At 35.5% G+C, this 230,686-nt stretch carries 222 protein-coding genes, 2 tRNA genes and 2 pseudogenes (2 of these 226 cut by a window edge); 112 read left to right on the plus strand and 114 right to left on the minus strand.

Translation table 11 applies throughout. The annotated features are described in order from the left end of the window. Together ACFQ1K_RS12280 and ACFQ1K_RS12285 are read right to left on the minus strand one after the other, a co-directional pair. Window positions 1-1,339, minus strand: partial view of an alpha-2-macroglobulin family protein gene (locus ACFQ1K_RS12280; RefSeq protein WP_320554455.1) — the 5' end (the start) only. 4,250 nt of this gene lie to the left of the window's left edge; only the first 1,339 of its 5,589 coding nucleotides appear in the window; the start codon lies at window positions 1,337-1,339; its stop codon lies beyond the left edge, outside the window. Between the two features lie 179 nt (window positions 1,340-1,518). Further along, window positions 1,519-2,598 carry an isoaspartyl peptidase/L-asparaginase family protein gene (locus tag ACFQ1K_RS12285; protein ID WP_320554454.1) on the minus strand — a complete coding sequence of 360 codons (1,080 nt, stop codon included), beginning with the start codon at window positions 2,596-2,598 and terminating at the stop codon, window positions 1,519-1,521. Between the two features lie 121 nt (window positions 2,599-2,719). Between ACFQ1K_RS12285 and amaB the strand changes: the two genes are divergently transcribed. From amaB to ACFQ1K_RS12305, 4 genes are all read left to right on the plus strand, one after another. Continuing rightward, window positions 2,720-4,273: an L-piperidine-6-carboxylate dehydrogenase gene (gene amaB / locus ACFQ1K_RS12290; RefSeq protein ID WP_320554453.1), complete on the plus strand. Its 1,554-nt coding sequence runs from the start codon at window positions 2,720-2,722 to the stop codon at window positions 4,271-4,273. A 132-nt stretch (window positions 4,274-4,405) separates the two neighbouring features. Next, the gene (locus ACFQ1K_RS12295) at window positions 4,406-5,779 is read left to right on the plus strand and encodes a DUF1800 domain-containing protein (RefSeq protein WP_320554452.1); all 1,374 of its coding nucleotides are present in this window, start codon (window positions 4,406-4,408) and stop codon (window positions 5,777-5,779) included. A gap of 2 nt (window positions 5,780-5,781) precedes the next feature. After that, on the plus strand, window positions 5,782-6,969 hold the full coding sequence (locus ACFQ1K_RS12300; protein WP_320554451.1) for a DUF1501 domain-containing protein: 1,188 nt from the start codon (window positions 5,782-5,784) through the stop codon (window positions 6,967-6,969). 49 nt (window positions 6,970-7,018) lie between these two features. Next, the gene (locus ACFQ1K_RS12305) at window positions 7,019-7,393 is read left to right on the plus strand and encodes a hypothetical protein (RefSeq protein ID WP_320554450.1); all 375 of its coding nucleotides are present in this window, start codon (window positions 7,019-7,021) and stop codon (window positions 7,391-7,393) included. Window positions 7,394-7,607: 214 nt separating this feature from the next. Here the strand turns inward: ACFQ1K_RS12305 and ACFQ1K_RS12310 are convergent, their stop codons facing one another. From ACFQ1K_RS12310 to ACFQ1K_RS12320, 3 genes are read right to left on the minus strand one after another with little or no spacing between them, the layout of a single operon-like run. After that, window positions 7,608-8,741 carry an ATP-binding protein gene (locus tag ACFQ1K_RS12310; protein ID WP_320554449.1) on the minus strand — a complete coding sequence of 378 codons (1,134 nt, stop codon included), beginning with the start codon at window positions 8,739-8,741 and terminating at the stop codon, window positions 7,608-7,610. A gap of 28 nt (window positions 8,742-8,769) precedes the next feature. After that, complete coding sequence (locus ACFQ1K_RS12315) at window positions 8,770-9,522, minus strand: SDR family NAD(P)-dependent oxidoreductase (RefSeq protein ID WP_320554448.1); 753 nt, start codon at window positions 9,520-9,522, stop codon at window positions 8,770-8,772. A 2-nt stretch (window positions 9,523-9,524) separates the two neighbouring features. Then, complete coding sequence (locus ACFQ1K_RS12320) at window positions 9,525-10,388, minus strand: aldo/keto reductase (protein WP_320554447.1); 864 nt, start codon at window positions 10,386-10,388, stop codon at window positions 9,525-9,527. A 59-nt stretch (window positions 10,389-10,447) separates the two neighbouring features. Here ACFQ1K_RS12320 and ACFQ1K_RS12325 point away from each other — a divergent pair, with 59 nt between their 5' ends. The 13 genes from ACFQ1K_RS12325 (at window position 10,448) to ACFQ1K_RS12385 (ending at window position 23,962) form a co-directional block, all read left to right on the plus strand. After that, window positions 10,448-11,059 (plus strand): DUF4382 domain-containing protein, encoded by a 612-nt coding sequence (locus ACFQ1K_RS12325; RefSeq protein WP_320554446.1) that lies wholly within the window; start codon window positions 10,448-10,450, stop codon window positions 11,057-11,059. A gap of 142 nt (window positions 11,060-11,201) precedes the next feature. Further along, entirely contained in the window at window positions 11,202-12,014 is an 813-nt protein-coding gene (locus ACFQ1K_RS12330; RefSeq protein ID WP_320554445.1) for a DUF4382 domain-containing protein, read from the plus strand. Window positions 12,015-12,161: 147 nt separating this feature from the next. Further along, on the plus strand, window positions 12,162-13,163 hold the full coding sequence (locus tag ACFQ1K_RS12335) for an AAA family ATPase (RefSeq protein ID WP_320554444.1): 1,002 nt from the start codon (window positions 12,162-12,164) through the stop codon (window positions 13,161-13,163). Window positions 13,164-13,238: 75 nt separating this feature from the next. Next, entirely contained in the window at window positions 13,239-14,105 is an 867-nt protein-coding gene (locus ACFQ1K_RS12340) for a DUF58 domain-containing protein (RefSeq protein ID WP_320554443.1), read from the plus strand. Between the two features lie 76 nt (window positions 14,106-14,181). Next, window positions 14,182-15,810, plus strand: coding sequence for a hypothetical protein (locus tag ACFQ1K_RS12345; RefSeq protein ID WP_320554442.1), 1,629 nt, complete (start codon window positions 14,182-14,184; stop codon window positions 15,808-15,810). After that, window positions 15,810-16,811 carry a vWA domain-containing protein gene (locus tag ACFQ1K_RS12350; RefSeq protein ID WP_320554441.1) on the plus strand — a complete coding sequence of 334 codons (1,002 nt, stop codon included), beginning with the start codon at window positions 15,810-15,812 and terminating at the stop codon, window positions 16,809-16,811. Before ACFQ1K_RS12345 ends, ACFQ1K_RS12350 begins: the two co-directional genes overlap by 1 nt. After that, window positions 16,804-17,841 carry a VWA domain-containing protein gene (locus tag ACFQ1K_RS12355; protein ID WP_320554440.1) on the plus strand — a complete coding sequence of 346 codons (1,038 nt, stop codon included), beginning with the start codon at window positions 16,804-16,806 and terminating at the stop codon, window positions 17,839-17,841. The genes ACFQ1K_RS12350 and ACFQ1K_RS12355 overlap by 8 nt, the downstream gene beginning before the upstream one ends. 52 nt (window positions 17,842-17,893) lie before the next feature. Then, on the plus strand, window positions 17,894-18,733 hold the full coding sequence (locus ACFQ1K_RS12360) for a tetratricopeptide repeat protein (RefSeq protein WP_320554439.1): 840 nt from the start codon (window positions 17,894-17,896) through the stop codon (window positions 18,731-18,733). Window positions 18,734-18,766: 33 nt separating this feature from the next. Then, entirely contained in the window at window positions 18,767-20,542 is a 1,776-nt protein-coding gene (locus ACFQ1K_RS12365; RefSeq protein WP_320554438.1) for a BatD family protein, read from the plus strand. Then, a complete protein-coding gene (locus ACFQ1K_RS12370) occupies window positions 20,543-21,304 on the plus strand; it encodes a tetratricopeptide repeat protein (protein ID WP_320554437.1) in 762 nt (253 codons plus the stop codon). 53 nt (window positions 21,305-21,357) lie between these two features. Further along, window positions 21,358-21,651 carry a hypothetical protein gene (locus tag ACFQ1K_RS12375; RefSeq protein ID WP_320554436.1) on the plus strand — a complete coding sequence of 98 codons (294 nt, stop codon included), beginning with the start codon at window positions 21,358-21,360 and terminating at the stop codon, window positions 21,649-21,651. A 74-nt stretch (window positions 21,652-21,725) separates the two neighbouring features. Then, on the plus strand, window positions 21,726-23,303 hold the full coding sequence (locus tag ACFQ1K_RS12380) for a SulP family inorganic anion transporter (protein WP_320554435.1): 1,578 nt from the start codon (window positions 21,726-21,728) through the stop codon (window positions 23,301-23,303). Window positions 23,304-23,332: 29 nt separating this feature from the next. Then, window positions 23,333-23,962, plus strand: coding sequence for a carbonic anhydrase family protein (locus tag ACFQ1K_RS12385; RefSeq protein ID WP_320554434.1), 630 nt, complete (start codon window positions 23,333-23,335; stop codon window positions 23,960-23,962). A gap of 46 nt (window positions 23,963-24,008) precedes the next feature. Here the strand turns inward: ACFQ1K_RS12385 and ACFQ1K_RS12390 are convergent, their stop codons facing one another. After that, window positions 24,009-24,524, minus strand: a complete 516-nt coding sequence (locus ACFQ1K_RS12390; protein ID WP_320554433.1) for a CvpA family protein — start codon at window positions 24,522-24,524, stop codon at window positions 24,009-24,011. A gap of 110 nt (window positions 24,525-24,634) precedes the next feature. Here ACFQ1K_RS12390 and ACFQ1K_RS12395 point away from each other — a divergent pair, with 110 nt between their 5' ends. Genes ACFQ1K_RS12395 through ACFQ1K_RS12405 form a run of 3 tightly spaced genes read left to right on the plus strand, consistent with a single transcriptional unit; the run spans window position 24,635 to window position 26,466 of the window. After that, the gene (locus tag ACFQ1K_RS12395; protein ID WP_320554432.1) at window positions 24,635-24,991 is read left to right on the plus strand and encodes a hypothetical protein; all 357 of its coding nucleotides are present in this window, start codon (window positions 24,635-24,637) and stop codon (window positions 24,989-24,991) included. Between the two features lie 55 nt (window positions 24,992-25,046). Beyond that, window positions 25,047-26,066: a phenylalanine--tRNA ligase subunit alpha gene (gene pheS, locus ACFQ1K_RS12400; RefSeq protein WP_320554431.1), complete on the plus strand. Its 1,020-nt coding sequence runs from the start codon at window positions 25,047-25,049 to the stop codon at window positions 26,064-26,066. 4 nt (window positions 26,067-26,070) lie between these two features. Continuing rightward, the gene (locus ACFQ1K_RS12405; protein ID WP_320554430.1) at window positions 26,071-26,466 is read left to right on the plus strand and encodes a hypothetical protein; all 396 of its coding nucleotides are present in this window, start codon (window positions 26,071-26,073) and stop codon (window positions 26,464-26,466) included. A 28-nt stretch (window positions 26,467-26,494) separates the two neighbouring features. Here ACFQ1K_RS12405 and ACFQ1K_RS12410 read toward each other — a convergent pair whose 3' ends face one another. Then, window positions 26,495-27,496 carry an NAD(P)H-dependent glycerol-3-phosphate dehydrogenase gene (locus ACFQ1K_RS12410; protein WP_320554429.1) on the minus strand — a complete coding sequence of 334 codons (1,002 nt, stop codon included), beginning with the start codon at window positions 27,494-27,496 and terminating at the stop codon, window positions 26,495-26,497. Window positions 27,497-27,629: 133 nt separating this feature from the next. Between ACFQ1K_RS12410 and ACFQ1K_RS12415 the strand changes: the two genes are divergently transcribed. Further along, complete coding sequence (locus ACFQ1K_RS12415; RefSeq protein WP_320554428.1) at window positions 27,630-28,571, plus strand: nicotinic acid mononucleotide adenyltransferase; 942 nt, start codon at window positions 27,630-27,632, stop codon at window positions 28,569-28,571. A gap of 101 nt (window positions 28,572-28,672) precedes the next feature. Further along, a complete protein-coding gene (locus ACFQ1K_RS12420) occupies window positions 28,673-29,074 on the plus strand; it encodes a 6-phosphogluconate dehydrogenase (protein ID WP_320554427.1) in 402 nt (133 codons plus the stop codon). On the opposite strand, the gene ACFQ1K_RS12425 is transcribed toward ACFQ1K_RS12420, so the two are convergent. From ACFQ1K_RS12425 to ACFQ1K_RS12435, 3 genes are read right to left on the minus strand one after another with little or no spacing between them, the layout of a single operon-like run. Further along, entirely contained in the window at window positions 29,061-30,362 is a 1,302-nt protein-coding gene (locus ACFQ1K_RS12425; RefSeq protein ID WP_320554426.1) for a TlpA family protein disulfide reductase, read from the minus strand. The two genes, ACFQ1K_RS12420 and ACFQ1K_RS12425, sit on opposite strands and share 14 nt — an antisense overlap. Window positions 30,363-30,400: 38 nt before the next feature. Then, a complete protein-coding gene (mfd, locus tag ACFQ1K_RS12430; RefSeq protein WP_320554425.1) occupies window positions 30,401-33,739 on the minus strand; it encodes a transcription-repair coupling factor in 3,339 nt (1,112 codons plus the stop codon). Window positions 33,740-33,796: 57 nt separating this feature from the next. Next, window positions 33,797-34,435, minus strand: a complete 639-nt coding sequence (locus tag ACFQ1K_RS12435) for a transglutaminase-like domain-containing protein (RefSeq protein WP_320554424.1) — start codon at window positions 34,433-34,435, stop codon at window positions 33,797-33,799. Window positions 34,436-34,616: 181 nt separating this feature from the next. Between ACFQ1K_RS12435 and ACFQ1K_RS12440 the strand changes: the two genes are divergently transcribed. Continuing rightward, entirely contained in the window at window positions 34,617-35,048 is a 432-nt protein-coding gene (locus ACFQ1K_RS12440) for a tellurite resistance TerB family protein (protein ID WP_320554423.1), read from the plus strand. A 46-nt stretch (window positions 35,049-35,094) separates the two neighbouring features. On the opposite strand, the gene fbp is transcribed toward ACFQ1K_RS12440, so the two are convergent. Then, entirely contained in the window at window positions 35,095-36,102 is a 1,008-nt protein-coding gene (fbp, locus tag ACFQ1K_RS12445; protein ID WP_320554422.1) for a class 1 fructose-bisphosphatase, read from the minus strand. Between the two features lie 166 nt (window positions 36,103-36,268). On the opposite strand from fbp, the gene ACFQ1K_RS12450 reads away from it, so the two are divergent. The 4 genes from ACFQ1K_RS12450 to ACFQ1K_RS12465 are packed head-to-tail and all read left to right on the plus strand — an operon-like array spanning window position 36,269 to window position 40,864. Then, a complete protein-coding gene (locus tag ACFQ1K_RS12450) occupies window positions 36,269-36,757 on the plus strand; it encodes a GNAT family N-acetyltransferase (protein WP_386134263.1) in 489 nt (162 codons plus the stop codon). Further along, complete coding sequence (locus tag ACFQ1K_RS12455) at window positions 36,744-37,994, plus strand: aspartate kinase (protein ID WP_320554420.1); 1,251 nt, start codon at window positions 36,744-36,746, stop codon at window positions 37,992-37,994. The genes ACFQ1K_RS12450 and ACFQ1K_RS12455 overlap by 14 nt, the downstream gene beginning before the upstream one ends. Before the next feature lie 19 nt (window positions 37,995-38,013). Further along, a complete protein-coding gene (locus ACFQ1K_RS12460; protein WP_320554419.1) occupies window positions 38,014-39,846 on the plus strand; it encodes a lysophospholipid acyltransferase family protein in 1,833 nt (610 codons plus the stop codon). Further along, window positions 39,836-40,864, plus strand: a complete 1,029-nt coding sequence (locus ACFQ1K_RS12465; protein ID WP_386134265.1) for a carboxypeptidase-like regulatory domain-containing protein — start codon at window positions 39,836-39,838, stop codon at window positions 40,862-40,864. Before ACFQ1K_RS12460 ends, ACFQ1K_RS12465 begins: the two co-directional genes overlap by 11 nt. Window positions 40,865-40,883: 19 nt before the next feature. Here the strand turns inward: ACFQ1K_RS12465 and ACFQ1K_RS12470 are convergent, their stop codons facing one another. The 14 genes and pseudogenes from ACFQ1K_RS12470 to ACFQ1K_RS12535 all read right to left on the minus strand — a co-directional run bounded on the left by ACFQ1K_RS12470 (window position 40,884) and on the right by ACFQ1K_RS12535 (window position 53,451). Further along, window positions 40,884-41,363 (minus strand): YtxH domain-containing protein, encoded by a 480-nt coding sequence (locus ACFQ1K_RS12470; RefSeq protein ID WP_320554417.1) that lies wholly within the window; start codon window positions 41,361-41,363, stop codon window positions 40,884-40,886. Window positions 41,364-41,508: 145 nt separating this feature from the next. Next, entirely contained in the window at window positions 41,509-41,895 is a 387-nt protein-coding gene (locus ACFQ1K_RS12475; protein ID WP_320554416.1) for a VOC family protein, read from the minus strand. Window positions 41,896-41,900: 5 nt separating this feature from the next. Continuing rightward, on the minus strand, window positions 41,901-42,356 hold the full coding sequence (locus ACFQ1K_RS12480) for a DUF1801 domain-containing protein (protein ID WP_320554415.1): 456 nt from the start codon (window positions 42,354-42,356) through the stop codon (window positions 41,901-41,903). 20 nt (window positions 42,357-42,376) lie between these two features. Continuing rightward, complete coding sequence (locus ACFQ1K_RS12485; RefSeq protein ID WP_320554414.1) at window positions 42,377-42,883, minus strand: DUF4199 domain-containing protein; 507 nt, start codon at window positions 42,881-42,883, stop codon at window positions 42,377-42,379. A gap of 103 nt (window positions 42,884-42,986) precedes the next feature. Then, complete coding sequence (locus ACFQ1K_RS12490) at window positions 42,987-43,397, minus strand: response regulator transcription factor (protein WP_320554413.1); 411 nt, start codon at window positions 43,395-43,397, stop codon at window positions 42,987-42,989. A 9-nt stretch (window positions 43,398-43,406) separates the two neighbouring features. Further along, window positions 43,407-44,360 (minus strand): 2-hydroxyacid dehydrogenase, encoded by a 954-nt coding sequence (locus tag ACFQ1K_RS12495; protein ID WP_320554412.1) that lies wholly within the window; start codon window positions 44,358-44,360, stop codon window positions 43,407-43,409. 86 nt (window positions 44,361-44,446) lie between these two features. After that, window positions 44,447-44,812, minus strand: coding sequence for a cupin domain-containing protein (locus ACFQ1K_RS12500; RefSeq protein WP_320554411.1), 366 nt, complete (start codon window positions 44,810-44,812; stop codon window positions 44,447-44,449). Between the two features lie 27 nt (window positions 44,813-44,839). Beyond that, window positions 44,840-46,210, minus strand: a complete 1,371-nt coding sequence (gene mgtE, locus ACFQ1K_RS12505) for a magnesium transporter (protein WP_320554410.1) — start codon at window positions 46,208-46,210, stop codon at window positions 44,840-44,842. A gap of 72 nt (window positions 46,211-46,282) precedes the next feature. Next, entirely contained in the window at window positions 46,283-47,071 is a 789-nt protein-coding gene (gene rsmA / locus ACFQ1K_RS12510; RefSeq protein WP_320554409.1) for a 16S rRNA (adenine(1518)-N(6)/adenine(1519)-N(6))-dimethyltransferase RsmA, read from the minus strand. A 222-nt stretch (window positions 47,072-47,293) separates the two neighbouring features. Next, window positions 47,294-47,611, minus strand: a pseudogene (locus tag ACFQ1K_RS12515) (DUF4286 family protein); the annotation flags it as partial. Between the two features lie 115 nt (window positions 47,612-47,726). Beyond that, window positions 47,727-49,514 carry a tetratricopeptide repeat protein gene (locus ACFQ1K_RS12520; RefSeq protein ID WP_320554408.1) on the minus strand — a complete coding sequence of 596 codons (1,788 nt, stop codon included), beginning with the start codon at window positions 49,512-49,514 and terminating at the stop codon, window positions 47,727-47,729. 377 nt (window positions 49,515-49,891) lie between these two features. Continuing rightward, window positions 49,892-51,163, minus strand: a complete 1,272-nt coding sequence (gene serS / locus ACFQ1K_RS12525; RefSeq protein WP_320554407.1) for a serine--tRNA ligase — start codon at window positions 51,161-51,163, stop codon at window positions 49,892-49,894. Between the two features lie 79 nt (window positions 51,164-51,242). Further along, the gene (locus ACFQ1K_RS12530) at window positions 51,243-52,550 is read right to left on the minus strand and encodes an HTTM domain-containing protein (protein WP_320554406.1); all 1,308 of its coding nucleotides are present in this window, start codon (window positions 52,548-52,550) and stop codon (window positions 51,243-51,245) included. After that, window positions 52,543-53,451, minus strand: a complete 909-nt coding sequence (locus ACFQ1K_RS12535; protein WP_320554405.1) for a bifunctional riboflavin kinase/FAD synthetase — start codon at window positions 53,449-53,451, stop codon at window positions 52,543-52,545. The genes ACFQ1K_RS12530 and ACFQ1K_RS12535 overlap by 8 nt, the downstream gene beginning before the upstream one ends. 102 nt (window positions 53,452-53,553) lie before the next feature. Between ACFQ1K_RS12535 and ACFQ1K_RS12540 the strand changes: the two genes are divergently transcribed. After that, entirely contained in the window at window positions 53,554-57,513 is a 3,960-nt protein-coding gene (locus ACFQ1K_RS12540; protein WP_320554404.1) for a reprolysin-like metallopeptidase, read from the plus strand. Window positions 57,514-57,558: 45 nt separating this feature from the next. On the opposite strand, the gene pth is transcribed toward ACFQ1K_RS12540, so the two are convergent. The 3 genes from pth to ACFQ1K_RS12555 form a co-directional block, all read right to left on the minus strand. Continuing rightward, complete coding sequence (gene pth, locus ACFQ1K_RS12545) at window positions 57,559-58,191, minus strand: aminoacyl-tRNA hydrolase (protein ID WP_320554403.1); 633 nt, start codon at window positions 58,189-58,191, stop codon at window positions 57,559-57,561. A 74-nt stretch (window positions 58,192-58,265) separates the two neighbouring features. After that, window positions 58,266-58,913, minus strand: a complete 648-nt coding sequence (locus tag ACFQ1K_RS12550) for a 50S ribosomal protein L25/general stress protein Ctc (RefSeq protein ID WP_320554402.1) — start codon at window positions 58,911-58,913, stop codon at window positions 58,266-58,268. A 174-nt stretch (window positions 58,914-59,087) separates the two neighbouring features. After that, complete coding sequence (locus ACFQ1K_RS12555; protein WP_320554401.1) at window positions 59,088-60,029, minus strand: ribose-phosphate pyrophosphokinase; 942 nt, start codon at window positions 60,027-60,029, stop codon at window positions 59,088-59,090. A gap of 142 nt (window positions 60,030-60,171) precedes the next feature. Between ACFQ1K_RS12555 and ACFQ1K_RS12560 the strand changes: the two genes are divergently transcribed. Then, window positions 60,172-60,253, plus strand: a tRNA-Leu gene (locus tag ACFQ1K_RS12560). 730 nt (window positions 60,254-60,983) lie between these two features. Here the strand turns inward: ACFQ1K_RS12560 and ACFQ1K_RS12565 are convergent. Next, window positions 60,984-61,760, minus strand: a pseudogene (locus tag ACFQ1K_RS12565) (recombinase family protein); the annotation flags it as partial. 229 nt (window positions 61,761-61,989) lie between these two features. After that, a complete protein-coding gene (locus tag ACFQ1K_RS12570) occupies window positions 61,990-62,934 on the minus strand; it encodes a hypothetical protein (RefSeq protein ID WP_320554400.1) in 945 nt (314 codons plus the stop codon). A 216-nt stretch (window positions 62,935-63,150) separates the two neighbouring features. On the opposite strand from ACFQ1K_RS12570, the gene ACFQ1K_RS12575 reads away from it, so the two are divergent. Beyond that, window positions 63,151-63,663 carry a hypothetical protein gene (locus tag ACFQ1K_RS12575; protein WP_320554399.1) on the plus strand — a complete coding sequence of 171 codons (513 nt, stop codon included), beginning with the start codon at window positions 63,151-63,153 and terminating at the stop codon, window positions 63,661-63,663. 340 nt (window positions 63,664-64,003) lie between these two features. Here the strand turns inward: ACFQ1K_RS12575 and ACFQ1K_RS12580 are convergent, their stop codons facing one another. From ACFQ1K_RS12580 to ACFQ1K_RS12735, 32 genes are all read right to left on the minus strand, one after another. Then, a complete protein-coding gene (locus ACFQ1K_RS12580) occupies window positions 64,004-65,230 on the minus strand; it encodes an MFS transporter (protein WP_320554398.1) in 1,227 nt (408 codons plus the stop codon). Continuing rightward, a complete protein-coding gene (locus tag ACFQ1K_RS12585; RefSeq protein ID WP_320554397.1) occupies window positions 65,230-67,332 on the minus strand; it encodes a copper-translocating P-type ATPase in 2,103 nt (700 codons plus the stop codon). The genes ACFQ1K_RS12580 and ACFQ1K_RS12585 overlap by 1 nt, the downstream gene beginning before the upstream one ends. A gap of 18 nt (window positions 67,333-67,350) precedes the next feature. Then, the gene (locus ACFQ1K_RS12590; protein WP_015266947.1) at window positions 67,351-67,644 is read right to left on the minus strand and encodes a hypothetical protein; all 294 of its coding nucleotides are present in this window, start codon (window positions 67,642-67,644) and stop codon (window positions 67,351-67,353) included. Between the two features lie 7 nt (window positions 67,645-67,651). Next, entirely contained in the window at window positions 67,652-68,296 is a 645-nt protein-coding gene (locus ACFQ1K_RS12595) for a hypothetical protein (RefSeq protein WP_320554396.1), read from the minus strand. Further along, window positions 68,293-69,186 carry a ribose-phosphate pyrophosphokinase gene (locus ACFQ1K_RS12600; RefSeq protein ID WP_241552016.1) on the minus strand — a complete coding sequence of 298 codons (894 nt, stop codon included), beginning with the start codon at window positions 69,184-69,186 and terminating at the stop codon, window positions 68,293-68,295. Before ACFQ1K_RS12600 ends, ACFQ1K_RS12595 begins: the two co-directional genes overlap by 4 nt. A 6-nt stretch (window positions 69,187-69,192) precedes the next feature. Beyond that, on the minus strand, window positions 69,193-70,695 hold the full coding sequence (locus ACFQ1K_RS12605) for a thymidine phosphorylase family protein (protein ID WP_320554395.1): 1,503 nt from the start codon (window positions 70,693-70,695) through the stop codon (window positions 69,193-69,195). A 41-nt stretch (window positions 70,696-70,736) separates the two neighbouring features. After that, window positions 70,737-72,092 carry an MBL fold metallo-hydrolase gene (locus ACFQ1K_RS12610; protein WP_320554394.1) on the minus strand — a complete coding sequence of 452 codons (1,356 nt, stop codon included), beginning with the start codon at window positions 72,090-72,092 and terminating at the stop codon, window positions 70,737-70,739. After that, the gene (locus ACFQ1K_RS12615; RefSeq protein ID WP_320554393.1) at window positions 72,089-72,943 is read right to left on the minus strand and encodes an ATP cone domain-containing protein; all 855 of its coding nucleotides are present in this window, start codon (window positions 72,941-72,943) and stop codon (window positions 72,089-72,091) included. Before ACFQ1K_RS12615 ends, ACFQ1K_RS12610 begins: the two co-directional genes overlap by 4 nt. Beyond that, entirely contained in the window at window positions 72,936-73,490 is a 555-nt protein-coding gene (locus tag ACFQ1K_RS12620) for an ion channel (protein WP_320554392.1), read from the minus strand. The genes ACFQ1K_RS12615 and ACFQ1K_RS12620 overlap by 8 nt, the downstream gene beginning before the upstream one ends. 15 nt (window positions 73,491-73,505) lie before the next feature. Next, a complete protein-coding gene (locus ACFQ1K_RS12625) occupies window positions 73,506-74,336 on the minus strand; it encodes a universal stress protein (RefSeq protein WP_320554391.1) in 831 nt (276 codons plus the stop codon). Window positions 74,337-74,360: 24 nt separating this feature from the next. Further along, complete coding sequence (locus ACFQ1K_RS12630; protein ID WP_320554390.1) at window positions 74,361-75,356, minus strand: 2-hydroxyacid dehydrogenase; 996 nt, start codon at window positions 75,354-75,356, stop codon at window positions 74,361-74,363. Window positions 75,357-75,359: 3 nt separating this feature from the next. After that, window positions 75,360-76,334, minus strand: coding sequence for an ATP-dependent 6-phosphofructokinase (locus tag ACFQ1K_RS12635; protein WP_320554389.1), 975 nt, complete (start codon window positions 76,332-76,334; stop codon window positions 75,360-75,362). Further along, window positions 76,324-77,241 (minus strand): alpha/beta fold hydrolase, encoded by a 918-nt coding sequence (locus ACFQ1K_RS12640; protein WP_320554388.1) that lies wholly within the window; start codon window positions 77,239-77,241, stop codon window positions 76,324-76,326. Before ACFQ1K_RS12640 ends, ACFQ1K_RS12635 begins: the two co-directional genes overlap by 11 nt. Beyond that, the gene (locus tag ACFQ1K_RS12645) at window positions 77,238-78,596 is read right to left on the minus strand and encodes a dicarboxylate/amino acid:cation symporter (protein WP_129759420.1); all 1,359 of its coding nucleotides are present in this window, start codon (window positions 78,594-78,596) and stop codon (window positions 77,238-77,240) included. Before ACFQ1K_RS12645 ends, ACFQ1K_RS12640 begins: the two co-directional genes overlap by 4 nt. Window positions 78,597-78,607: 11 nt before the next feature. Then, window positions 78,608-79,669, minus strand: coding sequence for a class I fructose-bisphosphate aldolase (locus ACFQ1K_RS12650; protein ID WP_129759419.1), 1,062 nt, complete (start codon window positions 79,667-79,669; stop codon window positions 78,608-78,610). Window positions 79,670-79,691: 22 nt separating this feature from the next. After that, window positions 79,692-80,315: a class I SAM-dependent methyltransferase gene (locus ACFQ1K_RS12655; RefSeq protein WP_129759418.1), complete on the minus strand. Its 624-nt coding sequence runs from the start codon at window positions 80,313-80,315 to the stop codon at window positions 79,692-79,694. A 10-nt stretch (window positions 80,316-80,325) separates the two neighbouring features. Continuing rightward, window positions 80,326-81,339: a type II glyceraldehyde-3-phosphate dehydrogenase gene (locus ACFQ1K_RS12660; RefSeq protein WP_320554387.1), complete on the minus strand. Its 1,014-nt coding sequence runs from the start codon at window positions 81,337-81,339 to the stop codon at window positions 80,326-80,328. Then, entirely contained in the window at window positions 81,336-82,676 is a 1,341-nt protein-coding gene (gene nhaA / locus ACFQ1K_RS12665; RefSeq protein ID WP_320554386.1) for a Na+/H+ antiporter NhaA, read from the minus strand. The genes ACFQ1K_RS12660 and nhaA overlap by 4 nt, the downstream gene beginning before the upstream one ends. Next, on the minus strand, window positions 82,676-84,070 hold the full coding sequence (locus ACFQ1K_RS12670) for an NAD(P)/FAD-dependent oxidoreductase (protein ID WP_320554385.1): 1,395 nt from the start codon (window positions 84,068-84,070) through the stop codon (window positions 82,676-82,678). The genes nhaA and ACFQ1K_RS12670 overlap by 1 nt, the downstream gene beginning before the upstream one ends. A gap of 33 nt (window positions 84,071-84,103) precedes the next feature. After that, window positions 84,104-84,568 (minus strand): universal stress protein, encoded by a 465-nt coding sequence (locus ACFQ1K_RS12675; protein ID WP_320554384.1) that lies wholly within the window; start codon window positions 84,566-84,568, stop codon window positions 84,104-84,106. 25 nt (window positions 84,569-84,593) lie between these two features. Next, complete coding sequence (locus ACFQ1K_RS12680; protein WP_320554383.1) at window positions 84,594-85,112, minus strand: hypothetical protein; 519 nt, start codon at window positions 85,110-85,112, stop codon at window positions 84,594-84,596. Window positions 85,113-85,125: 13 nt separating this feature from the next. Further along, window positions 85,126-85,833, minus strand: coding sequence for a lycopene cyclase domain-containing protein (locus tag ACFQ1K_RS12685; RefSeq protein WP_386134279.1), 708 nt, complete (start codon window positions 85,831-85,833; stop codon window positions 85,126-85,128). Window positions 85,834-85,846: 13 nt separating this feature from the next. Further along, window positions 85,847-86,125 (minus strand): DUF5676 family membrane protein, encoded by a 279-nt coding sequence (locus ACFQ1K_RS12690; protein WP_320554381.1) that lies wholly within the window; start codon window positions 86,123-86,125, stop codon window positions 85,847-85,849. Between the two features lie 16 nt (window positions 86,126-86,141). Continuing rightward, complete coding sequence (locus tag ACFQ1K_RS12695) at window positions 86,142-86,360, minus strand: SHOCT domain-containing protein (RefSeq protein ID WP_320554380.1); 219 nt, start codon at window positions 86,358-86,360, stop codon at window positions 86,142-86,144. A gap of 19 nt (window positions 86,361-86,379) precedes the next feature. After that, window positions 86,380-86,598 (minus strand): heavy-metal-associated domain-containing protein, encoded by a 219-nt coding sequence (locus ACFQ1K_RS12700; RefSeq protein WP_320554379.1) that lies wholly within the window; start codon window positions 86,596-86,598, stop codon window positions 86,380-86,382. 12 nt (window positions 86,599-86,610) lie between these two features. Beyond that, window positions 86,611-86,874 (minus strand): hypothetical protein, encoded by a 264-nt coding sequence (locus ACFQ1K_RS12705; protein WP_320554378.1) that lies wholly within the window; start codon window positions 86,872-86,874, stop codon window positions 86,611-86,613. 16 nt (window positions 86,875-86,890) lie between these two features. After that, on the minus strand, window positions 86,891-87,364 hold the full coding sequence (locus ACFQ1K_RS12710; RefSeq protein ID WP_320554377.1) for a hypothetical protein: 474 nt from the start codon (window positions 87,362-87,364) through the stop codon (window positions 86,891-86,893). Window positions 87,365-87,458: 94 nt separating this feature from the next. Continuing rightward, on the minus strand, window positions 87,459-87,764 hold the full coding sequence (locus ACFQ1K_RS12715; RefSeq protein ID WP_320554376.1) for a hypothetical protein: 306 nt from the start codon (window positions 87,762-87,764) through the stop codon (window positions 87,459-87,461). Between the two features lie 22 nt (window positions 87,765-87,786). Beyond that, window positions 87,787-88,974, minus strand: coding sequence for a hypothetical protein (locus ACFQ1K_RS12720; protein ID WP_320554375.1), 1,188 nt, complete (start codon window positions 88,972-88,974; stop codon window positions 87,787-87,789). Further along, window positions 88,974-89,402: a c-type cytochrome gene (locus tag ACFQ1K_RS12725; protein ID WP_320554374.1), complete on the minus strand. Its 429-nt coding sequence runs from the start codon at window positions 89,400-89,402 to the stop codon at window positions 88,974-88,976. The genes ACFQ1K_RS12720 and ACFQ1K_RS12725 overlap by 1 nt, the downstream gene beginning before the upstream one ends. A 71-nt stretch (window positions 89,403-89,473) precedes the next feature. Continuing rightward, window positions 89,474-90,055: a helix-turn-helix domain-containing protein gene (locus ACFQ1K_RS12730; RefSeq protein ID WP_320554373.1), complete on the minus strand. Its 582-nt coding sequence runs from the start codon at window positions 90,053-90,055 to the stop codon at window positions 89,474-89,476. A 177-nt stretch (window positions 90,056-90,232) separates the two neighbouring features. Beyond that, window positions 90,233-90,655 (minus strand): HYC_CC_PP family protein, encoded by a 423-nt coding sequence (locus ACFQ1K_RS12735; RefSeq protein WP_299217646.1) that lies wholly within the window; start codon window positions 90,653-90,655, stop codon window positions 90,233-90,235. Window positions 90,656-90,870: 215 nt separating this feature from the next. On the opposite strand from ACFQ1K_RS12735, the gene ACFQ1K_RS12740 reads away from it, so the two are divergent. The 34 genes from ACFQ1K_RS12740 (at window position 90,871) to ACFQ1K_RS12905 (ending at window position 127,957) form a co-directional block, all read left to right on the plus strand. Beyond that, window positions 90,871-91,305 carry a hypothetical protein gene (locus ACFQ1K_RS12740; protein ID WP_320554372.1) on the plus strand — a complete coding sequence of 145 codons (435 nt, stop codon included), beginning with the start codon at window positions 90,871-90,873 and terminating at the stop codon, window positions 91,303-91,305. A 78-nt stretch (window positions 91,306-91,383) separates the two neighbouring features. After that, entirely contained in the window at window positions 91,384-91,800 is a 417-nt protein-coding gene (locus ACFQ1K_RS12745; protein ID WP_299217635.1) for an HYC_CC_PP family protein, read from the plus strand. Between the two features lie 104 nt (window positions 91,801-91,904). Further along, window positions 91,905-95,645, plus strand: a complete 3,741-nt coding sequence (locus ACFQ1K_RS12750; RefSeq protein WP_320554371.1) for an efflux RND transporter permease subunit — start codon at window positions 91,905-91,907, stop codon at window positions 95,643-95,645. Next, entirely contained in the window at window positions 95,642-96,859 is a 1,218-nt protein-coding gene (locus ACFQ1K_RS12755; protein WP_320554370.1) for a TolC family protein, read from the plus strand. The genes ACFQ1K_RS12750 and ACFQ1K_RS12755 overlap by 4 nt, the downstream gene beginning before the upstream one ends. 3 nt (window positions 96,860-96,862) lie before the next feature. Further along, window positions 96,863-99,190 (plus strand): multicopper oxidase domain-containing protein, encoded by a 2,328-nt coding sequence (locus tag ACFQ1K_RS12760; protein ID WP_320554369.1) that lies wholly within the window; start codon window positions 96,863-96,865, stop codon window positions 99,188-99,190. Window positions 99,191-99,209: 19 nt separating this feature from the next. Further along, window positions 99,210-99,596 (plus strand): DUF302 domain-containing protein, encoded by a 387-nt coding sequence (locus ACFQ1K_RS12765; RefSeq protein ID WP_320554368.1) that lies wholly within the window; start codon window positions 99,210-99,212, stop codon window positions 99,594-99,596. A 167-nt stretch (window positions 99,597-99,763) separates the two neighbouring features. After that, window positions 99,764-100,183 carry a hypothetical protein gene (locus ACFQ1K_RS12770; RefSeq protein ID WP_386134286.1) on the plus strand — a complete coding sequence of 140 codons (420 nt, stop codon included), beginning with the start codon at window positions 99,764-99,766 and terminating at the stop codon, window positions 100,181-100,183. Window positions 100,184-100,215: 32 nt separating this feature from the next. Then, a complete protein-coding gene (locus ACFQ1K_RS12775) occupies window positions 100,216-100,833 on the plus strand; it encodes a DUF3347 domain-containing protein (RefSeq protein WP_320554366.1) in 618 nt (205 codons plus the stop codon). Beyond that, the gene (locus ACFQ1K_RS12780) at window positions 100,834-101,286 is read left to right on the plus strand and encodes a heme-binding domain-containing protein (RefSeq protein WP_320554365.1); all 453 of its coding nucleotides are present in this window, start codon (window positions 100,834-100,836) and stop codon (window positions 101,284-101,286) included. A 16-nt stretch (window positions 101,287-101,302) separates the two neighbouring features. After that, window positions 101,303-101,848, plus strand: a complete 546-nt coding sequence (locus ACFQ1K_RS12785) for a DUF3347 domain-containing protein (RefSeq protein WP_320554364.1) — start codon at window positions 101,303-101,305, stop codon at window positions 101,846-101,848. 533 nt (window positions 101,849-102,381) lie between these two features. After that, complete coding sequence (locus ACFQ1K_RS12790) at window positions 102,382-102,933, plus strand: potassium channel family protein (RefSeq protein WP_320554363.1); 552 nt, start codon at window positions 102,382-102,384, stop codon at window positions 102,931-102,933. 21 nt (window positions 102,934-102,954) lie between these two features. Beyond that, the gene (locus ACFQ1K_RS12795) at window positions 102,955-103,437 is read left to right on the plus strand and encodes a YybH family protein (RefSeq protein WP_320554362.1); all 483 of its coding nucleotides are present in this window, start codon (window positions 102,955-102,957) and stop codon (window positions 103,435-103,437) included. A 6-nt stretch (window positions 103,438-103,443) separates the two neighbouring features. Then, window positions 103,444-104,025, plus strand: a complete 582-nt coding sequence (locus tag ACFQ1K_RS12800) for a DUF2911 domain-containing protein (RefSeq protein ID WP_320554361.1) — start codon at window positions 103,444-103,446, stop codon at window positions 104,023-104,025. Between the two features lies 1 nt (window position 104,026). Further along, window positions 104,027-104,737 (plus strand): PepSY domain-containing protein, encoded by a 711-nt coding sequence (locus tag ACFQ1K_RS12805; RefSeq protein ID WP_320554360.1) that lies wholly within the window; start codon window positions 104,027-104,029, stop codon window positions 104,735-104,737. Between the two features lie 4 nt (window positions 104,738-104,741). Then, window positions 104,742-106,544, plus strand: a complete 1,803-nt coding sequence (locus ACFQ1K_RS12810) for an efflux RND transporter periplasmic adaptor subunit (protein ID WP_320554359.1) — start codon at window positions 104,742-104,744, stop codon at window positions 106,542-106,544. A gap of 39 nt (window positions 106,545-106,583) precedes the next feature. Then, complete coding sequence (locus ACFQ1K_RS12815; RefSeq protein ID WP_087524320.1) at window positions 106,584-106,778, plus strand: hypothetical protein; 195 nt, start codon at window positions 106,584-106,586, stop codon at window positions 106,776-106,778. Window positions 106,779-106,783: 5 nt separating this feature from the next. Then, on the plus strand, window positions 106,784-107,350 hold the full coding sequence (locus ACFQ1K_RS12820) for a helix-turn-helix domain-containing protein (RefSeq protein ID WP_281138995.1): 567 nt from the start codon (window positions 106,784-106,786) through the stop codon (window positions 107,348-107,350). A 149-nt stretch (window positions 107,351-107,499) separates the two neighbouring features. Beyond that, window positions 107,500-108,063, plus strand: coding sequence for a DUF305 domain-containing protein (locus ACFQ1K_RS12825; protein ID WP_320554358.1), 564 nt, complete (start codon window positions 107,500-107,502; stop codon window positions 108,061-108,063). A gap of 312 nt (window positions 108,064-108,375) precedes the next feature. After that, the gene (locus ACFQ1K_RS12830; protein ID WP_320554357.1) at window positions 108,376-108,747 is read left to right on the plus strand and encodes an ArsR/SmtB family transcription factor; all 372 of its coding nucleotides are present in this window, start codon (window positions 108,376-108,378) and stop codon (window positions 108,745-108,747) included. Window position 108,748: 1 nt separating this feature from the next. Further along, entirely contained in the window at window positions 108,749-109,378 is a 630-nt protein-coding gene (gene merTP, locus ACFQ1K_RS12835) for a mercuric transport protein MerTP (protein WP_320554356.1), read from the plus strand. Further along, window positions 109,378-109,584 (plus strand): GDCCVxC domain-containing (seleno)protein, encoded by a 207-nt coding sequence (locus ACFQ1K_RS12840; RefSeq protein ID WP_320554355.1) that lies wholly within the window; start codon window positions 109,378-109,380, stop codon window positions 109,582-109,584. The genes merTP and ACFQ1K_RS12840 overlap by 1 nt, the downstream gene beginning before the upstream one ends. A 54-nt stretch (window positions 109,585-109,638) precedes the next feature. Then, the gene (locus ACFQ1K_RS12845) at window positions 109,639-109,950 is read left to right on the plus strand and encodes a DUF6660 family protein (protein WP_320554354.1); all 312 of its coding nucleotides are present in this window, start codon (window positions 109,639-109,641) and stop codon (window positions 109,948-109,950) included. Window positions 109,951-110,045: 95 nt separating this feature from the next. Next, on the plus strand, window positions 110,046-114,380 hold the full coding sequence (locus ACFQ1K_RS12850; RefSeq protein ID WP_320554353.1) for a CusA/CzcA family heavy metal efflux RND transporter: 4,335 nt from the start codon (window positions 110,046-110,048) through the stop codon (window positions 114,378-114,380). 4 nt (window positions 114,381-114,384) lie between these two features. After that, complete coding sequence (locus ACFQ1K_RS12855; RefSeq protein ID WP_320554352.1) at window positions 114,385-115,590, plus strand: efflux RND transporter periplasmic adaptor subunit; 1,206 nt, start codon at window positions 114,385-114,387, stop codon at window positions 115,588-115,590. A 2-nt stretch (window positions 115,591-115,592) separates the two neighbouring features. Then, window positions 115,593-116,006, plus strand: a complete 414-nt coding sequence (locus ACFQ1K_RS12860) for a Fur family transcriptional regulator (RefSeq protein WP_320554351.1) — start codon at window positions 115,593-115,595, stop codon at window positions 116,004-116,006. Window positions 116,007-116,064: 58 nt separating this feature from the next. Beyond that, complete coding sequence (locus tag ACFQ1K_RS12865; RefSeq protein ID WP_320554350.1) at window positions 116,065-118,032, plus strand: heavy metal translocating P-type ATPase; 1,968 nt, start codon at window positions 116,065-116,067, stop codon at window positions 118,030-118,032. 194 nt (window positions 118,033-118,226) lie between these two features. Then, window positions 118,227-120,485 carry a heavy metal translocating P-type ATPase gene (locus ACFQ1K_RS12870; RefSeq protein WP_320554349.1) on the plus strand — a complete coding sequence of 753 codons (2,259 nt, stop codon included), beginning with the start codon at window positions 118,227-118,229 and terminating at the stop codon, window positions 120,483-120,485. Window positions 120,486-120,508: 23 nt separating this feature from the next. Next, complete coding sequence (locus ACFQ1K_RS12875) at window positions 120,509-120,721, plus strand: heavy-metal-associated domain-containing protein (protein ID WP_320554348.1); 213 nt, start codon at window positions 120,509-120,511, stop codon at window positions 120,719-120,721. A 16-nt stretch (window positions 120,722-120,737) separates the two neighbouring features. Then, window positions 120,738-121,511, plus strand: coding sequence for a M90 family metallopeptidase (locus tag ACFQ1K_RS12880; protein ID WP_320554347.1), 774 nt, complete (start codon window positions 120,738-120,740; stop codon window positions 121,509-121,511). Window positions 121,512-122,255: 744 nt separating this feature from the next. Continuing rightward, window positions 122,256-124,043: a T9SS type A sorting domain-containing protein gene (locus tag ACFQ1K_RS12885; protein ID WP_320554346.1), complete on the plus strand. Its 1,788-nt coding sequence runs from the start codon at window positions 122,256-122,258 to the stop codon at window positions 124,041-124,043. Between the two features lie 75 nt (window positions 124,044-124,118). After that, window positions 124,119-125,000, plus strand: a complete 882-nt coding sequence (locus tag ACFQ1K_RS12890) for a hypothetical protein (RefSeq protein WP_320554345.1) — start codon at window positions 124,119-124,121, stop codon at window positions 124,998-125,000. Between the two features lie 239 nt (window positions 125,001-125,239). Beyond that, entirely contained in the window at window positions 125,240-125,830 is a 591-nt protein-coding gene (locus tag ACFQ1K_RS12895; protein WP_320554344.1) for a HupE/UreJ family protein, read from the plus strand. Between the two features lie 88 nt (window positions 125,831-125,918). After that, the gene (locus ACFQ1K_RS12900) at window positions 125,919-126,350 is read left to right on the plus strand and encodes a deoxycytidylate deaminase (RefSeq protein ID WP_320554343.1); all 432 of its coding nucleotides are present in this window, start codon (window positions 125,919-125,921) and stop codon (window positions 126,348-126,350) included. Further along, on the plus strand, window positions 126,350-127,957 hold the full coding sequence (locus tag ACFQ1K_RS12905; protein ID WP_320554342.1) for a S41 family peptidase: 1,608 nt from the start codon (window positions 126,350-126,352) through the stop codon (window positions 127,955-127,957). The genes ACFQ1K_RS12900 and ACFQ1K_RS12905 overlap by 1 nt, the downstream gene beginning before the upstream one ends. Here ACFQ1K_RS12905 and ACFQ1K_RS12910 read toward each other — a convergent pair. The 3 genes from ACFQ1K_RS12910 to ACFQ1K_RS12920 are packed head-to-tail and all read right to left on the minus strand — an operon-like array spanning window position 127,947 to window position 129,354. After that, complete coding sequence (locus ACFQ1K_RS12910; RefSeq protein ID WP_320554341.1) at window positions 127,947-128,558, minus strand: FAD-dependent oxidoreductase; 612 nt, start codon at window positions 128,556-128,558, stop codon at window positions 127,947-127,949. The two genes, ACFQ1K_RS12905 and ACFQ1K_RS12910, sit on opposite strands and share 11 nt — an antisense overlap. Beyond that, the gene (locus ACFQ1K_RS12915) at window positions 128,555-128,758 is read right to left on the minus strand and encodes a hypothetical protein (protein WP_320554340.1); all 204 of its coding nucleotides are present in this window, start codon (window positions 128,756-128,758) and stop codon (window positions 128,555-128,557) included. The genes ACFQ1K_RS12910 and ACFQ1K_RS12915 overlap by 4 nt, the downstream gene beginning before the upstream one ends. A 14-nt stretch (window positions 128,759-128,772) precedes the next feature. Then, window positions 128,773-129,354 carry a MarC family protein gene (locus ACFQ1K_RS12920; RefSeq protein ID WP_320554339.1) on the minus strand — a complete coding sequence of 194 codons (582 nt, stop codon included), beginning with the start codon at window positions 129,352-129,354 and terminating at the stop codon, window positions 128,773-128,775. 90 nt (window positions 129,355-129,444) lie between these two features. Here ACFQ1K_RS12920 and ACFQ1K_RS12925 point away from each other — a divergent pair, with 90 nt between their 5' ends. From ACFQ1K_RS12925 to ACFQ1K_RS12935, 3 genes are all read left to right on the plus strand, one after another. Then, window positions 129,445-130,017: a DUF3109 family protein gene (locus ACFQ1K_RS12925; RefSeq protein ID WP_320554338.1), complete on the plus strand. Its 573-nt coding sequence runs from the start codon at window positions 129,445-129,447 to the stop codon at window positions 130,015-130,017. 314 nt (window positions 130,018-130,331) lie between these two features. Further along, window positions 130,332-131,312 carry a ribonucleotide-diphosphate reductase subunit beta gene (locus tag ACFQ1K_RS12930; protein ID WP_320554337.1) on the plus strand — a complete coding sequence of 327 codons (981 nt, stop codon included), beginning with the start codon at window positions 130,332-130,334 and terminating at the stop codon, window positions 131,310-131,312. Between the two features lie 191 nt (window positions 131,313-131,503). After that, entirely contained in the window at window positions 131,504-133,975 is a 2,472-nt protein-coding gene (locus ACFQ1K_RS12935; protein WP_320554336.1) for a ribonucleoside-diphosphate reductase subunit alpha, read from the plus strand. A gap of 177 nt (window positions 133,976-134,152) precedes the next feature. Here the strand turns inward: ACFQ1K_RS12935 and ACFQ1K_RS12940 are convergent, their stop codons facing one another. After that, a complete protein-coding gene (locus tag ACFQ1K_RS12940; protein ID WP_320554335.1) occupies window positions 134,153-135,004 on the minus strand; it encodes an OmpA/MotB family protein in 852 nt (283 codons plus the stop codon). Window positions 135,005-135,093: 89 nt separating this feature from the next. Here ACFQ1K_RS12940 and chrA point away from each other — a divergent pair, with 89 nt between their 5' ends. Next, window positions 135,094-136,221 (plus strand): chromate efflux transporter, encoded by a 1,128-nt coding sequence (gene chrA, locus ACFQ1K_RS12945; RefSeq protein WP_320554334.1) that lies wholly within the window; start codon window positions 135,094-135,096, stop codon window positions 136,219-136,221. A 52-nt stretch (window positions 136,222-136,273) separates the two neighbouring features. Here the strand turns inward: chrA and ACFQ1K_RS12950 are convergent, their stop codons facing one another. Together ACFQ1K_RS12950 and ACFQ1K_RS12955 are read right to left on the minus strand one after the other, a co-directional pair. After that, on the minus strand, window positions 136,274-138,574 hold the full coding sequence (locus tag ACFQ1K_RS12950) for an inorganic phosphate transporter (RefSeq protein WP_320554333.1): 2,301 nt from the start codon (window positions 138,572-138,574) through the stop codon (window positions 136,274-136,276). 72 nt (window positions 138,575-138,646) lie between these two features. Continuing rightward, window positions 138,647-139,852: a porin gene (locus tag ACFQ1K_RS12955; RefSeq protein ID WP_320554332.1), complete on the minus strand. Its 1,206-nt coding sequence runs from the start codon at window positions 139,850-139,852 to the stop codon at window positions 138,647-138,649. A 378-nt stretch (window positions 139,853-140,230) separates the two neighbouring features. Here ACFQ1K_RS12955 and ACFQ1K_RS12960 point away from each other — a divergent pair, with 378 nt between their 5' ends. Continuing rightward, window positions 140,231-140,593: a toxin-antitoxin system YwqK family antitoxin gene (locus ACFQ1K_RS12960; RefSeq protein ID WP_320554331.1), complete on the plus strand. Its 363-nt coding sequence runs from the start codon at window positions 140,231-140,233 to the stop codon at window positions 140,591-140,593. Between the two features lie 92 nt (window positions 140,594-140,685). On the opposite strand, the gene ACFQ1K_RS12965 is transcribed toward ACFQ1K_RS12960, so the two are convergent. Next, entirely contained in the window at window positions 140,686-141,858 is a 1,173-nt protein-coding gene (locus ACFQ1K_RS12965; protein ID WP_320554330.1) for a multidrug transporter, read from the minus strand. 28 nt (window positions 141,859-141,886) lie between these two features. Further along, the gene (locus ACFQ1K_RS12970; protein WP_320554329.1) at window positions 141,887-144,706 is read right to left on the minus strand and encodes a TonB-dependent receptor; all 2,820 of its coding nucleotides are present in this window, start codon (window positions 144,704-144,706) and stop codon (window positions 141,887-141,889) included. Between the two features lie 225 nt (window positions 144,707-144,931). On the opposite strand from ACFQ1K_RS12970, the gene ACFQ1K_RS12975 reads away from it, so the two are divergent. Both ACFQ1K_RS12975 and ACFQ1K_RS12980 read left to right on the plus strand, forming a co-directional pair. Then, window positions 144,932-146,272: a deoxyguanosinetriphosphate triphosphohydrolase gene (locus ACFQ1K_RS12975; protein WP_320554328.1), complete on the plus strand. Its 1,341-nt coding sequence runs from the start codon at window positions 144,932-144,934 to the stop codon at window positions 146,270-146,272. An 82-nt stretch (window positions 146,273-146,354) separates the two neighbouring features. Next, the gene (locus ACFQ1K_RS12980) at window positions 146,355-146,525 is read left to right on the plus strand and encodes a hypothetical protein (protein ID WP_320554327.1); all 171 of its coding nucleotides are present in this window, start codon (window positions 146,355-146,357) and stop codon (window positions 146,523-146,525) included. Here ACFQ1K_RS12980 and ACFQ1K_RS12985 read toward each other — a convergent pair. Next, window positions 146,499-148,268 (minus strand): 1-deoxy-D-xylulose-5-phosphate synthase, encoded by a 1,770-nt coding sequence (locus ACFQ1K_RS12985; protein WP_320554326.1) that lies wholly within the window; start codon window positions 148,266-148,268, stop codon window positions 146,499-146,501. The genes ACFQ1K_RS12980 and ACFQ1K_RS12985 overlap by 27 nt on opposite strands. 40 nt (window positions 148,269-148,308) lie before the next feature. Between ACFQ1K_RS12985 and ACFQ1K_RS12990 the strand changes: the two genes are divergently transcribed. Further along, entirely contained in the window at window positions 148,309-148,758 is a 450-nt protein-coding gene (locus tag ACFQ1K_RS12990; RefSeq protein WP_320554325.1) for a nucleoside deaminase, read from the plus strand. Between the two features lie 12 nt (window positions 148,759-148,770). Next, a complete protein-coding gene (locus ACFQ1K_RS12995; RefSeq protein WP_320554324.1) occupies window positions 148,771-149,223 on the plus strand; it encodes a protease complex subunit PrcB family protein in 453 nt (150 codons plus the stop codon). A 53-nt stretch (window positions 149,224-149,276) separates the two neighbouring features. On the opposite strand, the gene ACFQ1K_RS13000 is transcribed toward ACFQ1K_RS12995, so the two are convergent. From ACFQ1K_RS13000 to ACFQ1K_RS13035, 8 genes are all read right to left on the minus strand, one after another. Further along, window positions 149,277-149,468 carry a cold-shock protein gene (locus tag ACFQ1K_RS13000; protein WP_138432774.1) on the minus strand — a complete coding sequence of 64 codons (192 nt, stop codon included), beginning with the start codon at window positions 149,466-149,468 and terminating at the stop codon, window positions 149,277-149,279. A 99-nt stretch (window positions 149,469-149,567) separates the two neighbouring features. Next, a complete protein-coding gene (locus ACFQ1K_RS13005; protein ID WP_320554323.1) occupies window positions 149,568-149,813 on the minus strand; it encodes a hypothetical protein in 246 nt (81 codons plus the stop codon). Window positions 149,814-149,823: 10 nt separating this feature from the next. Continuing rightward, window positions 149,824-151,605, minus strand: coding sequence for a chloride channel protein (locus ACFQ1K_RS13010; protein WP_320554322.1), 1,782 nt, complete (start codon window positions 151,603-151,605; stop codon window positions 149,824-149,826). A gap of 45 nt (window positions 151,606-151,650) precedes the next feature. Beyond that, on the minus strand, window positions 151,651-153,405 hold the full coding sequence (gene aspS / locus ACFQ1K_RS13015) for an aspartate--tRNA ligase (RefSeq protein ID WP_320554321.1): 1,755 nt from the start codon (window positions 153,403-153,405) through the stop codon (window positions 151,651-151,653). Between the two features lie 127 nt (window positions 153,406-153,532). After that, window positions 153,533-157,078 (minus strand): efflux RND transporter permease subunit, encoded by a 3,546-nt coding sequence (locus ACFQ1K_RS13020; protein ID WP_320554597.1) that lies wholly within the window; start codon window positions 157,076-157,078, stop codon window positions 153,533-153,535. 11 nt (window positions 157,079-157,089) lie between these two features. Next, complete coding sequence (locus tag ACFQ1K_RS13025; protein WP_320554320.1) at window positions 157,090-158,268, minus strand: efflux RND transporter periplasmic adaptor subunit; 1,179 nt, start codon at window positions 158,266-158,268, stop codon at window positions 157,090-157,092. A gap of 13 nt (window positions 158,269-158,281) precedes the next feature. Beyond that, window positions 158,282-159,628 carry a TolC family protein gene (locus ACFQ1K_RS13030; RefSeq protein ID WP_320554319.1) on the minus strand — a complete coding sequence of 449 codons (1,347 nt, stop codon included), beginning with the start codon at window positions 159,626-159,628 and terminating at the stop codon, window positions 158,282-158,284. A gap of 3 nt (window positions 159,629-159,631) precedes the next feature. Then, entirely contained in the window at window positions 159,632-160,243 is a 612-nt protein-coding gene (locus ACFQ1K_RS13035) for a TetR/AcrR family transcriptional regulator (protein WP_320554318.1), read from the minus strand. 120 nt (window positions 160,244-160,363) lie between these two features. Between ACFQ1K_RS13035 and ACFQ1K_RS13040 the strand changes: the two genes are divergently transcribed. Both ACFQ1K_RS13040 and ACFQ1K_RS13045 read left to right on the plus strand, forming a co-directional pair. Beyond that, window positions 160,364-161,338 carry a polyprenyl synthetase family protein gene (locus ACFQ1K_RS13040; protein WP_320554317.1) on the plus strand — a complete coding sequence of 325 codons (975 nt, stop codon included), beginning with the start codon at window positions 160,364-160,366 and terminating at the stop codon, window positions 161,336-161,338. Continuing rightward, window positions 161,338-161,688: a hypothetical protein gene (locus ACFQ1K_RS13045; RefSeq protein ID WP_320554316.1), complete on the plus strand. Its 351-nt coding sequence runs from the start codon at window positions 161,338-161,340 to the stop codon at window positions 161,686-161,688. The genes ACFQ1K_RS13040 and ACFQ1K_RS13045 overlap by 1 nt, the downstream gene beginning before the upstream one ends. On the opposite strand, the gene ACFQ1K_RS13050 is transcribed toward ACFQ1K_RS13045, so the two are convergent. Beyond that, window positions 161,685-162,230, minus strand: a complete 546-nt coding sequence (locus tag ACFQ1K_RS13050; RefSeq protein ID WP_320554315.1) for an alpha-ketoglutarate decarboxylase — start codon at window positions 162,228-162,230, stop codon at window positions 161,685-161,687. The two genes, ACFQ1K_RS13045 and ACFQ1K_RS13050, sit on opposite strands and share 4 nt — an antisense overlap. A 114-nt stretch (window positions 162,231-162,344) precedes the next feature. Between ACFQ1K_RS13050 and ACFQ1K_RS13055 the strand changes: the two genes are divergently transcribed. Together ACFQ1K_RS13055 and odhB are read left to right on the plus strand one after the other, a co-directional pair. Continuing rightward, the gene (locus ACFQ1K_RS13055; protein ID WP_320554314.1) at window positions 162,345-165,110 is read left to right on the plus strand and encodes a 2-oxoglutarate dehydrogenase E1 component; all 2,766 of its coding nucleotides are present in this window, start codon (window positions 162,345-162,347) and stop codon (window positions 165,108-165,110) included. A 30-nt stretch (window positions 165,111-165,140) separates the two neighbouring features. Beyond that, on the plus strand, window positions 165,141-166,361 hold the full coding sequence (gene odhB / locus ACFQ1K_RS13060) for a 2-oxoglutarate dehydrogenase complex dihydrolipoyllysine-residue succinyltransferase (RefSeq protein ID WP_320554313.1): 1,221 nt from the start codon (window positions 165,141-165,143) through the stop codon (window positions 166,359-166,361). A 582-nt stretch (window positions 166,362-166,943) separates the two neighbouring features. Here the strand turns inward: odhB and ACFQ1K_RS13065 are convergent. After that, window positions 166,944-167,567: a response regulator transcription factor gene (locus ACFQ1K_RS13065; RefSeq protein ID WP_320554312.1), complete on the minus strand. Its 624-nt coding sequence runs from the start codon at window positions 167,565-167,567 to the stop codon at window positions 166,944-166,946. A 48-nt stretch (window positions 167,568-167,615) separates the two neighbouring features. Further along, window positions 167,616-168,068 (minus strand): retropepsin-like aspartic protease family protein, encoded by a 453-nt coding sequence (locus ACFQ1K_RS13070; protein ID WP_320554311.1) that lies wholly within the window; start codon window positions 168,066-168,068, stop codon window positions 167,616-167,618. A 47-nt stretch (window positions 168,069-168,115) separates the two neighbouring features. Here ACFQ1K_RS13070 and ACFQ1K_RS13075 point away from each other — a divergent pair, with 47 nt between their 5' ends. The 8 genes from ACFQ1K_RS13075 (at window position 168,116) to ACFQ1K_RS13110 (ending at window position 173,269) form a co-directional block, all read left to right on the plus strand. Further along, the gene (locus ACFQ1K_RS13075; RefSeq protein ID WP_320554310.1) at window positions 168,116-168,883 is read left to right on the plus strand and encodes a TatD family hydrolase; all 768 of its coding nucleotides are present in this window, start codon (window positions 168,116-168,118) and stop codon (window positions 168,881-168,883) included. A gap of 3 nt (window positions 168,884-168,886) precedes the next feature. Beyond that, window positions 168,887-169,912, plus strand: coding sequence for an asparaginase (locus tag ACFQ1K_RS13080; protein WP_320554309.1), 1,026 nt, complete (start codon window positions 168,887-168,889; stop codon window positions 169,910-169,912). A gap of 74 nt (window positions 169,913-169,986) precedes the next feature. After that, a tRNA-Ser gene (locus ACFQ1K_RS13085) sits at window positions 169,987-170,074 on the plus strand. A gap of 75 nt (window positions 170,075-170,149) precedes the next feature. Then, window positions 170,150-170,920, plus strand: a complete 771-nt coding sequence (locus ACFQ1K_RS13090) for a MotA/TolQ/ExbB proton channel family protein (RefSeq protein ID WP_320554308.1) — start codon at window positions 170,150-170,152, stop codon at window positions 170,918-170,920. An 18-nt stretch (window positions 170,921-170,938) separates the two neighbouring features. Then, window positions 170,939-171,388: a hypothetical protein gene (locus ACFQ1K_RS13095; RefSeq protein WP_320554307.1), complete on the plus strand. Its 450-nt coding sequence runs from the start codon at window positions 170,939-170,941 to the stop codon at window positions 171,386-171,388. A gap of 6 nt (window positions 171,389-171,394) precedes the next feature. After that, window positions 171,395-172,009, plus strand: coding sequence for an ExbD/TolR family protein (locus ACFQ1K_RS13100; protein ID WP_320554306.1), 615 nt, complete (start codon window positions 171,395-171,397; stop codon window positions 172,007-172,009). Window positions 172,010-172,021: 12 nt separating this feature from the next. Beyond that, complete coding sequence (locus ACFQ1K_RS13105; RefSeq protein WP_320554305.1) at window positions 172,022-172,483, plus strand: ExbD/TolR family protein; 462 nt, start codon at window positions 172,022-172,024, stop codon at window positions 172,481-172,483. A gap of 87 nt (window positions 172,484-172,570) precedes the next feature. Next, a complete protein-coding gene (locus ACFQ1K_RS13110) occupies window positions 172,571-173,269 on the plus strand; it encodes a porin family protein (protein ID WP_320554304.1) in 699 nt (232 codons plus the stop codon). Here ACFQ1K_RS13110 and ACFQ1K_RS13115 read toward each other — a convergent pair. The 7 genes from ACFQ1K_RS13115 to ACFQ1K_RS13145 form a co-directional block, all read right to left on the minus strand. Further along, on the minus strand, window positions 173,264-173,872 hold the full coding sequence (locus ACFQ1K_RS13115) for a hypothetical protein (protein WP_320554303.1): 609 nt from the start codon (window positions 173,870-173,872) through the stop codon (window positions 173,264-173,266). The genes ACFQ1K_RS13110 and ACFQ1K_RS13115 overlap by 6 nt on opposite strands. Before the next feature lie 12 nt (window positions 173,873-173,884). Continuing rightward, window positions 173,885-175,348, minus strand: coding sequence for an RNA polymerase factor sigma-54 (rpoN, locus tag ACFQ1K_RS13120; protein WP_320554302.1), 1,464 nt, complete (start codon window positions 175,346-175,348; stop codon window positions 173,885-173,887). Window positions 175,349-175,422: 74 nt separating this feature from the next. Then, the gene (gene asnS, locus ACFQ1K_RS13125; protein ID WP_320554301.1) at window positions 175,423-176,856 is read right to left on the minus strand and encodes an asparagine--tRNA ligase; all 1,434 of its coding nucleotides are present in this window, start codon (window positions 176,854-176,856) and stop codon (window positions 175,423-175,425) included. A 34-nt stretch (window positions 176,857-176,890) separates the two neighbouring features. Then, window positions 176,891-179,296 carry an efflux RND transporter permease subunit gene (locus ACFQ1K_RS13130; RefSeq protein ID WP_320554300.1) on the minus strand — a complete coding sequence of 802 codons (2,406 nt, stop codon included), beginning with the start codon at window positions 179,294-179,296 and terminating at the stop codon, window positions 176,891-176,893. Between the two features lie 179 nt (window positions 179,297-179,475). Continuing rightward, window positions 179,476-180,513 carry an aldo/keto reductase gene (locus ACFQ1K_RS13135; protein WP_320554299.1) on the minus strand — a complete coding sequence of 346 codons (1,038 nt, stop codon included), beginning with the start codon at window positions 180,511-180,513 and terminating at the stop codon, window positions 179,476-179,478. Window positions 180,514-180,715: 202 nt separating this feature from the next. After that, on the minus strand, window positions 180,716-181,675 hold the full coding sequence (locus tag ACFQ1K_RS13140) for an OmpA family protein (RefSeq protein ID WP_320554298.1): 960 nt from the start codon (window positions 181,673-181,675) through the stop codon (window positions 180,716-180,718). A gap of 23 nt (window positions 181,676-181,698) precedes the next feature. Continuing rightward, a complete protein-coding gene (locus ACFQ1K_RS13145) occupies window positions 181,699-182,460 on the minus strand; it encodes an exodeoxyribonuclease III (RefSeq protein ID WP_320554297.1) in 762 nt (253 codons plus the stop codon). A gap of 134 nt (window positions 182,461-182,594) precedes the next feature. On the opposite strand from ACFQ1K_RS13145, the gene ACFQ1K_RS13150 reads away from it, so the two are divergent. Both ACFQ1K_RS13150 and ACFQ1K_RS13155 read left to right on the plus strand, forming a co-directional pair. Then, complete coding sequence (locus tag ACFQ1K_RS13150) at window positions 182,595-186,023, plus strand: hypothetical protein (RefSeq protein ID WP_320554296.1); 3,429 nt, start codon at window positions 182,595-182,597, stop codon at window positions 186,021-186,023. 101 nt (window positions 186,024-186,124) lie between these two features. Continuing rightward, entirely contained in the window at window positions 186,125-186,658 is a 534-nt protein-coding gene (locus tag ACFQ1K_RS13155; protein ID WP_320554295.1) for a DUF3575 domain-containing protein, read from the plus strand. Window positions 186,659-186,739: 81 nt separating this feature from the next. Here ACFQ1K_RS13155 and ACFQ1K_RS13160 read toward each other — a convergent pair whose 3' ends face one another. Both ACFQ1K_RS13160 and ACFQ1K_RS13165 read right to left on the minus strand, forming a co-directional pair. Then, window positions 186,740-188,284 (minus strand): glycine--tRNA ligase, encoded by a 1,545-nt coding sequence (locus tag ACFQ1K_RS13160; RefSeq protein WP_320554294.1) that lies wholly within the window; start codon window positions 188,282-188,284, stop codon window positions 186,740-186,742. A gap of 62 nt (window positions 188,285-188,346) precedes the next feature. Next, window positions 188,347-189,234, minus strand: coding sequence for a hypothetical protein (locus tag ACFQ1K_RS13165; RefSeq protein WP_320554293.1), 888 nt, complete (start codon window positions 189,232-189,234; stop codon window positions 188,347-188,349). A gap of 77 nt (window positions 189,235-189,311) precedes the next feature. Between ACFQ1K_RS13165 and ACFQ1K_RS13170 the strand changes: the two genes are divergently transcribed. Then, window positions 189,312-189,977, plus strand: a complete 666-nt coding sequence (locus ACFQ1K_RS13170) for a ComF family protein (protein ID WP_320554292.1) — start codon at window positions 189,312-189,314, stop codon at window positions 189,975-189,977. A 56-nt stretch (window positions 189,978-190,033) separates the two neighbouring features. Beyond that, entirely contained in the window at window positions 190,034-191,647 is a 1,614-nt protein-coding gene (locus ACFQ1K_RS13175; RefSeq protein WP_320554291.1) for an Ig-like domain-containing protein, read from the plus strand. On the opposite strand, the gene ACFQ1K_RS13180 is transcribed toward ACFQ1K_RS13175, so the two are convergent. The 6 genes from ACFQ1K_RS13180 to ahcY form a co-directional block, all read right to left on the minus strand. Then, on the minus strand, window positions 191,631-192,410 hold the full coding sequence (locus tag ACFQ1K_RS13180; RefSeq protein WP_320554290.1) for an amidohydrolase: 780 nt from the start codon (window positions 192,408-192,410) through the stop codon (window positions 191,631-191,633). The two genes, ACFQ1K_RS13175 and ACFQ1K_RS13180, sit on opposite strands and share 17 nt — an antisense overlap. Then, window positions 192,411-192,782, minus strand: coding sequence for a hypothetical protein (locus ACFQ1K_RS13185; RefSeq protein WP_320554289.1), 372 nt, complete (start codon window positions 192,780-192,782; stop codon window positions 192,411-192,413). Between the two features lie 61 nt (window positions 192,783-192,843). After that, window positions 192,844-193,380, minus strand: coding sequence for a hypothetical protein (locus tag ACFQ1K_RS13190; protein ID WP_320554288.1), 537 nt, complete (start codon window positions 193,378-193,380; stop codon window positions 192,844-192,846). Between the two features lie 72 nt (window positions 193,381-193,452). Further along, window positions 193,453-194,595: a methionine aminotransferase gene (locus ACFQ1K_RS13195; protein WP_320554287.1), complete on the minus strand. Its 1,143-nt coding sequence runs from the start codon at window positions 194,593-194,595 to the stop codon at window positions 193,453-193,455. A 75-nt stretch (window positions 194,596-194,670) separates the two neighbouring features. After that, window positions 194,671-195,135, minus strand: coding sequence for a very short patch repair endonuclease (locus ACFQ1K_RS13200; RefSeq protein ID WP_320554286.1), 465 nt, complete (start codon window positions 195,133-195,135; stop codon window positions 194,671-194,673). 227 nt (window positions 195,136-195,362) lie between these two features. Then, the gene (gene ahcY, locus ACFQ1K_RS13205; RefSeq protein ID WP_320554285.1) at window positions 195,363-196,679 is read right to left on the minus strand and encodes an adenosylhomocysteinase; all 1,317 of its coding nucleotides are present in this window, start codon (window positions 196,677-196,679) and stop codon (window positions 195,363-195,365) included. Between the two features lie 131 nt (window positions 196,680-196,810). Here ahcY and ACFQ1K_RS13210 point away from each other — a divergent pair, with 131 nt between their 5' ends. The 8 genes from ACFQ1K_RS13210 to ACFQ1K_RS13245 all read left to right on the plus strand — a co-directional run bounded on the left by ACFQ1K_RS13210 (window position 196,811) and on the right by ACFQ1K_RS13245 (window position 204,211). Next, complete coding sequence (locus ACFQ1K_RS13210) at window positions 196,811-197,437, plus strand: 4'-phosphopantetheinyl transferase family protein (protein ID WP_320554284.1); 627 nt, start codon at window positions 196,811-196,813, stop codon at window positions 197,435-197,437. Window positions 197,438-197,440: 3 nt separating this feature from the next. Further along, a complete protein-coding gene (locus ACFQ1K_RS13215) occupies window positions 197,441-198,163 on the plus strand; it encodes a geranylgeranylglyceryl/heptaprenylglyceryl phosphate synthase (protein ID WP_320554283.1) in 723 nt (240 codons plus the stop codon). A 2-nt stretch (window positions 198,164-198,165) separates the two neighbouring features. Then, on the plus strand, window positions 198,166-198,426 hold the full coding sequence (locus tag ACFQ1K_RS13220) for a thiamine-binding protein (protein ID WP_320554282.1): 261 nt from the start codon (window positions 198,166-198,168) through the stop codon (window positions 198,424-198,426). Then, complete coding sequence (gene pnuC, locus ACFQ1K_RS13225) at window positions 198,410-199,042, plus strand: nicotinamide riboside transporter PnuC (protein WP_320554281.1); 633 nt, start codon at window positions 198,410-198,412, stop codon at window positions 199,040-199,042. Before ACFQ1K_RS13220 ends, pnuC begins: the two co-directional genes overlap by 17 nt. Next, complete coding sequence (locus ACFQ1K_RS13230; RefSeq protein ID WP_320554280.1) at window positions 199,003-199,572, plus strand: ATP-binding protein; 570 nt, start codon at window positions 199,003-199,005, stop codon at window positions 199,570-199,572. Before pnuC ends, ACFQ1K_RS13230 begins: the two co-directional genes overlap by 40 nt. Next, window positions 199,569-201,125 carry a DUF4301 family protein gene (locus ACFQ1K_RS13235; RefSeq protein ID WP_320554279.1) on the plus strand — a complete coding sequence of 519 codons (1,557 nt, stop codon included), beginning with the start codon at window positions 199,569-199,571 and terminating at the stop codon, window positions 201,123-201,125. Before ACFQ1K_RS13230 ends, ACFQ1K_RS13235 begins: the two co-directional genes overlap by 4 nt. Window positions 201,126-201,127: 2 nt before the next feature. Next, a complete protein-coding gene (gene arfB / locus ACFQ1K_RS13240) occupies window positions 201,128-201,532 on the plus strand; it encodes an alternative ribosome rescue aminoacyl-tRNA hydrolase ArfB (RefSeq protein WP_320554278.1) in 405 nt (134 codons plus the stop codon). Between the two features lie 435 nt (window positions 201,533-201,967). Beyond that, window positions 201,968-204,211: a TonB-dependent receptor gene (locus ACFQ1K_RS13245; protein ID WP_320554277.1), complete on the plus strand. Its 2,244-nt coding sequence runs from the start codon at window positions 201,968-201,970 to the stop codon at window positions 204,209-204,211. Here the strand turns inward: ACFQ1K_RS13245 and ACFQ1K_RS13250 are convergent. Then, window positions 204,208-204,645: a hypothetical protein gene (locus ACFQ1K_RS13250; protein WP_320554276.1), complete on the minus strand. Its 438-nt coding sequence runs from the start codon at window positions 204,643-204,645 to the stop codon at window positions 204,208-204,210. The genes ACFQ1K_RS13245 and ACFQ1K_RS13250 overlap by 4 nt on opposite strands. Before the next feature lie 138 nt (window positions 204,646-204,783). On the opposite strand from ACFQ1K_RS13250, the gene greA reads away from it, so the two are divergent. Then, window positions 204,784-205,257: a transcription elongation factor GreA gene (gene greA / locus ACFQ1K_RS13255; protein ID WP_320554275.1), complete on the plus strand. Its 474-nt coding sequence runs from the start codon at window positions 204,784-204,786 to the stop codon at window positions 205,255-205,257. 104 nt (window positions 205,258-205,361) lie between these two features. Further along, the gene (locus tag ACFQ1K_RS13260) at window positions 205,362-205,754 is read left to right on the plus strand and encodes an HIT family protein (protein ID WP_320554274.1); all 393 of its coding nucleotides are present in this window, start codon (window positions 205,362-205,364) and stop codon (window positions 205,752-205,754) included. On the opposite strand, the gene ACFQ1K_RS13265 is transcribed toward ACFQ1K_RS13260, so the two are convergent. Further along, the gene (locus ACFQ1K_RS13265; protein WP_320554273.1) at window positions 205,747-206,904 is read right to left on the minus strand and encodes a sensor histidine kinase; all 1,158 of its coding nucleotides are present in this window, start codon (window positions 206,902-206,904) and stop codon (window positions 205,747-205,749) included. The genes ACFQ1K_RS13260 and ACFQ1K_RS13265 overlap by 8 nt on opposite strands. Window positions 206,905-207,026: 122 nt before the next feature. Between ACFQ1K_RS13265 and ACFQ1K_RS13270 the strand changes: the two genes are divergently transcribed. The 3 genes from ACFQ1K_RS13270 to aat all read left to right on the plus strand — a co-directional run bounded on the left by ACFQ1K_RS13270 (window position 207,027) and on the right by aat (window position 209,251). Further along, a complete protein-coding gene (locus ACFQ1K_RS13270) occupies window positions 207,027-207,896 on the plus strand; it encodes a flavin reductase family protein (RefSeq protein WP_320554272.1) in 870 nt (289 codons plus the stop codon). Window positions 207,897-207,986: 90 nt separating this feature from the next. Beyond that, entirely contained in the window at window positions 207,987-208,364 is a 378-nt protein-coding gene (locus ACFQ1K_RS13275; RefSeq protein WP_320554271.1) for a DUF3127 domain-containing protein, read from the plus strand. A gap of 263 nt (window positions 208,365-208,627) precedes the next feature. Continuing rightward, window positions 208,628-209,251, plus strand: coding sequence for a leucyl/phenylalanyl-tRNA--protein transferase (gene aat, locus ACFQ1K_RS13280; RefSeq protein ID WP_320554270.1), 624 nt, complete (start codon window positions 208,628-208,630; stop codon window positions 209,249-209,251). Here aat and ACFQ1K_RS13285 read toward each other — a convergent pair. The 3 genes from ACFQ1K_RS13285 to ACFQ1K_RS13295 are packed head-to-tail and all read right to left on the minus strand — an operon-like array spanning window position 209,248 to window position 211,071. Beyond that, window positions 209,248-209,931 carry a DUF2490 domain-containing protein gene (locus tag ACFQ1K_RS13285; RefSeq protein WP_320554269.1) on the minus strand — a complete coding sequence of 228 codons (684 nt, stop codon included), beginning with the start codon at window positions 209,929-209,931 and terminating at the stop codon, window positions 209,248-209,250. The two genes, aat and ACFQ1K_RS13285, sit on opposite strands and share 4 nt — an antisense overlap. Beyond that, complete coding sequence (locus ACFQ1K_RS13290) at window positions 209,918-210,496, minus strand: hypothetical protein (RefSeq protein ID WP_320554268.1); 579 nt, start codon at window positions 210,494-210,496, stop codon at window positions 209,918-209,920. The genes ACFQ1K_RS13285 and ACFQ1K_RS13290 overlap by 14 nt, the downstream gene beginning before the upstream one ends. A gap of 11 nt (window positions 210,497-210,507) precedes the next feature. Next, on the minus strand, window positions 210,508-211,071 hold the full coding sequence (locus ACFQ1K_RS13295; RefSeq protein WP_320554267.1) for a DNA-3-methyladenine glycosylase I: 564 nt from the start codon (window positions 211,069-211,071) through the stop codon (window positions 210,508-210,510). Window positions 211,072-211,190: 119 nt separating this feature from the next. Between ACFQ1K_RS13295 and ACFQ1K_RS13300 the strand changes: the two genes are divergently transcribed. Next, window positions 211,191-211,808, plus strand: coding sequence for a thioredoxin family protein (locus ACFQ1K_RS13300; protein ID WP_320554266.1), 618 nt, complete (start codon window positions 211,191-211,193; stop codon window positions 211,806-211,808). On the opposite strand, the gene ACFQ1K_RS13305 is transcribed toward ACFQ1K_RS13300, so the two are convergent. The 7 genes from ACFQ1K_RS13305 to ACFQ1K_RS13335 form a co-directional block, all read right to left on the minus strand. Next, window positions 211,805-212,539, minus strand: a complete 735-nt coding sequence (locus ACFQ1K_RS13305) for a hypothetical protein (protein ID WP_320554265.1) — start codon at window positions 212,537-212,539, stop codon at window positions 211,805-211,807. The two genes, ACFQ1K_RS13300 and ACFQ1K_RS13305, sit on opposite strands and share 4 nt — an antisense overlap. Window positions 212,540-212,620: 81 nt before the next feature. Continuing rightward, window positions 212,621-213,331 carry a tRNA pseudouridine(55) synthase TruB gene (gene truB, locus ACFQ1K_RS13310; protein WP_320554264.1) on the minus strand — a complete coding sequence of 237 codons (711 nt, stop codon included), beginning with the start codon at window positions 213,329-213,331 and terminating at the stop codon, window positions 212,621-212,623. Next, complete coding sequence (locus ACFQ1K_RS13315; protein ID WP_320554263.1) at window positions 213,328-214,122, minus strand: undecaprenyl-diphosphate phosphatase; 795 nt, start codon at window positions 214,120-214,122, stop codon at window positions 213,328-213,330. The genes truB and ACFQ1K_RS13315 overlap by 4 nt, the downstream gene beginning before the upstream one ends. Before the next feature lie 55 nt (window positions 214,123-214,177). Then, the gene (locus ACFQ1K_RS13320; protein ID WP_320554262.1) at window positions 214,178-214,438 is read right to left on the minus strand and encodes a DUF3098 domain-containing protein; all 261 of its coding nucleotides are present in this window, start codon (window positions 214,436-214,438) and stop codon (window positions 214,178-214,180) included. Further along, the gene (locus ACFQ1K_RS13325) at window positions 214,438-214,797 is read right to left on the minus strand and encodes a hypothetical protein (protein ID WP_320554261.1); all 360 of its coding nucleotides are present in this window, start codon (window positions 214,795-214,797) and stop codon (window positions 214,438-214,440) included. Before ACFQ1K_RS13325 ends, ACFQ1K_RS13320 begins: the two co-directional genes overlap by 1 nt. 48 nt (window positions 214,798-214,845) lie before the next feature. Continuing rightward, window positions 214,846-215,871, minus strand: a complete 1,026-nt coding sequence (locus tag ACFQ1K_RS13330; protein WP_320554260.1) for a TlpA family protein disulfide reductase — start codon at window positions 215,869-215,871, stop codon at window positions 214,846-214,848. 13 nt (window positions 215,872-215,884) lie between these two features. Further along, window positions 215,885-216,763 (minus strand): cell division protein FtsX, encoded by an 879-nt coding sequence (locus ACFQ1K_RS13335; protein ID WP_320554259.1) that lies wholly within the window; start codon window positions 216,761-216,763, stop codon window positions 215,885-215,887. 123 nt (window positions 216,764-216,886) lie between these two features. Here ACFQ1K_RS13335 and ACFQ1K_RS13340 point away from each other — a divergent pair, with 123 nt between their 5' ends. The 5 genes from ACFQ1K_RS13340 (at window position 216,887) to ACFQ1K_RS13360 (ending at window position 223,208) form a co-directional block, all read left to right on the plus strand. Then, on the plus strand, window positions 216,887-219,898 hold the full coding sequence (locus ACFQ1K_RS13340; protein ID WP_320554258.1) for a leucine--tRNA ligase: 3,012 nt from the start codon (window positions 216,887-216,889) through the stop codon (window positions 219,896-219,898). A gap of 1 nt (window position 219,899) precedes the next feature. Then, entirely contained in the window at window positions 219,900-220,262 is a 363-nt protein-coding gene (locus ACFQ1K_RS13345) for a hypothetical protein (RefSeq protein ID WP_320554257.1), read from the plus strand. Between the two features lie 212 nt (window positions 220,263-220,474). Beyond that, window positions 220,475-221,575 carry an alanine dehydrogenase gene (gene ald / locus ACFQ1K_RS13350; RefSeq protein ID WP_320554256.1) on the plus strand — a complete coding sequence of 367 codons (1,101 nt, stop codon included), beginning with the start codon at window positions 220,475-220,477 and terminating at the stop codon, window positions 221,573-221,575. Window positions 221,576-221,674: 99 nt separating this feature from the next. Further along, complete coding sequence (locus ACFQ1K_RS13355; protein ID WP_320554255.1) at window positions 221,675-222,370, plus strand: zinc metallopeptidase; 696 nt, start codon at window positions 221,675-221,677, stop codon at window positions 222,368-222,370. Between the two features lie 109 nt (window positions 222,371-222,479). Then, a complete protein-coding gene (locus tag ACFQ1K_RS13360; protein WP_320554254.1) occupies window positions 222,480-223,208 on the plus strand; it encodes a Bax inhibitor-1/YccA family protein in 729 nt (242 codons plus the stop codon). Between the two features lie 68 nt (window positions 223,209-223,276). Here ACFQ1K_RS13360 and ACFQ1K_RS13365 read toward each other — a convergent pair whose 3' ends face one another. The 3 genes from ACFQ1K_RS13365 to ACFQ1K_RS13375 form a co-directional block, all read right to left on the minus strand. Next, window positions 223,277-223,879, minus strand: coding sequence for an MCP four helix bundle domain-containing protein (locus ACFQ1K_RS13365; RefSeq protein WP_320554253.1), 603 nt, complete (start codon window positions 223,877-223,879; stop codon window positions 223,277-223,279). 102 nt (window positions 223,880-223,981) lie between these two features. Further along, window positions 223,982-224,452 carry an Lrp/AsnC ligand binding domain-containing protein gene (locus ACFQ1K_RS13370; RefSeq protein WP_320554252.1) on the minus strand — a complete coding sequence of 157 codons (471 nt, stop codon included), beginning with the start codon at window positions 224,450-224,452 and terminating at the stop codon, window positions 223,982-223,984. A 49-nt stretch (window positions 224,453-224,501) separates the two neighbouring features. Continuing rightward, window positions 224,502-225,866 carry a saccharopine dehydrogenase family protein gene (locus tag ACFQ1K_RS13375; protein WP_320554251.1) on the minus strand — a complete coding sequence of 455 codons (1,365 nt, stop codon included), beginning with the start codon at window positions 225,864-225,866 and terminating at the stop codon, window positions 224,502-224,504. Window positions 225,867-225,947: 81 nt separating this feature from the next. On the opposite strand from ACFQ1K_RS13375, the gene ACFQ1K_RS13380 reads away from it, so the two are divergent. Next, window positions 225,948-226,337: a DUF423 domain-containing protein gene (locus ACFQ1K_RS13380; protein ID WP_320554250.1), complete on the plus strand. Its 390-nt coding sequence runs from the start codon at window positions 225,948-225,950 to the stop codon at window positions 226,335-226,337. Between the two features lie 64 nt (window positions 226,338-226,401). Beyond that, complete coding sequence (gene pckA, locus ACFQ1K_RS13385) at window positions 226,402-228,021, plus strand: phosphoenolpyruvate carboxykinase (ATP) (protein ID WP_320554249.1); 1,620 nt, start codon at window positions 226,402-226,404, stop codon at window positions 228,019-228,021. A gap of 76 nt (window positions 228,022-228,097) precedes the next feature. On the opposite strand, the gene ACFQ1K_RS13390 is transcribed toward pckA, so the two are convergent. Both ACFQ1K_RS13390 and ACFQ1K_RS13395 read right to left on the minus strand, forming a co-directional pair. Continuing rightward, window positions 228,098-228,847, minus strand: a complete 750-nt coding sequence (locus tag ACFQ1K_RS13390) for a uroporphyrinogen-III synthase (RefSeq protein ID WP_320554248.1) — start codon at window positions 228,845-228,847, stop codon at window positions 228,098-228,100. A gap of 17 nt (window positions 228,848-228,864) precedes the next feature. Further along, complete coding sequence (locus ACFQ1K_RS13395; protein ID WP_320554247.1) at window positions 228,865-229,515, minus strand: DUF4271 domain-containing protein; 651 nt, start codon at window positions 229,513-229,515, stop codon at window positions 228,865-228,867. A 136-nt stretch (window positions 229,516-229,651) separates the two neighbouring features. Here ACFQ1K_RS13395 and ACFQ1K_RS13400 point away from each other — a divergent pair, with 136 nt between their 5' ends. Together ACFQ1K_RS13400 and ACFQ1K_RS13405 are read left to right on the plus strand one after the other, a co-directional pair. Continuing rightward, window positions 229,652-230,380 (plus strand): polyprenol monophosphomannose synthase, encoded by a 729-nt coding sequence (locus ACFQ1K_RS13400; protein WP_320554246.1) that lies wholly within the window; start codon window positions 229,652-229,654, stop codon window positions 230,378-230,380. A 3-nt stretch (window positions 230,381-230,383) separates the two neighbouring features. Then, window positions 230,384-230,686, plus strand: partial view of a dihydroorotase gene (locus ACFQ1K_RS13405; protein ID WP_320554245.1) — the start only. 1,041 nt of this gene lie beyond the right edge of the window; the window shows 303 of its 1,344 coding nt (coding positions 1-303); its start codon is at window positions 230,384-230,386; the stop codon falls past the right edge of the window.

Consider the following 230,686-nt stretch of genomic DNA (forward strand, 5'->3'; position numbering starts at 1 on the left):
AATCGTATAAGGAATAATCTTTTTTAAAGTCGATTTCAACGCGATAAATAGCACCAGCATCTGCTTGTATATATTTAGATAAATCGACGCTGTAGGCTTTCCATTTTCCTGTGTTTTGAGATGGATTTTGAATAAGCGTTATCGTCTCTTTGGCAATGCGACGACCAACATTTCTAATCGCATAACTGTTATTGCTATTAAGGTTATTGTCTTGTAAAAACTGAAGCACATTATCCTCAAAAAGTTTGATGATTCGCACATCGACTTTACTCAAATTAACCGCTTCAAAATTAAAAGTTAAGTCTTTTGAATTCGGAAGAATAGAACCACTGCTTACTAAGCGCACCTGAGGTTTCAATTCCTCAAAGGTTAGGGTTTGGGTGAACTGATTTTTGAGTTTGAAGCCGTCAGTGTTTTTGATTCCTGTAAATACATCAACTCTGATGTCTCCTACCAATTTAATATCTGGATACACTTTTAATACATTACCATCGACGATATATTTTGGGTTTTTTACATTTTGAAGTGCTACCAAACCAGCAAAATTCTGTTGCTTTTGTAAAGGGTCTGAAAAGTTAATCGTTAAATGCTGCTCAGGATTTTGAATTACATTAGTTTCTATAATAGTAAAGTTGTTTTTACCAGGAATGTTAAGGTAATTTTCCCCTTTAATATCAGCGTTAATAGCTTTGCCATCCCAAGACACGAGGACTTTGCTATCTTCAATCTCTCGCTTAATACTATCAATTTTAAATTCGAAATAACGAGATGTGTCGTTACCTTCTAACCATACAATGTTGAGGTCTTTATTGTTCTGAGAGGCTTCTACCAACTTTTTAGCATCTTCTAGAGCAATAATATCAGCCGATTGCAAAGTACCTAAAACATACTGCCATTCTTTGCTATACGATTGTAGATTTTTGGTATTAAGATTAAAACTCGGTCTAATGGTTTTAAACTGAAAAGTGTAATACTCAAAGTCTTTAGGAATGTTTTTATAGATGTCAGATAGATTAACAGTAACGGTGTATTCGGTGTCTGATTCTAGATTTTCATCTGGCGTGAACAAAAGCGTGTGTTTGTTTAGAGCTTTGAGGGATCCTTCAACATAAGGATGTGTTTTTACGATTTTTGCATCAATACTTTGTTCAGCTTCCCAACTTTTAACCTCTTCTGCTAAACTGACTTTTATAGGATCCGTTACCGAAACACGACCAGATGTGGTATAGCTGATGTAATCGCGAAACTTAAAAATGTTATCGGTTTCAATAGGCTTCTTTTTACAAGAAAATACAAGGCTTAGTGTCAGTAGAACGAGAAGGTGCTTTTTTAACTGCATAGCTGATGATGGATTTAGTGTAAAACATTGACTTAAAAAGAGAGGTAGGTGCTTTCTTGTTAAATAATTACGCCAGTTGTTTCAGGTTTAGATTTTAGGCGGTTGTTAAATTGTTCTTAAAGTTATAAAATGGTATCAAGAAGTAATAGCAGGTTTAATTTCACTCGAACTGACTTGAATTAATTTTCATAAATCCCAATCGTCAACTCACCTTTATCGTTCATCGTAGCGCGATACATGCCAGCAGTGTTAAAATCGGCAACCATATTGCCATTTTTGTCTACAGCTACAATACCACCATCACCACCGAGGCTTTTTACCTTGTCTAAAACTATTTTCGCTGCTTCTTTTAAACTTAAGCCTTTGTAATCCATTAAAGCCGAAATATCGTGAGCCACTTGTGCTCTTATAAAATATTCGCCCCAACCTGTACTAGATACTGCACAAGTAGCATTGTTGGCATAAGTGCCAGAACCGATAATTGGTGCATCACCAATTCTACCATAACGTTTGTTAGTCATTCCGCCGGTTGAGGTGCCAGCAGCGAGGTTTCCATTTTTGTCAAGTGCAGCACAACCCACCGTACCAAATTTCGCATTTTTAATATCTGCATCGTAAAAGTCAAAGTAAGCAGATTCGGTATCTACTTTACTCGCATTTTTAGCTTCGCGCGCCCTAACACGTTTTAGGGATTCTAATCGGTTTTCGGTGTAAAAATAGGACGGATCAACAAGAGTTAATCCTTGTTCTTCTGCAAAGATTTCCGCACCTTTTCCTGATAGCATGACATGCTTTGATTTTTCCATTATAGCTCTAGCTAAGTTGATAGGATTTCTAACTGTTGTGGTGCCGGCAGATGCGCCAGCGTTTAAGGTTTTGCCATCCATTATGGAAGCATCGAGTTCATTAGTTTCAGCATTCGTAAACACAGCACCCTTGCCAGCATTAAAGAGTGGTGAATCTTCTAAAACGTTAATTGTTTTTTCAACGGCATCCAGACTGCTTCCACCATTTTTTAGAATCTCATAGCCTACTTTAATAGCTTCTTCTAACTTCGCTTTGTAAGCTGCTTCTTTTTCGGGTGTCATATTCTTTTTTAGAATGGTGCCTGCACCACCGTGAATGATGATGGCAAAATCTGCGGGTTCAACTTGTGGGCTTGTGGATTTTTCAGAACTGTTTTCGGTAGTTGATTCGCTATTATTTTTACACGAGAAACAAAGAGAAAATACGATGAAATAAATGAGAAGTTTTTTCATAATGAAAGCTGATTTTTAAGTGCTTTAAAGTTACATTATTAGATGTCACTCTTCAAGCTAAACTGATAAATTATTAGTAACTTCGTGGCAAATTTTAATAATTCATAAAAAATAGACGTATATGGAAGCAGTTGCTACCGATTTCGGAATAAAAGAAGCCTTAAATCAACTAGGTGTTAAAGCTATTAATCATGGAACTTCTACAGGCTCTAATAGCTTTGGTAGTGGTGAGTTAATTTCATCTTACTCGCCAACAGACGGACAGTTAATTGGTAAAGTTTCTACTACAACAAAAGAAGACTACGATAAAGTTATAAAAACTGCTCAAGACGCTTTTTTACAGTTTAGAGCAATGCCAGCACCACAAAGGGGTGAAATAGTTAGACAATTTGGTAATCGTTTAAGAGAATTAAAAGAACCATTAGGTAAATTGGTGTCTTACGAAATGGGTAAATCTTTACAAGAAGGTTACGGTGAAGTACAAGAAATGATAGATATCTGTGATTTTGCCGTGGGATTATCAAGGCAATTAAATGGTCAAACCATTCCATCTGAAAGACCAGGACACGTTATGAGAGAGCAGTGGCACTCTTTAGGTATTGTTGGAATTATTTCTGCATTTAACTTCCCAGTTGCGGTTTGGTCTTGGAACACAGCTCTAGCATGGGTTTGTGGTGATGTTTGCGTCTGGAAAGCTTCAGAAAAAGCTCCACTTTGTGCAGTAGCTTGTCAAAATATTATTGCTGAGGTATTAAAGGAAAACAACTTACCAGAAGGTATTTCTTGTATCATAAACGGGGACTACAAAGTGGGTGAATTTATGACAACGGATCATAGAATTCCTTTAATTTCTGCAACTGGATCTACACGTATGGGACGTATCGTTGGCAAAACTGTCGCTGAGCGTTTTGGAAAGTCCTTACTAGAATTAGGTGGTAACAATGCCATTATCATCACCCCAACAGCAGACTTAAAAGTTGTAGTACCAGGTGCTGTATTTGGTGCTGTTGGTACTTGTGGACAACGTTGTACAAGTACACGACGATTAATTATACATGAGTCTGTTTACGATAAAGTAAGAGATGCTATTGTTGGTGCATACAAGCAATTGACTATTGGAAATCCTTTAGACGAGAAAAACCATATAGGTCCTTTAATTGATAAGGATGCTGTAAACACCTATCTATCTGCAATTGAAAAAGCAAAAGCTGAGGGCGGAAATGTGTTAGTTGAAGGTGGTGTTTTAGAAGGTGAAGGTTATGAGTCTGGTTGCTATGTAAAACCAGCAATTATAGAAGCAGAAAACGACTTTGAAATTGTACAAACGGAAACCTTTGCACCAATTTTATATCTAATGAAATATTCTGGTGATGTTGAAAATGCTATTGAGTTGCAAAACGGTGTGGCACAAGGGTTATCGTCTGCAATCATGACTAATGAAATGAAAGAAGCAGAAAAATTCTTATCCTTCGCAGGAAGTGACTGTGGTATTGCCAATGTAAATATTGGGACTTCTGGCGCAGAGATTGGTGGTGCTTTTGGTGGTGAAAAGGAGACTGGTGGAGGACGCGAATCAGGATCTGATGCTTGGAAAATATACATGCGAAGACAAACCAATACGGTAAACTATTCAGACCAATTACCTTTAGCACAAGGTATCAAGTTCGATTTATAGTTAATAACATACTTTCAATTCTTAAAACCCGTTTCTAATTTAGAAATGGGTTTTTAATTTTAATTGGTATGACTATTTCGGAATGATTCTTGTTTTTGTTAAACCAAAATTTGAAATTGTAGTCTAAGGGTTATGACACAAAAGGAGCTTCAACATTTGTATTGGCGTGCTGGTTTTGGGTGGCATCCAAAAATGGGTTCATTGTTTTCTAAAGAGAGAAAAAAAGTTGTGACTGCTCTTTTTAAAGATTCTCAAAGCATTACACCAATTCAATTGGATTTTTCGTATCTACAAGGTGTGAATCCAATAGACATCAAAAAGTTCCCTTCTTTAGCAAAGGAAATTCAGGAAAAAAACCAAAAAAAAATCTTAGAGCTTAATTATGCTTGGGTAAAACGACTGATACATCCAAAAGAATTACTGCGTGAACGAATGACTCTGTTTTGGGCAAATCGTTTTGTCTGTGGAGATAGGCATCCTATGCACATTCAGCGATACAACAATACACTGAGACAATATGCGCTTGGTGATTTTAGGAAGTTTGTGAAAGCCATTTCCAAGGAGGCCGCAATGCTCAAATACCTCAATGGAAAACAAAACAGGAAGCACAAACCCAATGAGAACTTTGCACGTGAATTGATGGAGCTCTTTACATTGGGTGAAGGTCACTACACTGAAAGTGACATTAAAGAAAGTGCACGTGCTTTTACAGGTTATAACCATAATTTTAGAGGGGAATTTGTTTTTAGGAAGTTTCAGCACGACTATGGCTTTAAAACGTTTTTTGGTAAAACAGCAAGATTTGATGGAGATGACATTATAGATGAAATACTTTCCAATAAGCAGTGCGCTCGATTTATTTGTGACAAGGTCTATCGCTATTTTGTAAATCCAATACCAAATAATGCCCATATTGAAGCCATGACCAATGTATTTTTTAAGGATTACAACATTGAACATCTAATGCACTTCATGTTTATGGCTGATTGGTTTTATGCAGAAGAAAATATCGGAAGCAAAATAAAGTCACCCATTGAATTTTTGGTAGGTATAGCAAATACAGTTCCGGTATCATTTGAAAGCGAAAGGGATCTTCTCGTTATTCAAAAACTATTGGGTCAAATGTTATTACACCCTCCAAATGTAGCGGGCTGGAAAGGAGACAAAGCTTGGATTGATGCCAATACCATAATGGTAAGATTAAAATTGCCGTCCGTTTTATTGAATAATGCTATGATTTCATTAAAGGAATATGGTGATTTCAATGATAAATTCAGAAAGGAATATTTCAAGCGTAGTAAAGGAAAATTACCATTCAAAACACTACCAGATTGGGGAGCGTTTTCAAAAGACTTTAAGGCTATTGAGACTGTAGATCTTTCAGATATCATCATTCAAGGAACTATTAATAACGGCACTGCAGCATACCTTAAGACGCTAAGTAAAGCTTCTAAGCGAGATTATTGTGTTCAGCTCATGTCATTACCAGAATATCAAATGAGTTAGTTATGGATAGACGAAAATTTCTAAAAGATTCTGCATTGGCAAGCAGTTTAATGTTTGTGCCAAGTTTTCTTAAAGCCTTTGAATCTGTTGATTCTATACGTTTAGGTTATAAGAGATTAGTTGTCGTCCAACTGGCAGGGGGTAATGATGGTTTAAATACCATTATTCCATATAACAATGATATTTATTACAATTCTAGACCAAGTTTGGCAATTACCAAAGACATCATTCGTATGACTGATGATTTGGGCTTTCACCCAAGTTTGGTATCCTTGCGTAATTTATATGATAACGGCGAACTTTCAATATTAAATAATGTAGGTTATCCAAATCCTGTGCGTTCGCATTTTAGGTCTATGGATATTTGGCAAACGGCAAGCGATTCTCACCAATATTTACAAAGTGGTTGGCTGGGTCGATATATGGATATGCATGGCAACAAACCCTACAATGCCATTGAGATGGATGAGCAGTTAAGCTTGGCTATGAAAGGTGAACATTTTAACGGTATTGCCACTAACGACTATAAAATATTGCACAGAACGGCTAAAGATCCATTTTTTAAGAGTGTTCTCAGTCATTATAATGATGCACATTTGAGCGAGCACAATTTGGGTTATCTCTATCAAACAATGATTGAAGCAAAATCTTCTGCAAAGTATATTTACGAAAACACCAAAGTAAGGTTATCAAAACAAGAGTATCCTCAGAATGGTTTTGCTAAACAGTTGAAAAACGTTGCACAGTTCATCAATTCAAATTTAGACACCAAGGTGTTTTACACCTCTCTTGGCGGTTTTGATACGCACGCCAATCAACAAAATAAACAAGCAAGATTATTATCGCAATATGCTGAAAGTATTTCAACCTTTGTTAAAGATTTAAAACGAAACGACACCTTTAAGGATACTTTGATTTTAACGTTTTCGGAATTTGGAAGGCGCGTAAAACAAAATGCTGCTAATGGTACCGAACATGGTGCAGCAAATAATGTTTTTATCATTGGTAAAAATTTAAAGCAATCAGGTTTCTATAATAATTTGGCTAGCCTAGAGCAGTTAGACGATAATGGTGATTTAATATATGAAATTGATTTTAGGACCATCTATGCCACAATTCTGAATAAGTGGTTAAAAGCCGATGACAAAGAGGTTTTAAATAGGGATTTTGAAAAGCTCGATTTCATTTAGAATTACATTTGAATAGCTTTTTTGGTTATTTTTAAAGTAAAAAGCTAAAATGATGAAGAAGTTTATTTTGTTTCTAATTGTTATAACACTCCTTGCCTGCAATTCTGATGACTCCAACCCACAATACTGTACAGAAGAATATGTTTATGGACTGAGTATTACACTAAGAGATGCCGTCGACAACACAATTGTTACAGATGGATTAACCGTTAAGGCTTCGGATGGTTTTTATGAAGAAGAACTTATGCGGATTGAGAATTCCAACAATTTTTTTGGTGCAGGTGAACGAGAGGGAACTTATATTATAGAAATAACATCTACTAACTATCAAGACTTTACTTCAGATCCAATTTTAGTGACTAGGACCGACGATGACTGTCATGTCATCACAGAAATTATAGAATTTCAATTAACACCTAATTAAAACAATAAACCTTGTTCCAGATTTAGCTTTTAAAGCTTGCTGAAACAAGGTTATATAATTGATTAATAGCATACCAAAGATGCGTATTAAATATTTTAAATTTTTAAATTTTTGATGAAAGGCAGAAAAAAATGTATTATCTGCATTAATAAAAACCTAGACTTCGATGAGATGCAAAAATAGCGGATAAACTAGCAGTTATGTCCGATAAAAATCAATTGTATTTCACTTTACGAAGTATCCTCATAGTTTCTTTGTAGGACCCGTAAAGATCTTCATCATACTTTTTAATATGGGGCTTTGCGTAATCTAATTTTGGCAAGGCATCTTCAAATCCATTGAGGTAACATATTAAATAACTTGCCGCTAAATTTTTAAGGTCGGGAATTTCATGATTTGCAATTGTTATTCCTTTTTCCAGTTTTTCTAGTAAGGTATTGTTTGTGTTGTAGATATGGTATAATACTTTTTTGTCGAATTGTGGAGGTTCAAAAATTAAATTAGATTCAATAGCATAGTTGGCATTATTATCAAAGTGTATGATTTTTTCTTCGAGTTTATAGTATTTATATGATTTTTGCAGACCAAGTCTAACGTATTCCACAATTTTAAAAGAATCTTCATTATAAAAAATGGCAACTTCATCTAACGCTGAGTAGAACAGACGTACTTGTTCGTTAATCATTTCAATATCTACTCTAGAATAGAAAACTTCGTCTTTCACCTGCTTTTTTTGTCCTGACCAACAAAGCACAAAATACTCTTTAAAGACTTTGTATTGTGGATTGTAATCCTCGCGCTTGTTCATAAAGTCAAAAACGCCATTTAAGGTTAATTCTATGTTGTTTTGTGCATGATTTTCAATAGCAGCAACAATCTTGGAATTAACATCTTTAATTTCAATATCAAATACCTTGGGCATACTCATACTGCCATCTCTAAAAAAGACGGAGCCACCATAATACTTCCAAATGTTTTTTCGAAGAGAAGTGATTTTGTCTATAGGTCTTATAGTGACTAAGCCCACGACTTTATCGTCTGGTAAATGAGGAAAAGGAATATTCTCATACTGAACTATTGGTGGATTGCTGAGGTAAGCATTGATAAGATTCTGAATCTTACTGTCGTCAAAAAAATCGGTACCAACAATTTTATTGTCTTCATCCTCAACCCCTATAACAATATAGGAGTTGTTTTTTGGATTGCTATTGGAAAGGGCACAGATGTGCTTTAAAAATTTAGCTTTTCCCTCTTTATGGCTAATATCAACCTTTCGTTTTTTGTCATAAAAGCTGTTCTCATCATTGTGAGCCAGTAGGTTTTTTATGAGTAGGCGTTTATTAATCATAATTTTCATTCCTGTTTACACAAGAATTCTAATCTGTTTTTTTCACGATGGAAGAATTGGCCTGAGCTGTACAGAACATTAATACATCTGCAATATTAACATGAGATGGTCTTGAAACAGCAAAGTAAATTACCTCTGCAACATCCTCGGGTTGTAGTGCCTTGTAACCTTTGTAGACATTATCGGCTTGCTGTCCACCTTTGAATCGTACTTGGGAAAATTCTGTTTCAACCAAACCAGGATTTATGGCAGTAACTTTAATCCCAAAAGGATTTAAGTCTATTCGCATACCTTCTGTAATGGCCAAAACGGCATGCTTGCTACCACAGTATACATTGCCTTTTGGGTAAACTTCTTTACCTGCTGATGAACCAATATTGATGATATGACCAGATTTTCGTTTTGTCATATCAGGAATTATAGCTTTACTGACATAAAGCAATCCTTTTACGTTAATATCCATCATGGCATCCCAATCCTCAAGACTCCCATCTTGAATGGGATCCAATCCATGTGCGTTACCTGCATTGTTAATTAGAATGTCAATCGTATTAAATGCTTCAGGTAAAGATGCAATAGCTTTGAGTGTTTCTTCCTTGTCTCTTACATCAAAATTTAAGATATGTACATGAGTTTGTTGAGATAGGTTTTTTTTAATCTCTTCTAACCTCTCTTGTCTTCTACCGCATAAGACCAAATTAATACCGTGTTTGGCAAACTCATAAGCTGTTGCCCTTCCAATCCCACTAGTAGCACCAGTGATTAAAGCTGTTTTTTTCATAATTATGGAACTTTATGCCCTTGGCTAGCTACTAAAATTAAGAACCAGTCTTCCAGTTCTAATTCAATTTTTGTAGCTTCTATAGCTTGTTTTAATCTTGTTTTGTTTGTGGTGCCTACCACAGGGTGAATTTTTGATGGATGTTTCATTATCCAAGCCAACAAAAGTTGATCTTCCGTTGCGTTGTATTTATCCATCAATAAACCCAGTTGTTTATGAATCCGTCGGGTTTGTTCATTATCCTCTTTAAAAACCAAACCCAAAGGAGACCAGGCCATGGGTTGAATACCAGAAGTGATCATGTAATCTAGAGTGCCATCATGCATGGCTGTATGCTGTGTTAGTGAAAATTCAATTTGGTTGACATCGATATCCACACGTAGACCAATCATTTCCATTTGCGATGGTGTGAAATTAGAAACACCAAAATCCATTATTTTCCCGTCTTTTTTCAGAATGGTAACTGCTTCGGCAATTTCTTCTGCAACCATGAGTGGGCTTGGTCTGTGAAGCAGTAGTAAATCTAAATAGTCTGTTTCAAGGTTGTTGAGTGACTCTTCAACTGACCAAATAATATACTCTTTACTGTAGTCGTAATGTTTTACTTTATTGTTTCGGTTATCGGATAAATGTTGAATTCCACATTTTGATATCAACTGAATATCCTCACGTTTAATACCTGAGTTCATAAAGGCTTTTCCAAAGTCGGCTTCTGTGGTATAACCACCATAAATATCAGCATGATCGAAGGTTGTGATGTTATGGGAAAGACAATGCTTTATAAGGTCTGCCATTTCTTTTTTTGAGAGTTGTTTGCCCCAACGTCCCCAGGTCATAGTACCTGCAATTAATCGAGAATATTTCACTTTTCTTTCAGATTATATAGATTTTCCTGCAATTGATGTATAAAAATACAGAAATCATTATGATTAAAGTATTCTTGTTTTGTAATTCTTATGCACTCCCAATCATGAAAATGGCTCATCTTGTTAAACAAGTTTTATTATCTGTTCTTTTAATAAGTTTAACAGGTTGCTCAAAAGATGAGGTTGATGAAGCTAAAGATAGGACTCAGGTTACAATAACGCTAAAAACCTCTAATCAAATATCTCATAGCATTTACCTTGATATTCAAGATATTCAATTCAAAGTAAAAACAGATAATGCACCTGTAGCTAATTGGTTGAGTTTACATACGATTAATCAAGGTGTATGTAATGCTTCAGAATTGAATGAAGATGCAACACTCCTTTTAGTTGATGACTTTGAGATTGAAGCATTTTATCTTCATGAAATACGATTAGTCCTTGGGGATAATAATTTTATTGATATTAATAACGTATTGCACAGTTTAGAAGTCTCTACTTTTGGGAATGCCAGACCTTCTAATGTTATTGAAACACAGCTTAACTCAAAACGAAGATACCATATGGTGATTGATATAGACCTCGATAAATCCATAAGCTATAATCAAGAAGAAAATATGAGGGTTCTTAATCCTAAATTATATACGGCTATACGTCAGATTGAATATTAAGTTTTTTCTAGAGAGTTTCAGTTATTATTAAAGGGAGAGAGCCTAAGTCATTTTTTGCAAAACTTTTGTGATTATAAATTTGAATCATGACATCTAAAGGTAGCATGTATGCCGTATATTAGTAGTAATCAAAATATAAGTTATGAAATTTTTAAAACATTTTACAGTTGCATTTTTAGTCCTCTTAACATTTTCATGTAATAATTCCGATAATTCAACGAATAGCGCTTCACCAACGCTTTCCATAAAATTAGTCGATGATGCAGGAGATTATGAACATGTATATGTAGAAGTCTTAGATGTTATGGTAAAATATGACAGCGATGATTTTAATGAAGATGATGATAATGGGTGGCAATCTGTAGGGATTATTTCTCCGGGAGTGTACGATCTTCTTGAACTCACGGGTGGTGTGAGCTTACAATTGGTAGATAATGAAGAAATTGAAGAAGGTACCATAAAGCAAATACGTTTAATTCTGGGTGATGATAATAGTGTAGTTTTGGAAGGAGAAATGGAGCCTAGACCATTAAATACACCAAGTGCTCAACAGTCTGGGTTAAAAATTATGGTAGATCAGGAAATTATTAGTGGATTTAATTACGATTTTGTTCTGGATTTTGATGTCGATGAATCTATTGTTATGGCGGGGAATTCAGGAAATATAAATTTAAAACCAGTTTTGAGAGCCAGTTTAGAAATTAATTCTGGTACAATTGCTGGAAATGTATTGCCTAATGACATTTCTGTAGAAGTTGAGGTGACAAATGGCGATATTACAGCTTCAACCTTTACGGACTCATCAGGATATTTTGAAATTGTTGGATTACCAGAAGGGTTTTATATAGTAACCATTACACCAGATGACGACGCGATGTTAGATCCTGTTATTGTAGACGATGTTGAGGTTACGGTTGGTCAAACAACAAACTTAGGAACAATTACTTTAGAGTAGAAAAAACAAAACAATTAAAAAAGTGCGGTATCATTACGATATCGCACTTTTTTTTAACCAATTGTTAACAGCAACTACCGAATAATTTTAACACTTTGCATCTTTGAATAAATCACTAGAAAAGATAAGCTCTTACACCTAAGAATTATGGAAGAAACGAGTACAGTTGACATTAAGTCAATTAATGAAAAGATTGAAAAAGAAAGTGCATTTGTAGACCTACTAACCTTAGAGATGAACAAGGTCATTGTTGGTCAAAAACATATGGTGGAACGTTTGCTAATTGGTCTACTTGGACAAGGACATATTTTGCTAGAAGGTGTTCCGGGTTTAGCAAAAACCTTAGCTATCAATACCTTATCCAAAGCCATTGATGCCAGTTTTAGTAGAATACAGTTTACACCAGATTTACTGCCAGCAGACGTTATCGGTACATTGATTTACAATATAAAAGAGAATGATTTTTCAATCAAGAAAGGTCCAATTTTCGCCAATTTTGTACTAGCAGATGAGATAAACAGAGCACCGGCAAAAGTACAATCCGCTTTGTTAGAGGCTATGCAAGAGAAGCAGGTAACTATTGGAGATGAAACCTTTACCTTGGATAAACCATTCTTGGTAATGGCAACACAAAACCCAGTAGAGCAAGAAGGAACTTATCCTTTGCCAGAGGCGCAGGTTGACCGTTTTATGCTTAAAACCGTTATAGATTATCCAAAACTGGACGAAGAGCAATTGATTGTTCGAGCCAATTTGAAAGGTACCTTTGATCAAGTCAATCCTGTGGTTTCAATAAAACAAATTCTCAGTGCTCAAGAAGCAGTTAGAGAAGTTTACATGGACGAAAAAATTGAAAAGTATATCCTCGATATCATTTTTGCGACCCGTTATCCAGAGAAATATAGGTTGGGCGATTTAAAGGCTTTAATTTCTTTTGGGGCATCGCCTCGTGGTAGTATTAATTTGGCCAACGCAGCCAAATGTTATGCATTTATAAAACGAAGAGGTTATGTCATTCCAGAAGATGTAAGAGCCGTTGTACATGATGTACTACGTCATAGAATTGGTATTACCTATGAGGCTGAAGCCGAAAATGTAACTTCTGAAGACATCATTAACAAGATTGTTAATGAGATTGAGGTGCCTTAAGATTTTAGATTTAAGAATAACGAACCACGATTTTTCAAATCGTAAATCAACAATCTTCAATCGAAAATTGAAAAGATGGATACCAAAGAACTTCTAAAAAAAGTACGAAAAATAGAGATTAAGACACGACGGTTGTCTGATCATATTTTTGGTGGTGAATACCACTCTACGTTTAAAGGGCGAGGTATGACGTTTTCTGAAGTGCGCCAATATCAGTTTGGGGATGATGTAAGAAATATTGATTGGAATGTTACAGCAAGATATAACGAACCCTTCGTTAAAGTTTTTGAAGAAGAACGAGAGCTTACCATGATGTTAATGGCTGACGTTTCGGGTAGTAAATTTTTTGGAACAAAAAATCAATTTAAGGATGAAATCGTTACTGAAATTGCAGCAACACTAGCATTCTCTGCAACCCAAAACAATGATAAAATCGGACTTATTTTATTTTCAGACGAAATCGAGATTTACATTCCACCGAAAAAGGGACGCTCACATGTATTACGAATCATAAGAGAATTATTGGAGTTTCAGCCTAAAAGTAAAAAAACCAACGTATCCGAAGCCTTCAAGTTTTTGTCTAATGTTATGAAAAAGAAAGCCATAGTCTTTGTGCTTTCAGATTTTATTGCAGACGATTACAAACACACACTTAAAATTGCCGCAGGAAGACATGACATTACAGGCATAAGGGTTTATGATAAACATGAAGAAACTATCCCTAATATTGGGATGGTGCAAATGGAGGATGAAGAAACTGGCGAGTTACTTTTGGTAAATACGGCTTCTAAACAAGTGAGGCGAGACTACGGGAAATTTTACAACGAAAAAGTGGATTATTTTAGAGATAGTTTTACCAAGTCTGGTGCTGGTTCAATAGATTGCAGAGTAGATGAAAGTTATGTAAAGAAGCTGCTAGGATATTTTAAGCGAAGAGGATAAAGCAAGTTAGAAGTAAAAAGTGAAAAGTAAAAAGTTACATAACATGTTCAGGATAAAAAGGTTAAGCTTATCAATCATGGCTTTTCTATTATCCCTTGTCTCTTTTGCGCAAGTTGCCACCGAAGTAGATACCACAAAAATCAGAATCGGTGAACAAATTAATTACAAAATAAAAGTTGAAGCAGATTCATCTGCTTTGGTAGTATTTCCAGAAGGTCAAACGTTTTTGCCTTTAGAGTCTGTAGAAGCCACTGATATTGATACTACTAGGAAGGATTCAAAATTTAGGCTTTCAAGAATTTACAAGCTTACCCAATTTGATTCGGGTTCGTATACTATTCCCAAACAAAAAATCATTATTGGTGAAAAGGCATTCTTTACAGATTCATTGCGCGTAGATGTTGGCACGGTAGAGGTAGATACCACAAAGCAAAAACTTTATGATATTAAACCAATCATCGAAGTAGAAAAAAGCAGTAGCAATTGGTGGATATGGTTACTGGTTAGTTTAGTAGCTTTGGCTCTATTTGCTTTTTTACTATGGTGGTTTATATGGAGACAAAAACCACTTACAGAGGAAGAAGAGATTGCACTATTACCGCCTTTTGATAGAGCAAAACTAGCCTTAAAAAAACTAGACGAAAGTCAATACTTAATACGTTCAGAGGTCAAGGAATACTATTCTGAATTGACGATGATTATTAGAAAGTATTTAGATGAAAAAGTATACGATCGGTCTTTAGAAAGTACAACGGATGAGTTGATACAAAGACTCCAGTTGCTTAAAGAAGGAAATCAGGTTCCATTAAAAATGGAAACGATAAATAATCTCGAAACCATTTTAAAGCGCGCGGATTTGGTGAAATTTGCAAAGTCTGCACCAGATGAGGCACTGATTGAAATGGATAGGGTTACCATAGAAAAAGAGTTAGATAATGTAAAGGCTGCCCTGCCAGAACCTTCTGAAGAAGAAAAACTTCTTAATCAGCAATATAAAGAAGAGCAGGAGCGCAAAAAGAAACAATATAAGGTTATTCTAACGGCTGCTATAGCTGTTCTCATTTTATCATTGACTGTAGTAGGTTTTGGTCTCAAGTATGGTTTCGGTTATGTTAAAGATACGGTCATTGGTCATGAGAGTAAAAAATTACTTGAAGGAGAATGGGTAGAAAGTGCGTACGGTTTTCCTCCTATATATATAGAAACACCCGAAGTTTTAAAACGAATACAGGATACAATAGCATCCCAAAAAGAAGACAAATTAGATAAAACGACTTTTGTGTTTAGTGCAGATAATAACGCTGTAGATATTGTTGTTGACATTATTAAATTTGAAGATATAGACGGGAAACAAGATCAAAAAGAGATTGAACTGAAAGTCAACAAATCTATTGAAGACATTCTAAATAAATGGGAGTCTGAGAATATCACCAATATCATAACTAAAGGAGAACAATTTATTACACCAAATGCTGTAGAAGGGATAAAGACTTTTGGAAGTGCTGATTTTCCGCTTCCAGAATCCGACAAAACCTTTAAAGGAGAATATGCCATTTTTAGCTTTGCTACGAATGATGCAATCATGCACTTAACACTAGTTTGGAGTGAGGAAGATACCTATGCGAACAAAATAGTGGAACGAATTATAAGTTCTTTAGAACTTAAATCAGATGAACAAGCAGAACTAGAAAACGAGGAGAACTAATGTTTGAGAATATCGAATTTTTAAATAAGGAATTGTTCTGGTTTTTATTGCTTTTACCAATAGCAATAGCTTGGTATATCGTTAAGTACAATAAACAAACAGCAGAACTCAAAATATCGAGCACTAAAGGCTTTAAAACAACGTCCTTTTGGTCAAGGCTTAGGCATTTGTTGTTTGTGCTTCGTTTGATAGCTTTAGCTCTATTAATAACAGCTTTAGCTAGGCCAAGAACAGTAGATGTATCTACAAAGACCAAAACTACAAGAGGTATAGACATTGTTATGGCTATAGATGTTTCTGCAAGTATGTTGGCAAAAGATTTGCTACCCAATAGATTGGAAGCTTTAAAAGAGGTAGCAGCAGATTTTATAGATGGCAGACCAAATGATAGGATAGGTTTGGTAGAATATGCAGGAGAAGCGTACACTAAGACCCCAATAACCACAGATAAATCCATTGTTCAGAGGTCTTTAAGAGATATTAAATACAACACCATTATAGAAGGAGGTACAGCGATTGGTATGGGCTTAGCCACCTCAGTCAATAGGTTAAAGGATAGTAGAGCCAAAAGTAAGGTCATTATTCTACTGACGGATGGTGTTAATAATTCAGGGTTTATTGATCCTAAAATTGCGAGTGAATTAGCAGTTGAGTACGGAATTAAAGTCTACACAATTGGTTTGGGTACCAACGGTATGGCATTATCACCTGTGGCAATAAATCCTAATGGGACGTTTAGGTATGGTAGACAGCAAGTTGAAATTGATGAAAAACTGCTCGAGGAAATTGCCGATGCTACAGGTGGCAAATACTTTAGGGCAACGAATAATAAAAAGTTGGCAGAGATTTATAAGGAAATCAATAAACTTGAAAAGACCGAAATAGAAGAAAAGAAATACTACAACTACGATGAAAAGTACCGACCTTTAGTCTTATTGGCGGGACTTCTTCTTTTATTAGAAATCGTATTAAGAAATACAATATTTAGAAGCTTTGTTTAGACTTGATGAAAAAATATGGTTTTGGACCTTAATGGTTATTCCGGTAATCATTCTATTATTTGTATTGGTGCAAATATGGAAACGTTCTGCACAAAAGAAATTTGCAGACCCTCATTTACTCCAACGATTAAGTCCAAATCAGTCACTATTTAAAAGTATTTTGAAGATTCTTATGCTCTGTGCAGGATTTGGATGCCTTTCTTTAGCTTTGGTTAACCCTAAAATAGGAACCAAATTAGAAACAGTTCGTAGTCAAGGAGTAGACATAGTCTTTGCTGTGGATGTATCTAAAAGCATGCTTGCTGAAGATATTGCGCCAAATCGTTTGGAGAAATCAAAACAGTTGGTTAGAGAAATTATAAACAGTTTGGCAAGTGATAGAGTTGGTATTATTGCCTATGCAGGTAAGGCGTTTCCGCAGTTACCAATAACTACGGATTATGCTTCAGCAAAAATGTTTTTGCAAAATATGAACACGGATATGTTATCCTCTCAAGGCACTGCCATTCATGAAGCCATTCAATTGGCAAAAACCTATTACGATGACGAAGAGCAAACCAATAGAATATTAATAATCATTTCAGACGGTGAAGACCACGGTGGTGAGGCTGTTGATATTGCAGAAGAAGCTAAAGAGAAAGGTATAAGAATACTTACTGTAGGAGTTGGTGATATAAAAGGTGGACCAATACCCATAAAACGAAATGGTGTTGTTCTTAATTATAAAAAAGATAATAATGGTGAAACCGTTATTACCAGATTAGACGAAACCACCTTGAGAAAAATTGCTGAAGAAACTAATGGCCTATATGTTAATGGTAGTAATACTTCTGAGGTAGTTGAGAGCATTAAAGATGTATTGGATAATATGGATAAAAAGGAATTTGAATCTAAACAAATAGCTGACTTTAAAGACCAGTTTCAGTGGTTTTTGGGGATAGGGATATTACTTTTCTTCCTTGATATCTTCTTTTTAGAAAGAAAAACCGCTTGGCTAAAGAAGTTGAATTTGTTCAATGAAAACTTTTAGATTTTCTTTAACGCCCTATGATTACAGGGTTTGTTACTTTTAAAGTACAATTATGAATAAAAAGAATTACATATTAGTTATTGTCGTATTATTTAGTATTCTGGGGTTTTCTCAAGAGCTAGATAAAAACCAACTGAAGAAAGAAAAGAAGGCAACCAATTTGGTATATAAGGGTAACGAATTGGTACAGGAAGAGGACTTTATTCAGGCAGAAATGGAGTATAGAAAAGCCATTTCCAATGCACCAAAAAAAGCGGTTGGTGCCTATAATTTAGCAAACACCTATTACAAGAAAGGCAATTATGATGAAGCCTTGTTTAGAACCCAAGAAGCTGCAAAAAATGCGGTTTCAAAAGATGAAAAACATCGAGCATATCACAATTTGGGTAATATTTTAATGAAAAATGAAAATTGTAAAGAAGCGGTAGAGGCCTTTAAAAATGCGTTGCGCAGCAATCCAAAGGACGAAGAAACGCGCTATAACTTTGCTTTAGCCAAAGAATGTGCCGAGCAGCAAAAAGATGGTGGTGGCGAAGACAACAAGGAGGACGAAAATAAAGAGGAAGAGAAAGACAAAGAAAAAGAGGAGAAAAAGGAGGACGAAAATAAAGACGAAAAGGATAAAAAGGACGAAGGCGATAAAGACAAAAAAGAAGGCGATAAAGAGGAAGATGAAAATGGTAAGCCAAAAGATGAAAAAAAGGATGACGGCAAAGGCGATAAAGATCAAAAAGACAAAAATCAAAAACCTAAACCTAGACCAGGTCAAATGTCTCCTCAGCAAATAAAGAATATTCTTGAGGCCATGCAAAACCAAGAACAAAAAGTGCAACAGAAAATAAATGCTGAAAAACAAAAAGGAGCTAAAGTAAAAACCGAAAAAGATTGGTAGATAAAACAACCCATTCTTATTCTTATACATAAAATGAAATTCGTTAAGAACATATTAGCCGTTGTATTGATTATAGTTTCAAGCTTTGCCTTTGCCCAAGTAAAATTCGAGGCCAAGGTAAGTAAGAAGAAACTAGGGGTTAATGAACGTTTGCGCATAGACTTTGAGATGAATAGGGACGGAGATAATTTTGTACCTCCAAGCTTTGATGATTTTACCGTTGTTGGTGGACCAAATACTTCACTGATGAACTCCTATGCCAATGGCAAAAAAACATACCAGAAAACTTACAGTTATTTTTTAGCCCCAAAAAAGAAGGGTTCTTTTACAATAAAGCAGGCTACGATAGAGATTGATGGTGAGATATATAAAACCTTTCCTGTTACGGTTTCAGTTACCGATGCGGTGGATAGACCCAATGGTCCACCTGACGCCTCAGATATTGCATCAGAAAAAATACATCTTGTAGCTGAAGTTTCAAACAGCAATCCATATCTAAATGAACCGACTACGGTAGTTTATAAACTCTATGTGTCTCCAGATGTTGGTATTAGTAGTAACTGGCGTGAAAAGCAAACTCCAAGATATAACGATTTTTGGAGTCAGAATATTGAAATAAAAGGATTAAATATTCAACGCGGCGAATATCAGGGTGAAGATTATAGATTCGTAGTCCTTAGAAAGACTGTTTTGTATCCACAGAAAACCGGTAATTTAAAATTAGAACCACTGGTTTTGGATATTACTGTAGAGGTCCCCACAGGGAGAGCCAATATTTTTGGACAACAGATAATGACACAAGTGCCTAAAACAGTAACTGCTGGAAGTAGAACCATAAAAGTAAAACCCTTGCCCGAAAAAGGTAAACCTCAAGATTTTAAAGGGGCTGTTGGCGATTTTAATTTTGAAGTAACAACCTCAAAAAATCAACTTAATGCAACCGAGTCTTTACAGGCAAAAGTTGAAGTTACAGGAAAGGGAAATTTGAAACTGTTTGAATTACCAAAACTAACAACGCCAAGTTCTTTAGAGGTATATGAACCAGAGCATAAGGAAAATGTAAGAACAGACTTAAATGGAATGAAAGGAAGTATTTCGGATACTTATACTATCGTACCTCAATATAGAGGTAAATATCCAATACCTTTTATTTCCTTTTCATATTTCGATTTAAAAACAGAAAGTTATAAACGTATTACTTCAGACGAAATTATTATAGATGTTGTTGAGGGACCAACAGCTGCTGAAAATAGATCGGACAACACAAGTATTGCAAACACAAAACAGACCATTAAACCAAACTCTAATACGTTTGCATTTATTAAAACTAGCTCTAATTGGTCATCCATAAAAGAGGACGATTTTTTTAAGTCAACGGGATTTTGGTCTATGTTATTATTACCTTTTTTAGCTATTCCTTTAGCCATAATAATTAGAAAAGAAAAAGATAGACGCGATGCAGATGTAGTTGGCAGCCGAATAAGAAAGGCAGATCGTTTAGCCAAAAAATACCTCAGTGAGGCCAAGAAAAATCTTGGCCAAAAAGAATCTTTTTATGAAGCGCTTGAAAGGGCATTACATAATTATTTAAAAGCTAAATTAAACATAGAAACTAGTGACTTTAATAAGGAAAAGATTGAAACTTTACTATCTCAAAGACATGTTGATCAAAACGTATCGGCAGAATTTATTTCAATTTTAGAAAGTTGCGAGTTAGCTAGATATACCCCAATTACTGATGTTACGATGCAAAATGATTATGATAAGGCCGCTAAAACCATTTCATTAATCGATAAACAAATTAGATAGATGAAAAGAGTTATTACCTTGGTACTTTATTTTGTCAGTTTGTTCGTTTTTTCTCAAAATGACCAGCTTTTTGATGAAGCAAATGCGCTGTATAACGACGGTAAGTATGCTGAAGCTATCGATAAATACGAGGCGATTTTAGATTCGGGACAGCATTCGGCAGAACTGTATTTTAATCTTGGAAATGCAAACTATAAGCTTAATAATATCGCGCCAAGTATTTATTATTATGAGAAAGCATTATTACTAAATCCAGACGACAAAGATATTAAGAACAACTTAGTGGGTTATGCGCAAAACATGACCATTGATGCTATAGATACTGTTCCTCAAGTAGGTTTTGCACGGATAATTAGCAATTTGGTTAATACATTTAAGAAGGATACCTGGGCAATAATGGCAATTGCTGGTGTTCTGTTGTTTGTAATATTATTTTTATTGTATCATTTTTCATATGCAACCACTAGAAAGCGCATTGCTTTCGTAGTCAGCGTTTTTAGTTTTTTCTTTGCTTGTTTTTCTGTTTTAATGGCCTTTCAAAAAGACCAACTAGAGAAAAATGATAATCCTGCTGTAGTATTTGCCCAAGAATCTAGAGTAATGGCTGAAGCAAACAGAACGTCTGAGGAAGTTTTTAGACTGCACGAAGGCACAAAGGTTCAGGTTATTGAGTCCTATGAAGGTTGGAATAAGATAAAATTATCCGATAATTCAACAGGTTGGATTCCTTCTAAGGATATAAAATTGATAAAGACCTTTTAAATTTCATAAACAAAATCATATATTGTGTGTGTTATAGTCATTATAGCATACCCATGGATATAAAAAAAACCTTAGTACTGTCTTTTTTAATGTTTTTCTTCATCACTATTACTGTGCCTTATATCCTTGTCTCTCTAGATGATTCTGTAGAAACCTCAATGCTCTATGAACTCAATGAAGAAGAGCAAGAGGATTTAAAAGTATTATTTGAGTATAGTTCAAATTACGATGAGGTCTTTCCTTATTATCAATCGAATAACGATACTATTGGTGATTATACCAATAAGAGTTACTTAATGCCTCAATTGAGCTTATTACTGCCGCCTCCTAAGCAATACTCTTGTTAAAGACTAAATCAGAATTTTCTAAATCAAATCTAATCTAAGAGGCTTAGTTTTCTAAGTTTAAAATCAATATAAAAATGCTAAAATCATTAAAGAAGGATATACCAGCCAGTATTGTGGTATTCTTTGTTGCTTTACCACTCTGTTTGGGAATCGCTTTAGCGAGTGGCGCACCACTGTTCTCAGGACTTATTGCAGGAATTATAGGTGGCATAGTAGTAGGGCTTTTGAGTGGTTCTCAAATTGGTGTAAGCGGCCCTGCTGCTGGCTTAGCGGCAATTGTTCTTACAGCTATCACTGCTCTTGGCGGTTGGGAAAATTTTCTTGTTGCCGTTGTACTTGGTGGTATAATTCAAATTATTTTTGGGGTTTTAAGACTTGGTATCATTGGTTATTACTTCCCTTCCTCTGTTATCAAAGGCATGTTAACAGGCATTGGTATTATTATTATTTTAAAGCAGATTCCTCATTTTTTTGGTTATGATATTGAGCCAGAAGGTGCGGATAGTTTTTTGGAGGCTTCAGGTGAAAACACCTTTTCGGCTATTCTAAGCGCTATCGATAATATTACGATTGGTTCAACGGTTATAGGAGTTATTAGCTTACTCATATTATTACTTTGGAGCAATATATTAATCAAAAGGAGCAAAATATTTGAAATTATTCAAGGACCACTAGTTGCTGTAGCAGTTGGCATCTTTTTTTATTTGTTGACCAAGGCTAATGAAACACTTGCTATAGAAGCGTCCCATTTGGTAAGTGTTCCTGTTCCGGATGGATTAGATTCATTTATCAGTCAGTTTAGTTTTCCAAATTTTAGTGTTATTACTCAAGCCGATGTTATCATTACCGGATTTACCATTGCTTTAGTCGCATCTTTAGAAACACTTTTGTGCGTTGAGGCTACGGATAAATTGGACCCTCACAAAAGAGTAACACCAACCAATAGAGAGCTTTTGGCACAAGGCGTTGGAAATGTATTTTCAGGGTTAATTGGTGGTTTGCCGATAACACAAGTCATTGTTCGTAGTTCTGCCAACATTCAATCTGGAGGACAGACTAAAGCAAGTGCTATTTTACATGGTTTTTTACTCCTGATATCGGTGTTAACCATACCGCATATCTTAAATTATATTCCGTTATCTGTATTGGCTGCCATTTTATTTATTGTAGGTTATAAATTGGCAAAGCCATCAACATTCAAGGTGATGTATCGTGGTGGTTGGATGCAATTTGTGCCTTTTATTGTCACCGTTGTGGGGATTGTTTTTTTAGATCTTTTAAAAGGTATTGGTTTAGGTTTGGCCATAGGAATATTCATTGTGTTATTCAGAAGTTATAAAAATTCCCACTTCCTTCATAAGGAAGGCGAAGATGTTGATGACGGAAAAATAAAGATGACCCTAGCTGAAGAAGTTACCTTTTTTAATAAAGGGGCTATTTTAAAAGAGTTGGATCGAGTGCCTCAGAACTCAATTTTAGAGTTGGATGTAAGAAATACAAAGTTTTTAGATAATGATATAATAGAAATACTTGAAGATTTTGCCTACAAGGCAAAAGAACGTAATATTACTATTAAATTATTTTCTCAGCGAGGTATTGTTGAAAATCCAGATAGCTTTATCGCTTTCTTTAAAACAGAAAAAATTAAATAAATTACAAACAAGAAATTAAAATTTGGAATATGAAAGCACATACTAAAGAGACACAAGCTACAATGACTCCTGAAAAGGCACTTCAATTTCTTAAAGAGGGGAATATCAGATTCCAAAAAAATTTAAAAGCAAATAGAAATTTGTTGGAGCAAGTCAACGATACGTCGGATGGTCAATTTCCGTTCGCGACCATATTAAGTTGTATTGACTCAAGGGTTTCGGCTGAGTTGGTCTTTGATCAAGGATTAGGTGATATTTTTAGTATTAGAATAGCAGGTAATTTTGTGAATCAAGACATTTTAGGAAGTATGGAGTTTGCATGTAAATTAGCTGGAACAAAACTAATTTTAGTTCTTGGTCATACCAGTTGTGGTGCCATACGAGGAGCTTGTGATCATGCTAGATTAGGCAACTTAACCGCACTAATAAATAAAATAGAACCAGCTGTTTATGCTGTTGAAGAGCCTGAAGATAAAGCGCTTCGAAATTCGTCAAATACAGATTTTGTAAATGCTGTCGCGAAAAAAAATGTAGAAATGACCTTAGAGAATATCAGAAACCAAAGCGTGATCCTTAATGAAATGGAAAAATTTGATGAGATTAAAATTGTTGGGGCCATGTATGATATCAGTACAGGTGGTGTAGAATTTTATGATTAATTTGGTCTAACTCTCACTCAAAGATAAATCCCATTAAAAAAAGGTATTAGCTGTCGGTATTATTTGCTTCCTTTTCCCTCTCACTTTTTATAAGGTTGGGAAAGATTATGGGTGCTAGTGACTTTACGGGTTCATATAAAACACTTTTTTCCAAGTCCTGCTTTTCCATAAAGGGTAAGGTATTGTTTAGTTTATTAAATACTATAAGCAGTATACTTAGAATTAAACCAATTTTTAGTGCGCCAAATAAGCCTCCTAGTAGTTTATTTAGAAGACCTAATGCAGCAAAGTCTGCAAGTTTTGTCAGAGCTTTTCCAGCCAAGCTAATTACCAATACAATTATGACAAATGTTATGGCAAAGGCAACTATATTAATGGTTTTCTCATTCCAGTCGACTTTAGACTCCAAAAAATCAGCTGCAAAATAGCTAAAGTGAATCGCCCCATAAACTCCCAAAACTAATGCAACGAGTGAAGCCATTTCTACAAAAAGCCCCTTAAAAAGTCCTCTAATGAATCCAAATAATAGTAGGGCAGCTAAAACAATATCAATAATACTCATAGAGAAAGCGGTTTAGACAAAAGTACATGAATTTTGTTATTTTAAACTAATAACGATTTATCTGAGCTTTTAGTTTATTAACTTTGAACACTCAATTTAAGAGGCGATTTATGGCACGGGATGAACAGTTAAAAGAGCGATGGGATTTGGTTGTAGACAAACTATCCAAACAATTTGCAGATGGAGACACACTAGACTTAGATGCTATTATTTACCTTATTGGTGTGCAAGAACTTGGTCAGATCCATCGTGAATATAAAAAGGATCATAAGTTAGATTTAATGCATATAGCAATCTGTAAACTTTTGGAACCCTATGGGTTTTATGAGTTTGATTTTGTTGATGATGATGGTTGGCCACATTATAAAGTAAAAGAGCAATTACCATTCCTTAAAGCAGGTGAGCAAAGTGTATTAATGAAAGAGGCTATTGTCAACTATTTTGTGGAAATGGAGTATATAGATTAAGATTTTTTAAATTTGCGGTCTTACAAAAGAAAACTGAAATAAATTCAGCTTAAAAATGATAGATAAGTTAAAAGAGTTGATAGCAGAGGCTGAGGCCTTCTCTGCACAGTCAAAAGAAGAGGTCGAAGCATTCCGAATTAAGTATTTAGGGTCTAAAGGCTTACTCAAACAATACTTTGCTGAATTTAAAAATATAGCCAACGATCAAAAGAAAGAGTTTGGCCAAACCATAAACGAGCTTAAGAAAACTGCTGAGGACAAGGTTAACGCATTGAAAGAAGCCTTAGAAAACCAAGAAGAAGATAAAGGAGTATATGGAGACTTATCGCGTCCTGGTGAACCTATTGCTTTAGGATCTCGACATCCTATATCTATCGTTAAAAACCAGATTATCGATATTTTTTCGCGCATAGGTTTTAATGTTAGTGAAGGACCTGAAATAGAAGACGATTGGCATAATTTCACGGCATTAAATCTACCGGAATATCATCCAGCACGTGATATGCAGGATACGTTTTTTATACAAACTAATCCAGATATATTATTGCGTACGCATACCAGTTCTGTACAGGTGCGTTACATGGAAAACAATAAACCACCAATCCGTACTATTTCCCCTGGTAGAGTGTATCGAAACGAAGCCATTTCGGCACGTTCGCATTGTTTTTTCCACCAAGTAGAAGGATTATATATCGACAAGGATGTAAGCTTTGCAGATTTAAAACAAACGCTTCAATACTTTACAACTGAGATGTTCGGAAAGTCTAAAATCCGTTTACGACCTTCCTATTTTCCATTTACAGAACCAAGCGCAGAGGTAGATGTGTACTGGGGATTAGAGACTGAGACCGATTATAAAATGACCAAAGGAACAGGTTGGCTAGAGATTATGGGCTGTGGTATGGTAGACCCAAATGTCTTAGATAACTGTGGTATAGATTCTAAGGAATATTCTGGTTTTGCCTTTGGTATGGGCATCGATCGTATTGCTTTATTGTTACATCAAATTAGTGATATTCGTTTATTGAGTGAAAATGATGTTCGATTTTTAGAGCAATTTAAGTCAGCTTTATAGAGTTTTGAAACGCGATATTAATATTCCAGAGGTAAAAGATGTATACCTTGCTGTTGTACGAGAAGAGCATTTAGAATATAAGACCCAAGACTGGAATGCTTATATCATAAACAACTCTGATAAGGATTTAGATACGGTGCTAATAGTGTCGCAAGGCTATAACGACAAAAAAATGACACCACCAATGCGCCATACGCTTGCTAAATTGCCAGCGCGTAGTTTTGCCAAGATTGAGTATTTACAAGAAAAAGTATTGGAGCTCAATAATTCCTTTAAAGTTACTTTTTTTGAGGGTAACCAGATGTTTGATAAAACCTACGTCTTTAGGAAAAACACCATCAACGAAAAGGCTTTGCAGACTCTTCCTTTAATGCAATTAAAGGGTGTTTTGGTAAAATAGTCTTTAGCTTTTGGGTGATAACCAAATGTTAGTCTAACTTTTCAGTTAATTTCTGAAATACCTTCTTAGGATTTTTGTTTTCGTAAAGCACTTCGTAAACCGCATTTATAATAGGTAGACGCGTTTTCTTTTTGTTGGTTTTATTGAGTTCATAAGCACTTTTGGTAGCATAATAGCCTTCAGCTACCATATTCATTTCCATTTGAGCAGATTTTACAGTATAACCTTTACCTATCATATTACCAAACATTCGGTTACGCGAAAACACAGAATAGCCTGTTACCAATAAGTCGCCTAGATAAGCGGAATTATTAATGTTACGTTTCATTTTGTGCATTTTCTTGATAAAACGTTTCATTTCACGAATGGAATTACTCATTAATACACTTTGGAAGTTATCTCCATAACCTAATCCATGAGCGATTCCGGCAGCAATGGCGTAAATGTTCTTTAACATCACCGCATATTCGACACCAATAATGTCGTCACTAATTTTGGTTTTTATATAATCACTAGAAAGGTTTTTGGCAATGGCCTTTGCCTTTACCGGATCAGCACAAGAAATAGTAAGATAGGATAAACGTTCTAAGGCTACTTCCTCAGCATGGCAAGGACCTGCAAGAACTGCAATGTTTTCGAATGGAATGTTATAAATATCATGAAAATGTTCTCCAACCAAAAGTCCTGATTCAGGCATTATGCCTTTTACAGCAGATACAACTATTTTATTACTAATATCTAAGGATAATTTTTCCAATTCAGAGTGCATAAAAGCTGATGGAATGGCAAAGATCAGCACATCTGCCCATTCTGCAATCTCATTAATGTCGTTACTGAGTTTGAGTTGATCCGTGTGAAACTCAACAGAACTCAAATAGCTTGGATTGTGTTGTTCTTTTAATATGTGCTCCTTGGTGTAAACGCTTCGCATATACCAACCTACTTGGTCTAGATTTTCGCAAAGCATTTTTACAATGGCCGTTGCCCAACTTCCTGCGCCAAAAACAGCATATTTATTAGATTCATTCATAGAATAGACGTCTATTTTGTATTTCAAAAATACATAAAATAAAAATGCTAAATGGCTTCGTCGAAAGGCATCATTTTGAATTTGGCATAGGTTTTGAACTTCTACAACTAGTAACCCTATAAACCGTTGAATTATGAAGACATTAAAATTACTTTTAGGATTTGCACTAAGTGCTACGCTTCTTACATCATGTTATACGGAAGAGTTACCCATTAATAATGGACCTGCAATTTCTTTAAATCAATTGTTGCAGTCTTATGAATTATGGTACGTTGATATCAACGCAACGCAAGGTTATGGTGAAACACCCTTTCTGCAAATAGCATTTACCTTATCGTTTGATAATGGACGTCTTTTTGCCAATAATAACTTGGTTGGTTTTGGTAGTCAAGGGAACGGTTTTGGTGTGCAAATAGGAAATTACAATGCCTACAATATGATTTTGGATGTTAATCATATTATTGATGGGTATGATAGTTTTGATGTGTATCAAATAGATAATAACACTATAGAATTGTATAACCCATTTATTGATACCTCTTATTTTTTGCATGGCTATCAGCGCTCTACTTTTGACTATGATTTTGTCTTTTACGATAACATTCATTATTTCTTACAAGAGTATGAAGCTTGGGAAAAAGTGTATACGAGTAATTTTGGAGCTATAAATGAATTTGACAATGAAAACTACTTACAGTTTTTGTCTGGAGGTAATGACTCTACCTTTAGAAGTTCTCAAGATGTAAATATCTATAATCCAGATAATATTTACTGGGACTATACCGGGGTTTATGGTATAGGAGATATTGCTGGAAATATGTATCTCAAAACTTTAACGTTAGATTATGATTTCTTTGATAATGAATTCTTTGAATTGAGCGTTATTAATGATGGAACAATAGAACTATATCATCCAAATTCTGGAACGGTATATGAATTTGAAGGTAGAGGTTATATCGCTTACTACAGAAACTCTGATACGCAAGGAAAGATCACTGAGAAAACAGAACTACGTAAAAAACGAAAACAAAAATCACCTAAGGTTAATAACCCAAGAGAAAATACAAGAAGCTAAATTTTGGTTGGTTATTTAGTTTCAAAACGCCCAGGTAAGGCTGTTGCTTTACTGGGCGTTTTCTTTATCTTTACTTACATGTAAAATAAATTCCCTAGCATATGGCTAATCATAAACGCAGTTTAAAGTCCAAAATAAAATCATTATTTATAAAGCTACTCATAGGTCTTGTTGTGGTTTGTGCTCTTATCTTATGGATGAGTTCTTGGACCTATTCTGAAGGAACAAGAGCAGGCCAGCTTATTAAGTTAAGTGAAAAAGGGGTGGTTTTTAAAACCTTTGAAGGTGAACTTAATTTAGGAGGCTTAAGAACAGGTAACACCAATGATGGTCTAGAGGGTAATCTCTGGCAGTTTTCTGTTTTAGATGAATCTGTTATTAGTGATTTAATTAAAGCAGAGGGCAAGCGTGTTAAGCTTGGTTACAAAGAACGCTATAAAGCAATGCCATGGCAGGGAGAAACCAATTATTTTATAACAAATGTTGTGGTTATAGAGCCTTAAGAGTACTTTCTACTTCACTGTAGTCGTAGGGCTTAGCAATTATCTTTTTGTCTTTATTCAACAAAAAATAAGTTGGTGTTGCTGCAACCCCATAGGTCTTTACAATAGGATTATCCCATTTTCCTAAACCTATGGTATGAATAAAATCAGGATACTTTTTTATTTCTTGTGTCCAGCGTGAAGGGGCTTCTTCTAAGCCAAAAGCCACCACTTTGATGCCGTCTATCTCAGCGACTAATTCTTTAACCTGTGGCAATTCATTAAGGCAATGACTACAACTACTACTCCAAAATATAAGTAAATAGTGTTCGGAACCTTTAAGATTGTGAAGGCTAGTGGTGTTTTCCGAAGAAGCAATTTCAAAATTTGGTGCTATAGTTCCTATAGAGGTGTTTTTATAGGAATTTATAGTTTCAGCCAATACTTTATTACCGGTTTGGTTGGCTAATTCTAACAAATGCTTATCAGTAATATAATTAGCAATATCGTGATTTTCGTTGTTTACAAATCGTTGCCATAAAACTTCTAAGAGATAGGTTTTGATTACCAAATCTTCATTACCAATTGCTTTTGCAACGTCATTAATTAAAGATTTATAAGTATCATTTGTAGGATTCTCTACCACATTAAACACATAAGATACCATACGGTCTACCAAAAACGTTGAGCTTTGTAAGATATAATTGCTAAAGTCTATGTGATCAAAAAAATGGGTTTTTATATTTTGAGTATAGGTAGTTATATCTTCATATTTCGAAGGAATGTATGGTCTATTTGCAATAATAAACGCAGACGCTAGTCGTCCTTTAGCTAAAGCTTCGTAAGAGGTTTGAGTATCTTTTAATACTTTGAAAATAGCTTTGAAGTCATTCCTGTCTTTTCCGTCTTTTTCATAGTAATTGGCAATGGTTTGGTTAACCATATCCATGCTTTTTAGGTAGGATGCCCAAAGTTTGTTTTCATCAGATTCGGTAAATTCTACACCTTTATCCTGACTGAAATTAAAGGCCACGGTTTCTTTTCCGTCGTAGATAAAGTCAAAATTATTTTCTTCAGGTGGAATAGCATAGACGATTTTATAAATACCTGGCGCGGCAGTAGAATCCATTTTAATTTCAAATGCACCCTCAGTGTTCAATTCACCATGATTTACATAATTAGCTCCTTCGGGAGTCGCTTCGTACAAAAACGCATGGGTAAAATCTTCGGCTGGGAAAAATGTTCCTTTTACGCTTTGCCCAAAATTTAAAAAGGGAAATATGAATACGAATGCTATTAACTGTTTCATTTTTTTCTAGAATTTATCTATTGAAATGACTTCAATAATTACGCCATAATAGGTTTTAAAACCTGTAATGCTGTCGAAACGCTTTTTATATTTTCAAATGTAATTAATAATCTTAAGCCATTTCGCGTTTGCTTTTCTTTCATTTTGCATTTTGAGGCGTTTAGTTGTACAAACTGCAAGATTTTTGAGAAGTCGTCACTTTGATAAAATTTACTTTGCTGATCTTGAATAAAATAACCGATGAGCTTTCCTTTTTTCATGATGACTTTTTCAAGCCCCATTTTTGTGGCTATCCATTTTAAACGCACACTATCAAACAAATCTTGAACTTGTATTGGCAATTCACCAAAACGGTCTATAATTTCAGATTCAAATTGTTGCAATGCTTCTTCTGATTTAATCTCGTTGAGTTTGGTGTACAGATTTAAACGTTCGGTAATATTATTAACGTAATCATCTGGGAAAAGCAATTCAAAATCTGTGTCTATTGTAATGTCTTTTACGTATTGCTTTGGTTTACCATCATCTTTATATAAATCTGCAAATTCAGATTCTTTTAACTCCTCGATAGCTTCATTTAATATTTTCTGATAGGTATCAAAACCAATATCATTGATAAAGCCGCTTTGTTCTCCACCTAACAGATCACCAGCACCACGAATTTCTAAATCTTTCATCGCAATATTAAAGCCACTTCCAAGTTCTGTAAATTGCTCCAAGGCCTGAATACGTTTACGAGCTTCTGTGGTCATTGCAGAATACTCTGGTGTTATGAAATAGCAAAAGGCTTTTTTGTTGCTACGACCTACACGTCCTCGCATCTGGTGTAAATCGCTCAGCCCAAAATTGTTGGCATTATTAATAAAAATGGTATTGGCATTAGGCACATCTAAACCACTTTCTACAATGGTTGTACTGACTAAAACATCAAATTCACCATTCATAAAAGCTAACATCAATTGCTCTAGTTTTTTGCCGTCCAGTTGGCCATGTCCAATGGCAATCTTGGCATTAGGCACTAAACGTTGAATCATGCCAGCCACTTCTTTGATATTTTCGATACGATTATGAATAAAGAATATTTGTCCACCACGCTGAATCTCATAGCTAATGGCATCTCTAATCGTTTCTTCATTAAATCGAATCACATGGCTTTCAATAGGATAACGATTTGGAGGTGGAGTGGTGATGACCGATAAATCTCGTGCTGCCATTAAACTGAATTGAAGCGTACGCGGAATTGGAGTAGCGGTTAAGGTGAGCACATCTACATTTTCCTTTATAGTCTTGAGTTTTTCTTTTACAGCTACACCAAATTTTTGTTCTTCGTCAACAATGAGAAGCCCTAAATCTTTAAATTTAACCGTTTTATTGGCGAGTTGGTGTGTACCTATAATGATATCTAAACTTCCCTTTTCAAGACTCTCTAAAGTTTCTCGTTTTTCCTTGGCCGTTCTAAAGCGATTCACGTAATCTACCGTTACAGGAAAATCCTTTAAACGCTCTTTAAAAGTGCGATAATGCTGATACGCTAATATGGTTGTAGGAACTAAAACAGCAACCTGCTTACCATTATCTACCGCTTTAAAAGCAGCTCTTATGGCAACTTCGGTTTTACCAAAGCCAACATCACCACAGACTAAACGATCCATTGGTCGCTCGCTTTCCATATCGGCTTTTATATCTGCGGTAGAGCTTATTTGGTCTGGTGTGTCTTCGTAGATAAATGATGCCTCAAGTTCATGCTGCATATGGCTATCTGGTGCATACTGAAATCCTTTTTTTAGCTTTCGTTTAGCGTATAGTTTAATTAGGTTAAAGGCAATTTCCTTTACTCGGGATTTTGTTTTTTGCTTAAGATTTTTCCAAGCTTTACTACCAAGTTTATAAACCTTAGGGGGTTTACCATCTTTACCATTAAACTTTGTGATTTTATGTAAGGAGTGAATACTTAAATACAGAACATCACGCTCGCCATAAACCAGTTTTATGGCTTCTTGCTTTTTGCCTTCAACAACTATTTTTTGAAGTCCACCAAACTTCCCAATACCATGATCTATATGTGTTACATAATCTCCAATTTCTAAGTTGGTAAGTTCCTTAAGGGTAATAGCTTGCTTTTTAGCATAGCCATTTTTTAAGTGGAATTTATGGTAACGGTCAAAAATCTGATGGTCTGTATAAACGGCTATGCCATGTTCCTCATCAACAAAACCTTGATAAAGTGACAAAACGACGGTTTTATAGTGAATTTCGTCTTGTTCGGCATCATCAAAAATATCATGAAAACGTTTGGCCTGCTGTTCGCTAACACAAGCTATATAATTGGTTATGCCTTTAGTGTGGTTTTCGTTTAAATCCTCAATGAGGAGATTGAATTGTTTATTAAATGATGGTTGAGGTGTAGTATTGAATGGTATAACCTCATTGCTCAGTATCTGAGAGGTGCCAAACTCAACCAAATTATAGTCTAAAAACTGCCGCTTTAGTAGCTCAGAATTACAAAATAATACCTCAGGTTTGGCATGCTGAATTTCGGTGGACAGCGTCTTGAAGGCCTCTTCCGCCTTTTCAAAAAAGGCATCAATTTTTGAGAAAATAAATGTTGGATTCTTGGCAAAAACTACTGTTTTGTTAGAAATATACTTTAAAAAGCTTTCACGTTGTTCTGCAATCTGTTTATTGGCAACATTTGGAATGATGCTTACTTTTTTAATGCGATCGGTAGAGAGTTGGGTTTCTACATCAAAGGTTCTAATACTATCTACTTCGTCACCAAAAAACTCAATACGATAAGGCTCATCATGCGAAAACGAGAACACATCTATAATACCACCTCTCACAGAAAATTCACCTGGCTCTGTAACAAAATCGACACGTTTAAATTTGTATTCAAAAAGGACTTCGTTCACAAAATCGATGCTTAACTCATTACCTACGGCAATCTTTAAGGTATTTTTTTCTAATTCTTTTTTGGTAACTACCTTTTCAAAAAGGGCATCTGGATAGGTGACAATAATTGCTGGCTTTTTACGAGAGTTGATGCGATTTAAAACTTCTGCTCTCAAAAGCACATTGGCATTGTTGGTTTCTTCTATTTGGTATGGTCTTCTGTAACTGCCAGGATAGAATAGCACATCCTTGTCATTAAGAAGTTGTTCTAAGTCATTAAGATAATAAGCAGCTTCCTCTTTATCATCAAAAATGAGTAAAAACGGTTTATCAGCAGACTTAAAAGCTTCTGAAATTATAATTGATAAAGACGATCCTACAAGACCTTTTAAATGTGTTCTATTTTCAGTTTGGGCAATAGCATTCTGCAGATTTTGCAGTTGCAAAGTCTGTGCAAAGGTTTGAGAGATAAGCGTTTTACTCACTAGATATTCTCTTTTTTAGCGACGGCGCAAATATAAGTATGTTTTAAATAAAATATTCTAAAACTGAATTTCCTTTGACCCCAAATAGGTTTTATATAAATCTGGGTAATTATTTTTAAAAATAGATTTAATATAATCTAAAGGGACATCTTCAAAATGGCCATAATCCTTTAAATAGGTCATAAATTTATGACTATCCTTGTTGTATTCCTGTAATATGGAATCTTCGGTACCATCAAAATCCAAAACATCTACATTATAGATTGCACAAAGTTCTTTATTAAATGCTGGCGAACATTTTTTCCATGTGTTATTATGAAATACATCAACTAATCCATGAGGGGCGAGTTCATTAGTGCCCAATTTTGCTTCTAGACGCTCTGTGGCAATGTGGTTAGACACTTTGGCTAATCGTAATCTTGCTGGAATATTCAAAGCGCGTAAACCAGCGATTAGAAGTATAGCTTTATCAATACAATGGGCTTGTTCTTTTTGGGCAATACGACTAGCTTTAAAATGCTCTTCGGTGAGACCAATTTCATAAGGGCTATAGCGCCAACCATCTCTAACCTTAAGATAAAGATGTTTTATTTTTTCTTTAGTTGATTTTAACTGACGGGCTTCGGCAATCAAATCTTGAATTTGCGGACTACTGTGATTGTAGTAATAGGTTTCTTCCAAATACTTAGTATTCATACAAAGTGTAGATATATATACAAACATATGGTATTAATGCTTAAGAGAAGGTTAATAAACTATCTTTTATGAAAATGAATTGCTCTACCTATCACAGCTCTAACACAATTAAAAATCTTTAAATTTTCGTTTTATTACCTTAAGGTTTAGACTATATTTGCACGCATATAAAAATACAGCTATGTCAATTTCAGATTTGTTTGATAGTGGTTTTAAAAAACGAAATGAAGACCATTTTGCAGCTATCGTTAGAGTGGCTATGAGTGATGGCGTTATTAACGATGCAGAAAAAGCATTTTTAGACCGACTTGCCACTCGATTAGAAATAAGCGAAATAGATTACAAAACTATTCTTAAGGATTATCTGAGCCATCCTATTAATCCACCAACGTCTTATGATATGCGTTTAGAGCGTCTTTACGATCTAGCTCGCATGGTATGGGCTGACCACATTGAAGGACCGAATCAGGTGAGTTTATTGGAGAAACTTTGTATAGGTCTAGGCTTCAACCAAGATAATGTAAAATACATCGCTGATAAAGCATTAACATTGGTGCATTATGAAGTTGACTTGGATGAGTTTATTGATAAAATGAAAAAAATGAATCAGTAAAAGGGATTTAAACATAAAAAAAGCGAACATTTTTGTTCGCTTTTTTTTATTGTGCGTTACGCATAAATTCTTCTGCCTTTTCTACCATATTTTTACTACCGCATATAAAGGGGACACGTTGGTGCAGTTCAGTAGGTTCTATTTCCATTATTCGATTAAAGCCATCACTGGCTTTCCCATTAGCTTGCTCGGCCAAAAAAGCCATTGGATTGCATTCATAAAGTAAGCGAAGTTTACCATTACTAGCCTTTGAGCTTTTAGGGTACATATAAATACCACCTTTAATCATGTTTCGATGAAAGTCAGAGACTAAAGAGCCAATATAACGACTGGTATAAGGCCTGTCTCCTTCTTCCATTTGGCAGTACTTAATATAATTTTTTATGCCTTGCGGAAAATGGATATAGTTTCCTTCATTAACTGAGTATATATTACCATTTTCTGGAAATTTCATATTTGGATGTGACAAGTAGTATGAACCAATCGCAGGGTTTAGTGTAAAGCCATTAACCCCATCACCTGTGGTATACACGAGCATGGTAGACGTACCGTAAATAATGTAGCCCGCTGCAACCTGATTAATCCCCTTTTGCAAAAAATCCTTTAATTGTACAGGAGTGCCAACAGGTGTAACACGCCTGTACACAGAGAAAATGGTTCCTACGGATACGTTAACATCGATATTAGAAGAACCGTCTAATGGATCAATCAAAACAACGTATTTGTTTTGGTGGTTCTCATCTTGGCTGTTTATTGTAATAAAATCATCCTCTTCTTCACTAGCAATGCCACAAACAATATTTCGGTTGGTCATGGTTTGAATAAACTTTTCATTGGCGTACACATCCAACTTTTGTTGATCTTCTCCTTGTACATTTGTGTCTCCTGCTGCACCAAGAATATCAACAAGTCCTGCTTTATTAACTTCATGATTAACCACCTTTGCTGCTAATCGGATAGAGTTAATAAGTCGAGAGAGTTCTCCTGAAGTATATTTAAAAGAAGATTGATTTTCAATGATAAACTCACCTAGAGTTTGATTACGTCGAGACATGAGGTTTTGTGTTGATTTAGTCGGGACAAATATCGTATTTTTTGACAAACTATAACGTTTTCGTAGATTAAACGAGTTAAGAATTTGATAAAGTGTCATATTTCAGAATTAAGCATGAAATTAAACAGCTAATTTTAAACTATATTTGAGTTCTCTAAAAATGAAAATGAACCAACCCAGACATGCCACAAAAGCCGATATGCCAAGAGTCCTAGAACTCATTAAGGAATTAGCCGTATTTGAGAAGGAACCAAATGCAGTGGAAGTTACCCTGGATTTATTAGAGTCTGATGGATTTGGTTCTCATCCAAAGTTCACCTGTTTTGTTATAGAAGTTGAGGGTAGAGTTGAAGGAATGGCGTTGGTTTATATGAGGTATTCTACTTGGAAAGGTGAAGTTTTGCATTTGGAGGATTTAATTGTGAGTCAATCTCAAAGAGGAAAAAATCTTGGTACAATGCTGCTCAATAAAGTTGTAGAATATGGAAAGGCTCTTGGCGTTAAACGCATTAGTTGGGAGGTCCTGGATTGGAATGAGCCGGCTATAGCATTTTACGAAAAAAAAGGAGCAAATGTTATGCGAGATTGGGATGTGGTTCAGCTCGATGAAAAAGGAATAGATAATTACTTAAAAAATTGCAATGCGAGTTTATAAGTTTGGTGGTGCTTCAGTAAAGGATGCAAACGGTGTAAAAAATCTAGCTTCTGTTTTAGAAAAAACAGGTTATAGCAAAACACTCGTGGTTGTTTCTGCAATGGGAAAAACAACCAACGCCATGGAAATTGTTATTAAGAATTACTTTGAAAATAAGGGAGAGCTTCAAAGTTCCCTTCATGAAGTCATTAAATATCATAATGAGATTCTTTTGGATTTGTTTGACAATGAGCGTCATGCAGTATTTACTGCAGTTAAAGCGCTTTTTGATGAATTAAATCTGTTTTTTAAAAGCAATAAGTCGCCAGATTACAATTACGTCTACGACCAAACGATTGGTTTTGGAGAGCTCATATCTACAACAATTATCAGTCATTATTTAAATGATATTGGATTAAAGAACAATTGGTTAGATGTAAGGGATTTTATAAAAACAGACAATTATTACAGACGTGCCAATGTAAATTGGGAGCAGACCCAAGAAAATATTACAATAAACTTTGATAGGGAGGTTCTTAACATTACCCAAGGATTTTTAGGTAGTGATCCTAATAATTTTACAACAACATTAGGTAGGGAAGGTAGTGATTATACTGCGGCTATATTTGCTTATGCCCTCAATGCCACAAGTGTCACCATTTGGAAGGACGTACCAGGTGTCTTAAATGCAGATCCGCGTTATTTTGAAAATGCAACATTACTGAATCAGATTTCTTACAGAGAAGCCATTGAGTTGGCGTTTTATGGTGCTTCGGTGATTCATCCAAAAACGCTTCAACCATTACAGCAAAAGGAGATTCCTTTATTCGTAAAGTCATTTTTAAACCCAAAGGCCGAAGGTACCTGTGTAAGTAAGGGTAAAGCCTTAGAGCCTGAGGCACCTTGTTTTATCGTTAAGAAGAACCAGATACTAATCGCATTATCCTCCTTGGATTTTTCATACATTGTTGAAGAAAATATTAGCGAAATATTCCGTCTGCTTCATTTATATAAAATGAAGGTCGATGTTATTCAGAATTCAGCCATCAGTTTTTCAGTATGTGTTGATAATATTTATAATAATAGAGATAAATTGTTGCAGCATTTAAAGGCCAAGTTTAATGTAACCTGCTACGACGATGTTAGTCTTTATACGATAAGGCACTACACCGATGAGGCCATTAAAGAGCTAGAAAAAGATAAAACGGTATTACTGAAACAGTTAACCCAAGAGACAGTTCAAATCGTAACTAAATAACATTTATTACATTTGTTTTATGAGCAAATCGTCTGATACAGGATTAGTAACCGCAAAAGAAGTGGCCAAGGCTATCAATGCAGATAAGTATGGTTTTATTGGGACTTTTTTTGGGTGGCTCTTAATGAAGGTACTCAAAATTTCGACTATAAATAAAATCTACAAACGCAATAAACATCTATCAGAGTTAGATTTTCTAAATGCATTATTAGACGACTTTCAGATTAAATTTGAAATTCCTGAAGAAGACTTAAAACGTTTACCAAAGGATGGTGCTTACATCACAATTTCTAATCACCCCCTAGGCGGTATAGATGGTATTTTACTTTTAAAGCTCATGTTAGAGCAACGTGAGGATTTTAAAATTATAGCCAACTTTCTTCTACACCGTATAGAACCTTTAAAACCTTATATAATGCCTGTTAATCCTTTTGAAGACCGAAAGGATGCTAAAAGTAGCATAACAGGATTTAAAAATGCCATTTTACATTTAAAAGAGGGACACCCATTAGGTGTTTTTCCTGCTGGTGAAGTCTCAACCTATAGAGATGGTAAGCTGGTAGTTGATAGACCATGGGAAGAAGCCGCTATGAAGCTAATCAAAAAGGCAGAAGTACCCGTTGTACCAATATATTTCCATGCCAAGAACAGCAGATTGTTTTACAGGCTCTCTAAGATTAGCGATACGCTGAGAACTGCAAAATTACCTTCTGAATTACTAACCCAGAAGCGAAGAACCATTAAAGTAAGAATAGGTAGGCCCATTACAGTAAAAGATCAGCAAGAGCATAATACATTACCTGAATTTTCAGAGTTTTTAAGACGCAAAACTTATATGCTTTCAAAAACCTTTGAAGACAAATCAAAGATCCTGGAGAATATCAAGTCTTCTGTAAAATTACCTAAGCCACCAAAACGTATTGTAACGCCAATAGATGCAGATCTCATGATATCAGAAGTCAATGACCTAAGAGAAAAGGATTGTAGACTTCTTGTTAGTAAGAACTATGAAGTTTTTCTGGCTTTAGCTAGTGACATGCCCAACATTCTGAGAGAGTTAGGAAGGCTTAGAGAAATTACATTTAGAGAAGTTGGTGAAGGGACCAATGAAGCTATTGATCTAGATTCTTTTGACACTTATTACCACCATATGTTTTTATGGGATAATGAAAAAAATCTTGTGGCAGGTGCCTACAGAATGGGACTGGGATCTCATATATTTGAACGCTACGGTATTGATGGATTCTATCTTCAGGATTTGTTCCGTTTTGAACCTGAACTTTACAAAATGATGAGTCAGTCTATAGAAATGGGACGTGCATTTATCATTAAGGAGTATCAACAAAAACCAATGCCATTGTTCTTATTATGGAAAGGGATTGTACATACTACTTTACGCTTTCCTGAACACAAATATCTCATAGGAGGAGTAAGTATTAGTAATCAATTTTCTAACTTTTCCAAAAGTTTGATGATTGAGTTTATGATGTCTCATTATTACGATCCTTATGTAGCTCAATATGTACATCCTAAAAAAGAATTTAAGGTTAAGTTAAAGGATGCCGATAAGGAATTTGTTTTTGACGAAGCAGAATCTGATCTAAATAAGTTAGATAAGCTCATTGATGAGGTCGAGCCAGGGGCACTGCGCTTACCTGTTTTATTAAAAAAGTACATTAAACAAAATGCAAAGCTTGTGGCCTTTAATGTAGACCCTTTATTCAATAATTCGGTTGACGGCCTTATGTACATAAAAATTGCAGATCTTCCTGAAAGTACCGTAAGACCGGTCATGGAAGAATTTCAGGAGGAGCTTGAGCGAAAGTTTATGGAAAATGGCGATGACAAGTAAGGTCCTGTTTTTTGCTATTCTATTCCCAATATTAAGTTTTACACAAACACTTAAGGGTACCATTTTAGATGCTAGTACCAATAAGCCTCTGGAAACTGTTGCTGTATATTTTGACAATACCACTATTGGTACCACTACAGATGCGAAAGGTCAGTTTTCCATCGATTACTCCGATGCTATACAATCTCCGCTGATTATTTCTTATCTAGGTTATAAAAAAGTTACCATTAGAGACTATAGAACAAAAAGAAACATTACCATTAAATTAAACCCGACAGATGTTAGTTTAGATGAAGTGTTTCTCGAATTTGATGATGGCCTTACCAGAAAACAAAAGCTTAGGCTTTTTAGAAAAGAGTTTTTAGGAACTTCAAAATATGGTAAATCTTGCAAAATTTTAAATGAGAAGGATATTGTGTTGCGATATGATAAAAACGGGAAAACACTATACGCCAGTGCCGATAAACCCATTATCATAAATAATAGGGCGTTGCAGTACCAAATTTCTTTTGATATTATAGATTTTGAAGCCCAATATCGCTACGCCAACCTAGAAGAGCAAGATTTTGCTTTAGACAGAGTGGCTTATGCTGGCACTTCTTATTACAAGAATTTAGATAAGGCACAGCGAAGAAGCACCAAACGAAGACGGGAAAAGGCCTTTAAGGGTTCTGTACAACATTTTATGCGCACTTTATATCAGAAAAAATTGGAAGAAGAAAAGTATGAGATTTATAATAAAGGTTTCGAGGTAGATGCGTACAAGTATTTTTTGATAAACCAAAAAGAAGATACAGACTTCAAAGAAGTTTCCCTAAAACAAAAAGTGTCCATCTTGTACGATAAACGAGAACAAAGCGATATGGAGATTTATGTAGATAGTTTTCTGGTTGATGCTTATGGAAATTATTCAGCTATAAAAGGGGTCTATTTTAATGGAGCAATGGGTAGTCAACGTATGGGCGACACCCTACCTTTGGATTATGGTTTGAATTCCAAAACAAAAACCCAGAACTAAATTCTGGGTTTTAATTTTTTTAAAGGCCTTTAAACCAATCCTGGAATTGCTCACCTAATAAGAAAACTGGCTTTTTCTCACCACTTAATGAGCCCACGAGACTCATTATCCACATGGCAAAAGGCAAGATCCATGCGAAAAAGTTTATAACGGGAATAATACTTAGAACAATTCCTAGTAACATTATTCCTAAGACTTGTCTAATGTAATAGGAACCTAATTCGGTTTTATTGCTACCATTCATTACTAATGCAATTATCCATCCGATAATGGTAATATGGGCAATAATGGCCACATTCTTACCATCACTTAAAACTTCTTTAGCCTCACCTGCGAATTCAGAAGCTTTTTCTTTGGCTTCATTAGCAAATTCTTTAGCGTCTTCCTTAAACTCATTCGTTTTTTGGCTAATTTTTTCGCCAGCCTTTTTGGCATTGTCTTTAGCGTCGCCTATCATTTCGTTAAGCTCGTCGCCTAAATCTTTATTCTCGTCTGACATGGTTTTTTGTATTTTGGTTAGATTATAAAGTTAGTAAAAATGTACTTAGATTTATCTAATAGGGGTTTTAAAAAATATTGACCTCATAAATTTTCACACATAGTACTACTTTGTATGTCAGAGAATTATAAAAATTGTTACAGAATTATTTAAATGCTTGGTCTATGGGTTCCCAAAGTTCTATTTTGTTACCATCATTATCTAGGATCCAACCAAATTTTCCGTAGTCGTATTCTTCCATGTCACCTATTATTGTGACACCTTCTTCTTTTAAAGTCCCTAATAATTCTTTTAAATTTTCAACTCTGTAGTTAAACATAAAATCTTTTTGAGAAGGCTCATAATATTTGGTGTCTTCGGGAAAAGCACTCCATTGTGTAGAACAATCCTTACCGTCTTTATCTTTCCACCAAAATGTACAACCGTAATCATCCGTGTTAAAACCAAGGTGTTTTTTATACCACTCGCGTGTTGCCTTTGGGTCTTTAGTTTTAAAAAATAATCCTCCAATTCCAGTGACTCGTTTTTTCATAATAGTTATTTTTTTATGGCAGATTCATAAATATCAATCCATTCTTTACTACTCATTTTTTGTGTGAGTTCTCCTATTAATTCAAATGGAATCTCATCCATATTCTTAAAACGAATACAACTTTTACCCATGTCTAACTTGCGTTTACAATGTTTAGGGTATTCGTTTACAAACCAATCAAGCAATTCTTTCTTAGCATACATGCCCATATGGTATAAATTGATAGAGTTTTTTTGCGAAGCAAAACTCATGAAGGGTAGTGGTGTTTTTGGATCGCAGTGGTAACCATTGGGATACACGGAATGTGGTACGTAATAACCAATCATTTTGTATTGTATGCCTTCTTCAAAGCCTTTCGGTAAGTTGTCATTTATGACTTGTCGAAGTTTTTTGAGGGTTTCTTGACGTTCTACAGGTACTTGATTAATATAGTCTTCTGGTGATGTAGCATCGTATTGCATTTTAAAGATGGATTTAATAGTTATTTTCTTTGAAGTATTAATCCTGAAATTAAAGATATAATAAAACCTATAATCAGCACTGTGAAAAACATTAGCGCAGCCATAAAGCCAGATCCACCATAATTTTCCATTTGCATAGTTAGTTCGGCTTTTTTGGTTTCAAGTTCATTGCCAGAATAGAGCGTTTCATAACTTTCCAATGTCTTTGCCAAATACTCTTCTGCAAAATCAGGATTGATAACAGTTGTATATAAATAATCTATCAGCCCAACTCCTAGACCAACCAAAGCAGAAATTAAAACTCCTATTGACAGTGCTTTTCCAAAAGTGACTTTACCGTCATTAACCTGGTCCCTATAATGTTTAATACCAAAATAAACAAAGGATAGTGAAGTAATCATTGAGCCATAACCAATGATTTCTTGTGTAGTGTAACTTAAGCTGCCACCAAAGGTAAGTGCTAATCCAAAAATAACGGCTCCAAGAATTAAACCATAGCCACCAAATTTAAGTACTGTGCTTTTCATGTTTTCTATTTATTAGTTCATAGCAAAAGTAGCTTGGTCAGATAATCCTGGGTTCATACTAAAGTACCAAAATAGTAGTACTAAAGTCTAAAAGTATGCCTTTTTAAATGATTTTAAGCGATTTTGCAATTTGAATAGCCTGTGTTCTCCGTTTGGCATTAAGTTTAATTAATAAATTTGAAACGTGAGTTTTAATAGTGCTTTCAGAGAGAAATAGTTTTTCACCAATTTCCTTATTAGATAGACCTTTGGAAACATATTGAAGTACTTCATATTCTCTTTTGGTAAGCTCTAGCTCTTTTATTTTGCTTTCATCAATCTCAGGTAAATTTGATGCTTTTTTATGAAGTGATTTTTTATTGATATAAATGCCTATGAGGAAGAAAGTCAGTGCAATAATTGAAACCACAAATTCTGTACGAATGTCTCCAGTATTTAAAGTGTACTTACTAAATTGAAATAGCAATAAGATAGCTAAAATTAATAATCCAAAAACAAGAATGGTCTTCTTCATGTTTTAAAATTAGCAAAATTTAGCTTTAATTTTATCAACGATGGTTTGCGCAAGTTTAATATCGCTTTCAACAGTCCAGCCGGCAACGTGAGGAGTTAATAGTACATTATTTGCATTGATAAGATATCGAAATGCCTCTGGCATTTCTTCATCCTTTCTATTAGAATTTTTAAATAAATTTTCGAAAGATGATTTCTCATATTCTAAAACATCAAGTCCAGCACCTAAGATTTTCTTAGTTTTTAGGGCTTCAACTAAATCACTAGTCACAACGCTTTTACCACGTGCCGTATTAATGAGCCAAAACGATTTTTTAAAGGCTTTGATAAATTCTGAATTTATCATGTTTAGGGTTAATTCCGTTTGGGGAGTGTGTAAACTTAACACATCTGCTTGTTCCTGAAGTTCTTTTAATGAAACCTGTTTGCAATTTTCATCTCCAACACGGTCTTTTATGTCATAACAAAGCACCTCTACATCAAAACCTCTAAGCTTTTTAGCAAAGGCTTTTCCCATATTGCCATAACCGATTAAACCAACCGTTTTACCATCGAGCTCCACACCTCTATTGGCTTCTCGTAACCATTTTCCTTGCCTTACTTCGTGATCTGCTTTATTTAATTTGTTGAAAAGGGACAATAACATGCCTAAGGCGTGCTCGCCAACTGCATTTCTATTGCCTTCTGGGGCAGAAATTAAATACACACCTTTTTTTTCTGCAAAGCTGCCGTCAATGTTTTCTAGACCAGCTCCAACACGCCCAATGAATTTAAGATTTGTAGCAGCCTCTAAAAATTGTTGATCTATAGTAAACCGACTTCTAATAATAATACCATCGTAGTCTGGGATTTTTGTTTCAATTTCTGACTTTGATGAGGTGTAATCTTCGTGATTAATAAAGCCTAAATCATTAAGCTGATTTAGAAGTAGAGGATGGTTTTTGTCTAAATGGAGAATCTTCATAAAGGTTATTCTGAATTGTGTTACAGAATCTTTTTGTTTATTGGTTTGAGTTGTGGATCTAATTTTAGCATGACAACCCAAATAAGTTATATCTTAGGATAATGTGTTTGTGTCTTTTCGTGTTTGATATTTCCAGTGTGTGCCGTACTCAATTTTTCAAAAAGTAACACATGGACCTCTTCATTATTTTTCGTGTATGGATTATGTTCCACACCCCTTGGTACCACAATTAATTCGCCTTCTTTCACGATTTCGGTACGGTTTCTAAATTGCATGTACAAAGTGCCTTTAATCACTTGAAACAATTCATCTTCATCGTCATGACTATGCCAAACAAACTCACCTTTTAATTTGGCTAGAATCACTTGCATATCATCAACTACCGCTATCTGATGTGGATGCCAGTTGTTATGGAATTTTGTAAATTTTTCTTTAATGTTTATTGCTTTCATGTAGTAAAGTTACGAAAGCAGTTATAATTAGATGCCTAAAATCAGTTTGGCAATCCAGAAATAAATCAGGATTCCAAAGATATCATTACTTGTTGTTATAAATGGTCCTGTTGCGATAGCCGGATCTATACCCCTTTTATCTAGAAATAGAGGAACAAAAGTCCCAATAAGACCTGCAACGATAATTACGGCAATTAATGATGCCGATATAGCTAAGGCCGTGTTAAATTCCCCTTTGGTAACCCAGACAAAGAAAAAAAGAAAAAGGGCCAGAATAGTACCATTTAAAGCAGCAAGTAGCATTTCTTTTATTAAACGACTATTAACGCTGCCTCTGACATCGTCATTTGCTAAGCCTTGAACGATGATGGCACTAGATTGTACGCCAACATTACCAGCCATAGCGGCAATAAGTGGAGTAAAAAAGAATAATACGGCATATTTGCTAAAGGCTTCCTGAAACCCTTCCATAATCAAGAATGCGCCAACACCACCAACGAGACCTAAAAATAACCATGGTAAACGTGCTTTGGTAAGGTCAAAAATACTATCATCAGAATCTACATCTTGTGTAATACCAGCAGCCAACTGATAATCTTTATCGGCTTCTTCTTTTAAAACATCTACAATGTCATCAATGGTAATTCTACCTAAAAGGGTTTGATTGTCATCTACCACAGGAATGGCTTCCAAATCGTATTTTGCCATAACTCTGGCTACATCTTCGGCATCATCATTCACATTAACATAATCGACATTATCCTTTGCGATATCAGCTATTTTTTGATCGCTTTTAGCAACGATCAAATCTTTTAATGAAAGCCTGCCTATTAATTGTTCTTGCTTGTTAACAACATAAATAGAATGCACACGAGTGACTTCTTTTGCCTGTCCTCGAATTCGCCTTAGACAACCTGCTACAGTCCAGGTTTCATAAACCTTCACAAGCTCTTTTGCCATTAAACCACCAGCAGAATCATCATCATAGGCCAGAAGTTCTTTAATTTCTGCCTTGTGATCTTCATCTTCAATTTGCGAAATCACGGCTTGCTGTCTATCTTCTGGTAATTCCGCAATGATATCTGCCGCATCATCGGTATCTAATTCCTCTACCTCTTCGGCAATTTCTTTGGCAGAAAGATTTCTTAAAACTTTTTCACGATTGTCCTCATCCAGTTCCATTAAAACATCAGAGGTGGTTTCAGAATCGAGAAGTTTTATGACGTAAACGGCATCATCAAGCTCCAGTTCATCGAGAATCTCGGCAATATCAGCATGGTGATACTCATTCAAAAGGGTCTTGAGGTCATTGTCATTTTGGTCTTCGACAAGAATCTCTACCTTTTCAATAAGCTCATCTGTAAGCTGAAATTGGATGTTTTCTTGAGTTTCTTCCACGTATTTTTTTGAGTTTGACGATACAATTTCAAAAGTTGAATTTTGAAATTTCTTTAAATGACAAATAGTTTCCTAACCTTGATCGTTTTCAATAAGTGAGGTCAGCTCAATAAACTGTGAAACACTTAATTGCTCTGGTCGCTGCCCAAAGATAGTATTTGCTTTTAAATTATCAGAAAGATTAAAGGTTTTTAAACTGTTACGTAACGTTTTTCTACGTTGTTGAAAACTAGTTTTTACGACTTTAAAGAATAATGCTTCATCACAAGGCAGTGAGAAGTTTTCCTTTCGTCTTAATAATAAGACCCCAGAATCTACTTTTGGTGGTGGATTAAAAACTGAAGGAGAAACCGTAAATAAATACTCAGCATTGTAAAACGCTTGGGTTAAAACTGAAAGTATACCGTATATTTTTGAGCCTTCTTGAGAACAAATGCGTTGCGCTACTTCTTTTTGGAACATCCCTGAAAATTCAGGAACCTGATGGCGCATCTCTAAGGTTTTAAAGACAATTTGAGAGGAAATATTATAAGGAAAATTGCCAATGATGGCAAATGGCCGGTCTTTAAAAACTTCAGTAATATCATACTTTAGAAAATCCTTTTCATAGATTCGATCTGAAAGATTGAGATAGTGATTTTTAAGATACTCAACAGATTCAGTATCAATTTCAATAACATGTGTATTAACGTCTTTTTTGAGTAGATATTTAGTTAATACACCCATACCTGGACCAATTTCCAAAACATCTTTATAGCCTTGCAAGGTTAAGGTATCTGCAATTTTCTTAGCAATATTTTCATCTCTCAGAAAATGTTGCCCTAAATGTTTTTTTGCTCTGACTTGATTTTGGTTTGACACTAATTATGAATTAGGATTGTTTTTGGGCTGTTTAAGGGAAACAAAAATTATGAAAAATGCAAACCCCAAACCACACATAAAGCCCCCAATGGTTTCCCAAGGTTCAGAATCATAACAAAAATACGCAACAATCACACCTATAAACATCATTAAAACACTAATGATTCTTAAGGCTTTTCTATTGTTGTATATCTTTTGATTAATAGCCATTTTAAGTAAATTGAAGTTTACCGAATACTCATCAATTACTTCCAACTCCGTTCTAAATGCCAACATTTTATCAGCAAAGCGTTTCAACCCATCAGCTCTTAAACGCTCAGCGTCTTCTGCATAATAAGCATCTAAAGCTTCTCTAGAGTGTGCTTTATATTGTACAGAATAAGTTGTGCCACCTAGGTCTTCTTCTACCAATACTTTGGTGAGTTTGGCATCAACAAATTTACCAGTAGCCAGAACTTGTGGAATGTGTTCTTTTATCCAAAATAACCACTCATCGTGAACGGAATCGTCTATGTTTATGGTGACGTTGTATATGATCATTATTTAGTGATTGAGGTGTTAGGTGTTTGTGCAAATGTATGAAATTGGCATACATTTCTTTTAACTTCGAGTATCCAGAGGAGACAATCTTCTTTAGTACTTATATTGATGGTGACTAATTAATACTATCCCCTCTGAGCATCCTAAATTTTTTACGGGCATCAATAAAGTAGATACTATCCTCAAAATCAAAGATTATTTTTTCGTAAAGTTGCTTGGCTTCTTCAGGTTTAGCAAGATGTGTATTGTACAATTCCGCTAAATAATAGTGTGCATCGTCTGCTAGGATATCTTCCCTATAGTCTTTAATTATTTGAAGATAATTAGCCTCAGCCTTATTGTATTGTTTTGTTTTTTCAAACAATTTGGCTTGCTGAAACAAGGTTTGATCTATAATGCTTTCGCCTTGGTGTTCTTCTAGAATTTTGTCCAATAATGAAATGGCATCGTCCGTTTTATTTTGAAAAGCAAATAAATCTGCTTTGGCATAGTATTTTAATGCAGTTTGTGTGCTGTCTTCCCACTTGTTATCAGATATTAACAACTTTAAATCAAGAGCATCGTTGGCAATAAGTTGCGATGTTGAGGATTTTAGAATTTTTAATTGTGATTCTGCCCAATCGAAATCACCTTTATAGTAGCTGGTTTTTGCCACTTTAAAGCGTGCTTCTTGAGAAATTGTACTGTTTTTAAGACTTAACTGGATTTGTGAATAAAAGATTAAGGCTTCATTAAAACGTTCTTGAAGAACCAAAATGTCTGCTAAAAGTAATTTCACTTGTGCTTCTTGAAATTCCGAAATATTGAGTTTTAAACTTTTTCGTAAAAAGGCGGTTGCACTTTGTGTATCTTTTTGATGAAACGCTAAAAACTCACCATAGGAAAGTTGAAGCGGTAACGTTAAATCAGATTTTCCAAACAGATCAAATAGGTCATTGTAAGCAGTATCAATTTTATCCAGTTCCTTTTGTGACGTTGCGTTTTCAATGTCAATTTCTAAAATATATTGATGCGCAGTCAATGCTGTGCTGGCATCTTGAGTAGTTTCTAAAATAAAATTGAAAATGTCCTTAGCCGTTTCGCTGTCATTATCGTCCAACGCAGTTATAGCGAGTTCTATAATTCGGTCTAAACTTTCAGAATTACGCTTGTAAAGTGCCTTTTCCTGAATAAAGGACTTGTTATAGGCTTTTTCCTGTACGTATAACCAACTCAAAAATTCATACCAATATGGATTTGGTTCTTGTTGAATTTTCTTTAACAATGCACGTCTTAGGAAAACGTTATTATCATTGTCCTTGTTTTCGGATATGAAATCACTAACCGCTCGTTTTATATTGTTTAGGTAATTTGGTCTGTAAGCAACGTATTCGATGTAGTTTTCAAACATTTTTTCAATGTTTCCTTGGTCTCCATAAATTCGCGCAAGTTGAATGCTGTAATCCTTGTCTGGAGTTAAGTCTTTACCCTTTTGGTAAACTTCTATGGCTTCATCTAAAAGCGAATGATCTTCAAATTTTCTAGCCACACCATAAATGTAGTTTGGATTTTCATCTATATAATCAATGGCTTCTTTGTATAATGTTTTGGCTTTTTCTAAACTGTCTTGAATTTGATAGTTATAACCCAGCTCTACTACTAACGAAGGATTTCTGCGTTTTGCCAAGCGATCTAGGATAATGTTTTTGGCCTCCTCAAACTGCTCTAATTGCTGATGGGTTTCAATGAGTTTGTATAGGTAGCCATAACTGTAAGGCTTTTCTTTATTGAGATTTTGGTAGATGACAAGGGCTTTTTTGAACTCCCCTTTTTTATAATAATTATCGGCAAGTACTTCACTGTTTTGTGCTTTGACAAAAGTGAGCGTATAAACAAATAGTATGAAAAGAAGAAAATTTCTCATCAAGCGCATTTTTGTAAATATAACAATTGCAAAATCTAGTTATTGTAAAAGTTATGATAAAAAAATGCCTAAACGTAGAGTTTAGGCATTTTGACCAGCAAAATAAATGTGCTATTAACCATTATTTGTATAAATATGATTCAATTACTTTGTCGTGGTTTTTTTAATATTTTATGTTATTAGAAAAAAACTTTACTTACCATAACAACAAGTGCGATGAGAAGTACTATTCGTTTTACATTTTTCATTAGTAGGCTAATCCTTGATTTGGACTGCTAACTTGGTAAAAATAAACAAAAAAAGCGAAGAAATACACAAAAAATCGATTAAAAACATTTTTTTTTAACATTTAGGTGCAAATTCCCTGTCAAAATAATTTAGGAAATTATATCGAAACCTGTATATGGTACTAAAACCTCAGGAATTTTAATACCATCTTCTGTTTGGTAGTTTTCTAAAATACCCGCTAATACTCTAGGCAGTGCTAAAGAACTTCCATTGAGTGTGTGGCACAATTCATTTTTGCCTTCACTGTTTTTAAAACGTAGTTTTAAACGATTGGCCTGAAAGGTTTCGAAATTTGAAACAGAGGAAATTTCTAACCAGCGGTCTTGTGCAGTAGAGAAGACTTCAAAATCATAAGTCAGGGCAGAAGCAAAAGTGACATCTCCACCGCATAACCTTAAAATTCTATAAGGCAGTTTTAATTCTTTTAAGATTTGTTTGACGTGGTCAATCATACCGTCAAAAGCGTTGTATGAGTTTTCGGGATGTTCTACCCTAATAATTTCAACTTTATCAAATTGATGCAGACGATTTAATCCTCTAACATGTGCGCCATAACTACCAGCTTCGCGTCTAAAGCATGGTGTATAGCCAGTGATTCCGATAGGGAGATCGCTTTCGTTTAAAAGTGTGTCTCTAAATAAATTGGTTCCAGGTACTTCAGCAGTCGGGATTAGGTATAAATTATCTGCTGTAACATGGTACATTTGTCCTTCTTTATCGGGTAATTGTCCCGTGCCAATACCAGATGCTTCATTAACTAAATGCGGTAACTGAAATTCTGTATATCCTGCCTCTGTATTCTTATCTAAGAAATAAGTAATTAAAGCGCGCTGTAATTTTGCACCTTTCCCTTTATACACAGGAAAACCAGCTCCAGTGATTTTGTTGCCAAGTTCAAAATCAATAATATCGTATTTTTTGGCGAGTTCCCAATGTGGTAAAGCACCTTTAAATAATTTAGGAATATCACCCTCTCGGTAGATCTCTTCATTATCTTCATCTGAACTTCCTTCTGGTACCGAAGTATGAGGTACATTAGGGATTTTATATAACAGTTCAGTTAGTGAATCTGCCGTTTCATTAAGTGCTTGTTCAAGGTTCTTTGAAGACTCTTTTAGCTGTGTTGTTTTTTCTTTTAACACATTGGCTTTTTGGACTTCTCCTGTCTTGAATAAGTTTCCGATTTCTTTGGATAATGCGTTAGACTCTGCTTTAGTCGCATCTAATTTTGTTTGAAGCGCTCTACGTTCTTCATCTAATGCAATAGCAGAATTAACCAATTGCTCAGCATCTATATTTCGTTTGGCCAAACCTTTTATAACGGCTTCTTTATTCTCTCTTATAAAAGCAACTTGTAACATATCTATGTAATTTGAATTTATGCCAATAGGCATCGGAAATACAAGCTACAAAAGTAATAAGAATTTAAGCAGATAAAAACTATTTTGAAGGCAATATCCAATCGTGATGTTTAAAATGATGCCATTCTTCATTGGCAAGATCTACCGTAGGATCTATAAGTTGCTTAGAGTGTTTACCATTAACGCTAACATAAGCTCTTACGTAGACCTCTACCGCTATTCCTTTTTTGGCAAAATCTTGCTTGAGATATTGTGCAAACTGCCAAATCATATCGGGTTTTGTACTGGCCCCTCTACGTTGTTTTCTGGTGAGGTAGTCGTTTAAATTTATGGGTATGGCATTGTTTGTAGCTTTATCTATAACCTGATAGCTCGCAGTTCCACTTTTCGCCCGAAGCATCATGCGCCAAGATAGCCGATGACCTTCCTCTGTCCATAATACATCGTCTTTAAAAAAGTGATGTCGTAGCGGTAATGCAATATGAACCAAGAAATACACACAGAATAAACCAATGATAAGATTACTGTATTTAGGAACTATAACCTCTTTCGATGTGTAAAACGGTTTTTTCTTTAGGAAGATATTTTTTACGGTCTTAGGATCAAAAAAGAACAGACTGAAAGCTAATGATAGATAAGGAAATATTCCGATCTGAAAGACTATGGAATTGAATAAATGAAAGAAGATTGAAGCAAAAAAAGCATACTTTCGGGTTGGTTTAAAAAGGAGTGCTGGAATAATTAAGCCATCAAACAAAATACCACCATAAGCTATAAAATAATGAATGGATTTTTGTTGCAGTAATTCTCCTATAATAGGGTAATTTGCTTTCCCTTGCATCAATAAAGCAATCACTGTAGTATCTAACCAATCAGGATACAGTTTTGCGATAGACGCATAGGTGTAAAGGATAAATAATTGTGTTACAAAAATCCATTTACACCAGGCCGGCATTGAAATTTGTTTAAGGGAAGGTTTTAATTTTACATCTACCGAAGCGTAACGATTGGCAGGTAATAAAACCATTAAGTAGCTAAGTATAAAAAGCAAATAATAATGATTATTATAGGAGGATTTTTGCATGAGGTATGTAGCCGTCCACATAGTGGCAAACATAAACATGCTTAATCTGTATTTGTAACCAACCATAATGAGTAATCCAAAAAGCCCCATTAAAATATAGTATACATACATCCAATTACCTGGTAGTGGTTGCAACCACTCAAAACCAATAAATGAAAAGGTAAACTCAGGCTCAACAAGTGTTTTTCTTACCCAACCCGTAATTACAGCACCTACAGATTCTAAAAAGCAGAGTAGGCCAAAAAAAATCCTAAAAACTATTAGACCAGAATTATCTATATGTTTAAACAGCACCTTATACATGGTTTGTTTTTATATAGGTTAAAGTACTGTTTTTATCTTTTTGAAGTTGAGTTTTTAAAGCGTCAAGATTTTCGAATTTTTGCTCCTTTCTAATGAAGTTTAAAAATTCAATACTCAATGTCTGGTCATAAAGGTTTTCATTAAAATCAAAAAAGTGAACTTCAATAGAGCGAGATCTACCGCCAACTGTGGGATTAGTTCCAATATTCATCATTCCATAAATTGGTAGACTGTTAAATATGGATTTTACCGCATAAACCCCGTCGCAAGGAACTAACTTATAAGTTTCTTCTATTTGAATATTAGCCGTGGGAAAGCTTAAAGTTTTACCAATGCCCTTTCCTTTGACTACTTTACCTGAGAAAAAATAATTATAGCCCAAGTATGAGTTAGCCACCTCGATATTCCCTTGGTTAAGGGCGTTTCTTATTTTAGTGGAACTGATGGTAACATCTTTAATTTCTTGAGCCGATATTTCTTCAACTTTAAAGTTAAATTCCTTGGCAAAATTTTTTAAGTCTTCAATGTTTCCACTTCGATTTTTACCAAAATGATGGTCATATCCAATAACAACTTGTTTGGCATTGAGCTCGTCTACTAGAATTTGCTTTACATAGTCTTTACTGCTCAGATTAGCAAAGTCTTGGGTAAATTCTTTTACAATGACATCTTTAATACCATAATTTTTTAAAAGTTGAATTCGCTCATCGATGGTGTTGAGAAGTTTTATGTCATCATCTTTTTGAAGCACCATTCTTGGGTGAGGAAAAAGGGTTAAAACAGCAGGTATAAGCTCTTGTTGCATGGCGAGTTCAACCATGTATTTCAATATTTTTTGATGTCCAAGATGCACGCCGTCAAAAGTGCCAATGGTTAGTATTTTTGCTGAATTTGTAATCAAGGATTTAATTGTTTTAAATATTCCAATTTTTCTAGCAAGAGGCTCAGTGTTTGTTAGAAAAATCCTAAATTCGGAAAATTAAAATTTTCCACACAAAAAATTATGAAAGCAAAACTACATTTTGTTTTGTCATTATCCTTGTTTTTAACGGTATTTTCTGTGGTAGCGCAACAGAACTATTGGCAAAAAACAAATACAATTTTGAGCGGTAATGATGAAAGCCCAAGTCTTAATCCAAAATTTTACCAAACCTTTGAGCTAAATTTTGAAGAATTTAAAGCGAAGCTGTTAGGAGCCCCTTTACGATCTAGTGCTGATGCCACACAAACACGTGTTTACCTGCCTAATGCAAAAGGTGAATTGGAAGAATTTATGGTGGTTGAAACCCCTGTTTTATCAGAGGAATTAGCTGTCTTATATCCAAATATTAAGACCTATTTGGGATTTAGTTCTGATAATCCCGGTGTAAGAGCTCGTTTTAGTGTAACTCCTCAGGGGTTACAAACGATGATTACCTATCCGGATGAACCAATGAATTTTACTGTTCCTTTGAATAAAGGAGAACATACGTCATATATTGTATATAGTCGAGAAGTAAGAAGAGAGAATATAAAAGATTTTGTTTGTGTGACAGCAGAGGAATTTTTCCCAATAAATACGAATGATGTTGCCAATAGAGATGCCAATGATCAAATACTAAGAACATTTAGAATAGCAATTTCTACAACAGGAGAGTATACAAATTTCTGGGACGATGGTAACGCTGGTAACGGTAACGCCCAAGACGATGCTTTAGCGCAAGTTGTAGCAACCTTAAATAGATCTAATGAAGTTTTTGAGGTTGATATGGCAGTATCATTTACTTTGGTTAGTGGTACTGAAATTATTTATCCAAATGCAGCAACTGACCCTTACACAGGCTCCTTTAATTCGCAACTTCAGAGTACATTAAGCGCCAATATTGGTGAGGCTAATTATGATATAGGCCACTTATTTAATTTTGGTGGTAACAATGGTAACGCCGGTTGTATAGGTTGTGTATGTGTAGATGGCCAAAAAGGATCCGGTTTTTCATCACATTCCTTTCTAGATAATGATGGAGGTCCTTACATGAACGACTTTTTTGACATTGACTATGTACCACATGAAATAGGGCACCAAATGGGTGCAAACCATACTTGGTCTTTTAGTAGTGAAGGTACTGGTGTTAATGCAGAGCCTGGAAGTGGAACCACAATTATGGGATATGCCGGTATTACAGGAAGTAATGATGTGCAAGACCATTCAGATCCCTATTTTCATTACTATAGTATTTTACAGATTTTAAATAATCTAAATACCAGAACATGTTGGGTGGGTAGTGCAATTACAAATAATCCACCTAATGCCAACGCTGGTTTAGACTACACTATACCTAACGGAACGGCATTTGTATTGAGAGGTTCAGCAACAGATGCTGATGGTGGTGATATATTAACCTATACTTGGGAGCAGATTGATGACGGCGTAACAACATCAGGAAATTTTGGACCGAATAAAACATCTGGATCAGTCTGGAGATCGCGGCCACCAAGCACCTCTCCCGATCGTTACATGCCAATTTTAGAGCGTGTTGTTGCTGGCCAACTTACTGAGTCCAATCCTGTTGAAACTGTAAATAATTCGTCATGGGAAACTGTTTCTAATGTTGGAAGAACATTAAATTTTGCCCTTACAGTAAGAGATAGAAGTGAAGGGAACGGAGTTGGATTAACGCCTCAAAGTGATTATGATACTATGACCGTTACTGTAGATAACTCTGCAGGTCCGTTTGTAGTAACTTCTCAAACAACCAATGAAACTTGGGATGCAGGTTCAACCCAAACAGTAACATGGGATGTGGCGGGTACTGATACAGGTAATGTTAATACACCGACAGTTAATATTTTGTTGTCAACAGATGGAGGATTTACATTTCCTTTTGTTATGGCGAGCGATGTACCCAACGATGGTTCGCACGATGTCACTGTGCCCGTAACAGGTGGTGACTCCTCGTTTTTAAGGGTTAAAGTAGAAGGGAATAACAACATTTTCTATGCTATTAACTCAACAAACTTTTCACTTCAGGAATCTGAATTCGTCTTAAATGTAGATGAGACATCAGTAGATGTTTGTACACCTGATAATGCAGTATTTACCTTTGTATACAATACGTTTTTAGGCTTTGCAGACCCAACAACATTTAGTGCCACGGGCTTACCTGGCGGTGCAAATGTGACCTTTTCACCAACATCAGCAACTGCAGATGGGACCATGGTTACTGCAACAGTAACGGGAATAGGGTCTTTAGCATTAGGTAATTATCCATTTACGCTTGTCGGTACGTCGGGAACAATAACTAAAACAGCGAACGTTGAGTTTAATGTTTTTGATACAAATCTGTCAACGTTGAACCTATTAACCCCTACCAATGGTGCAACGGATGTCCCAGCAGATAATGCTGTTTTTACTTGGGATGCCGATACTAACGCGACAAGTTATGATATTGATGTGGCCACAGATGCAGCATTTTCAAATATTGTAGCTAGTGCTACAGTGAATAGTCCAACATTTACCGTAAATACTTTAAATACGGTAACAGAATATTTTTGGCGCGTAAGAGGTGTTAATGATTGTGGTCAAGGATCATATTCTCAAGCAAGTTTTACGACAGCGAATATTTCGTGCTCAGTGTTTAATTCGGTAGATACTCCATTAGGTATTCCTGATAGTAACTCCGCGGGTATAAATTCAGTTATCAATATCCCAACTACATCACTTATAACAGATGTTAATGTTACGGTTAATATTTCGCATACTTTTGACGGAGATTTAACATTAACTTTAATATCACCTGATGGTACAGAAGTAATCTTATCTCAAGAGAATGGTGGCAGTGGTGAAAATTATACAGGTACTGTATTTGATCAGGAAGCTACAGAATTAATTGGCAATGGGTCCCCTCCTTTTACAGGAACCTTTGTGCCTGAAGGAGATTTGAGTATATTATATGGATCATTTTCTGGTGGTGATTGGACTTTGAATGTTGCTGATAATGCATTTTTTGATACAGGATCAATAGAGAGTTGGACCCTTGAAATTTGTGGAATCCCACAAACTGATACAGATATGGATGGCATACCAGATAGCTCTGACAACTGTGTGAATACTCCAAATCCAGATCAAGCAGATTTAGATAACGATAACATAGGTGATGTTTGTGATGATGATATGGATGGTGATGGTATTTTAAATGGTGATGACAATTGCCCTATGACACCAAATGCAGATCAAGCAGATATTAATGGTAATGGGATAGGTGATGTTTGTGATGTTGAGTGCGAAAGCCTAACAGCTACAGATACACCTATAGCAATCAGTACAACAGGTGGGGTCACCTATACATCAAATATTGAGGTTGATTTTAATTTTGAGATTACGGATGTTAATGTCACTATTAATATTCCGCACACGTATACGGACGATTTAGATATTTCGTTAACGAGTCCATCTGGAACAACTGTTGAATTGAGTTCTGATAATGGAGGAAGTGCAAATGATTATATCGATACGGTTTTTGATAGTGATGCACCAAATCCAATCACAGGTGGGTCGGCTCCATTTACAGGAACATTTGCGCCAGAAGGCGACTTATCTGTTTTAAACGGAGAACTCTCGGCAGGAACCTGGACATTAACTGTTTTTGACGATGCAGGAGGTGACGGAGGAAGTATCGATGAGTTTACTTTGGAGCTTTGTGTTTTAGGGACACTTTCCACACAAGAGTTTACTTTAGATAACACATTTAGTTTATACCCTAACCCTAACCATGGTGAATTTAATGTTGCTTTGAGCAATCCATCTTCGGATAGAGTTATCATTCAACTTTATGACATTAATGGAAGAAGCATTTATACTAAGACGTTTAGCTCATCATATGACTTTAATGCGTCCATTAAATTAAACAATGTGCAATCAGGTGTTTATCTCATTAAAGTTATAGATGGGACTAACCATATGACGAGAAAATTAATTATTGATTAATAGTTTAATATCACATACTAAAAAAGACCGCAGTTGCGGTCTTTTTTATTTTCCGTTGAATTGATTCATGGTGTTGTTAATACCTGCCAATACGAAGGATTTGACCAGTTCTGCAGAAACTTTTAACCGTTCCTTTAACTTAGAGTTTTCTTCGTCACTCCATTCGCCAAGAACATAATCAACTTGTCTGCCTTTACTAAAATCGTCACTTATGCCAAATCTAAAACGATTGTACTTTGTTGTTTGTAGCTTGTCTTGTATGTCTTTTAGTCCATTATGGCCTCCATCACTCCCTTTAGTTTTAAGCCTTAACGTACCGAATGGTAAATTAAGGTCATCGGTAATTATCAGAAGATTTTGTAACGGGATTTTTTCTTTTTCCAACCAATATTTTACTGCCTTTCCACTTAAGTTCATGTATGTACTAGGCTTTAATAAAATTAAGGTGCGACCTTTTACTTTTAGGGTTGCAATATCACCGAGCTTTACGGTCTCAAAAGTTGATTCCTCTTCATTGACTAAGTAATCTACAATCTTAAAACCAATATTGTGCCTTGTATTATGATATTTTTCTCCAATATTTCCTAAACCAACAATTAAAAACTTTTTCATAAGATCACCTTCAGTTTCTTTAATAGTGTTATCAAACCCAAACCATTTTTTTAAGCATTTGAACATTACAGTTAGTTTGCGTAAAAATAAAAAAAGCATTCTGTAAGAGAATGCTTTTTTATATTAGAAAGTTTTGTTAACTATTCTTGAGCCTCTGCTGCTGGAGCATCAGTAGCTTCTGCTGAAGTTTCTCCTTCTTCTGTTTCATCTTCATCCTCATCATCAGCATCAACAATAGCAAGTCGGCTACGTCTTACCTGACAAACAACAATATTATCAGGATGCATAAATTTGTAGTCGTCATTAGCCAGCTCACTTATGTAAAGCTTAGTTCCGATTTTTAAAGGTGTAATATCTACTTCAATAAAATCTGGAAGCTTAGAAGGTATAGCTTTAACTCTTAATTTACGGTAAGGTATTCTTAAGTTACCACCGTTAAGAACTCCCTTGGAAACACCAACAGTTTTAACAGGGATTTCCATTGTAATTGCTCTATCCTCATAGATTTCATAAAAATCGATATGAAGGATTTTGTCAGTTACAGGATGAAACTGAATGTCTTGCATTACTGCATTGTAGGTGTCACCATTATCCAAGACAATCACAACTGTATGCGCATTTGCGGTATATACAAGTTTAGAGAATGCCAATTCTGGTGCAGAGAAATGCACTGGTTTGGCTTCCGCTCCGTATAATACGCAAGGAACCTGACCAGCATTACGTAAGGCTTTTGTTGACGTCTTGCCCACGCTTTCTCTTTGAGATCCGTTAATTGTAATTGATTTCATTATAAATTTTATTTATTAATATAAATTCCTCATTTTGAGGGCTGCAAATTTAAACATATAAAAGAAAAATACTAGCCTTTTTATACTATTTTTTGAAGTAAAGGGTTTTTCGCAACTAACATTTGTTGTTTTACTTCGAAAGACTGAATAAAATACGAGGGTAGAATTAAGATTCTACATTATAAATTTACTGCTGATAGACTTGTTGTGGTGCACATTATACATCACTTCAGCAAACAAATTAGCACAACTTAAAACTCTAAGTTTTTCACTTTCTTGTTTCAGAGGGATGGAATTGGTGACGATCAATTCTTCAAGTTTTGAGTTTTCTAGGCGTTCATAAGCACTTCCAGACAGAATGGGGTGTGTACAAATGGCTCTCACACTTTTGGCACCACGCTCCATCATTAGGTCTGCTGCTTTTGTTAATGTACCGGCAGTATCAACCATATCATCTACTAAAACTACATTTTTGCCAGTAACATCACCAATGAGCTCCATGTGAGAGATGACGTTAGCCTTTGCGCGCTGCTTGTAACAAATAACTACGTCGCTTTTTAAAGCCTTTGAGTAAGCATAAGCACGTTTTGATCCTCCCATATCCGGTGAGGCTATGGTTAGATTATCTAGATTTAAGCTTTTTAAGTATGGTAAAAATATGGTTGAAGCAAATAAATGGTCCACAGGTTTTTCGAAGAAACCTTGAATTTGGTCTGCATGTAAATCCATGGTAATGATGCGGGTTGCACCAGCAGCTTCTAACATTTTTGCTACTAATTTAGCTGCTATAGGTACTCTTGGCTTGTCTTTTCTATCCTGTCTTGCCCAACCAAAATAAGGCATCACCGCAGTAATATGGCGTGCAGAAGCACGTTTAGCAGCATCAATCATCAAGAGCATTTCCATTAAATTTTTTGGCCCTGGATGTGTAGAGCCAATTATGAAAATACGTGTTCCTCTAATGGATTCCTCATAAGAGGGCTGAAACTCACCATCACTGTAGGTTGAAGTAATGACGTTACCTAATTCAACTCCGTAAGCAGCAGCAATTTCTTCTGCTAATTCTTTGCTTTGAGAACATGTAAAAACCTTGGCTTCTGTAGTATTATTAGGCATTTGAGTACGTTGTTAAAAGGGTTGTTAGATGGATTAATTTGTACGGTCAAAGTTAGAAAAATTATTTACTCGCAAAAAGTATAAAACCCACTATTTTTAATTGGTTGACGAAAAATATTTTATATTTTTGCTGACCTAATTTGCTCAAGTGGCGGAATTGGTAGACGCGCTGGATTCAAAATCCAGTTCCTTCGGGAGTGTGGGTTCGATTCCCACCTTGAGTACTTCCCGGGACAAGTCAGAATTATTTGACTTGTCCCTTTTTTTATTCCCTTTTAAACCATTATTAATACTAGCAATTTTAAGAAGTATAGGATTTATATCTTCGGTTCGAACCTTGTTATTCTCAAATTGAAACTTTTCAGGGAAAATCGAACCCAAGAGTTGTCTTTTCTGATCTATATCGCTGATAGTAAATTGCTTATCGAAGGATTCAAGTTTTTGAAGGCCTTTTCTATAAATTTCTAACACTACTTTCGATTTTTCATATAATTGTTGGGCTTCCTTGAGTTCGTTTAGCCTCTTTTGATATCTACTTTTAGCATTTTGATATTCGCTAGAGCTGAACTCACCGTCTAAATATAGATCCTGTAATCGAATTAGTTTTTGCTCGACAGTCTGAATCTCCTGATAGTGTTTTGGACTGAGTCGTTTTGATTTTGTTTGCTGATTAAAACGATTTTGAATCATTTTAAAAAGTAATTTTTGAGCGTTATTATTAAGAGAAATATCACCAAGAAATACATTTATCCAATTCTTCACATCTTCTGCTTTATATCTCGTATTACATGGTTTGGCACAATGATAGTAGGAATAGTAATTACTTCTACCTTTTGAGGTACTCGCCTTAAGAGGTCTATGGCATGTTGGACAAATTACAAATCCTTTAAGTGGAAACTTCTCGTTTATTTTTTTATGAGTAACCTTATATTGTTTGGAGTTCGAGTTAATAAGCTCTTGAACCTTATCAAAGATAGATGCAGAAACCAAGGGTTCATGTATTCCACTGATCAACTGTTGAGGTTCATTTTGAAATGCTTTAAGTATGAGGACTCCTTTGTAAATTGGATTTCTAACGATTCTGCTAAAGGCAGCCTTACTGGTTTTAAATCCTTTCGCTTGTAATTTAGTGAGTACTTCTTTTTGTGTATAAAGCCCAGTGCTTAAAAGCTGAAATGCTTCTTTAATATATTTGGCATCAACATTTGGTACAAGAAGAGGTTTGTTTTGATTGTCTCTTCCCATATCATAACCTTTTGGAGGTGAAACAACATAACGACCTTCTTTAAAAGCGCGCCGCATTCCAGAGATAACATTTAAGGAGCGTCTGTGATTTTCAACCTCTGGCATGGATAAATATACAGCTAGCATTAAACCCTGTTCAGGAATAGATAAGTCTAATGGTTGTTCAATAGCATTGACTATGATCCCCAACTCATTAAAGTCCTTTATTTTATTGTAAGATTCTGTAGTGTTCCGAGAAAATCGATCCCATTTTGTAAACAGTAACCCATCAACTTCAGATTTGTTCTTTTTAACAAAACCAATCAATTTTTTGAATTCAGGACGATTGAAAGTTTTTGCCGAATGATCATCACGGAAGATAGAAATTACATTCATATTGTTGACTGAACAATAGTTGAGTAGTTTCTGCTCTTGATCTCTTAGGGAAAAGCCCTTATCGGCTTGCTCATCTGTGGAGACTCTAGTATAAAGGATCACATTTTTCATATTCTATTTAGGTCTTAATTTAGGTTCTGATATATCATATTTGCAAATACGTCTAAAAGCGACATAATTTCTCTAATTTCAGAATCGGTAAAGGGTTCATTCTTATTCTCATTTAAGAGCTGCTTTGCTTGTTGAAACAACTTTAAGTTTTGGTCCATCTCTATTGTGGATTAAACCAGGCTGTGTTTTCAGGGACTGATGGCGTTCTACGTTATATTTCATTTTAGTATTATTTATATTGCTCTTTTCTAATTAGTGTGATTTTATATTGATCGTTTGATCTAATATCTATTAATAGTTTAGAGCCTATTTTGATTTTATTAGTAATTATATATTCTGCGAGTTGTTCTCTGCTTTTATGATCTTCTGTAACCACAATAGGATTTATATGGGCCTTATCAAATGCAATTTCAACTACTTTAGGTTTTTTGAATACAACAATATCTCTTATCTGTTTCTCTACAGAAGAAAGGTAATGTAGGTCCTTAATCTTTTTATTATCAAATTCGAGTAATAGTATTCTGGATAGTATTGGCACAATAGGAATACAAACCATTGGCTTTTGTAAATAAACACTATTTAAATCTAAGGTTAAATTAATGGGGTTGTAATGAAACATATACTCATTAGTTTCAGGCACGTATAAGAAGTTATGCGGTAATTCTTTTCTATAGAAAGCTGATTTTACAATATCTGTAAACGGATTGATGATGGTTCTAAAATATTGCTGCATTAGTATTTCATTTTTTAACTGAGATCTAAGCTTGTCTATATGATGCTTAGGCAAGTTATTAGGGTTATCATTTATATGATATTGGAAAACCCGATCAGCATATTTTTGTTCTCTAGGGCGTTGCCATATTTGATAGGCTAGATCTTCTAGTTTATCAGAGGATACTTTAAAGTTATAAAGTTCATTAACTATTGACACCCAAACGGCCTGAGCGAGATTAAGTCTTATCCATTTAGCCTTAGGGGTACTTTTTTTACTAGAGTAGGATTCAAGTTTAAAATTACCTAAAGAATCAGCAGCTTGCTGAACAGGAACAAAAGGCACTATTTTTCCTCTAATCCAATTATTAATGTTTTTGGAGCTGACCTGTAGACGAGTTGGACTTATATTCCTTTCTTCAAATACAGCATTTCCAATTTCTTCAATGGTTTGAGTGGTCATAATTTTAAGATGCGATAAATTTGTTTTATCAAATATAATTAAAATATGAAAATAATGCTATATTTGTATACAAAAATAAGTCAAAAGATATATAAAAATTATAAACAACACATAAACAGATATATATAATTATAATAAGCAGGTATACTAGTAGTATATTGTTGGTATAAAATGGGTATACCCGATGTATATCGCTATTAAAAAGAAGGAATTATTATGGAAAACACCACAAGTAGAACTAAAAACGTCACATTGAGTTTCAAGACAACTACAGAAGAAAAAACGGCATTGCAACAAATTGCTATTGAAAAGCAAATTTCTAGATCAGAACTAATATCAAGTTTGGTCCATGCCTATAAGCATAGTTATGATTTTATAGGAAAGTCATCACCAAGGGAGGAAGAACTAAAATTGGAATTAGAGAAGACAAAGAAAGAAAATAGGAGACTCAAACTATCTATTGAAAATGCTACTCATAGGATCGAGATGGAAGAAAAGGCTAATCGAAAATATGCTAAAGAACAGATGAAGACGAATAAAACTATATTTGATTTACAAGAAGAATTGAAAACTTCAAATTCGGAAATCAGTAGATTAATGGAAACTTTAAATGCTAATCAACCTATTGAGAAAGAGAATGATGACTTTAATTTACTCTATGGTTCATTAGGTTCTTTAATTATTTCCGGACTAGCACTATTCTTTGCGCCTAAATTATTCAATGATTAAACCAATAAATCCATATAAAAATGCTTACAGAAACTTATCATTCTATTCTTATTTTCACATTCATTTCTTTACTAACATAGCAGCTTAGGCTATTTAGATTAAAAGAACCTATAGTTGATCACTGATTATCTATTATAGCAGCTTTGCCGTACGATATAGACTTTTCCCATTTATATACTTGAATTTGAATAAGCAGAAAGTTTGAATTTAAATGTTTGATCACCAGAATGTAGCAATTGAATATTATCACCTTTGCTATCGTGTAATTGTTTTTTTTGTTTTTCAGTTGTTGATTTATGAATCATCAAATGCTTATTATGATTTTTTTGAAATTTATATTTCACGTTAAGGTATCTTTCAATTTCATTGAGGGTAAAACAAATCCTATTGAAATTAAAATAACCGACCCAGATATAATAAAAGGATAATAAAAACCGGCAGCAACTAACCAGGTTCCTATAATTGGACCCAAAATCTGGCCAATGCTATTGGTAGAACTTTGTATGGAAATATTTCTACCAGTATTCTCTTGGGATATTAATGAGACCGCTGAAAGTAGGTTTGGTGTTACCATCGCACCACCCGCTGCGAAGACAACAATTAATCCGTACACTAAAAACTCGTTTTTGAAAAAAGGAAAGGCAATCAATGAAATTCCTGAAATGAGTAATCCTAAAATGATTTGCTTTTTAGCAGATAAAACCTTTTCCCCATAACTGGCAAAGACAGGCTGTAAAATTGCCATTACTGATCCACAAATCATGAAGCCGATACCGACTTGGTTACTATTAAATGCCAACTCGTCTTTACCATAAATGGAAAACACAGTTTCAAATAGTGTGACGACAAACTGCATCACAAAAGAAATCATTAAAATAATGATGAAGTATTTACTAAATGAAAACCGTAAGCTTCGTTTCTCTGTATTAAACTTAATTACTTTTGCTGTATTTTTTAACCATTTTGATATAATTAGTAAAACTATGAATCCTAACAGCGAAGCAAAAAGGAATGGTACTGAAAATCGGTCTAGATGCAGTAGTCCTAGGGAATATTCTAAATGTACATCTGTTTGAGATAGTAAACCTCCTATGACAGGACCAAAGATAACACCCGAGCTTATCGAAACTCCAGACCATGCCATTACTTTAGTTCGTCGTTTTTCGGATGTAATATCACTTAAATATGCATTGCTAACAGGAATAACTGAGGAAGTAAATATTCCACCAAAAATACGTGCAGCATATAGCATGGTCAAGGATGTAGCAAGACCTGTGAGTAATTGCATGATTACAAATCCAATCAAACCAATAATAATTATGGGTTTACGACCATATTTGTCCGATAGCTTTCCCCAAACCACTACGAATAGTAGCTGAAAAAAAGGATAGATGCTCGTGAGCAGACCAATGTGAAAGTTAATAAGGTCGGTGTCGAGATTGTCTTTTAGTGCTAATCTTTCGGTATAGTAGGGAAGGGTTGGCAATAAAATACCATAGCCCAACATAACTACAAATAAACTCAACAAGATTAAAGATATCCTGTTGAGTTTTTCTCTCTTATTCATTATTTTTTGCCGATTTTTCGTTTTAATAATTGTGCATTAATGGCTACTATAATCGTACTTAAACTCATAAATACCGCACCTACCGCAGGACCTAAAACAAAGCCCGAAGAATATAGAACACCGGCTGCTAACGGAATGGCTACGACATTGTAACCCGTGGCCCAGATTAGATTCTGAATCATTTTATTGTAGGTGGCCTTTCCAAATAAAATTAAGTTGGCAATGTCCTGAGGATTGCTGTTTACCAGAATAATATCAGCCGTTTCAGCAGCTACATCAGTACCAGAGCCTACAGCAATTCCTACATTAGCTTTTGCAAGGGCTGGTGCATCATTTACACCATCCCCCGTCATGGCTACAAACTCTCCTTTTATTTGTAGTTCTTCTACTATTTCTACTTTTTGGTGTGGTAATACTTCAGCGTAGTAACCATCTAAACCAAGTTTCTCACTTACGGCTTTAGCTGTTTTTTCATTGTCACCTGTTGCCATTAAGACTCTAATATTATTCTTTTTAAATATTTTGATAGCTTCAGCAGATTCTGGTCTTATTTCATCAGCAAGCGCAATATAACCTGCCAATTCGCCATCAATTAAAACAAATACCACAGTTTCCGCAGCATCACTATAGGCATCTTTTGGGATATCTATTTTTTCATCCCTTAAATAACCAGGACTTACTACCTTAACTTGCTTACCTTCTACAATGGCTTCTACACCTTTGCCTGTAATAGCATTAAAATTTTCTGGATTTGGAATTGCAACCTTATTTTCCTTAACTTTTTTGATAATCCCAACAGCTATTGGGTGTTCAGAACTTTGTTCCAATGCACTTGAAAGTCTTAAAATTTCTTCTGATGAATAAGACGGATGTACAGATTCTATTCTGGTAACACCAAAATCACCTTTGGTTAATGTTCCTGTTTTATCAAAAAGCAAAGCTGAAATTTTTCTGGATTCTTCAAACGCAGTTCTATTTCGGATAAGCAATCCATTTTGAGCAGATACTGCCGTAGAAATCGCAACCACCAATGGAATAGCAAGACCAAGTGCATGCGGACAGGCAATAACCATAACGGTAACCATTCTTTCTAAAGCATAAACAAACGGAAAGCCTAAAATCAACCATACTGCTAATGTTCCAAAACCAATAGCCAAAGCGATATAGGTTAACCATTTTGCAGCCCTATCTGAAAGGTTTTGCATCTTGGATTTGGTTTTTTGTGCTTCTTCAACCATTTTGATAACCTTGTTGAGATAGCTATCCTTTCCAGTATGTTCAACTTTTACTTTTAAGGTACTATTACCATTTACCGAACCACCAATAACCTTATCGTTTTCATCTTTTTTTACAGGTTTAGATTCACCTGTGAGCATAGATTCATTTAGGTAACTGGAACCGTCTACTATTATTCCGTCAGCCGGAACTTTTTCACCTGGTTTTACCAAAATCACATCATCCTTCAGTAAATCTTCGAGAGGGATGTCTTCTATGGTGTCGCCTTTTACCCTATGCGCTTCTGCAGGCATCATACTCACCAACAACTGTAAGGCTTTTGACGCACCTAACACACTTTTCATTTCTATCCAATGGCCAAGCAACATTATGGCTATAAGTGTTGATAGTTCCCAGAAAAAGTCTTCACCTCTTAAACCAAAAACGGTAGCAGTACTATAAAAATATGCTACAGAAATTGCCATAGAAATCAAAGTCATCATTCCTGGTGCACCTTTTTTGACTTCAGACCAAAACCCTTTTAAAAATGGCCAACCACCATAAAAATATACAACAGTGGAAAGTGCAAAAAGGATATATGGATTTCCTGGAAGTAAAAATTCATAACCAAAAAATTTCTGAATCATTGGCGAGAAAAACAATATGGGAATGGTAAGCACAAGTGTTACCCAAAACCGTTTTCTAAAGTCTGCAATCATCATTTTATGATGGTCGTGACCCATTTGACCGTGTCCCGGATTATGACCTGAATGGTCTCCATCTCCATGATTCATTTTAGAGTGGTCTTCTTTTTTGTGTTTCTTCTTTGAATGGTCCATTTTAGAATGGTCCATTTCTTCGTGATTGTGATGTTCGTGATTTTCCATTATTGTCTTGTTTAAGTGTTATCGTAATTTTTTTCTCATAGCTTCCGAAATGTTTTCGGCATAGACGCCATAGGCATCTACCAAAAGTCCTTTAATCCCATTTTTTGATGAAATAGCATAAAGCACACTGTTATCATCGGTACTGCTCATACCTTCAAAACGATGCATCTCGTCAACATTAAAATCTTCTGGGTGTATTTCAATTTTTAGTGAGGCACACTCCAAACATTCTGGTTTTAGGTTAAAATCGTATGTATAACCTTTTCGCTGTAAATCGTTTATTGCTTCTGAAAGGGTGTCGTAATTGTTCATTTTTATTTTATTTATAAGTCATTGTAAAATAACTATTATCTTCTTCTGTAAATTTCTGAAAGGTCAATAAACCATTCCCGTTTAATTTTTCGTTAACGGTATAGTTGAGTTGCTTAATGCGAATGCCCCAAGCATAAGCCTTAATATTTATTTTTGAATTAATGTTGGTTTTGTTGTCCTTCAATGTTCGGTCGTAAATCTTTATGATGCTTTTTGAACCAAAAAAATCCAGCAGTCCTGAATCAAAAGTCATTTCCAATTCTATATCTTCAAGATTGTCCAAATCGTAGAGGTCTTTAAATTTTTTAGAGGTGGTATTAATTTCGGTCTCCTTTGATTTTGGGTTTGAAAAAGGAAAAGCCATTACCATTATACTCGCTTCATCAGGTTTACAGCGATAGGTTGTGGTGTATTTATCGGTCGATTTTTTGTCACGATCAAACAATTCCGTAACCACCTCAATTTCATAGTATCCATTTTTCTTTATTGTTTCACCAGCTTCAAAAGTTTGTTTGTTTAGAAAAGAGCCTTCTTCATCAAAATTTTCTCGAACAACAACTCTACCCGAAATCTGCCCAATAAGCATTTCAGTTTGTCCAGTCATTGTGATACTGAATAAAGTGATTAGTACTATGAAGCCTTGTTTTCTCATATGTGATGCATTAATTTTTTTACCTCTTTCGCCATAATATCACTCAAATCTATTCCATTTGAAGAATGTGGGATGGTATTGCACGTCACTATTTTTTCCACTCCGGAATCCAATAAATCTTGATAGGCATTTCCTGAAAAAACGGCGTGAATACCGACGCAAATAGGTGGTTTCATTCCTGCCTTTTTAAGATGTTGTACGGTTTCAATCATTGTTCGGGCTGTGGAAATAATATCATCTACCAAAATGGGTGTAGCATCTTTATAGATATCCACATCGGGAACAGAGACTTCTACATCACGGTCACCGTGACGCACCTTTTGTAATACTGTAAATGGTGCTCCTGCATTTTTGGCGACTTCTGAAACCCATTGTTCACTTTCAGAATCGGGACCGATAAGTACTGGGTTTTCGATGTTTTCTTTTATCCATTCTGAAATGGCATCGGCAGCGTGAATCACTTTATTTGGAATTTGATACACTTCTCCCAACGAACTAATTCTGTGCAAGTGAGGGTCAACCGTGGTAATGCTATCGGCAAAACCTGAAATCAATTTTCCAAAGAAACCAGAAGTTACCCCTTCGCCTTCATTAAATACTTTGTCCTGCCTCATATATGCCAAATAGGGCGCTACCAAACAGGTGCACATTGCCCCTAATGATTTGGCAGTATGACTTAAAAAATAAAGGGGCAATAGTTTTTCGTCTGGTTCGTGCAAGGTGCATACCAGTACAACACATTTGTCTTTAACATCAGATAAGATACGTGTATAGGATTCCCCATCAGGGAATTTACGCAAAGTGGCTTTGCCCACTTCAGCATCCATTTTTGTAGCCATTAGTTCTGTGAGTTTTTCGTTTCCGGGAAGACTGAATAATATTGTTTTCATAGTTTTTTAAATTATAGTTATGATGTCATTATGGTTGTTTTTATATTCCAGAGCATAGTTGAGTTCGCCTTTGGATTCAGCATATATGGTATATAACAATTGGTCTATTTCGATTTTTTCATTTAAATGGACATTCAAAAGAATCCCTGCCGATTTAGATTGTGGTGCTCCAGAAAGCTTGGCAAGTTTTGCGATTTTTCGGTTATCAATTCGTTGCAAAACGCCTGACTTTTCAGCTTTAATTTCCATTTTATAAGGTGCTAAAACTGGTTTTGAAAATTGACCTTGCGCCTTACAAATGGCTATGAATTTTTCATATGCTTTTCCAGATTTGAGAATTTTATGTGCGGTTTCCAGTCCCTTCCCTTTTTCTACTTTTCCAGAAAGTTCTAATAGTTCAGTAGCTAAAAGCAACGCTCTTTCTGTTAAGTCTTTAGGTGCATCTTCCTCATTTTTCAAAACTTTTAATATATCTATGGCTTCTAATGTTGGACCGATACCCCTTCCAACCGGCTGCGTACCATCCGTAACTACAACTTTTACATTCAACCCTACAGCAGTTCCAACAGTTTCCATATGATTTTTTAGTTTTTCTGCCATTTCGGTACTGCGAACCTTGGCGGTTTCTCCCACGGGAATATCAATGACCACGTGAGTAGAACCAGCTGCTGCCTTTTTAGAGAGTACTGAAGCAATGAGCTGCCCTTCGCTATCAATATCCAAGGCTTTTTCAATTTTAATGAGCACATCATCGGCAGGACTTAACTGCGCTGTACCGCCCCAAACAAAACATCCGCCTTCTTTTTCTACTACGGTCTTTATTTCCTCGGAAGAGAGCGTAACATTGGTCAGTACTTCCATTGTATCTGCTGTGCCTGCTGGTGAAGTGATTGCCCGTGAGGATGTTTTTGGCATAGTAAGCCCATACGCGGCAACAATGGCAACTACCAATGGTGTTGTCCTATTGCCAGGCAATCCGCCAATACAATGTTTGTCCACCACGATATCCTTGTTCCAGTTCAGTTGCTTTCCGGAAGCAATCATTGCTTTCGTTAGGTCGGATATTTCATCAATATCCATTCGGTCGCCAGCACAGGCAGTAATAAATGCCGAAAGGTGGATGTTGGAATAATCGCCTTCAACGATATCGGTTATGATGTTGTTATATGCCTTGTAATCCAGCTTTTGATTGTAGATTTTTGCCCTAACGTGGCTTAAGGATTCAATAGGCTCTAAATGGGAAACATATAATGTATCATTTGGGGAAACATTCAGTTTTTTCGCAGCAGCATCTGATAGTCCGATTTCATTAGGCAACAGAATATCAGAATTCAGGACATTAAGACTTGCTACAATTGATGTATTTGCATTGGATATCCTTATTCGGGTAAGTGCCTCAAACCCTTCAGAAATACAAACGTGGCAATCTTCACGCATATACACTACATTTTCGTTTTGGGTATAGATTCCGAGATGTTTATATTTTAATATGTTTGAGTGTGTGTCCATATTTTATTGATTGTTGTGATTTATTCTATTACTTCGATGGTTTATAATTGCGGAATTTCTGCATCCCATCCATAGGTTTGCTTGATGCCTTTTTGTAATGCCTCTGCACTCTCTTTTTCACCGTGTACAATGAAAATACGTTCGGGTTTGTTTTTTATATTATCTATCCAATCCATAAGCTCTGCGTGGTCTGCGTGTGCCGAAAGCCCTTCAATTTCTGCTACTTGCATTTTAAACGGCACCCATTTTCCATATACTTTTAGTTCTTTTTCACCTTCCAATAATTTTCTGCCACGAGTGCCTTCAGCTTGATAGCCTACAAAAAGCAAGGTATTATTTGGATTTTGAGCCTGTGTTTCGAGATAGTTTAGCATTCTTCCGCCTGTGAGCATTCCGCTTCCTGCAATCACAATTTTTGGCTTGTTGTCTGTTCTTAATTCCATTGTTTCCCGATAACTGCTAACAACTGTAAAGTGAAAGCACATTTCGTCACATTCGTTGTCTTCCAATCTGTGCCAATCCCGAGTTCTATGAAACAGTTCCAATACGTTGGCACCCATTGGACTATCCATAATCATTTTTACTTTGGGGATTTTGTTCTCCTTGAGTAACCTCCAAAAAATAAGCATCATCAATTGGGCACGTTCTACCGAAAAACTGGGGATAAATAGACTGCCGCCTCGATTTATGGTGTCGTTGACTAATTTTTCAATCTGCGGAATGGCTTCCACTTCATCAGGATGAAACCTTCCTCCGTATGTTGATTCTATAAATAGGACATCCGCCTTTTTTGGTTTTAAGGGTGGAAAAAGCAGTAAATCGTTTGTTCTGCCTATATCACCTGAAAACACAAAACGTTTCCCGCGTATATCTAACTCAATGTGTGTAGCACCAAGGATGTGTCCATTGTATTGAAACCTCGCCTTTACATCTTTGAGAATGGGTAGCCATTGCGAGGGTGGTACTCCTTTGAAGTAAGGGATTGTTTTTTCTACATCTTTTAAATCGTAAAGTGGTTCCGCAGGACTGTGTTTGGAATAGCCTTCTTTATTGGCACGTTCGGCTTCTTGTTCTTGTATTTTGGCACTATCATTCAATATGATTTTTGCTATATCCAAGGTGGGATTGGTACCATAGATGGGCCCTTTGAAACCTTGCTTTACCAATCTTGGCAAATATCCTGTATGGTCCATATGACCGTGAGTAAGTAAAACAGCATCAATATCAGCAACATTGACAGGTGGGTACTCCCAGTTTTTAAGGCGCAATTCTTTCAATCCCTGAAAAAGACCGCAGTCTATCAGTATCTTTCTATCTCCTGTATCTACCAGATATTTTGAACCGGTTACTGTGCCTGCCGCTCCTAAAAAATGGATGTTTATTTTGTTATTTTTCATTGCTTATTGTATGTGTGGGTTTTGCATAATTCACTTGAATCTATGAGGATATTTTTATGTCGGGATTTAGGTACTCCTATTTTTTCCAACAACTTCGGACTTTCGTGAAGCTCTTTACAGAGTACGATGCCTTCATCCAATAATTTTGTTTTTTCAGCTCTGGTCAAAGTAGTCAAAGCTGTTAGGGGATGTAGGCCAGATTGGTCTATTCTATCTTTGAGACCATTTTCTCTTGGATAATCCCAACTTACGAGACCTAATCCCATACATGTTCCATATTGAATAGCATCGGTTGTAAGTCTTGTATTTGTATATACCCATCCTTGATGAAACTTCATTTGATGACCAGGTTGCTTTTGCCATTGTTTCTCTACGTCCAGAAACCTGGACTGTATGTAAAGTGGAATTTTTACGTTGCAAGTTCTACCTTGGTCACTGTGATATTTACATTCAATCATGTAGTGTTTGTTGTCCTTTAAAGCCGCTACATCTACTTCATGTTGTACACAATGTCCTTGCACAATGACACCAACTTCTGCTTGAAAGCCTTCTTGCTCCAGAATTTTGCCGACAAATTTTTCAAATGGAAAGCCCGTGGGTCCAAGTTCCATAATTGCTTTCTTCAGTTTGTATCTCGATGCACTGACTCTTGATTTACCCTTTAACATTTTGAAAGCCATTTGATAGATTTTTTTTGTGGTAATTCCATCGTAAATGACTTTTTCAGTTTCTTTTACAATTTGCTCAATCACAGTTTTTTTTGCTCCAGCTCTCTGCAAGGAACTGATTAACTTTTCAACTTGAAAAGGGGCTTTATCCCCACTTGCTTTTATAATGGTTATGCTATTCATTGATATGTATTTTTTTGATGTTTGCTAAGGCAAAAACGATAAGGAAAAAGCTTAAAAATATTTCGAGCATAACAACAAACTTGGCAATTTCGGAGACTGGTGTAATATCACCATATCCAACTGTAGAAAACGTTATAACACTGAAGTAAAAGAAATGGTATAGGTTGTATATGTATGAATTTGAATAATCAGGAACACCTTCAAATGTTGTATGACTAAACTGAAAAAGACAGGTGTAATCAGTCGCAAAAGAAAAAATACTAATGATTAGTATTAATCCAAACACCCAAAGTAATCGCTCTAATGAATGGCAAATTTTCATAAGTTGTGAAAGCTGCTTCAAAGTAGTTGTGGTAATCACAATGGTTTTTGTTAATGCAGCAACCGCAATGATGATGTGAAATGGCAAAGTGCTGTGGTCAATCATTGACATCAGAATAACATACAACAAGGCTATTCCTAGAATTGTGATTATTGGTAAAGCCGTTCTCCCAAAGAGTAATCGATAAAATGGTTTTTCCTGAATATGTTTTAAGCTATCTGACATATGGATATGTATTTTTTAAATATGTATAGTCATTACAGGTAGTGTAGAATGATTTGTGACCCCTTCAGCGATACTTTTTGAAAATAAGTTCAGAAAGCCAGTCTTTCCGTGGGTGCTCATTGCAAGTAAATCTGCTGGCTGATGTTTTAAAAAAGTATTAATACCTGCCTCTACAGAAGACTCGTTATGGACGCTCATTGAGAAATTCTTCAGATTGGGAAATTTTTCGAGAAATTCTTTGACAGGGTTCAATCCAAGCTCTATGCTATTAAAGTCGGTTTCTGTGTTTATTCGCAATAAGTGGATTTTAGCATCGCATTTTTCGGCTATGGATAAGACTTCCTGAAATGGATAAGTGACATCCTCTTCAAAAGAAGAAACAAATAGAATATCCTTAAAGGGAAACGTTACGTTCTCTTCTTTGACAACGATAATGGGCGCATTGGCTTTTCGAACTATCTTTTCAACATTGCTTCCTGTTATTTCCCTAATAACACCTTTGGTGCCACTGCTGCCAGTAATGATGAAATCGTGATGAAAATGACCAGAATGTTCTAAAATATCTTTCTGTCCGGAATCAAACTGAAGAAAGGTTCTACACTTAAGTCCTTGGCGTTCTGCCATTCTTTCCAGTTCGCGTAACTTGGATTTGGCAACACCTATTTCCTTTAAAGTTTTGGGATACCTTTTTTCCTTTAGTTTATCTAGTTCGACCCAATCAACGGGTGTTGTCATTAAGTGCAAAAAATGTATCTCTGCATTGTATAGTTTGGCCATTTTGATGCCAAGATTTGCCGCTTTTGTGCAGTTTTCAGAGAAATCGGTAGGTACGAGTATATTTTCCATTTTTAAATTTTTTAATTATTTAAACTAATTGACAGATATCTCATTTCCAGAGAGAACTGCTTTATCAAAACAGTCCAAATTATATATGGTTGTTTCGGCAATATTTGTTAATGCTGTTTTGGTTAAGAAAGCCTGGTGGCTGGTAATCAAAACATTGGGGAATGTCATTAAGCGTGCGATAACATCGTCTTGTAAAATATCTTCGGAATGGTCTTCAAAAAACAGCCCTTCTTCTTCCTCATACACATCAATGCCGAAATACCCAATCTTACCAGATTTTAATCCTTCAATAACCGCCATGGTGTCCACAAGACCACCTCGGCTGGTGTTAATGAGCATAACTCCTTCTTTCATTAAAGCGATATTTTCTTTATCTATTAAGTGCTGAGTTGATGGTGTCAATGGAACGTGCAGGCTAATTATATCTGCTTGCTCACAGATAGTGGTACAGTTGGTATAAATGACATCATATGAATCTATCAGATTCTTATCTTCAGCAACATCGTGAGCTAATACTTTACAGCCCAAACCATGAAGTATTTTTACGAGTACTGCACCTATTTTTCCTGTTCCAATAACACCTACTGTTTTACCATTTAGGTCGAATCCTGTAAGTCCGTTCAGTGAAAAATTTTGTTCTCGAACTCTATTATGTGCTCTAATTATTTTTCGGTTTAGGGCTAAGATGAGTGCCAGAGTGTGTTCTGCAATAGCGTATGGTGAATAAGCAGGAACACGAGCCACTTTCATATTCATTTCAGCTACTTTTTCTAAATCAACGTGATTGAACCCTGCTGAACGCAGAGCGATATACTTAACACCAACCGCACTTAATTTTTCAAGGATATGCGCTGAGGCATCATCACCTGTAAATAGGCTAACGGCTTCAGAGCCTGTTGCGAGAATAGCTGTTTCTTTGGTCAAACGACTTTCCAATAGTTTTAATTGGTGTTTGTCATTATTTGCTTTTACCAGATATGGTTCTTCAAATTTATGTGTGCTGAATACTGTTGTTTTCATTATTTATTTTCCAAATAGTTCTAAAAGTTCTTTCAACTCTTTATTAACTTCATGTTGTTTGACCACTTCTTCAAAAGAAGTAAAGTGTAGTTGATTGTTTAAAACACCAGCCATTACGTTGCTTCTACCTTGTAAAAGGGCATTTACAGCAGCAACGCCGAGCCTAATACCCAACATTCTATCTAAAGCAGAAGGATTTCCACCTCGTTGTACGTGACCAAGCTTCGTTATGCGTAAATCGACATTGGGATTGACTTCCTTTATTTTTGAAGAAACGAGTTCGGCACCTATTTCATCGCCTTCAGAAACTACGATTAGAAAAGCATCTTCACTGTCGTAATTTTTTACTTTATCCAATAGGTACATAAAGTCCGTACCGCTCTCTGGAATTAGTATGGCGTCCGCACCTACCATTAGTCCTGAATGAATGCCGATGTAACCTGAATCTCTTCCCATTACTTCCACAATAAATACCCGATTGTGAGATTCGGCAGTGTCCTTTATTTTATCAATATTCTCAATGGCTGTGTTTACAGCCGAATCAAAACCAAGGGTGTAATCCGTACCTGAAATATCATTATCTATAGTACCAGGAATGCCTATGAACGGAATGTTGCATATTTCTGAAAAAGCGAGTAGTCCTTTAAATGTGCCATCACCACCAATGGCAATCAACGCATCTATTTTGTTTGTGTTTAGGGTTTCCAAGGCTTTTTTTCGACCTTCCAATTCCAGAAAACGCTTGCTTCGTGCCGTCTTTAGCATAGTGCCTCCTTTTTGAGTCAGTTTTTGTAATTCGTGTGATTTTAATTGAACCAAGTCACCGTCTATCAATCCTTCATATCCTTTTCGAAAACCACTTACTTTTATATCATTTACTTCCGCAGATTTTACAATAGCGTATAATGCAGCGTTCATTCCCGGACTATCACCTCCAGAGGTAAATACACCTATATGTTTTATTTTATTAGTGCTCATTTGATGTTGGTTTTTGTAATTTTTTATCTGAAACAGAAAAATCTTGAATTGTGTTCCAAACAAATTCTGCTTCTTTCAGAAAGAACTGATGGTCTCCTTCAGATGAAGTAATTATTTGTGCGTTTGTAAATTCCCTAGATAATTTCAAGGCATTTTCTAAAGGTGCAGTAGTGTCTTTTTCTCCGTGAATAAAATGCACATCTTTATCCTTAATTTTCTTTGCTATAGCATATAAATTTGTTTTTAAAATGACTTCTGTGAGCGAATAATAATAACTCATCCAATGATGCTTTTTCGCATCTTCATAAACATCATCTGTGAGGTTATTAGGTTTGAATGCACTCGACATAAAAATGGGATGAATCATACAAATGTATTTCGAGAATTTGCTCGATGAAATCCTATCCACAAAGGAATGTGTGGACATAATTCTCTTAAATTCATCGGCATCCTTGTAAACAGGTATTCCAATAAAAACACCTGCTTTGAACCAATGAGGATGCTTCTGCAATAGAGCCATTGAAATTATAGCTCCCATAGAATGACCGGCAACAATGGTTTTTCCATCATTGAATCCTTCTTTGTTTAGTACCAATTCTAAGGCTTGCAATTGTATTGAAAGCGAATAATCACTTTGTGGCTTCGGCGAATCACCAAAACCCAAAAGGTCTATTAATAGCAAAGTGTGTGTGTTTGAAATGCTTTCTAAATTGCGCTTCCAATAATTCAATGACCCTGTTAAACCGTGTAATAAAACGAGTTTGTTTTTTCCAGAACCTACTATTTCATAATTTAAGAGTGTTATGTTGGCATCATAATCTGGGTGCTTAACAATCTTATAATGCTGATATCCTGCTATAGCCACAACAGGAAAAATGAACAATATGGATATGAGTAGTAAAGTCATGTTTTTAAACTAGATTTAGTATTTCTTTTATCACTAACCAAGACCGGGGCTTTGCCATAAAATCTATTAAAAACCATACAAGCTGTAAGGTCACCCGTTACGTTTACAGCTGTTCTGAACATTCCCAAGAGTCTTTCTACACCAATGATAATGATGATGCCTTCGGCTGGTATACCGACACTTCCCAAAACAGAAGCGAGTATCACCACACCACCTCCGGGAATGGCAGGTGTGCCAATGGAGGCAGCGACTATGGTTACGATGACTACAATAATGTTTAGTAAACTCATTTCCAATCCATAGGCTTGGGCTATGAATAGGGTGGTTATGGTTTGATAGAGTGCTGTTCCATCCATATTGACGGTTGCGCCAATAGGAATGATAAAATTGCTAATAGTCTTGTCCACCTTTAGTTCTTCCTCGGCTGTTTGAAGTGATAAGGGCATCACAGCGGCAGAGCTTGTGGTTGAAAAGGCCAATAATTGAACGTCCCTAATTTTTTTCAGGAAATTTATGGGGTTCGCTTTTCCAAGAAGCATAATCAGTCCTGAATAGAAAATCACTAAGAATAACAGACCGAGCAGGACGACTCCCACATAGTATGTAAGACCAGATAGGGAACTTAAGCCAACACTAGAGGTAAGCTGTGCCATAAGACCGAAAACGGCAACAGGCACTAGAAGCATTGACCATTTTACTACCGTCATACAGACTTCCTGTATGGCACTTAAAAGAAGCTTTACTGGGCGCAGTAAGGCATTTTCTAGTGATAGCACAGCTACACCAATAATGATTGTGAAAATCACAATGCTTAACATTTCACCACTTACCATTGATGCCAACGGATTCTCAGGAAGCAGATTTGAGATTGCATCCGGAATCGTTTCAATTCCAAAGGATAGTTCAGCACTTTCACTATTAGTTGCGGTTACATCGTTATGTTCTACTAAAGATTGTTGATGTAGAAAACGACCTGGTCTAAATATTTGGGATAGTATCGTACCAATGCTAACCGAAACTATGGTAGTGCCCAGAAAATATAATAATACGCCACCACCTAATTTCTTTAGACTATCCTTATCATTACTGGCGATTCCTGTGATGATGGAAGCCACAATCAATGGAATCATAATCATCTGTACCAATTTTAGAAATAAGACACCAGGTAATGCCAACCAGTTACCTAGAACATCGGCAGTTTCTTTCGTTATCCATCCATTTTGTGGACTCAATAGCAGACCAAATCCAACACCCAAGAATAGGGCAATGATAACTTTTAGCCATAGACGACTTTCTACCAGTTTTAAAAGGTAGTGATTGAGTGATTTAAGTGATTTTATTTCCGTCTCGAACATTTGTTAATTTGTTAGGCTATATTGATTTTATCTTCCAGATAGACACTCTGTACTGATTTTAATAATTCAACCCCCTCACTAAATGATTTTTGAAAGGCTTTTCTACCCATAATCAAACCAGAACCACCAGCTCTTTTATTGATTACGGCAGTAGTAATGGCCTCTTCCCAATCAGATTCACCTTTAGAACCCCCTCCTGAATTTATCAGTCCTATTTTACCCATATAGCAATTTGCGACTTGTAATCTACATAGGTCAATAGGGTGGTCTGTAGTGAGGGTTTCATACATATCATCATCATATTTTCCGAAGCCTATCTCTTTGAAACCAAAGTTGTTTGTAGGTAACTTTTGCTTAATGATATCTGCCTGAATGGTAACTCCTAAATGATTGGCTTGCCCTGTAACATCAGCAGCTGCGTGGTAATCTTCTTTTTTAGTTTTAAAAGCTTCATTTCGGGTATAGCACCATAGGATGGTGGCCATTCCCAAATTATGTGCTTCTTCAAAAGCTTCGGCTATTTCCTTAAGCTCTTTGTTACTTTCCTGTGAGCCAAAATAAATTGTAGCTCCTACGGCAATTGCTCCCATATCCCAAGCCGATTTTACCTTCCCAAAAAGTGTTTGGTCATATTTATTGGGATAGGTAAGCAGCTCATTATGATTAATCTTCACTATAAAAGGTATTTTATGGGCATATTTTCGCGCATTCAGTCCCAAAACACCAAAGGTGGAAGCCACACCATTACAACCTGCCTCAATGGCGAGTTTTATTATATTTTCTGGGTCAAAATAATCCGGGTTTTTATAGAATGAAAAAGTAGCACTATGCTCAATGCCTTGGTCTACAGGAAGGATGCTCAAGTAGCCTGTGCCACCAAGATTTCCGTGGTTGTACAATTGGGCAAGACTTCGCAGCACTTGTGGATTTCTGTTACTATTTAGAAATACTTTTTCAAAACTATTTTTGCTTGGTGTTTGCAACTCATCTTTTGTGATTTTTTCACAAACGTGATTCAAGTAGAAATCAGCTTTGTCTCCAAGGTTTTGTATTATGTTTTCATATGTACCCATAATTTTATTTTTTATAGTTTCCTTATATTAATTTTTCATTTTTCACATAGAAGTATTTTACAATATCCTTCCATAGTTCAGTCACCTTAACATCGTTGAACCCAGCTTTTATTAAATTCTGTTTGGTTTTACGGTTAATGTTGGCGCCCATAATATTTAATGGTATAAAATTGAACCAATCCATTAGTTTACCTAACACTTTACCATTACTTCGAACATGCTCCAACATGATGAGTTGACCATCTGGTTTTAGAACTCTTTTAATTTCCTTTAGATCTTTTACAGGATCTGGAACAGAACAGAACACACAACTTGTAATCACGGTATCGAAAGTGTTATTTTCAAAGTCCATATTTTGCACATCCATTTCAAGGAAATTGATTTTGAGTGGACTATCCTGATACTTTGCTTTGGCTTCTTCAAGCATTTTTTTACTAAAATCAATTGCAGTTATGTCAATATTTTTGGGGTAAAATGGAATGTTTTTACCCGTTCCAACACCAACCTCCAAGGTTTTACCAGTTGCTTGTGGCACTATCTCTTTTCGCCATTTTGCAAAGCCACTTGTTCCCATTGGTCTTTCTAATGAGTCAAAATATTTGGCTATTTTGTTATAGCGATTTTTTATTTTTCTATTAGTGTCCATTCGCATTTTTCTATACAATAGATAAGCTTTGATTTGTTTTTAAAATGGATTTTGCCCCATCTGTTTCAATTCCGGTAAGTGCTCTAATGGCATCAATAGTTTCAGGGATAACAATGGCTTGGTTATCGACAACGTATGCATAAAAAAGTTCGTCTCCTTGTATTTTAAGCATATCTTCCCAAAGGGCCACTTCGTACATATCGCCCCAAGGTCTTCCCATATCCAGAAACATTTCTTTAATGGTATTGTTTGAAACTAGGCCTTGGTCATATTGAATTAGTTTAATACGGCTAGATGTTTTAAGGGCGTTAAGGACTTCTTCTTTTGTGGCTTGTCTTTTCAACTTTACGTTCCAATAGTGCATATGGCTCAATGTTTCAGGTACTTTTACTGCGGAAGTCACGACATCTAAATCAGAATCAACAGTTTGGGCATCGGGTCCTTGATGACTGGGAATATCTCTTTCGGGAACCATTGTGTTCATAATACCGCCCAAATGGCTTTCCCAAGGGTCAGTTGCTCTTCTTAAAAGAGTTCCCCTTGCATAATCTAATAAATCAGCTCTTTTTAAAGCGGTCAAGGTTCTTAAAATAGACGTGGTATTACAGGAAACTACTCTTGTAGCATCCAAGTTTATAGCTGATTTATAATTATTTTCGGCACTAAAGGAATGCCCTGTGGTTTTGTGCTTTTCGCCTCCTTGAACAATAAATTTTATACCTTTTGCTTTATAGATTTCTACATTTTTAGCGGCTATGTTTTTTGGCGTACAGTCCACTACCAAATCAATCTTTTTCAAAAGCCCCTCCATACTTCCTTTTACCGAAATTCCTTCGGACTTCATTTTATCAGCTGCTTCTTCAGTGGCTGCGTAGATATCATACTCTTTTCTAACGGCGTTTTGTGTGCGCCAATCGCTTATGATATCGCAAACACCTGCTAGTTCCATATCATCCTGAAGTGCAATTGCATCAGCAACCCTTTTACCAATGACACCATATCCTATTACTGCTATTTTTTTCATTGTTTTACTATTTTATTTGTTATTATTTTTCTTGAACTTTTAATTAAAATGATTGAACCGATTATTCCTGCAATAAGAGAGGAAAACAGAATGCCGATTTTTGCCGTATAAATGAATTCTTCATTTACAAAAGCCAATTCATTGATGAACAAAGACATTGTGAATCCGATTCCTGCCAGAAATGCGACACCATATAGTTGATTCCAATTTACTGCATCGGGTAATTTGGCTAGTTTTAAAGCTACAAGTAGCCTTGAAATTGATACAATGCCAATGGACTTTCCTAAAATTAATCCTGCGCCAATACCTAAACTAATGGGATTGAGTAAAACCTGACCAACTTCACCATGCAAGTGAATCCCTGCATTTGCCAATGCAAAAAGAGGTAGCACTAAAAAGCTCACAATAGGATTTAATGCTTTTTCTAACTTTTGAAGAGGTGTTTCGGCTTCTGAACTTGTTGACTTGATTTCTTCCAGTATTTCGAGTTGCTCACTAGAAATGAGTGCTCCTTTTACTGGTTTTATTTGCGTAAAACGTGAATGAAGCGCACTTAAACGTTTTAGAAAAGTATCTTCCTTAATTTTTACACGTCCTGGAATAGCAATAGCTGTCAGTATACCGGCAATAGTAGGATGAACTCCAGAGAAAAAGAAAGCCAGCCATACACCACCTATCCCTATAATGGCATAAAACCAAGTTTTTCTGACGCCCGCATAATTGCCAATTATTAATAATCCAAAGAAAAGAAGTGCGTGGAACAAGTCCATTGTTGAAATGCCCGATGTATAAAAGAGCGCTATTACCAAGACACCTCCCAAGTCATCAACGATTGCAAGCGTTACCAAAAATACTCGTAGAGCTACGGGTAAACGCTTTCCAAAAAGTGCCAATACACCCAAAGAAAATGCAATATCTGTTGCCATAGGAATGCCCCAGCCTTGAGAAGCTTCACCCGTGGTGTTAAATATAAAATAAATAAAGGCAGGAAAAACCATGCCACCTATAGCAGCGCCAATAGGAAGTACAGCATTTTGAAGAGTTGAAAGTTTTCCGCCCAATATTTCTCTTTTTAATTCCAGTCCTACTTGAAGGAAGAACAATGCCATCAGACCATCGTTAATCCAAAGTAACAGCGGTTCAGTAATTTCAAAACGGCCTATGGCAAATGAGATTTCGGTTTTCATTAAACTGCGGTATATTTCTTGCCAAGGGGAATTGGCCCATATCATTGCAATGATGACAGCAATGAGAAGTACAATACCTGTGTTATTCAAGCCTTTTGAGGTAGCATTGAATACACTATGAATTCCACTATATGTTTTAGTTTTCAACATTATCGGGTTATATTTTCAACTTCTTCTTTATTATCTATTTTGGGTTTTGTTTGTTGATTAACGGTTTGTGGCTTAAAATTTCTAATAATCAGGCGGTTGCTCTTTTCATAAGTGAAATAGCTTACCGCCCAATTAAAACCAACCATCAATCTATTTCTAAATCCGCTTATGGATAATAAGTGTACAATTGACCATAAGAGCCAAGCGAAATAACCTGCAAATTTGAATTTGCCCAAATCAGCAACTGCCTTACGTTTTCCTACGGTAGCCAAGGAACCTTTATCTTTATAGTGAAAAGGTTTTATGTGTTTGTTTTTCATAAGCTTCAACAAGGATTCACCAAGATATTTGCCTTGTTGAATCGCTGTTTGAGCCACCTGTGGATGCCCTTTTGGTGTGTTTTCTGTAATCATAGCCGCTATGTCGCCTATGGCAAAAATGTTTTTAAAACCTTCTACTTTTAAATAGGAATCGGTTTTAATCCGGTTGCCTTTTACTACGTGTTTTTCTTCTACACCTTTCGGGAATTGACCTTTTACGCCAGCTGTCCAGATTAGGTTTTTTGCTAAAATTTTCTTTCCACTTTTTGTGCTAACCTCTGAACCGTCATAGTCACTTACCGACTCATTGAATAGTACCTTTACATTCAAGTCTTTCAAATACTCTAAAGTTTTTGATGACGCTTTGTCTGACATTGTGCTTAACAACTCCTCATTAGCCTCTATTAAGTAAATGTTCATAATGGAAGAAGGATACTCTGGATAATCCTTCGGTAGAATATACTTGCAAAATTCAGCCAAAGCTCCTGCCATTTCTACGCCAGCAGGACCACCACCAACGATAACGAAATTTGTTAGGGCATCCCGTTCATCATCATTACAGGTAATGGCTGCTTGCTCCAGGTTTTGCAGCATCATATGACGAATGTTCAGGGAATCGCGAATATCCTTCATTCCCAAACTGTTCTGGGCTACGGAATCCATTCCGAAAAAATTGGTGGTCGTACCAGTTGCAAGTACCAGATAGTCGTAGTGAACTTTTCCTTTTGAAGTTATTAGTGTATTTGATGAGGGTTGAATTTCTTCGACTTCGGCCAAACGGAACACTACATTTTTATAACCTTTAAATTGTTTTCTAAATGGAAACACAATGCTGTCAGGCTCCAAGGCACTCGTTGCCACTTGATAGAATAAAGGTTGAAATTGATGAAAGTTGTTTTTGTCGAACAGTACCACCTGCACCTCTTTGTGTTTCAGTTTTTCTACCAATGCTAAACCTGCAAATCCGCCGCCAATGATAACTACGCGAGGTAAGCTAGAATCTGGAAGGCAGATATCATCCGTTACCTTGCAGCTAGATTTATTTGTGCTATTATTTGAGTGTTTGACATTCATATTTATTTTTTTATCATTGGTGTTGGCAATAGTTTACTTTACGCCCTTATCTTTTACAATCATTACTGAACATTTGGCGTGTGTTGCCAAATACTGTGAAACAGAGCCTAATAGAAAGCGTGAAAATGCTCCCTGCCCTTGCGAGCCCACTACAATCAAATCTGCATCAAACGATTCTGCTTTTTCAAGAATAGCACTTTTAGGTAACCCGCTAACTACGCTAGTAGTTATGATGAGTTCTTCGTTTTTACTCTTTAGAACATTACTAGCTTCCGAAACAATTTTGTCACCTAATTTTTGGGCACCGCTGATGAACTCTTCAAAGTAATTGTTCAAGCTTCCGCCCATAGTCATCAGTTCTGGTGTTGACATCGCTGGATGCTCATAAACGTTTATAATACTAATTTCACTATCATCTGGTAGTGGCATTTTTACGAGTTCATTAACAGCCTCTTTACTAAAATCTGAACCATCTATTGCTAACACTATTTTCATCATTTGAATGTTTTATCATTTATGTGTATTATGCTTTATTCTTACTTACAAAATCTTGAGCATCTTCTTTAGAAGCGAAATAAAAAACACTTCCGTTGCTTTTGTCCTGAACAATGACTGCCGAAGCTTTATCTACCTTTGTTTTATTAAGTGGATTATTTCCGAAGCGGACATCATCTATATTTTTCTGAAGTTTTTCAACACAGCCTTGACAGCACCCGTAGTAAGTTGTGCCATCTACATCTATTGGTATTTGTTTTACCCCCATAAATCTGTCATTAACCATACATACTTTATCGTTTGGCACAATTTCATAAGCTACTTGAGGTGTAACAACAGGATTCGTTTGGATTAGATTTGTTTTCGTGACTAAAAGTGTTGCTGTTTCAGCCTTTTCTTTTTTCTCGTTGGAACACGAAAGCAGTATGATTGAGGCCACAATCAAAAATACAATACTGATTAATAGCTTATAGATTCTTCTGCTTGGATTTTCTACTATAACTGCTATAGGTTTTTGGTTCTGTTGTTTAAATTGTCTTCGTTTCATTTTTAAATTATTATTAATTATGATTTTTATTTAAGCTTATTAGTTTGTGCCAATACAAGTGTTCATATAAGCCAGACCAGTACATCCCAAAAGTGAAGGCAAATAATAGTTCCTCGATGGGAATTCCTAAAATAAGAATATGGGTAAGGTTGTCGAGATTCCAATACATTTCTACATATAGGGGATAAAATGGAAGGATACTTCCAAAGTATATGAAATACAATATGGTAAACAAGATGCCCCCTACCCATATCTTTCTTTTTAAGTCTGGGCGACAGTATAGCGTGATTAAACCCCCAATAAATAAGGCCATAATGCCACAATAAATATGATTGAGTGTTGTAAACAGCGCCAATATGAGAAACACTATTGCTGGTATAAAGAGAATATAAATGTGTAATCGATGTCTTTGGTGACCACGCTCGCTATGAGGAATTTCAACGAGGCTTCGTTTAAAAATAAGGTTGTAGAGTACCGTGCCAATTCCGCCAATAGCAAAAGAAAAAATAAGGCTCTCTATGTCAAAACCTGTTTTTTCTGCCAAATCGAATAGCGAAGGTGGAAACCAATATTCTGGCACAAATAAGGGCTCTGTTAACCCAAAAGGCATAGTGATGAGGCTCATTTTGAGCATTTCTTTTCTTGATTCTTTTTTGTACAGAAAGATGCCCGCCCAAAGAGCAAGAATAATTAATGACCATATAAACCAGACGTATTGCATAAGATTACGCCTCCTATTTTTTTACTTTTATTTGAGCGTTGTAAAAAGCTCCTATACAAGCACCAATAAGCCATCCTATAATAAATGTTTGTACAATGCCAAAGAACGCTTCCAATAGTGGTACATCCATTCTTATAATATTAGTAGTGTCTAACCCGTGTAAAAGGCTGTTGAAAAAAGATATTGTACCTTCTTGACCTGCCGTTGCCATTACAATCATACAGCCTATATAAATTAAGGCACCAGTAAGACCGAAGGCAAATCCTAGTTTTTTTACATTAAATCGATTCATAATTTCTAGTTTTTAATTAGTTGTCAGAGTTTAAAGTCTTTTTTGATTCCTCAAATTCTTCCTTGGATATGAAACCCTCGGCGAATCGCTTTTTAAGGATGTCTAAAGGATTTTCTTTCTTTGTTTTTTGATATGGTATATCTGCTGGGATAAAGAATATCCAAGCAATCAATACTATCCATATAATCCACCATATTAGGTGCATACCTCCAAAATGTCCGTCGTAAAAATGCATAATGTTTAATTTTTAGTTGTTATTGTTTTATTTCTGTAATTGTATATCCGTTTAATTTGCTGAGCTGTTTTTGCAATTCATCAATTGAAAGGTTTTCTTTCATCGTGATGAGTGTAGCCCCTTTTGGTGCCAGAAAAATTTCTGCTTTTTCTATGTTGGGATGTGCTTCTAAGTTTTTCTTGATCCGAGCAACACATCCACCACAACTAATACCGTTTATTTGAAATTTTTGCTTCATTGTTTTAAGTATTTAGTGATGTTGATGCCCTTTGTGTTCTTTTTTTGTTTCAGCCGAAGATGTTCCTTCACCATGTTTACGATTATGCTGTTTTTCTGAATGACTATGCCCTCCATGACCATGTGAGCCATGAGGCATAAACAAGTGAATGGCAAACATAAAAATGATAAAAATGAAGAGGGATGAACCTTCTCCTATACCAAATGATGGCGCTAAAAAGATGAACAGTAGTGGCAGACCACATCCGATGACCATCCATATCCAGTGATTTTTCATTGTCTCTTTTTTTAGATTAGTGATGTGAAGAATGGTCTTCTTCATTTGGCTGGGAACCCTCATCATTATTGTTCATCATATCCATTCCTTTGTCACCCATCATTTTCATGCAGGATTGCATACAATCTTCACTCATCATGCCTTTTTGGTGCATCATCTTCATCATATTACCCATCACTTTGCCGTCTTTCATCATTCCTTGCATCATATTCTTCATCATCATACTATCTTTCATCATCATCTGCATTCCTTGACCTTTCATCATATTTCCCATCATTTTTTTGTTGCCTTGCATCATTTGCATGGCGTGATTGTTACCTTGCATTGTTGCCATAAATTCTGTCATGAAATCGTGGTTTTCTGAAATTGTTTTTATGATTTCACTTCGTGTTTCAGAATTTTCGAGCATCGCTTTTACGTCAGTTTCTTGACTACAACTGTTAAAGCTTAAAAGCCCAATTGCAGATAAAATAATTGCTAGTTTTTTCATAATATTTATTTTTAGTTAAACATTCATTTGTAATTAATAATCACATTCCCAAAACTCATTTTAAATTGCAGGTAAGGGAATGTGTTATCAGCTATTAATTGGCAGATTTTAGAAATTCCAATATCTTACTACTTTCTTTTTCTGTTAAATTTGCCCGAACTCTCATATGTAAACTTATGGTCTCCCAATCAGTATCATTATAGTCTGCTGGCGAAGGTGCTAAATGACACCTGTTACAAGTTTCTCCCCATAATTGTGCGCCAGACTTTTCAATTTTAAATTCGTCTTCAACATCTGTAACAGCTGTATATTTATCCTTTGTAGAGGAACAGCTTACAATTACTACCCCTGTTACAAGTAGCATTAAACTGATTAGAATTATTTTATTTATTGTTTTCATGATTTCTGTATTTATATGTTTATTAGAATCCAATTGCCCAGTGTACAAAGAAGCCATCAGTTGTACCACCACCATCGTGACCACCAACAGCGTCGGTTGTCTGGTATGCCACTTTTATAACTGACCTCCAGGTTAGCCAATAGTTTAGCCCAAAGGCATATTGATCAGACTGTTCTTCCCATTCAGCGCCTTCCGGTGTATTGAGATTTGAATACCTCCCAACGAGCTCTAACTTTTTCAGAAAATCACTATTAGCCATTGTTGGGCGATAGCTTATTTGGGCGTAGAGCGAGTTGCTTTTATTGTCGAAGGTATATTCCTCTTCATCCCCATCTTCATGTACTTCAGTATAAGTAGCGCCATCAATATCAGAGTTATTGTATTGCCCCTTAATATCAATAAATCCTTTAATTGCTGGTATTTGTTTTACAAAAGCAAAATCGATTGCATATAAGAATGCACCAACATTTTCGTAATCTGAATCTCTAGCCCCAACTTTACTTGTTGAATATGTAGAAAAACCTATTTCAGTTGAGGAATCTGCAAAAGGTAATAGTCCAATACGACCTCCAAAAGCTTTACTATTATTGTTATCTTCAAAATTTTGAAACAATAGCATCCCTGCTTCTTCAGGCTCTTCACTACCATCCTTTAGTCTTGGACCATTTGTAGAATACACAGAATAATTCAGTTTTGGTCCCCCAAGATCAAAAGCACCTCGAAGTTCTACACCAATGCCAGAAGAAGGCGCAATACCATCATGACCAAAGCCTAGAGGTCTTGTAGGAAGCCGGTTAATCCAAGCTGGGTGTAATCTTTCCATAAATGTACCGAATGGAAGCAGAAACTTACCTGCTCGAACGGTCATGTTTTTATTAAGAACATACATGACGTCAGCATATTCTAAACCAACTTCAAGCTCATTACCTTCTAATACAAACTCTAGCTCTGCCTCGAACATAAGTCTATCAGAATGTTTGAATAAAAAGATGGGTGCAAAGGCGGACCCTACGTATGATGATTCTGTCTCTTCATCGTTGCTTAAAGTATTTAACCCTGTATGACCATAACCTCTAATCATAAACTGGGTTTTACTTGGTTTAAAAGGTTCTGAGGTTCTTGTACTGTCAGTATTAAAATCATTATATGTTTGGCTAAATGCCATTTGAGTAAATACAATGATTACTGTTATTAGAATTAGCTTTTTCATTATTTGAGTGTTCTTAGATAATTAATAATTTCCCAACGTTTTTTTTCTGGAATAGATGTCTTATAAGAAGGCATTGGTGAACGTCCCTGTTCTATTTTCCAGAAAATAGCACCATCTGATTGTGACTGAAAAGTTGAGCTTGTCAAATCTGCTGGTTTTGGTGTTAAGCCTGCTCCAGCCATACCATCTCCTTTACCCTTGGGACCATGGCAAACCAAGCATAACATTTTATAAGTCTTTTGACCTGATACAATAGATGCAATATCTCCTTTTAAGGGATTCGTAATTTTATCCGCACTCGCCGGAGCCACCCATTTACCCTGTTCTATTGGTGTATAATCTGTTTGAGGGGATTTGATAAACCCTACGGTTAAAAAGTAGATGAAACCTAGTAAGGTTACATTTAAAAAAATCTTTTTTGTTTTCATAATAATTGATTTATGTTATTTTAAATTTATTGGTATAGAAGTAAAACGATGTGCATAACTTTCGTTCTTTTCTACATAATTTCATCGTAATAATTACGCTTCCAATTTTCTGTGTTTTTATAATCTGTCATGCTCATTCCAACCACATCTTTAAACTGTCTGGATAAGTGATTTACACTGCTGTAATCCAATAAGTATCCTATATCAGAAAAGGAATGTTGTTTGAGTTGAATGAGTTCCTTTACTTTTTCAATTTTTAATCTTATAAAGTACTTTTCAATGGTGGTCTTTTCTTTAGATGAGAACAGTTTACTCAATGCCTTGTAATCTCGATGAAGGGTTGATGATAAATGTTCCGAAGTCTTAACCTTTAAGGTCAATGGCAGTTCAACAAGTTGTTCAATCAGAATAATTTTTATTCTTTCAACGAGCATATCTTCTTCACTTTTTACAATTTCAAAGTCATTTGCGTGTAGCACTTTGGTAACATCTTGGTTAATTTGTGCATCGCTTAATCCTGGTGCTTCCACTAAAAGCTTTCCTAGCTCTAGCGAAAGGACGGTTATTCCTAGTTCTAGTAGTTCTTGCTTTATTACTTTTAAGCAACGACTACACACCATATTTTTAACCCAAAATTCTTTTGGTTGTGTCATATTTATAGGGTATTGTTATTGGGCTTTTGCTCAATAGTTAGTCCTGTAATTGTATGTTTTACAGTCTAATGTGTAAATGATACTGTCGGGAATTGGGTACAATAGTATATAGCCAATAGCTATGCGCTGGCTACAACTAATTGTGCAGTAAAAGGGCTTTTACTGCGATGTAGAAAATCAAATTAAGTATGTCTCGTATAGAATATGTATATCCTTGTATAGCAAGGGCGGCCTATACGCTTCAAAAGGAACTATATTTTTGTCTAGTCCTTCAAAAAGATTGATGTAAGAATAAATAAATGTATTTAAGAAGACTAAAGTGTCAATTTCTAAAACCGTATTCGATTTTTTAAAGGTATCACTAGCTTCTTTTAAAATAGTCTGATTGTCGCAACAATCCTTTTCTTGTAGAGTAGTACATTTCTTAGTGGGGTTATTTTTCTTTTGAACTTTGTCTTTACAAGCTTGTGCTTCACTAAAAAAAGCCATATCCACTAATTTGTCACAGCAAAAATGCATATTCACCGTAAAAGAAGAGGTTGACAACAATATAAATGCTGCCAAAAAGAAAGACAATATTTTAGTAAAAATAATTTTCACAATGTAAAGTTAAGAAATTTTGTTTAACATTTGAGTAAAATAAATTCACACTCTCAATATGCTTGTTATTAATGTTTTACGTATATTAAACAAGTTTCCATTCATACAAATATAAATCTAAAGATTAAACAGAATAATGATATTTGTCATATTCCAATAAAATACAGATTGATAAGTTTGTATGATTAAATAAATAATAATTATTTACCTTATTTATGAAAAAGATATTTATTACAATACTGGCAATCGCAATGGTACAGTCAGTATTTTCTCAGGATAAAATGGTTGGACTTACTTTTGAATATGAAACTTTTTCTAGAGGGTTCTATCATAAAATTAAAGTTGAAAAAGGTACACTTCTTTTTCAAGAAAATAGAAGTGAAAGTGATGGTACTATTATTGATATAGACAAAAAACAATGGAAGAAATTAGTGGATTGGGTAAAAAAAATAAAACTTGAACACCTCTCCTTGCTTAAGGCTCCTACTAATAAAAGAGAAGTTGATGGTGCTGCATTTGCAAAATTAAAAGTGTTTACAAATGGCAAAGAATATGTGTCTTCTAATTTTGACCACGGCAACCCACCATTAGAAATTAAAGGCCTTGTAGAGAATATTATTGCATTAAGTCAATTGGGTAAAAAGGATTAGTATTTTATCTATATAAAGAGTCTAAAATTTTGTTAAACAAAATTAAAGTGTTAAAATTTTTGTAGCTTTGCAAAACAAATGAAGGCAATATTTTTTAAAATAGTATCATTTTGTATGGCACTTTTAGTGTTTGTCTCAACAATGTCTTTCACTATTGAAAGCCATTATTGTGGTGACGTGCTTGTGGATACTTCAGTGTTTGGTAAAGTTGAATCTTGTGGTATGGAGGTTCAGCAAAAAACGTCTTCAACAGAATGTGATATTACTAAGAAAGACTGTTGTAGCGATGAACAGCTCGTTGTTGATGGTCAAGATAATCTAAAAATTTCTTTTGATAAGTTAGATAAAGAGCAACAGATATTAGTTGCCACTTTCATCTACTCTTACGTAAATCTATTTACAGAATTACAAACAGAAAATATCTCTTTTAGAGATTACTCTCCACCTCCCTTGGTCAGGGACGTTCAAGTTTTAGACCAAACTTTCCTTATTTGATTTTTAAGTAATTAGTACTGAAGTCCTGCATTAATTTGTTTGGACTCAATCACTTGTTTGTTGTTTTGTCAACAAAAATTATAATTACTTAAAAATCATTTTTTATGCTAAATAAAAGCATCAAATTCTTAATAGAAAATAAACTAGTAGCGGTTCTGTTACTAGCCTTATTCGTGGCTTGGGGAGTTGTAAACGCACCTTTTGAATGGAATACCGGTTCCTTACCACGCAATCCTGTAGCGGTGGATGCCATTCCTGATATTGGGGAAAACCAACAAATTGTATTTACTAAATGGGATGGGCGTTCGCCACAAGATATTGAAGACCAAATAACCTATCCGCTTACCACTTCACTTCTTGGTATTCCTGGGGTAAAGACCATACGGAGTTCTTCAATGTTCGGTTTTTCCAGCATTTACATCATTTTTGAAGAGGACATAGAATTCTATTGGAGTCGAAGCCGTATTCTCGAAAAATTAAATTCGTTACCTGCTGGATTATTGCCCGACGGAGTAAATCCCGCACTAGGTCCAGATGCTACAGGTCTCGGGCAGATTTACTGGTATACTTTGGAAGGCCGCGATGAAAATGGAAATGTGACTGGTGGTTGGGATTTACAGGAACTTCGTAGTATTCAAGATTTTTACGTGAAATATGCATTGTCCTCGGCGAGTGGTGTTTCAGAAGTAGCCTCTATTGGTGGTTACGTTTTAGAATACCAAGTAGATGTCAACCCAGAGTTGATGAAACAGTATAAAATTGGCTTAAATGAGGTTGTTAAAGCAGTTAAACAAAGTAATCAAGATGTAGGCGCCCAGACCTTAGAAATCAATCAGGCTGAATATCTAATCCGTGGTTTAGGGTATGTTAAGTCTATTTCAGACCTGGAGAATGCAGTAGTTACTTCAGAAGATTTTACCTCTATACGCTTAAAGGATATTGCCAATGTCTCTCACGGCCCTGCAACAAGAAGAGGGCTTTTAGATAAAGAAGGTGCCGAAGTTGTAGGTGGTGTTGTAGTAGCCCGCTACGGCGCTAACCCTATGGCAGTTATTAATAATGTTAAGGAGAAAATAAATGAACTAAGTTCAGGCTTACCTTCTAAAACTCTGAGCGATGGAAGGACATCGCAATTGACCATTGTTCCTTTTTATGATAGAACCGAACTCATACAGGAAACATTAGGAACACTTGATGAAGCATTGACTCTAGAAATTTTGATAACCATTTTCGTAATTATCATTATGGTATTCAACCTCAGAGCTTCTGTATTGATTTCAGGACTATTACCTGTGGCGGTATTGATGGTTTTTATATCAATGAAGTTGTTTAATGTAGATGCCAATATTGTCGCCTTATCTGGTATTGCCATCGCCATTGGTACAATGGTAGATGTGGGAGTTATTCTATCTGAAAATGTACTGCGTCACATAGATGAAAATGACCAGAACCTACCAATGAATACAGTTGTATATAATGCCACAGCCGAGGTCTCTGGCGCTATTCTAACTGCTGTTATGACCACAATAATAAGTTTTATTCCTGTATTCACTATGATAGGAGCTGAAGGTAAGTTATTTCGACCTTTGGCCTTCACGAAAACAGCGGCACTCACAGCATCTCTTATAGTGGCATTATTTCTTATACCACCTTTTGCAGCCTATTTTTTCAGAAAGCGTAATGTAAAAATTTCTTTTAGATACATTCTCAATATTGCTTTAGTAATAATTGGTCTGTTAGCAGTAATTTTTGGACATACCCTTGGGCTTATACTGGTTGCATATGGTATTGTTGGTTTACTGTCTGTTAAAGAAAAAATATCGGCAGATAGAGCTAATATCATCAACATATTTATTTCAGCCTTTGCCATTGTATTCTTGTTGGCGGAATATTGGAGACCATTGGGTGTAGATAGAAGCATTTTCTGGAACTTAATATTTGTGGGCCTAATATGCTTTGGCCTGTTGGGTATATTTACGCTTTTTAGGAGCTATTACGTGCGCATATTAAATTGGGCGTTACGCAATAAACTCTTGTTTCTATCGATACCTACTGCTATTGTTGTCTTCGGTGTTATGATAATGCGGAATACGGGTAAGGAATTTATGCCATCACTTAATGAAGGTTCTTTCCTCTTAATGCCAACTTCTATGCCTCACGCTGGGGTTGAGGAGAACAAGCGTGTTTTACAACAATTGGATATGGCCGTTGCTAGCATCCCAGAGATTGAAACGGTGGTTGGTAAATCTGGACGTACAGAATCGGCTTTGGACCCAGCACCGTTGTCAATGTATGAAAATGTAATTCAGTATAAGTCTGAATACATTTTAAATGATAAAAGAGAAAGACAACGATTTAAAGTGAATGAAGATGGTCTCTTTATGTTAAAGGATGGTAGCTTGGTTACAAATCCAAATGTTGAATTGGAAGTAGACGAAAGCAAGTACGATGCCACCTTATTAAAAGACCCTTTTAACATTACCGATAGACAACTTATAGCAGATGACGATGGTGAGTATTATAGAAATTGGCGACCAGAAATTGAATCGCCCGATGATATTTGGAAAGAGATTGTAAAGGTAACTAAACTTCCCGGAGTTACTTCAGCACCTAAATTACAACCTATTGAAACCCGATTGGTAATGCTTCAAACGGGTATGCGAGCCCCGATGGGTATCAAAGTGAAAGGGCAAGATTTAAATGAGATAGAAGCCTTTGGAGTGCAATTGGAGGATATATTAAAACAAGCCGACGGTGTTAAGGATGAAGCGGTTTTTGCAGACCGAATAGTTGGTAAACCTTACCTTTTATTGGATATCGATAGAGACAAGCTTGCTCGTTATGGGATTTCCATACAGCAGGTACAGCAAGTGATACAAGTGTCTATAGGTGGTATGGTTCTTACACAAACTGTTGAAGGCAGGGAGCGATATGGAATACGCGTACGTTACCCAAGAGAGTTACGCGCAAATCCAAATGATTTAAAAGATATCTATGTTCCTGTAGAAAAGGGCAACCCAGTACCCATAAGTGAATTGGTTACCATTCGTTATGAGCAAGGACCACAAATCATAAAAAGTGAGGATACTTTTTTAGTAGGTTACGTACTCTTTGATAAGCTAGATGGTTATGCTGAAGTAGATGTGGTAGAACACGCACAAGCGCTCATACAAGAGAAGATTGATAATGGACAGCTTGTTGTACCAAAAGGAATTAACTATCAATTTACAGGAACCTATGAGAACCAATTAAGGGCTGAAAAAACACTTGGTGTAGTTGTGCCACTCGCATTGCTTATTATATTTCTCATTCTTTATTTCCAGTTCCGTTCTGTGGCAACATCCCTTATGGTGTTTACGGGAATTGCCGTAGCGTTTGCCGGAGGCTTTTTAATGATTTGGTTTTATGGCCAGGATTGGTTTTTGAACTTTAGCTTCTTTGGTGAAAACCTACGAGACCTGTTCCAGATGCACACCATAAACTTGAGTGTTGCCGTTTGGGTTGGTTTTATTGCGCTGTTTGGTATTGCTACAGACGACGGAGTGGTAATGGCAACCTACCTTACACAGACCTTTGATAAAAACAAGCCAAAAAACAGAAAAGGAATAAGAGCATCGGTAATTGAGGCAGGACAAAAACGTATTCGCCCGTGTTTAATGACAACAGCGACAACCATTCTTGCCTTATTGCCAGTACTTACTTCAACAGGCAGAGGTAGTGATATAATGATACCAATGGCTATCCCATCTTTTGGAGGGATGCTCATTGCGTTGGTGACTTTATTTGTTGTACCAGTATTATTTAGCTTGAAACATGAACTTCAATTAAAAAAAGCTACAAAATGAGAAATATAATTCTATTAGGAATTGTCTTTTTCGCTTTCGCGAAGATTAATGCACAACAATTAGCCTCTTACATTCAGGAAGCTCAAGATAACAATCCCGAGATTCAAGCTTTTGAATTACGCTACAACATAGCAGAAGAAAAAGTTAATGAAGCTAATACCTTGCCAGATACACAAATTAGTGCTGGCTATTTTATAAGTGAACCCGAAACCCGTACAGGAGCGCAACGCGCACGTTTCTCTGTCAAGCAAATGTTACCTTGGTTTGGAACTATTTCGGCAAGGGAAAATTACGCAAGCTCAATAGCGGAAACTCAATATGTAGATATTGTCATTATGAAGCGCAAATTGGCACTTTCAGTTTCTCAATCCTATTATAAACTATATGCTATTAGAGCAAAACAATTGGTTCTTGAGAAAAATATCGACCTTTTAGAAACCTATGAACGTTTAGCATTAACATCGGTAGAAGTTGATAAGGCATCAGCTGTTGATGTACTTCGTCTTCAAATTAGGCAAAATGAACTTGTACAACAAAAAGAAGTATTAGAGCAGGATTACCTTGCTGAACAAGCCACCTTCAATAATCTATTAAATCGTGATGAGACTATTGCCGTAACCGTGGTTGAGGATATGTTTATTCCAGATGAGGACGCATTAATCTTAACGGAAAATCTTCAGTTAAATCCTGAACTCATTAAATATGATAAACTCTATGAATCCGTTGAGCAATCAGAGTTGTTGAATCAAAAACAGAGCTCACCCAATATAGGCTTTGGGGTGGATTATGTACCAGTTTCTGAGCGTCCTGATATGAATTTTACTGACAATGGAAAGGACATCATAATGCCAATGGTGTCTATCTCAATTCCAATTTTTAACAATAAATATAAATCTGTAACAAAACAGAATCAGTTAAAGCAGTTGCAGATACAATCCCAAAAAGAGGATAGATTAAATAAACTGGAAACCCTATTAGCGGATGCGAAGTACAACCGAGAAAATGCGAGAATAAAATTCAATATTCAATCGGACAATCTAAAACAAGCAAATGATGCTGAAGAAATCTTGATAAAGAATTATGAAACGGGCACTATTGATTTTAACGATGTATTAGATGTTCAAGAGTTGCAGTTAAAATTTCAAATAAACCTTATAGAATCTATTAAAGGCTATTATGTACAATATGCTTTGATTAATTATTTAACACAATAAAAAATGAGAACAATAAACATAATCACATTATTACTATTTACCTCATTCACTTTTGCCCAAGTAGGCACAAACGGTTCGGATAGGAAGGAAGAAGGACGAACTATAAAGGAATATAACCTTACTATAGAAGAAAATAAAATGACGCTTGGGGGTGTAACCGCAAAAGCGATGACCATCAATGGTAGTATTCCTGGACCAGTTTTAGAGTTTTATGAGGGAGAACTTGCCATCATCAACGTTACCAATAAAATGGATGAAGAAACCTCTGTGCATTGGCACGGGTTGATACTTCCCAATTTTTACGATGGCGTACCTTATTTGAATACACCCCCAATCGAACCGGGAGAGACTTTTCAATACAGAATACCAATCAATCAATCGGGTACCTATTGGTACCATTCTCATACAATGTTACAAGAACAGAAAGGTGTGTATGGGTCTATTATCATTCATCCAAAAGAAAAAACTCTGGAATATGATAAAGATTTGGTGGTGCTACTCTCTGATTGGACAAACGAGAAACCATTGAACGTGCTACGAAACCTTAAAAGAGGTAACGAGTGGTATCAAGTTAAAAAAGGTACAGCAGTACCATTGAGTAGAGTCATTTCAGAAGGTGCTTTTGGCCCCCAACTTAAATTTTGGAGAGACCGTATGGAAGGCGCTGATATTGCCGACATTTATTATCCCGCATTTTTGTCCAACGGTAAAAAATTGGCGGAGTATCCAGAATTCAGGGCAGGCGAAAAAATACGTCTTCGCTTCATCAATGCGTCTGCCTCTACTTATTATTGGCTGGATTTTGGCGGAGGAAACCCAATGGTGGTATCTAGTGATGGTATTGACGTACAGCCCGTATCCAAAAGCCGATTTCTATTTGGCATAGCCGAAACGTATGATGTCATTGTCACTATTCCCGAAGGAACCTTAGAAGTTACCGCAACAGCTCAAGATGGTTCAGGTCATACCTCTATACAATTAGGTAATGGCACCCTTTATCCAGCCAAAAGAATAGACAGACCTGATAAAGTAGAGATGATGAAACAAATGGGTAAAATGGATATGAAAATGGGAGCACCTGCAATGGTTGGAAATAAAAAAAAGAAGACACCTGAAGTTTTAATGCAGAAGTATGGGATGAAGATGGATATGAAAGACGGCCAAATGAAAATGCACGATAAAATGTCAATGAAAGATGGTAAGATGAATGACCAAATGGATATGAAAATGAAGATGGACGATACGATGGGAATGAAAAAGGACGGCCATATGCACGATATGCAAATGATTCAGAAAGATACTGCCTCTTTTGATTATAACACGCGGAAAACCTACTTCAACTACGACTTTTTAAAGGCAAAGGAAAATACCACCTACAAAGCCGATTTACCCATAAACGACATTCTGTTGAACCTGACCGGAAATATGCAACGCTATGTATGGAGTATGAACGGTGTTCCACTTTCGGAAACCGATAAAATAAAAATTAAAAACGGGGAAGTAACCCGAATAACACTCAACAACCTAACAATGATGCATCACCCAATGCACCTGCACGGGCATTATTTCAGGGTCATTAATGAAAACGGCGAACGTTCACCATTAAAGCATACTGTAAATGTACCACCAATGCAAAAAGTGGTCATAGAATTCTATAACGAAGAGTATGGCGATTGGTTCTTTCACTGCCACGTATTGTATCATATGATGGGTGGTATGGCAAGGGTTTTTAGTTACGATACCCCTCGGGATAAGCGTATGGCTGAGTTTCCGGCAAAAAAAATAATTGATGAAACAGACCATTATTATTCGTGGGGATTGGCTCGTGCTGGCTCAAACTTTAATGAACTCTTTTTAACGTCGAGTAATATTCGCAACGAATTCGGATTGAGAGCAGAATTCGATTATGACAAAAATCTTGAAGCCGAAGTAAATTACAATAGGTATCTCAATGATTGGGTGCGCCTCTATGTAGGTATTAACACCGAAACCGAAATACCAGATTCCTTCGATGAGTTCAATACTGTTGGTCTTATTGGGGTAAAATACTTTACGCCTTACAGGTTTAACGTAGATGTGAGTATGGATAATCAACTGCGCCCAAGAATACGTCTGGACAGGGAGCTATTGATTTTTCCTAGAATTTTTCTGGAGGGCGAATACGAATATAGAGCAGACTTTGGATGGGTCAATGATTTAGGAGATAGCTCTTATGAAAGTGAAACACAATGGTTGGTAGGTCTTTCGTACATCCTCTCTAGAAATTTTTCAATACAGGGTAACTACAACAACCGATATGGTTGGGGTGGTGGTTTATTAGCACGATTTTAAACAACTAAAAAATAAAAAGATGAACTATTATTTTAATAAGACAATCAATGGAACTTTTGAAGAGGTCATCGAGAAAGTAACACAAGGATTAAAGGAAGAAGGTTTTGGAATACTAACAGAGATTGATGTAACAGAAACCTTAAAGAAAAAACTGGATGTAGACTTTAAAAAGTATAGGATACTCGGAGCGTGTAATCCACCCTATGCTCATAAGGCCTTACAGGTAGAGGATAAGATAGGGACAATGTTGCCATGTAATGTCATAGTACAAGAAATTGAGATAGGAGTTATTGAAGTTGCTGCTGTAAATCCTATGGCATCAATGCAGGCTGTGAAAAATGAAAAATTGAATGATGTTGCTAATGAAATAACGGCAATGTTGGAAAACGTTATTGAAAAACTTTGATGTAGGATGAATGTTAGTAATCACATATAATGCAAAGTAAAAAAATATAATAAATGTTAGCACTAAGTCCAGGTATATTAATTATCCCAATATTTTCACTTGTGATAGTAGGTATTCTATATATCTATTTTTATACGAAAGTTACTGATAAGTCAAACTACAAACGGATGATTTTAACCATAGCTTTAATAGGTTTTGTATTAAACCTTATTTGGGAATTGGCTCACGGACCATTATATAAAGACTTTAAATATGATTTAAGCCACATCTCATTGTGTGTTCTTTCTTCAATAACTGATATGTTGACACTTTTGTTACTCTTCTTTGTTTTTAGCCTAGTATTCAAAAATGTGTATTGGATTAAACAACTTAGTTTTTTTAACACCCTATTGTTAATGCTGGTGGGAGGAATAAGCGCAACTTTTGTAGAAATCTGGCACATTAACAGAGGTGATTGGTTGTATTCAGAATCTATGCCCTTAACACCAATATTAAAGGCAGGAGTTTCACCGGTTCTTCAATTCACAATATTACCATTAGTCATTTTTATAATAAGTAAGAATTTAATATTAAAAACAGGAAAATAAATCAAGTAAAACAATTAAAAACAATAAAGAAGATGAAACAATTAAAATTAACATTAGGTATAGTTGCGATAGCTTTTATAACCTTAACGGCAGTGTCTTGTAAAGAGAACAAAAATGAACACAACAATGCCGATGGTCACCACGATACCGATAAAACGGAGCACAATGAAATGATGGGCAATGATGAGATGGGCAATTCAGATAAAATGATGTCAAACAACAATCAGGATGCCAAAGCAGAAGTTATCATTAAAGATTATTTTGAATTGAAAAATGCCTTGGTTTCCGATGATACAAAAAAGGCAGCCGATGCAGGAAAAACCTTGGTCGCTTCTTTAAAAGCTTTTGACAGCAGTAAATATACGGCTGAACAACAAAGTGAATTGAACGACATTTTTGAGGATGCCATTGAGCACGCCGAACACATTGCCGAAAGTGCTATGGACCATCAACGGGAACATTTCAAAATATTGAGCAAGGATATTACCGATATGATTGCCATAACAGGAACAGAAAATACCTTATACCAACAGTTTTGCCCAATGTATGACGGTGGAAGTGCGTGGTTGAGTATGAGTGAAGATATCAAAAACCCATATTACGGAAGTAAAATGTTAAGCTGTGGTAAGGTGCAAAAAGAAATCAATTAGATGAAAATTGCAAAAATCATAGCAGTGGTTTTATTGGTAGCGTTTGTGGGCATACAGTTTGTTCCCACGGAGCGTAACCAAAGCGATGTCGTCCCAAAAACTGATTTTATGTTGGTCAACTCTGTGCCAGACCACATCAAGAGCAAGTTGCAGACTTCCTGCTATGATTGCCACAGTAACAACACGCAATATCCTTGGTACAATAAAGTACAACCCATTGCTTGGTTTTTGGAAGATCATATCAAAAAAGGTAAGGCAGAATTGAATTTCAATGAGTGGGATTCGTTATCAAACAGAAGAAAAAAGAGCAAGTTAAGATCCATCATTAAACAGATTGAAAGCGGTGAAATGCCTATGGCTTCCTATACTTTAATTCACACGGAGGCCACTTTTTCTGAAGAAGAAACCCAGAAGGTTGTTAAGTATATGGAAAATTTAAAAGACAGTTTATAATTAAAAAAAAGATAAAATGAAAAATTTAAAAATCAGTGTAGCAGTGATGCTTTTGTTGGTAGTTTCTTTTACTACAGCACAGGAAAAAGAAAAAATGGGTCACAATCATAATCACGATAAGATGATGGATATGAAAGGTGATACAAAAGCAGAGGCAATTTTAAGTGATTATTTCAGCTTAAAAGATGCTTTGGTAGCAGATGATTCAGAAAAAGCAGTTGAGGCAAGCACTAAATTGGTGGCTTCACTGAAAGCGTTCGACGAGTCTAACTATACAGCTAAAGAGCAAAAAGAATTGACTGATATTATTGAGGATGCCACAGAGCACGCAGAACATATTTCAAAAAGTGAAATAGCTCATCAAAGAGAGCATTTTAAAGTGTTGAGTAGGGATATTACCGATATAGTAGCTATTACGGGCACAAAGAATAAGCTGTACCAACAGTTTTGCCCAATGTATGATAAGGGTAGTGCTTGGTTAAGCACTAAAGAAGAAGTGAGAAATCCATACTACGGGAGTAGAATGCTAAAATGTGGAAAAGTTCAAAAAACTATTCAATAGATGCAATCTACCTATCACGATAGTTTGTTAGTTAACAGAGGATAGAAGATACCAGGTTGTTAGGATAGTTAAAAGTCCTGTCATGGGAAGGAAAATGTTGATGGTTAGTGTTAATTCCTTCCCGTGTCAGACACAAGATAATAGAAAAAGAAAGATTGATTTGGTTAATAGCAGCCTGTTAAGAAGTGAGAGGGATTAAATTCCCCTAGAATTATAGTATCCCTCTTCCTTTATTGGGCAAAATACAAACTTTTGAAAAGGAGAAATTCTTTTAAAAGTACTTGATTATGGGAGTGAAACCTGTTTTTTGATTGATGGATAGAGTTTAACTCTCATTTTCAAGTATTAATAGTTGGAATTTGAAGTGAGAATTAGAATTTAAAACGATGAAAGACTGTTGTAAAGACGGATGCCACCACAAAGCAGAAAAATCTGCTGTTAGAAGATGGTTTAATTACATACTGTATGCAATACTGATTGTAATAATTGGTGGCGCGTTGGCACTTCAACTATTTGATTAGAACACAATGAATATGGAAGATATAACCAACATACCTAAAGACACAGGGTTTTACGAACAGCTCTTTAAAAAAGTAGTGTTCACTGCTGGCTTAGTTACGCTTTTGTCCTTAAGTTATGTATTATGGGTTAATGAAAATTCTGATAACTTATTGCTGCCATTTTTAATTGTTGGGTTAGCCTTGGTCAAAACGATATTCATTGTTAGGCTCACTTTTATACAGTTAAGTAAAATAATAGGCGAAAGCCATCAGCTTACGCACGTTCTTACATTGTTTGTTGTATTAATTATCTTGATTATCCTTTCGTTTTCAGCAGATTATCTAGCGTTGTACGTATTGAATTCAGAAAATTTTAAGTCTGCAGCATCACTTGAAGGTTCATTATTTAAAGAGTTTTTTGAGTTTACATATTTCAGCCTAATCACTTTTTCATCTGTTGGTTTTGGAGATATAGTGCCATTAACAATTCCTGGTAAACTCTTGGTAATTGTGGAGGTTCTCTTGAGCTTTTTGGTTTTGGTTTTTGGTATTGCCAACATTAATAGAATACACGTCAATAAATAAAAACATTATAAAACTAAAATTATGAAAACACTTAAACTAGTAACAACCCTAATACTACTTCTGTTTACCACTGGCCAAATCTTTAGCCAAAATGCAGGGAGTACAACAGATAAAGAAGCTGTTCTAAAAATAATGAAATCGTACAAAGATGCATTGCAAAATCTCACTACCAAAGGCACATTTGAGTTGTTTGCAAAAGATTCCGAGGTATATGAATCAGGCGGTATTGAGGGTACCTATGAGCATTACATAGAACACCATCTAGGTCCAGAACTGGGGCACTTTAAAAGTTTTACTTTTTCAGATTATAAAATCGATGTGAAAGTAGATGCACCCTACGCATTTACTACAGAAACCTATGTTTATACCATCGTATTAAATCCAGACGAAAAAGGTAAGTCCCGAACTATTAAGAAAAAGGGAGTAGCAACCTCAATTTTAAAGAAAATGGATGGCGAATGGAAAATTATTAAAACACATTCTTCATCAAGAAACACGAAGTAACAACCAATGAGTAGATATATTTATTTAGGTATCGTATTGTTTGGTCTTCTTTTTACGAATTGTAAAGAGAAGAAAACCGAGCCATTGCCAGAACAGCCAAAAGAAACAACAGCACCCGAACCACCAAAAAAAGTATTGAGCCCTCATACATCGGCTATGGCAATGATTGGAGATGCACATATTCACATAGACTATTCTTCACCTGGAGTTAGGGGACGAATCATTTTTGGTGGATTAGTTGGTTATGATATTATTTGGCAAGCTGGAGCACATATGGCAACGTGGATTGAAACAAATAAGGATTTAGTTATAAATGGTGAGGTGCTTCCAAAAGGAAAATATGGATTTTTCACGATTCCTTCAAAAGAGGATTGGACTATAATGATAAATAAAAATTGGAATCAGCACGGGAAAGACGATTATGATGCTAATGATGATGTGATACGATTTAAAGTGACGCCAAGTATTTCGGACAAAATTACAGAGCATTTAGAATATAAAGTAAATAAGTTAAGCGAAACAGAAGGTACTATTTCTCTTGCTTGGGAAAAGATAACAATTAGTTTTCCTTTCAAAATAAACCAATAAGATGGTCAATAGACATACAGCATTAAAAATAAGAAAAGTACATCGCTATTTAGGTCTTTTTATTGGGATTCAATTCCTAATGTGGACGATTAGTGGGCTGTATTTTAGTTGGACAGATATTGATGATATCCACGGAGACCAGTTTAAGAAAGAGAAACCTAAACAAACGTCCTTTAGTAACCTGTTAGGTACTGCTCAACTAAATTTAGAGGAGCCAATTCAAAACTTAGAACTCTTGGAAATAGCTGGCGAACCTTATTATTGGATAAATGAAAACAACTTGTACAATGCTGTTTCAGGTAACAAAAAGAATGAAATTACCGAACAAGAAGCAATCAAAGTAGCTGAGCGCTATATGTTGTCAGATTTAAAAATAGATAAAATACAAAGAATTGAATCAGTAAGCGACCACCACGAATACAGGGGAAGACCTCTGCCGGCTTATGAGATTTCATACAAAACTGATGAAAATCTTAAGGCTTATGTGGCAATTAAAAATGGAGCGTTTCAAACAGTACGTCATCGCGATTGGCGTTGGTTCGATTTTTTATGGATGACACATACTATGGATTATCAAGGACGAGATAATTTTAATACCATTGTTTTAAGAGCATTCTCATTGTTGGGATTAATAACCGTATTGAGTGGTTTTTTACTTTGGTATACATCATCACCTACAATTAGAAAAATAAATAAGAGAACAAAAAAGTAATATTATGAATAAAAACATTATTTACATAAGCGTTGCGGTAATTGTTGGCCTGTTTGGTGGCTATCTAATTTTCGGTAGAGGTTCTGCTGATACAGCAACAAACACAGTTATGGATGGTCACAACCACTCAGAGGAAATCGCTACTAACCAAATGTGGACTTGTTCGATGCACCCACAGATTATGCAACCGGAACCAGGAGATTGCCCTATTTGCGGAATGGATTTAATACCAGCAGAAGCAGGCGCAGATGGCCTCAATGCTAATGAGATTAAAATGACAGAAAATGCGATGGCCTTGGCTAATATTCAAACCTCTGTTGTAGGGCAGGGACAAATGGGTGATAACTCATTAAAGCTATCGGGTAAGATTAGGCCCAATGAAGAATCTAATGCGGTACAAGTTACCTACTTTGGTGGTAGAATAGAGCAATTATACGTTAATTCTACAGGAGAACGTGTAGGTGCCGGACAACGTTTGGCTACTATCTATTCACCAGAATTAGTTGCTGCACAACAAGAACTACTAACGGCTTCCTCGCTTAAAGAATCGCAACCAGAACTTTATAAGGCTGTAAGAAATAAACTTAAACTATGGAAGCTATCAGAGAAACAGATTAACGCTATTGAATCTGCTGGAAAAGTGCAAGAATATTTCCCTGTATTTGCTACTGTTTCAGGTACGGTAACTCATAAAATGGTTGAAGAAGGTGACTACGTTAAGCAAGGACAACCTTTATATAAGATAGCAAATTTTAACACCGTTTGGGCGGAGTTTGATGCTTACGAAAATCAAATAGCATTATTAAAAGAAGGTCAGACCATTAAAATAACGACAAATGCCTACCGTAATGAAGTTTTTGATGCTAAAATTTCATTTATAGACCCATTGCTCAATTCTGCAACTAGAACAATAGTGGTAAGAGCAGTACTAAATAATAAGAAGGATAAGTTTAAACCGGGAATGTTTGTTGAAGGTACGATTGAAGGCATTCAATCGGGTTCTAAAAGTGCAGTAACCGTTCCTGCTACCGCTGTTTTGTGGACAGGAAAACGGTCTGTAGTTTATGTTAAAACAAAACCGAACGAACCTGTCTTTGAAATGAGAGAAGTTTTATTGGGTAATACCAATGGTGAGAGTTATACCATTCTTGAGGGACTTGTAAATGGTGATGAAGTAGTGACAAATGGAACATTCACTGTAGATGCTGCTGCTCAGTTACAAGGCAAAAAATCAATGATGAATGCTGAAGGGGGAAAAACTATGACAGGACACGAAGGCCATCTAGGAATGCAAAATGACGGTTCAGGGGAAAAGATGAACAGCACCAATCATTCAGAGATGAACAAGAGAATTGAAGTTCCTAATAAATTTCAGAGCCAATTAAAAGAGGTTTTTGATGGCTATATTCTATTAAAGGATGCTCTAGTTGATGACAACTCTGAAGAAGCACAAACTGCTGCAAAGAGAATAAGTCAGAATTTAGCAAAAGTAAATATGAAATTATTGTCCGATGAAGAAGCACATAACCATTGGATGACAATCCAAAAAGAGGTAAAAAATTCTGCAAATGCTATTGAAAACAATTCAGATATAGCGGCACAAAGAAGACATTTTAAGCACCTTTCTGCACATATGATAAGTGCTGTGCAACTTTTTGGCGTAAACCAAAAAGTCTTTAGCGAGTATTGCCCTATGGCAGATAACAATAAAGGTGCCTATTGGTTAAGCCTTGAAGAAGAAATTCGCAATCCGTATTACGGAGAAGCAATGTTAAAATGTGGTGAAGTAAGGGAGGCCATAGAATAGGGCAGCCTTAAATAAGAGTTCCATAAAGAAATATATGCAATGGTAAGAAGAGCGATGATGAGTGAGAGTAGAAGAAATAGGAGAAAAGCTGAAAGAAATAAGCGCCGAACTAAGAACAATATCACTAAAAAAGATAGAATTATTGGAATATTGGCCCTAATCATCATATTTATTATAGCCGCTATTGCAGCGTATTTCTATTCACTTTCAAAAGCTGGGATAAAGTTGTTCTAAAAAAAATGAGTTATAAAGTTCACATAAAAAATATGGTATGTCCGCGATGTATCTCTGCGGTATCTAATATTTTGCAAGAACTGAAGATACCATATAGCTCAATAAAATTGGGAGAAGTTGAATTAACAAAATCTTTAAGCGTGGAAAATAAAAACAAGTTTTCCAAAGCACTTCAAGATATTGGATTCAGTTTAATCAACGACCGTAGAAGTCAGCTTATAGAACAGATGAAAACCTTGGTGGTAGACAAAATTTATTACTCATCAGAAGATTTGAACATTAAATGGACAGACTTTATTAGTGAAAAATTGCGCCTGGACTATAAATATTTAAGCTCACTTTTTTCATCAGTAGAGAGTATCACTTTTGAACAATATATCATTAACCAAAAAATTGAGCGTGTTAAAGAACTCATCGTTTATGACGAGTTAACCTTAAGCGAAATAGCTTTTAAGTTAAACTATAGTAGCGTTGCTTACTTAAGTAATCAGTTTAAAAAAGTTACGGGAATGACACCTACACAGTTTAAAAATAATAGAGATAAGAACAGAAAATCGCTTGATGAATTTTAGGATATTGAGAGTTCAATGCCACTTTTATGTGGTAAAATCGATTAGTGTTTTAAATGAGTTAAAGTATTACCTATTGTAGCAAATACTTGTTTTGTATAAATCTTTATTTTAATGAATTAAATTAATTAAAATAACCAAAAATATAAACTATGGAAAACAACGAAAAAAAGCCAAATAATTATTTAAAATTTTTCGCAATGATTGGCACCTCAATGGTTGCGATGTTCTTTTTGATGTACACACACTCGTATCAGATTATTGACCATTTCTGGTACAGTGAGACCCGTTTTTTTATGACCCTGATTATGGGTGGGTCGATGGTCATTATTATGCTTCTGTATATGTTAAATATGTACAAAGAGAGAAACAAGAATATTATGATTTTGAGTCTAGGGATTTTATTGATTGCAGGAGGGATTTGGCTAGTCCGAAGTCAAGTAACAGTTACTGGTGTTGACTATATGGAAGGAATGATACCCCATCACTCTATAGCTATTTTAACTAGCGAACGTTCTAAAATAAAAGATGTCAGGGTAAGGAAAATTGCCGATGAAATCATCAAGGCGCAACGTAGGGAAATAATGGAAATGCAATGGTTAATCAATGACATTAAGGAAAATGGAATAGTGGAAACAGAAGAGGAGAGAAAGAATCGCCCAATTCCCAAATTTGAAGGTTCGCTTACCGAGGAAACAAAAAATCTAAACGATTAAAAACATAAGTATACATCATCGATTAAAAGAAAAAGGATTTACCTTAAATAATCTTTCGAATTAGGGAAAGGCTTTAGAGGTTGAAAATCTTTTTTCTTTTAGAGGTTGATGGATTCAAAAAAAATGATTGCTAGCCTGCAAAAGATTCTTAACGAGAATGGTAGATTGATTATTTCCCAAAAACTACATTTACTTTTAGAATATAACATTTGAGATTTTAAGTTATAGTTAATTTGAATGATTTGTTAGCTTTTATTATTTAAGCATTTGCTTAAATAATAATATAAGTATAAATTTGCTAAAATTTTAATTATGGCTCTTGAATTAAGTTGCACCCGTGCCGAGGCAGACCAGAAGCAGTTGATGCGTTGTCGTAACACTTTGAATACAAGCTCAGAATTAATCAATAGTGTTGGCAAGGTACTGGCCCTGGCAGGTAATGAAACCAGACTAAAGATTCTATTCCTGTTGAACGAGGAAGGTGAGCTTTGTCCTTGTGATTTTTCAGATATACTGCAAATGAGTGTCCCAGCAATTTCACAACACATTCGAAAGATGAAGGATGCCGGATTGATTTCTTCGAGACGAGATGGTCAAACGTTGTATTACTCTTTGGTCAAAGATTCAAGCGAGGTATTGGAAGGAATTTTCGGCAGGCTTAAAGAAAACAAAAAAGTAGCATAAAATGAATATGGAAAAATCATCAAATACAGTAGCGTACACTGGAATAATTTCAGCAATAGCGGCATCAATATGCTGCATAACCCCAGTTTTGGCATTGATTGCTGGCACAAGCGGAATTGCCTCAACTTTCTCTTGGATAGAACCTTTCAGACCTTATTTAATAGGGCTAACGATTTTGGTGCTTGGTTTTGCTTGGTATCAAAAACTAAAACCCCAAAAAGAAATTGACTGCGAATGTGAGACAGATGACCTGCCTGCTGGCAAGGCAGGAAGGCCTAAATTTATTCAATCAAAAATCTTTTTAGGAATAGTAACCCTATTTGCTATAATAATGTTGGCTTTCCCATACTATTCAGGGATTTTTTATTCAAATACAGAAAAGCAAATAATCGTAGTTGACAAATCAGACATTAAAACCACTGAATATAAAATCAGCGGAATGACCTGCACGGGTTGTGAAGAACACGTAAACCACGAAATAAACAAACTCAACGGAATTGTAAACTCAAAAGCATCCTACGAAAACGGAAATGCAATCGTTGAGTTTGACAAAACAAAAACTAATGAAACGGAAATCGAGAAAGCAATTAACGCAACAGGTTATAAAGTAACCAACAAAAAGGAAAACTAATGGAAGTCCAGTTAAAATCAGAAATAACTTGCCCAAACTGCGGGCATAAAAAAATAGAGGAAATGCCAACGGAGTCTTGTCAATTCTTTTACGAGTGTGAGAATTGTAAAAAAGTATTACGACCAAAAGAAGGTGATTGTTGTGTTTATTGTTCGTATGGAACAATTGCTTGTCCGTCTATTCAAAATAATAAAAGTTGTTGCTAAAAGCATTATAATTTTGCAACCCTGTTGCACCGAAATTTTGTTATCTTTGTCTCAATGAAAGTGTTAGCACTCATATTATCTATTTATATCTTTGGGCTCAATTTAATGCCTTGTGAAGATAATGGTATCCCTGATAATGAGGTTAAAACTGAAATTTCTCAAGCGTTAGACAACGACCATCAACATCAAGGGGCAGATCTATGCTCACCATTTTGCCAATGCCATTGTTGTCATATTCACGTGATACATTTTAAGGTTGCAGATTACAGTGTATCTAATACTGTTATTCCAACACAACCTTTCTATTATTTTGATGGTCTTGAAAAAGACTTCAATACCACCCTTTTACAGCCACCACAGGTTTAATGAATGCCTGCCTATGCAGGTATCTTATAAATTCAAGTAACCCATTTTAAAATAGGTTGCTTATCTCTATTTATAAATTCATTATAACCATTCTTATGATTAATAAAATCATTGATTTTTCAATAAATAACAAATTTATTATTGGTTTGCTAACGCTTACCATTATTGGAGCAGGTATCTGGAGTATGACAAAAGTACCCATAGATGCTGTTCCTGATATTACCAACAACCAAGTTCAGGTAATAACACAATCCCCAAATTTAGGCACAGAAGATATTGAGCAAATAGTTACCTATCCTGTTGAGGTGGCAATGAGCAATTTGCCTAATGTGGAAGAAATTCGCTCAATTTCACGCTTTGGTCTGTCAGTAGTCACCATTGTATTTAGTGATGATATGGGTACATATCTTCCAAGGCAATTGGTTGCTGAAAAACTCAACGAAGTAAAAGAACAAATTCCAGCGGGTTTTGGAGAACCTACAATGGGGCCTATATCCACAGGTCTGGGAGAGATATACCAATACACATTAAAAGTAAAACCAGAATATCAAGATAAATATTTCATTTCAGATGTGCGTACAATGCAAGACTGGATTGTACAACGCCAAATGGCAATGGTTCCTGGTGTTGTCGAGGTCAACGCTATTGGAGGTAAAATAAAACAATATGAAGTTGCTGTAGACCCTAACGAGCTTAAATCTATTGGGATTACCATTACAGATGTATTTGAAGCCCTCGAAGCCAACAACCAAAATACAGGTGGTGCTTATATCGAAAAAAACCATCAGGCTAATTTTATACGAGGGGAAGGATTGGCAAGAAGTTTAGACGACATTAAAAAAATTACGGTTAAAACCATTAATAATGTGCCTATTACCATTGGTGATATAGCAACAGTTCAATTTGGTGCAGCTATTCGTTACGGAGCATTAACACAAGATGGCGAAGGAGAAGTTGTCGGTGGCTTGGTAATGATGCTTAAAGGTGCAAATTCAAATGATGTGATTGCCAATGTTAAAGAGCGTATGGTTCAAATACAAAAGTCCCTGCCAGAAGGTGTTGTTATTGAACCACTTTTAGACAGAAGTAAGTTAATTGTAGAAACGACATCAACGGTTGCAACAAACCTTATTGAAGGGGCTTTAATCGTTATTTTCGTTCTCATTTTCTTGTTGGGTAATTGGCGAGGTGGCTTAATTGTAGCTTCAACCATTCCACTATCGTTACTGTTTGCATTTATTTTAATGAATGTATTCAACGTATGGGCAAACCTGATGAGTTTAGGAGCTATAGACTTCGGTATTATTGTAGATGGCGCAGTGATTATTGTGGAGTCTACGGTATTCCTTATCGCTTCACAAGTACTTAAAAAGAAAAAAATAACCGCCAAAGAACGTGATGAAGTAGCAGCATCAGCTTCAAAAAAAATGATGAACGCTGCCTTTTTCGGTCAGTTGATTATACTTATTGTATTTCTTCCCATTTTAGCCTTACAAGGTATTGAAGGGAAAATGTTCAAACCAATGGCATTGACCTTTATTTTCGCTATGTTGGGAGCTATGGTTTTGTGTCTTACCTACGTACCAATGATGTCTGCTTTGGTATTGAGAACACCAAAAAATGATAAATTATCTTATGGTGATAAATTTGTGCATTGGGTTGAAGATAAATACAAACCTTTATTGCAAAGAGCACTCTTAAAAGGAAAATGGATTGTAGGAATTGCTGTGGCACTATTTGCGGTAACAGTCTTTATGTTTACCCGAATGGGAGGTGAATTTATCCCACAACTCGATGAAGGCGACATTGCATTCCACGCCATTTTAAAACCGGGTAGCTCGTTATCTGAAACAATAGAAACCACTACCAAAATAGAGCAAATAGTAAAGGAAAAATTTCCGGAAGTTGAAAAAATAGTTAGTCGAATTGGTGTAGCCGAAATACCCACCGATCCAATGCCTATGGATTTAGCAGATGTATTTGTAATCCTAAAACCAAAAAGCGAATGGACTACGGTAGAGTCAAAAGACGAGCTTATTGAAGCAATGAAAGAAGCTGTTGAAATTATTCCTGGAGTCAATTATGAATTTACCCAACCTATAGAAATGCGCTTTAACGAGTTGCTTGAAGGGGTACGAGAAGATATTGCCATTAAGTTGTACGGCGAAGACATCGAGGTCTTATCCCAAAAAGCAGAAGAAATCACTAAAATAATTGCAGGAACACCTGGAATTGGTGATATGAAAGCCGAAGCCACAACAGGTTTGCCTCAAATGACTATAAATTATAATAGAAATAAGTTGGCGCAATATGGACTTCAAATCAACACACTTAACAAAATGGTGCAATCGGCATTTGCCGGAGGTAATGCAGGTGTGATTTTTGAAGGAGAAAAGCGGTTTGATTTGGTGGTCCGTTTAAACCAACACAACCGTAAGGATATATCAGATATTCAAAATCTGTTTATCAATTTGCCTTCGGGGACACAAATTCCACTTCGTGAAGTAGCGGATATATCCTATAAAGCAGGGCCTATGCAAATAAGCAGGGACAATACCAACCGCAGAACCTATGTAGGTATCAATGTAAGAGGACGTGATGTAAAATCGTTGGTGGGTGAAATCAAAACCAAATTAGATGCACAATTGGAATTGCCATCTGGCTATTTTGTACGCTATGGCGGTGCTTTTGAAAATTTAGAACGTGCCAGCAATCGTTTACAAACCGTAGTACCTATTGCCTTACTACTTATTTTCGTACTGATATACTTTGCTTTAAAATCAGTACCACAAACCTTAATGATATACATTGCTATTCCAATGGCTACCATTGGTGGTGTGGTGGCTTTATGGTTGCGTGATATGCCATTTAGCATTTCGGCAGGTGTTGGTTTTATTGTATTGTTTGGGGTTGCCGTGTTAAACGGATTGGTTATGATAAGTGGCCTAAATGAATTGAAAGAAGAAGGTGTCACCAATTTAAAAGAAAGGATTTTGGAAGGTACAAAGCGAAGAATACGCCCTATTATGCTAACAGCATTTACAGATGTATTGGGCTTTTTACCAATGGCTGTTTCAGCATCGGCAGGTGCAGAAGTTCAGCGTCCGTTGGCAACGGTAGTTATTGGTGGTTTATTGACTTCAACATTACTCACCTTATTTGTATTGCCTATTTTATATCATTGGGTTGAGAATAAATCGTTTAGGTTAAAGCCAAACAAAAAAATAGTGAGTGCAACCGCAGTACTGGTTTTAATGTTGGTGTTTTCAACTCGAAGTAATGCACAACAAATCACGGATACCTTGCCTAAAATTTCGTTGAACGAAGCTGTTGCTTTATCTAAAAAGAACTATCCACTATTGAAACAAAAACAATTGGAAGTTACCAAACAAGAAAACCTAAAATCTACGGCATACGATTTTGGTTCTACTCAAATCTTTACAGGTGGTGAAGAAGTCAAAGATGGAACAGGAATCTACACAACGGTCGGTGTTGGACAATCAAACATGGATGTGTTTGGAATCGGAGCAAAACGAAAACTGCAACAACAACGCATTGTGTTGTCACAAAAAATAGTACAATTATCTGAATTGGAGGTAGAACTGGAAGTAAAAAAAGCGTGGGCAAAATGTTATCAGTCTATGAGAAACTTTCAGTTGTACAAAGAGCTTGATTCCATCTATGGTAATTTTGAACAAGCAGTTACGCTGAACTTTGAAGTGGAAGCCATTTCTAAATTGGAGTATTCAGCAGCAAAAAACCAAGTGTTTCAAATTCAGAATAAAAAAGCACAGGCATACAGGGATTATCTTATAGCTATCCAACAGTTAAATCTTTGGTTGTTTGATGACGAAATTTATACTGTATCAGAAGAATTGGAAAACATTACAACGATTGAAACTGATAGCTTATCAACAAATGAACATCCAATGGTTGCTGTTTCAGAAAATCAATTGAATGTCAGCGAAGCAGAATTGAGAGCGGCAAAAGCCGATAATTTACCAAAATTGAACCTTCAAGGTGGTTTACAAAAAGTTAATGGCGATTCAGGTTTTTATACCTATCAAGCAGGAATTTCCATTCCATTCCTGTCAGGTTCAAACAAAGCCCGAATTAAATCGGCAAAAATTGACAATGCTATTGCAGAAAGTAATTTGCTATTCAAAAAACAAGAATTACAATCACAATATGCACAAGCAAAAGAAGATTATTTAAAATGGAAACTGTCTTGGGAATTTTACGAAACACAAGTATTACCTTTAACCAAAAACCAGAAATCAGGAGCGTTGTTGGCGTATAAGGAAGGAGAAATAGATTATACTACCTTTACACAATTGGTAAAAGAAGCCGTACAGTCAGAACTGGAAGCTCAAAACGCTTTAATCAATTATTTAGAAAGTACGTTTCAACTACAATATTTTAACCAATAATAAAATGAAAACAATATCATATAAATATATCGCCGTTATTTTAATAACACTTTTTATGGTGTCTTGTGGCAATAAAAAAGACCAATCAGAAAATAATGGGAATTCTCACGATAAAACAGAACAAACCAGTGAAAATGAAGAACACCACGAAGAAGGCGAAGTAACACTTAATCAACAACAGTTTGATGCCTTAAAAATGAAAATAGACACCTTGGGCTTACGCAATATGAGTGGTTATGTTGAGGCAAACGGCACATTGGAAGTGCCACCCCAAAACGAAGCTGCTATTACTTCTGTTATAGGAGCAAATGTAACATCCATAAAAGTCATTGAGGGAGATAAAGTTGAAAAAGGTGAGGTAGTGGCTTATTTGTCACATCCAAATATTATAGCCTTACAGACCGATTACCTAAACGCTTATAGCAATAGCGAACTTTTAAAGAAAAATTACGAACGCCAAAAAAAATTATACGATGCAGGAGTAGGATCTGGTGCTAATTTCCAAAAAGCAGAAGCAGAATACAAAGGTTCAACGGCATTAGTAAATGGTTTGGCAGCTCAATTAAGTATTTTAAATATTAATACAGCATCAGTTCGTAATGGGAGTATCGCTCAACAAATTCCACTACGAAGCCCCATTGAAGGATTTGTGCAAAAAGTAGAGGTTAAAACAGGACAATATGTAGAACCACAGACTGAACTGTTCGAGATTGTAAATACACATCACGTTCACGCAGATTTAATGGTGTTTGAAAAAGATGTTTACAAAGTAAAACAAGGGCAAAAGGTAACTTTTAGTGTGCAATCCATACCACATACAGAACTTACAGCCGAGATTTACTCGGTAAGCAAAACCTTTGAAGACAACCCTAAAGCGGTTCACGTGCACGCCGAAATAGAAAATAAATCAGGTAATCTCATTCCAGGTATGTACATTCAAGGAAGAATACAAACCGATAGTGCATTAACAAAGGCATTGCCCGAAAGTGCCATTGTAAAAGATGGCGATAGATTTTTTGTTTTTACGGTAGAAAAAGAAGGTGAAACTTGGGCTTTTAAGCCTGTAGAAGTAATAACTGGAGAAAAAGATGGAGTTTGGATTGCAGTTACTTTTTCAGAAGAAGTATCCGCTAATACCAAGTTTGCTTACAATAATGCGTATTACCTTATAGCAGAAATGAAAAAAGGAGAAGCAGAACACGCTCATTAATTATGGAAACAATAGAACAATTATTAGAGTCAAAAGATATTCGCGTAACAGCAATGCGGTTGCTAATTTATAAGTTTCTTGCAGAAAAGAATGTCGCAGTAACATTAAGTGATATTGAAAATGCGTTTGGAAAAGCAGATAGAACAACGCTTTACAGAACAATAAAGACCTTTGAAGAAAAGGATATTGTACATCAAATAGACGATGGTACAGGTATTACCAAATACGCCCTTTGCGAACAAGGTTGCAATTGTGATATTAAAACCGATTTACACTTACACTTTCATTGTACTAATTGTGGTGAAACCATTTGCTTAACAGACCATAAAATACCACAAATCAAGGTTCCTGAAGGTTTTGTTTCCGAAAATGTAAACTTGGTAGTAAAAGGTATTTGCGATAAATGTAGCGGTTAATAATGCACTTCTATTGCATCCCTTTTTTACGGAACTTTGAATTTAAGACAAATAAAAAATGAAAAAAAAGAAAATAAATCTGCGAGATTTAAAAGCTAATTCAAACAAAGCGCATAGTCACAATCATGATAAAAGTTCAAGTCAATTTAAAGCATACATTCCTGCCGTTATAAGTTTTACAATGCTTATTATTGGAATAGGATTAGACTATTTTGATGTTTCTTTTTTTAAGGATTGGCTTCCTATAATTTGGTACGGCATAGCATATCTACCTGTTGGTTTTCCGGTAGTTAAAGAAGGTTGGGAAAGCATAAAAAAGGGCGATGTGTTTACAGAGTTCTTTTTAATGTCTATAGCAACTATTGGGGCATTTATAATAGGTGAATATCCCGAAGGCGTTGCGGTGATGTTATTTTATGCAGTGGGCGAACTCTTTCAAAATGCAGCAGTTAATAGAGCTAAAGGAAACATTAAGGCCTTATTGGATGTAAGACCAAAGGAAGCCAATGTTTTTCGAGATGGTGATTATAAAAGTGTCAATCCTGAAAGTGTCGAAATAGGCGAAAAAATCCAAATACGTGTGGGTGAAAAAATACCATTGGATGGTATGCTGCTATCTGAAAAAGCGTCTTTAAATACCGCAGCGTTAACAGGCGAAAGTAAACCCGATACCATCACTAAGAGCGAAAAAGTTTATGCGGGAAGTATCAACTTGGACGGGGTCATTGAAGTAAGGACTACCAAAGAATTTAAGGATAGTTCCATCGCGCGAATCTTGGATATGGTGCAGAACGCCACCGCCCGAAAATCTAAGACGGAACTGTTCATTAGAAAATTCGCCAGGATTTATACGCCCATTGTGGTTTTCCTTGCCATCGGTCTGACCTTTTTGCCTTATCTTTTTGTGGATGATTACGTCTTTAGGGATTGGTTATATCGTGCCTTGATATTCTTGGTGATTTCCTGTCCTTGTGCTTTAGTTATTTCAATTCCGTTAGGCTATTTCGGTGGTCTCGGTGCGGCATCCCGCAATGGGATACTATTCAAGGGTGCATCCTTTTTGGATGCGATGACCAAAGTGAATACAGTTGTGATGGATAAAACTGGTACTGTTACCAAAGGAGTCTTCAAGATTAAAGAAGTGGTCACCAAAAATAATTTCGCGCCTGCCCTTAGCGCAGTCGAAGGGGAAGCAGAATTTATGCAATACCTGATGGCAATGGAAGAGCAATCCACCCATCCCATTGCAAAGGCAATTCTGGAATATAAGGCAGATGGTGCCGATTTTGAAGCAACCGAAGTTTCCGAAGTTGCTGGAAAGGGCTTGAAAGGTACGGTCAACGGAAAGCAGGTATTGGTAGGCAATAAAGCTCTGATGGTTTCCAACGGCATCGAAGTTCCCTCTGAGACCGATACCATAGTCGAATCCATCGTAATGCTAGCCATCGACGGAAAGTTTGCCGGATACGTGACCATTGCTGATGAACTGAAGGAAGATGCCCACCAAGCCATAAAGCAAATTCGTGAAGCAGGAATTTCCAAAATCATAATGCTATCCGGCGACAAGGATTCCATTACCTTACAGGTATCCGAAGAGTTGAATCTCGATTGGGCGAAAGGCAGTCTGCTACCGGAAGATAAACTGAACGAAGTCGAGAAACTCAAAACTCAACCCGATACGACCGTAGCCTTTATGGGCGACGGTATAAACGATGCGCCCGTACTTGCTGCAAGCGATGTAGGTATCGCAATGGGCGGTTTGGGTAGTGACGTGGCCATTGAAACGGCAGATGTCATCATCCAGACCGACCAACCGAGTAAGATTGCCAGGGCGGTCAACATCGGTCGTTCCACCCGAAGGATTGTCTGGCAAAATATCGGATTGGCGTTTGGTGTGAAGGTAGTTGTTCTTATCCTCGGCGCTGGCGGTTTGGCCACGATGTGGGAAGCCGTATTTGCCGATGTTGGAGTGGCGTTATTAGCTATATTAAATGCGGTCAGATTGCAAAGAATGACTTGGAGTTAACATACAAAAAAAGCGCACAGAGAAGATGTTTTTAAAGCATGGTTGGTATATTGAATAATTTAATTTAAAGAGGTATTAGAAACCAACTAATAAAAGAAAATGAATGAGCAAATTTTACAACTCTTTCAGCGAATAACGTAACAGTTTTCCCGTGTTCTATTCCGAAATTTGTGAAATACAAAACGGATTAATAAATGGAAGCAACCAATATATTCGACACCAAACCCAAAGAACAAAAAACAGGCATAAAAAAATCCTTTCCAGTTACGGGTATGACCTGTGCCGCCTGTGCCAGCAGTGTTGAGTCGATTCTTTCCCATACCGATGGCGTAAACAAGGCCATCGTAAATTTTGCCAGCAATTCGATTTTAGTCGATTACGATGAAACCATTTCTGAAGAAAAACTTCAGAACGCACTGCGTGAAGTGGGCTATGATATCCTTATCGATGCAGAAGACCCAGTGGAAGCACAACAAGAGCTTCAGCAAAAGCATTACCAAGACATTAAAAACCGTACCATTTGGTCAGCTATTCTGACGCTGCCCATATTCATACTTGGAATGTTCTTTATGCAATGGGAACCTGGTAAGTGGATTTCTTTGGTATTGGCTATTCCTATTCTTTTCTGGTATGGGCGTAGTTTTTTTATCAATGCTTTCAAACAGGCCAAACGTGGCAAGGCGAATATGGATACCTTGGTGGCTTTAAGTACAGGGATTGCCTTTCTCTTCAGTGTTTTCAATACCCTTTTTCCAGAGTTTTGGTTAAGCCGTGGCATTGAACCCCACGTCTATTACGAAGCAGCCACGGTCATCATTACCTTTATTTCCCTTGGAAAATTATTGGAGGAAAGGGCAAAATCGAACACTTCATCCGCAATAAAGAAACTGATGGGATTACAGCCCAAAACGTTGAAGATTATTGAGAACCGCTTAGAAAAGGAGATTCCGATTTCCGAAGTCCAAGTTGGTCAGACCATCTTGGTACGCCCTGGAGAGAAGATTCCTGTTGATGGAGAAGTTGTAAAAGGGAGCTCGTATGTAGACGAAAGTATGATTACGGGTGAACCTGTTCCAGTACAAAAGGCCAGAGAAGAGAAGGTGTTTGCTGGCACCGTCAACCAAAAAGGTAGTTTTCAATTTACTGCAGAAAAAGTAGGTGGCGAAACCCTGCTTTCCCAAATCATAAAAATGGTACAGGAAGCACAGGGCAGCAAGGCACCTGTACAAAAATTGGTCGATAAAATTGCTGGAATATTTGTTCCTATCGTATTGGGAATATCCATTGTTACCTTCATCGTATGGATGTCTATGGGAGGTGATAATGCGTTTTCTCAAGCTTTATTGACTTCTGTCGCTGTATTGGTCATTGCCTGTCCTTGCGCCTTAGGGTTGGCTACACCTACTGCTATTATGGTGGGAATTGGAAAAGGTGCCGAAAATAATATCCTTATAAAAGATGCCGAGAGTTTAGAACTCGGTCATAAAGTTAATGCTATCATCCTTGATAAAACTGGCACTATTACCGAGGGAAAACCATTGGTGACCGATATACATTGGAAAGGTACACTTGAAAATAAGGTTGATTTAAAACAGTTCTTGTTAGCAATAGAAGCCCAATCGGAACACCCCTTGGCAGAAGCAGTTGTTAATCATTTTAAAGAAGAAAATATTGAAAAAGTTGAAATTGCTTCTTTTGAAAGTATTACGGGTAAAGGTGTGCAGGCTAAAACAGAAAATGGCTCACAATACTATGTTGGAAACCATAAATTAATGCTTGAGAAGAATATACAAATTGATGCTTCCTTGATGCAAACAGCAGAAAGTCTTGAAGAGCAAGCAAAAACCGTCATATTCTTTGGAAATGAAAAAGATGTATTAGCGATACTTGCTATTGCAGACAAAATAAAGGAAACTTCAAAAATAGCCATTGCAACACTTCACGAAAGGGACATTGATGTCTATATGCTAACAGGTGATAATAATAAGACAGCATCAGCCGTAGCCCAACAAGTGGGAATAGCAAATTTCCAAGGGGAAGTAATGCCATCGGATAAAGCAGCCTTTGTGAAAAAATTGCAGTCTGATGGTAAAATAGTAGCTATGGTAGGCGATGGTATCAACGATTCCCACGCCTTGGCGCAAGCCGATGTAAGTATCGCTATGGGCAAAGGGTCCGATATTGCGATGGATGTTGCAAAAATGACATTGATAACCTCAGATTTACAATCCATTCCGAAAGCATTGGCACTATCAAAAAAAACGGTACTGGGCATCCGTCAAAACCTGTTTTGGGCATTCATTTATAATATTATTGGTATTCCGATAGCGGCAGGCGTGCTATACCCGATAAATGGCTTTTTATTAGACCCAATGATTGCAGGTGCAGCAATGGCATTTAGTAGTGTCTCTGTAGTTGCAAATAGCTTAAGGTTAAAAAGGATAAAACTTTAATATTAATTATAAATTAAAATAAAATGAAAACTTTAAAATTTAAAACAAACATTAATTGTGGCGGTTGTATATCTAAGGTAACACCATTCTTAAATAATCAGGAAGGTGTTGAAAGCTGGGAAGTGGATACTGTAAACCCAGATAAAATTTTAACAATAAAAAGCAATGGTGCTTCAGAAGAAGATGTAAAAACTACATTGCAAAAAGTGGGCTTCAAGGCAGAAGCTGTAGATTAATGCTCTTTAGTTTAATATGGCTTACATTTTAATTTCGGTTGTAATTCTTCTATTTGCGATTCATTTTTATAGAAAAGCGCAACGTCATAGCATTAAACCATTTCCAGAACATTGGCACGGGCTATTACTAGAGAATGTACATTATTATAGCAACCTTTCAAAAGAGAAGCAAAAGGTTTTTCAACAGCGAATGATGCAATTTCTTAGTGAAGTCTATATTGATGGTGTGAAATTAGAATTGGAAGAGCTCGATAAAATTTTAATCGCTGCGAGTGCAGTGATTCCTGTGTTTGGCTTTAAAGAATGGCACTACAGCAATTTAAGCGGAATTCTCTTGTACCCAGATAATTTTAATGAGGATATGCAATTTGGCAGTAGGGATAAATCACGTAACATTGGTGGAATTGTTGGCAATGGTCGATTTGAAAAGCAAATGATTTTGTCTAAAAAGGCATTATATCACGGTTTTAAAAATAAGAGTGATAAAAACAATACTGGTATCCACGAGTTTGTACACCTAATAGATAAACTTGATGACAGAACAGATGGTGTGCCAGAACGATTATTGCAGCACCAATATGCCATACCGTGGTTAAATCTAATCCATAAGGAAATGGAAGCAATTAATGACAACCATTCTGATATCCGAAAATATGGTGGCACCAATCAAGCTGAATTCTTTGCCGTTGCTTCAGAGTATTTTTTTGAACGTCCAGACTTGCTTAAAAAGAAACATCCCGAATTATACAAGATGTTGGTTAAATGTTTTAATCAAAAGCCAAATCATTAAGCAAATTAAACCATATTCTATATTAATGGATATATTTTGATTTACTTTTAATTATTTAGATAATATTCGTATCACTATCAAGTAAAAGACCAATTATTAATAAGTCACTTTCTGTATCGGGAAGTCAGTAATAACTTCTAATCAAAAGGTTTATTTAACGGATTAAGTTTATTGAGTTTTTTTATTAAAAAGTTCGATTTTTTTCTGTTTGCTCTACTGCGAATCTATCTTATGTCCCGTTAATTTTTTAAACAATTTAACAGATTGGTTCGAGAATAGGTCAATGTAGTGTACAAGTCGAGCCTTCATCCTTTTTTGGTTGGAGGTTTTTTCTATTATGTTAACGATGTTTTAATCGTTTTCTTCAATGTTTTGTCAATATAATTTGCAAGCCTTCGACTATTTAAACTTATCAAAGGATCACTAAGAAATTTAATCGTTGATTTTGGGGCGTGGCAAGCTAACCATATAGACCTTGGTTTGATGCCTAACATTGCATATTTTCAAGGAAGCACTTAATAAACATACATAACCGTTGGTCGGATATTTTATGATAATGAAAGATTTTTTAGAGTGATGCTTGTTTTATAAAAACTTATGTGAGATATTACATTTTTAAATAAAACTTCCCTAAAAGCACTTTTATTTTAACAGTGATTTTGATGCTAAAAATCAAAATTGCAGTTCAAGATTAAGAATATTATTAATTCATTTAAATTAAGTAAGACCTTAATTAGACCAGTTATGATTAAACCACTCCTTATTGCCTATTTTTTATGTATTTCGCTTTCCATGTTTTCACAGGAAAACATATCAACATCTGGAGGAGAAGCCACTGGTTCTGGAGGTGCTGTAAGCTATTCTATCGGTCAAGTTGTTTATTCGACTTACATTGGTAGTAACGGAACACTTTCTGAAGGTGTGCAACAACCTCAGGAAAAAATCACTTATGTATATAATGACACTTGGTCACCAGGTGATCCTAATGGGGTAGCTTCAACTGGTGATAATATTGTAATTGCCACAGGTAATGCCATAATAAATGCAAATACATCTTGTAATTCGGTAACCGTTAATCCCGGAGCTGCACTCACAATAGAAACCGGTGCAACGTTGACAATTTCTAATGGGATGATTTTAGAGTCTGCCTCTACAAGTTACTCAAGTTTAATTCTTGACGGAACAGTAGCTGGAACATTAACTTATGAGCGTCACGTTAATATCAATGGTTCAGGAACAACAGGAAGTAATGATTTGGTGTCTGCACCATTAACTGGACAAGACTTTGCTAGTTTTGCAGCGGCAAATCCTAATATTCTAAATACTGGTACTTTATATCTATTTGGTCCTTTTGATAAAACTATTGGAGATTATGTTATCTATGCCAATACTGAAACTGCAACTCTTGATGCAGGTATTGGCTATAGAACTGGAACAACTGACAACGGAACGGTAAGCTTTATGGGTACTGCAGAAAATGGCACTATTAGTAATGCTATTGAAAATTCTGGACCTTCTTTTGAAGAATGGAATCTTGTTGGTAATCCGTATCCATCATATTTGAACGTTCAAGCATTTCTAAATCACGATGTAGGTGATGGCGTTACAAATCTTCAATTATTTGATGCTAGTTCAGCTGCTATTTATGGATATGATGGAAATGCATTAGATGGCTGGACGATTTATAACCTGTCAACAACTAACGCATCCACGGTCATCGCGCCTGGACAAGGATTCTTTGTAAGTGCTGATGCAACTAAAACCGTTGCTTACGATTTAGAGTTTACACCTGCTATGCGTTCAACTGGAACAGATGACGATTTCATTCAAGGTAGAAATGTAGAGCTCATATACTTAAAACTTAATTTGAGTTCAGGCAATGATACCTGTAGAACAGACTTTTACTTTAATGCTAATGCCAGTCAAGGCTTAGATGTGGGTTATGATGCCCAAATGTTTAATAATTCAGCTTCAGGATTTAGTTTGTATTCCCACTTGTTACAAGACAATGTAGGTGAACCAATGGCATTGCAAGCACTTAACCTCGCAGACTTAAATGAGGTATCCATTCCATTAGGAGTCAATTGCAATCAAGGTGAACAAATCACTTTTAGTATTGCTGAAACGACCTTACCCGAATCGGTAACAATATCTCTTGAAGATGTTGTTGCAAATACTGTAACCTTTTTAGACAATTCAGATTACATCTTAACACCAACAACTGATTTATTGGGAACAGGACGTTTCTTTTTAAGAATCTCACAAGATGCTTTAACAATCATAAATAATGATTTAGATGCACTTAATATATTTTCTTTAAACACATCAAAAGAGCTTGTTATTTCAGGGAAACTAAAAGAACAAACTATTTTGGAGCTCTATGATATTCAAGGCAGAAGGGTATTATCAACTGAGCTTGATGCAACTCTTTTGCAAAACCGAATGAGTGTCTCAAATTTAAGTACAGGCGTGTATGTGGTTCAACTTCAAAATAACGAAGAACAAAGATCTCAAAAAGTGATAATCAATTAAAATGGGCTTAAAGCGCCATATATAAAATTTTTATATCGAACCCAGAAATTATAAATCAAACCAATAAAAAAAAATATGAATAAATTTTTTACCATCCTAGCGGCTTTAATACTAACGGCTACAACCTTTGCCCAAGCCCCAGAAAAAATGAGTTACCAAGCTGTTGTAAGAGACAGTGGTAATGCTTTAGTAACCGACCAAACCGTAGGCATGCAAATTAGTGTATTGCAAACCACAGCAACGGGAACAGCAGTGTATGTAGAAACCCAAACACCAACTACCAACACCAATGGATTGGTGAGCTTAGAAATAGGGATGGGTGCTGTGGTCTCAGGAGATTTTTCAGCTATAGATTGGTCTGCTGGCCCTTATTTTATTAAAACAGAAACCGATCCAACAGGAGGTACGAATTATACCATCACAGGAACCAGCGAATTATTGAGTGTGCCTTATGCCTTACATGCTAAAACCACGAGTATTCCCGTGTCTAATGTGCAGACGGATCAAACATTACGACAAGTTTCTCCGAGTTGGGTTCTAGGACCAACATTTGATAATATAACTGGTTTTAAAGCTGGTTCTCATGTGAAAATATCGTACTTAGTCCCAAGTAGGAACAATGCACAGGGTAGTTGGGGAGGTTTATACATTGAACCTCAAGTTTCCTTTGACAATGGCTCTACCTGGAATAGTCTTGGATCATGTGGTTATGATGGAGGTGTTATGATTCAGCAATCAGCAGCAATAGGATCGTATACAAATACGCTTTTAATAGATCCGCAACAAACCACAGATTTTGATGTTAGAGTACGATTCTATTATAGATCTTATGCAGATGTAGCTTTCATAAATGGTCAAAACTCTATCAATAATACAAGTGGAACAGCGCCAATAATGTCGGGAACAAATGGTTTACAACATTTTACCAAGGTGATAGTCGAGGAAGTATTTCAATAAAAAACTTATAAAGTCATACTTAAATTAAACCATACTTAATAAAAGACATAAAATAGTTAAAAACCCATAGAACAAAATAAAATTCAATGTTGGATTAATAGTTCCATTAAAGTGCCAAAGATTGATTGATAGTAATGAATTTATACGACAGTTAATAAAAAAACCTAAGGGAAATCTTTAGGTTTTTTTATGAATTTTAATCGTAACTTTGGCTAACCCAAATGAAATAAATTTTAACTATGCTAGACAATTTTTGGTTTAATGTGCAATATGGCATTAACCACGTTTTAGACCCTAATGGATATGACCATGTTCTTTTTTTAATGGTTTTGGCAGTTCCTTATGTGTTTAAGGATTGGAAACGTGTGTTACTTTTAGTTTCCATGTTTACGCTTGGTCATACGTTATCTCTGGTACTTGCTGCTTATGGTGTGGTTTCTGTAGATGGTAAACTGGTTGAGTTTTTGATACCTATTACTATTTTGGTAACGGCAATTTATAACGTGTTCACGGCTGGTAAAAAGGATAAGGGTAAACAAATAGGGTTACTATTTTTTACAACGTTATTCTTTGGTTTGATACACGGATTGGGATTTGCTAGAGAATTTAAAATGTTTGCTGGCCAGTCCGAAAATAAAATTGAACTTCTCATAGAATTTGCACTTGGAATTGAGATTGCACAGATTATTATTGTATTTGTAGTACTGTTCCTTGGGTTTTTGTGCCAAACCATATTTAGATTTTCGCGTCGCGATTGGGTTATGGTGATTTCGGCTATCGTTATTGGGTTGGTTATACCAATGATTATGGGCAGCGATCTGTTAAACTAACCATAATTGATAAAACTTTAACGACAGTGCAATTGTTTATACAATTCTATCCTATTATATTCGTTACTTACATTGTATAAAACGCTTAATGTCAAATAAAAAACAACGTCGTTACGATAAGGCTTATTTGCGTATTGCCCAAGAATGGGGCAAATTATCGCATTGCAAGCGTAAGCAAGTTGGTGCCCTTATTGTTAAGGACCGAATGATCATTTCAGATGGTTATAATGGGACTCCAACAGGTTTTGAAAACTATTGCGAAGATGACGAAGGTTACACTAAATGGTACGTGTTGCATGCAGAGGCGAATGCTATTCTAAAAGTAGCCTCCTCTACACAATCTTGTAAAGGTGCCACCTTATACATTACGTTGTCACCCTGTAAGGAATGTAGTAAGTTAATTCATCAAGCAGGTATTGTAAGGGTGGTCTATTCACAGTCGTATAAGGATTGTTCAGGAATAGATTTTTTAAAAAAAGCAGGTATAGAATTAGAATTGATTGAAGATTTAAATGCCTAATGGCCACGAAAAGTAAATATATTCCACTAATCATTGGTGTGGCAATTGCTGCTGGCGTTGTTATTGGTGGAAAATTAAACTTTACAGACACTTCGGATAATCTGTTTACGACCAATAGTAAAAAGGACAAACTCAACAGGCTAATTGATTACATAGATTATGAATATGTGGATGAGGTTAATACAGATAGTATTGTCGATGTAACGGTTAACGGTATTTTAGATAACCTTGATCCGCATTCCACATATATTCCCAAAGAAGATTTAGAGCGCATTACAGAAAACATGAAGGGTGATTTTGTAGGTATAGGCATTAATTATTATCCTTATAAAGACACCATTGCAGTTATAAAACCAACAGAAGGTGGCCCAAGTGAAAGTGCAGGCATAATGAGTGGAGATCGCATTTTAATGGCCGATGGGGATACTATTTATGGCAAGGCCATTACTTATGATTTTATCTCAGAGAAACTTAAAGGCGAAAAAAATACCAAAGTAAAACTTACAGTCTATCGTAAAAGTGAAGATGAACTTCTGGAATTTGAAGTTAAAAGAAAAACTATTCCTATAAAAAGTGTGGATGCGGCTTATATGTTAACCGATGAGTTAGGTTACATAAAAATGAATCGCTTTGCCGAAACAAGCTATAAGGAGTTCAAAGTGGCTTTAGTAGATTTACAAGACCAAGGCGCTACCAAATTGGTATTGGACCTCAGGGATAATCCTGGTGGATTTTTAGGAATTGCAGAGCAAATTGCAGATGAGTTTTTAGAAGATGATAAGCTTATCTTATTTACAAGAGACAAAAAAGGACGGGAGGAGCGTACTTATGCTACCAGAAGAGGGGATTTTGAAGATGGTGAAATCTACATCCTTATCAATGAAAATTCAGCCTCAGCAAGTGAGGTGATTGCCGGTGCCTTACAAGACAATGATAAAGGAATCATAGTTGGCAGACGCTCTTATGGCAAAGGTTTGGTACAGCGTGAAATGGCATTGGGTGATGGTAGTGCGGTTCGTTTAACGGTCTCTAGGTATTATACACCAACTGGTCGCTCTATACAAAGGCCATATACTAATGGCGACAATTATTCTTATTACAACGATTACTACAAACGATTAAGAACTGGTGAATTGGCCGATGAGGACAATATTAAAGTTGATGATTCCTTAAAGTTCACAACGCCAAAGGGAAAAGTTGTTTACGGTGGTGGAGGTATTATACCTGATGTTTTTGTGCCTGTGGATCGCTCTTTTGATAATGAAACTATTAATTATTTAAGACGAAGAGGTCATTTTGGGTATTTTGTCTTTGAAGAATTGGATAAGGATAGGAGTCTCTACGAGGATATTGCTAAGTACGATTTTATCAATAATTTTGAAGTCAGTGATGATATTGTCATGGGCTTTCAGGATTATGTCAATCGAAAGGAAGGAACGAATATTACATTCGTAGCATATAATGATGAAATCAAACGCCTAATTAAGGCTACCTTAGCAAGACAGTTATTCGACGACAATTCCTTTGAAGAGGTTCTGAATAAGGAAGATATTATGGTGCAAGAAGTGATTCTGTTAAGTAACGAATATCCGAGTTTTAAACACTAACTTTATCGTGCACTTTGGTATGCTTGCCACCATTCCACAATGTGAGAATATCAGTGGCCACCTGGGCACCACTCCCACAAGCTATCGCAAATTGACTCCTCCAACCGGCCAAAGTACCAGCAACATATAGGTTATCTTCTATCATATGGTCGTTGTTCTTTAACCAAATACGGTCTTTTTCCTTTGCAGCTCTCGGATGTGACTCAATATATTTTTCTAACCCTTTTATGGTTAATAGATTTGTATAACCAACAGCAATGACAACAATTTTAGAGTTGTAGATGTTTTTATTGGTTTCAACCACAAAACCTTCATTAGTTTTAGATAAGGATTTTACTTTCTCTTTTTCGATTTGGTCAACGTGAGGGTATAATTTTTCTAACTGATGTTTTCCGCTTTCCAGTATTTCTTTACCTAAAGTCCCAGGTGCTAAACCAAGTACATTATTAAACAATGCGGTCTGCAGATGAGAACTTTTTTGATGAGCAATAAGACCTATCTTTTTATCTTTTGCAAACGGCTTGTCTTTGGCAGAGCCTAAAACTAAGGCACAAGACATCCCAGCCGCACCAGCACCGATAATCAATGCATCAAAACTCATTTTTGTTTTTTGCTTAGGGTTTCAATTTGCTTGGAAACTCTCAGAATTTGTAGGAGAACAATGGCACAAAGTGCTGAAAAAATGGTTATAACCGCCGTTAGGCTTTCACCTACTAACATATCTTCAAAGTTCAATTTTGTGGCGTTAAATATGATGAGTGCAACGGCAATAATCGTTAGTGTCCAGATAAAAATCTTCATGTCGTAATCGTTTATTAGACTAATAATGCTTTAATGTTGTGTGCGAATAACTTCACCGCAATGGCTAACAAAATTACACCAAAAACTTTTCTTATTATGTTAATACCGTTTTTCCCAATAACACGCTCAATTTTAGCGGAAGTTTTCAGGACGATATAAATAAAAATTACGTTGACAATAACGGCAACTATAATATTTTCAATTTCAAATTCTGCTCGTAAGGAAAGCAAGGTTGTTAAACTACCAGGCCCAGCAATCAAAGGGAAAGCTAAAGGAAATATAGAAGCCGTTATAGCGTCATCTCCATTGTCCTTGTAGAGTGTAATACCCAAAATCATTTCAAGGGCAATAAAGAAAAGTACAAAAGCACCCGCTACTGCAAAAGAGTTGACATCAATACCAATAAGGTTTAATAAACTTTTACCCACAAAAAGGAATATAATCATGATAACACCAGCAATTAAGGATGCCTTTTCACTTTGTATATGACCAACTTTTTTACGTAAATCTATTATAATAGGTATGTTGCCAATGATATCTATCACGGCAAAAAGAACCATAAAAGCAGTAAATATTTGTTTAAGATCTAGCTGCATAATTTCCATTTTTAAAATTCGCGGCAAAGGTCTTATTTTATTATGGATAATCAATATTAAATAACGGTAAAGTTTATTTATTTTTGCGGCATGTTTCAACTCGGAAAAACCATAGTGTCAGAAGACATCATAGAAAGGGACTTTGTATGTAATTTATCGGCGTGCAAAGGTGCTTGCTGTATAGAAGGTGATGCTGGCGCACCTCTAGACGAAAAGGAGCTTAAAATACTAGATGATATTTACCCTAAGGTTAAACCTTTTTTACGTCAAGAAGGCATTGAAGTTATTGAGGCACAAGGGACTTCAGTTAAAACGGCTTTTGGAGATTTGGAAACACCGCTTATTAATGGTGGGGAGTGTGCGTATGTCATTTTTGATGATAACCATACAGCACTTTGTGGCATAGAAGAAGCTTACAACCAAGGAGAAATTGACTGGAAAAAACCTGTCTCCTGTCATCTTTATCCCATAAGAGTGAAAGATTACTCAGAGTTTTCTGCAGTCAACTACGAAAAATGGGAGATTTGTGATGACGCTTGTGCACTTGGCAAGGAGCTTCAAGTTCCAGTTTACAAATTCGTAAAAGAAGCACTGATTAGAAAATTTGGTCAAGACTGGTATGATGAGTTAGAAAAGATTGCAGAAAAGAAATTCAAGAAATAATAAATTTCCTTATTGAAATTGTCCCCTTTTCTACAGAACTTAAATCACCTTTAAATACAATCGTTATGAGCCTGTTTAACGAGGTAATACCTACAGTTTTTCTAAAAACATAGGACAGGTTAAGTATCTGTTTATCAAATAGTTGTAGTAAAAAAAGATTTATTACCATTTTGATATATAAGAACTTGTGTTGTTAAAAACTTGTTGACAATGTTGATAAGAATGTCTTTCATTTTTTTATTCAATTTTAAATCTTTGTCAGTCCCAAGTCGCTTCAAAAAATCAAAATTAATCCTCAAAAAAAGCAATGTAACATGGCACAAGCAGTAGAACCAATTTTAGCAGAGAATAAAGATAGATTTGTAATATTTCCTATTCAACATCACGATATTTGGGAATGGTACAAAAAATCTGAAGCTAGTTTTTGGACTGCAGAGGAAATTGATTTACACCAAGACTTAACTGACTGGACAACAAAATTAAATGACGATGAGCGTTATTTTATCAAACACATTTTAGCCTTTTTTGCCGCAAGCGATGGAATTGTAAATGAAAATTTAGCTGAGAACTTTGTGAATGAAGTACAATATAGTGAAGCTAAATTTTTCTATGGATTCCAAATTATGATGGAGAATATCCACAGTGAAACCTACTCGTTGTTAATCGATACTTATGTTAAAGATGAAGCTGAAAAAGATAAACTTTTTAAAGCCATTGAAAATTTCCCTGCGATTAAGAAAAAAGCAGACTGGGCTTTAAAGTGGATTGAGTCTCCGAGTTTTGCAGAGCGTTTAATCGCTTTTGCAGCCGTAGAAGGAATTTTCTTTTCTGGTGCGTTCTGTTCTATTTTCTGGTTAAAGAAAAGAGGGCTGATGCCAGGTCTTACATTCTCTAACGAGCTTATTTCTAGAGACGAAGGGGTTCATTGCGACTTTGCTGTGCACTTGCACAATAATCATCTTATTAATAAGGTGCCTAAAGAGCGTATAAGAGAGATTATTGTAGATGCGCTTAATATTGAACGAGAGTTTATTACAGAGTCGTTACCAGTAAGTCTTATAGGTATGAATGCCAAACTTATGACCCAATATTTGGAATTTGTAACCGACAGATTATTAGGTGAGTTAGGCTGTGAGAAGGAATATAATGCATCAAACCCATTTGATTTCATGGACATGATTTCGCTACAAGGGAAAACAAATTTCTTTGAAAAGCGTGTATCAGAATACCAAAAGGCAGGAGTCTTAAACAAGGAAGAGGAGAAGGATAAGTTTTCTTTTGATGCCGACTTTTAATACGTTGAATAAGGTCTATGTAATAGACTAATCTTTCAATGTCATTTACCTATCTCCTGTAAATCTTGAGATAGTTCAAAATTATAATTAATCAAATCCAGTGAGTACAGTTTAAAGCTGAATTCACCATAACTAACCATCGTTTTTTTGAATTGGTGTATTCAAAAGGACCTAAAACTTATAATTAACTTATGTATGTAGTAAAAAGAGACGGCCGCAAAGAACCAATGATGTTCGATAAGATTACAGCGCGAGTAAGAAAGCTGTGTTATGGATTAAATGAACTTGTAGACCCAGTTAAAGTGGCAATGCGTGTTATTGAAGGGCTTTACGACGGAGTAACAACAAGCGAACTTGATAACTTGGCAGCCGAAATTGCGGCGACGATGACCACAAGCCATCCAGATTATGCAAAGCTAGCCGCGAGAATTTCAGTCTCTAACCTACACAAAAACACCAAAAAATCTTTCAGCGAGGTTATGGAAGATTTATATACCTATGTAAACCCACGTACTGGTAAAAAAGCACCATTGTTATCAGATGAGGTCTACAACGTTATTATGGAAAATAAAGACAGATTAGATTCTGCAATCATCTATAATCGCGATTTTGGTTATGATTATTTTGGATTTAAAACTTTAGAACGCTCATATTTATTAAAACTCAACGGTAAAATTGCCGAGCGTCCGCAGCACATGTTAATGCGTGTATCAATAGGTATCCACCTAAATGACTTAGATGCGGCGCTTGAGACTTACGAGTTAATGTCCAAAAAATATTTTACACACGCAACACCAACATTATTTAATTCTGGCACCCCAAAACCACAAATGTCATCTTGCTTTTTGTTGACTATGAAAGAGGATAGCATTGAAGGTATCTACGACACTCTTAAACAAACTGCTAAAATCTCACAGTCGGCTGGAGGTATAGGGTTATCTATTCACAATATTAGAGCTACAGGAAGTTACATTGCAGGAACCAATGGTACGTCTAATGGTATCGTACCAATGTTACGTGTCTTTAACGACACGGCACGTTATGTAGATCAAGGTGGAGGAAAGCGTAAAGGTAGTTTTGCTATTTATTTAGAAACATGGCATGCCGATATTTTTGATTTTCTTGATTTAAAGAAAAACCACGGAAAAGAAGAAATGCGCGCCAGGGATTTGTTCTATGCCATGTGGATATCGGATTTATTCATGAAGCGCGTACAGGAAGATGGAAATTGGACGCTTATGTGCCCAAATGAATGTCCTGGCTTGGCCGATGTTCATAGTGAGGAATTTGAAGCGTTATATACTAAATACGAGGAAGAAGGTAAAGGACGCAAAACTATTAAGGCAAGAGAATTGTGGGAAAAGATTTTAGAGTCTCAAATTGAAACGGGTACACCTTACATGCTTTATAAGGATGCGGCCAACCGTAAATCCAATCAGCAAAACTTAGGAACTATAAAATCCTCAAACCTATGTACTGAGATTTTAGAGTATACATCGCCAGATGAAGTTGCTGTATGTAACTTAGCATCAATTGCCTTACCAATGTTTGTTAAGAATGGGGAGTTTGACCACAAGGAACTTTTCAGAATTACAAAGCGTGTCACTAAGAACCTAAACAGGGTTATTGACAGAAATTACTATCCAGTAATAGAGGCGGAAAATTCTAATATGCGCCACAGACCAATAGGTTTGGGTGTGCAAGGATTAGCAGATACGTTCATTAAGTTGCGTATGCCTTTTACTAGTGATGAGGCCAAAGCTCTAAATCAAGATATTTTCGAAACTCTTTATTATGCAGCTGTTACAGCATCCATGGAAGAGGCTAAAGCTGATGGGCCGTATCAAACCTATGAAGGGTCGCCTATAAGTAGAGGTGAATTCCAGCATAACCTTTGGAACGTGAAAGATGAAGAATTGAGTGGTCGTTGGGATTGGGATAAACTGCGCAAACAAGTAAAGGAGCATGGTGTACGCAACTCTTTATTGGTAGCTCCTATGCCAACAGCATCCACGTCTCAAATATTGGGTAATAACGAATGTTTCGAGCCATATACATCTAATATATATACTCGTAGAGTATTATCTGGTGAGTTTATTGTAGTCAATAAACATTTGCTTGAAGATTTGGTAGAACTAGGACTATGGAACGAAAGCGTGAAACAAGATATCATGAGGGCAAACGGATCTATTCAAAATATCGATGTTATTCCTGAGGATATCAAGGAGTTGTATAAGACTGTTTGGGAACTAAGTATGAAGGATATCATAGACATGTCTCGCCAAAGAGGTTATTTTATTGACCAGTCACAATCACTAAATCTATTTATGGAAGGTGCTACAATGGCCAAATTAACTTCAATGCACTTCTATGCATGGAAGAGTGGATTAAAAACAGGAATGTATTACTTGCGCACGAAGAGTGCGGTAGATGCCATTAAGTTTACCTTGACCAATAAAAAGAAAGAAGAGCCAGTTGCCGAAACCGTGCAGGTCTCTGAAGATAATGTAGTTGAAAAGCAAAAGGAAAAAGCTGCTAAAACAGCGGCTAAGTTCACAGAAGAGACTACAGAAGTAGAGCCATTAACAGCAGAAGAGATGAAAGCCTTAATTGCCCAAGCTAAAGAGAGCGAAGGAGATGACTGTTTAATGTGTGGTTCTTAAAAAAGTTTCTGCTTTTGCAGAAAACTCAATTTAAGTGTTATCAAAGCACCTCTTAACCGAGGTGTTTTTTTTTGGATAGGATGAGCATATCATGTTTTTGGTACAGAAGCAATAAAAAAAGCACTCAATGCCGAACTATACGGGAGAGTGCTTTATTTACCTCTTTAAAATAATGGACTAATTAGCTCCCATTAAAGCAAAGAATTTATCAATATTAGGCATTAATATAATGCGTGTTCTTCGGTTTTTAGCGCGATTTTCTCTAGAGTCATTATCTACTAAAGGTTGATAGCTACTTCTACCTGAAGCTATAAGTTTTGAGGGCTCTACATTATATTTGTTTTGTAGTTTTCTCACTACAGATGTTGCTCTTAAAACGCTTAAATCCCAGTTGTCTTTTATATGCTCTGTATTAATACCTCTAGAGTCTGTATGGCCTTCAACCATAACATCAATGCTTTCTTCAGAGTTAATCACATCTGCCAACTTTTGTAAAATGTTATCGGCTTTGTTGCTTATTCTATAGCTACCAGAATTAAATAACATTTTATCTGAGATAGAAATCATCACTACAGTTTCATTAATGTTTACTGCAATATCTTCGTCCTCATTGAGTTTAGACGTATCCATGGTTTTTTCAAGGTTGTATTGAATTGCTAGATTCATGGAGTCTTTTAAGGTTTTAGCCTCTGCTAATTTAGAAGGGTCAACGTTTTCTAAAGTCGCTAGCATTTTACGTTTACTTTCATTAGACATTACCGTCCCATCTTTATTAACATCTAATTTGATATCATTTTCGATTTTAAGGCCTTCAACATCCTCATTTAAAGAGTTGATTTTTTCATTATATCTATCAACACGTTCTTGGATTTTAGCAAACTTGTTCTCAAGATCTTCCTTTTCAACTTTGGTTTTGGTCAGTTCACTTTTAATTTCACCGTTTTCTTGTTCTAAGGCCATGTACTTCTTTTTTGAAACACAAGAGCTTATTAGAATTGCTGCTACTAAAAGCATTAAAGTTTTTTTCATGGTTTTGTTTTGAGTTAGTTTTTATAATTACATTTATATATACGACGAAGTGTTATTTTTAGATGTTGAAAAACATAATATTTTTAAAAATGGATTCTAAATTAAAAGAGGTCGCACAAGTTTTTTTTAAGTTAGGTTGTTTTGCTTTTGGCGGACCGGCAGCACATATAGCAATGATGGAAGATGAAATCATTCAAAAAAGAAAGTGGATGACGAGAGCCTCTTTTTTGGACTTAATAGGTGCTACTAATTTAATACCAGGACCAAATTCTACTGAAATGACTATGCATTGTGGTTATGAACGAGCAGGAAAGGCAGGGCTTTTTATTGCTGGTATTGCCTTTATATTACCAGCAACAATTATTACTGCAATTTTAGCTTACTTCTACGTAGAGTACGGTAACTTACCAGAAGTTGAACCTTATATTTATGGGATTAAGCCAGCTGTTTTAGCCATAATAGCTGGGGCAATTATAAAATTAGGTAAAAAAGCTCTTAAAAGTTTTGAGCTTATTATAATTGGCATTTTAGTATTGGTAGCTAGTTTGCTAGGTGTAAATGAGATTGTTGCTTTATTAACAGCAGGTTTTGTAGGGTTGATTTATTTTTACTCTAAATCCAAAATATTTTCACAATTAAACTCAACTTCTCCGTTTCTGTTTTTTTTTGGTATTAATACAGCAATAGCTAAAGTCTCCACTTTAAAATTATTTTTTATTTTTCTAAAAGTTGGTAGTATTCTTTATGGAAGTGGATATGTGTTATTTGCATATTTGGACGCTGAATTAGTAGCGAGAGGATTACTAAGTAGAATTGAGTTAATAGATGCCATAGCGATAGGACAATTTACACCAGGGCCTGTATTGTCAACATCAACTTTTATAGGTTTTCAGCTTTCTGGATTTGCGGGAGCATTAGTCGCTACTATTGGTATATTTCTACCTTCTTTTTTATTTGTTTTGATACTTAACCCATTCATACCAAGAATGCAAAAGTCTAAGCCTATTAGATATTTTTTGGACTCTGTAAATGTCGCTGCAGTTGCTGTGATGTTGGCTGTACTCATTGTGATGAGCAAGGATACCCTTGTGGAATGGCAAAGTATTGTAGTATTCTTAATTGCTGCGATATTGACTTTTAGAATTAAAATTAGTACGATTTGGACAATATTGATTGGTGCAATATGTGGCTTTATTTTGTTAACTCTGACTAAATAAAAAGCCGTCATTATTAATGACGGCTTATGACTTAATTGATTATCTGTTCTGTTTAATCTTCAGCTTGTTTTTTTTCAGCATTTTGGTCATCTACACTAATTGTTGCAGGTTCGACAGAACTGTCAAAAGAATTGTGATATTCTTGTAATAAATTCATGGTAGCATTAAGAAAATCTTTGGTTTCAATAAGTAAACTGAAGTAAAGCGTTGTGTTTTTTGGGCTAGACTCTTCATTGCGTGTGCGTGAAACCTGTTTTACTATTTTGTCCGTAACCAAATCAAGAACTTCTTTTTTACGATTAATTATTGTGCCGATTTGTTCGAAAGATCTTGAGTCAAAGGCAATCTTTGTATCGTTTAGAAGGACCTCCAGAGCTTCATCTACTTCTTTAAGCTCTTTTATCTGACTAAATTTTAATTTTTTGTGATTGTTATTTACATGTTTGTGACTTACTTTGGAAATATATTCTAGTGACTGGGTCATATCTTCGAGGTAACCTAGAATATTTATGTAGAAACTACTTGCTCTTAAACTAGTTTCATCTAAGTTTTTTATGAAATAGAAGATGTTGTCTCGTAAACTGTCAACTTCGGTTGATAATTTATCAATTTGCTTTTTATTCTTTTTTAGCAGATTTAAATCTTGTTTTGCTAATCCATTTACAGCGTTAGTATAAATTTTATTTCCGCGTTTAACTACATTTGATATATTATCTGCACTTTCTAAAATAACTCCTTGTACTGAGCTACTACCTGTAGTTTTAAGGCTATCTTCCTCTAACACCTTATTAGAGTTCTTCTTATGCGATTTGTAGTTTCTATACAATAATATTGAAGTTAATAATAAGAGGATTGGAATCATTACAGATGGGTTCCAATTAATTAAGAATACAACTACCCCAGCTGCGACAAATGCACCAAGAGCGGTGCCGAACCACCCACCAATAACATTTAAAACACCAGCAACACGATATACAGCGCTTTCTCTACCCCAAGCTTTATCGGCTAGAGAGGTTCCCATGGCCACCATAAAAGTCACGTAGGTTGTAGAAAGAGGTAATTTCATAGATGTAGCAATGGCAATTAAAACGCCAGCTACCATTAAATTAACGGATGCTCTAATCATATCAAATGCTGGAGCATCTACACTTTGATCCTTTGTCATGATAAATTGCGGTTTGCTAAACCTTAGGCCTATTTTATTTTGGATAGACTTAGGAAAAACGGCACCAAAATAGATCGAAAGTTGAGTAGCTCCTTTTACTATAGATCTAGAAAGTTGGTTTGGCTCAAACTTTTCGTGGGTTTCGCTTTGTCGAGATAGACTAATTTCTGTTTCAGCAACTGTTTTTGCTTTTTTAGAAAACCATAAAGTTAATACCATGATTGCACCAGCAATAAATAATAAGTAAGGTTCAGCCGGAACTTTTTTATCCAAGACACCCATTGACATTGTAACATCCATACCTCCAGCAACCCAAGCCTCGTAAGAATGGTAAGCCGCCATAGGAACACCGATAAAGTTCACTAAGTCATTTCCAGAAAAAGCTAAGGCCAGACCAAATGTTCCAACTGCTATCACAACTAACAAAACAGTTTTTTTAGTCAACTTTTCAAATAAAAGAGAGAAAAGTGACCAAAACATAAAACTTATTAGTATAATGTAAACTTCGTTTCCTTCTAATAAATCTTTAAGTTCGTTGTAGTAAGGAGTTCCTTTAAGACCTTTTAAAAAGATAAAGTAAGTAATTGCTGTTAAGGCTAGACCGCCAAAAACCATTCCAAAACTCTTGACTTTTTTCTCATAATTAAATGTAAAGACAAGTCTTGAAACCCATTGAACAATTGCACCAACAGTAAAAGCTATAACAACAGATAACAGTATGCCAGAAATGATTTCTAAGGCTTTTTCAGTATTAATATAGTTTACTAAATCTGAATATGTTTGAGAGTCTGAGTTGCTAATTTTAATTAAAGACATCACAACGGCAGCACCTAACAAGTTAAAAACAATGGATACAGTTGTTGAAGTTGGTAATCCTAAGGTGTTGAAGAAATCCAATAATAAAATATCAGTAATCATCACTGCCATAAAAATCAGCATAATTTCCCCAAATTCGAATTCAGCAGGCACAAAAATACCTTTCCTAGCCACCTCCATCATCCCACTAGAGAATACAGCGCCAATAAAAATTCCTAAACTTGCAACGGTCATGATGGTTCTCATAGAGATGGCTTTAGAACCAATAGCAGAATTTAAGAAATTTATCGCGTCATTACTTACACCAACTATAATGTCGAACACAGCTAGTGTTGTTATGGCGACTAACATTAATAAATAAATATTATCCATAGTTTTTTAAATAAGTTTGCAAATATGTAAATATTGCCTGAATGTAAAGTTACGTAATTGTTATTTTACAATTTAAAAATGAAAGTCAAAACCTAATCTAAGTGTAATGTTATCCTCATTATTGTCAATGGTTGTGTAACTTATATCCGACTGTAGCTTTAATTTGTGACCAACAATAAACTTATTAAATCCAATCGTGTATTGGCGCTCCGGAAGCCTGTTGGTGATACCTTCAAAATTAGTTTGGGTGTACCGCATTGCAATTTCATAATTATTCTTGAACAAATAACCTGCTTGTAGGTTCAGAGCATTTCCAGTTAGAACAATATCACCTGTTGGTGTTCCGTCAATGTCTGTTGCCACTTCGTTTTCTGCTGTTCTCTTAGCATATTCACCCATAAATGAAAATCCCTTGTATTTAAACATGGCATCCGCAAATATTGTTGTCTGGTCTGTTTCATAAAGAGATCCATCAGAACGTAACATATAATCACCAGCGAAACCTCGAACCCTTACGGCATCTTGATTGTAATTGTAAGTGAGACCAACCATTAACTTTGGTTTTTCTTCACGCTTGAGGTCAGACTGACTATAATCTCCTTTAGATTTGAATGTTCCAAAAGGTAAAAACTCTAGTCTTGCCGTATATTGTAGACCACCTTCATTTCCTTCTGTTACATTTCGACCCTCTCCTTGAGAAACCGATAATTTTTCTCTTATTAATAAATTCTTTCCAATTTTGGTTTTGTGTCGAAGTTGAATGCCCAAATCCCGGTCTATATTAAATCTACTATTTAATAACGAGCGATCTATTAACTGCATATTTCCTGAGGAGACAACACGTTCCACATTTCCCGGAAGTTTAGTTTGTCCTGCCCAGAGTTCCCAGTTTTTTGCAAATTTCCACTTAAGAACAGCATCTAATATGTAACGTGGGGTATTTCTGTTGAATTGATTAGCACCAGAAATATCTCTATTTGATAAGCCCAGCTCTATTTTATATATCAAATTTGGACTGTAAGCGAATCCATCAAATTTTAACCGTGCTCTTCGAACAATAAAATTATGTTCTGGACTTTGGTATAAATTTCCATCATGATCCCACGATGAAATGGAACGAACTTGAAATCGAGGCGCAAATTTTATACTGAAGGAGCTATCTTTTGCAACAAAATTAATTAAACCCTTTCCAAAGGAGGTATCACTGATTTCTTGAGCTTTTAATGAAAAAAACAATAAAGTAACAATCGCTGCTGCGGATAGTTTTAGGCTTGTCATATGTCTTAGTTTTTGTCGAGTGTAAAGAACCTAAATTATAAGGCGGTCTATGTTTCCTAATTGTTAAGTTATCTTTAAAAAAAAACTGCCTTGGCCAAAGGCAGTTATTAGAATTCATGATAATTAGTCGACAAAAACTAGTAGATCATATGAATCTAAATTGTCTTAATAAGACGACGTAAATGTATAGCGGTCATTTGATTTATGTGTAATCTTAACATTAAGTAATTATTAACCAAAAGTTTTTAAGTATGCTATTTAAAGCGCTGTAAAACAATTGACTACACTTTTAATGTAAATTTAATGTTAAGAAAATGTTGTTTAAACATTAAGAAAACAGTATATTTGATATTGAAGCAATTTTGAAACCCCAGAATTATGAATAAAAAGATATTGATATTGTTTGCTTATTTTTTCAGTTTATTTGCTTTTGCACAACAAGAGAGAGACTTAAAACTTAATAAAGACACTAATTTAATTGAGGTTACCTATTATCACGAGAATGGAGAAGTGAGTCAGACAGGTTTTTACAATTTAGATGGAAAGTTACATGGTGAATGGCTAACTTTTGATGATAAAGGTAAAAAAAGCATTTCTGCTAAATATGATAATGGAAAAAAAGTAGGGAAATGGTTTTATTGGAGTGGCAATTCATTAAAGGAAGTGGACTACAATAACAATATTGTCGCTAACGTTAACGAATGGACAAGTACAGATTCTAAGTTAGCATCCAATAATTAAAAAAAGGAAAGTAATTTAAATAAAAAAGCATCCTAAACTTAGGATGCTTTTTTATTAATATAAGTTAAGTAGATTGAAAAATATCTAACAGTTTAGTTTGCTGTCCAGTTAGAGCCCCAAGTTGCAAAATCGGTTCCGGTAGCGTTATCAGCACTTCCAAAAATAAGTTCTGCTTCGGTAATCATATTCTCTAAATCACTAAGTACAACTGGCGACTCAACATTTGAAAAGGCAATATCAGTAACTGAAGTATCACCATCTACAACACCTTGGCTAGTAGCCTGACCAGGTTCATCATCTTGAATTACAAAACCACGTCCAAAATTACTTACCAAAATGTTAGTGAAAACACCACGTGATCCAGCTCGCAATCTAAAAGCTCTTCCTGAATCATTATCTCCTATTACAGTGACGTTGGTGACGTTTGGTGCAGAAAAGTAACCGCCTTCATTAGAGAAATCCGTATTGAATCCGTCCATTTCAAAACCACTGTCATGTCCAATGCCTTCATTTTGAACAATATATACATCCGTTAAAGACCCGGTATAACCTTCAGTCCAGTCAATAGAATCGTCTTCTGCATCAGTAACCACTAAATGACTAGCATTTACAGTTCCACCAAAAAACTCAAAACCATCGTCAGAACCCTTGTAAATCTGAACGTAATCTATAACAGTACCATTACCAACAGCATACAACGATAAGCCGTTAAGCTCTGCATTACCATCAATAGCACCTCCAACGTATTCTAAACGGACATATTCCATACGACCAGAATTGTCATTAGGAATATTGCCACCATAAGATAATCCGCCGACTTCAGTCGTTGCAGTATCGGTAGATCCATCTGCTGTTGAGTTAATAGGTGCTCTACCACATAAAACAATTCCTCCCCAGTCACCTGAACTAGGTGTTCCGGCATTGGATGTAAAAACAATTGGATTAGATGAAGAACCTACAGCCTGTATTTGAGCACCAGGTAAAATAGCTATATAGGCATTTACACCTACAGGTGCTACTTTAATTTCAGCACCAGCTGGTACTGTTAATGTTGTTCCCTCTGACATTAGGACTGGTCCAGTAATTAGGTACTCTTCACTATTGCTCAGTGTTAAATCTTCAGTAAAAACACCACTCAGTTCAATAACGCCATCAGAGTTTGATGGATTATTGGTAATGTTAATCGTAATATCTGAAGTATCATCTCTTTCACATCCTAAAAAGGCCAAGGTAAAAGAAAGTAAGATTAAAAAATTGCGTTTCATTGTTTTAAAATTTAAATGTTATGTTTTGTTAAAATTTATATTTAAGAGTAAGACCCATATTTACACCAGCTTTAAACTCTGAGATCACAATGTCTCCACTTCCTGTCCCTTCCCTTACAAATGAAATATTTGGATTAAGAAGATTTGAAGCAGAAAGCGTGATATCAAGTTTATCATTGATTGGACTATTCCATACAAAGTTTAAGCCTGTTACACTTTTCTCTACAATATTTCCAAGTTGACCAGATCCAATGGAGTAAATACGATCAGAAAAATATGAAGTTACAAGGGTTAATCGAGGTTCATAGTTTCCAAAAGTTGGTCTAAAAGATAGATCAGCATTGAACACCCAGTTTGATGCACCTTCCAAGGCTTCTGTGTCCCGATTAAAGGCTGTAGTGAATGTTCCTGAAATATCTTCCAAGTCTTGTTCAGTAAATAGGTAAGACCCATTAAATCCAAAACTCAGTAGTGAATCGTCTTCATCTTTCATCACAAGGTTTTTTCGAAGCTCTAACTCAATACCAAGTACATCTGCTTGTTCTCCAGTTCTAAAGTAACGCTGCGTTCCTGTTGCGTCTGCTGCAACAACTCTGTTTACAGGATCTTCTATTCGCTTTGCAAAGGCAGCAACCGAAAGTATTTCTTCGGGTGACATAAACCATTCATATTTTAAATCGAAATTAAAAATGTTGGAATAAGTTGGTCCGTTGCCATCAACTCCACCTAATAAGTCTGGGTTACCGCCATATCTGACAGTTACATCTTCATATATAAATGGAGCCACTTCTTTAAACTCTGGTACAGAAACCGTTTTACTAAATGAAAACCTTAAGTTAGAGTCATCATTAAGTGCGTATTTTACATTTAAACTCGGTAAGAATAAGGTTTCGGAAACAAATCTGAACTTAGGATCGTTAGGTGGGATATTTATTACATCGTATTCAATCTCTTGTTCAAAATATTCTAATCGTACGCCAGGTACAAATAACCATTTTTCACCAACTGTTATTTCAGCATTGGTATATCCTGCATAAATGGAAAGTAAACCATTGTATGTGTTTTCAGGTAGACCAGGAACGTTCGTATTCCTAATCTCGTTACTAATTGGATTAAGAACTACAGTGTTAAACAATCCTTCACCTGGTTGAGTACTAATATTGCTAACATTTAATATGTCATTAAGATTGTTAACATCAGTTACGGGTGTATTGTCTCTGTCAATAATTTCATAGCCATACCTGACACTATTGAAAACACGTTTTTTTCGTCTTCCATTGTAACCTATATTGATTTTAAAATTCTCTGAAACATCCTTTTTTAAATTTAAGAAACTACTAAACTCATTATCCTCAATGGTCTGGAAGAATCTTTGGTTATCGAAAGGAATATTGGTATAAAAAATAGGATTTGTATTGGCATCATCATCCAAGGCAAATTGATAATTTTCGAACGAGAAACGACGACGGTCTGGCTCATCGGAAAAAACTTTGTTATAGCCGCTTCCCCAAGTTAATACTAAAGAACCTTCATCAAAACGGTGTGTTCCAAGTAATTGATTAACGAAAATCATATCTTGATTAAATCGTCCATTAATTGTAAAAAACCCTAAACCATTAGGGTCTACACTCGCAATATCGTCACGATTGAAACCGAGTCCTTTGGTACCATAGTAACCGACCTCGTCATTTGAACTGTTAATGAATAAAGAACTGTATTTAAAAGAATGTTGTTCATCTAGTTTAAAATCTAAATTCAACATTCCAGTGGTATTGGTACTGTAGCTGTATTCTTCTACATTAGGATAATCTACTTTTAAAACATTAGTAAAATCTCGTGCAATACCTTCCCTGTATTCAAAACTGTTAGAAAATCCTAATGTAGCGAAGAAACTAAGTCTTGTATCCTCATCAAAATTAAATGAATAACCACCAGATAGGGTACCATTCATATTTATTGGGTCTTCACCATTTTGAGGGTCTACCGTATGTGAAAGTACAACCGCAAAAGGGTTATTGTTATATCTGTTATAATATCCGAAGAAACTAGGCCCATCATTTCGTACAAAATTTTCACCTGAAGCATTAGAATTAACTCCACTTCCAAGAGAGACGTCTAAAAAGCCACTGCCAGTATATTCTTTAGAATTTATATTAACATTCCCTGCGGCGAAATCACCAAAAAAACTTGGTGTATATGCTTTACTTACCGATATGTTTTCAATAATATCAGTAGAGAATAAGTCTAAATCAATATTCTTTTTGTTAACATCTGTAGATGGAAGTGAAAGACCGTTCATGGTAGTATTTTGATAGCGATCACCAAGTCCTCGCACATATACATCACTCGAGCTCTCTTGTTTAGAAATCCCTGAAATTTTTGAAACGGCTGCAGCGGCATCGCCCACGCCCTTTCGTGATAACTCAACTGCACCAATACTTTGTTTTATTTCAACAGCTTTTTTCTGGTCTAGCAATAATGCAGCTTCACTTTCTTTACGAGTTGTAGTTTTAATGACTACTTCATCTAGACTAGCTGAGCTTGCCCCCATAGCAACGTTTACCGTGGTTACTTTATTAGCTACCACTTCAACCTCAATTTCTTGAGTTTCATATCCCACAAAACTATAAACCAAGATATATTTACCAACGTCTATATCTTCAAATATGTATAGCCCATCCATATCAGATGTTGTACCTTTTGAAGTGCCTTTGATAAGAACATTGGCAAAAGGCAGAGGTTCATTATTGAATTCTTTATCTGTGAGTTTACCAGATATAGTTCCTGTTTCCTGTGCAAAGGAGAACGATGTTATTAATATGGTTAAAATGAAATATAATTGCTTCATCAGTTATTTAAATTGTTGCTGCAAAGAAACTATCATATTCTCTGTAACAGGTTACTCAATGATTAAAGTTTTGTGACCAAAAAGTTAGTTAAAGGTTAGCTAAATATTAAGTGAATTAGCCTTAAGGAAACAATAAATTAACATGGGGATTTGTGTAGAAAGGTGGTTGTATTTTCTAAGTATTTCTTTATCAATTTAGTTATCTTGCATTTTTAATTTTAGCTTATGAACTGGGAGCAATTATTATCCTTAAGACGCTTTGGAGACGAAAATAAACGACTAAGAAAAGAACAGGACGAAACCCGTGTTGGTTTTGAGGTTGATTATGACCGTATTATATTTTCCTCAGAATTTAGAAGTTTACAAGATAAGACTCAGGTAGTACCCTTATCCAAAACAGATTTTGTACACACCCGGCTAACCCATAGTCTGGAGGTGAGCGTTGTTGGTCGCTCTTTAGGTAGAAAAGTAGGTAAGTTACTTTTAGAAAAGCATCCGCATTTAGAGAATGTGCACGGTTATAAGATCAATGATTTTGGTGCCATTGTGGCTGCTGCAGCCTTGGCGCATGATATTGGCAATCCACCTTTTGGTCATTCCGGAGAAAAGGCCATTGGGTCATATTTTAAGGATGGAAATGGTGCTCAGTTTAAAAACGAGTTAACGGAAAAAGAGTATCAGGATTTATGCGATTTTGAAGGAAATGCCAATGGCTTTAAAATATTAACCGAGAGTAGAGCTGGCAGAAAAGGAGGTTTACGGCTGAGTTATGCAACACTTGGTGCCTTTATGAAGTATCCAAAAGAGTCCTTACCCAAAAAACCAACCAATCATATCGTAGATAAAAAATATGGCTTTTTTCAAAGTGAAAAGGACATGTTTAACGAAGTTGCAACGGATTTAGGTTTGATTAGAAGAAGTAAAGAGGACTTGAACTACAACAGACATCCCTTGGCTTATTTGGTAGAGGCGGCGGATGACATTTGTTATACGATTATAGATTTTGAAGATGGTATAAATCTTGGCTTGATTGAAGAGGATTATGCGTTGGAATATCTTATAAAATTGGTCAAGGATAGAATTATAACCAAAAATTATAATGCCCTAAAAACTACTGAAGATCGGGTGAGTTACCTTAGAGCCCTTGCGATTAGTACTTTGATCGATGAGGCGGCATCAATTTTTATGAAGAATGAGGAAGCGATCCTGGATGGAAATTTTCAAACGGCACTTTTAGACGTCAGTCAATACAAAGCCCAAATAACGGATATTATAAATTTAAGTATCAAGAAAGTTTACCGTTCAAAAGAAGTTATTAATAAAGAAATTGCAGGCTATGAAATTCTAAATCAATTATTGAATACTTATGGACAATTAGCATACAACTCATTTACAGGCCTTTTATCCAATTATGACAATTTATTGAAAAATATGCTACCCGAAACGGTTGACTTATCTAGCGACTCTTTGTATGATAATCTGCTTTCGGTGTGTTTGTTCATTTCAAAACTTTCAGATACCAATGCCATGTTACTCCATAAAAAGCTGAAAGGGAATATTTTATAGCATGTATTTCATCGAATAATTTTGTTTTTTACCGATATATTAATTTACTTTAACTCATAATTAGCCCCAAAAATACCTACATATGAGAAATAATATACTCGGAGGCTTAGTCATTTTTGTAGTAGTACTGACTTGCCTGTTAATGCTAGACGACATTTCTAATGTTCAAGATCAACCAGTAAAAAATGATACCGTTCAGATTGAACACGTTGAAAGTAATACAGATTTAGCTGTTGTTGAGGAAAGTGAGTAAATGCTCAATCTTGTGATTTATAGATACCGAATCCAAGTGTTGTAGTTGTTGTAATTGGTGGATCGAGCCATGCTCAATAAATTTATCTGCAATACCTAACACCTCAATGTGCTGTTTGTAACCATTTGAGTTTGCAAATGCTAAGATGTTAGAACCAAATCCTCCAACTATAGTGCCGTCTTCAATAGTTACAACAGCTTGATATGTTTTAAATATCTTGTGTAATAGAGCTTCGTCAAGCGGTTTTACAAATGCCATATCGTAATGTGACACGCCTAAATTTGTAATGGCATCTTCAACATTTTTTGCCATAGTACCAATAGATAATATGGCTACATCCTTTCCTTGTTTTAGGCATTCACCTTTGCCAATTTCAATGGCTTTAAAGGGTTGTTTCCAATTGATAAGATTACCTCTACCACGCGGATATCGTATGGCAATTGGAAAATCTATTCCCAATTGTACCGTATACATCATATTCCTTAATGCTACAGCATCTCTAGGGGCAAAAACCACCAAATTGGGAATACAATTGAGATAGGCCAAATCAAAAACTCCATGATGTGTTGCCCCATCTTCACCTACTAAGCCCGCTCTGTCAAGACAAAAAATGACTGGGAGATTTTGCAATGCAACATCGTGAATCACCTGGTCATAAGCACGTTGTAAAAATGTAGAATAGATGTTGCAAAATGGAATTAGACCCTGAGTAGCCATACCGGCTGCAAGTGTAACGGCATGTTGCTCTGCAATGCCAACATCAAAAGCACGACTTGGAAATTTTTCCATCATGTACTTCAATGAACTGCCTGTTGGCATAGCTGGTGTAATGCCAATAATCTTTTCGTTTTTTTCTGCAAGTTCTACAATCGTTTCACCAAATACATCCTGGTATTTTGGCGGTTCACTCAAATTGGATTTAGCTATTAGCTCACCAGTTAATGCATTAAATTTTCCTGGAGCATGGTATTTGACCTGGTCTTCCTCAGCTTTTTTTAAACCTTTACCTTTAGTGGTTATAACATGTAAAAACTTAGGGCCTTTAACGGTTTTTAAGCGTTCTAATTCTGAAATTAATAAGGGTATATCATGACCATCTATAGGTCCGGAGTAATTAAAGTTGAGGGCCTCAAAAATATTATCTTGCTTTTGCGTACCCTTTTTAACGTTGGTTAAGTATTGCTTTAACGCACCCACACTTGGATCTATACCAATGGCATTGTCATTTAAAACCACTAACAAATTGGCATCGGTCACACCAGCATGATTAAGACCCTCAAAAGCCATACCACTGGCAATTGAGGCATCACCAATTACGGCAATATGATGTTTGTCCTCACCTTTAAGCTGTGAGGCAATTGCCATACCTAAAGCCGCCGAAATTGAGGTGGAAGAGTGACCAACTCCAAAGGTGTCGTATTCACTTTCACTACGCTTAGGAAAACCACTGATGCCGTGGAGTTGCCTATTGCTTTCAAATGTGTTTTTTCGTCCAGTAAGAATTTTATGTCCGTAAGCTTGGTGACCAACATCCCAAATTAATAGATCCTTAGGTGTGTCAAAGACGTAATGTAATGCGATAGTTAATTCTACAACACCCAAGCTGGCACCCAAATGCCCCTCTTTAGTTGCAACAATGTTGATGATGAACTCACGCAACTCTTTTGCTAATTGCGGTAAATCCTCAGCTTTAAGTTGACGTAAGTCATCAAGGATATTGATTTGTTTGAGTAGATTATCCATTAACTACAAATGTACCATTTGAATTTGTATTTTTACAACAATGATACAGCCATTTGACGATACTTATTTTATGCGAAAAGCGCTTCAAGAAGCCGAAGTCGCTTTTGAAAAAGGAGAAATTCCTGTTGGGGCGGTTATTGTTGTCGAAGATCGTATAATAGCGAGAACACACAATCTTACAGAGCTATTAAATGATGTTACAGCGCATGCCGAAATGCAAGCCATAACATCTGCTGCAAATTTTCTAGGAGGAAAATATCTGACTAAATGTACGCTATACGTAACTTTAGAGCCATGCCAAATGTGTGCTGGTGCTTTGTATTGGAGTCAAATATCTAAAATTGTCTATGGAGCCTCAGATGAGCAACGCGGTTTTAAAATTTTAGGAACAAAACTGCATCCAAAAACAAAAATTATTGGAGGAGTCTTAGCAGATGAAGCCTCTGAATTAATGAAACGTTTTTTTATTGAAAAGCGAAACCTTAATTAAAAACGGCGTAGGATGCGTAAGCTATTAGGACTCATAATCTTGCTATTTGCATTTAACTGCAAATCCACAGAAAATCAAACAAAAATGACTAAAGAAGATGTTGTTCTTATTGGTAAGGGTAATCTTTATGGTGCTGGATCAGAAGGTATAATAAAACAAAACTTGGTTATTTCGACCTCAGAAGCATGGGAAGGTCTGCTTAGCAAAATGAATGCAGTAAATAAGGTGTCTGATAGTTTTTTAGAGACAGATATTGACTTTTCAAAGTATACAGTGATTGCAGTTTTTAATGACGTAAAGAATACGGGTGGACACAGTGTAGAATTAAATTTTCAGAAAACAAGCGATAAAATTTTAGTTGTAGTAGTACACAAATCACCAAAAGATATGGCAACCACGGTAATGACACAGCCATATTATATAGTGAAGATTTTGAAAAGCGATTTGCCCATAGTTTTTGAATAAAAAAAAACGCCCAACCAACGGTTGAGCGTTAAAACTAAAATAAAGTATATCGCTTAAAGAATGCTTACGTTAGCAGCAACCATTCCTTTTCTGCCTTCTTCTTCTGTGTACTCTACGTTATCCCCTTCGCGTAATTCAACGCCATTAAGGTTTGATACGTGTACGAAGATATCTTTTCCTGTTTCTTCGTTGGTAATGAATCCAAATCCTTTTGAATCATTAAAAAATTTAACTGTTCCAGTCATTGTAAAAAAATAAAAATTAAAGCACAAAGGTAAGATATTAACCAATAACTAAGGTTAATAAATTGTTTTATTTTAAAATATTGAAAATTAACAACTTACTTAATACTTGTTTTCTCGTTGGTTTTCGCGCATTTTGTCGAGATTTTCCTTGGTGAGCATGTAATCTTTAACATCTTTACCCTTCCAACGATAATAAGAAAATAAAGGAAATACGATTAGAAATAAACCCAATACACCGAAGCCAATGAGCTTCTCGGTATAATCAACATCTAAAACAAGTCCGCATATAATGCTTCCCAAAGCTGCTAAAAATGCAATAAGTGTTATAAAATGAATAGGTTTCATGGATTGAACTCTAGGATGTAAAATTAATCAATTCATTACGATACGCCGTCAAGAGTTTAGACTTTGAAACAAAACCATAATACTTGTTGTCTTTGACTACGGGTAAATTCCATGCTCTAGATTGTTGAAACTTCTTCATGACTTTTTCCATAGAATCATCTTCATAATAAATAATCTCAGGAGGTTTTTGCATAAAGGTTTCAACAGTTGTTGAGTTGTAAAGTGATTGGTCAAACATAACGGACCGAATGTTGTCTAACAAAATTATTCCAATAAAGTTCTGTTCATAATCAGTAACAGGAAATAAGTTTCGGTTAGATTTCGAAACTCCATTTTTCAGCATATCTCCAAGTGTCATTTCCGGGTGTAACTCTACGAAATTTTGCTCAATAACAGCATCGAGCTTCATTAATGTGAGGACGCTTTTATCTTTATTTTGGGTTAAAAGAGCTCCTTTTTCCAGTAATTCTTTCGTATAAATAGTATGATCTAAACCATTTTTATTAATAATGAACGACATGGATGCAGTTATCATTAAGGGTACAAAAAGTTGATAACCTCCAGTGATTTCAGCAATTAAGAAAATAGCCGTTAATGGAGCATGAAGCACGCCAGCAATAAGGCCTGCCATACCTATTAACGTAAAGTTAGCCTCTGAAACATTAAAACCGAGACCACAGTTGTTAATCACCTTGGCAACAACATTTCCCAAGGCACTTCCCATCACTAATGTTGGGATAATAATACCACCTGTACCACCAGCTGCAAAAGTAGTGGTCATGGCAATGGCCTTAAAAATAGTAATCCCAAAAAGAAGCCCAATAATAATCCAGATATTGTCTAAGTACTCGTCAAAAGGTGTTTTGCCCAAAGCAGCTATATCATTACCAAGTAAAAGATTATTAATAAAGCCAAAACCTTCACCATATAACGGAGGAATAAAAAACAACATAACTCCAATGGCCAGACCACCAATAATTAACTTTTGTCTTGCCGATTTTAAGCGGTTAAAGATTGAAGTAATCCCAAAGTATATTTTTGAAAAATAAATAGATGCAATTCCAGTACCGATACCCAATAGAATATAGAATAAGGTATCTTTTATAGCAAATTTATCGATAACATTAAAATCAAATAAAACACTATCTCCTAAGAAAAAATAGGAAGTTATTACAGATGAAACTGAAGCAATCAGTAATGGCAATAGAGAAGCAAAAGTAAGGTCTAGACTAAACACTTCAATTGCAAAAATGATAGCGGCAATTGGTGACTTAAATATAGAAGCAATAGCACCTGCCGCAGCGCATGCAATTAACAAACTTCTCGTTTTCCTATCAATATGCAAAAAGCGGCTTAGGTTAGAACTTAATGCTGATGCTGAAGCAATGGCAGGTCCTAGCAATCCTACTGAACCACCAAAGCCAACAGTTAATGGTGCAGTAATTAAGGGTAAATAGATTTTCTTTTTGCTAATAATGCCATCTCTTTTGGATAATGCAAAAAGTATTGAAGGAATGGCGTGTTCACTGGGTTGTTTTGAAATGTATTTTACAAATAAATACACCAAAAAAAGACCGACAATAGGTAGGATAAAATAGATACTGTTTTCGGAGAGGATAACCCCTTTTTCAAAAATCGCCTCAATAGCAAAGGTGATGTTTTTAATAAAAACAGAAATAAGACCAGATAATAAACCAACAATTAGACTAAGTAAGAAGACAAAGTTTTTTTCAGAGACATGTTTGTATCTCCAAATGAGCAATTGTTTTAAAAAGTTGGACTTAGTTGGCATAGTTTAAATCTAACAAAAAATCCTGCATTTTGCAGGATTTAATAGTTATGATTTTAAATTCAATTTTAAATTGAGCTCCTGCAATTGTTCGTCGTCGATTGGTGCAGGTGCGTCGATCATTACATCTCTACCAGCATTGTTTTTTGGGAAGGCAATAAAATCTCTAATGGTTTCTTGTCCTCCCAAAATAGCAACTAATCTATCTAAACCAAAGGCAATACCACCATGTGGTGGTGCACCATATTCAAAGGCATCCATTAAGAATCCGAATTGCGCTCTTGCTTCTTCTTCAGAAAACCCTAGATGCTTCAGCATGATAGCTTGCGTTGCTTTATCGTGTATACGAATAGAACCTCCACCTATTTCATTACCATTCAAAACTAAATCGTAAGCATTGGCCTTAACCTCACCTGGATTGGTGTCTAATAACTCTAGTTGTCCTGGTTTCGGTGAAGTAAAGGGATGATGCATGGCATGAAAACGCTCTGTCTCTTCGTCCCACTCTAATAACGGGAAATCCATAACCCAAAGTGGTGCAAATTCATTTGGTTTTCGCAATCCTAAACGTTCTGCTAACTCCATACGCAAGGCACTAAGCTGTGCCCTTACTTTATTGGTATCTCCAGAAAGTATACAGATTAAGTCACCTGCTTTGGCTCCAGTAACTTCTGCCCATTTTGCCAAATCGTCTTGGTCATAGAATTTGTCTACAGACGATTTAAAAGTGCCATCTTCATTACAACGACAATACACCATACCTAACGCACCAACCTGTGGACGTTTTACCCAATCGATAAGCTTATCTATTTCTTTTCTGGTATATGTGTTTCCGCCTGGCACAGCAATACCAACTACTAGTTCAGCCGAATTAAATACGTTGAAATCTTTGTGCTGAGCAACCTCGTTTAATTCACCAAATTGCATTCCAAATCTAATATCTGGCTTGTCGTTACCATAAAGGCGCATGGCATCGTCATAGAGCATTCTTGGGAATTTATCAACGTCTACACTATTAATTTCTTTAAGTAAGTGACGCGTTAAACCTTCAAACGTGTTTAAAATATCCTCTTGCTCCACAAATGCCATTTCGCAGTCAATCTGTGTGAACTCCGGTTGGCGATCGGCACGTAAATCTTCATCCCTAAAACATTTTACAATCTGAAAATATTTATCCATGCCGCCAACCATAAGTAATTGCTTAAAGGTTTGCGGTGATTGCGGCAAGGCATAAAACTGGCCTTCATTCATACGAGAAGGTACTACGAAGTCACGAGCACCTTCAGGTGTAGATTTAATTAAATATGGTGTTTCAACCTCAATAAAACCTTGTGATGACAAATAGTTGCGAGTAGCCTGTGCTACTTTATGTCTAAAAATTAAACTCTTTTTTACTGGATTACGGCGGATGTCTAAATAGCGATACTTCATACGCAAGTCGTCCCCACCATCCGTTTTATCTTCTATTGTAAATGGAGGAGTTTTAGAGCCGTTAAGAATTACTAATTCTGAAACCAAAACCTCAATATCACCTGTTGGAATATTTGGGTTTTTTGATGCCCGCTCCTGAACTTTCCCTTTTACTTGAATTACAAACTCACGTCCTAATTTTTGAGCTTGCACCATTAGGTCTTTTGAGCTTTGACTTTCATCAAAATAGAGCTGAGTTATGCCGTAGCGATCTCTAAGATCTATATAAATCATAAACCCTTTATCTCTAACCCCTTGTACCCAACCTGCGAGTGTAACTTCTGTATTGCTGTGTGTGGCTCTTAATTCGCCACAATTATGACTTCTGTACATATGTGAAAATTAAATAATGTTCATCTTTGCTATGGCTTTGATGAATGCGGATGCAAATTTAATCAACTTATAGGATATTAAAATAAAAAGCCTCAACAATTGTCAAGGCTTTTTGATATAGATTTTTCTAACTTACTATTTCATCAGGGACTAATTCATCGGGAATGATTTCCGAGTCACCGAACTTCGATTTTAACCACATTTTTAATTGTATAGACAGATAGAATAGTACTGGAACAACAATTAATGTTAAAAATGTTGCAATAAACAGTCCATAAATAACAGTCCACGCAAGTGGTCCCCAAAAAATAACATTATCACCACCAAAATAGATGTTAGGATCAAATTCACTAAACAACGTAAAGAAATTAATGTTAAGACCTATGGCTAGTGGGATTAGACCAAGTATGGTTGTAATAGCAGTTAAAAGAACAGGTCTTAAGCGTGCTTTACCTGCTTTAATGATTTGTTTTAATAATTCATTTTTAGGCAAATATTCAGATTCGTCTAGGTCTAACTGATTTTTTCTTCGGTCAATCAGTAATTGTGCATAATCTAATAAAACCACACCATTGTTTACTACGATTCCGGCGAGTGATATGATTCCCATCATGGTCATTAATATCACAAACGAATCACCAGTAATGACTATTCCACCAAACACACCAATAAGGCTCAAGAAAATGGCAATCATGATGATAGCGGGTTTAGAAACCGAGTTGAACTGGAAGATGAGTATAAAGAAAATTAAACCCAGTCCTGTAAAGAAGGCACCCATTAAGAAGGCTTGCTCTTTGTTTTGTTCTTCAATTTGTCCTGTATAATCAATTTTGATATCTGAAGATAAACCCTCAAAATTTTTCATTTCGTTTTTAATCTGGGCTACTGCAGCACTAGCATCTACATAACCTGGTGCTAACGCTGAATATACGGTAACCACACGTTTGGTGTCTTTGTGTTTAATGGCACTAAATCCAGAGGTATTTCGCTGCTTTGCTACTGTAGATACAGGGATTTCTTTGACTTGACCAGAAGCCATATCCCTAAACACAATATTTTGGTTGAAAAGTGCATTGGTATTGTAGCGTAAGTCTTCATTAAAACGCACATAAATGTCATAATCGTCACCATCTTCCTTATAAATGCCTGCCTTTGCCCCAAATAAAGAGTTTCGTAGTTGCTGACCAACCTGACCAGAACTTACACCAAGCTCACCAGCCTTCTCTCTATCGACAACAACCTGCATACCTGGTTTGTCTTTATTAACATCGATTTTAAGTTCATCTATAGCAGAAATATTTTTGGTGTTGATAAACTCGCGCATACGTTCTGCCAATGCAATTAACTCATTGTAATCACTGCCTTCTAATTCTATGTTTATCGGTGGACCAACAGGTGGGCCGTTAGCGTCTTTTTCAACCGAGATTAGTACACCTGGATAGATTCCGGTGAGAGCTTCTTGCACTTTTTTACGTAATGCTTCACTGTCTTTTCCTTTTCTGAATTTGTATTCCCGCATAGAGGCGGTTATCTTTCCTTTATGCGGCATTTCTGCTGCAGAACCACCATCGGTTTGAGGGTTTCCGGCACCTTCACCAACTTGAGAAACCGAACTTTCTACTAAGAAATTTTCACCTTCTGATATGTATTCTTCATCATACAGTATATCATATACCTTAGCCTCAATTTCCTTGGTAATTTTATTTGTTTTGTCGATATCCGTACCTTCAGGGTATTCTATATAGACAATAATTTGGTTGGGTTTATTATCCGGAAAAAATTCTATTTTGGTTCTTTGACTCGCAACTGAGGCACCAAAACTTCCTATTGCCACAAAAAAGAGGATAAGACTTCCTATTGAAATTAAAACTGGTTTCCAACCTGTGAATACGGAGTTTAAGGTACGCTCATATAAATTTTCAAATCTTACCAATGTTTTGGATTGAAATCGGTTAACCGCTTTTCTAAGGATTAGGCGATAGATCCAAAGCATTACTGCGGTAGCCATCATCAAGCCTCCTAAGCCCTTGTAAGCTCCTCCAAAAATTAAAATCAATAGGCCAATTACACCTAGAATACCAGAGATAGCAATAATGTTTTTTAATGGCATATCCTTATCTTCGGTCGTCATAAATTGCGACACCAAAACCGAATTAAAGAATATGGCTACCAATAACGATGACCCTAAAACTACAGAAAGAGTTATCGGAAAATAAATCATAAATTGTCCCATAAGACCTGGCCATAAACCAAGTGGAATGAATGCGGCAACAGTTGTTGCTGTGGAAATGATAATCGGGAAGGCGATTTCTCCAATCCCTTTTTTAGCAGCTTCGATTCTTGATAGACCTTCTTGATCCATAAGTCGGTAGACATTTTCAACAACTACTATCCCATTATCTACCAACATCCCTAACCCCATAATAAGACCAAAAAGAATCATGGTGTTCATTGTGTAGCCCAATGCATTTAGTATCATTAAAGACATGAACATGGACATTGGGATTGCAAAACCTACAAACAAGGCATTTTTAAATCCTAAAAAGAACATTAATACGGTAACTACTAAGAAAATACCAAAAATGATGTTGTTTACTAAGTCATCGACTTGACCTATGGTTTTTGAGGATTGGTCATTGGTAATGGTTACCCTTAGATTGGTAGGTAGTACATTAGCCTTCGCATCTGCAACAATCTTTTCAATCTTTTCAGCTGCGGCGACCATGTTTTTTCCAGAACGCTTTTTAACGTCGAGCATTACTACAGCCTCACCATAGCCACTTTCTGGGTTGTATTCTCTAGCGTATGTTGTTTTATCTTTAGGTTTAAAGGTAATCTGAGCAATATCCTTTAGGTAAATTGGGTTGTTATTTTCAGACTTTACAACAAAATTTTCTAACTCTTGTGGGTCATCAATTTCACCAATGATGCGTATAGTACGTCGTTGCCCACTAGTAATGAGATTTCCTGCAGACATGGTCATGTTACCATTACTTATCGCACCAGTGACATCTTGAAAATTAACTTTTGATGCCATCATTTTGTACACGTCTACGGCTACCTCTACTTCTTTTTCTTGTGCACCTCTAATATCTACTTGCTTTATTTCATCAAGGTCTTCTATTTCGTCCTCTAAGTATTCACCAAATTCTTTCAGGCGTTCTACCGTATAATCGCCAGAAATATTAATATTAAGGATTGGCATTTCTTCAGATAGACTTAGCTCAAATACGTTTGGCTCTACCTTGGCTCCATTGAATGTTGGCCAGTCTTCTCCTGATGTTTCCGAATCAATTTCATCTTTTACCTTTTGTTTTGCCGCATCTACTGAAATATCCTCGTCAAACTCAACAATAATCATGGAGTAGTCTTCTTGAGATGTTGAGGTAATTTCAACTACGTTGCTAACATTCTTGAGCTTATCTTCTAGTGGATCAGTGATTAGCTTTTCAATATCCTCTGCCGTATTTCCCGGAAATAGTGAACTTATATAAATTTTAGTTTCTCTTATCTCAGGAAAACTTTCCCTAGGCATACTAAAGTAAGCTGAAGCTCCAAGGAAAAGAATTAATGCAATAGCCACATACATAGTGGTTTTATTGTTTATCGCCCAAGAGGAGAGGCCAAATTCTTTATCGACTTTCTTTTTTCTTTTTTCTTTATTATCGGTCATCATTTGGTAGTTTAGGCGTTAGAATTTTCGGACTCTAGAATTTTTACGGTTTGCCCATCTTTTACACTACGAGCTCCCTCCTTGATAATTTCAGCGTTTTCCTCGAGTCCAGCGAGTACTTCAATATTGTCTTGTTGGGTTCTACCAGTTTTTATTATAACACGCTTGGCAGTAGCAATATCTCCATTTTTCTCTGTAAGTATATAAACGTATTGTTGTCCTTCGGCATTCTCAGAAATGATACTCTGCGGAATAAGAATAGCGTTTTCATTAACATAATCATTAATTTTGAGGCGTGCTGTGAGGTTTGGTTTTATGCTTCTGTCTTTATTAGGAACTGCAATTTCTACATCAAAAGTCCTATTGGCTGGATTAATGAAATTACCAGTTTGTCTTATTTTGGAGGTAATACTTTTGCCTAAAACAGGAAAATCGATTTCAACTTCCTTACCTTTATTAATACTGGTGATGTAACTTTCGGGCACATCGGTTTTAATATACATATCACTGAGATTTACCAAACGCATTAGAGGTGTTTGGCCTGGTGCAGCAACATTACCTTGCTCTGTAATAACATCATCTATGATTCCGGAAAAGGGAGCTCTCACACTATTTTTGCTGAGTTGTTGATTAATTTGAGCAATACTTTTTTGCAGACCTTCGTACTGCGATTTTGCTTGTAGATATTGGATTTCACTTCCAATTTTTTGATCCCAAAGTCGTTTTTGACGCTCAAAAGTTGTTTTGGCTAAATCTGCCTGAATTTCTAACTGGGCCTTTTGCTGGCTTAAACCACCATCATCTATTGATGCTAGGAGTTGTCCTTTTATGACGTTTTGCCCTTCCTTAACATAGATATTTGTGATGATTCCACCGGTTTCAGGTGTGATGACAATATTCTGTTTGGTCTCAACACTTCCTTGTAATTCCAAGTAGTGTTTAAATTCTTTGGGTTGTGCTAAAAATGTTGTGATTAACGGCACATTTCTGTCTGGACTTATGCTTTGAAGTTTATTGTCTAGTTGTTTTATCTGTACTGCTAATGCTTGTTGTTGATTTACGAGTTCATCTTTCTTTTTCTGTATGGCTACAGCATCGTCTGATGCAATAAGCTCTTCTACACTTTGTTCCTTGCCGTTTGTACATGCAACGAATAGCGAGATTAATAGTAAACTATAAATATTTTTCATTTTTCAATTGATTTTAAAAGTTGGTGATTTGGTTGGTAATGGTTTCAAGTTCTGCCTTAGTGTTTATAACATCAAGCATGGTTTGGAGTAGCTCTTGCTGAGCTGTATAGAGTTGTGTTTGTGCTTGGCGCAGTTCAAAACTAGAACCAATTCCTTCAAAAAATTTCGTTTGATTTTTACGTTCAATACGTTCGGCTAAAGCAAGATTTTGTTTTTTGTTGTAATAATCTTCTGTGGCAAATTTATAATTGCTCTTTGCAGTTTCTATCTGTAACTTTAAACGTTGTTCGGTCTCGGTAAGTTCATCTTTTGATTTCTCTAGATTGATTTTTGCACGCTGTGTTGCGGCGCTTCTGCCACCAGAACTGAATATTGGTAAGTTGAGGTTAAAGCCAAACGATGAAAAACCTGCCCAATCTTGCTCGCGGTCTAAAAACGTAAATTCATTACTGAATCCTAAATAACCACCGTTAAGGTATGCACTTAACTGAGGTAGGGCTTTAGTCTTTTCAAGCTTTAGCAAAAGCTCTTTAGAACGCTTATCGTTTTCAGCGATTTTATAATCAACGGTTGATGTGATATCACTGTCTTGATTTAACATTTCTAAGGATATATTTTTTTCTGCTAAATCCTCAAGGGTCTCGGTCAAGGTCACATTGGTTTTGTAATCTATGCCAAGAGTAATATTGAACATCTGGTAAGCAATACCTTTAAGTCTTTTGGCATTATTAAGACTGCTTTGAAGGTTGGATAATGTGATTTGCAATTGTTCAACACTTTCTTCTTCTTCTAGGCCATTCTCATAAATCTTTGTGGTTTCATCGAGATTTTTTTGAAGGACATTGATATTTTTTTCGTAAATAAAGACGCTTTCTTCCGCAAGAAGAACATTTCCATAAGCATTGATTACCCCTTTTCTCACTTCTAAGTCGGTTTTATCCTTAGCGTTTTTAGAAATTTCCAGAAATACTTTAGCGGATTGAAGACCTACTAGATAAGAACCATCAAAGATTAATTGACTTAAGGTAGCTGTGGCATTAACATTTTGTTCAGTTCCAAAAATAACCTCGGCAAATTCACCGGGTTCACCACCAAAAAATTCTGCAGGAACTAATGATACCTGTTGCTTTAAAAAGTTTTGATAGTTAACAGAGGCATCAAGTTGCGGTAAGCCAGTCGCTGTAGTTTCCCATTTTTGCTTTTTGGCAGCCTCGATATCGCGTTTTGCATTCTTAGCTTGCCTATTATTTTCCAATGCATAATCTATTGCCTCTTGTAGGGAGAAAGTTGTAGGTTGTTCTTGTGAATATCCTAAGCATGAAATGATTAAACATGATAAAATGATAATTGATTTTTTCATGTGTTATATGGGTTTTTGATTGATTTTTAAATATTGACTTAAATGAGCGATACCCTTGGATGTACAGATACCTCTTAAGTGATATTCTAAATAGTTTTCCATTAAATTATTCATGGAAAAATTCTTTAGGGGAAATAATTCTTGGTCTTTTAAAATAACCATACAATTGAAGTAAATCCTAGAAATAAAATTTATATCAAGGTTTTCCCTGTACAGTCCCATCGCAATACCTCTATTAAGGTTTTCTACAACGCACCCTTGCATTACTTCAAATTGTTTTGCCTTTAGAGTCGAAAAAATGCGCGGATAATATTTTTGTAATTGGTACTGCGGTGATGATTTTTCATCTTTTAGATGGTCCATAACAAACCTTTTAATTTCAAAAATTTCTTCGATAGGATTTTTTTGTAGACCACAAATGTGATCTATACCACAAGAAACTGTCTCAAATACATGTAAAGTGGTCGCTTCTACCAATTTAGTCTTGTTAGGGAAATGCACATAAATGGTCTTTTTGGAAATACCCAATTCATTTGCAATATCATCCATTGTTACACTCTTAAAGCCAAGTGAAAGGAAGAGTTCTGAAGCCTTATGTATAATTTTTTCTCTCATAATTGAAGTGCAAAAGTACACATGGAAACTTTAAAAACAAAAATAGTTTCCGTAGTTTTAATAATAATTTAACATTGTTAACCATAGCTTTAAATTTGTTGAAAGCCTTATTTTTGTTTTATGCAAAACATAGAAGTCTATCAGAAATCCTTTATCAACTATTTAGAGGATTTTGCAACAGAAAGAGAACCCGTAAATCTTTATGAGCCCGTTAATTACATTTTGAAATTAGGGGGGAAGCGCTTACGACCAGTTTTAACTTTAATGACGGCTGAAATTTTTGGTGCCGAGGCAAAAGTCGCTATGAATGCGGCGTTATCCGTTGAGGTTTTTCATAATTTTTCATTGATACATGATGATATCATGGATGATGCTCCATTACGAAGAGGGCAGCAAACCGTTCATGAAAAGTGGGATATAAATACAGGGATACTTTCTGGTGATGCCATGCTTATTTTGGCATATCAACTATTTGAAGATTATGAGCCTAAAATATTTCAATCGTTGGCCAAGCTGTTTAGTAAAACAGCTTTAGAAGTTTGTGAGGGGCAACAGTATGATATTGATTTTGAGACTAGAAATGATGTTACAATACCCGAATATCTCAAAATGATTGAATATAAAACGGCCGTTTTGGTGGGTGCAGCCATGAAAATGGGAGCTATAGTGGCGGGCGCTTCAGAAGAAGATCAAAATTTGATTTATGATTTTGGACGTTTCCTTGGGATTGCCTTTCAATTACAAGACGATTATTTAGATGCCTTTGGCAATCCTGAAACTTTTGGCAAGCAAGTTGGTGGTGATATTTTAGAAAACAAAAAAACCTATTTGTACCTTAAAACGTTAATGTTAGGAACAAATGAACAAAAAACGCGCTTGTTAGATTTAATGACTGATCATTTGGTGTCTGAAGATGAAAAGGTTAAACAAGTAAAAATGCTTTTTAATACATCAGGGGCCTCTGAGGCTACGCAATTAGCAGTTAAGGACTATACTGAAAAAGCTTTCGGTGTTTTAGAAAGGCTTAATCTTTCTGAAGGTAAAAAGCAGGTGCTAAAACAATTTGGTATTCAGTTAATGAATAGACGTGTGTAATGACGCTGCCTGTAAATTTTGAAGATCTAATAGCCAAGGCTAATGCTTTAAAGCTTTACAGGAAACTAATCATTCAGCTTAACAAGGACTTACTTTTCGCCAATATAGATTTAGAATTTGATGCGGATACATTGCCAACTAGCCTAAAGCTAATTTTACAAGAAACGGTTTTTAATCTTATAAGGCACAAATTCTCAGATTATTTAAATCTACTCTATCAAATTGATGTTTCAGAACAGAAAATTAAATCACTTGACTCAAGTAATATGGTTAGACTTTCAGAAGATGTTACGTTTTTAATCTTACAAAGGGAGTGGCAAAAGGTTTGGTATAAGTCTAATTTTATCTAAAACCAAAACCTCACAAAGGGCATCCAAGCTTGGTTTTGTATACTTCGATCTTCATCATAAAGAATGTCATACCTTATACCAAACGTAATGTTTCGACTTCGGTAACCAGCACCTAAAAAAAGCGCAGGATACCAGTAATTATCATCTACATTAGCAACAAACTGTTCATCAAAATCTCTATTTACATATAGTTGTTCAAACTCAGTAGAAAGCTGCAATTCTTGGTAAGGATTAAACAAACCAATGACACTTCCACCAACAACGGTAGATTTAAAGACATCGCGTTGAGAGCTGTACTGAAAATTGAGTCCAACACCAGTAGCGACATATGGATTAAAATTATATAATGCATTTGGTGCTATGGCACCACTAAAAAAGCCATCACCAAAATTTAAACCAACTCCACCTCCAAACTGTACATTTTGCCAAAAGCCACCACTAGTATCTGCTAATCGCTGTCCATTTAAAAAAAGCATAAAAAAACAGGCAAAAATACCACTTAAAATGCACTTTCCGATATTGTTACGACTAAGTTTTACCATCACAATAATTCTTAAGTTCTAATTTGTTATAAATATAATAAAACGGATAGTTTATCTACTAAAAATTGTATTTTTGGAAAAATTTTGTTGAAACGACAACGTCTCGTAAAAATAATGGACAAATATTCCTTTCTCAATGCAGCGCATACAGCATATTTTGCTGATTTATACGACCAATACCTTAAGAATCCAGATGCTATAGAACCAAGTTGGCGTGCCTTTTTTCAAGGGTATGATTTCGGATCAGAACATTATGGATTGGATGGTGAAATAGTAGAAGGTGTTTCAACACAGATACCAGAGCAACTCGAAAAAGAATTTCAGGTTGTAAAGCTTATTGATGGTTACAGAAATAGAGGACACTTGTTTACCAAAACAAACCCTGTAAGAGCCAGAAGAAAGTATGCGCCTACTTTAGAAATTGAGAATTTTGGGCTGTCTAAAAGCGACTTAAACACTGTTTTTTCAGCCGGGGAAATTATAGGTCTTAAATCTGCAACACTAAAATCTATTGTAGACCATTTAGAGCGTATTTACTGCGATTCTATTGGTGTAGAGTACATGTACATTAGGAATCCGAATGAAATTCAATGGATTCAAAACAAACTAAATGTTAATGATAATCATGGTAAGTTTACCAATGATGAGAAGAAATACATTCTTAAAAAATTGAATCAGGCAGTAGCCTTTGAATCATTTTTGCATACCAAGTATGTTGGTCAAAAACGTTTTTCATTAGAAGGTAATGAATCTTTAATTCCTGCGGTAGATGCGATTATTGAAAAGGCTGCTGATGAGGGAGTGAAAGAGTTTGTTATGGGTATGGCGCATCGTGGTCGTTTAAGTACACTTACAAATATCTTTGGCAAATCCGCTAAAGATATCTTCAGTGAATTTGACGGTAAGGATTATGAGGAGAAAGTATTTGACGGAGATGTAAAATACCATTTAGGTTGGACGAGTAATCGTGAGACCTATAACAATAAAAAAATCAACCTGAATATTGCTCCTAACCCATCTCACCTTGAAACGGTTGGTGCAGTTGTACAAGGAATAGCTAGAGCAAAGCAAGATAGAGATGAGATTAAAGATCCTTCTGAGGTACTACCCATTGTTGTTCATGGTGATGCTGCTATTGCTGGTCAAGGATTAGTTTATGAAGTTGTGCAAATGGCACAACTCGATGGATATAAGACAAATGGAACCATTCATATTGTAGTAAATAATCAAATAGGTTTCACTACAAACTATTTAGATGGTCGTTCTAGTACTTATTGTACAGACGTTGGTAAGGTAACTTTATCACCAGTACTGCATGTTAATGCAGATGATGCTGAGTCAGTAGTGCACGCCGCGCTATTTGCATTGCACTTTAGAATGAAGTTTAAAAGAGATGTCTTTATTGATTTATTGGGATATAGAAAGTACGGTCATAATGAAGGTGATGAGCCTAAGTTTACACAGCCATTACTATATAAAGCGATTGCCAAGCATAAAAACCCAAGAGATATTTATGCTGAGCAGTTAATTGCTGAAGGGGTAATTGACGAAGGTTATGTAAAGCATATAGAAGCGAAGTATAAAGAATCATTAGAAGAAAAACTAGAAGACTCTCGAAAAGAAGATAAGACCGAGATTACTGCTTTCATGCAAGAAGAATGGAAGGGTTTAGATAGAGTTACAGAAGTTGCAATGATGCAACCTGTAGATACTAAGGTTTCTAAAAAAGTTCTTGAAGATGTTACTAAAGTGATTTCGAATCTACCATCAGATAAGAAGTTCATAAGAAAAATTCAGCGCTTGGTAGAATCGCGTCAAACCATGTTTGACGAAAATAGGCTCGATTGGGCAATGGCAGAGCACTTAGCTTACGGGACGTTATTGGCTGAAGGCTTTAATGTTAGAATTTCTGGTCAAGATGTAGAGCGGGGTACGTTCTCTCACAGACATGCTGTGGTTAAGGTTGAAGACAGTGAGGAAGAAATTATTTTATTGAATAATGTTTCAAAAGATCAAGGGCAATTCAATATTTATAATTCCTTATTATCAGAATATGGTGTCGTAGGATTTGATTATGGTTATGCAATGGCAAGTCCTAATACTTTGACCATTTGGGAAGCACAGTTTGGGGACTTTAGCAATGGCGCACAAATAATGATAGATCAATACATTTCCTCTGGAGAGGATAAATGGAAAACTTCAAACGGACTGGTCATGTTATTACCTCACGGTTATGAAGGTCAAGGTGCAGAACACTCATCTGGTCGTATGGAGCGCTACCTACAATTGTGTGCAAAAGACAATATGTTTGTTGCAGACTGCACAACACCAGCTAATATGTTTCACTTGTTGCGTAAACAAATGAAGGCTAATTACAGAAAACCTTTAGTGGTCTTTACACCAAAGAGTTTATTGCGTCACCCTAAGGTGGTTTCTACTGTAGAAGAATTTGCAAATGGAAGTTTTCAAATGGTAATAGATGATGCAAGCGCCAAAGCAAAAAAGGTTAAAACCTTGGTGTTTGTAACAGGTAAATTTTATTACGACCTTTTAGAGGAACAAGAAAAATCAGGAAGAGAAGATATTGCATTGGTAAGGATAGAGCAATTATTTCCATTACCAATAGATGATATAAAAGCGGTAATAAAAAAATATAAGAACGCAGAAGACATCGTTTGGGCACAAGAAGAACCTAGAAACATGGGTGCTTATGGTCATATGCTTATGCATTTAGAAGAAGCAAGAACATGGAGAGCAGCAAGTAGAAGACCTTATGGGGCACCTGCAGCAGGTAGTTCTGTACGTTCTAAAATAAGACATCAAGAAGTTATAGATTATGTTTTTGATAAAACCAAGAATAACCAAATAAGAAATAATTAGAAAACCAAAAAGGTTAAATACAATAAACGCATGATTTTAGAAATGAAAGTGCCTTCACCAGGCGAATCAATTACTGAGGTAGAAATTGCAGAATGGTTAGTTGAAGATGGGGATTATGTAGAAAAAGACCAGGCTATTGCAGAGGTTGATAGTGATAAAGCAACATTAGAGTTACCCGCAGAAGCTAGTGGTACTATTACCTTAAAAGCTGAAGAAGGTGATGCTGTTGCTGTTGGGCAAGTTGTATGCCTAATAGATACAAGTGCAGAAAAACCTGGAGGTGGTGGAAGCGATACTTCCAAAAAGGAGGAAAAGAAAGAAGAAGCTCCACAAAAAGAAGAGCCAAAGAAAGAAACAACAGAATCTAAGACCTATGCAACAGGAACACCAAGTCCAGCTGCGAAAAAAATCTTAGATGAAAAAGGAATTGATACTAATTCTGTAAAGGGAACAGGAAGAGATGGCAGAATCACTAAAGAGGATGCTGTAAATGCTGTACCGTCTATGGGCACTCCAACAGGTGGAAGCAGAGGTACTTCGCGCAGTAAAATGTCAATGTTGCGTCGTAAAGTTGCCGAACGATTAGTAGAGGCAAAGAATACAACTGCTATGTTAACCACATTTAACGAGGTTGATATGTCGCCTATTTTTGATTTGCGCAAACAATACAAAGAAGACTTTAAAGCAAAGCATGGTGTAAGCTTAGGCTTTATGAGCTTCTTTACCTTGGCTGTAGTTAGAGCATTAAAAATGTATCCAGCGGTTAACTCCATGATAGACGGCAAAGAAATGATATCATACGATTTCTGTGATATTAGTATTGCCGTTTCTGGACCAAAAGGGTTAATGGTACCTGTTATTAGAAATGCTGAAAATTTAACCTTCAGAGGTGTTGAAGCCGAAGTAAAACGTTTAGCGATAAGAGCCAGAGATGGTCAGATCACCGTAGATGAAATGACAGGTGGAACATTTACAATTTCTAACGGTGGTGTGTTTGGTAGTATGCTGTCCACTCCAATTATAAATCCACCACAGAGTGGTATACTAGGAATGCACAATATAGTAGAGCGTCCTGTGGCAATAGATGGTAAAGTGGAAATTAGACCTATTATGTATGTTGCGCTATCTTACGACCACAGAATAATTGATGGGAAAGAATCTGTTGGGTTCTTGGTGGCCGTGAAAGAAGCTTTAGAAAATCCGGTAGAGTTATTAATGGATAATGATCCTAAGAAAGCTTTAGAGATGTAATTTTCATTGAATAATTTAAATAAAATAGAAAAGCGCAATTGATAACCAATTGCGCTTTTTTCTTACCCCTAACTAACAAAGAGTAACTAACTAAAATTAACTAAAAAATTAACAGCTACATTGGCTGAAATGACCATAACTGAACTTACAATCAAAAGAATTATAAAAATTCTATCCCTTTTTACGGTGGTATCTTTCATTGTTTCCATAATGTTTATTTTTTTTAAAAAGCTCTGAACTTTTTCTATCGCTCAGAGCTTTTGTTAATACAATCTGAGGCATTGATTAATAGCTTTGTAAAATTGCAAATAATTATAATACAATACTATACGTAACTTTACGTATTTTTTGCGAAGTATTAAACTTCTTCTATTATCCGTCTTTTAGGCAGAGAGTGTTTTTTATATAAAAAGAAAAGAGCCTTGGAAATAATCCAAGGCTCAAATAATCCCCTAAGAACTAATTAATAGCTCGTTATTAACCCTTAATTAATAACAATCGATATAGTTAAAATCGACTATGTAAAGGTCGGCAATATCTTAGTACGATACTATACGTAACTTTACGTATTTTTTAAAAAATTTAGAGGTATTCAGAATTTTCTTTTGCCCAAATCAGTAGACTATTTTGTTTACTGGATAATTTTAATTTTTTAATGATATTACTTTTGTGTTTCTCTACAGTTCTAACTGATACGAAAAGTAATTCAGCGATTTGAACACCAGTTTTATTTTTTGCTATAAGCCCAAGGATTTTGGTTTCGGTTTTTGTTAAAAGTTGAAGTTCTTCAGGTGATTTCTTCACTTTTATATAGGCTAGAAGATCTGGACTGAAATAAGGTTTGTCTTTAACAACTGAAGCAATACAGTTTTCAATTTCTTCTAGTGCAAATTCTTTTAAGACATAACCGTATACACCCAAGGATTTAGCTTCATTATATACATTCTCATCTTTTTCAAAGGTGATGAGTACAATCCTGGTTTTAAGGTTTGCCATTTTACATTTTTTGGCAATTTGTAATCCTGTAAAAAATGGCATCTTAATATCTAAAATGGCAATGTCTGGTACATGAGCTTTAATTAAAGCCAATGCCTCCTTACCATTTTTTGCACTGGCAAGGACGTTGTACTCTTTTTCATGTAAAAAATCTTGTAAACCTTTGAGCACCAAAGGGTGGTCATCTGCTATAATGATGGTCGGGTTCATAAGGCTATTAATCAACTAGAGAAGTTAAATATAACAAGAATCTATTTGTTAAGAAATTTCTTTAAGTTTTAAATAAAGGTATTTCTTATCGTAGTCAATGATGGCTTTGCCTTTTTTCAAAATATCGGCACCAATAATGCCATCTACTGGATCTGCATCATGATTGATAAGGCCGTTATTAACATGCGAAAGATTAAAAAGGATTAAGGCTACTCTGTTTTTTTTCCATTTGCCAATTTTTAAATTGTTAGATTTAGAAATTTGTGTTGTCATGTCTGAAGCACCAGCCCCAACAGCTTTAATTTCAGAATCTTTTACCTTTAGGTTAAAACGTTCTATAGCCTCAAAACCGACACAACTGCTTGAAGCACCTGTATCTAAAATAAAACGCCCTTTAATACCATTAATCGTAGCTTTAATTTCAAAATGATTGGTCTTGGTCAGTTTGAGTTTAATTTTGGAATAGCCTTTGTCCAAAAGGAAGTCTTTTAACGTTTCCATTTTTATTATTTGTACAAATATAATATCTAAAGGTTTATTTTTGACAAATGATTATAACGGATACCCACACACATTTATATAGTGAAGCTTTTGATGAAGATAGATCAGCAATGATACAACGTGCTATTGATACAAATGTTTCACGTTTTTTTATTCCAGCAATCGACTCTAGTTACACCAACGCTATGCTTCAGCTTGAAGAGCAATTTCCTGACAACATTTTTTTAATGATGGGATTGCATCCTACGCACGTAAAGGAAAACTTTAAGGAAGAATTGGAGCACGTCGAAGAGATGTTGGCTCGACGAAAGTTTTATGCTGTAGGTGAAATAGGAATTGATTTGTATTGGGACAAGTCAACATTAGATATACAAATTGAAGCCTTCAGACATCAAATTCACTTAGCCAAAAAATATAAATTACCTATTGTGATACATTGCAGAGAAGCCTTTGATCAAATTTTTGAGGTTTTGGAACAAGAAAAATCGGAAGATCTATTCGGAATTTTTCATTGCTTTACTGGAACCCTGGAACAAGCTCATCAAGCCATTTCTTACAATATGAAGTTAGGTATAGGAGGGGTAGTGACCTTTAAAAACGGAAAAATAGATCAGTTTATAGATGAAATAGATTTAAAACATATTGTTTTAGAAACCGATTCACCATATTTAGCACCCAAACCTTATCGTGGAAAACGAAACGAAAGCAGTTACATTGTTCAGGTTTTAGAAAAATTATCCGAACTTTACGGAATGACTGTGGAGCAGGTTGCGAATGTAACAACCGAAAATTCAAAACAAATATTTGGTGTTTAAAATATGCAAAAACCTAATATCTTACTAATATATACTGGCGGCACCATTGGTATGATCAAAGATGCTGATACGGGTGCTCTTAAGGCATTCGATTTTGATAGCATCTTAACTCGTATTCCTGAAATTCGTTTGTTAGATTGTAATGTAGAGACCATTTCTTTTGAAGAGCCTATAGATTCATCTAATATGAACCCTATATATTGGGCTGATATAGCTCAAATTATCGAAACGAATTATAAAGATTTTGATGGTTTTGTGGTTTTGCATGGAAGTGATACCATGAGTTACTCGGCATCCGCCCTTAGTTTTATGTTAGAAAATTTAGAAAAGCCAGTCATCTTTACAGGATCACAGCTTCCAATTGGCGATTTAAGAACGGATGCTAAAGAAAATTTAATAACCTCAATCCAAATGGCATCCTTACAAGAAGAAGGTATACCTGTGATTAGAGAAGTTGGACTTTATTTTGAATACAAATTATATAGAGGTAATAGAACAACTAAGATAAATGCGGAGCATTTTGAAGCTTTTGAGTCCTTTAATTATCCTAATTTGGCAGAGTCCGGTGTGCATCTTAATATTAATAAGGAGTATTTAAGGCGTACAAAAAGAAACCAGAATCTAATTGTTCGAAAAAAAATGAATACAAATGTGGGCATTTTAAAGTTGTTCCCTGGTATTTCAAAATCTTTAATTCAGACCATACTTAAGTGTAATACGTTAGAGGGTTTAATACTCGAAACCTATGGTGCAGGTAACGCTACAAATGAAGATTGGTTTGTAGAACTTCTCAAAAATGCAATTTCTAAGGGACTTCACATAATCAATGTTTCACAATGTGCTGGTGGGAGTGTTAATATGGGACAATACGAGACGAGTTCTAGATTAAAATCCATAGGTATAATATCTGGAAGGGATATTACCACAGAAGCTGCGATTACCAAATTAATGTACCTATTAGGGGAAAATATTTCACATTCAGAATTTAAGACAACGTTTGAAACCTCCCTACGTGGTGAAATGACCTAAAATTAACGAGACAAATTTTAGAGTTTGAAGTTTTTTTTGTTATTTGCCACACCGTAATTTTTGGTGAAATTTAAAGAGAGGTGGCCGAGTGGTCGAAGGCGCACGCCTGGAAAGTGTGTATACTCCAAAAGGGTATCGAGGGTTCGAATCCCTTCCTCTCTGCTTAGATTTTAGGCAATTGTTACATTATTTTTTTTATCTTTAACACTTTAACTAATAAAATTAAGATTAAGAACAATGAAAAGATTATTTTCTATTCTTGCCATAACATGTTTAATGGCTATCGGAACTGTTAATGCCAATGCAACTACATTAGCAACTACAACAGCAACAGTAACAAGTATAACTCAAGATGCTGATGACACAGCAAGTGAAGACTTGAGTTTCCATCAAGAATTAAAAAAGCGTTTTATTGAAGGTGGCCCAGGCTTTATGGGTATTGTATTATTATGTTTAATTCTTGGTTTAGCAATCGCTATTGAGAGAATTATCTTTTTAAACCTTTCAACAACAAACACTAAAAAATTAACTCAAAATGTAGAAGATGCGCTTGCATCTGGTGGTATTGAAGCTGCCAAGGAAGTTTGTAGAAACACAAAAGGACCAGTTGCATCTATTTTTTATCAAGGTTTAGATAGAGCAGACGAAGATATTGATGCTGCTGAAAAAGCTGTAGTAGCTTACGGTGGTGTACAGATGGGTCAGTTAGAAAAGAATGTATCTTGGATTTCTTTATTTATTGCATTAGCACCAATGCTTGGTTTCATGGGTACGGTAATTGGTATGATTCAGGCCTTTGATAAGATTGAAGCAGCAGGTGATATGCAGCCATCATTAGTAGCAGGTGGTATTAAAGTAGCACTTTTAACAACAGTATTTGGTCTTATTGTGGCTATTATTCTTCAGATTTTTTACAACTATATCATCGCTAAGATCGATAGTATTGTAAATGATATGGAAGATGCATCAATTACATTGATGGACTTATTAGTAAGACACAAAAAATAAAAAAGACCAATTAAAATTATGTTACACAAAATATTAAAAATAGTAGCTTTAATTCTCAGCGTACTTGGTATTGTTTTTCTTGGAAGAATAATTGCCAAAGGCGATGAGGAGATTAAAGCGGCAGCCTTAGCAGGTGATACTGCTATTGTAGATCCGATGGCAATTATAGCTTATATTACATTAGGTCTTGTTTTACTATTTGTAGTGGTTTTTGTATTAAAAAATCTATTTACAAATACGTCAGGACTAAAAAACACGTTAATAGGTGTAGGGGCTTTTGCTGCGGTATTAATTATTTCTTATGTAGTTTCTGGTGGTGATACCATGAAGTACAAGCTACAGGAAGGAATAGCAACAGAAGGACAATCCCATATGGTAGGTGCTGGTTTAACAGCGTTCTACATTTTGATTATTGTTGCAGCATTAGCAATGATATTCTCGGGAGTCAAAAAAGTAATTAGTAAATAATAAGGTATGGCAAAAAGAGCAGCACCAGAAGTAAATGCAGGTTCAATGGCTGATATTGCCTTCTTACTGCTTATCTTTTTCTTGGTAACAACAACTATAGAAAAGGATAAGGGACAATTACTTGGATTGCCTCCAATTCAAGATGAAAATGTTGAACCTCCTATCATTAAACAAAAGAACTTATTTACTGTTCTTTTGAACCGAAAAAATCAGCTGTTGGTTGAAGATAATCTTATGGAAGTTAAGGACTTAAGACAAGCAGCTATTGATTTTATAGATAACGGAGGTGGTACAAATGCAGAAGGTGAAACTTGTGATTACTGTAAAGGTAAAAGAGACCCATCTTCATCAGATCATCCTGATAAAGCAATTATTTCCTATAAATACGATAGAGAAACATCGTATGAAAAATATATTGAGGTACAGGATGAGCTACTTGCAGCTTACGCTTTTTTAAGAGATAGAGAAGCCCAGCGTCTTTACAATAGGTCATTTAAATCCATGCTTGAAGAAAAGGCTAAAAACCAATTCAAGAAAGATGAGAAGTTAAATGATCAGATAAAAAGGATTCAGAAGATGTATCCTCAGATATTATCTGAAGCAGAACCAGACAAAAATTAAAAAGTAACAATTATGTCAAAGTTTAAAAAAGGAAAACAAGGAGATTTGCCAGCTATTTCAACGGCATCTTTACCAGATATCGTATTTATGTTACTTTTCTTTTTCATGGTAGCAACTGTAATGCGTGATAGTTCTTTAATGATAGAGAATAGATTGCCAGGTGCAAATCAAGTAGAGAAGCTTGAAAAGGATAGAACAGCTTTTATCTATGCAGGTAAACCGAGTTCCCAGTTCAAACAGTTAGGAACCGAACCTCGCATTCAGTTTAACGATGCTATTATCAGCGTCGAGGAAGTTCGATCAAGTGTTCTTGAAGCACAATCTAATCTAGTTGAAGAATTACAGCCTAAATTTGTGGTTGGTCTTAAAGTAGATAAAGAGACACACTCAGGTTTAGTTTCTGATATTAAACAAGAACTTAGGCTTGCAAATACATTAAAAGTAATGTATATCACAAATGCCAAAGCTGAATAATAATCTTAATTTTTTATACTTAAAACGCTCTGAGTATTCAGGGCGTTTTTGTTTTATATCGTTTAAAGATTTTGTAGATTTAACTTTATGAAAAACATCTTCTTTATAGTTTTAGTTACTTCGGGCTTTCTTGGGTTTACACAAGGTAGTGATGACAAAGATAAATCCGAGTTGTATAAAAACTATCGTGAAGATCAGTTTTACATTTCCGTAACTTATAATCTGCTAAGCCAAAAGCCAAGTGGTGTTAATCAAAGTGGTTTTTCTACAGGTTTTCATTTTGGCTTCATAAGGGATATGCCTATTAATAAAAAGCGAACGGTTGCTTTAGGGATTGGTTTGGGATTATCCACTAATTCGTATAATCAGAATATGGCAATCACAGAGGTAAACAACCAAATAGAATTTAATATTATAAATGAGAGTGAGATTAATGTATCAAAGAATAAATTCACTACATATCTACTCGAAGTACCTTTTGAGCTGAGGTGGAGAAAATCGAGCCCAACAACCTATAATTTTTTAAGAATCTACCCTGGTTTTAAGTTTGGTTATCTTTTTTATAATTCATCAAAACTTAAAAGTAGCGATGGTGATGTTAAACTTTCAAACATAGATAGTTTTAATAGACTTCAATATGGATTTACTCTAAGTGCGGGTTATGGCACTTGGAATGTACACGCCTATTATGGTCTTAATGCCATATTTGGGGATTCCACAAAGTTAGATGGTGCTGCATTAGATATGTCTTCTTTTAAGATAGGTTTGATGTTTTATATACTATAGCCAAAATTGCATAAACACTAATTGAGGTAAGAGCCCTGTAAATACACCAATAATGAGTTCTTGATTGGTGTGTGCTTTTAAATGTAATCGAGAAGTAGCTATCGCTCCAAGTATAATCATCATTAATGCTATGGTACCATTGATATTGATTTTATAATGAATACCAACCGCAACCGCAAACATAAAAAATCCTGAAGCGGCTATCATATGTATGCTGGCTTTGATTTTAAAAATAGCCATGATAAAACACGCTAGCGTAGAACATAATATTCCTAAAAAGAAATAGAACAGTTCAGTTATTTCATTAGGTGTTAAAACTCTAATTAAAATAAGAGTTATGATAACACTATTGATAAGTAGTGGTATTAATCGTTCCTTGGTACTTTTTAGATAAATGGTATCTACCTTATTTATGGTTTTTAGCAAGAAAAATAAAAGAATTGGAAGTATAATGGTTAGAATAACTATAGAGAAAATCTTCGCATTTTGTAAAGGTTTTGGGATATAACGTGGTGTTTTATGAAAGTAAAACATAACACCAAGTAAGGGCATAATCAAAGGATGAAAAACAAATGATATACTCTTTAATAGAAAGTTTTTCATCAATAGCTGCTATTATAGTTCTTTTCTCAACCTTGCCACAGGAATATCTAATTGTTCTCTGTATTTTGCAACTGTACGTCTCGCTATCGGATAACCTTTTTCTTTCAAAATTTTAGATAGTGCCTCGTCAGTTAAAGGTTTCTTTTTGTTTTCTTCTTCAATTACAGTCTCAAGAATTTTTTTGATTTCTCTAGTAGAAACTTCTTCACCTTGGTCGTTAGTCATAGATTCCGAAAAGAATTCCTTTATTAATTTAGTCCCATAAGGGGTGTCAACATATTTACTGTTAGCCACACGAGATATTGTGGAGACATCCATATCAATCTCGTCTGCAATATCCTTAAGAATCATAGGTCTTAATTTACGTTCATCACCAGTTAAAAAGTACTCTTTTTGATAATGCATGATGGCACTCATAGTAACAAAAAGGGTTTGCTGTCGTTGTCTTACGGCTTCTATAAACCATTTTGCAGCATCTAACTTTTGTTTTATAAACAATACCGCATCTTTTTGAGCCTTGGATTTATCTTTAGCATCTTTATAACCTTTTAACATGTTACTGTATTCTCTAGACACATGTAACTCGGGCGCATTTCTTCCATTGAGAGTAAGTTCAAGCTCTCCGTCAACAATTTTGATGGCAAAATCAGGAACAATGTGCTCTACAATTTTATTGTTACCGGCATAAGAGCCACCTGGTTTTGGGTTAAGCCTTTCTATTTCTTCAATGGCGCTTTTAAGTTGCTCTTCATCTATCCCAAACTTTTGCATCAGTTTTTTATAATGCTTTTTGGTAAACTGCTCAAAAGCTTTGTCTATAATTTTACCTGCAAGTTCTATATCTGGATGTTGTTCTTTTCTGTGTAATTGGATACTTAGGCATTCTTGAAGATTTCTAGCACCTACACCAGCAGGATCTAATTGTTGCACAATCTTAAGTACTTTTTCTACCTCATCTTCAGTAGTATATATGTTTTGGGTAAAGGCTAAGTCATCGGTAATATCAGTTAAGGAACGCCTTATATAGCCACTCTCATCTACACTACCCACTAAAAAGTACGCAATTTCTTCCTCTTGGTCGGATAGTCTGAAGGTATTAAGTTGATTGATTAAATGTTGTGTAAAGGATGTACCAGCTGCATAAGGCACATTTTTTTCTTCATCATCAGAGCTGTAGTTGTTAGCTTGGGTACGATAATCAGGTATTTCGTCATCGCTTAAGTACTCATCCACATTTATATCATCGGCATCTATAGTCTCATTATCATCAAATTCATCTGCTGAATTGTCAAAATCATCAAATTCATCAGCAATAGGTTCATCTTTGCCAGTATCCAGAGCAGGATTTTCTTCAAGCTCTTGTTTTAATCGTTGTTCAAAAGCTTGAGTAGGAAGCTGTATCAACTTCATAAGTTGAATTTGCTGAGGTGACAGCTTCTGTGATAATTTAAATTGTAAATATTGTTTTAGGGACATGGAAATTCTATTGTTATAAAAATAATAAAAAACCTCTGAGGTTTAGTCATACCACAAAGGTTTAATCATGATTTTTAAAACTCAGCATTCTGAGGTGTTCTTGGGTAAGGAATCACGTCCCTTATATTATTCATGCCAGTTGCAAACATTACAAGTCTTTCAAAACCTAGACCAAAGCCTGAATGTACTGCTGTACCATATTTTCTAAGGTCTAAGTACCACCATAATTCCTCTTCTGGAATATCTAAAGCTTTCATCTTTTCTTTAAGGACGTCTAAACGTTCCTCACGCTGAGAACCACCGACCATTTCTCCAATGCCTGGAAACAAAATATCCATGGCTCTTACTGTTTTTCCGTCCTCATTTAGGCGCATGTAAAATGCCTTAATATTGGCGGGATAATCAAATAAAATTACTGGGCATTTGAAGTGTTTTTCAACTAAATAGCGTTCATGCTCAGACTGTAAGTCTGCTCCCCATTCTTCAATTATATACTTAAATTTCTTTTTCTTGTTGGGTTTGCTGTTTCTCAGAATATCGATGGCTTCTGTATAGCTTACTCGTTTAAAATTATTGTCTACAACAAACTTAATTTTTTCAATAAGGTTCATTGGGCTACGTTCTGCTTGAGGAAGACTTTTTTCAGCATCTTGTAATCGTTTATCTAAAAACTCTAGATCTTCCTTATTGTTTTCTAAAACATAACCTAAGACAGATTTAAGAAAGTCTTCTGCCAAGTCCATATTTCCAGCCAAGTCCATAAAAGCTACTTCTGGTTCAATCATCCAAAATTCAGCCAAGTGACGCGATGTGTTCGAGTTTTCAGCTCTAAAAGTTGGTCCGAAAGTGTAGACCTTTCCCAAGGACATGGCGTAGGTTTCTGCTTCCAGTTGCCCAGATACGGTAAGGTTGGTCTCTTTACCAAAAAAGTCTTCTTTATAGTTTACCTCACCATCTTCCGTTAGAGGTGGCTTTTTGGCATCCAATGTACTTACTCTAAACATCTCACCTGCACCTTCGGCATCGCTACCAGTAATAATTGGTGTGTGCATGTTATAGAAGCCGTTCTCTGTAAAATATTTATGTATGGCAAATGACAATGCAGATCGTAAACGCATTACCGCACTAAACGTATTGGTTCTTGTACGTAAATGAGCATTCTCTCTTAAAAATTCAAAGGTGTGCTTTTTAGGCTGAATAGGATAAGTTTCGGGATCAGAGTCACCTAAAACTTCTAATTCCTTTACCTGTATTTCTACCGATTGCCCTTTACCTTGGCTTTCTACTAATTCACCTTTTATCTGTAATGCAGCACCTGTAGTAATACGTTTTAGAAGTGCTTCATCAAAATTTTCAAAATCTACAACACACTGAATATTATTTATGGTAGAGCCGTCATTTAAGGCTATAAAGCGGTTAGCTCTAAACGTTCTTACCCAGCCGTTTACGGTAACATCTTGTAAAATGATATCTTCTGATAATAATTCTGCAATTGATTTTGTTGTCATTTTAATTTATTTTGAAAATGCTAAGATAAATCTTCTAATCGTTTTTTATAGAGTCTTCTTCATCGTCTTCTGAAGGGATGATATCTATAGTAGGTTTTCGCAGTACTTCCTTGTTGGCGATATTACGTTCCAGTGATAATAATAGTGACGGTAACAACAGTAAATTAGAAAGCATTGCAAATAACAAGGTTATAGACACCAATGCACCTAGTGCAACAGTGCCACCAAAACTAGAAATGGTAAACACAGAAAAACCAAAGAATAAGACAATAGAAGTGTAGAACATGCTCACCCCAGTTTCTCGTAAAGCAGCATAAACTGATTTTCTGATTTTCCAATGATTGGCTTGTAACTCTTGTCTGTATTTAGCTAAAAAATGGATGGTGTCATCTACCGAAATACCAAAAGCAATACTAAATACCAATATCGTTGAAGGCTTAATAGGCACACCTAAATAACCCATTAATCCAGCTGTTACCAATAAAGGTAATAAATTAGGTATAAGCGATACAATAATCATCCTAAACGAACGGAACAAATAAGCCATGAATAAGGAGATTAAAAATATGGCCAGTGATAATGAAATAACAAGGTTTCTTACCAAATATTTAGTGCCTTTTTGAAAAACCAAGGCTTTACCAGTCATGGTAACCTCATAACGTTCCTCAGGAAATACTTTATCTATTTTATTTTGAAGATTTTCCTGTATGCGTTCCATTTTATCAGTTCCTATATCCTTCATAAAAGTGGTAATACGCGCATACTGACCAGTACTATCTACAAAGTTTTTCAGCAAATCCACTTCCGATGAAGAATTCTTGGCATATGAGAGAATAAAACTGTTTTCTTGGCTCGTTGGCAATTGGTAATATTTGGGATTACCATTGAAATATGCTTGCTTACTATATTTTACTAAACTAACCACAGAAATAGGTCTAGATAGTTCTGGTGTCTCTTCAATGAGCTCTTCTAATTTTTCAATACGTTTCAAGGTTGCTAATTTCATAACACCCTTTTTACGTTTGGTGTCTACCATTATTTCTAGTGGCATAATACCGTTAAACTCTTCTTCAAAAAAGCGTATATCTTTAAAAAATTGCTTGTTTTTAGGCATGTCTTCAATTAAGCTACCTGAAATCACCATACGATTAATGCCAATCATACTCGCCATGATGAGGATAAAAGCTGTGACGTAAATCGTAATTTTTTTATGCTTTACCATGCGCTCAATCCAGTCAACAAAGCCTCCAATCCATCGCTTGTTTAAGTGCTCTAAATGGCGGTCTTTCGGGTAGGGTAAGAATGTATACATTATAGGAATAATGAGCAAGCACAGAATAAATATGGCCAATATGCTTAGTGAAGCAACAATACCAAATTCCTTAAGCAACGTACTTTCAGTTAATATAAAAGTCGCAAAACCAGATGCTGTAGTCACATTGGTCATTAACGTTGCGTTACCTACCTTAGTGATAACACGTTGAAGTGATTTTACTTTATTACCATGAGACCTTACCTCATGTTGGTATTTATTGATCAGGAAAATACAGTTGGGTACACCAATAACAATGATTAATGGTGGGATTAACGCTGTAAGTACCGTGATTTCATAACCCAATAATCCTAAGATACCAAAGGTCCACATAACACCGACACAGACTACAATAAGAGAGATAAAAGTTGCCCTAAAAGATCTGAAGAATAAAAAGAAAATCAATGAAGTAACAAATAAGGCTGCGCCTATAAATATGGGTATTTCATCAACAATATTTTGGGAATTTAGTGTTCGGATATAAGGCATGCCTGACACTTTCACATCAAGCTTTGATGTTGCCTCAAAATCTTTTATTTGCTTTTCAAGAACATCAATAATAAAGTCTTTCCTTGCTGATGTATTTACGATGTCTTTCTTTAGATATATAGCAGTGCGCAAAGTTTTGGTGTCTGCATTAAATAAAAAATTGTCGTAAAATGGATACTTTTTAAAGAGATCTTCCTGGAGTTTGTTGATCTGCTCTAGGCTAGAAATAGAATCTTTGATAAACGGTTCGAGATCAAATTGCTGGTCTTTAGTGTTTTTAACTAATTTTTGAAGATCTTTTATCGATATGACAGTTTCAACTTCATCATAAGATTTAAAAGACTCAGCAAGATTATTCCAAGCATTAAATTGTTCTATTTTGAAAACACTTGTGTCTTTTATCCCCAGAACAATAAGATTACCCTCTTCCCCAAAAACCTTTAAAAAGTCATTGTATGTGAGATTTACTTCATGGTCGTCGGGCAACATATTAGCTTCAGTGTAGGTAAAGCGCATATGTTTCCATTGCATACTTAAAAACACAGTTGCCAGAATAATGGCTATAAGTATGAAGATTTTATTACGAAGAATAATCCTCGCAACACCCTCCCAAAATCCTGCGGTTAATAGTTTAAACATCTATAAAATAATGTGTCTTTAAGTTGCAAATAATTCCTTGATTAGAAACGAGCCGCAAAGGTAGAAAAAACCTAAGGATTAGCTAAGGAATTAACACTAATATAATAGTACAAATGTTTGTTTTTAAAAGTTGTAAATTCTTTAGGATTTTAGAAGAATTCGATGCTATTATTTAAAATTTAGGTCGCTGGATTTGGTATGGCAGCATGAACATCGTTTATGGCTTTTAAAATATCATCTGATAAACTAATATTGATACTATCTATATTTTCTTCTAACTGTTTTAAGTTGGTCGCTCCAATAATATTGCTTGTTACAAATGGTCTTTGGTTAACAAATGCCAAAGCCATTTGAGCTAAAGACAGTCCGTTATCTTCCGCTAGTTTTAGGTACCTTTTTGTTGCTTCGGTAGCCTGCTCACTGCTATACCTTGCAAATCGAGGGAATAGTTTTAATCTGGCATTATCCGCGGCTGTACCTTTAATATATTTACCCGATAATACACCAAATGCCATTGGTGAATATGCCAATAACCCAATGTTTTCTCTATGTGACACTTCAGCTAAATCACCTTCAAAGGGTCTACACAATAATGAATATGCATTTTGAATGGTAATCATTCTTGGTAAGTTATTGTGTTTGGCTTCTTCCAAATAGCGCATTGTACCCCAAGCTTTCTCATTGGATAAACCTATTTGTCTTACTTTGCCGGATTTGATAATTTCGTCTAAATTGTGTAAAATTTCATTAAAATTATCCTCCCAGCCATCGTTCTTATCATGCACATAATCTCTAACTCCAAAGGTATTAGTGTTGCGTTCTGGCCAGTGCAGTTGGTATAAATCGATATAATCTGTCTGCAATCGTTTAAGACTATTATCTACAGCTTCGTTTAAGGCTTGTTTACTAAAACCAGTTGTTCTAATATGAGCCGTGTAATCTCCTGGTCCCGCAATTTTTGTTGCTAAAACAACCTTATCTCTATGACCTGTTTTTGCAAACCAATTTCCTATAATACGTTCTGTTTCCGCATATGTTTTTGCTTCAGCTGGAACAGGATATAATTCCGCAACGTCAAAAAAATTGACCCCTTTATCCAAAGCCATATCCATTTGGGCAAATCCTTCGTCTTGTGTGTTTTGATTGCCCCAAGTCATGGTGCCTAAGCAAATTTTGCTGACTTTTATATCCGTGTGAGGTAAAGTTGTGTATTTCATATCTACTTCCTGCGATACCAGGAGTTTTTTAATATTAAACTTTATTTATAAGAACTTCTATGCTACGTTCTGAATGGCAAAATGTAATTGAAATAATCCAATGCAAAAATAGTAAGACCTTTCATGTTGTTAAAACACAAAAGGTCTAAATCTGTGTTAAGGTTTTAATCGTAATAACTTCCTGCTTACATAGGGATACTGATTAAATGTCATTCAATAATTTTGAAATCTCATCTAACTTAGGTGTCAAAATCACTTCAATTCTTCTGTTTTTTGCTCGGCCTTCGGAGGTGTTGTTAGTTGCTATAGGAGCATATTCTCCGCGACCAGCCGCTGTTAGATTCTCTGGATTGATAGCGTTGTTTTCTCTTAAGATATTTACAATGGCCGTTGCGCGTTTTGTAGATAAATCCCAGTTACCACTTAATTGGGCATTGCCTTTGTAGGGTACATTATCTGTATGGCCCTCAATTAAAATAGCGATATCGGGATTTTCAGCCAAGACACTTCCTAACTGTTTAACAGCTTGTTTTCCTTGTGCACCCACATACCAACTACCAGATTCAAAAAGTAATTTATTTTCCATTGAAACATAAACTTTTCCATCACGTTGTTCTACTGTAAGTCCTTTTCCTTCAAAATTAGTTAAGGCTTTTGATATCGCATCTTTTAACGCACGCATATTGGCATCTTTTGCGGCAATTACATTTTCTAATTCAGCAACACGTTGCGATCTGCTTTCTAATTCCTTTTTTAATTTTTCTAAACGTTCATTTTCAGCGGCAAGAGCTTGTTCTTTTGCTTCTAATTGTGCTAAAAGTTCTCTGTTTTTTTGAGAATTCTTTGCAATTTCGGCAGAACTGTTTTTTTCTAGTGCATCATACGATGCTTTTAGATTATCTAGATTATTTTTTGTAGCAGCATAATCTGAACGAAATTTATCTCTTTCTTTTATTGCATTTTCATAAGCTGCTTGCAAACTATTTAAGTCATTAGTTAATTTGTTCTTGTCTGCCGAAAGTACTTCTAGTTCATCTGTTAATGCTCTGTTCTCCTTTTTGAGGTTGGCGTATTTGTCTTCCAGGTCTGTGTATATTTTTTTAGATACACAAGAGGTCAGCGTCAATAGTAAAAGTGCTATTAATGAGAGTTTTTTTGTCATAACGTATAGTTGATAAGAAAGGGTTATAAATCTAGTTCTAATAAAATCGGGCAGTGGTCACTATGTACTGCTTCTGTGAGTATAACGCTTCGTTTAATTTTTTCTTGTAATGGCTCACTAACCATGGCATAGTCTAAACGCCATCCTTTATTATTTGCCCTGGCATTGGCTCTGTAACTCCACCATGAAAATTCTTGTTTTTCAGGGTGTAAATATCGGTAACTATCTATAAAACCGCTATCTATAAAGTTACTTAGCCATTCGCGTTCTTCTGGCAAATAACCAGACACACCTTTCATTTTTGGATTATGAATGTCAATCGGTTCATGACAAATATTGTAATCGCCACAAATAACAAGATTAGGTATTTCTTTTTGCAGATTATTCAAATAATCATGAATCAAGTCCATATATTCAAATTTATGAGATAATCGAGCATCATTAGTCCCAGAAGGGAGATACATACTCATAATAGATACCGCATCATAATCAACTCTTAGATTTCTGCCTTCTTGATCCATGGACTCGATTCCGGTACCAAATTCTATATGATTTGGTGCAGTTTTACATAAAATAGCAACACCACTATAACCCTTTTTCTGGGCACTAAACCAGTAGTTATACTCATAACCCGCTTCTTCAAATAAATCTAAATCGAGTTGATCTTTCATAGCCTTTATTTCTTGTAAACAGATAACATCAGGACTAGTGGCCTTTAACCAGTCTATAAATCCTTTATTTATGGCTGCTCTTATGCCGTTTACGTTATATGAGGCGATTTTCATAGTGCTTTAAATTGCTAATTTTTGTTATATTCTTCGGTATTCCGCTAAAATAAATAATAGAGTACTTTTACACTATTATTTTACGTCTATTTTAACGATAAAATATTTGCGATTTTACGAAGTTATATCATAAGATGAAGCGCTTTCTTTTCTTTCTATTTATTGTGGTTTCTTTTGGGATTTATGCTCAAAAGGATATAACAGGTTATAGTAACAAACGAATTGCTGTTAAGGATTCTATGCTTATAGATTCTGTAAGTATAAATCCTTCAAAATTTATAGTAAAAACTAAGACAGGGAGCATTATTGATACCTCACTTTATAGCATTGACTATTCAAAGGCCATATTAAAATTTAAACAACCCATGACTTTGGATTCTATTGATATCGAATATTTAAGATATCCTGATTTTATAACCAAAGTATATAAACAGTTAGATGATAAGGTCATTGTAGACCGTTCCGTGACAGGGATAGAAACTTTGTACAAACTAGAAAATACATCGACTAGTAATAACTTCACTCCTTTTGATGGCTTAACAACGTCGGGTAGTATTTCTAGGGGAGTAACGATTGGCAATAATCAAAATTCGGTGTTAAATAGTGAGCTTGATTTACAAATTTCAGGAAAGTTGAGTGATAAGGTATCCCTAAGAGCTTCCATACAAGATGCAAATATTCCATTGCAAGAAGGCGGATATTCCCAGCGCTTAGATGAGTTTGATCAGGTGTTTATCGAGTTGTTTAGTGATAACTGGAACATAAGAGCTGGCGATATAGACTTGGTAAACACAAAAAGTTATTTTGCCAACTTTTCTAAGCGCGTTCAAGGTCTGTTGGTTAATGCTAACCTAAGTGATAAGACTTCTGTTTTTGCTTCGGGATCCTTGGTTAGAGGGCAATTTACCACCACACAGTTTACTGCTCAGGAAGGTAACCAAGGACCATATAAATTAAGAGGGCCAAATAACGAGTTGTTTGTGCTAATAGTTTCTGGTAGTGAAACGGTTTATGTAAATGGAGTGCCCTTAGAACGAGGTGAAAATCATGATTATATTATTGACTACAATGCTGGCGAACTCATTTTCAATTCAACTTATCCCATAACTTCCGAAATGCGGATTACTGTTGATTATCAGTTTAGTGAGCGTAATTATTCCCGTTTTACGGTTTTTGGAGGAAGTACGTATGAAACCGAAAAATTACAATTAAATGTATCGGTTTACTCTGAAAGTGATGCAAAAAACCAGCCATTGCAGCAAAATCTATCTACAGAGCAAACCCAGATTTTAGCCGATGCTGGTGATGATACTGGTCTCATGGTTGCACCTTCGGCAACGGAAGAATCGTTTTCAGAAAATAGAATTTTGTATCGTAAGGAAATTGTAAATGGTGAAGAGATTTTTGTCTTTTCTCAAAATCCAGAAGATCAGTTGTTTCGAGTTAGGTTCACTTTGGTTGGTGCAAACCAAGGGAATTATGTGCTAAGTAATGATAATGCGGTCAGTAATATATTTGAATACGTTGCACCCATTGGAGGTGTTCCGCAAGGAAATTACGAACCAGTGACACAGCTTGTGGCGCCAGAGCGTCTTCAAATAGCAGTAATGAATGGTCGATATCAACCCACTGAAAAAACAGATGTGTTTTTTGAATTGGCAGGAAGTAAAAATGATATCAACCTATTTTCCAGCTTAGATGATGACGACAATGATGGGTTTGCAGGCAAACTCAGAGTTAATCAAAAACTAATCAAACAAGATAGTCTTTGGAATTTATCTGCGTTGGTAGATGCTGATTTTATTCAGGAAAATTTTAGAACCATTCAACGTTTGTATAGGGCAGAATTTAACCGTGACTGGAATCTTGAAGACAATAGAGACGATCAAGGCAATTTCATTTTGGGCAACCAATTATTATTAACATCAGGTCTGCAATTGTCGCATGCTAAGAAAGGAATGGCGTCCTATAGTTTTGAATATTTAGATTATACCAACAACTTTAACGGAAATAGACATAATCTTATGGCAGATTTACGATTAGGAAATTTTAGAGTATTTTCTAATTCGAGTTTTCTTAATAGTGAAAGTACAATTAATCGCTCTACCTTTTTAAGGTCTTTTAACCGATTGGTGTATGCAAAAAACAATAAATGGGTTGGTGCAAAATTTGCAATTGAAGACAACGAACAAAGTGTTATAGCCACAGACTCTTTAACTCCTTTAAGTCAGCGATTTTCAGCTTACGAAGTTTTTACTGGTATAGGCGATAGTACCAAAGTATTTGCCGAGATTGGCTACATTAAACGTTATAATGATAGTTTACGCAATAATAGTTTAGAGCGAGTTAATGCTTCCAACACATACTATTTAAAGTCGCGCTTAATTCAAAACAAAAACACCAATCTACAGCTGTTTATAAATTTCAGGGACCTAAAGGCAAAAGATAACACCTCTGTAGACGAACAGAGTTTAAATAGCCGACTAAATTACAATCAAAAACTGTTCAATAATCTGGTGCTATGGAATACGAGTTTTGAAACCAATTCGGGAACCTTGCCACAGCAAGATTTTACCTATGTAGAGGTTGAAGCTGGACAAGGTGTTTACACTTGGATAGATTATAATGAAAATGGGATACAGGAACTCAACGAGTTTGAAATTGCCCAATTTACAGACCAAGGTAACTATATAAGAGTACTGCTACCCAATCAAGTTTTTGTTCGGACGCATCAAAATCGATTAAGCCAATCGCTAACCATAAATCCAATACAATGGAGTACGTCCGAAAATAAAACCAAAAAGTTCTTCTCTCATTTTTACAACCAAACCTCGTACTTAATTGATAGGAAGATAAGGCGTGAGGGCAATAATTTTAATTTGAATCCATTTGAGGCTGATGAAGACAACCAACTGGCATTAAATAATAGTGTTAGAAATGTGTTGTTTTACAATAGAGGGAAGCAACGATATACCACATCATATACCTATTTAACCAATACAAGTAGAAGTTTATTATCTATAGGGTTTCAGGAAAATAAATTGGCCAATCATCAATTGAATTTTAATCACAAGTTTGCAAATAATTGGCTCATTAATGCACTGACAAGTTTTGGTACAGAAGAGAGTCTCAGTGAAAATTTTGCCAATAGAAATTTTAAGATTAATGAGGAACGATTTCAGCCCAAGTTGTCTTATTTATTTAGTGAAAATGCGCAGTTTGATGTCTTTTATCAATACACCTCAAAAGAAAACACCATTGGTGGTTTAGAGGCTTTATCTCAGAACAATTATGGTTTTTCGTTTACATACAACAATGCCGCAAAAATTGCTTTAACGGGCGAATTTAATTTATTTCAAAACACCTATGAAGGAAACCCAAATACGCCTGTGGCTTATCAAATGTTAGAAGGTTTGCAACCAGGAAAAAACTTTACTTGGAGTCTGTTGGCACAAAAGAAACTGACGAAGTTTTTAGATTTGAATCTCAATTATTTTGGTCGTAAAACCGAAACGGCTAAAACCATTCACACAGGTACCATTCAGTTGAAAGCTTATTTTTAAAATTAATTAATATTCTACGCAACCTATATAGAAATTATGTATCTATGCTTTATAATGTTGTTATGAAATTAAGATTATAAAGAATTTAATAATTGATAAAAATGAAAAAAACACTTTTAGTGGTGCTATTACTCTGTACCACATTCGCACTTAATGCTCAAGAACAGAATAATACAGATGATCCTTTTTATGCGAAACATGAAGTAAAGCTCAATGCTTTTATACTTGTTTTAGGTGCTGTTGAAGTGGGTTATGAATATCTTTTAGATGATGAATCTGCGTTGGGTATGAGTATTTTTTTACCATATGATAAGGAAATAAAGGATGAGATACAGTATTATATTTCTCCTTATTATCGCTATTATTTCGGCAAAAAACATGCAGCTGGTTTTTTTCTTGAAGGATTTGGAATGCTTAATCGTGCTGATCGTGATATTGATTTTTTGTTTGACGATGATGAAGATAATTGGGTCACAGACTTTGCATTAGGTATTGGCTTAGGTGGAAAATGGGTAACAAAAAAAGGGCTCATTGGTGAAATAAATTTTGGAATTGGTAGAAACCTGTTTGAATCTGGTGACACAGATTATGATTTTGTAGGGAAATTTGGAATTACAGTTGGCTATAGGTTTTAGCCTCATTTCGGTATAAATAAAAACAAAAACCCCAAGCATTTTGCTTGGGGTTTTTGTTTTTATTCTTGTTTTAAAAGGCTTTTACTTCATCTTCATCAACCATTCTTTGACATCCACTTCCTTTTTGATGAGGTCTCTTAATTCTTCAATCTTAACGCGTTTCTGTTCCATTGTATCTCTATGGCGTATCGTTACTGTATTGTCTTCAAGACTTTCGCCATCTACCGTTATACAGAATGGAGTACCGGCAGCATCCTGTCTTCGGTAACGTCTACCAACAGCATCTTTTTCGTCGTAAACCACATTAAAATCCCACTTAAGGTCATCTACAATGTCTTTTGCCATTTTAGTCAATGCTTCGTCTTTTCTTACTAGGGGTAATATGGCAGCCTTGGTAGGGGCCAAAACCGCAGGAAGTTTTAGTACCGTTCTTTCGCTACCATCCTCTAAAATTTCATCTTGTAAACTATTAGAGAATACCGCCAAGAACATACGGTCTAGACCAATAGAAGTCTCTAAAACATACGGAGTATAACTTTCGTTGTCTTCGTGATCGAAGTATTGTAGCTTTTTACCAGAGTATTGTTCATGTTGTTTTAAGTCAAAATCTGTACGCGAGTGGATTCCTTCTAACTCTTTAAAGCCAAATGGAAAATTAAACTCTATATCCGTAGCAGCATCTGCATAGTGTGCTAATTTTTCGTGGTCGTGGAAACGATAATTCTCGTCACCCATTCCTAAGGATTTATGCCATTTTAAACGGGTTTCTTTCCAGTAGTCAAACCATTCCTTTTGGGTGCCTGGTTTAATAAAATACTGCATTTCCATTTGTTCAAATTCACGCATTCTAAAAATAAATTGTCTAGCTACAATCTCATTTCTAAATGCTTTGCCCGTTTGTGCAATTCCGAAAGGAATCTTCATACGCCCTGTTTTTTGAACATTAAGGAAATTGACAAATATACCTTGTGCTGTTTCTGGTCTTAGATATAAATCCATAGCATGCTCAGCAGAAGCTCCTAATTTAGTCCCAAACATGAGGTTGAATTGCTTAACGTCTGTCCAGTTGCGACTTCCAGTTAGTGGGTCTGCAATTTCCAACTCTTCAATTAGGGCTTTAACGTCTGCCAAATCCTCTTTTTCTAAAGATTGTCCTAAACGTTTCAGGATGGTATTGATTTTCTCTTGGTAACCAAGGACACGAGCATTGGTTGAAACAAATTCTTCTTTGTTAAAGGCATCACCAAAACGCTTTTCAGCTTTTTTAATTTCCTTGTCTATTTTAGCTTCAATTTTAGCACAATAATCTTCTACTAAAACATCTGCTCTATAGCGTTTTTTAGAGTCCTTATTGTCAATTAACGGGTCGTTAAAGGCATCAACATGCCCTGAAGCTTTCCATGTGGTAGGATGCATAAATATTGCAGCATCAATGCCTACAATATTATCGTGCATTTGTACCATGGCTTTCCACCAATAGTCTCTAATATTTTTCTTTAATTCTGCACCATTTTGTGCATAATCGTAAACAGCACTTAAACCATCATAGATTTCGCTGCTCTGAAATACGTAACCATACTCTTTAGCGTGAGAGATTACCTTTTTGAATTTGTCGTCATTTGCCATGGCACAAAAATAAAAAACCGCTCAAATTAATTGAGCGGTTTTTCAAAATTTATATTCTTGCTTTATTTTAATTGCACACTGGTACTTCCGAGTTTTCTGTTTTCATGGAAGACATTGATAAAATAGGTTCCTTTTTTTAGTGGTCTATCCTCTTTATACGTGGCTACAGTCGTACAAATACTTAAATTTTTATTGTCAAAATTAACCACCTCCTTTTTACTGTAAATCAATGAAGTTTTGTTAAAAAATACTTCGCCTTTGTCAGCAATAACATTGTTATCCGGACTTACAATTTGAATGTAAATATCCTTGACACCTTTTTCTGTCAATGGATTTTCGGTCAGTGCTATGCAGACATCCATGGCATTAACACGTCTTGCCCTTGAGGTAGACTTCTTTCTCGAGTTGGCTATTTTAAATGTCTCTACACTAACACTATGAGCGCGCATTATAGCGGCATTGTCAATGGTTTTGTTGAGCGAATCATTAACGACCTCCAAAGCGTTAATGGTTAAATTGTTATTTTTTATGGTTTTTAAAGCATAGCGTTTCTCTTTTTGCAGCCTTACATTTGCTGTGTTAAGAGAATCTACCGTTTCCAAAAGTACTCTGCTCTTAGTTTTTAAAACCGAAAGCTGATCTTTAAACTTTGTGATTATTGATAAGTCACTTTTTAATAATCTTAAAGAATCTAAAGCAAGTTTAGTTTCTAACTTTGCTTCCTGGAGCTGAGAGGCCATAAGATCATAATCTTGGCTTAGTTCGTCATAACTTAAAAGGATTTCTGATAGCTCTTTTTCTATCAAAACTTTCTCTTGTTTTAGGAATTCTTCGTAGGATTTAATGGATTTATAGTTCGTAAAACTATAGACACCTAAAACGGTTAAAACGACTAATAAAGAACTTATAATTAATCTGTAGTTAAATAATTGAGGGTTAACTATCATCATTAATTTCTTAGTTGATGCGAAATTAGAGTATATTGATGCGCATTTTTATTTTATTCGATTAAGTGATAAAAAATTTGTTGAACTTGTTTTTTCCTCAGGTCTGTGAAGCGTGCAATAATGCTTTGTCAGACAATGAGTTAGTTATTTGTACTAAATGCAGGCATGACTTACCGGCTACAAACTATCATTTTGAGAATGCTGAAGCCGTTAAGAAAGTACTTTATGGACGTGTTAAATTAGAGAATGCTACAGCACTTCTACATTTTACAAAAAAGGGTACTGTTCAGCAACTACTTCATAATTTAAAGTACAGAGGCCATGAACATATTGGTGGGTTTTTGGGAAAATGGCTTGGTACTGAACTTCAATCAATCGAGGCTTATAAACAGATAGAAGTTGTAATCCCTGTTCCCTTATATAAAACGAAGTTGAGAAAACGAGGATACAATCAAGTGGAACAATTTGGAAAAGCCATTGCAAAGGCGTTGGATGCCGAATACAATGATAGGGTTTTAGTCAAAACAATACCGACTAAAACAAAGGTGTTTGAAAGTAGAATCACAAGATGGAATGATGATGGTGCGATTTTTAAATTATCAGAAAACACTTCGCTAAAAGCTAAGCATGTTTTACTAGTAGATGATATCATTACTACTGGAGCCACTATTGAGGCTTGTGCTACAGAATTGTTAAAAATTGATAATATTAAGTTAAGTCTTGCTACCATGGCAATTGCCGATTAATTTTTTCGTTTCTGTAGTTTAAATATTGTTTCTTTGTGCAAAATTATTCTTTGAACATGCGTTCATATATCACACGAATTTTAAGCATTGCCATAATGGCTTTGATAATCTCTAGTTGTGCAAACCGCGGATCACCATCTGGTGGGGAAAAGGATATTGAGCCGCCTGTTATTACAAGTGAAAAACCTGAGAATTTTTCAACCAATTACAAAGGAGGTGAAATCGTAATAACTTTCAATGAATATATAAAAATTAAGGATTTAAGGAAGCAGTTAATTATTTCTCCACCAATGGACACAGACCCAGAGATATATCCGATGGGAGGTGCCAGCAAATATATCTCTATAAAAATAAAGGATACATTACAGCCCAATACCACCTATGCCTTTAATTTTGGTGAAAGTATTGTAGACAATAACGAGGGCAATCCTTATCCGTATTATCGTTATGTGTTCTCAACGGGTGATACCATTGATTCGCTTTCAGTAAAAGGTTATGTAGAAGATGCGCTTTCAAAAAAACCAGAACCCTTTATTTCTGTTATGTTGTATGAGGTAGATTCTACCTATACAGATTCTATAGTGTATAAAGAAAAACCAAGATATATTACTAATACGCTAGACAGCGTAACCACATATAGTATAGATAATATTAAAGCTGGTACTTATAAACTTGTGGCTCTAAAGGATAAGAACGGAAATTTTTTATTCGATCAGAAAAACGATCAGATTGGGTTTTATGAAGACTATATTACCGTTCCGACTGATAAGGAGTATGGCCTGACTTTATTTAAGGAGCAGACTAATTTTAAAGCGGTAAAACCAAAACAAGAGGCTGAAAGTAGAATAATGTTTCCTTATGAGGGTGATTATGAACATATGCGTATTAAAGTATTGGGTGACACACCAGAAAATTATACCACTAGAATAACAAAGGATGTCGAAACAGACACTCTGTATTACTGGTACAAGCCAAATTTTGAAATTGATACAACCTTTTTTATCGTGTCTAACAAAAAGTATGTCGACACCTTTAAACATCGCTTTAGAAAGCTCGATTCAGATTCACTAAATCTTAAGATAATCTCTCCTAGAAATCTAAATTTTGATAAGGATTTTACTTTAGAGGGAAGTACTCCTTTGGTTAAAATAGATACCACTAAAATAAGTTTAATTGATAAGGATTCTATCCCGGTGACATTTAATGTAGTCTATGATTCCATATACAATAGATATCAATTGCCCTTTAAAAAGCAAGAAGGTCAACAATACTTTGTAAAAATATTACCTGAAACCTTTACGGATTTTTACGGTAATGTAAATAAAGACACCATCAACGAAGTCATAAGGACCAAAATGAAATCGGAATATGGTAATATTAGGGTACGATTAATTAATGCTAAATTTCCACTTATTGTGCAGCTCGTCAATAATAAAGGAGATGTTGAGTATGAGCGGTATACCACTACATCACCAGTGGTAGATTTTACAGATGTTGTGCCTAAACTATACGATTTAAGGGTTATTTATGATACCAATGAAAACGGTAAATATGATACTGGGAATTTCTTACTAGGGCAGCAACCTGAGCGCGTCAGTTATTGTTCTCCTCCATTGGATGAAGTGAGGGCGAGTTTTGATTTCGTTTACGATTTTACACTTTTAGAATAAATGTATCCCTATCTTTTAAGAAGCCTAATTTTTCTCGGTAATTATGGATATGTGATTTTTCTAAAGTGACAATTTCAACGGTTTCTAGTTGTTCTGGTATACTATCCATACGGTTTCCTAAAACATCGTAGGCCCCAGAATGACCAGAATATTCATAACTATTACCATCTAAACCTACGCGGTTCACACCTATACAATAGGCCATGTTTTCAATAGCTCGTGCTCTTAATAATGCATCCCAAGCCGCAATACGTACCTTAGGCCAGTTGGCAACATAAATGAGTAAATCGTAATCTTCGGTATTTCTTGCCCAAACAGGGAATCGTAAATCGTAGCACACTAAAGGACAAATTTTCCAACCCTTGTAAGTCATTGTTATTTTGTTATGTCCTGCTGTGTATACTTTATGTTCGCCAGCCAAAGTGAATGTGTGTCGCTTGTCGTATGTTGTTAATTTTCCAGTGGGTTCAATAAACACTAATCGGTTATAATAATTATTGTTTTCAGCAATAACTAAACTACCAACGATTGCTGCATTTTTAGTTTTAGATACTGTTTTTAACCAAGTCATAGTAGCTCCATCCATTGGTTCTGCAACTTCTGCAGCATTCATAGTAAACCCAGTACTAAACATTTCTGGCAAAACAATTAGATCAGCAGAAATAGCGCTGACCTTATTTTCTAATTGTTTTCTATTAGCTTCTGGGTTTTCCCAGGCTAAGCTCGTCTGAACTAATGCAACTTTTAGTGTTTCTTTAGTCATCTATAACTTGCGTTTGGCTTTATCTACTTTTTCGGTAAGCTTTTCAATTTTGTCTAACCATTTGCGCTCATCTACAGGAGATAATTTACCTTTCTTTTTTAACTTTTCGTATTTCTCTTGCGCTTTTTTAAGATTGGCTTGCATCTTTTGATAGTTCTTTTGTAACTTCTCTTTTTTCTTTAGTGCCTTTTTGGCTTTTTTTTGCGCTTTTTCAGCCTTTTTTTGTGCTTTTTCGGCTTTTTTAGTGTCTTTTTCTAGTTTTTTGACAGCTTTTTCATTTTTCACCTCATAGGTTTCCCCATCTTTCTTTACGGTTTGAGAAAAAGATGTAAATGAGAGCGTTAGTAATAGAAGTATAATATAATTTTTCATTTTTTTATTTTATGTGTTTTTAGATTTATTGGACACAATTTTTGTAAAAAGGTAACTAATCTTATTGGTATTTTTCAAGTTTTAATTTTGCTTTTTCAACTTTTACCTCAAGTTTTTTTAAGTCTGCTTCTCTTTCCTTTATTTCAATGGTGGATAGTTGGCCTTTCTCCTTTAACCTATTAATTTCCTTTTTCTCCTTTACATATTGCCTTTTTAGTTTTGCATAGTCGTCCATAGCCTCTTGACGCTCATCGATTCTATCATGAATTTCATTTAACTGAGACTTTAGTTCATCTTGCTTTTTTTGAGCATCTTTTTCTATTTTTTCTTGCGCTTCTATAGCCTCGTTTATTTCTTTTATTTTTTGTTCTTCAGCTTCTTGCAAGTCTTCTTTTTCCTTAAGTAATTGCTCAATGTTCTCAATCTCAGAACGATTTAGGTTGTCTGTCACTTCTTTCCCATTTCTTTTTATGGTGTTTCCATCTACATTATAAACTTTACCATCATCTGTAATAACACGCTTGCCGTTTCCACAGGTAAAAACAGAAACGACTATAAAAATTAAAAAAATTAGTTGTAATGTGTTGGTTGCCTTCATAATCATTCTTTTGTTTTATATAAGAAAACATAAAAACACTTAAAGCCACAGTATTTATAATAGTTTTAACATTCAGACCTGATTTAGAATTTCAGAGGCTCTAATTAAGGTTTCATCGGTTTTTGCAAAGCAAAAACGAAGCACTTTATCGTCTTTGCCTTTTTCATTAAACACCGAAAGGGGAATAGATGCTATTTTAAATTCCTTTGTTAACCTCTTAGCAAAATCTACGTCATGCTCGTCGGTAATTTGTGAATAATCCAAAACTTGAAAATAGGTGCCTTTTGATGGTGTAAACCTAAATCGGGATTCAGAAATTAAATTTAAAAACAAATCACGTTTTTGTTGAAAAAAATCATTTAAACGTTGATAGGTATTTGAATCTGCCATATAATCCGCAATGCCTTTCTGCATTGGATGATTTACAGAGAATACATTAAACTGATGTACTTTTCTGAATTCTTCCATCAAATGCTGCGGTGCACAACAGTAACCAATTTTCCAACCTGTATTATGGAATGTTTTTCCAAAAGAGGCGGTGATAAAACTACGTGATTTTAAATCCGGAAACTTACAAACACTATGATGTTCAACACTATCAAATACGATGTGCTCGTAAACTTCATCACTCAATACAATTATATTTGTATTTTGAGTTAATTTTTGAAGTTGTAGCATGTCCTCTTTTGTCCATATGGTGCCACTAGGATTATGAGGAGTGTTAATAATGATCATTTTGGTTTTTGATGAGATTTTTGAAGCCACATCGTCCCAGTTGATCTTGTAATCAGGTGCTGAAAGCTGCACAGGAACTGTTTTTCCTCCATTAACCTCAATAGCTGGTTGGTAACAATCATAAGCCGGTTTAAAAATAATAACTTCATCTTTTGGTTTTATAAATGCAGATATGATTGTATAAATAGCCTGAGTAGCACCAGCGGTTACCGTAATTTCGGTATCAGGATGGTAGCTTGTGTTGTAAAGAAGGTGGAATTTATTAGCAACGGCCATACGTAAATCTAGATTGCCAGCCATTGGTGCGTATTGGTTATAACCATTTTTCATGGCATCATACACCAATTCGTTTAACGTTTCTGAACTAGGGTAATTAGGGAATCCTTGAGATAAGTTAATAGCATTGTGCTCTTTGGCCAAAGCACTCATTACAGTAAAAATGGTGGTACCGACGTTGGGAAGTTTAGAATGGTATTGCATAATGTAAAGGTAATGACTTCTACATACAATTCCTCCTACTACTGAATTTCACAATGTGACTAAAATATAAAACCACTATTTTGCCAAATCCAAGTGCATCATCACGTCATTGACACATGTTTTAAGATTCTCTTTTATCTCATGAACCCAAAATCGAAATACGGTAAAATCCAGTTCACTTAATTGTTGATTAACTTCTCTATCACGTTGCATGTTCCGTTCTATTTTTGGAATCCAAAACTCCCGATTGGTTTTTAGTTTGGATTTTCGTGCATCCCAATTGTAGCCATGCCAATACTCACCATCTATAAAAATAGCAAGCTTATATTTCTTAATGCTAATATCTGGTCGTCCGGGTAATGTTTTGTTGTCAACTCTGTATCGTACACCTTCCTTCCAAAGCGCTTTTCTAAACTGAAGCTCTGGCTTGGTGTTTTTACCACGAATTTTGCTCATAATCTTGGAGCGTTTTTTCGTAGTGTAGAAACCCGATGCTTCATTGAATCGAGGGACCTTTATTTTGTCTTTGGAATAGTTCATCTAAGCATTAAGATACAAAATATTAAGATGAGTAGGTTGTCAGTTCGAGTGAAACTCTTGTAAAGAATTTTGAAACGAGAACTTTTTAAGTTTTTACTTTTGGATACAATTTGCGCGTACCTCACAAATCAATCGAAGTGACATATAAAAAATCCCAAACATTCGTGTTCGGGATTTTTCTAATATCTTAAAACATAGCGGTCCAATTTATTGACACGCTTGTTTTTTTAATATCTGTAATGCTCTGGTTTAAAAGGGCCTTTAACTTCTACACCAATATACTTGGCTTGGTCTGGCTTTAACTCTGTAAGCTCAACACCAATTTTTTCTAAATGTAAAGCTGCTACTTTTTCATCTAAATGTTTTGGTAGCATATAGACTTTGTTTTCATACTTATCAGAATGATTCCAAAGTTCTATCTGGGCTAGAGTCTGGTTGGTAAACGAGTTACTCATTACAAAACTTGGATGGCCAGTAGCGCAACCTAAGTTTACTAAACGTCCTTCTGCTAATACGATAATATCATTACCATCAATAGTGTACTTATCTACTTGAGGCTTAATTGTATCTTTTGTGTGACCATAATTTTCGTTTAACCATGCCATTTGTATTTCATTATCAAAATGACCAATATTACAAACGATGGTCTTGTCTTTCATGACTTTAAAGTGCTCTGCTCTTACAATGTCTTTATTACCTGTAGTCGTAATGACGATATCTGCATTACCAACAACAGTTTCTAACTTTTTCACTTCAAAACCATCCATAGCAGCTTGTAAAGCGCAGATTGGATCAATCTCAGTAACCGTTACAATACTTCCTGCACCTTTAAAAGAGGCAGCAGTACCTTTACCAACATCTCCATAACCACAAACCACTACGCGCTTTCCAGCTAACATCACATCTGTTGCACGACGTATAGCATCTACAGCACTTTCACGACAACCATATTTGTTATCAAATTTAGACTTTGTCACCGAGTCGTTGACGTTAATGGCTGGTATTGGCAATGTTCCGTTTTTAACACGCTCGTATAAACGGTGTACACCAGTTGTTGTTTCTTCAGATAAGCCTTTAATTCCTGATGCTAATTCTGGGTATTTGTCTAAAACCATATTGGTTAGGTCTCCACCATCATCTAAAATCATATTTAATGGTTTACGATCTTCTCCAAAAAATAACGTTTGCTCTATACACCAGTCAAATTCCTCTTCGGTCATATCTTTCCAGGCATATACAGCAGTACCAGCAGCAGCAACTGCAGCAGCGGCCTGATCCTGGGTAGAGAAAATATTACAAGAACTCCAGGTTACTTCTGCTCCCAGTGCTTGTAACGTTTCAATTAATACGGCTGTTTGTATAGTCATATGTAAACAACCTGCAATACGAGCGCCTTTCAAAGGTTGCTCATCTTTATATTCTTCGCGCAGACTCATTAAACCTGGCATTTCGGCCTCTGCTAATTCAATTTCTTTTCTTCCCCAAGCCGCTAGCGACATATCTTTTACCTTGTTTGGTACATAAGGAATTGTTTTGGTATTCATATTTTTATTCAGATTTTTAAAATGATTCTTGCCTTTGGGTTTAACACTGAAATAGTTAAATTCGCTTACTAATAAAGTGCACAACCGCTCTAAGGCTGCGCAAAGATAATCAATAGGTTTTACAATATTAAATGCCACTGTACAAATCCATTAGCGTAAACTCACAAACTACTGTTAAAATCTGGAAGATTCAAGAGTCTTATAGCGAATTGCTGGAACCTTTGGATTTAAAACCACAAAGTCTGGAGCGTGTCCTTGGGATGAAAAGCGAACTGCATCAGCGTGGTTTTCTAAGTGTTAGACATTTGCTGCGAGAGTTTGGCTATACAGATCAGGATTTGTTTTATGATGAAAATGGTAAACCCCATCTCAAGGATGGCAAACACATTTCAATAACACATAGTTTTACATTTTCGGGTGTCATTGTTAGTGATAAAGAAGTAGGAATAGATATTGAAATGCAACGTGATAAAATTGCAATAATCGCCCATAAGTTTGTGGATTATGAGTTTAACTATTTGAACAAAACGGCTAAGGATTATATCAACAAACTAACAATTATTTGGGGAATTAAAGAATCGCTATACAAATTGTTTGCTACACCTGGTATGTTGTTTAGAGAACATTTTTTGGTAATTCCATTTACAGTAGAAGAAGGTTCAACAGTAGCTTGGATAGATTATCAAGGGAAGAAGTACAGATATAATACAGCTTTTTTAGAGTTTGAAGGTTTTACTTGCGCTTACGTGGTTCCTTAGTTTATGGATATTTATTCCAACATACGCACTTCCGTAGCAGAAAACAAAAGGTTGCTAGCTGTTTTAATCGATCCAGATAAAATGGAACTAGATAACGTTGAAGCTATTGTGGCTAAGATCAATGAGTCCAAAGCAACACATATTTTTGTTGGTGGCAGTGAGGTGGATGAAGGTATTACCGAAACTCTCGTAAAAGCTATCAAGCTATATACGAAGTTACCTGTAGTATTATTTCCAGGGGATGTTACTCAAATTACCAACGAAGCCGATGGTATTTTGTTTTTGTCTTTAATTTCAGGCCGAAATCCTGACTATCTTATAAGTAAACATATTGAAGCGATTTCAAAATTGACTAAAACGCAACTTGAAATACTTCCAACAGGATACTTGCTTATAGAAAACGGAAAGCAGACAGCTGTTGAGCGTGTTAGTAATACTAAGCCTTTGGTTAGAAGTAATATTCAGCAGATAGTGGATACAGCTAAAGCAGGAGAACTGTTAGGAATGAAACTCATATATCTTGAAGCTGGTAGTGGAGCAACACACCCTATAGAGTCCGAAATTATTTCGGCGGTAAAGGAAGAATTAAATATACCTTTAATTGTTGGAGGAGGTATTAGAACAAAAACGCAATTAGATGCCGCTTACAATGCAGGTGCGGACCTTGTGGTCATCGGTTCAGCTTTTGAAAAAAACCTATATTTTTTTGAACAACTAAAATTATAACCATGCAAATATCTGTAGACCTAACGTTATCCCCATTACAGGACGATTATGAAACGCATATCATAGAGTTTATCAAAGTGTTGCGAGATTCAAAATTTAAAGTTTTAGAAAATCCTTTGAGTACTCAGATTTTTGGTGAGATGAATGAGTTGATGTCTTTTCTTACTGAAGCCATTGAGACGTCTTTTGAAAATACAGACATTAGTGTACTCACTATGAAAATCGTAAAAACGAATAGAAGCAATTATGAGCCACATTTTTGACTTTTTCTTTTCCCAGTACACTGATTATGCTACGATTGATATTGTATTAGAAATTATCGCAGTGGTTTTTGGTTTTCTCTCAGTTTGGTACTCTAAACAAAATAACATTTTGGTGTTTCCTACAGGAATGATAAGTACCATCATATTTGTCTATCTGCTCCTTAAATGGGAACTTCTTGGCGATATGATGATTAATGCTTACTATTTTGCAATGAGTGTTTATGGATGGTTTATATGGACTCGAAAAGTAGATGAAACACATGTGACACCAATCTCCAAGACCACATCAAAAGAAAAGAGCTTAAGCTTGGGAATCTTCTTAGCAACATTAGTTTTTGTCTTTGTAGTTTATAAAACTTTTGATAAATGGAATGGTTGGGTAGCTTACGTAGATACAATGACTACAGCTATTTTTTTTGTTGGCATGTGGTTAATGGCACGACGAAAAATAGAAAACTGGATATTTTGGATTATTGGGGATATAATCTCTGTACCTTTATATTTCTATAAAGGATTTACATTCACTAGTTTTCAATATTTAGGTTTTACTGTAATTGCCATATTTGGGTATTTAGCATGGAAGAAGCACTTAAACAACAACCTGCAGACTGTATAAAAGTCGTTTTATTTGGGCCAGAGTCTACTGGAAAAACAACACTCTCTAGACAATTGGCCAGACATTATAATTCGGTTTGGGTACCAGAATACGCAAGAGAATATCTTCAAAATAAATGGAACAATGAAAGAAAAACTTGTGAGCCCGAAGATTTAATGCCAATTGCCATTGGCCAAATGAAATTAGAGAACGAATTAGCTCAAAAAACGGACTCGGTACTCATTTGTGATACGGATATACTTGAAACTAAGGTTTATAGCGAAGCATACTACTCAGGTACATGTGACCCGATTTTAGAGGCATATGCTCTAAAAAATTCGTATGACCTCTATTTTTTGACCTATATTGACACGCCTTGGGAAAAAGACGACTTAAGAGACAAACCCAATGAACGTGAACGAATGTTTAAAGCTTTTGAGGACGCACTTATAAAATACAACAGACCTTATGTGCTTTTAAAAGGAGGTAAGGAAGTGCGTTTAAAAATCGCGGTTGAACATATTGATAACCTACTTAATCATAAAAAATGAGTTTTACAGAAAACGACATTAAACAAATCAAGGCCAAAGGCCTAACGCTACCACAAGTAGAATCTCAAATCGAATTATTTAAAACTGGAATTCCCTTCACTAATATTGCAGCAGCAGCTACAATTGGTAATGGTATTCTGGCTTTATCTGAAAAGGAAAAAGAAAAGGCGATATCACATTTTGATACCAATAAACAAGGCTTGTCGCTTTTAAAATTTGTACCAGCATCTGGTGCTGCGACGCGAATGTTTAAATTCTTGTTTAAGTTTTTAAAGGAATATAAACCTGAAAAGGAATCTTTAAATGCCTTTATCAATAAGAACGATTCAAAGGATTTGGCGTTCTTTTTGGTTGGATTGGAAAAATTTCCGTTTTACGAACAGATTTTAGAACGCCTTCATGAAAAGGGAATAGATTTTAAAGCCTTATCTACACAAGATAAGGCGCTTCATTTTGTACATATCATGCTTGATGAGGATGAACTTAATTTTGGTAATTCGCCAAAAGGGTTGCTCCCATTTCATAAATATAAAAACGGTTATATTTCCACTGCTTTTGAAGAGCATTTATACGAGGCGGCATTGTATGCTTCAGAGGATAAAAAAGCAGAACTTCATTTTACGATTTCTGAGAGCTATAAAGATAAATTTACGCAAGAGTTTAAGCGCATTGAGGAGTATGTAGAAGAAAACACCGGAGTGTCTTTCAATATTTCATTTTCATATCAACAAGAATCTACAGATACCATTGCTGTAACCCCTAAGGATAAACCGTTTAGAAATGATGACGACACCTTACTTTTTAGACCTTCCGGACATGGAGCGCTTCTCAAGAATTTAAATACCTTAGATGCAGATGTGATCTTTATAAAAAATATAGATAACGTTGTTGTAAAACAGTACAAGGATGAGGTGGCTAAATACAAAAAAGTGCTTGCAGGTATTCTACTCAAGCTTCAATCAAGAGCTTTTGATTGCCTAAGGATTTTAGACAAGAACACAATTTCAGATAGGGAGTTTGAAGAGATTGAAACCTTTTTAACCAATGAAATGTGCATTAAAATTTCGAGTGAATACAAGAAATATTTAGATAAGTACAAGATTGAATACTTAAAAGAGAAATTGAACAGGCCCATCCGTATTTGTGGAATGGTTAAGAATGAAGGCGAACCTGGTGGTGGCCCTTTTTGGGTAAGAGATATCTACGGCAATCTGTCTTTGCAAATTGTTGAGTCTGCCCAGATTAACCTAAAGAATAAAAATCAAAAGGATATACTTACCAATGCAACACATTTTAATCCAGTAGATTTAGTGTGTGGTGTCAAGAATTACAAAGGCGAAAAATTTGATCTGGAAAACTTTGTAGATCATAACGCTGCATTTATTACCGCAAAAACTAAGTTAGGTAAAGACCTTAAAGCGTTAGAGTTGCCAGGGCTTTGGAATGGTAGTATGGCCCATTGGAACACGATTTTTGTAGAGGTGCCAATCATTACATTCAACCCTGTAAAAACGGTAAATGATTTATTAAAGGCGCCACACCAAATAGACTAATTGTGGATGTTGAAGCCTTAAAATCTGAATTAACATATAAAGCAGTCCGAAGCTCTGGTAGTGGTGGACAGCATGTGAATAAAGTAGCGTCTAAAGTTGTGCTTTATTTTAATTTTGAAGCTTCTTCGCAATTTTCAGACGATGAGAAAGAACGGCTAAAACAATTCTTCGAAAATAAGTTAAACAAAGAAGGCATTCTAATCTTAGATTCTAGTGAAAGTCGCAGTCAGTTTAGAAACAAAGCTATAGTCACCCAAAAATTTTTAGACCTTGTTACCGAAGGTTTAAAGGAAGATAAAGAACGAAAACCTACCAAAGTGCCCAAAGCTGTAAAACGAAAGCGACTAGAAACCAAACGCAAAACATCTGAGAAGAAGGCCAATAGAAAACCTCCTAAAATCGATTAGTATTCAAAATTTAAAAAAATCGTAAATCGTAAATCAAAAATCGTAAATAGGTTTTATCTTTGTACTGTTCTCATAAAGGGGTGCCAATAAGTGGCTGAGATCATACCCATTGAACCTAGAACAGGTAATGCTGTTTAGGAAGCGAGCGTTAAGAAAATGTCTAGTAGACATTTTTAGCAAGTGCGATTAGGTCATCAATGTTGGTTTTACTTCTAAGCATTAAATGACTTAAAAATATCCATTTAATGTTTCAGAATTTTACCAACAAGCATCAAATCTCATTTTGAAACCGCTCAAAAACCAAGTATTAACAAAGAATAATGACCTCTTTTTATTCGATTATAAATTTATAGTCGTATGAAATCTAGTATTCTTAATTTCAAATCTAGTTTTAGATCGTTATCAACTAGATTCAGTTTCGTCTTTCAAAATAATATGACCGAAACTAAAAACGTATTCAACAATCTTTTAAAAACAAATCGACAGAGATTATCACTTTTCATTTTTGCTTTAGGCCTTTATTCAGGTTTTGGGCAAGAAAAACCACAAGACAGTACCAAGACCGAAAAACTGGACGAAGTTTTAGTAAAAGCGGTACGGGTAAAAGAAAAAGCACCAATCACACACTCTAATGTTTCAAAAGAAGACATCGCCAAGCGTAATTTAGGACAGGATATTCCGGTGTTATTAAACTTTTTACCCTCAGTGGTTACAACTACCGATGCAGGTGCTGGTGTAGGTTATACTGGTATTAGGGTTAGAGGGGTAAGTCCACAATCTACCAATGTTACTATCAATGGTATACCATACAATGATGCCGAGTCTTTAGGAACGTTTTGGGTAAATTTAGGAGATATTGCATCTTCAGTAGAAAGTTTACAACTGCAGCGCGGTGTAGGTACATCAACCAACGGTTCAGGGGCTTTTGGGGCAAGTATCAATGTGCTTACTGATGCGGTTTCGAAAGAGGCTTATGGGGAAATCTCAAATTCCTTAGGTAGTTTTAATACCAGAAAGCATACTGTAAAATTTAGTACAGGACTCATGAATGACCACTTTGAAATTGCTGGTCGTTTATCTAACATTAAATCGGATGGTTATATCGATAGAGCCTCGGCCGACTTAAAATCTTATTTTTTACAAGGCGCATTTGTAGATGACAATACCTTGATTAAAGCCATTGTATTTGGAGGGAATGAGGTCACCTATCAAGCTTGGTATGGTATTGACGCTGAAACATTGGCAAATGATAGGACTTTCAATTTTGCCGGAATATATACTGATGATGATGGTAATACCCAATTTTATGATAATGAAGTAGATAATTACAGCCAAGACCATTACCAATTGCACTGGAATCAGCGCTATAACAACAATTGGTCTACAACCTTAGGCTTAAACTATACGTATGGTCGAGGATATTTTGAACAATTTAGAGAGGATGATGATTTTGCGACCTATGGTTTTGAAGAATTGACCGTTAATGGAGAAACGGTTAATACTACAGATCTTATACGTCGGCGTTGGTTAGACAACGATTTTTATGTGGTGAATGCCACTGCCAATTATAAAGACGCGAATATCGATTTAATTTTTGGTGGTTCATTTAGCCATTACGATGGTGACCACTTTGGTGAAGTGATCTGGGCAGAATTTGCAAGTCAGACGGATATTAGAGACCGATACTATGATGGTAATAGTTTAAAAAATGACTTATCTGTTTTTTCTAAAGCTAACTATAAGCTAAATGATAAAGTAAGTCTTTACGGTGATTTACAGGTTAGAAATGTTACCTATAAAACCTTCGGAAACACCTCTGATTTAGTTGATTTTGAAGTTGATAAAGCCTTTACCTTCTTTAATCCTAAAGCAGGTGTAACGTATGATTTAAATACAAATAACAGTTTTTATTTCTCTTATGCCAGAGCCAATAGAGAACCAAATCGCACTGATTTTGAAAGCAATAATAATATAGAGCCAGAACAACTTAACGATTTTGAGTTAGGTTGGAGACACAAAAAAGGGAACTTTACGTTTAATGCCAATGCCTATTACATGCTTTATAACCAACAGTTAGTGCTGTCTGGTAGACTTGACGATGTTGGTAACCCAATACGTACCAATAGTGGTGAGAGTTACCGATTTGGGTTAGAGTTAGAGGCTATTGTTCCAGTTACAACTCAATTAACCCTTCAGCCCAATATGACATTGAGTACCAATAAAAATAAAGAAACCCTTGTATCGTTAAACGGGGAATTAGTAAACCTCGGAAAGACAGATATCTCGTTTTCACCAGAGTTGGTTGCAGCAACTGCAATTGTTTATCAGCCTATGAAAAATTTTCAAGTTGCCTTATTGAGCAAATACGTGGGTGAACAGTATATGGGTAATACAGACAATCCTGATTCAAAGTTGGACAGTTTTTTTGTGAACGACTTCAATGTTACTTATACCATGACATTTCAAGACATCAAAGAATCTAAACTGTTTTTAGACTCAATCGTGTTTACTGGTTTAGTCAACAACATTTTTAATGAAAAGTATGTGTCCAATGGGTATTTTGGATCTTTTGATTTTGATGACCCTAACAGTCCAACAGGCATTTCAACAGGCTATTTCTCTGGCTTTTACCCACAAGCCACCACGAACTTTTTGGTGGGTGTGACCTTGAATTTTTAATTAGAAACCAAATATTGGCCGTTACCCAAATCATCAACCCTGTATGGCACAAGCGTACAGGGTTCTGTATTTCCATCTAGACCCAATCCCGTGGCTAAGCTATATTGGTTGGCATCCTCACAACCGCATACAACAATATCACCCGTACCAGACTCTACTAAAGTAGAACATGCTGAGGGGACATGGCTTGGGTCTGCCGCATCCCAAGCATACAAGGTAGAGGAGTTTAAGCGCCACAACCAGACCCCATTATTCCCTTGGTTGGGAACATAAACACCATTACCAGGAAATTGTAATTGGCTATATAGTGGAAAATTTGTATTAACCTCAAGGTTTACACCGGCATCAAACAAAAAGTTACAGTTGTTTATATTGTTATCATCATTATTGCATGATACAGACAATAATGAGAGTAAAATTATCAATTTTTTCATTTTAAATTTTGAGGCCCAATTTACAATTAATTAATCGTTACCGTAAATATTTTATATATTTGCAATGTAATCTCGTTGACGCGGGATTTTTTTTATGCTGAATTTATTTTCAGCATCTTTTATTAAAACGAACGAATTATGAGTAAAGTATCTTATTACACAGCAGAGGGATTAAAAAAATTAAGAGAAGAATTAAATTACCTTAAAGATGTAGAACGACCAAAAGCGTCGCAAGCTATAGCTGATGCCAGAGATAAGGGTGATTTAAGTGAAAATGCTGAGTACGATGCAGCTAAAGAAGCACAAGGCATGTTAGAAATGAAGATTTCTAAGATGGAAGAAACCTTAGCAAACGCTCGTGTTATTGATGAATCTCAATTAGACACCTCAAAGGTGTTAGCCTTATCTAAGGTAAAAATTAAAAACCAAACCAACGGCATGGAAATGACCTACACTTTGGTTGCTGAGAGTGAAGCCGACTTAGCTTCGGGTAAAATCTCTGTAAACTCGCCAATAGGAAAAGGTTTATTAGGTAAATCTGTAGGTGATGTTGCCGAAATTCAAGTACCAAATGGGATTATGAAGTTTGATATTTTAGAGATATCTAGATAACAAATTTCTGCATCTGCAGAAATATCAAAATTAGAAGACCTATAAAAAAGATTCCTTAATTAAGGAATCTTTTTATCTTTATAAGATATTGAAAACACCTGCCAATGGCCACACTTTTTACAAAAATTATTAATGGAGACATTCCGTCCTATAAGGTCGCAGAAACCGAAGATTTTTATGCGTTTTTAGATATTAATCCTAATTCTAAAGGTCATACACTCTGTATTCCTAAAAAAGAAGTCGATAAAATTTTTGACCTTGATGAAGCCACATATATGGGTTTAATGCAGTTTTCAAGACGAGTTGCTCTAGCTATAGAAAAGGTTGTACCATGCCAACGTGTTGGTATGGCTGTTATTGGTTTAGAAGTGCCTCATGTACATGTGCATTTAATTCCGCTACACAACATGGAAAATGCACGTTTTACGCACAAGGAACAATTGGCACCGGAGGAGTTTAAAACCTTAGCGGCAAAAATTGCAGAGCACTTTATATAGTTTTCAGTATAATTTGAATGGTGGTGCCTTTATCTAGTTCAGACTGAATGACTTTTATTTTGCCTTTGTGGTAATCTTCAATGATGCGTTTAGCTAAAGATAATCCCAATCCCCAACCACGTTTTTTAGTGGTGTAACCAGGTTCAAAGATTTTAGTAAACAATTGTTTTGGGATGCCTTTGCCAGTATCTTTAATGTCTACAAAGACTTGTTTTTCGGTTTGGGAAATTTGAAGCTTTAAATTTCCTTTTCCTTTCATGGCATCGATGGCATTCTTTACCAAGTTTTCAATAGTCCAGCTATACAATTGAGCATTGAGCTTTACGGGAATTTCCGTACTAGGATGCTCAATTTCAAAATGAATGAGTTTTGAGGATCTCGATTTTAAATATTCGTAGGAGGATATGGTAACATCAACGAGGTCTAAGGTTTTTAAAGTTGGTGCAGAGCCAATTTTACTAAACCGATCAGTTATAGTTTGTAAACGATCTATATCTTTTTCAATTTCGTTTATATAATCCGGATTTACTTGTTCAGTTTTTAAAATTTCGGTCCAACCGACTAATGAAGATAACGGAGTACCAATCTGGTGCGCTGTTTCTTTAGCCATACCTGTCCATAATTTGTTCTGTTCAGCAGTTTTGGCGCTTCTGTAAAAGAAATACACTACTGCAGCAAACAAAAAGATAATCAGCAATAAGGCTAATGGATAGAACCCAATTTTTTTTAAAAGTGGCGAGTTGCCGTAATAAATAGTTTGATACACCTCATTATTAATGATTACTTCTATAGGTTCGTTCTCACTAGAGAATTTCTTAACAAGATAGTTTATGTAAGCTGGGTCTTCAAGTTTTTCTTCATCTAAATTAATGGAGTTGTAGTCTCCGTTCTTATCAATAACCAGCATTGGAGTGCTGGTTGTTGTCTCAGTAAGGACATGGGTTGTTACAGGATCGACATCCGCATTTAAATCATCAATACTTCTTAAAAAATTATTTTGGGCTACAGACCAGGTTTTGATTTTTACACGTTCTTCTGCTTTAAATTTTTGAAAAAACGAATAGGTGTTCCAAAGAATAAGAGAAATTATAATAAATGATGAGGCTATGATTATCCAACGGATGACATTACGATGTGAGCTTATGGTCATTAGGTAACTTGATTACTTTTTAAATATAATGCAAAACTGTTAATAATATTGTCTGTATCGAGCGCTAAAACGCTTTCATCACCAAAGCAATATAATTATATTTGCTAAAAATCAGTGGCTACATGATTTCATTTTATCCTAAAGACCTTTCTACTGGCAGATTACACGGCTATCTACTTAGTGCAGTAGCACCAAGACCCATTGCGTTTGCCAGTACAATTGATAAAGAAGGCAACCCTAATTTATCACCTTTTAGCTTTTTTAATGTGTTCAGTGCGAATCCGCCAATATTAATTTTTTCGCCAGCCAGACGTGTTAGAGATAATACAACCAAGCACACTTTAGATAATGTTGAAGCGGTTAAGGAAGTGGTTATTAATGTAGTGAATTATGATATTGTACATCAGATGTCATTGAGTAGTACTGAATACCCGGAGCAGGTTAATGAGTTTGAAAAAGCGGGTTTGACTATGTTGGCTTCGGATGAGGTAAAGCCGTTTAGGGTTGCCGAGTCACCCATTCAAATGGAATGTCGGGTCAATGATATTATAAAATTAGGCACAGAAGGTGGTGCCGGAAATCTGGTCATATGCGAAGTGCTAAAACTTCATGTATCAGATGAAGTTATGAATGCAGATAATACCATAAATCAAGAAGCTTTGGATTTAGTGGCTCGGGCGGGTGGTAGTTATTATAGTAGAGCTAAAAAAGGGTTTTTTGAAATTCCAAAACCTTTACATTCATTAGGTATTGGTGTTGATAGTTTGCCGGATCATGTCAAAAATAGTATGATTCTTACAGGAAACAACTTGGGTATGTTAGCCAATGTAGATAAATTACCCACTGATGAAGAAGTGCATCAATTTGTAAACGATTTGAGCGAACGCTATCCTGATATAAAAACAGCATCACATAGACAAAAGCACAAGTTGGCACAAAATTATTTAAGCTACGGAGATGTAGAAAGTGCATGGAAGTTGTTACTTTCGTAGCCTAAGATTTTTTTAAGACAAGTATTAAAAATAATATCTCGGTTTAAGAGCATAATAACAACAAAAATTAAATTATAGATTAAGCAAAAAATGGAAGTACAAGGACGTATTAAGGTGATTGGAGAAACTCAGACTTTTGGCAGTAACGGGTTTAGAAAAAGAGAAGTGGTTGTCACGACTGAAGAGCAGTATCCGCAACACCTTATGATTGAGTTTATTCAAGACAAAACAGATTTACTAAACAATTATCAAGTCGGCCAACAGGTTAAGATTAATATAAATTTAAGAGGACGCGAGTGGGTTAATCCTCAAGGCGAAACCAAATACTTTAATTCAATCCAGGGGTGGAGGATAGAAGCACTACAAACAGATGCAACAAATGGGGATATGCCTCCTGTGCCACCAACAGAGGCATTTGAGCCTGTAAACGATTTAAACGAAGATGACCATGACGATTTGCCGTTTTAAAACTTCATACGGCAATTAACGCGATAACCTATAAGACTTGTTTTACCATAAACAAGTCTTTTTTAATATAAAAAAGTCTCAACGAACTGTTGAGACTTAGTATTGTGGTTTTAGGTTTTTGACCTTCACAAACAAATTTAAAAAAAAGCAATGATGAACAAAAAATTTATTTCATGAAAATCATGTCAAATATCAATAAAATTCTTATACTATCAAAACCAAGCCCTTTATTTAACAGTAAAAATCGCTAAAAAGCTTAACTAATGTACTTTTTAACTGATAAAATAGTCTTTCCGGATGTGTCTGAGGCCTCTTCTGAAGGACTACTGGCGATAGGTGGTGACTTGTCCCCAGAACGTTTAATACACGCCTATTCTAATGGTATCTTTCCTTGGTTTGAAAATGAAGAACCCATCTTATGGTGGACACCAGACCCTAGGTTTGTGTTGTTTCCTGAAGACTTGAAAGTTTCAAAGAGTATGAAACAAATTTTAAAAAAGAATAGTTTTGAAGTTACGATAAATAAGGCTTTTAAATCGGTTATTGAGGCCTGTGCTGAGGCAAAACGTGATGGGCAAAATGGCACTTGGATTACAGCACAAATGATAAATGCCTATAATAAATTACACCAATTGGGTTATGCAAAGTCTGTTGAGGTCTGGAAAAATAATAGGCTTGTTGGTGGGCTCTATGGCATTGATTTGGGTAATAGAGTGTTTTCTGGGGAAAGTATGTTTACTAAGGTAAGTAATGCTAGTAAAGTTGGTTTTATAGTCTTTGTTCAAAATTCTAATTATAATGTTATCGATTGCCAGATTCACACTAAACATCTTGAAAGTCTTGGCGCAAGGCATATTTCTAGGAAGGACTATTTAAAATTTCTTTAAATTTTAAGGACGGCAGAGGTCAATAGAAAAAGTTTCTGCTCTGTGTCAAGGTTAAAGGCTTCAAGCCTATATTCCAATCCAAGTTGAAGTTTGAGCGCTGCTGAAACTAACCATCCAATTTGAGCAGTAGCTCTATAGCCTAGTTCTGGTTTAAGTTTTTTGCTATGACTTAGAAGGGCCTCCATTGCATTAACTAAATAAGCTTCACCAATATTCAAATTCGTACCATTAAGAGGAAAATCTATAGCAAATCGATAACGAGATCTAATTATGGTTAGATTTTCAAAAAAGCGTTGTTCTAAACGTATCCGATGCCCAAAACGCATCGCCTCGTGTCTTTGAGTATTATTGAATTGTTGTGTTAATCTTAGTTCGTTACTTTCTCCATCTATGGATTCTCTTAAACGATATTGCAACCCTAAACTTATGGAATGATTATAATCCAAGCCAAATGTTGAAAAGTGAATAAAATCCAATTGCCGGTTTTCAAAGTTTATGGCCTCATCTTGGTAGAGATAGTAACGTGAGTTTATAGCAAAATTAATGGTATAATTATTTGCGATATTAGTGTTTACAGCAAAACTTGTCTCTCCCAGACTTTCAAAATCAGACTGGGCATATAAAAAGTTTAATCCTGTAATAAATACGAGGTAAATAAATGGATTTTTAATATAAGACATGCTCGTATGACGCAGGATTTAATATTCTAAAGTCCACAATTTCACCAGAATGGTTAAAGGTAAACTCGCGTATATCATGATTAGTGTCTGATTTAACTTCGGCAATAATTTCAAAATTAGGGGATACTTTCGATGTATTGTCCAATACATCATTTACGAAAGTTGTATCTTCTAATTCTGAGGGTTTTACAAACTGCTCTTGTACCTTTATAAACCTGTATTTCGAAAAGGAAGCCTTAAAATAATTGCTAATATCACCTCTTACATCGTCCTTTAAGTTTTTAAACTTAGTGAGTACTTCTATATCTTCAATCCTTCCATCATTGTAAAACTCTAGGCTATACCGATTTCCTTTATATTTAAATTTCACCTCAAAACTATAGGTGTCACCATCCGTTTCTTTATAAAATTTTAAGCGCTTACATTTTTCAGGTAGATGTTTTACTACCTCAAGCGCTTTTGTAGGAAAATCTGATTCTGATATACGTTCTTCCTTTTCATTTTTGGTTTGTGAAAACACAAATGAGGATATACTCAATAAAATGAGGACTGCTTTAAACTTCATAATTTCTCAATTTAAACGGCGTTATACCTAAAACATGCCACTTCATGATCGTTTACCATACCTGTAGCTTGCATATGAGCGTATATAACCGTGGAACCAACAAATTTAAATCCACGCTTTTTTAAATCAACACTAATTTTATCGCTTAACGCTGTCTTTGCAGGTGCGTCTTTATAATTTTCAATATGGTTTTTTATAGGTTTACCATTTACAAAATCCCAAATATACTTTGAAAAACTACCAAACTCATCTTGTACTTTCATAAAAGCTTGGGCATTAGTAATGGTAGCATTTACCTTTAACTTATTTCTTATGATACCTTTATTTTGAAGTAGGGTTTCAATCTTTTTGTGATTGTATGTTGCGATTTTTTTATAATCAAAATCATCAAATGCCTTCCTGAAATTTTCGCGTTTACGCAAAATGGTAATCCAACTTAGACCAGCTTGAAACGTTTCAAGTATTAAAAATTCAAAAATAGTGGAATCATCATAAACCGGAACTCCCCATTCATGGTCATGATAGGCTTCGTAAAGGGGGTCGCCAACACACCAGCCACATCTATGTTTTGTCATTTGTAAGTTTTGTAATTTTATCCTACTAAGGTAACAAGTGTCACATAAATTATGGACAATCAAAGCTATTTTTGTTCGATGAATTTGAAAATAGCATTTCAATAGTTAACCCAAAGGCGATGGAAATTTTAGAAAATAAAATGATTACAGATATTATAAAGGATAGTCTAAGTAAATCTATGAGCTATGATGAGTATAGGAACTTAGTCACAGCACTTGTAGAGCAGCAATCCACAACTGGTAATGATAAATCTGAGACATTTATTAATTACACAGTATTGAATGACAGACGTATGAAGCGTTGGGATAAGACCGTAAAATTATCTGACTCGGCAATTGAAAGCATAAAATCCTTCAGTGAAAACGTAACTTGGCTGGTCTTAACTGAAAGTTGGTGCGGAGATGCTGCGCATATTTTACCTGTAATTAATAAGGTGGCTGAGCAAAACGCAAATATAGATTTTAGAGTTGTGCTTAGAGATGACAACGAACACTTAATGAATGCGTTTTTAACCAATGGTGGTAGGGCGATACCAAAGCTAATTATGATAGATAATGAGACCTTAGAAGTTATAAATACCTTTGGGCCAAGGCCAACTATTGCCACGGAAATGGTAGATATTTATAAAACCTTACATGGTCAATTAACGCCAGAGTTTAAAGAAGATTTACAACGTTGGTATAACAAAGATAAAGGCCAATCTACAATAGCAGATTTGTTAAGTATTCTGGCTTAATTCTTTCCTCTAAATAAAAACGTAATTGTACCAATTTGTTTGCTTTTATTAGAAGCATCAAACTGAACCTCTTGGGCATATTCTAAAGCACGATTAATTAAGCACTCGTTACTCGAGTTTGAAGAACCATTTATTTCAGCAGTAGTTACTTTGCCATTTCCATTGACCACTATATTCACTATAATTTTGCCACCTTTTTCACATAAATAGCGTGGTATATCATAGTATTGCATCGTCCGACCTACTAGAGAATAGGTAAGCGTACTTTTGGTCTTAGCGTGTTCGTCTGCTATTTTTTTGTTTTCAAGACGCTTATTTAGTTCTTCCTGAAGTTTTTTATAAGATTCGGTTTCTTTTGTATTTAAAGCGTAGGCATTACCATTGGCATAGGTTTGATTAATGCTTGTTTCTTCTGAAACTTCACTGGTTTTGGCATCTTCTAAAGCTTTTGTGGTACGCTCAAAATCATTGGCACTTACGGTCTTAAAATTACGCATCATTTCTTTGTATTCCTTATCTTCATTAAAAGCTTTATTGGTTGATTTACCATCTAAAGCATCCAACAGTTCCTCTTCTTCTTTGGGAGTTTCCGGTTCTGGTAAAAGCTCGTAATAGCTTTCGGTAATAAGCTTACCTTGTTGTTTTAACTGAATACTAAACATGGCTAGTACTATAATTCCTGTAAGTAGAAATGTAATGATGCCAGCTTTATGTTGTTCAATAAACTTCAAAAGGTATATTTAAATATTGTGTTTGGATATACGAATATAATCACGAAATGGTTTAAATCACAGATCTAAACCCATCATAAGTTATTGGTTTAAGCGAAGTTTGGCAATAAAATCTTCCGGACTAAGTGAGTCTTTAACTTCAAAATCACCAATACGAGTGCGTCTTAAAACGGAGAGGTGCGCACCAGAATTTAAGGCTTTACCAAAATCGTGCGCCAAAGAACGAATGTAGGTTCCTTTACTACAAACGACTCTAAAATTCAGCTCTAAAACCTTGTCTTGAGGTTTTATGTCTGTAATTTCAAATTCAGAGATTTCAATTTCTCTCGACTTAATTTCTACATCTTCACCTGCTCTCGCAAATTCATACAAGCGTTTACCGTCCTTTTTAATGGCAGAAAATACAGGTGGAAATTGCTCTATTTTACCAATGAATTGTTTGGTTGTATTGTGGATGAACTCCTTGGTAATATGCCCTACAGGAAAAGTAGCATCAATTTCAGTTTCCAAGTCATAGGATGGTGTAGTGCTTCCAACAACAAAAGTACCTATATACTCTTTTTCCTGACCTTGAAAGGTGTTAATCTGTTTGGTCATTTTACCAGTACAGATCACCAATAAACCCGTAGCAAGTGGATCTAAAGTACCAGCATGGCCAACTTTTATTTTTTTAATGTCATAGGCTTTTCTAATGGCCCAACGTAGTTTATTAACTACTTGAAATGAGGTCCAAGTCAATGGTTTGTCAATCAATAAAACTTGCCCTTGTTTATAATCTTCTAACGTTTTCATGATGCCAATGACCAGATGATAGCTATGAGACCAACAATGATACAGTAAATGGAGAAGTAGGTGAGTTTGCTTTGCTTAACAAGTTTTATCATCCATGTACAAGCAACTAAACCGGTTATAAATGCGGCTATAAAACTAAAAGTAAATGGCATTACAAGATCGTTACTCATAACCACTTTATTATCCAGGAAATCCTTAGCGATTTTCCCAAGGATTAATGGCAAAACCATTAAAAACGAAAAACGCGCTGCCCTGGCTTTATCATTTCCTAGAAGTACAGAAGTAGATATTGTAGCACCAGAACGAGACATGCCTGGTAAAATAGCAATAGCTTGAGCCACACCAATAAAAAACGCATTACTAAACGTAACCTTTTTACCTGTGTTCTTAGCTCTATCTGCAAAGAATAGTAGGGCAGCAGTAATAAGTAACATACTCCCAACCAAAAGCAGGTTGCCTTCAAATAGTTGTTTGAGTTCTTCTTCGAAGAAGAGTCCGACAAAAGCAGCAGGAATCATAGAAATGGCAATTTTAGTAACAAATTGTAAATCTTCATTCCACTTAAAGCTTAAAATACCTTTTATGATGTCAAAAATATCTTTTCTAAAAACCACTATGGTACTTAATGCTGTTGCAACGTGCAGAACGACACTAAGCAATTCCTCGTTTTCTTTAAGATTGTCTGCACTTAGTAGTTTTTGGGCGATTTCAATATGCCCACTAGACGATACCGGCAAAAATTCAGTTAGGCCTTGAACAATCCCTATTAATATAGCATCAATAACTTCCATGCGGCAAATGTATAAAAATTGAAATGCTGATTGTTAAGTTTAAATTGGAATTTCATTATTTAGAGCCCTTGTTAGGATTCAGTAATATGGCATAAACCTGAAAACCAAAACCAATAAGCACTAAAGTTGGTGCTAGGCGAATGCGTCTCCAGCTAAAGACTTCTGGGTTCCAAACATTAGGATCATCGCTACCTCCGCCTGACATTAGAATAAAACCAATGACAATACATGCTAAGCCAATGAGCATGAATTTATAGTTCTTTTTTCCGAAGATAAACTCGGGTTTAGATTGTTCTTTGCGTTTCTTTTCTCCCATTAATTTTTAAATTCTGTAAATAAAATTTCATCTTCTACAGCTAGCTGTGCTATATGTGTAGAGGGACCAAAGGCCAGTATTGGTAAGTGCAAAGTAACGGTTTTATTTAAAACTTTAGCGTTAAGACTATCTAAATTTAAACCTTGCTCCAATCCACGGTTGATGTAATAGACGTTTTCATTTTCGGTTTTAAATTGAATGTCGTAAGTAGAGCCTTCCCTAATTTTAGTGATGTTTACCGATACGACTTTACAGTCTTCGGGTTTTGGGTTATAAATAACACACGATTTAATAAATAAAAGAGGAAGGATTACTACTAAAGTGACAGCGATAATTCCTTTTCTAATAGGCTTATTCATTTTAAGTTGGTTTATAGTCTTAAACGAATAATTATGGAAAAATAGTATTTAATTGAAATAGTTCGCTATTTCTTCAAACGAATAGAATTTGGTTTTAACCACTCCGTTATTATCAACTAAAATATAGGTGGGAAACTCCCAAACATTCATGGCATCTACCAAATCGTTATCCTCACCAAGCTCTCTATAGTTTTGCCAGTAGTAGTGGTTGTTGTTTAAATAGTTTAACCATTTTTCTTCAACCGTATCAATAGATATGCCTATCAATTCTGTGTTGTGGTCTTTTAAAGTGTCTAAGTATTTGGCAATCTTCTTGTGGTCTCTTATGCAAGGTGGACATTGCACAAACCAAAAATCAATTAAATAATCACCTTTGTGGCTGAGGTTAACTTTAGATAGATTTCCTTGTCGGTCATAGAAATTGAATTGAGACAAATCAAAATACTCTTCTTTCAATAATTCATTTAGGGTTCTATGAACACTAAGCGCATGTGTTTTTAAGTCGTTGGATTGCTGGTCTAAAATTAGTTGTAAAGGCTGAAGTTTAGACTTGTAATTTTTGTTTTTTTCGATGTAATAGTCACTAATTTCAAAAGAAAGCGGATGGTTGATGTTTTCTTTAATCTGTTCTAATAAAATTTCATTTATTAAGGTGTCATTGACTTTTGAAGACTTTAGGCTATCTAAAGTTGTTTGGAATTGTACTTGCTTGTAAAAGATGGCAGAGTTTAAAACCGTGTCGATTATAAAGTCATCTAAAGTTAATTTGCCTTTTATTTTAATATCACTACCATCTAGAAATACTTTTTTGGAAAGCACATTTTCATCCTTAAAAATATTTAGCTTAAAGGCGTCATTCACAGGTTGTCTTTGGTGAAATATAAATGGGGAACCACTACCTTTTAAGGTGATGGCTTCAGCATTGTTATAATTTAATAGTTGAATACTATCAGGTTGAATTGTTCCTTGAATGTCAATGAAAATGCTACTATTGTTTTTAGGCTCACCACAAGAGTGAATTGTCCATAAAGCACCAAGCAAATAAAGTAAATGAAGATTGAAGTTAAACTTCATGAAACGCACTTTATTAATAATACAACTGATCTGTTTTTAGATTCAAGAACCGTTGTGTGGCAATAAATGTACTAATCCAAGTAATGATAACACCTAACACAAAAATACCTACAAATAGTCCGGCAATCATCACCGTATTTCTTAGGAGTTCTAATTCTGGGAAAGTTAAATCTAAATAGTAGAGTACAACGGCCATACCAGCTAAAGCAACTATAGCGCCAATGATACCAAGTTGAACACTTTTCCATACAAATGGTCTTCGAATAAAACTTTTGGTCGCACCAACCATTTGCATGGTTTTAATAATAAATCGCTTTGAATATACAGCCAGACGAATAGAGCTATTAATCAGTAATACTGCAATGAGTGTAAATAAACCACTGATGATTAATACCCAAAAACTAATTTTTTTAACGTTGTCGTTCATCAATTCCACAAGGTCATTATCGTATCTTATATCTTCAATAAATGATTTGTTCGCCAAGCTTTCGGATATTTCGCTTAGTTTTTCAGTGGTGACAAAATCAGCTTTTAAATAGACGTCAATCGAATTTTTCAACGGATTATAACCTACAAAATCCATAAAATCCTCACCCGTTTCGGCTTTCATTAGTTCCGCAGCTTCTTCTTTAGACACATAGGTCGCTTCTTTGGAATACTCGGCCATGGCTAAGCTTTTCTTTAACTGATTCACCTCTACTTCCTTTGCGGTATCATTTAAATAAATCGTCATCACCACTTGTTCCTTAAAGTGATCGGCCACCTTTTTAGAGTTAATCACCAGTAAGCCTAGGCAGCCTAGCAAAAACAGAACCAAAGCAATACTGATAACAACAGAGATATATGAGGAAATCAATTTTCGTTTTTGATACTTGTCAAAAGATGATGCCATAAAGTGTGGATTAATGGTGTAAAAATAAAAAAGAAAATGCTTATGTAGAGTAATACAACGTTTAGTTTTTAATTGTGTTGTAATACCACTAAATTTGCACCTTATTTCAAGGAAAACCGGACGATGAAATACAACTTCAACGACATAGAGAAAAAGTGGCAAAAGATTTGGGCAGAAAGACAAACCTTTAAAGCGTCTAACAATAGTGATAAGCCAAAATATTATGTATTAGATATGTTCCCGTATCCAAGTGGAGCCGGTTTGCATGTTGGGCATCCGCTAGGCTATATTGCCAGCGATATTTATGCACGTTACAAACGTCATAAAGGCTTTAATGTACTGCATCCTCAAGGCTACGATTCTTTTGGTTTACCAGCAGAGCAGTATGCCATACAAACAGGTCAGCATCCAGCCATAACTACTGAGACGAATATTAAAACCTACCGTCGTCAGTTAGACCAAATTGGGTTTTCGTTCGATTGGAGTAGGGAAGTTAGAACTAGTGATCCAAATTATTACAAATGGACACAGTGGATTTTCATTCAGTTATTTGAATCGTGGTACAACTATGATAGTAACAAAGCCGAACATATTGACACCTTGATCGAGAGATTTAATGTTGAAGGAAATACTAACATCAACGTTGCCTGTGATGACGATATTAATCCATTTACAGCTGAAGAATGGAACGCTTTTTCAGAGACTGAGAAACAACGTATTCTCTTAAAATACAGATTAACCTATTTAGCAGAAACCGAAGTCAACTGGTGTCCTGCGCTAGGAACCGTCTTAGCCAATGACGAAATTGTAAATGGAGTGTCTGAGCGTGGAGGTCATCCTGTTATCCGTAAAAAAATGACCCAATGGAGTATGCGTATTTCAGCTTATGCTGAGCGTTTGCTGCAAGGTTTAGAGACGATTGATTGGACCGATGCCCTTAAGGACATCCAAAAAAACTGGATAGGGAAGTCTGTTGGTGCAAGTGTGACTTTTAATGTAAAAGCGCACAATGAAACCATCGAAGTTTTTACCACACGACCAGATACCATTTTCGGGGTGTCCTTTATGACCTTAGCACCAGAACACGAGTTGGTGTCTCAAATCACCACAGCAGAACAAAAAGCTGAGGTAGAAGCCTATATAGAAGCTACTGCAAAACGTAGTGAGCGCGACCGTATGGCAGATGTAAAAACCATTTCTGGTGTGTTTACAGGGGCTTATGCCGAGCATCCATTTACCAAGGAACCTATTCCTATTTGGATAGGTGATTACGTGTTGGCAAGTTACGGAACAGGTGCGGTTATGGCGGTACCTTGTGGAGACCAACGCGATTACGATTTTGCTAAGCATTTTAATATCCCAATTCCAAATATTTTTGAAGGTGTTGATATTTCTAAAGAAGCCTTTGCGTCTAAGGATAACGTTAAGATTGCCAATAGCGATTTCTTAAACGGAATGAACTACAAAAAAGCGACCAAGCGTGCTATTTACGAATTAGAACAAATCGGTCAAGGTGAAGGAAAAACCAATTACCGTTTGCGTGATGCTGTGTTTAGTCGTCAGCGTTATTGGGGTGAACCATTCCCTGTGTATTACAAGGATGGCATGCCACGAATGATAGACGAAAAACATTTGCCTTTAACCTTACCAGAAGTTGAAAAATACTTACCAACCGAAGAGGGTGAGCCACCATTAGGCCGCGCAGATGTTTGGGCTTGGGACGCAGAAAAGTGTAAAGTAGTAAGTAATGAGTTAGTAGATAATAAAACTATTTATCCATTAGAATTAAACACCATGCCAGGTTGGGCAGGCAGTTCTTGGTACTTCTTCCGTTATATGGAAGAACAAGCCAAAAGAGGTGAAGCCTTTGCTACTGAAGAGGCACTTAAATATTGGGAAAATGTAGATTTATACATTGGTGGTAGCGAGCACGCGACAGGGCACTTATTGTACTCACGTTTTTGGGTAAAGTTTTTATACGACAGAGGTTTTGTTGAAGTGGATGAGCCCTTTAAAAAGCTGATTAACCAAGGGATGATATTAGGGGAAAGTGCTTTTATTTATATCATTGAAGCATGGTATGCTTCTGCAGATAAACAAGTACCAGGTAGTCAGATTATAGTTTCAAAAGAGATTTATGATAGCTTGAATGAAAAAGAAGGTGAATTAACGAATCTTCCTAGTGTGATGATTGAATTTTTGAATAAAAAGATTGAATTTGATGTTCAGTTTAATAAGCCTGAATCCAACCATGATGTTAGATATAAATGTTTTAAAACATCTAATATAGAAGTTAAATGTGTCAATCTTAAAAATGAATTGGATTTGATTTCTTTGACTAAACAGAAACGATTTGAGTATTTACAAAATGCCCATTTTTATGATGGTGAGAAAGTTATCGACAATAGAGAAATAACATCAGAAACGATAATTCCAGTTTCACGCGAAGTCGAAAAAATGTCAAAGTCGAAACTTAACGTCGTTAACCCAGATGATATTGTAGAACAGTATGGAGCAGACAGTTTACGTTTGTACGAAATGTTCCTTGGCCCATTAGAGCAATACAAACCCTGGAATACTGCTGGCATTACAGGTGTGCATAGTTTCCTCAAAAAGCTCTGGAAGTTGTACAACGACGACAATGGCTCCAAAGTGACTGACGCTGAGCCATCCAAGGACAACTTAAAGACACTTCATAAAACCATTAAAAAGGTTGAGGAAGACATCGAGAATTTCTCGTTTAATACTTCGGTATCTACGTTTATGATTGCGGTAAACGAGTTAACGGCACAAAAATGTACGAGTAGGCACATACTAGAGCCATTATTGGTTTTAGTGTCACCTTATGCACCACATATTGCAGAAGAGTTATGGGAGCAATTAGGGCATACAGCATCTATATCAACAGCGCCTTTCCCAGAATTTGAAGAAAAGCATTTGGTAGAAAGTTCTAAAAACTATCCGATTTCATTTAATGGTAAAATGCGTTTTACACTAGAATTACCATTAGATATGAGTAAGGAAGACATTGAGAAAACCGTATTGGCTCACGAGAAAACGAAAGAGCAACTACAAGGTCGCTCGCCTAGAAAGGTCATCGTAGTTCCAGGCAAAATAGTCAATATTGTAGGTTGATATGAAAGATATGCCACTAAAAGGAATTGGTAAAATAGGTCTCTTTTTTTTAGTGGCTATAATTATAGCGTTCATTTTATTAAAGAATTTAGAGAAACCCTTTGACTCACAAAAATGGCGATCTGAGCCTCTACAGCGCTATGAAATGGTTAATGACTTAATAGAATCCCAAATTTTAAAAGACAAATCCAAAACAATAGTTGTTCAAACTTTGGGTAATCCCGATTCGAAAAGCACCACAGAACAAGAGGTGTTTATTTATGATATTGGGGACCCACCAAGTTTCTTTTCATCACAAAAAGAATATCTACTAATTGTTTTTAAAAATCAACACGTTGAACAAGTGACTTTAGCTATTGAGTAACAAAGTGACATAACAGCTTTCGCTTTATCGAAAAAATAACAATTTCGTCTATTGCTGTATTTTGTTGAAAATAAGCTATTTATTGTAGATAATTCAAAATAAAATGTTCAAAATTAGAATTCCATAAAAATACCACTCAATTCAATCTAATATTTGGATAGTTGGATTTTTTGCGTGTATTTCATAGTGCTATTAATCACAATACACAGCAAATGAAAATTGGAGTCCCAAAAGAAATCAAGAACAACGAAAACCGTGTTGGTATGACACCAGCTGGAGTTTATGAACTAACAAAAAACAACCACAAAGTTTATGTACAAAAAGGGGCTGGACTTGGAAGTGGCTTTTTTGATGAAGACTACGAAGAGGTTGGAGCTATCATTCTCGATACTATTGGAGAAGTGTATGCTTCAGCCGAAATGATTGTTAAGGTCAAGGAACCTATTGAAGTAGAGTATGATTTAATTCAACCACATCACGTGGTGTTTACGTATTTCCACTTCGCATCTAGTGAGCCTTTAACAAAAGCCATGTTAAAAAGCAAAGCGGTTTGTATTGCTTATGAAACGGTTGAGGACGAGGATGGGTCATTGCCATTACTTACACCAATGTCTGAAGTGGCTGGGCGAATGGCCATTCAACAAGGGGCGAAATTTTTAGAAAAACCCATTAAAGGGCGTGGTGTTTTATTAGGCGGTGTGCCTGGTGTACCGCCAGGAAAAGTACTCGTGTTAGGTGCTGGTACGGTAGGTATACAAGCTGCTAAGATGGCAGCAGGTTTAGGTGCACATGTCACAATTATGGATATAAATATGAAGCAATTGCGTTATGTTAATGACGTGATGCCTAATCATGTAGTCACAGAATTTTCGAGCGAATTCAATATCAGAAACCGGATTAAAGATCACGATTTAATCGTTGGTGGTGTATTAATTAAAGGTGCAAAAGCACCAAAATTAATCACTAGGGATATGCTTAAGGATATGCGTCCAGGCACTGTAATAGTTGATGTTGCGGTAGACCAAGGAGGTTGTATCGAGACGACAAAGGCCACAACCCATGAAAACCCGACCTATATTATTGATGATGTTGTTCATTATTGTGTGGCAAACATGCCAGGAGCAGTACCTTATACGTCAACGTTAGCTTTAACTAATGTGACCTTGCCTTATGTCTTAAGATTAGCTAACCAAGGTTGGGAAGTAGCTTGTGCAAAAGATCAATCTTTAAGAAAAGGGATAAACATAGCCAATGGTAAGATCATTTACGAAGAAATTGCAGAAGCCTTTAATTGGTCGGTTGACGCCATGTAATACATTCAATAATATACTAAAAACTGCCAAATTTTCTTAACGAGAATTTGGCTTATTTTTTGTGGATGGTTGAGTAAATTTGTAATTAAAAATAAAATTATGTTGGGATATTATATATTAATTGGAGCCATAGCATTAGTGAGTTGGGCTGTAAGCAATAAATTAAAACAAAAATTTGCCAAATATTCTAAAGTGCAATTACGCAATGGAATGAGCGGAAGGGAAATTGCCGAAAAAATGTTGGCAGATAACGGTATTTATGATGTTGAGGTGATCTCAACACCAGGTCAGTTAACGGATCATTATAATCCAAAAAACAAAACCGTAAATCTTAGTGAGGCTGTTTACAATCAGCGTAATGCAGCGGCAGCAGCAGTTGCGGCACATGAGGTTGGTCATGCTGTGCAACATGCACAAGCTTACAGTGCTTTAGGCATGCGTTCAGCTTTGGTACCGATAGTTAGTGTAACTTCTGGGATGTCTCAGTGGTTGGTTATTGGTGGTTTAATCTTAGGGGCGGCTGCAGGTGTAGGCCTAGGCTATTGGGTAGCAGTGGCTGGATTGGTATTTATGGGCTTTGCAACCTTATTTAGCTTTATTACACTACCTGTGGAGTATGATGCCAGTAACAGAGCACTAGCTTGGTTAAAAGCAAAAAACATGGTAACACCAGATGAGTATAAAGGGTCGGAGGATGCACTTAAATGGGCAGCGCGAACCTACTTGGTTGCTGCAATTGGTGCTTTAGCCTCCCTATTATATTGGGCGCTACAAGTGTTTGGCGGAAGAGATTAAAACGAATTTGATAGTGAAAAGATTATGAAAGCTCTGAGGAATCAGAGCTTTTTTCTATTTACTTTGTGGATAAATACTTACATTGCATGACACAAAAGACAAATTATTTATGGAAAATCAAATGCCTAACCAATTCCCAGAACAAGAACATAGTAAAGTTTTGGTCAGTAGTCTTTCAGAAGTTGAAAGAGTAGCTTTTTATAAAAAAACCTATAGCCACGTTGCAGGAGGCGTACTTGTATTTATTCTTTTTGAATGGCTTTTATTGCAAAGTGAAACGATTGTTGAGTTTATGCTTTCAATGACAGAGGGATACAAATGGCTATTAATGCTTGGTGGATTTATGTTAGCTACAAATTATGCTGAAAGTATGGCCATGAGCACAAATGATAAAAGCAAACAATATCTAGCTTATGGCATATATATTTTCTTTGAAGCTTTAATTTTTGTACCGATCATATTTATTGCTGCTTATTATATGGATTCTGGAGCAGAAATTCTAAATCAAGCAGCCATTGTTACGCTTGCACTATTCACAGGCTTATCTGCAGCGGTACTTTTAACTAAAAAAGACTTTTCATTTTTGAAAACAGGATTAACTATAGGGTTTTTTATAGCCATGGGATTAATTGTTGCAGGTACTTTGTTTGGCTTTAATTTAGGTTTATGGTTTTCAGTAGGGATGTGTCTCTTGGCAGGAGGGTCAATTTTATATCAAACCTCTAATATGGTGAGTAAATACGGTGTTGAAGACTACATTCCAGCGGCTTTAGGTTTATTCGCCTCATTAATGTTATTATTTTGGTATGTGCTTAGAATATTTATGTCTAGGGACTAAATAGTTTCAATCGATTATAATAAAAAACGCCTTGAGAAATCAAGGCGTTTTTTGTTGCATATTGATGTCTAATTATTTTTTTCCTTAGGATTATAAATTACAATAATTTGAATGACGATAGCAAGAAAAATCAAGAAGTAAATTTCTATCTGGGTAAAGAGTTCTACTGTATTTATAGCTTTTTTGCTAATTGCCAATTGTCTGCTGCCTTCACTAATTTGAATTTTTGATAAATCGTCTAAATTGTCTTTTATGTTGGAAATAAAGCGCAGTGCCTTTGTGTTTGCTTTTAGGTCAGCGCTTGTTAAATTGGTTTCTGATGTAAATAGAGATTTGAAGTTTGACTTTAATTCTTCAAAGATTTTACTTTCATCGGGCGTCAGTTTGGTTTGTTCAAATCTGGATAAAAAACTTTCAATTTGAGTATTTACCATTGGGTTTTTTTCAACGAAGAAACTGGAATCATTGGTCGCCAAAGCGATTTCTTTTTTGTTAACCGATTTAGACATTTCAAAGATCAATTCCTTTGCAACCAATCGGTCTTCGTAGATAGTGACTACAGAATCCCTTACCCTTACAAAATTATTTCTATCGATGAGGTTGGTTATGGCTATCAAAACAAAGACTAAGAGAATACCAAGAATCCATTTTATTTTATTGAAGAATGTCATATAACAGCATTTAATAGTTGACTGTCTTAAATATAAATAATAGTACTAAAACCCTTAAGGTAATTAGCGTCTATTTAACAATTTAATGGAGAAACATAACAATCAAACTTTAATCTGTCTATTAATTTGCTGTTGTAATGAAATGAATGTTTCGGTTCTTGAAACTCCTTTTATGGCTTGTATCTCGGTGTTAAGTAAATGCATTAAATGTTCATTATCCTTAGATAAAATCTTTATAAAAATACTCCACTCGCCTGTGGTATAATGGCATTCGATGACTTCAGGAACACGTTGAAGTTGTTTAACAGCCTCGGGATTACTGACAGCTTTGTCTAAGTACACCCCTACAAAGGCCATAGTGTTGTAACCTAATACTTTTGGATTAATAATAAATTTAGAACCAGCTAAAAGTCCTGATTTTTCCAATTTCTTGAGACGTTGGTGTATAGCAGCACCAGAGATACCAACATTTCTGGCAATTTCTAATATTGGAGTTCGGGCATCTTCCATGAGTGCCCTGAGAATCTTCTTGTCAATGCCATCAATGTAGATGCCTTTATCGCTTACTTTCATGCTAAATCTTTTAGATTGAAAGCTAAAAATAAGAAAAGGATTATAAATTTTATAGATTAAGTGGATTATACCCTAAATATGGGACCTTTTTTTCTATGAATTCAACACCGTAGGTTTTTAGTTCTTTTAGTATTGGACTATATACCTCTTTGGATATAGGAATCTGTACACCAGGTGTTTTTATTTTACCATTTAAAATATCCAGAGTTGCCATAGCAACAGGTAGTCCCACCGTTTTTGACATTGCCGTATAGGTTTGGTCTTCACCGACAACAACCATTGTGGAGTCTATTTGACGTTTTTCTCCATCCAGTTCGTACCCAAATTTATGATACATAACAATCATATCTTTATCGTTTGGGTCGAGTGTCCAACTGTCCATTAAAATTTTTTGTAGAATTTGAGCAGGTGTGGCTTTGTCTAATTCTACCATTTTATCAGCACTAAAAAGATCTAATTCTAAAAACTTATCCCAAACAATATCATCTTGGTCAATTTTAAGCGCGTGTCTAAATTTAAGCTCAACCGAATCTGTTGGGCTATATGGTAAAAAGGCATTGACGAAGTCGCGATAGCTCATATTAATGCTATCATCAATGGTGTAACTATCGTCTGTCATGCCAAGTTGCACAAAAACATTCCAAGCTCTACTAAAGCCAACACGTCTCATAGTACCTCGGTAAAGAGTGCGTACGTGGTCTAAGCCATAAACATGTTGGTATTTTAATGAATCTCTGTTGGCATAAGCTTCAAAACGGCCATAACCATCAATATCTAAGAATTCAGTCCGTCTAAATAGCCTGCCATAAGGAATGTACTTGAACTGTTTTTCCTGAAGAAATTTTGCAGCACCGCCTTGTCCCGCTACTACCACATTTCTAGGGTTCCAAGTAAACTTATAGTGCCAAAGGTTATCATCACTTTCAGGTGCTATTAGACCTCCAGTAAAAGATTCAAATAAAAGCATTTTACCCCCATTGTCTCTAATACGGTCTATGACTTGCATCGCACTCATATGATCAATACCTGGATCAACACCAATCTCATTCATAAATATTAGGTTATTGGTCTTGGCGTCGTCATCCAAAGCTTCCATTTCTTTGCTTACATAAGAAGCGGTTACCATATTTTTTTTATAGGTAATACAATCCTTAGCAGCTTCTATATGAAAACGTGCTGGCAACATAGAAACTACGATGTCGGCATCTTTAATAGCTTTACTTCTCGATTCCGCATTAAAAACATCCAAATGAATAATGTTTACACTTGAGTTTTTGCCAACCAGTTTTTTGGCATTTTCAATGTTGACGTCTCCTATGGTAATATGAAGATTCTCAGATTGAGATTTATCCTGTAAATATTTTATAAGGTAAGAGGATGATTTTCCTGCACCGATGATTAAAATCTTTCGCATAATTGGTTTATATGACTAATTTTGTAATGCACGAATGTAATAAATACCCTTAGCAATAGAAACCAAAATCACACTTTACTTATGAACAAAAAAATATTAATTGCAGGAGCTATTTTAGGGATTTTAGGTGTCATTTTAGGAGCCTTTGCAGCCCACGGACTTGAGAAATTAGTAGATGCAGATGCTATAAAAACTTTTGAAACTGGTGTGCGTTACCAACTTTACCACGCCTTTTTTCTACTTATAATAGGAGGTACTTCTTTTGTGGATGTAAAAATTAAGAAAGCTGTTTTTTATCTTGTAATAATTGGTCTGGTTTTCTTTTCAGGATCCATTTATGGTTTAGCTACAAATGAGCTATCAAGTTTTGATTTTAAGACCATTGCAATGGTTACACCGCTTGGAGGTTTGTTGTTGATTTTGGCGTGGTTTACGATGTTAATCGGGATTATAAGAAATAAGGTCGATTAATACCTTTTAACCGTGACGTTTTAAAATAAAGTTATAATTTTGCAGCCTAAACAACACAAAAATTATGGTAAACCATACACCTTCAACGAAAACGATTTCGTTAGAAAAATATGGCATAAAAGATGCCACAATCCACTATCAATTAGAACCTAAAAAGTTACAGGCCATCACCTTAGAAAAAGGTATGGGAAAAGAAACGTTAAACGGAACATTAGCCGTTAATACGGGAAAATTCACTGGGCGTTCACCTGAGGATCGCTTTTTAGTTAAAGATGATTACACTAAAGACCGAATTTGGTGGGGAAAATCAAATAAGCCGATATCTTCATCACATTTTGATGAACTACAGAAAGAGGTCGAAAATTACCTGAGTGGTAAAGAACTATTTGTTAGAGACGGTTACGTTTGCGCAGATCCAAAATACAAAATGAACGTAAGAACGGTTACTGAGTATCCTTGGTCTAACATGTTTGTTTACAATATGTTCTTAAGGCCTACCGCTGAAGAGTTAGAGAATTTTGAAGAAGAGTGGTTAGTTTTATGTGCTCCTGGTTATGTTTGTCCAGATCCTGAAAAACATGGGCTAAGACAAGGAAATTTTTCAATACTCAATTTCACTAAGAAAATTGCATTAGTTGGGGGTTCTGCCTACACTGGTGAAATAAAGAAAGGTATATTTACAGCTCTCAATTTTATATTACCAGTAGAGAAAAATGTATTGCCAATGCATTGCTCTGCAAACGTGAGTGAAGATGGTGAAACCGCTATTTTCTTCGGATTATCAGGTACTGGTAAAACTACATTATCAACAGATCCAAACAGAAAATTAATTGGTGACGATGAACATGGATGGACATCAGAAAATACCATCTTTAATTTTGAAGGAGGTTGTTACGCAAAAGTAATTGATCTTTCAGAAGAAAAGGAACCAGACATTTATAGAGCCATCAAACCAGGTGCAATTCTAGAAAACGTGATTTTTAAGGATAATGGTGAGGTAGATTATATGGATAGTTCCATTACACAAAACACAAGAGTAAGTTATCCTATTTATCATATTGATAATATAAAAACTCCGTCTTATGCGTCTAACCCAAAGAATATCTTCTTTTTAACTGCAGACGCATTTGGTGTATTACCTCCAATTTCAAAACTTACACCTGCACAGGCAGCGTATCACTTTATATCTGGTTATACTGCTAAAGTTGCTGGTACGGAGGCAGGAGTAGTAGAACCACAACCTTCATTTTCAGCATGCTTTGGTGCGCCATTTATGCCGTTACATCCTGCTGAGTACGCAGATATGTTGAGCAAAAAAATGAAAGAAGCAAATGTGAATGTTTGGTTGGTAAATACAGGCTGGACGGGAGGTCCTTATGGGGTAGGAACTCGTATGAAATTGAAATATACGAGAGCAATGATTACTGCAGCATTAAATGGCGAATTAGGTAATTATACTTATGAAGACTATCATATTCATTCCGTGTTTGGTGTGGCACAGCCTAGAACTTGCCCAGGTGTACCCACCGAAGTGTTAAGTCCAAGGGCAACTTGGAATGATGACGAAGCCTATTATAAAATGGCATTTAAGTTGGCCAATTCATTCAGAGAAAACTTTAAGAAATTTGAGTCTGATGCCTCTGAGGAGATAAGACGTGGCGGACCACAACGCTACGGTTATTAATGAGGCGTGAATATATTTAAATAAAAAAAGCGATTCTAATTTAGAATCGCTTTTTTTATTAAAGTCTCTTAGATGATTATTTACCTTTATTTACCTCATCAATATACTTTTGCAAAGCCATGGTCATTGATGGAGTCTCTGGTGTTGGTGCCGCAATATCTACGCGCAATCCTTTTTCCTTAACCGCTTTTATTGTTGTATTTCCAAATACAGCAATACGTGTATCATTCTGTTTAAAATCAGGGAAATTGTGGAACAAAGATTCGATACCTGATGGACTAAAGAACACTAAAATATCATAGTAGACATTAGCCAAGTCTGACAGATCACTGATTACTGTTTTGTAGAAAGTCGCTTGTTTCCAATTCACACCTAAACTGTCCAAAGTTTCAGGGATGATAGGCTTAACCTTGTCTGTAGTAGGCAATAAAAAGGTTTCGTCTTTATACTTTTTAATTAAAGGCGTAAGATCTTCAAAAGTACGTTTGCCAACATAGATTTTACGTTTTCTATAAACCACATATTTCTGTAAATAATAGGCAACGGCTTCAGACTGACAAAAGTACTTCATGGTATCAGGTACTTTAAAACGCATTTCATCAGCTACTCTAAAGAAGTGGTCGACTGAGTTTCTACTCGTCAATACAATAGCAGTAAATTTTGATAGATCTACCTTTTGTTGTCTTATTTCTTTGGCGGATACACCTTCAACATGAATAAAAGGTCTAAAGTCAACCTTTACCTTCTGCTTTTCTTGCAAGTCAAAGTATGGAGAGTTTTCTATCTTAGGCTCTGGTTGCGATACCAAAATCGTTTTCACTTTCATATGTAAAACCCTTTGTTTTAAACGTTATACTCGCTAATCACCTTATATAAAAGGACATAAGGTGCAATTTCGAGAGCGCAAAGATACAATAAAAAATAGAAAAAATTGGGGTTTATCGTTTTTTGATAGTTTTTAAAAGAAGTTGCGAAACCAATGAGATTTATTAAAAAAACTAGAGCGAAAGATGTCATTATGATAATCTTTTGATCGATGTTAACGTATAACAAAAACAGATTGGCAACAATTAAAAATAATCCAGTATAATTTAGAAATGTTGTTTTTTGAAACAAGTATCCGTCTATTAAACTATCTATCTCAAAGAGACTGCCAATAAGACGTTCCAACAAGTTTTTGATTATAACAATGGTAGAAACAGCTAGGAGCAGTTTTAAGAAAAAGATTAATTCAAATTCTAATGGAGATATGAGGTTAGAATAGCAGAAATAGATAAAAATACTTCCTGAAAAGGAAAAATTGAGAAATAGAAGGCCATCAAACGGATCTATGAACTTTTGGTCTTTACTGTAAATTTTCAGGTATTTAGAGTTACCGATAACAGATATAAAATCACTAAAGCGCAAAGTATTTAGGTATTTGGCTGTTGTGATTGCTAAAATTCCTAGGACTGTAAATATGGTAAACCATTCATAAGTGATAAAATCCCTCATGATGCTAATTTAAAAAGAAATTTGAGCACAAATAATTAAAATCTTAATAAAGCTATAACAACTTATAATGCATTAAAAACTTTACATTTGTCAAAACGCTATAAGCAACCCAAATGGTTGTTCCAAAAGTATGTAAATGTCTGATACACTTGTTATCATCCCAACGTATAATGAGATTGAAAATATCGAAGCTATTTTAGCAGCTGTATTTTCTCAGGACAAGCTTTTTCATGTTTTAGTGGTGGACGATAACTCACCAGACGGAACGGCAGAAAAGGTCAGCGTTTTACAAAATGAATACGCAGAGAGGTTACACCTGCTAGAGCGAAACAAAAAAAATGGCTTAGGCGCTGCTTATATTGCGGGTTTTAAATGGGCCTTGCAACATCCCTACAAATATATTTTTGAAATGGATGCCGATTTTTCGCATAATCCAAGAGATTTAATAAGGCTGTATAATTCTTGTGCTCGTGATGGGTCTGATATTGCAGTAGGTTCGAGGTACGTTAAGGGAATTACAGTGGTGAACTGGCCATTATCTAGAATCCTTTTGTCTTATGGTGCATCCCGTTATGTGAGGTTAATAACAGGTATGAAAGTCAAGGATTCTACAGCAGGATTCATTTGTTATAAAAGAGAGGTCCTAGAGTCTATTGATTTGGATAAAGTAAAATTTGTAGGTTATGCCTTTCAAATTGAAATGAAATTTAAAGCTTATAAAAAAGGTTTTAAAATTGTTGAAATTCCAGTTATTTTTAGAGATAGAATCAAAGGAAAATCAAAAATGAGCGGCAGTATTATTTCAGAAGCTATTTTTGGTGTTATAAGTTTAAAATTAAAAAGTTTATTTGTTAAGTCTTACTAAAAAATGAAACGACAAATCCTTATAAAAAATGCAAAAATCGTCAATGAAGGTAAAATAGTTGAAGGCGATATACTTATTGAAGATGATATTATAAAAGAAATTGACACTTCAATTAGTGTCAAATCAGCAGATATGACCGTTATAGACGCAGAGGGCAATTATGTATTACCAGGGCTTATTGATGATCAAGTGCACTTTAGAGAACCAGGTCTTACTCATAAAGCTGATATAGAAAGTGAGTCTAGAGCAGCTTTGGCTGGTGGTATAACCTCTTTTATAGAAATGCCTAATACCAATCCACAAACG

The organism is Winogradskyella aquimaris (assembly GCF_042676105.1).
GTDB classification, from domain to species: domain Bacteria; phylum Bacteroidota; class Bacteroidia; order Flavobacteriales; family Flavobacteriaceae; genus Winogradskyella; species Winogradskyella aquimaris.

Bases quoted from the DNA above. Each gene is read 5' to 3' on its own strand.
- ACFQ1K_RS12285 (WP_320554454.1), bottom strand. From the start codon at position 2,598: ATGAAAAAACTTCTCATTTATTTCATCGTATTTTCTCTTTGTTTCTCG.
- amaB (WP_320554453.1), top strand. From the start codon at position 2,720: ATGGAAGCAGTTGCTACCGATTTCGGAATAAAAGAAGCCTTAAATCAA.
- ACFQ1K_RS12295 (WP_320554452.1), top strand. From the start codon at position 4,406: ATGACACAAAAGGAGCTTCAACATTTGTATTGGCGTGCTGGTTTTGGG.
- ACFQ1K_RS12300 (WP_320554451.1), top strand. From the start codon at position 5,782: ATGGATAGACGAAAATTTCTAAAAGATTCTGCATTGGCAAGCAGTTTA.
- ACFQ1K_RS12305 (WP_320554450.1), top strand. From the start codon at position 7,019: ATGATGAAGAAGTTTATTTTGTTTCTAATTGTTATAACACTCCTTGCC.
- ACFQ1K_RS12310 (WP_320554449.1), bottom strand. From the start codon at position 8,741: ATGATTAATAAACGCCTACTCATAAAAAACCTACTGGCTCACAATGAT.
- ACFQ1K_RS12315 (WP_320554448.1), bottom strand. From the start codon at position 9,522: ATGAAAAAAACAGCTTTAATCACTGGTGCTACTAGTGGGATTGGAAGG.
- ACFQ1K_RS12325 (WP_320554446.1), top strand. From the start codon at position 10,448: ATGATTAAAGTATTCTTGTTTTGTAATTCTTATGCACTCCCAATCATG.
- ACFQ1K_RS12330 (WP_320554445.1), top strand. From the start codon at position 11,202: ATGAAATTTTTAAAACATTTTACAGTTGCATTTTTAGTCCTCTTAACA.
- ACFQ1K_RS12335 (WP_320554444.1), top strand. From the start codon at position 12,162: ATGGAAGAAACGAGTACAGTTGACATTAAGTCAATTAATGAAAAGATT.
- ACFQ1K_RS12340 (WP_320554443.1), top strand. From the start codon at position 13,239: ATGGATACCAAAGAACTTCTAAAAAAAGTACGAAAAATAGAGATTAAG.
- ACFQ1K_RS12345 (WP_320554442.1), top strand. From the start codon at position 14,182: ATGGCTTTTCTATTATCCCTTGTCTCTTTTGCGCAAGTTGCCACCGAA.
- ACFQ1K_RS12350 (WP_320554441.1), top strand. From the start codon at position 15,810: ATGTTTGAGAATATCGAATTTTTAAATAAGGAATTGTTCTGGTTTTTA.
- ACFQ1K_RS12360 (WP_320554439.1), top strand. From the start codon at position 17,894: ATGAATAAAAAGAATTACATATTAGTTATTGTCGTATTATTTAGTATT.
- ACFQ1K_RS12365 (WP_320554438.1), top strand. From the start codon at position 18,767: ATGAAATTCGTTAAGAACATATTAGCCGTTGTATTGATTATAGTTTCA.
- ACFQ1K_RS12370 (WP_320554437.1), top strand. From the start codon at position 20,543: ATGAAAAGAGTTATTACCTTGGTACTTTATTTTGTCAGTTTGTTCGTT.
- ACFQ1K_RS12375 (WP_320554436.1), top strand. From the start codon at position 21,358: ATGGATATAAAAAAAACCTTAGTACTGTCTTTTTTAATGTTTTTCTTC.
- ACFQ1K_RS12380 (WP_320554435.1), top strand. From the start codon at position 21,726: ATGCTAAAATCATTAAAGAAGGATATACCAGCCAGTATTGTGGTATTC.
- ACFQ1K_RS12385 (WP_320554434.1), top strand. From the start codon at position 23,333: ATGAAAGCACATACTAAAGAGACACAAGCTACAATGACTCCTGAAAAG.
- ACFQ1K_RS12390 (WP_320554433.1), bottom strand. From the start codon at position 24,524: ATGAGTATTATTGATATTGTTTTAGCTGCCCTACTATTATTTGGATTC.
- ACFQ1K_RS12395 (WP_320554432.1), top strand. From the start codon at position 24,635: ATGGCACGGGATGAACAGTTAAAAGAGCGATGGGATTTGGTTGTAGAC.
- pheS (WP_320554431.1), top strand. From the start codon at position 25,047: ATGATAGATAAGTTAAAAGAGTTGATAGCAGAGGCTGAGGCCTTCTCT.
- ACFQ1K_RS12410 (WP_320554429.1), bottom strand. From the start codon at position 27,496: ATGAATGAATCTAATAAATATGCTGTTTTTGGCGCAGGAAGTTGGGCA.
- ACFQ1K_RS12415 (WP_320554428.1), top strand. From the start codon at position 27,630: ATGAAGACATTAAAATTACTTTTAGGATTTGCACTAAGTGCTACGCTT.
- ACFQ1K_RS12420 (WP_320554427.1), top strand. From the start codon at position 28,673: ATGGCTAATCATAAACGCAGTTTAAAGTCCAAAATAAAATCATTATTT.
- ACFQ1K_RS12425 (WP_320554426.1), bottom strand. From the start codon at position 30,362: ATGAAACAGTTAATAGCATTCGTATTCATATTTCCCTTTTTAAATTTT.
- ACFQ1K_RS12435 (WP_320554424.1), bottom strand. From the start codon at position 34,435: ATGAATACTAAGTATTTGGAAGAAACCTATTACTACAATCACAGTAGT.
- ACFQ1K_RS12440 (WP_320554423.1), top strand. From the start codon at position 34,617: ATGTCAATTTCAGATTTGTTTGATAGTGGTTTTAAAAAACGAAATGAA.
- fbp (WP_320554422.1), bottom strand. From the start codon at position 36,102: ATGTCTCGACGTAATCAAACTCTAGGTGAGTTTATCATTGAAAATCAA.
- ACFQ1K_RS12450 (WP_386134263.1), top strand. From the start codon at position 36,269: ATGAACCAACCCAGACATGCCACAAAAGCCGATATGCCAAGAGTCCTA.
- ACFQ1K_RS12455 (WP_320554420.1), top strand. From the start codon at position 36,744: ATGCGAGTTTATAAGTTTGGTGGTGCTTCAGTAAAGGATGCAAACGGT.
- ACFQ1K_RS12460 (WP_320554419.1), top strand. From the start codon at position 38,014: ATGAGCAAATCGTCTGATACAGGATTAGTAACCGCAAAAGAAGTGGCC.
- ACFQ1K_RS12465 (WP_386134265.1), top strand. From the start codon at position 39,836: ATGACAAGTAAGGTCCTGTTTTTTGCTATTCTATTCCCAATATTAAGT.
- ACFQ1K_RS12470 (WP_320554417.1), bottom strand. From the start codon at position 41,363: ATGTCAGACGAGAATAAAGATTTAGGCGACGAGCTTAACGAAATGATA.
- ACFQ1K_RS12475 (WP_320554416.1), bottom strand. From the start codon at position 41,895: ATGAAAAAACGAGTCACTGGAATTGGAGGATTATTTTTTAAAACTAAA.
- ACFQ1K_RS12480 (WP_320554415.1), bottom strand. From the start codon at position 42,356: ATGCAATACGATGCTACATCACCAGAAGACTATATTAATCAAGTACCT.
- ACFQ1K_RS12485 (WP_320554414.1), bottom strand. From the start codon at position 42,883: ATGAAAAGCACAGTACTTAAATTTGGTGGCTATGGTTTAATTCTTGGA.
- ACFQ1K_RS12490 (WP_320554413.1), bottom strand. From the start codon at position 43,397: ATGAAGAAGACCATTCTTGTTTTTGGATTATTAATTTTAGCTATCTTA.
- ACFQ1K_RS12495 (WP_320554412.1), bottom strand. From the start codon at position 44,360: ATGAAGATTCTCCATTTAGACAAAAACCATCCTCTACTTCTAAATCAG.
- ACFQ1K_RS12500 (WP_320554411.1), bottom strand. From the start codon at position 44,812: ATGAAAGCAATAAACATTAAAGAAAAATTTACAAAATTCCATAACAAC.
- ACFQ1K_RS12520 (WP_320554408.1), bottom strand. From the start codon at position 49,514: ATGAGAAATTTTCTTCTTTTCATACTATTTGTTTATACGCTCACTTTT.
- serS (WP_320554407.1), bottom strand. From the start codon at position 51,163: ATGTTACAAGTTGCTTTTATAAGAGAGAATAAAGAAGCCGTTATAAAA.
- ACFQ1K_RS12530 (WP_320554406.1), bottom strand. From the start codon at position 52,550: ATGTATAAGGTGCTGTTTAAACATATAGATAATTCTGGTCTAATAGTT.
- ACFQ1K_RS12540 (WP_320554404.1), top strand. From the start codon at position 53,554: ATGAAAGCAAAACTACATTTTGTTTTGTCATTATCCTTGTTTTTAACG.
- pth (WP_320554403.1), bottom strand. From the start codon at position 58,191: ATGTTCAAATGCTTAAAAAAATGGTTTGGGTTTGATAACACTATTAAA.
- ACFQ1K_RS12550 (WP_320554402.1), bottom strand. From the start codon at position 58,913: ATGAAATCAATTACAATTAACGGATCTCAAAGAGAAAGCGTGGGCAAG.
- ACFQ1K_RS12555 (WP_320554401.1), bottom strand. From the start codon at position 60,029: ATGCCTAATAATACTACAGAAGCCAAGGTTTTTACATGTTCTCAAAGC.
- ACFQ1K_RS12570 (WP_320554400.1), bottom strand. From the start codon at position 62,934: ATGACCACTCAAACCATTGAAGAAATTGGAAATGCTGTATTTGAAGAA.
- ACFQ1K_RS12575 (WP_320554399.1), top strand. From the start codon at position 63,151: ATGGAAAACACCACAAGTAGAACTAAAAACGTCACATTGAGTTTCAAG.
- ACFQ1K_RS12580 (WP_320554398.1), bottom strand. From the start codon at position 65,230: ATGAATAAGAGAGAAAAACTCAACAGGATATCTTTAATCTTGTTGAGT.
- ACFQ1K_RS12585 (WP_320554397.1), bottom strand. From the start codon at position 67,332: ATGGAAAATCACGAACATCACAATCACGAAGAAATGGACCATTCTAAA.
- ACFQ1K_RS12590 (WP_015266947.1), bottom strand. From the start codon at position 67,644: ATGAACAATTACGACACCCTTTCAGAAGCAATAAACGATTTACAGCGA.
- ACFQ1K_RS12595 (WP_320554396.1), bottom strand. From the start codon at position 68,296: ATGAGAAAACAAGGCTTCATAGTACTAATCACTTTATTCAGTATCACA.
- ACFQ1K_RS12600 (WP_241552016.1), bottom strand. From the start codon at position 69,186: ATGAAAACAATATTATTCAGTCTTCCCGGAAACGAAAAACTCACAGAA.
- ACFQ1K_RS12605 (WP_320554395.1), bottom strand. From the start codon at position 70,695: ATGGACACACACTCAAACATATTAAAATATAAACATCTCGGAATCTAT.
- ACFQ1K_RS12610 (WP_320554394.1), bottom strand. From the start codon at position 72,092: ATGAAAAATAACAAAATAAACATCCATTTTTTAGGAGCGGCAGGCACA.
- ACFQ1K_RS12615 (WP_320554393.1), bottom strand. From the start codon at position 72,943: ATGAATAGCATAACCATTATAAAAGCAAGTGGGGATAAAGCCCCTTTT.
- ACFQ1K_RS12620 (WP_320554392.1), bottom strand. From the start codon at position 73,490: ATGTCAGATAGCTTAAAACATATTCAGGAAAAACCATTTTATCGATTA.
- ACFQ1K_RS12625 (WP_320554391.1), bottom strand. From the start codon at position 74,336: ATGGAAAATATACTCGTACCTACCGATTTCTCTGAAAACTGCACAAAA.
- ACFQ1K_RS12630 (WP_320554390.1), bottom strand. From the start codon at position 75,356: ATGAAAACAACAGTATTCAGCACACATAAATTTGAAGAACCATATCTG.
- ACFQ1K_RS12635 (WP_320554389.1), bottom strand. From the start codon at position 76,334: ATGAGCACTAATAAAATAAAACATATAGGTGTATTTACCTCTGGAGGT.
- ACFQ1K_RS12640 (WP_320554388.1), bottom strand. From the start codon at position 77,241: ATGACTTTACTACTCATATCCATATTGTTCATTTTTCCTGTTGTGGCT.
- ACFQ1K_RS12645 (WP_129759420.1), bottom strand. From the start codon at position 78,596: ATGTTCGAGACGGAAATAAAATCACTTAAATCACTCAATCACTACCTT.
- ACFQ1K_RS12650 (WP_129759419.1), bottom strand. From the start codon at position 79,669: ATGGGTACATATGAAAACATAATACAAAACCTTGGAGACAAAGCTGAT.
- ACFQ1K_RS12655 (WP_129759418.1), bottom strand. From the start codon at position 80,315: ATGGACACTAATAGAAAAATAAAAAATCGCTATAACAAAATAGCCAAA.
- ACFQ1K_RS12660 (WP_320554387.1), bottom strand. From the start codon at position 81,339: ATGAAAAAAATAGCAGTAATAGGATATGGTGTCATTGGTAAAAGGGTT.
- nhaA (WP_320554386.1), bottom strand. From the start codon at position 82,676: ATGTTGAAAACTAAAACATATAGTGGAATTCATAGTGTATTCAATGCT.
- ACFQ1K_RS12670 (WP_320554385.1), bottom strand. From the start codon at position 84,070: ATGAATGTCAAACACTCAAATAATAGCACAAATAAATCTAGCTGCAAG.
- ACFQ1K_RS12675 (WP_320554384.1), bottom strand. From the start codon at position 84,568: ATGATGAAAATAGTGTTAGCAATAGATGGTTCAGATTTTAGTAAAGAG.
- ACFQ1K_RS12680 (WP_320554383.1), bottom strand. From the start codon at position 85,112: ATGAAACGAAGACAATTTAAACAACAGAACCAAAAACCTATAGCAGTT.
- ACFQ1K_RS12685 (WP_386134279.1), bottom strand. From the start codon at position 85,833: ATGCAATACGTCTGGTTTATATGGTCATTAATTATTCTTGCTCTTTGG.
- ACFQ1K_RS12690 (WP_320554381.1), bottom strand. From the start codon at position 86,125: ATGAATCGATTTAATGTAAAAAAACTAGGATTTGCCTTCGGTCTTACT.
- ACFQ1K_RS12695 (WP_320554380.1), bottom strand. From the start codon at position 86,360: ATGCATTTTTACGACGGACATTTTGGAGGTATGCACCTAATATGGTGG.
- ACFQ1K_RS12700 (WP_320554379.1), bottom strand. From the start codon at position 86,598: ATGAAGCAAAAATTTCAAATAAACGGTATTAGTTGTGGTGGATGTGTT.
- ACFQ1K_RS12705 (WP_320554378.1), bottom strand. From the start codon at position 86,874: ATGAAAAATCACTGGATATGGATGGTCATCGGATGTGGTCTGCCACTA.
- ACFQ1K_RS12710 (WP_320554377.1), bottom strand. From the start codon at position 87,364: ATGAAAAAACTAGCAATTATTTTATCTGCAATTGGGCTTTTAAGCTTT.
- ACFQ1K_RS12715 (WP_320554376.1), bottom strand. From the start codon at position 87,764: ATGAAAACAATAAATAAAATAATTCTAATCAGTTTAATGCTACTTGTA.
- ACFQ1K_RS12720 (WP_320554375.1), bottom strand. From the start codon at position 88,974: ATGAAAAAGCTAATTCTAATAACAGTAATCATTGTATTTACTCAAATG.
- ACFQ1K_RS12725 (WP_320554374.1), bottom strand. From the start codon at position 89,402: ATGAAAACAAAAAAGATTTTTTTAAATGTAACCTTACTAGGTTTCATC.
- ACFQ1K_RS12730 (WP_320554373.1), bottom strand. From the start codon at position 90,055: ATGACACAACCAAAAGAATTTTGGGTTAAAAATATGGTGTGTAGTCGT.
- ACFQ1K_RS12740 (WP_320554372.1), top strand. From the start codon at position 90,871: ATGAAAAAGATATTTATTACAATACTGGCAATCGCAATGGTACAGTCA.
- ACFQ1K_RS12745 (WP_299217635.1), top strand. From the start codon at position 91,384: ATGAAGGCAATATTTTTTAAAATAGTATCATTTTGTATGGCACTTTTA.
- ACFQ1K_RS12750 (WP_320554371.1), top strand. From the start codon at position 91,905: ATGCTAAATAAAAGCATCAAATTCTTAATAGAAAATAAACTAGTAGCG.
- ACFQ1K_RS12755 (WP_320554370.1), top strand. From the start codon at position 95,642: ATGAGAAATATAATTCTATTAGGAATTGTCTTTTTCGCTTTCGCGAAG.
- ACFQ1K_RS12760 (WP_320554369.1), top strand. From the start codon at position 96,863: ATGAGAACAATAAACATAATCACATTATTACTATTTACCTCATTCACT.
- ACFQ1K_RS12765 (WP_320554368.1), top strand. From the start codon at position 99,210: ATGAACTATTATTTTAATAAGACAATCAATGGAACTTTTGAAGAGGTC.
- ACFQ1K_RS12770 (WP_386134286.1), top strand. From the start codon at position 99,764: ATGATTTTAACCATAGCTTTAATAGGTTTTGTATTAAACCTTATTTGG.
- ACFQ1K_RS12775 (WP_320554366.1), top strand. From the start codon at position 100,216: ATGAAACAATTAAAATTAACATTAGGTATAGTTGCGATAGCTTTTATA.
- ACFQ1K_RS12780 (WP_320554365.1), top strand. From the start codon at position 100,834: ATGAAAATTGCAAAAATCATAGCAGTGGTTTTATTGGTAGCGTTTGTG.
- ACFQ1K_RS12785 (WP_320554364.1), top strand. From the start codon at position 101,303: ATGAAAAATTTAAAAATCAGTGTAGCAGTGATGCTTTTGTTGGTAGTT.
- ACFQ1K_RS12790 (WP_320554363.1), top strand. From the start codon at position 102,382: ATGGAAGATATAACCAACATACCTAAAGACACAGGGTTTTACGAACAG.
- ACFQ1K_RS12795 (WP_320554362.1), top strand. From the start codon at position 102,955: ATGAAAACACTTAAACTAGTAACAACCCTAATACTACTTCTGTTTACC.
- ACFQ1K_RS12800 (WP_320554361.1), top strand. From the start codon at position 103,444: ATGAGTAGATATATTTATTTAGGTATCGTATTGTTTGGTCTTCTTTTT.
- ACFQ1K_RS12805 (WP_320554360.1), top strand. From the start codon at position 104,027: ATGGTCAATAGACATACAGCATTAAAAATAAGAAAAGTACATCGCTAT.
- ACFQ1K_RS12810 (WP_320554359.1), top strand. From the start codon at position 104,742: ATGAATAAAAACATTATTTACATAAGCGTTGCGGTAATTGTTGGCCTG.
- ACFQ1K_RS12815 (WP_087524320.1), top strand. From the start codon at position 106,584: ATGGTAAGAAGAGCGATGATGAGTGAGAGTAGAAGAAATAGGAGAAAA.
- ACFQ1K_RS12820 (WP_281138995.1), top strand. From the start codon at position 106,784: ATGAGTTATAAAGTTCACATAAAAAATATGGTATGTCCGCGATGTATC.
- ACFQ1K_RS12825 (WP_320554358.1), top strand. From the start codon at position 107,500: ATGGAAAACAACGAAAAAAAGCCAAATAATTATTTAAAATTTTTCGCA.
- ACFQ1K_RS12830 (WP_320554357.1), top strand. From the start codon at position 108,376: ATGGCTCTTGAATTAAGTTGCACCCGTGCCGAGGCAGACCAGAAGCAG.
- merTP (WP_320554356.1), top strand. From the start codon at position 108,749: ATGAATATGGAAAAATCATCAAATACAGTAGCGTACACTGGAATAATT.
- ACFQ1K_RS12840 (WP_320554355.1), top strand. From the start codon at position 109,378: ATGGAAGTCCAGTTAAAATCAGAAATAACTTGCCCAAACTGCGGGCAT.
- ACFQ1K_RS12845 (WP_320554354.1), top strand. From the start codon at position 109,639: ATGAAAGTGTTAGCACTCATATTATCTATTTATATCTTTGGGCTCAAT.
- ACFQ1K_RS12850 (WP_320554353.1), top strand. From the start codon at position 110,046: ATGATTAATAAAATCATTGATTTTTCAATAAATAACAAATTTATTATT.
- ACFQ1K_RS12855 (WP_320554352.1), top strand. From the start codon at position 114,385: ATGAAAACAATATCATATAAATATATCGCCGTTATTTTAATAACACTT.
- ACFQ1K_RS12860 (WP_320554351.1), top strand. From the start codon at position 115,593: ATGGAAACAATAGAACAATTATTAGAGTCAAAAGATATTCGCGTAACA.
- ACFQ1K_RS12865 (WP_320554350.1), top strand. From the start codon at position 116,065: ATGAAAAAAAAGAAAATAAATCTGCGAGATTTAAAAGCTAATTCAAAC.
- ACFQ1K_RS12870 (WP_320554349.1), top strand. From the start codon at position 118,227: ATGGAAGCAACCAATATATTCGACACCAAACCCAAAGAACAAAAAACA.
- ACFQ1K_RS12875 (WP_320554348.1), top strand. From the start codon at position 120,509: ATGAAAACTTTAAAATTTAAAACAAACATTAATTGTGGCGGTTGTATA.
- ACFQ1K_RS12880 (WP_320554347.1), top strand. From the start codon at position 120,738: ATGGCTTACATTTTAATTTCGGTTGTAATTCTTCTATTTGCGATTCAT.
- ACFQ1K_RS12885 (WP_320554346.1), top strand. From the start codon at position 122,256: ATGATTAAACCACTCCTTATTGCCTATTTTTTATGTATTTCGCTTTCC.
- ACFQ1K_RS12890 (WP_320554345.1), top strand. From the start codon at position 124,119: ATGAATAAATTTTTTACCATCCTAGCGGCTTTAATACTAACGGCTACA.
- ACFQ1K_RS12895 (WP_320554344.1), top strand. From the start codon at position 125,240: ATGCTAGACAATTTTTGGTTTAATGTGCAATATGGCATTAACCACGTT.
- ACFQ1K_RS12900 (WP_320554343.1), top strand. From the start codon at position 125,919: ATGTCAAATAAAAAACAACGTCGTTACGATAAGGCTTATTTGCGTATT.
- ACFQ1K_RS12905 (WP_320554342.1), top strand. From the start codon at position 126,350: ATGGCCACGAAAAGTAAATATATTCCACTAATCATTGGTGTGGCAATT.
- ACFQ1K_RS12910 (WP_320554341.1), bottom strand. From the start codon at position 128,558: ATGAGTTTTGATGCATTGATTATCGGTGCTGGTGCGGCTGGGATGTCT.
- ACFQ1K_RS12915 (WP_320554340.1), bottom strand. From the start codon at position 128,758: ATGAAGATTTTTATCTGGACACTAACGATTATTGCCGTTGCACTCATC.
- ACFQ1K_RS12920 (WP_320554339.1), bottom strand. From the start codon at position 129,354: ATGCAGCTAGATCTTAAACAAATATTTACTGCTTTTATGGTTCTTTTT.
- ACFQ1K_RS12925 (WP_320554338.1), top strand. From the start codon at position 129,445: ATGTTTCAACTCGGAAAAACCATAGTGTCAGAAGACATCATAGAAAGG.
- ACFQ1K_RS12930 (WP_320554337.1), top strand. From the start codon at position 130,332: ATGGCACAAGCAGTAGAACCAATTTTAGCAGAGAATAAAGATAGATTT.
- ACFQ1K_RS12935 (WP_320554336.1), top strand. From the start codon at position 131,504: ATGTATGTAGTAAAAAGAGACGGCCGCAAAGAACCAATGATGTTCGAT.
- ACFQ1K_RS12940 (WP_320554335.1), bottom strand. From the start codon at position 135,004: ATGAAAAAAACTTTAATGCTTTTAGTAGCAGCAATTCTAATAAGCTCT.
- chrA (WP_320554334.1), top strand. From the start codon at position 135,094: ATGGATTCTAAATTAAAAGAGGTCGCACAAGTTTTTTTTAAGTTAGGT.
- ACFQ1K_RS12950 (WP_320554333.1), bottom strand. From the start codon at position 138,574: ATGGATAATATTTATTTATTAATGTTAGTCGCCATAACAACACTAGCT.
- ACFQ1K_RS12955 (WP_320554332.1), bottom strand. From the start codon at position 139,852: ATGACAAGCCTAAAACTATCCGCAGCAGCGATTGTTACTTTATTGTTT.
- ACFQ1K_RS12960 (WP_320554331.1), top strand. From the start codon at position 140,231: ATGAATAAAAAGATATTGATATTGTTTGCTTATTTTTTCAGTTTATTT.
- ACFQ1K_RS12965 (WP_320554330.1), bottom strand. From the start codon at position 141,858: ATGAAACGCAATTTTTTAATCTTACTTTCTTTTACCTTGGCCTTTTTA.
- ACFQ1K_RS12970 (WP_320554329.1), bottom strand. From the start codon at position 144,706: ATGAAGCAATTATATTTCATTTTAACCATATTAATAACATCGTTCTCC.
- ACFQ1K_RS12975 (WP_320554328.1), top strand. From the start codon at position 144,932: ATGAACTGGGAGCAATTATTATCCTTAAGACGCTTTGGAGACGAAAAT.
- ACFQ1K_RS12980 (WP_320554327.1), top strand. From the start codon at position 146,355: ATGAGAAATAATATACTCGGAGGCTTAGTCATTTTTGTAGTAGTACTG.
- ACFQ1K_RS12985 (WP_320554326.1), bottom strand. From the start codon at position 148,268: ATGGATAATCTACTCAAACAAATCAATATCCTTGATGACTTACGTCAA.
- ACFQ1K_RS12990 (WP_320554325.1), top strand. From the start codon at position 148,309: ATGATACAGCCATTTGACGATACTTATTTTATGCGAAAAGCGCTTCAA.
- ACFQ1K_RS12995 (WP_320554324.1), top strand. From the start codon at position 148,771: ATGCGTAAGCTATTAGGACTCATAATCTTGCTATTTGCATTTAACTGC.
- ACFQ1K_RS13000 (WP_138432774.1), bottom strand. From the start codon at position 149,468: ATGACTGGAACAGTTAAATTTTTTAATGATTCAAAAGGATTTGGATTC.
- ACFQ1K_RS13005 (WP_320554323.1), bottom strand. From the start codon at position 149,813: ATGAAACCTATTCATTTTATAACACTTATTGCATTTTTAGCAGCTTTG.
- ACFQ1K_RS13010 (WP_320554322.1), bottom strand. From the start codon at position 151,605: ATGCCAACTAAGTCCAACTTTTTAAAACAATTGCTCATTTGGAGATAC.
- aspS (WP_320554321.1), bottom strand. From the start codon at position 153,405: ATGTACAGAAGTCATAATTGTGGCGAATTAAGAGCCACACACAGCAAT.
- ACFQ1K_RS13020 (WP_320554597.1), bottom strand. From the start codon at position 157,078: ATGACCGATAATAAAGAAAAAAGAAAAAAGAAAGTCGATAAAGAATTT.
- ACFQ1K_RS13025 (WP_320554320.1), bottom strand. From the start codon at position 158,268: ATGAAAAATATTTATAGTTTACTATTAATCTCGCTATTCGTTGCATGT.
- ACFQ1K_RS13030 (WP_320554319.1), bottom strand. From the start codon at position 159,628: ATGAAAAAATCAATTATCATTTTATCATGTTTAATCATTTCATGCTTA.
- ACFQ1K_RS13035 (WP_320554318.1), bottom strand. From the start codon at position 160,243: ATGAGAGAAAAAATTATACATAAGGCTTCAGAACTCTTCCTTTCACTT.
- ACFQ1K_RS13040 (WP_320554317.1), top strand. From the start codon at position 160,364: ATGCAAAACATAGAAGTCTATCAGAAATCCTTTATCAACTATTTAGAG.
- ACFQ1K_RS13045 (WP_320554316.1), top strand. From the start codon at position 161,338: ATGACGCTGCCTGTAAATTTTGAAGATCTAATAGCCAAGGCTAATGCT.
- ACFQ1K_RS13050 (WP_320554315.1), bottom strand. From the start codon at position 162,230: ATGGTAAAACTTAGTCGTAACAATATCGGAAAGTGCATTTTAAGTGGT.
- ACFQ1K_RS13055 (WP_320554314.1), top strand. From the start codon at position 162,345: ATGGACAAATATTCCTTTCTCAATGCAGCGCATACAGCATATTTTGCT.
- odhB (WP_320554313.1), top strand. From the start codon at position 165,141: ATGATTTTAGAAATGAAAGTGCCTTCACCAGGCGAATCAATTACTGAG.
- ACFQ1K_RS13065 (WP_320554312.1), bottom strand. From the start codon at position 167,567: ATGAACCCGACCATCATTATAGCAGATGACCACCCTTTGGTGCTCAAA.
- ACFQ1K_RS13070 (WP_320554311.1), bottom strand. From the start codon at position 168,068: ATGGAAACGTTAAAAGACTTCCTTTTGGACAAAGGCTATTCCAAAATT.
- ACFQ1K_RS13075 (WP_320554310.1), top strand. From the start codon at position 168,116: ATGATTATAACGGATACCCACACACATTTATATAGTGAAGCTTTTGAT.
- ACFQ1K_RS13080 (WP_320554309.1), top strand. From the start codon at position 168,887: ATGCAAAAACCTAATATCTTACTAATATATACTGGCGGCACCATTGGT.
- ACFQ1K_RS13090 (WP_320554308.1), top strand. From the start codon at position 170,150: ATGAAAAGATTATTTTCTATTCTTGCCATAACATGTTTAATGGCTATC.
- ACFQ1K_RS13095 (WP_320554307.1), top strand. From the start codon at position 170,939: ATGTTACACAAAATATTAAAAATAGTAGCTTTAATTCTCAGCGTACTT.
- ACFQ1K_RS13100 (WP_320554306.1), top strand. From the start codon at position 171,395: ATGGCAAAAAGAGCAGCACCAGAAGTAAATGCAGGTTCAATGGCTGAT.
- ACFQ1K_RS13105 (WP_320554305.1), top strand. From the start codon at position 172,022: ATGTCAAAGTTTAAAAAAGGAAAACAAGGAGATTTGCCAGCTATTTCA.
- ACFQ1K_RS13110 (WP_320554304.1), top strand. From the start codon at position 172,571: ATGAAAAACATCTTCTTTATAGTTTTAGTTACTTCGGGCTTTCTTGGG.
- ACFQ1K_RS13115 (WP_320554303.1), bottom strand. From the start codon at position 173,872: ATGAAAAACTTTCTATTAAAGAGTATATCATTTGTTTTTCATCCTTTG.
- rpoN (WP_320554302.1), bottom strand. From the start codon at position 175,348: ATGTCCCTAAAACAATATTTACAATTTAAATTATCACAGAAGCTGTCA.
- asnS (WP_320554301.1), bottom strand. From the start codon at position 176,856: ATGACAACAAAATCAATTGCAGAATTATTATCAGAAGATATCATTTTA.
- ACFQ1K_RS13130 (WP_320554300.1), bottom strand. From the start codon at position 179,296: ATGTTTAAACTATTAACCGCAGGATTTTGGGAGGGTGTTGCGAGGATT.
- ACFQ1K_RS13135 (WP_320554299.1), bottom strand. From the start codon at position 180,513: ATGAAATACACAACTTTACCTCACACGGATATAAAAGTCAGCAAAATT.
- ACFQ1K_RS13140 (WP_320554298.1), bottom strand. From the start codon at position 181,675: ATGACAAAAAAACTCTCATTAATAGCACTTTTACTATTGACGCTGACC.
- ACFQ1K_RS13145 (WP_320554297.1), bottom strand. From the start codon at position 182,460: ATGAAAATCGCCTCATATAACGTAAACGGCATAAGAGCAGCCATAAAT.
- ACFQ1K_RS13150 (WP_320554296.1), top strand. From the start codon at position 182,595: ATGAAGCGCTTTCTTTTCTTTCTATTTATTGTGGTTTCTTTTGGGATT.
- ACFQ1K_RS13155 (WP_320554295.1), top strand. From the start codon at position 186,125: ATGAAAAAAACACTTTTAGTGGTGCTATTACTCTGTACCACATTCGCA.
- ACFQ1K_RS13160 (WP_320554294.1), bottom strand. From the start codon at position 188,284: ATGGCAAATGACGACAAATTCAAAAAGGTAATCTCTCACGCTAAAGAG.
- ACFQ1K_RS13165 (WP_320554293.1), bottom strand. From the start codon at position 189,234: ATGATGATAGTTAACCCTCAATTATTTAACTACAGATTAATTATAAGT.
- ACFQ1K_RS13175 (WP_320554291.1), top strand. From the start codon at position 190,034: ATGCGTTCATATATCACACGAATTTTAAGCATTGCCATAATGGCTTTG.
- ACFQ1K_RS13180 (WP_320554290.1), bottom strand. From the start codon at position 192,410: ATGACTAAAGAAACACTAAAAGTTGCATTAGTTCAGACGAGCTTAGCC.
- ACFQ1K_RS13185 (WP_320554289.1), bottom strand. From the start codon at position 192,782: ATGAAAAATTATATTATACTTCTATTACTAACGCTCTCATTTACATCT.
- ACFQ1K_RS13190 (WP_320554288.1), bottom strand. From the start codon at position 193,380: ATGAAGGCAACCAACACATTACAACTAATTTTTTTAATTTTTATAGTC.
- ACFQ1K_RS13195 (WP_320554287.1), bottom strand. From the start codon at position 194,595: ATGCAATACCATTCTAAACTTCCCAACGTCGGTACCACCATTTTTACT.
- ACFQ1K_RS13200 (WP_320554286.1), bottom strand. From the start codon at position 195,135: ATGAACTATTCCAAAGACAAAATAAAGGTCCCTCGATTCAATGAAGCA.
- ahcY (WP_320554285.1), bottom strand. From the start codon at position 196,679: ATGAATACCAAAACAATTCCTTATGTACCAAACAAGGTAAAAGATATG.
- ACFQ1K_RS13210 (WP_320554284.1), top strand. From the start codon at position 196,811: ATGCCACTGTACAAATCCATTAGCGTAAACTCACAAACTACTGTTAAA.
- ACFQ1K_RS13215 (WP_320554283.1), top strand. From the start codon at position 197,441: ATGGATATTTATTCCAACATACGCACTTCCGTAGCAGAAAACAAAAGG.
- ACFQ1K_RS13220 (WP_320554282.1), top strand. From the start codon at position 198,166: ATGCAAATATCTGTAGACCTAACGTTATCCCCATTACAGGACGATTAT.
- pnuC (WP_320554281.1), top strand. From the start codon at position 198,410: ATGAGCCACATTTTTGACTTTTTCTTTTCCCAGTACACTGATTATGCT.
- ACFQ1K_RS13230 (WP_320554280.1), top strand. From the start codon at position 199,003: ATGGAAGAAGCACTTAAACAACAACCTGCAGACTGTATAAAAGTCGTT.
- ACFQ1K_RS13235 (WP_320554279.1), top strand. From the start codon at position 199,569: ATGAGTTTTACAGAAAACGACATTAAACAAATCAAGGCCAAAGGCCTA.
- ACFQ1K_RS13245 (WP_320554277.1), top strand. From the start codon at position 201,968: ATGACCGAAACTAAAAACGTATTCAACAATCTTTTAAAAACAAATCGA.
- ACFQ1K_RS13250 (WP_320554276.1), bottom strand. From the start codon at position 204,645: ATGAAAAAATTGATAATTTTACTCTCATTATTGTCTGTATCATGCAAT.
- greA (WP_320554275.1), top strand. From the start codon at position 204,784: ATGAGTAAAGTATCTTATTACACAGCAGAGGGATTAAAAAAATTAAGA.
- ACFQ1K_RS13260 (WP_320554274.1), top strand. From the start codon at position 205,362: ATGGCCACACTTTTTACAAAAATTATTAATGGAGACATTCCGTCCTAT.
- ACFQ1K_RS13265 (WP_320554273.1), bottom strand. From the start codon at position 206,904: ATGACCATAAGCTCACATCGTAATGTCATCCGTTGGATAATCATAGCC.
- ACFQ1K_RS13270 (WP_320554272.1), top strand. From the start codon at position 207,027: ATGATTTCATTTTATCCTAAAGACCTTTCTACTGGCAGATTACACGGC.
- ACFQ1K_RS13275 (WP_320554271.1), top strand. From the start codon at position 207,987: ATGGAAGTACAAGGACGTATTAAGGTGATTGGAGAAACTCAGACTTTT.
- aat (WP_320554270.1), top strand. From the start codon at position 208,628: ATGTACTTTTTAACTGATAAAATAGTCTTTCCGGATGTGTCTGAGGCC.
- ACFQ1K_RS13285 (WP_320554269.1), bottom strand. From the start codon at position 209,931: ATGTCTTATATTAAAAATCCATTTATTTACCTCGTATTTATTACAGGA.
- ACFQ1K_RS13290 (WP_320554268.1), bottom strand. From the start codon at position 210,496: ATGAAGTTTAAAGCAGTCCTCATTTTATTGAGTATATCCTCATTTGTG.
- ACFQ1K_RS13295 (WP_320554267.1), bottom strand. From the start codon at position 211,071: ATGACAAAACATAGATGTGGCTGGTGTGTTGGCGACCCCCTTTACGAA.
- ACFQ1K_RS13300 (WP_320554266.1), top strand. From the start codon at position 211,191: ATGGAAATTTTAGAAAATAAAATGATTACAGATATTATAAAGGATAGT.
- truB (WP_320554264.1), bottom strand. From the start codon at position 213,331: ATGAAAACGTTAGAAGATTATAAACAAGGGCAAGTTTTATTGATTGAC.
- ACFQ1K_RS13315 (WP_320554263.1), bottom strand. From the start codon at position 214,122: ATGGAAGTTATTGATGCTATATTAATAGGGATTGTTCAAGGCCTAACT.
- ACFQ1K_RS13320 (WP_320554262.1), bottom strand. From the start codon at position 214,438: ATGGGAGAAAAGAAACGCAAAGAACAATCTAAACCCGAGTTTATCTTC.
- ACFQ1K_RS13325 (WP_320554261.1), bottom strand. From the start codon at position 214,797: ATGAATAAGCCTATTAGAAAAGGAATTATCGCTGTCACTTTAGTAGTA.
- ACFQ1K_RS13330 (WP_320554260.1), bottom strand. From the start codon at position 215,871: ATGAAGTTTAACTTCAATCTTCATTTACTTTATTTGCTTGGTGCTTTA.
- ACFQ1K_RS13335 (WP_320554259.1), bottom strand. From the start codon at position 216,763: ATGGCATCATCTTTTGACAAGTATCAAAAACGAAAATTGATTTCCTCA.
- ACFQ1K_RS13340 (WP_320554258.1), top strand. From the start codon at position 216,887: ATGAAATACAACTTCAACGACATAGAGAAAAAGTGGCAAAAGATTTGG.
- ACFQ1K_RS13345 (WP_320554257.1), top strand. From the start codon at position 219,900: ATGAAAGATATGCCACTAAAAGGAATTGGTAAAATAGGTCTCTTTTTT.
- ald (WP_320554256.1), top strand. From the start codon at position 220,475: ATGAAAATTGGAGTCCCAAAAGAAATCAAGAACAACGAAAACCGTGTT.
- ACFQ1K_RS13355 (WP_320554255.1), top strand. From the start codon at position 221,675: ATGTTGGGATATTATATATTAATTGGAGCCATAGCATTAGTGAGTTGG.
- ACFQ1K_RS13360 (WP_320554254.1), top strand. From the start codon at position 222,480: ATGGAAAATCAAATGCCTAACCAATTCCCAGAACAAGAACATAGTAAA.
- ACFQ1K_RS13365 (WP_320554253.1), bottom strand. From the start codon at position 223,879: ATGACATTCTTCAATAAAATAAAATGGATTCTTGGTATTCTCTTAGTC.
- ACFQ1K_RS13370 (WP_320554252.1), bottom strand. From the start codon at position 224,452: ATGAAAGTAAGCGATAAAGGCATCTACATTGATGGCATTGACAAGAAG.
- ACFQ1K_RS13375 (WP_320554251.1), bottom strand. From the start codon at position 225,866: ATGCGAAAGATTTTAATCATCGGTGCAGGAAAATCATCCTCTTACCTT.
- ACFQ1K_RS13380 (WP_320554250.1), top strand. From the start codon at position 225,948: ATGAACAAAAAAATATTAATTGCAGGAGCTATTTTAGGGATTTTAGGT.
- pckA (WP_320554249.1), top strand. From the start codon at position 226,402: ATGGTAAACCATACACCTTCAACGAAAACGATTTCGTTAGAAAAATAT.
- ACFQ1K_RS13390 (WP_320554248.1), bottom strand. From the start codon at position 228,847: ATGAAAGTGAAAACGATTTTGGTATCGCAACCAGAGCCTAAGATAGAA.
- ACFQ1K_RS13395 (WP_320554247.1), bottom strand. From the start codon at position 229,515: ATGAGGGATTTTATCACTTATGAATGGTTTACCATATTTACAGTCCTA.
- ACFQ1K_RS13400 (WP_320554246.1), top strand. From the start codon at position 229,652: ATGTCTGATACACTTGTTATCATCCCAACGTATAATGAGATTGAAAAT.